Source organism: Cyclobacteriaceae bacterium (assembly GCA_013141055.1).
Classification (GTDB): domain Bacteria; phylum Bacteroidota; class Bacteroidia; order Cytophagales; family Cyclobacteriaceae; genus ELB16-189.
This window is the reverse complement of record JABFRS010000001.1, coordinates 1,960,829-2,191,514: the sequence shown is the minus strand read 5'-3', so window position 1 is coordinate 2,191,514 and position 230,686 is coordinate 1,960,829. Positions and strand designations below refer to the sequence as shown.

The following is a 230,686-nucleotide window of genomic DNA, read 5'->3' as shown; positions in this document are numbered from 1 at the left end:
CAACTTTAATAGACCGCTATGCGCGAGTCTTACCCAAATAATCATGCCACCCACAGTCACTATGGTGTACAATGCTGCAAGCAAAGTTACTAACCACCAGGCCTGCGCACCTGCCACCAGAAAGTAAGCTTCAATTTCAAAGCACGGTGAAAAAAACATTGCAGAAGCCAAAGAAAGAATGAGCCTGTTTTTATTCGTTACTTTTTCGGGATGACCATGAATGTGAAAATGGTGATGACGACTGTGCTGATAGATATAGAAAATACCAAGCGTTACCAGAAGAGCAGGAGCGATATAAGCTGTAAAATTTTCCAATGCTGCAGAAAGCTGAGCACCAATAAGGGCCAGAAGAACTCCTATTAAAACTGTGCTTGTTGCATGGGCGAGACCGGCAATAAGTGTAATGCGTGTCGTTTCTGCCAAATCCCACTTTTCTTTTTTACTGATCGCCAGCACCGGAAGCCAGTGATTGGGAATAAGACCATGAAGAAGACTAAGAATAAGACTGCCGGTGATAAGGGTAATCATTGACCAAAGTTAATGCGTGAGAATGTTTAACCTATTCAACATTCTTCATTTTAGATAAAAGATTATAGGCTCCCTTCAATACAACGATTACATTTTTTGCAGACCTGTCGGAAGGCATGTCAACCTCTACAAAACCATTTTGCCTGAGTCCGGTTCCAATTTCAATCATTTCAAAACTATTTTCATTGCCAGCGTCTTTAATAAAAATGAAATTTTTGTCTTCATGATTCACAATCGCATTTTCCGGCAGAGTGGGTAAAGATTGACCGCCTGTTTCAATCATTGCTTTTAAATACATTCCAGGAATTAGTTCACGATCATCTTTATCAATGTGGCCATGAATTCGCACTGTTCTGTCTGCGCTGATTTCCCGTCCAATGAGATATACTTTCGCTGTCCTTTCCGTTGATTCATTGGCAAGTGTAAATCTGATGGTTTGTCCAATTTTTATTTTAGGAATGTCGCGCTCAAACGCAATCAGTTCTGTATGAAGATGATCCGTGTCAACAATCCGGAACATCACATCGGTTTGACTTACAAAAGAACCAACAGCACTGTTCACTTGAGTAACATAACCATTGATAGGCGAGCGAAGTTCAATGGTGGAACGGATTGCTTCTGAATCCAGCTTATCAGGATCAATGTTCAGCATTTTTAATTTAGCCCGAAGGCCATTGTTCCTTGCTTTCATGCTTGTGAGATCGGCAATAGATTTTTGTAAAACTTTCTGAGAGTTTACATTTTCCTTTGCCAGTTCCTGTTGCCGCTGATTTTCTGCGGTTAGAAATTCTGCCTGTGCTTTAGTATCCAGGAAATCCTGCTGAAGCTGTATGTACTCAGGATTTTCAATCACTGCAATTGACTGACCCTTCGCAATATGCATCCCTTGCAATAATGAAGTAGATCTCAGAAAGCCCCCAAAAGGTGCTGTCATATTGACCATATTCTGAGGAGGAACATCAAGCATCCCCGACACACTGATCGCACCACTTAGCACACGGTTTTCAATAGTTCCTGTTTCAATGCCTATGTTTTGGGCTTGCTCCTTTGTTAAAGTGACAAACCGCTCATCTTCAGCGACAGCTTCCTGTACCTCCATGTTCGCTTCCTTTTGTTTGCAACCAGAAAGAAGCAATGAAAAAGATGTAATACAGAGGGCTGCGACAATGAGTCTTTTTATAAGAATGGTATGAATGAATTTTTTCATTGTATGTGATTAATCTTTTGATGAACGACCTGATAAAAACTCGAGAGTGATTATACTTTGATTGTACTGAACAATTGATTGAAGATAACCTTCTTCAATACCAAGTGCCTGCTGGAGATTAAGACGATATTCTGCCTGACCGATCTCTCCGGTTTTATAAGCTAATTGAGACTGACGTAGAATGAGCTTTGCATTGGGTAAAGCTGATCGGGTGTAGTAATCAAGATTATTTCGGTTTTTATAGAACTCCTGAATAGTTTTTTGCCATTGGCCGGAAAGCTGCTTACGGAAATATTGCGCCTGATAGTGTGCAGCTTCAGATCGGATCGCGGCGGATTTAATGCGTGCGTGATGGGGAAGAAACCAAAGCGGAATAGATACACCGGCAGTAATTCCCGTGAAGCGTTTGTTTGAATCGAAGAAAGGATTGCTTCCATCAGTGAATTGCTGATAACCTATTAATGACTGATTAAAATAGCCAATCGTCAGATCAGGTAGGGCCTTATTGATTTCAACTTTCTTTTCCTGCTGAGCGATCAATGATAAAGATTGCTGATATGCCAATTGAGGATTTTGCGAAACCTGTGATGAGTCATCTTCCAATGTTGTTGTAAAAGGTGAAAGAGTCTCTTCAGCGATCAGAATGTTGTCTGAAGAATTTAACAGGATATTCAGTTGATGGTAATATACTTTTAGATCGGCTTCGTTCTGACGAATAAGGTTTTGGATCTCATCATAGCGTGCCTCTGCTGAAGTTTTTTGCAACAGCGTTCCTTCTCCGGTTTTAAATTGTAATCCTGTGATCTTTACCAGATCAGAATAAATACTGTCCTGTCGGAGAAATAATTTTTGCTGCGAAATCAGAAACTGTAATGTCAGATATGTTTGCTTCACCTGAAGAACGATCTCATTTTCTGATAATGCTTTCCTGTACACGCTACTCTGAACTTTAGCTTCCCCCAACTTAGCCTGACTAATGAATAAAGTTGGAAATGGGATGCTTTGAGTAATGGTCAGATTATTATCCTGGTTATTACTGTTGTATTGACCATACATCAGCATGGCATTTGTTTTAGGAATTTCGGTGGAGGTTCGCTTCAATTGTTTTTGAACCTCGACCTCCAAAGCAGCAGACTTGATCGCATCGTTATTTTTCAATGCGATGGAGATAGCCTCTTCACGTGAGATTGTCTTTTGCTGGGCATTACTCAATGCCGGAATGAGAAGCAATCCAGCAATAAGAAGAGCGAACGATTGTGTTTTCATTTTCTTCAATTGAAATTTTTCTATTGCATAATAAAGACAAGGCAGTACAATAAGAGTAAGAACAGTAGCGGTGATCAATCCGCCCATTACAACGGTTGCTAATGGCCGCTGCACTTCCGCGCCATCTCCATGAGAAAAAGCCATCGGTAAAAAGCCCAGCGACGCAACGCATGCAGTCATTATAACTGGCCGAAGTCGTGTAGCGGTACCTTTTAATATAATAGAAATAAGATCCGTTTCTCCCTCTTGCCTGATGTGATTAAACTCAGCGATAAGGACAATGCCATTAAGAACTGAAACTCCAAACAGGGCAATGAATCCTACTGCTGCCGAAATGCTAAAGGGCATGTCACGCAACCAGAGTGTGAAAATCCCACCAATTGCTGAGAGCGGAATAGCTGTATAGATGAGAAGGCTTTGCTTAACAGAATGAAAGGTGAAATAGAGAAGAACAAAGATCAATAACAGAGCAACGGGAACTGCTACATAAAGTCTTCCTCTGGCCTCCTGTAAATTTTTAAATGTTCCGCCGAATGTCGGGAAGTATCCTGGTGCAAATTTTATCTGTTGATCGATTTTTAGCTGAAGCTCATTTACAATACTCTCTACATCACGCCCACGTACATTGAACCCAATAATGATTCTTCTCTTGGCATCATCACGCTGGATTTGATTGGCACTCATCTTCAGTTGAATATCTGCCAGCTGTGACAGGGGCACTTGCTTTCCAGAACCGGAAGTAATGAAGAGGGAAGAAATATCTTCAATGCTTTTTCTGTTAGCCAGCTCCATCCTCACGACGAGATCAAAACGTTTCTCATTTTCAAATACGAGTCCGGCACTCTGCCCGGCAAAAGCGATGTTGATCGTTTGATTAATTGTCTCAACGTCTATACCGAATTGAGCAAGACGTTCACGATTGATAGAAACAACGATCTGGGGGAGACCCGTTATCTTTTCAACATATAGATCCTTAGCTCCTTCAATAGTTGGAATGATTTTCGCAACGCGATTGGCATAACCTGATAACTGATCAAGATCCTCACCGTAAATTTTAACAACAACATCCTGACGAGCACCCGTCATTAATTCATTAAATCTCATTTGAATAGGCTGCTGAAATCCAAAAGTGACGCCCGGCACAACCTCAAGAGCTTCTGTCATTTGGTCAGCAAGCTCATCCCGGCTTGAGGCTTTTTTCCAACTGCTTTTGTCTTTAAGGACCACTATGAGATCAGCAGCTTCCAAAGGCATAGGGTCGATAGGAATTTCAGATGATCCAATCTTTCCAACAATCTGCTCTACTTCATCGGGAAATTTTTTTAGCAAGACTTTACTTGCTTTGATAGTTGCATCGACCGTTTCAGAAAGACTACTGCCAGCCAGGACTCTGGTTTCCACGGCAAAGTCGCCTTCATCCAACGTTGGTATGAATTCAGCTCCGAGAGAAGAAAATACCCATAGACTGAAAATGAACAAAGCTCCGGAAACGGAAAAGACAACAGACCGATACTTAATGGACAACCGGATCAATGGATCATAAAGACCATGAAGAAAGTTCATTAGCTTTTGTGAGATGGATTCTTTGTGCTCAGGATTTTTGCTGAGAAATAAAGCACTCATCATAGGGATGTATGTTATCGATAAGATAAAAGCACCCAGAATAGCAAAGGATACTGTTTGTGCCATGGGCCGGAACATTTTTCCTTCCACACCTACCAAAGCCAGAATTGGCAGATAAACTATCAGAATAATTAATTCACCAAATGCAGCACTCTTTCGGATCTTACTTGCTGACAAGTAAACTTCTTCATCCATTTCCTGCTGAGAAGATCTTCCTTGCAACATTCGTAAGCCCAAATGATGCATCGTTGCCTCCACAATGATAACGGCTCCATCTACGATTAAACCAAAGTCAATAGCACCTAGACTCATCAGATTACCTGAGACGCCGAAGACATTCATCATCGATATTGCAAAGAGCATAGCGAGAGGAATAACAGACGCAACAATCAATCCTGCTCTCAGATTTCCCAGTAAAAGAACCAGAACAAAAATTACAATCAACGCACCTTCAGCGAGATTTCTGGAAACTGTTGTAATGGCTTTGTTGACAAGTTTAGTTCGGTCAAGGAATGGATCAATGGTTACACCCTCTGGTAAATTCTTGCGGATCATTTCAATGCGTTCTTTAACATTCCGGATTACGTTGGAAGAATTTTCACCTTTCAGCATCATAACAATCGCACCGGTTACTTCACCTTCTCCATTGTAAGTCATCGCACCATATCGTATAGCATGACCGAATTGCACGGTTGCTACATCGCGAAGAAGTATAGGTATGCCGTTAGAAGTACTTTTGAGGACGATTGACTCCAGATCCTGAAGACTGGTAACCAAACCTTCGGATCGTATAAAATAGGCATTAGGTTTTTTATCAATGTATGAACCTCCCGTGTTCTGATTATTTCTTTCAAGCGCTGAAAAAATATCGCTCACACTGAGATTAAAACTTCTAAGCTTATCTGTATTCAAAGCTATTTCATACTGCTTCAGATATCCACCAAAACTGCTTACATCGGCTACACCTTCTGTTCCCAGGAGTTGTCGGCGAATGATCCAATCCTGAATGGAGCGCAAATCTGTTACAGAATATTTCTTTTCATAACCAGGCAATGCGTGAATAACATATTGATAGATCTCACCCAGTCCTGTAGTTATGGGAGCAAGCTTAGGGGAGCCGATTCCCTTTGGAATTTGATTCTGAATTTCAGCAATTCGCTCACTCACCTGTTGACGAGCCCAGTAAACATCCACCTCTTCTTTAAATACAATCGTTACTACAGAGAGACCGAAGCGGGAAAATGATCGGACCTCTTCGATATCCGGAATAGTTGCAATGCTTTGCTCTACAGGAAAAGTTACCAACCTCTCAATGTCAAGAGCAGATTGTGAAGGAGCCACTGTTATGACCTGCACCTGATTATTAGTAATGTCAGGTACAGCATCAATGGGTAATTGAGTAGCTGAGTAAGTTCCCCAGGCAATCAAGCCCATTGTGAACAAAACAATGACCAGCTTATTTTTTATAGAGAAATGAATAATGCGATCCAGCATAAATTTCTTGTTAATGATAAGTATATGCCGTGCATCGTTTATGCCGGAAAATTATCCTGACACAAAAGATCAACTGCAGATCTTACCTTAATTCAGTAAAAATGAAAGAGTATAAAAAGGAAATCAGGCCCTGATCTTAGGCGGCTGAAAGATCTCATCCAGATAAGAAGAATGGAAGGATGAGTTGGTAACGAAATGTATGGGCTCGTTAATGCTGATGATGGGTAGGTTAAGCGCTATGTTCTGAGAAGGAATAGCAGTGAAAGGATTTGTTACAGAATGATGACAATCTTTAAAAGGCAGTCTCATGTCTGTGTCATCATGAGGAACATCTGTTTCGTAATGCATCACAAGAAATTGCCAGAAGGTCATGTCTTCAACCTGTGAGCGATGCTCAGTGTAATGTTTCATCAGCAAAGGCAGACGTAAGATCTGATGAAACTCCGTCGAGGAGATCAGATAAACAGTCAGCAGCATGATGATGAGTTTTCCCTTCACAGTACAAATATATGGAAGAACTCATCAATCAAAACAGGCTGAGATTGCCGCCTTTTCTGAATTTTGTCAAATCGTAAGGAGGAATTACGCGACCTGAGAGATATTTCTTTTTTGAAGACCGAAACAATTGATGAATAACATCAGCAATATTTCCCTCACCAGCCATCCTTCTTCCAAAGTTCGAATCATTGACACTTCCACCATGTAACGAACAGATCTGATTCCAAACTTTATCAAACCGATCGGGAAAATTTTTACGAAGCCAGTCTTCAAAGATTTTTCCAATAGATCCATTCAATCTGACAACAGTCATTCCCGCGGAAAGTGCTCCATGTTCAGCGGCAGCTTTAATAAGCATTGGAATTTCATGATGATTTAATCCTGGAATGATTGGTGCCGTCATTATAACGACAGGAATCTTTGCGTTTGTCAAAGCTTCAATTGTTTTAAGTCGCTTTATTGCGCTTGCAGTTCGCGGCTCCATTGCACGACGCAGATCTTCATTAAGTGTGGTAATTGAAATGGCAACGTGAACCAGATTATCGGATGCCAGATCCTGAAGGATATCAATATCGCGTGTGATGAGACTGTTCTTTGTGATGAGACTTACTGGATGGCGATACTTTGCCATTACTTGCAGGATCTTGCGTGTTAGTTCAAACTTACGTTCCTGTGGCTGATAGCAATCGGTGTTGCCTGATAACATGATAGGAGCGGGCTGCCAGTTTTTTGAAAGTAGTTGCTGCTCGAGAACCTGAGCTGCATTTTGCTTAATGATGATCTTGCTTTCAAAATCAAGACCTGCACTAAAGCCGTAGTATTCATGTGTATTTCTTGCATAACAATAAATGCATCCGTGCTCACAACCTTGATAAGGATTCATAGAGTATCCCATTCCAAGATCAGGACTGTCGACCTTATTAATTATCTTTTTCGGATTTTCAATGAAGATCTGAGTGGCAGGTGTTTCAAGCAATGGTTCGTCAAGACCCTCCACATGTTCAGTAACATATTGGGCTTTCAGAAATTTGTTTTCTGTTTTGATCTGTGCTCCCCGACCTTTGAAGTATGAATCCTCCACAAATCAAAAATACTACATTAATTAGTAATTACTATAATAAATAGCATTGATTAATTATATCAACACCCCTTTCACGGAGCTTAAAAACAGTGCTTTTGAGGAAAAGCGAATCAGGCTTTTTATTAAAAGAGAAGATCTGAATCATCAGGAGATTTCGGGAAATAAGCTTTGGAAGCTGAGATACAATATTGAAGAAGCGATCAGACTTGGCAACAATAAGCTGTTGACATTTGGAGGAGCATATTCAAATCATATTTATGCTACGGCGTCAGCAGCAAAGGAAGCGGGTTTAGAAAGTATTGGAGTAGTCCGTGGTGAAGAAACTCTTCCCCTAAACTCCACACTTTCATTCGCAAGAGATAAAGGGATGCATCTTCACTATGTATCAAGAACAGCATACAAGGAGAAAACAGATGACCAGTTTATCCAGACATTAATAAAAGAGTTTGGAAAATTTTATCTGATCCCAGAAGGAGGAACGAACGATTTTGCAATCAAAGGATGTGCTGAGTTTGCGAAGCATCTTTTGGCCGATAATGAATTCGATTATGTCTGTTTGCCGGTAGGTACAGGAGGAACTATTGCAGGGATGATCGTGGGGCTGGATGGTAAGAACGAGGTCCTTGGTGTATCCGTTTTAAAAGATGGAAATTTTTTAAAAAGAAAAATCGATGAACTAATAGAAAATTATTCAGACAGGAAATTTACGAACTGGTCATTGCTTACCTCATATGATCATGGTGGTTATGCAAAAACGACACCTCAACTGACAAAATTTATTTCTGAGATGAGGGAGCAATATAATATTCCACTTGACCATGTTTATACTGGCAAACTAGTCTGGGCAGTGATGGAAGAAATAAAAAAAGGAAGATTCAAAAAAAATTCTTCTATACTAATTCTCCATACGGGAGGATTGCAAGGAGTCAATTAGTTTCTATCCGAAAAGTGCCTGGAATACTTCTGTGAGTTTACCAACGGAATGAATCTTTATCTTACTTCTTGTGAGAGATGTTTTTTGATTGAATTTGGAAACATAGATTTCTTCAAAGCCAAGTTTTTCTGCTTCTGAGATGCGTTGATCAATGCGATTGACGGCCCTGAGTTCGCCACCCAATCCAATCTCGCCAGCGAAACAGATTTTATCAGAAATGGAAACCTCTTCCATCGATGATATAATTGAAATACAAATTGCCAAATCAATAGCGGGATCTTCAACACGAATACCTCCTGCCATGTTTAGAAAGACATCCTGGGTTCCCATCCTAAATCCGCATCTTTTTTCAAGAACTGCCAGCAACATGTTTAATCTTTTCTGATCAAAGCCGGTAGGGGTTCTTTGTGGTGTTCCGTATGAAGCAGGACTTACCAAAGATTGAACTTCGATGAGCAGAGGACGATTGCCTTCAAGTGTTGCAGCAATTGTTGCACCGGTATGAGGCCCGTCTTTTTGTGAGATTAGAATTTCAGATGGATTACTGACTTCTCTCAATCCGGTTCCAAGCATTTCATAGATTCCAATTTCTGCTGTAGAACCAAAACGATTTTTTGTTGTGCGCAGAATACGATACGCCAGATGCTGATCTCCTTCAAACTGAAGAACCGTATCAACCATGTGTTCTAGAACTTTTGGTCCGGCGAGCGAACCGTCCTTCGTGATATGACCGACCAGAAAGACAGGAGTGTTTGTTTCTTTTGCAAACTTCATGAGCTCACCAGCAGTTTGTCTAACCTGGCCAATGCTTCCGGGTGTACTCTCTAATAAAGGAGAGAATAAAGTTTGAATGGAATCAATGATGACAAGCTGAGGCAATAACGACTCAATTGCGAGAAATATATTCTTTGTATTTGTTTCAGTCAGCGTAAAGAAATTTTTTGCACCATTGGCAATGCCAAGACGCTGGGCTCTCATCTTAAGTTGCTGCTCACTTTCTTCACCAGAAACGTAAAGCACTTTCAAACTTTTCAATAAGAGGCCAATTTGAAGCATTAAGGTTGACTTGCCGATGCCGGGCTCTCCTCCGATCAATACCAAAGAACCAGGAACAATGCCTCCTCCCAGCACACGATCGAGTTCCTGGTTGTGAGAAATGATCCGGTTTTCCGTACTCGTCTGAATTTCATCCAGGTTTTTGGGCTGATTAACTTTAGAACGAGTGGTGTCCTGTCGCCAATCATTTTTTTCAGAGCCTTTTGTTACGATTTCTTCAACGAAAGAATTCCATGTTCCACACGAAGGGCATTTACCAAGCCATTTGGAGGCTTCATACCCACAGCTTTGACAGAAAAATTGTGATTTGGATTTGGACACTTATTTATGAGATAGATTAAAGGTCATAAAAGTAAACCTACATTGCTATTTCTTTATAAGAATACGGGGTAAAGAAAAGGGAGGGACCAAATTGTTATAAGAAAAAGAGATATATAGAATTAAATCTGTTAATTTTAATTACCTACCTAACCCCTATTCGATGAAAAGCTTCCTTTTCGCAGTTCTGACTGTGATCCCACTTCTTACATATGCGCAAAAATCTCCTATAAAGTATGGCGACATTCCGATGGAGGATTTGAAAATGACGGTTTACGGCAAAGACTCCTCAGCAGCTGCAGTTGTTCTCGTTGATTTTGGAATAGCACTGATAAAAGAAACCAATGGAGAGACTGGATTATCATTTGAAAGACATACACGGATCAAAATATTGACTAAGGATGGCCTTGAATGGGCTGATGGTTCCATCCTAACCTTCCACAATAATTCAGGAGAAGAGAGGATTTCAAATTTTAAAGCAACTGCCTATAATCTTGAGAATGGTAAAATCGTAGAGACGAAAATCTCTAAGGATGGAATTTTCAAAGAAAAATTTAACAAGAATTTTAACAGACAAAAGTTTACTATCCCTAATGTGAAGGTGGGTACCGTTATTGAATATTCATATACAAAGAACTCAGAGTTTTTTACAGATTTTCCAAGCTGGCAATTTCAAAGAACTATCCCGACCAAGCTAAGTGAATACTGGGCATTAGTTCCGGAGGTGTTTGTATATGAGAAGTATATGCAAGGTTATGTTGCTGTTACCAGATCCGAAGAGAAAAGAATGACTTATTACAATTTTGATGTAAAGGCTTTTCATTATGTTTCTGAAAATGTGCCAGCGTTTAAGAAAGAGCCTTTCATGACTTCTACCGATGATTATATTTCAAGAGTTAACTATGCTCTTGCGTACTATAAACAAAAGGAGATCATGGGAACCTGGGAGAAGCTGAAGGCTGATCTGATGATCGATGATAATTTTGGTAAGGTTATAGATGGCTCAGGGTTTTTGAAAGAAAAAGTAGAAACCCTTACAGCGGGAATCACAGACCCATTGAAAAAGATTGAAGTAATTTCTGATTGGATCAAACAAAATGTTGAGTACGATGGGGAGGAAGACTTCCTGGCTCTTCCATTGAAAAAGATTGTTGAGAAGAAGAAAGGAACATCAGGAGACATTAATCTTTTGATGGCATCCATGCTGGATAAAGCTGGCCTGGAAACAGACATGATACTGCTAAGCACTCGGGATCATGGGTTTATCCGCAAGCAATTTCCCATGACAAAACAGTTTAACTACGTTGTTTGTCTGGTGAGATTGGAAGATAAAAATCTGTTTTTGGATGCAACGGAGAAATATTTACCATTTGATGTTTTGCCAGACAGATGTCTAAACGGGGAGGGTATGGTGGTCTCAAAAAAGAATTTTGGATGGATCAACGTAGCAACGAAAACCAAAGCCAGGACTGCTGTAAACGCCGATCTGAAGCTTGATGCGAGTGGAGAACTTACGGGCAAACTTTCATATGCCAAGGATGGCTATGATGCACAAGGTATGCGGCAATCCTATATCAAGAATGGTGAGGAGGCATATCTGAAGAATTTTATGGCCGATAAGCAATGGCAAATCACAAAAAGTGAATTTCAGGACATAAAAGAGCTCGGTAAACAAACCCGTGAGGCTCACACTGTCACCATTGCAGAGCACACTTCGCAAGCCGGCGATGTAATTTATGTGAATCCGTTTGTAGCTCTTCAATTCACAGAGAACCCATTCAAGACTGAGACTAGAATCTATCCTGTGGATTTTGGAACACCCATTGACAGAACTTACATATGCAAAATAGTAATACCCGATGGTTATGTAGTAGATGAATTACCAAAAAGCAAGTTGCTGGCTTTGCCCGCCAACGCAGGAAAGTATTTGTACAATGCATCTCAAATTGGGAATACCATTAGCATCACGAGTACTTTTCTAATCAATCGAACTCTTTTCGTTCAGGATGAATATCCAAGTCTCAGAGAATTCTATAACCAGGTGGTTGCAAAACAGGCTGAGCAAATTGTTATCAAGAAAAAACAATAGAAGCCATAAACATTATAGCATGAAACCTTATCACCTTATACTTTCCGGGATTCTCTTATTATCGCTTCCGGTTTTCGCCGAGAATAAATATCCGGTAAGTGAAATACCCGATAGTTTAAAAAGCGGCATGTACGCAGTGATTCGCGAAGATCAAACAGTTATTGAGATATTTAGTCTTAATAAGTCTGTGGAGACCGTCCATCGAGTAGTCACGATATTAAATGAAAAGGCGAAAAGTTATGCTGTTGAAGTCGTGTCTTACGATAAGAGTCGGAAAATTTCCTATTTCAGGGGCACTGCATACGATGCAGTTGGAAAAGAGATAAAAAAGCTAAAGCAAAGTGAGATTTATGATCAAAGCGCTATCTCAGGTTTCACTCTCTATGAAGATGACAGAATTAAAAGGGCAGACTTATCTCAGGTGACATATCCATACACTGTCGAATTCGAATATCAAATTCAAAATGACCATTTGTATAGTATCCCCGGATTTCAACTTTATTCAGATGATGAAGTCTCAATTGAGAATATAAATTATTCCGTTTCATACCCTAAGGTATTAACCCCACGATTTAAATTAACTCTGATGCCGGCGGGCGTTAAGAGCCCTGGTGAGGTTAGGGAAACGATAAGCTGGACTTTCAAAAATTTTAAACCAAAAAAATTTGAACCCTACAGCCGACCTCATTCTGAATTGATTCCAAATATTAAGACTGCACCTTCACAATTTGAGTATGGAGGATTCCAAGGCAATATGGTAACATGGAAGGAGTATGGAAAATGGAGTAATGTTTTAATGGAAGGGAGACAGGAGCTTCCTGCAGCAACAAAAGAAAAAGTCATAGAGCTTACAAAAGGTCTTGCTACGCCAGAACTTAAAGTGAAAGCCATTTATGAATTTTTACAAAACAAAACTAGATACGTAAGCATTCAGGAAGGAATAGGTGGAATGCAACCTTTTGCTGCCACAACAGTAGACAACAACGGCTACGGAGATTGCAAAGCGCTATCAAATTATATGGTGTCTCTGTTAAAGGTGGTAGGTATAAAAGGATACTATACTAGAATACGGGCAGGGGAAAATGAACCTGATATAGATCTTGTTTTCTCAAGTCATCAAACGAATCATGTGGTAGTGTCTGTTCCAAATGGAAAGGACACCCTGTGGATGGAATGTACAAGTCAGACAGCTCCGTTTAATTTTATGGGAGCATTTACCGGCGACAGATCTGCCGTGATGATTGATATTGATGGCGGAAAAATTGTGAAAACGCCTGTCTATACTGCAGAGCAGAATAAGCAAACCCGAACCGCAAAAGTCACCGTTGATGTATTAGGCAATGCCAAAGCACAGGTAGTAACAACCTACAAAGGACTTCAATATGAAAACAATAATTTGAGTTTTATTTTGGGTAATCAGTTTGAAGCTCAGAAGAAGTGGGTTCAAAACAATACAGACATTCCAAGCTTCACGATCAACTCAATTGCTATGGCAGATAGAAAAAACAAAATTCCTTCAGCTATTGTGAAATTAGATCTTACGCTTGATCGTTACGCATCTGTTAGTGGAAAGAGGGTTTTTCTCTCACCGAATCTCATGAACAAGACGTCCTTTATTCCTCAAAAGAATACTCAACGGAAAAACGAAATCGTGTGGCCAATGAATTACACAGATATTGACACCATCATTTATACCTTCCCTGAAAACCTTTACCCGGAATTTGTTCCGACGCCAGCAAAAATCACTTCACGATTTGGTGAATATGAAACCAAATTTGATTTCAATGAGGGCAAACTTGTTTACATTCGAAAGATGAAAGTTCTTAAAGGAGTTTATCCGAAGGAATCTTACAATGAGCTCGTTGAATTCTACAAGAGCGTGACAAAGGCGGATAATATAAAGCTGGTTTTTCTTAATAAGACCTGACCCCTACTTAAAAGGGCTATCTGCTTCTTTTGCTAACACATTGTAAACCATTTTGTCCATCATTACAGGAAACCATTTGTTTAAGAAAACAGTGAACTTACCCTGGGTAGTCAGGACAATTATTTTTTTTCTCTTAATGGTCGCCTGATAAATGTGATGTGCGCATTCTTCTGCTGTCATCATGTTTTTTTCATCACGGGGGGAATTTCCCTGAACCTGACCATCTTTTGTAAGTGAACGCTTTCTGATGTTTGAAGTCGTGAAACCCGGACAAGCGGTCAATACATGAACTTCTTTTTTAAGCATCTCTGTTCGGAGCACTTCAAGAAAGCCATTGAGAGCAAATTTAGAAGCGGAGTATCCTGTGCGTCCTGGTAATCCGCGATAACCAGCAATGGATGAAATCCCAATCACTGAACCTTTATTCTTTATGATTTCCGGAAGACAATATTTTGTAGCGTACAGAACACCGTAAAAATTAATATCCATTACTTTTTTTACCACTGACAGATCAACATCTTCAAAGAGTGCGCGCATGGTGATGCCGGCATTGTTGATCAGAATGTCAATTTTTCCATAAACGCGAATAGCCTCTTCAGCCATTTTTTTATTGTCGCCTTCCAGACTTACGTCAGACTGAAAGCCAGTAGCATCAATTCCCTTTTTCTTCAGATCATCAACAGCCAGATCAAGATCAGATTTGTTACGGCCGGTAATAAATATTTTGGAGCCATTTTTTCCAAACTCTTCAGCCATAGCCTTACCAATACCTGAAGATCCGCCAGTGATTATGACAACTTTGCCTTTCATTTTATTTGAATACAGAGCAACAAATGTAATTAAAACATTCGCGTAATTTTGTGCTCATGTTTTTGCTGAAGCTGCTGTCACGCCTGCCACTCACATTCCTATATGTGATTTCTGACCTGATGTTTATTGTCGGTTACTATATCATCCGGTACAGGAGAACAATTGTACAGTCTAACCTCAGGAATTCATTTCCTGAAAAAACAGAAAAACAGATAGCGGGGATTGAGAAAGAATTCTACCGCAATCTCTGTGATTATCCGATTGAAACACTGAAGCTCCTCACGATGTCAAAAGACCAGGTGAGGAAAAGAATAAAGTATAAAAATCCTGAAGTCATTGAGAAATTTGCAGAGAAAGGTCAGGCGATGATCTATTTGACTGCGCATCAGTTCAATTGGGAGTGGATGCTGGCAGGAGTTTGTCTTCAGACTTCTCCACAGGTTTACTATGTTTATCAACAACAGAGCTCACAGTTCTTCGACAACTTCTCTAACATTATTCGTCAAAGATTTGGAGCATTGCCAATCAAACGTGAAAAGGTTGGAAGAGAAGCATTAAAAAAGAAAGGAACCTTGCATGGGCTGGCACTTTTGGCTGATCAGTTTCCGGGACTGAGTCATGATAAACGTTATTGGACTAATTTTTTGCATCAGGATACAGCCTTCTTTCAAGGCATCAATCAACTTGCGATCATTACTCAGTACCCTGTAATATTTTTTGTTAGTAGAAAAGTAAAGCGGGGATATTATGAAGGAGAACTGATTCAGATTGCTGAGCCACCCTATGCAAAGGATGATCTTGTCATCGTTGAGAACTACATTAAAGCAACGGAGAAAATCATCCGTGAACAGCCTGAGGGTTGGTTATGGTCGCATGATCGATGGAAGAAGACCCGAAAAGAGATGGGTGAGGAGTAGAAGCTAATGCTACGCAAGCATCATTTCAATATCCTCGCGTGTGAGAGATTTAACGATGCTTTCTTCTGTGCTGATAAGACTTTCAGATAATCTTAGTTTGTTTTTCTGCAGCTGCAGAATTTTTTCCTCCACAGTATTTCTTGTAATGAACTTGTAGGTGAACACTTTTTTCTTTTGGCCAATGCGATGTGCCCGATCGATCGCCTGGTGCTCAACAGCTGGATTCCACCATGGATCCAGAATAAACACATAATCTGCTTCGGTAAGATTAAGACCAAGACCTCCGGCCTTAATGGAAATCAGGAATATTTTAAGATTAGGATCCTTATTGAATCTTTCAACCTGGTCTTTACGATCCATGCTGGATCCATCAAGGTATGCAAAATCTATCTTCTTGGATTTTAGAAACTCTCTGACAATCTCAAGATGTTTTACGAATTGACTAAAAATTAAAAGCTTGTGTCCTTCCAGTAAAGCATTCTCGATCATGTGGGAAAGATCTTCCAGTTTTCCGGAGTCACCCTTGTAATGAATATCCACCATTTTTGGATGATTGGATATCTGACGAAGTTTCGTGAGTCCTTCCAAAATGGTAATACGTGAATTGTTAAGTCCTTCTTTCTCTATCAGGTCAAGAATTTTATGTCGATAGAATGACTTTGCTTCTTCATACTTCTCCTCTTGTGCAGGAGATAAGTTGGTATAATAGATGTTTTCTACTTTTTCCGGAAGGTCGGTAGCAACCTGAGATTTTAGTCTTCTTAAGATAAACGGCTTGATGATCGCATTCAGTTTTTTCGTCTTTGCTTCATCCTGTCTTTTTTCAATAGGTACCTGGTATTCATTTTTGAAAAACGTTTGCCCACCCAGCAAACCAGGATTGATAAAAGTCATCTGTGACCAAAGATCAAGCGTTGTATTTTCTAATGGTGTTCCGGTTAATGTCAATTTGAAACGCGACTTCAATTGAAGCACGGCTTTCGCAATATTAGAAGTAGGATTTTTAATTACCTGGGATTCATCCAGGATCACATAATGGAAATTGAATTTCTGCAAAGACTCAATATCCAAACGTGTTATTCCGTAAGAGGTGAGAACGATATCATACTTTGAAAAACGTTCAATGTCTTTGTTTCGACCCGTTCCTGTGTAAGTCAGTATTTTCAGGTCAGGTACAAACTTGGCCGCCTCCATTTCCCAGTTGTACAAAAGAGATGTAGGCATGATCAGCAATGATGTACCTGAATTTCCCTTTTCCTTTTCGGATTGGAGAAGAGTGAGGGTTTGAACGGTTTTCCCAAGTCCCATGTCATCTGCGAGGCATCCACCAAGTCTGAATTCGTTGAGAAACCTTAACCAGTTATAACCGGCCTTTTGGTAAGGACGTAATTGACCACTAAAGCCTGCAGGCAAAGGATAATCTTTTACGCCAGTGAAGTTTTCAATATTTCTCAGTCGGTCACTGATGTGAACCTTGGCAAGATTTCCATCCTGAAGTTCTTTTACAAGGTTGAGGTGATATTTATGAAGGACAGGTTTTTCATTCGTGCCATGTGTTTCACTCATGGCAAACAAGTCACCGTACTTAATAAGCCATGCTTCCGGAATAATAGCAATCTCACCGTTGGGAAGCTTGAACTCAACTTTCTTTTTCAGGATGAGCTTACGAAGCTCTTTAAATGAAATCTCATACTCTCCGAAACGAATCTTTGCATGAATATCAAACCAGTCAATACTTTCTTTGACTTCAAGTTCAATTATTGCCTTTCCTACAAAATACTTTTTATCACGATTCTCAGGCTGACTGACTTCAAAACCGAAATTCAATAGATTGACACGATTCTCATTGATCCATGAAAAAGCATGTGCTTTGTCGACCGCTGTTCTGAAAGTTCCCGAAAGAGGCAATCCTAACTTGATCAGCGTCTGCTTGTAGTTTTTTTCTGAATTGATATTTCTTTTAATGCGGTGAAAAATAAAATCATTGTCTTTCTTTTCCATTGAAACACTCACATCACCTGAATCTCCCCGAAAGCGATACTTGCCATATTTAAAGGAAAGATCAAACACAATTTTTCCAGCTTCGTCATTGCTCGGCTTTTCTTCAGGATGTTCTGAGAAGAGAGTAGCGGCTTCTTTTGTATTAGCAGGTGGTAATTCAGAAATAGTAAGAAGCGGATGAGGTTCATAAACATTTTTTACGATCTCAAATCCCTCTACCTCCACATCTTCAAAGCTTGCAATAAGTGAAGTGATAAAATTATTGTAGTAATTCTCTTCCAGGTTTTTTGGAATGACAATATTCTTGCGCGTGAGGAAGGGATTTAATTTTTTCCCATCCACAAACTTATCGAAACCATAAAGCTTTCCATTGACAACAACCCACGCTGGAGTTTTACAAACCATGTAAGCCCCTGCATTTGGAATTTCTACATTCTGATCGTTGTGTGTAATGGTTGGATAGTACGTTGTGTTCTCCTGATTTCGGATAAAGTGAAATTTTACATTAGCGCGTTGATCGGGAACTTCAATTTTTCTCCAGGTAGGCTCACCATCATTGCCCATTTCAAAAAGACGTTTGCCTTTTATTTTTTCAAGAACGGAAGCTCTCCGTTTCTCCATGTAAGCATCTATCTGTTCCTGAAGTAGCTTTTCTTCACCCTTATCTTTTTTGAAGATCTTGGAGAAGAACTCATCAGGCTTCATTATTTTTTTTGAGAAGTGACGAAGCACAGCATCCTGATTCATGCTGTCCATTAAATCTATTAATTCATAATCGCGCTCATCAAGACCCTTTGCAAATTCCTTTGCATTTTTTGATGAGATGTTCTGATGTTGGTAGGTGAGTTTTCCTGTCTCATCCAGACGGACAATGAAGGCTTCAAATATATACCCCAGATACTCGTGCTGGTAGAGCGAGTAAATCAGTTGAAAGGGCTGAGCTGCCGAAACTTTCATGCGATTTTGGGCTAAAAATGTTGTTTTCGCTCTTCAGAAGAAGCTCCAAAACAGAATTTTGGCACTTTTCAGAAAAAGCGGAATTGCAAAATAGGTAATCTCCGGTAAAGTTTTTCAGCTTTTTACGAATGAAACTTACATCACAGATGGTCGATTGAATACGATCTGGAGGCTAAAATGGCTGGTCTGATTGATATCAGTATGCTGAAAACAAGAATTACAGCCGTCGTCAATAGAAAATCGGATACCTGCATCTCGACAGGATAATAGTTAACGATAACGTTCTCCATGCCCATTCCCACAAGGCCAACAGTGTCCTGTAAATAAACCAATGTTGCTCCAAGTAACAGACCGATCCCTGCACCGATCAATGATATGAGCGCACCCTCTGCCAGGAATATTTTTTTTATGAAAGATGAAGGTGCACCGATGGCGGCCAGAATGCTGATATCTTTCTTCTTGTCAATTGCAAGCATCATCAATGAGAAAAACATGTTGATACATCCAACCAGAAGCAGAAGAGATAGTGAGAAGAAAGAAAAAAGCTTTTCGAACTTCAATAACCGATATAAATCCTTGTGCTGCTCTTTGTTTGTGAGCACAACAAAATTTTCTCCTAATACCGATTGAACTTTCTTCTTTACTTCATCAATGTTCAATCCATCGGTTTGCACTTCAAGCGCTGTACGTCTGTTGCCATAATCCAGGAGGTCTTTTGCAAAGCTGATCGGAACGAAAATATAATTTTCATCGAAGTTCTTTTCAATCGCAAATACAGAACCAGGGCGTATACTTTTTCGCGCATACATTTTCGATGGATCGATCGTGCCACTTTTGAAATTTTTGATGTAGAACACCTGAATGGCGTACATATCATCCGTCACCTCAGCAGAAAGAGTATAACGAACCCCTCTTCCAATTATGGCAAATGGAATGCTGTCCTTTTTAAGTTTTAGTTTACCTTCTGTTATGTGACCATCAAGACGATGCTGATCAATAAAATTATCGCTTACACCTTTTATTGTTACTACCATGCTTGCATCCCGATACTTCACATAAGCATAGTCTTCAATGACTTCTGTTATGATCTTAACGCCCTGAATGGATTGAAGGTTCTTCATCATCGAGTCATTGATCTCGAATGATTTTCCTTTTAAGGTTTCAATTTTGAGTTCGGGATCAAAAGAAGTGTACAATGATCCTAACAAAACCTCCAGACCGTTGAAAACAGAAAGCACGATGATCAATGCGGCGGTTACAAAAGCAACGCATATCATTGACAAAATGGAAATTACATTTATGAAATTCTTCTTTCGCCTGGATAGAAAATAACGTCTTGCGAAAAAGAAAGGAAGATTCATTTAATCGAATAAGATTATTTTTCGTCTGGCTCTGCCGGCGGGATATTAAGGCCCTTGAGAATGTCTTCGATGCGCTGTGCACCTTCTTCGGTTTCATCAAGAAAGAAATTCAAATGAGGTATAATGCGCGCCTGATTACGGATGCGATCTCCCAACGCTTTTCTTATTTCTTTTTTCCGATCATCAAGCTTTTCAAGTAAAGACTTTTTGTCCTTAACCAATGCCATGCTAATATATACTCTGGCAACACTCAGGTCTGGACTGATCTTTACATCCATAACAGTCATAAACTCATTTCCCAGAAGACCACGCTGATCTCGTTGGAAGATGTCACTAAGTTCTTTCTGTATCAGCTTGCTGAATTTTTGCTGTCGCACGGTTCCGCTCATGAGAGCAAAGATAGGAAAGTCAAAGAGGAATCGGCCATAGTTTCCATGAACCGAAGCTTCCTCAAGTATTTTTAAGTTATTTGCGCCATAATCAGAATTTTTCGTGCTACGCTACTTCCGCATAAATGATCCTTATCGCCTTTTCAGCCTGCTGATACTTCTTGTATTGGCCAGTCTTCCTCTATTAATCGATTTACCAGCGATGACCCTTCAGGAATTAAAAGGAATGGTGTTGGGAGAAGTGATGGGAGAGAAATTACTATATGTAGAAATCATAGATAGCACTGCACCACTGATGGCCGTTACAGATGGGCTTCTTGACTTTCTGTTTGGAAGATCTCTGATGGCGCGTCATATCCTTGCGTTGATTGTAATTTTTTTTCAGGCCTCTTATTTCGGAATTCTGTTAATTAACAATAAGGCCTATAACGAGAACAACTATGTACCGGCTCTCATTTTCGGGTTCTTATGCTTTTTCTCATTTGATTTACTGGCGATCACACCCGAGTTATTTGCATCTACCTTGCTGCTTCTGGCATTGAATAATCTCTTTAAAGAAATTGAATTCCGCGTTGACAGAGATTCGATCGTATTGAATCTTGGATTCTTTTTAGGAATGTCATCGCTCTTTGTATTTTCTTATACAGTATTCCTGATAGGAACGGTTTTCATTCTTATAATCTTTGCCAGGGCTACCATAAGAAAAATTCTATTGTTGTTCTTTGGGTATGGTCTTGTTCATGGAATACTCATGATCGTCTACTATTGTTATGGACAAACTGATGCACTCTGGTCTCACTTTTATGTGGCGAACGTTACCCAGCTGAGCTCAGGAATTGTTTCCATGAAGTCCATTTTAACCCTTGGCATTGTACCATTGATCTACTTTGTTATTTCGCTTTTCATGCTGACACGAGAAGCCAGGTTTACAAAGTATCAATCACAACTTTTTCAGGTGATCTTTTTATGGTTAGGAATAGCCATGCTGCAAACCTGGTTGACTGCAGGTCGTACTCCACATAGTTTCCTTACATTCATTCCACCCATTGCATATTTTATCAGCCATTATTTATTGTTGATCCGAAGAAAATTTATTGCGGAAACCATGTTATGGTTATTGATCATTGGATTGATCTCTGTTAATATTCTATCTCGCCACAAAGTCTTCGATCAGATTGACTACAGCGCAATGTTTCCATCTGAATCAATTTATGAGAAGACAATTGTTGGCAGAAAAGTTATGATCGTTGGTGATGACATTTCTCTATTAAAACAAAACAAACTTGCCGGATACTTTTTGGATTGGGAATTATCAAGCAAGTATTTTGATGGGCCGGATTACTATGAGAACATCATAAAAATCAACAAAGCAGTTGCCGAAGATGTTCCAGACGTAATCATTGATGAGGCGGGAAAAATGGAGCCTTTCATTGAGAGAATCCCAATGATCAAAAGTCATTACCGGAAGGACAATGGAATTTACTGGAGACGTTAACAGCTGATCTTTTCAACGCGGCGTGTATGGCGGCCACCCTCAAACTCGGTAGTTAAAAACTTATTGGTAATCTGTTCTGCAAGCTCAGGACTAATGTAACGAGCCGGTAGGCACAAGACGTTTGCATTGTTGTGCTGACGGGCTAAAGCAGCAAGTTCTTCCAGCCAGCAAAGTGCAGCCCGGATCCCCTGATGCTTGTTTGCTGTGATAGCAATTCCATTTCCGCTTCCGCAGATAAGTATTCCTTGCTCAAATTCTTTTTTCTCGACAGCGAGCGACAATGGATGTGCATAATCAGCATAGTCAGTAGATTCAAGACTATACGTCCCGAAATCTTTTACTGTATGGCCTTGCTGCTCAAGCTTCTTTTTAATGATCTCTTTTAATTCAAAGCCTGCATGATCAGATCCAATCGCTAGTTTTTTCATGATGGATTTATTTGAGCCTCTTCGCGAGCTTCACGCTCTTCCTGTTTACGCTTTCCGCGAATGACGCCTGCAGATATGAAGATACTGATTTCGTAAAGCAGGAACAATGGCATTGAGATCAACACCTGGCTTAATGGATCAGGAGGCGTAACGATGGCACCAATGATCAGAATCACAACAATTGCATGTCGACGATACGTGCGCATAAACTGTGGAGTCAGCACTCCAATCTTTGTCATGAAATAAACAACCACAGGCAATTGAAACAATAAACCACTTCCAAAGACAAGAGCTACAATTGTTGAAACGTATGATGTGATGTCAAATTCATTCTGGATCATCGTGCTGATGGAATAGGTAGAAAAGAACAACGTCATCATCGGGCAAAGAATAAAATAGCCAAAGGAGATTCCTAGAATGAATAAAAATGAAACCGCGAAGACAGCACCGCTAGAACCTTTCGCTTCATTTTGACGAAGTCCTGGTTTTACAAAACTCCAGATCTCCCAGAAAACATAAGGGAAAGCAACAATAAATCCGATTACGAAAGCAGCAAGGACCTGCATTGTAAACTGACCTGTCATATACCGGCTTTGCACCTTGAAATCAAAAGGAGGAAAGCAAAGACTCTCTGTTCCTAAATAGTTTCCTATGTCGCAAAGCCATTTGAACGTTGGAAAATCAATTCTTGCGGGAGCAAAAATGATATTCTCAAATATCCATGGAGCGGCCACAAAACCAACAATCGTAAAAACTGCTACAGCGACTATGGAACGAACTACGTGCCAGCGGAGCTCCTCGAGATGATCGAGGAAAGACATTTCTTTTTCTTCACTCATAAATATTAACTCCTAAAGAGTTCTTCACAAATATCCCGCGAAAGTCAATGGATTCAGCCGGAAATAAAAATTTAAAGATTAGCTATAAAGGGGAAACTTCTTCATAAAGGCGTTCACCTTGCGCTTTACACCCTTGAGATGCTTTTCATCAGTTGGTTTTTTCAATGCTTCATCAATGAAATCAACGACCTTAATGACATCCTTTTCTTTCAGGCCGCGACTGGTGATAGCCGGTGTTCCGATGCGCATTCCCGATGTCACCATCGGTGATTGAGTATCAAAAGGAACCATGTTTTTATTGATAGTAATGTCCGCCTTGATAAGACTTTCTTCAGCAATTTTGCCAGTGAGATTCTTTGAGCGAAGATCAATCAACATCAGGTGATTGTCTGTTCCACCTGAAATGATCTTGTAGCCACGTTTTAGAAAATCATCGGCCATCGCTTTTGCATTCTTGGCAACCTGAACGATGTAGGTCATATACTCATCGCTCATCGCCTCTTGAAACGCAATGGCTTTCGCCGCGATAACATGCTCCAATGGACCTCCCTGTGTTCCGGGAAAAACTCCTGAATCAAGAAGGGAAGAAATTTTTCTGATCTCTCCTTTTGGAGTTTTTAGTCCCCATGGGTTATCAAAATTTTTGCCGATCATGATCAATCCACCACGAGGTCCCCTTAGAGTTTTATGAGTCGTTGTTGTAACAATATGACAATGCTCCATCGGATCGTTCAACAAGCCGCGTGCAATCAATCCCGCAGGATGAGACACATCTGCTAAAAGCAAAGCGCCAACAGAATCAGCAGCTTCACGCAATTTTTTATAATCCCAGTCACGACTGTAAGCAGAAGCGCCGCAGATTACCATCTTAGGTTTTTCACGCTTAGCGATCTCTATTACTTTATCAAAGTCAATCAATCCTGTTTCCTGTTCGACACCGTAAAATGATGGCTGATATAGTTTTCCTGAAAAGTTAACAGGAGATCCGTGAGTCAGGTGACCACCATGTGAAAGATCGAATCCAAGAATTTTATCGCCTGGCTTCAGACATGCAAGCATAACTGCTGCATTGGCCTGAGCCCCTGAGTGAGGTTGAACATTCGCCCACTCGGCACCGAAAAGTTCTTTCACGCGATCAATGGCAAGCTGTTCTATTTCATCTACGACTTCGCATCCGCCATAATATCTTTTGCCGGGAAGTCCTTCTGCATATTTGTTAGTCAGCACAGTACCCTGTGCTTTCATAACCTGTGTCGAGACAAAATTCTCAGAAGCAATAAGCTCTATGCCATTTTGCTGACGATGTTTTTCTTTTTCGATGAGGTCGAAAATGATTTTATCTTTCTTCATAACAGGATTTATGGATTTTCAGATTGATTACAGAATTGCTTTACCGGGCAAAAATAGCGTGGTAATATGATTGAAGCTATTTTATTCAAGGAGCGGTATAAAGAATCGTTGATTACCAGCTTCCGCTACTTCCACCGCCGCCGAAACTTCCGCCACCACCGGAGAAGCCGCCACCGCCACCTCCTCCGCCCCAGCCACTGCCGCCACCTCCATACCAACCTCCACCGGATGACCACCCACCGCCAGCGCGATTTTTCTTTGCGGAATCAGCCATTTGCTGAGCAATACCCTGTCCCCAGGCTGTCCTTGATAGAATTACTTTCAGAATTGGGAAGCTTATAAGATAAGTGATGAGGATGATCCAACCAGATGACGCGCTTNCAAATGCTGCTCCTGGAAATATCGCATAGAATGGAGAAAGGAATCCATAAAGTCCCCAGCCAGCACAACCCTTTGTAAACAAGGCAGAGTAGGTGAACATTCCCAACACTGCAATGATGATTAAGCCAAAGAGAACACCACCACCCTTGCCGTTACCCTTCAAGCTAATTTTATCTGCTTTGTATTCACCTTTGATTGCCTGATTGATTGCATCCACTGCCGCAACAACACCACCATCAAAATCTCCCTGCCTGAATTGCGGCGCCATTTCATTTCGGATGATACGATTACAAATTGCATCAGGAAGTGGTCCTTCAAGTCCCTGACCGACTTCAATGCGCATCTTGTGTTCAGCAATAGAGATTGCCATTACGATTCCGTTGTCTTTATCTTTTTGACCAAGTTTCCATTCTTCAGCAGCACGCAAAGCATACTGTTCTATATTTTCTCCTTCCAAAGAGGGCACAATCAGAATGGCCATTTGATTGGAAGTAGAGTCTTCAAATGATTTCAGCTTTGATTCAAGGAGATCGATGGTTTGCTGAGATAGAACTTTTGCCTCATCGTGAACGCGCATGTTCCACAGTTGGGGAATTTTTTGCTGAGCAATTGACTCCTGAGGGAAGAGAAAAAAAGAGGTTAACCCAAAAAATATAAATAAGCAGAAACGAATCATGTTAATTGAGGTGAGGAGTGTGATATTAATTTTCAATGCGTAGATCATCCCGCAATTCATTTATGTCATCCGGAGTTTTGACAAATCCTTTTTCAAGAAGCAGATCTCCGCATTTTAATATAGATGCTTCAATTCCTTCCGCCACTTTTCCCATTCGGATCTTTTCAATGATGTTGCCTACGATCTTATCCCACTCCTTTTGATCTACTACTTTGCTAATACCCCGGTCAGCCATGACCATCACCTCATGTTCGAAAAATGATACGAAGATCATGATGCCAGTACGATGACGTGTGTTGAAAACTTCTTCTTCAAGAAAAGCATTTTCAGCACGCTTGCGGGTAGCCTGATCCATATGCGTCTGATTTAGCATAAGGCGTTTCAGGGGCCCTATGTTGTGGGTTGCAAAAGCACCGATTAATCCGGCAATGATTACTGACAGAAAAATCATAAGCGGATCATAAACAGCAAACGTGGAGGCGTATTGATCAGGAATGTATCGGTCGATAGCAATTATTGCAAGAAAGAATACAGCAGAAAAAATCATGGCTCCACGGTAGTTGGCGATGGTATAAAAGCCACTTCGTTCAACAAAAACCGGTACGATCTCTCCGGAAATTTTTTCTTCCGCCTGCTTCACAGCGGCCTTGATACGATCAAGGTCCTGTGGTGTAAATCTGTTTTTGAGTGACATAATATTTATTTCAAAAGATGATCCGTTGGGTGTCTTTTCAGAATCGCTGCAAAGAGGCAACAAATTTAATAATACCCAGCCACTTCCATAATCATGGATTATTTGAGGGTATAGACGAAATCAGGTCAGGTATTGGTTTAAAAAAAGTAACTTTCTATCAGGCTATTTTAAACGTGTCATCATGGATCTCTCAAAGCTTCACCAGGTTCTTCATTGGATCAACGATGGAAAAATCAAGGAACTGGAAGATGTTTTTAATCAGTCTGCCCAATTGAAAACAATCGGAGTATCAATTGATATATCTGATCTGAAGCATCCTGCTGTTGTGATTAAGAAAGTAGAAGATATTCATCGTGGAGGAATAGGAGGAGACGCCGTAAATGGTGGAATAATTTCAATGCTCATAGATTTAGCGATCGGTTTGCTGGGGCTGCCATATTATGGTGAAGGCCTCACCGCCACCCATCATCTGTCAATTCATTTTATCAAGCCATTGAATGCCCTAGCCGTAAGACTGGAAGCAGAGGAAACACATGTTATCAATAACAGGGTTTTTGGGCATGTAAAAGTTATGAATGAAAAAGGTGAGGTGTGCTCCTATGCCACCGGGGTTTTAGTGAAAGGAATAAGAAAGCAGTAATTAGATTTTCTTACCCTTCCATTTACCAGAACGAACATAAAAGAACGCCATGCTGAACATGCTCATCCAGTAAACCCATTCACTTGCCCATCCCCATGTGATAGGAAGATTGAGATATTCCAGAGTGACATAAACATAGACACAGTAAAGAATAATAGTGATCAGCTCAATGAGAAGATTGATTTGTGTATTCCCTGTGCCTGTAACCGCATTCAACCAAACAACTCCAAAAGACATCATTATCAATGCAACAGAAACAATCCTGACAACAGGAATTGCTTCCGAGATGAATTCCGGCCCTTGTCCGTAAAATGAAAGGAAAGCAGTTGGAAATGCATTGAGAGCAATCACAATCACTACTGAACAACTCACACTGATCTTAATTATCTTTCTGATAAGAGGTAAAACTTCTTCCTCCCTGCCCTGCCCTATAATATTACTTACCATTGTACTCGTTGTGGCGGCAAATGACCATGAGAAAATTCCTGCGAGACCAAAGATGTTACGCATGGTATTTGAGATTGCCAGCGAACGTTCGCCATGATGCTCAATGAGAATGTAAAAATATTCCCAGGTAATAATGCTGATAGCATATTGTGCGATCAAAGGAGAGGACTGAACAATTATCAATCGGAAGGCCGGCCAGTCTATTTTGATATCTACAAAGAAGGCAAACTGCTGGTGAATTTTCTTATAATGGATAACCAGATAGATGACAAGCAAACCAGTAGCCTCAGCAATGATGGATGCATATGCTGCACCATTGAATCCGATTGCCGGCATTCCAAAGTGACCATAGATAAAACTGTAATCCAGAATAATGTTTGTGAATGCTTCGGCCATGGTGCCCCACACCAGTAAGCGGGTCTGATTCGTCCCCACCAGTAAAGCATTCCTCATTCCATAGAGGTAGAGAAAAGGCAATCCCCAGATGCGAATGAGAATGAAATCAATGACCTGATTAGCAACCTGCGGATTATGAATGGTTGCCCTCAACACCATAGGAGCAAAAAGATATGTAATGATAATGCCAACAAATGCGAAGGCGATCGATACCCACACTCCGTGGTAGAACAACTTTCCAATCTCTCTTGGTAGATTTTGTCCGGCTCTTCTGGCAATGAGCGCCTGAAGACCATTGTTTAGCCCATTGGCGATGACGGCAAAAATGAGATAATAAACGCCTGTGATCCCCGCGCTGGCAAGTTCAGATTCTCCCAACCCACTTAAGAATATATTATTGGTAATAAAGTTGATCTGCGGAACCACCAGTGCCAATGATATCGGCAGAGCAAGACCAAGAATCTGGCGGGTAGAGGTTTGAAGACGTAGATCCTGAGATGAAGACATGCCTGGTTATTAAAACCGGGGCGAAGATCGTTGAAAAGAAATTAAAGAGTGTCAGAAGTAAAAAATGAAAGAACAGTATGTTTTATTTTTGTGTTAAATGTTTGAACTATGAAAAACTCTGCAGTCATACTTTTGGTTCTTCTGATCTGTTCATGCAGTTCACCAGCATCTGAATCCTCTTCAATCCTATCAGCTGAGAAATTTCAGGAAGAGTTAATGTCTGATCCGGAAATTATTTTGCTGGACATCCGTACACCACAGGAAGTTAGTGAAGGATCAATTAAAGGATCTGTCAACATTGATTACAGTTCAGGAAGATTTGATAAGATCCTTGACAGCCTGGACCATTCAAAAACATACTTTGTCTATTGTGCAGGAGGCAAGAGAAGTGGTGCTGCAGTTGACCTCATGAAAGAGAAAGGTTTTCGACACGTCTCCGGACTTGAGGGCGGATTGAATGCGTGGAAAGCGAAAGAGTTTCCTGTGCAGCAACCTTAACATTTAGTCAGGAAGATATTTTTGAAATCTTCCGAAAGACCATGTTCCGATAATCGCACTCAAAAGTGTGACAACTGTAACAGAATATCCTGAACCGATTTGTGCATACAACGGACCCGGACATGCGCCTGTCAGTACCCATCCACATCCAAAGATAAGTCCTCCGATTATGATACCATGATGGTATTTCTTTTCTGGCATCTTGATGAGATCGCCTTCGAACGTTTTCATTTTCATTTTGCGAATAATAAAGAGACTTAGAGCACCGATTGGAACAGCAGTCATAAAAATTCCAAACATGTGAAAGCTCTCGAATCGGAACATTTCCTGAATGCGATACCATGATATGGCTTCTCCTTTTGTAAGTGCCAATCCGAAAACAACTCCGACAATCAGGTATTTAATATTTTTCACAATGAGAGAATGAATGGTAGAACAAAATGACTGAAAAGAATACCTCCAACGAAGAAGCTAACGATTGCCACCAGTGATGGCCACTGCAAAGCGGATAATCCAAGAATACCATGACCAGATGTACATCCCCCTGCATAGCGTGTTCCGAAACCAACCAGAAAGCCACCAACCACCATTAGTAAGAACCCCTTGATTGTTAAGAGCGAACTCCAGTTAAATAGTTCTACAGGCATTAAACCTTTTGGATCATTTAACTGAAAAGCAGAGAGGAAGTTGAGGGTAGAGGATGAGATACGTTCAGGATCGGGATTTGCGAGAAGAATTCCACCGATCAATCCACCAATGAATATTCCAATGATGAAGTATAAGTTCCAGATATCTTTCTTCCAGTTGTAATGAAAGAGTGAGATGTTGCCAGGTGCGCAGATCGCACAGATTTGTCTGAGTGTTGATGAGATCCCAAGACTTTTATTGCCAAGCAGCAGAAGCAATGGTACTGTTAATCCAATGATTGGCCCGGAGACATACCAGGGCCAGGGAGCGTAAAGAATATTCATGGCTAAAAATACAAAAGTCTATTAATCCTGTAGACTTTTAAATCTGCAGGAGTGTCGACCGATTTTTATTCATGGAATTCCCTGTTTTGCGGGGAGGCTCACACGGTTTACTTTTGCCGGTTCATACATGCAATTAATTAACTCAATCCTCACCTGGGTCATGAAAAAGCGCATCCACCAGATGGAGCTTTTCATGAAATATCCTCATGACGTTCAGGATGAAGTCCTCACCAGACTTTTGATGACTGCCAGGCCGACTGAATTCGGGAGGAAATATGGATTTGATGAGATAGTTAATTATGATGATTTCACCCGCCAGGTGCCTGTGCATTCTTATGAGAGAATGTTTCCATACATAGAAAGGATGATGAAGGGGGAGCAGAATGTTCTATGGCCTTCAGAGATCAAATGGTTTTCAAAATCTTCTGGTACGACCAACGCGAGAAGCAAATTCATACCGATCTCAACAGAGTCACTGGAGGAATGTCATTTCAAAGGAGGTAAGGATTTATACTGCATCTATGTCAACAATTATCCTGAGACAAAAATATTCTCAGGTCGTGGTTTGGGAATAGGAGGAAGTCATCAGTTGAATGATCTTGATCCAAGTGCAACATCGTATTATGGAGATGTATCGGCCGTCATCATGCAGAACCTTCCGATATGGGCACAACTTATTCGTACACCGAGTCTTGAAGTTGCATTGATGAGCAACTGGGAAGAGAAGATAGAAAAACTTGCACGTGAAACGGCTTCAGTGGATGTCACTCACATTGCAGGTGTTCCGACATGGACGGTGTTGTTGTTGCAAAGGATCATGGAAATACAGAAGAAGCCTATTCAGGAAATATGGCCAAACCTGGAAGTTTTTTTTCACGGAGCAGTTTCATTTAGTCCTTATAGAAATTTATTCAAGTCACTCATACCAGGACCCAATATGAACTATTGGGAAACCTATACAGCAAGTGAAGGCTTCTTTGGAATTCAGGATGTCAGTAATTCAGAAGAGATGTTGCTCATGCTGGACTACGGAATTTTTTATGAATTCATTCCTACAGAAGAATCCGAAGATGAAAGTCCGACAGCAATTCCACTAAGCGATGTTGAGCTTGGAAAGAATTACGCCATGGTTATTACAACCAACTCGGGATTGTGGCGGTACAACATTGGAGACACTGTTAAATTTACAAGCAAGACACCGTATCGCATTAAGATATCGGGACGAACAAAGCACTTCATTAATGCTTTTGGCGAAGAGGTAATCATTGAGAATGCAGAAACTGCAATCACCCGCGCCTGTGAATTGACAGGAGGAGTCATCAACAACTTTACCGCCGCTCCGATTTATCTGGAGAAGAATAAGCGAGGAGGCCATGAATGGATCATTGAATTTCACACGGCTCCCCGCAGCATGGAGGAATTTGGGAAGATTCTGGATGAAACACTCAGAAAGATCAATTCTGACTATGATGCCAAACGATCACACGATCTGGCTTTGATAGCGCCTACGATTCACAGCGTACCAGATGGAACATTTTATAACTGGATGAAGAAACGCGGCAAACTGGGAGCTCAGAATAAAGTTCCGCGTCTTAGCAATTCAAGGGAGTTTGTGGATGATATCCTTTCAAACCTCAACTCCTGATAGAGAAAGAGGAAGGACTATGCGTCCTTCCATTTAATTCCACAACCGATAGCTTTTGTCTTTGTATTGGAGACTGTCTTTCCTGCTACCAAAGCATCCACGGCTTCTTCAACATATTTTTTGCTTACTGATGATGCATTGCGTGCATTGTCATCGATGGTGCCGATGTATGCAACCTTGAGATCGTTTCCGGCGCGATTCAATATAAACACGTGAGGAGTGTTGGTTGCACCAAACGCTTTCGCTACAGTCTGATTCTCATCAACGAGATATGGGAAAGTATAACCTTTCTTCTTTGCGTAAGTTACCATCGCATCAAATGAATCACCGCTGCTTGCTGTTGGATCATTTGGATTGATAGCAATAACCGGATAGCCCAGCGCAGAATACTTTGTGTGCAAAGCAATGATTCTTTCATTGTAAGCTTTTGAATAAGGACAGGTATTGCAATCAAAGATCACAATGAATCCCTTTGCTTCTTTCATGCCTGACAACGAAATCATTTTGCCGTCAACGTTTTTTAATGAAAAGTCGGCAGCCGTATCACCGACTTCATAACCATTTTTAATGGGAGCACCCGCTACAAGAGCAAAAACCGCAATAAGACAAATCGATAACAACTTCATACGTTTTAAAATTAGGTTTAAAATTTATTGAACTTCTGCAATTAGCTTTTCTAGATCGCCGGCGTGCAGTTCCCTTTCCACAAATTTACGCTTACCGGTTTTATTATTAACAACCAGCGTGGCAGGCAATGCACCTGACCAGCTTTTATCAACCTTTTCAATCCATAGATTAGGATTTGTTTCATTCAGGATGAGCACCTCTGAAAGCAACTTCTTCCTCGCTACAAATCTTCTTACTTTTTCCGGATCCGGATCGAGGTCCATATCCATGCTCACCAACCTAACATGAACATCCTTGCGTTCGCCATTTAGCTTTTCAAATAAGGGTAATTCCTTAAGACACGGGCCACACCAGGTCGCCCAGAAATTGACTACCTGAATTTGCTCTTTTTCGGCCTGGATGATCTGTTGAAGTTTATCAAGTTTCACCAATTCGCTGCTTTGGGAATACCCAAAATGACTCAGCCCCAGAAAGCTCAAAATAATGATGGCGCGCATGGTGAAACGAAACGCAATTCCCCTTGAAGAGTTAGAAAATTTGAGACAAGCGGGAATGTTTTCCATATGTTAAATCAAAAGACAAAAGTGCTAAAATTCAGGCACTTATAAAGTGAGAAAAATAGCCGGAAAAGTATTCCACAAAATCGGGTTTTTATCCACATTAAGAGACCGTTACCAGTTAATCATCTGAATTACAATGCATTACGACCACTTTTATCAATCGGTTCTTTGTGGATATCTCTGGTACCCCTCTGAGGACTCCCGATTTATAATGTGTTAAGAATCAATTATCTACATCTGGTTGGGGGAGTCGATCTGTCAGTAATTTGGCAACGGAAATGAAATTATAGAATGTGTAAAACAACCAACTTTCCAACCCGCTAGTAATTAGGGAATTAGTAAAGGTGGTTTGATTAGCCGATCCATTAAATTGTTTGAAAAAAAAAGGAAAAAGTGAACATCACTCAAATAAAGGAAACTAGTCTTTATTTCAAAGACCTGGAAAAAGCTCACCGGTTCTACCATGAAATTCTTGGGTTCCCGCTAATCAGTTATGTGAAGGGAAAACACATATTCTTCAGAGCGGGAGCATCTGTTTTATTATGTTTTAATCCCGCGGATTCAAGATTGAAGAAGAGCCCGCCAGCACATTATTCAGAGGGACCTTATCATTTTGCTTTCGAAGTTTCAGCTAATGAATACGAAAGTCATAAAGCGGAAATAATCTCAAAGGGAATTAAAATTATTGATACGTTGCTTTGGCAAAGCGGAAAGGAATCATTTTACTTTAATGACCCTGAAGGAAACGTTCTGGAGATTGTTCCAAAAGGGATCTGGGAAAAATGATTACTTAAAGGCGAGCTTGGAAAAAACGTTTTGAACGGATGGACGACGACGGCGTTCAACAACAGGCTTTAGTACCTGCTTCTCCTGTTGACTCATCCACGATAGGTAATCTTTATGTAAAATGCAGTCATTCAAAAGAGCCTGATCTTTAACAATTCTTATAATTTTATCTCTTTGAAAAGATTGCCAGATTTGTTGGCGCTGTTCTTCCGGTAAGGATGAGATTCGAACGAATTCGATTCCTTTGAAATTTTCAATCATAGCCACTAGAGTCAATACGGTTGTTAATTTTAGTTGAAAGCCAGAGGTAACCTGGGTTTCAGTTTACAGCAAAAAGTACGCCGTGGAGGCACTAATTGGATTTAATAACGAAGAAATAACATGCAAAATCAAAGGGCAAAATTCTCAATCCCAAAAGGCAACACCTATTTAAACTGTGCATACATGTCGCCGCTTTTGAAATCGGTTGAAAAAGCTGGTAAAATGGGAATTGAAAGAAAAAGAAATCCATTTGCCATCTCTGCAGATGATTTTTTCTCAGGCTCCGAACCCTTGAGAAAGGAGTATGCCAAATTGATAAACGTCAAGGATCCTAAAAGAATAGTGATCATTCCTTCCGTGTCTTACGGTCTCGCGACTGTTGCAAAAAATACACGTTTGCAAGCAGGTGATAAAATTATCGTAGCGGCAGAGCAGTTTCCCAGTAACTACTATCCATGGCAAAGACTCTCGATGGAGACAAAGGCGGTGATACAAGCAATCACGCCACCAGATCAATTGACATCAAGGGGAAAAGTATGGAATGAGAGAATCCTTGAAGCTATTGACTCAAAGACAAGAATCGTGGCGCTGGGTCATGTTCATTGGGCAGATGGAACCCGATTTGATCTTGAGCGCATTAGAAAAAGAACGCGCGATGTAGGTGCGCTCTTAATTATAGATGGAACACAGTCGGTGGGAGCTTTGCCTTTTGATGTTCAGAAGATTCAACCCGATGCTTTGGTTTGCGGAGGTTATAAATGGCTGATGGGTCCTTACTCAATGGGACTTGCATATTATGGTGAGCATTTTGATAACGGCCAGCCAATTGAGGAAAACTGGATTAATCGACGAGAGAGTGAAAATTTTGCCGCTCTTGTTAATTATAAAAGTGATTATCAGCCGGGAGCATTGCGATATGAGGTAGGCGAGCATAGCAATTTTATTCTGGTGCCCATGATGCTTGAAGCATTGAAGCAGATTAATCAATGGAAGCCAGAGAACATTCAAACATATTGCAATAAGATAAGCAAGTCAGCGATAAAGGATCTTAGGCAACGGGGTTATTGGATTGAGGAGGAAGATTCACGAGGACATCATTTGTTTGGCGTTCGTTTTCCCGGAAACATTTCAATTGACCAGGTAAAAGAGAAAGTAAAGGCCAGAAAAATTTCTGTTTCCTTCAGAGGTGACTCCATGCGTGTGGCCCCCAATGTTTACAACGAAGCAAAAGATTTTGATCGGTTGCTAGATGCTTTGAAATGATTTAAGCCATAACCGTGATCATCTTCAATGTTGGTAATGCAAGATTTTCATCGCCTTCAATTGTTATGAGGCTCCTGACATTCTCAAATTGAACCGCTTTTGTAAAGATCTTCCAGGATAGATCAGCAGGAATTGAAATTGTTACTGAAGGAATTTGATCACCTTTTTGTGATAGCAATATCCATTGACCGGCTTTTTTTTCAAGCCACCATGTTCCTCCAGCTTCGGATTCTATGGTGATCTTAATACTTGTATTATCAGCAGAACCAATGTCTTTATAGCGATGAGGTAATGCTCTCATGAATGTTTCGAGAACAGGCTTATAGAATTGCTTTGTTAAAATCCCTTGTTGTCCAAGTGCATCTCTGATTTGTTGCTGATGATGCCATTTTTCTGTCAGCTCACGGGCAATATGAAACCAGTTTGTGGAAACTTCTTCACCGGCCCATGCAACACTAAACATTGCATTCTCAAATGGATTGAGTTTTTCCAAACACTGAATGTAAGGCTCATGAGTTTGTTCCAGCTGTTCCAACAGTTGTTCAGGACTGACGCGATTCATAGCCCTTACCCAATCAGCATTCAGCCGATTGAGATATTGAACAATGTCCGAATAATTGTTGATGACAACATCTGGCTTTAATTCTGCATGATCACGATACATGGAAATGGCCCTTACGTTTCCATCTAGCAAATGAGCAGCGACATCTTTCACGGTCCATGCTCCTGCTACCGTCTTTTTGCTCCAGTCTGCCTTAGGAATAACTTTCAGAAGATCTATCAACTTTTGATTCAGTGGACGAAAAAGTGATAAAGTTTCAATCATTTTAAGGGATTTTCAGAGAGCGAAAATCTACTTAAAAAGTTAATTGATCAAACTTTTGTAGGTTAGTATTATGGAAAAAAGAATCGTAGTAATCCTCTTCTGCCTTGCCAGCCTGTCATCTTATTCACAGGAATTTACTTTTGTTTTCCTTCATAAGAAGAGCAATCCGACAGAGCTTCCAAAAGAACAACTTGATAAAATAATGGAAGGTCATATGGCCAACATCACCCGTCTTGCAAAAGAAAAAAAACTTGCAGCAGCAGGCCCTTTCGAAGGTGGGGGAGGAATTTTTATTTTCCGATCCAAATCAAAGAAGGAAGTGGAGGATTGGTTGAACACGGACCCTGGGATTCAGGCCAAGCGTTGGGATGTAGAGATTCAATCTTATTCACCTCGTGTGGGTTCAGTGTGCAGTGTAGGTGAACCATATGAGATGGTGCTCTACAACTTTGTCCGTTACACCCTTAACACCAGTAAGGACACGTATGGAATGATCGCCGAAGGGATGAAAGATCATCAACAGTATATTAAAGAACTTTCTGCTGCCGGAAACATTATTACAGAAGCCAGCTTCGGAGATGATGAAGGAAGCATCCTGATTATGAAAGGAGAGATCAGCAAGGAATTGATTGAAAAAGATCCCGCAGTACAAAAACAGGTGATGACTGCGGAATTGAAAAAACTCTATATCGCTAAAGGATCTTTCTGCGAAAAATAAAATTATTCACTGACTACAACAGCAAGTTTTTTTCCGTCAGGACTTGCTGCCATACGGGTTACACCCTTTAGAACAGATGTGCCGGAGTCATCAATGGATTTCCATTCAACACTCTTGCCCGCATGAACAAAGAAAATTTTTGTTCCATCGCTCATTAAAATTTTCCCATCAGGAAGCCAGCAGAGATCATCTTTCCCCGGCAGAGTAGAAACAACGGTTGTGAGCTTCATTGTCTGACTATTGAATTTCCTTATCTGAGATTCTTTTTCAGAAATTTTCTGAACGAAACTAAATGCGCTTTCTCCCGGAACACGGTGAAGAGATCTTCCTATGTCTGTTGCCAGAATCGTATCCTTTTTCATAGGAAGAAGTAAATAATGAAGTGAATTGGGTTTACCAAGAACAAAGAGCCCTAGGTGACTATTGTCGGCCCATACGTGATAACCGATAGTAAGATTGTCAACGATAAGAGAAGCGTCCCCACCTTCAACAGGATATTTTCCGAGATCCTGTTGTCCGTTTTTTCTCTGAATAATGCACGAGATAGAAGTTTGATCCGGCGTAATCGTTGGAGAGAACTCGCGATCTGAAGTTTGCGTAATACTCTTTGACACTTTAGTCTTATAATTATAAACGAAGATATCCGTCAGTGTATCAGTTCCTGTGGAGGAATAATACAGCAAAGGTTGCTCCGGATGAAACGAAGGCTGATTATCGTATCCTTTATGATTGGTGATGTTGACGGGATTGGAGATGATCACCTTATCTTTTTTGATGCTGAGATCAAACAGATAGATTTCTGAGCCGGGTTGTGCAGACAATAACTGGGCAGCAAAAAGCACGCTCAAAAGGAGATAGATTTTCTTCATAGCCAACTGAATTTTAAAAAGAGAGCTTCAATTTAACACATTCTTGTTAATTCAAATTTCATGCCCGGTCATTGCTGGCCTACCATGAAAACTGCATTTGAGAAGACCATCTTCCCGTTTTCCCAGAAATTTCTGAAAAGTGGATTGTCAACCAGATAAACAATATTGCCCTGCCCTTTTTGTTCAACCCCCATGATCAGGCTATTGCTCATCTTTTTATTTATCCTTTGACCCGCAAACCCCTGAACAGGTTTTGCAGCTCCTTTGATTATCCCGACGTTCCATCCGTTTTCCAAGAACCCATAACGAAGCTCATTTGTTTTAAGTGTGAAGTAATAATCCCTCAAACCAAATGAAAGTGGATGAGATTTATCAAGAGTCACCTTATAGATCGCCCCGGATATTGCTTCTGATAATGATTTGCGTTCGGCGTCTTCATAATGAGTCAATGCATTTTTCTCCTTTTCTTCTTTATCTCTTTTTTCAGATTCAGTTTTCTCAGCATCAGTCGTGAATGACTTAAGACTGAACATTTTCTTTTCCGCAAAAGAGGGAAGCGCATTGGCAATGACAATCAGTTTTCCACCGGAAGACACCCAACCCGAAATCTGCTCCAGCATTGCATCATCAAACAACCGATAATTTCCTTCCGGGATAATCAGCACATCATATTTTTTCAGATCGACATTCTTAATGTATTCTGTTCCTAACTGAGTGATGGGATAGTGGATTTGTTGTTCAAAGAAATGCCAGATCTCGCCACTGTTCAATGAGTAGGTTTGATCACCGATCAATGCGGCAACTTTCGGAGCCTTGATAAAATTCACATAACCGGAACCAATGTCTTTTCCGGATTCCATAAACCCTGTGCTTGTTGTATAGATCTTTCTTGAAAACGTTTTTGCAAGACCCTGAACAACTTTGTCAAAGTCGACAACACTTTCATTGTTTCGCCTGGTGACAAACAATGTACCCGCCTCAAACTTTTGTCCTCCGGAAGTGAAGCTCCTGGATGCCGATCTAACCTTGATTGTTTTCTGCAGCAGTGCCGCGAGGAATTCCACATCCTTAACACTTTCATATTTAAAAATATAGGCGTAAGGTGTACTTGCTATTGGAGCATTGTCAGGAAGTTTAGGTTGGTAAGCTTTGCTAACATTGATCTTCTCGTTAAGAGCGTATGCCTTCAGATCATAGCTGTACATAAGATTCCAGGCGGTGATGTCATACGTTGCAGAATCTGACAATCTAGACAGCGGTTCAAATAAGGTAGTGATGAATCTCGATTTGGGCTGATACACGTTGATGATAATGTCTTCTGTAGTAAGATTGAATGTTGTATTGGTTTGGGTTTGGTATTCATAACCCTTTGCAGGTTTACCAACGGCCGCATGACCATACTTAATGGAATGTGTATCTAACCATTTTGTTAATTGGTTGATCTTGTCAGCATTGTTATCACTTTTGATAACATAGGTTTTGTGAGGAGTTGATGGGTTGTTGATATTGTCTTTTGCATACTTTTCAAATTCGTCAACAACTTTGGAAGCATTCTGCGACGTTATTTCAATCGTTGAAATTCCGGTAGTGAAGTGGTGAGTGAGACGATCTTTTAATGTCAGGGGATCGCCTTCGCGTGTTGTAACGGTCAATCCGCCATAGCCACCACCAGCTTGCTCATACGTCATTCCGATAGCACCACTGTACGTAGGATATGTATCACCATAGCTTGGATAATACAGATCAAAGACCTCTTTTGTAAAGTATAACCACCCCTGTTCATCAAAATACTTTGCATTGTTCTTGCCGATCATGGTTTGAAATTCACGCTGCCAGCTGCTGATAACATCGTGCAGGGGCTCTGCGGCTGGTGCGAAATAATATGGATTATTAAATCCTTGTTCATGGAAATCAACATGAACATGAGGAAGCCAGGTGTTGTACACTTTAATCCGGGCTTGTGATTCGGTTTGAGTTTCCCATGCCCAATCACGATTCAAATCAAAAAGATAATGGTTTGCTCTTCCTCCAGGCCATGGTTCGCGATGCTCTTTTGAATCGCCATTCGGATTTGGAGGAAATTGCCCATACTGATTATAGAAATTTGCATAACGATCGCGTCCATCCGGATTAATGCACGGATCGATAATGACTACAGTATTTTTTAAGAATTCTTTTGTCTTTGCATTTGCCGGATTAACAAGTTCGTAAACAGTTTTCATGGAAGCTTCCATGGAATTTGCTTCATTTCCATGAACATTATAGCTGAGCCATACGATGGCTATTTTATTTCCGGATGGAGTTCCTTCCAGAGAACCTGCGCGCTTCAGATTATCCTGACGGATTTGTTCCAGATTTCCAAAATTTTCCGGCGAAGTGATAATGGCATAGATTAATGGACGATGCTCGTAAGTTTCACCGTATTGCGTTACAGTAACATTCGCTGAAGATTCATCGATGTGCTTAAAATATTCAACCATTTTGTTGTGTCGTGTAAAGCGATCACCAAGTTCGTACCCAAGAAATTCCGCGGGAGACTGGAGTTTTGTTTGACCAAAAGTAATGCTGCTTATAAACAGCAATAAGTAGAAGATTTTATTCATGGATGATTTATTAAGAGAAGGGATTTTTAATAAAGGGGCCTCACAATAATTTTTTTATTTGAGGGGTGTGGTGAATAATATGTTCACGAAAGAAAATAAGTGCATGTTGGATATTAAGATACCCTGCGCGCACGTGTTTATAGATTTTTCTATTGATATGCTGCTGAGGAATTGTTTCCAGGAGTTCTTTAAATTCTTTTCTTACAGATTCCCACTCAAATTCAAGTGTTGAAAGATCTTTATGCGTGGGAGTATTTTCCACCAGAAACCGAGGTGCTTTGAATTTTATTCCAGGTAAGCGTTGAGAAATTTTTAGCAGAGTCATTTTAATTTCCTCTATCAAACCCGTGTCTTTAGCGTCTGCAATGCCTTGAATCTTTTTGCGGAGATACAAAATTGAAAAACGTTCAGCGGTTATGATATGACTCAATATGTCCGCAACTGACCATTTTCCCGGGGCACTGGTAAAGTTGAATTGTTCTGGTGTAAGATGCCGCACGGACTTCAACGTTTCATTACGTTGATCTTCAATTAGTGTAAATAACTTTTGAAGGGAGGGTTGCATGTTGAGGGGTTTATCAAAAATAGCAAAAGATTTGTTGACCTTTCTTATACCATTTACGAATGAAATCGACTATCGTACAAACCGAATTGCTGAAGGAAGGATAGTAATCTTTGCAGGCAACTGACCTACCAGTTCACCCTCGGCCTCCAGGGCGCACGTATCAGGGGAAGAAAGAAAAGCTTCTGAAGTTGTTTGATAAAAAATATTGGGATGAATAATTTTCTTTTTCCCTTTAATGGCCTGCAGGTACATTAGAAATTTCAGGAGAGGAACTTCACCCACAACGAATGAATTTAATAAGCCATCATCCTGAATAGCTTCGGGAGCAATATAAATCGCATCGCCAAATGTTCTTCCATTAGCTATCGCGATCACTCTCGCTTTTCCCTTCCAGGATCGTTCTGAAGTTTTGTATTCCACTTCCTGGGGGCGAAGGGAGAAGAATACAGAAATAATGCTCACGAGATATGAAAGTTTGGGACCAAGAGATTTGTTACTCTTTTGCAGCTTCATCACAACAGCAGGACCCATTCCAACACTACAGGCATTAATAAAATATCGCAGGGTTGATTTGCCTGAAGGATCCAGACATTCAATCTTTCCAATGTCCGTGAGTTTTGGCTGATTTGATTTCAGAAGAGCAATGATCTTTTTTGGATCTGAAGTAAGAGAACACGTTCGTGCAAAGTCATTGGCACTCCCGAGAGGAATGAGACCAACCAAAGGAAGATCAGTTGAATTGCTTTTCAGAACTCCATTAATAACCTGATGAAGCGTTCCATCTCCCCCCGCCGCAAGAATAACTGAGGCTTTTTCAAGTGTTGCTTTGGAAGCGATCTCCTCCGCATGGCCGGAATACTGAGTTTCTAAAACCTCGACAGAGTAAATTTTTTCAAGTGCAGGATAGATCTTTTGATAGAATCGTTTTTTCTTCCCTGAGATGCCATTGAGGATAATGAGGATTTTCAATGGCAATGATTACTACTTGCAATTTTTTTTGATGGCCGCTTTTGCTTCCGTTGCACCCAATTCATCGGCGTGTTTGAGGTCCAGGCAACCATCATAATTGTTATTCATGAGAAGTTTCACCAGACCACGCTGAAGATAAGTTTCTGGATCATTGGGGTAAAGCGTAATGGAAGCCGAGTAATCTTCTATGGCGCCGGCAAAATCATCTTTTTCAGTTTTGCTTAGAGCGCGGTTATCAAAATAGGTCGGATTGGTATTGTCGAGTTCAATGGCTTTATTAAAATCACTGATGGCATTATCATATTCTTGTTGGGTATGGCGCAACACTCCTCGCAGATTGAAGGTTTCGGGATCATCATTTGCAAGCTCAATAGCTTTACTGTAGTCTTCTAGAGCACCTTTGAAATCTTCTTTAGCGCTTTTCGCCAGTGCACGATTTTCAAACTTTATTGGATCTTTTGGATCAAGCTTGATTGCCTGATCATAATCAATAATGGCTTTCTCAAAATTTGTAGTTTGATAGTAAGCAACACCGCGACGGTTGTACAAACCCGCGTCAGTCTTATCCAGCTCAAGTGCTTTTGTATAATCATCAATGGCGCTTACGAACTCTCCAAGCTCTGCTTTGATAACACCGCGATTATAATATTTGTCAGCATCTACAGGGCCGAGTTCTATTGCTTTTGAAAAATCGAAATATGCTTCCTGAAAATCTTCGAGATTATATTTTGCGAATCCACGATTGGTATAAGCATCGGTCAACTTTGGATTGAACCGGATTGCTTTATCAAGATCATCTATTGCACTTTCATCATCTCCAAGATTAGTTTTCGCTTCACCCCGGTGATTAAGAGCTTCTGCAAAAGTTGAGTCAATTTCAAGTGCAATTGTGTAATCGCTAACGGCTCCATAGAAATCCTCAAGAGCAGCTTTGGCCTGGCCTCTTAAATCGAGAGCAATTTTATTCTTTGGAGTTGTGCTAAGCAGTTTTGTTAAATCTGCTTTCGCTCCTGTAAAATCTTTCGCGGCAAATTTTTTCTTACCGCTTTCCAGCAACACATCCTGAGCATAAACAATGGATTCTCCGAAAGTCAGGAATGCAACAATAAACAGGGCAATTCTCCTCATAAGCTGATAAATGTGTTAGCAATTTAGGAAGAATTTTCACGGAATAAATTGCGTCTGGAATGCCACTAAAATAAGAAAGAGCGAATACTGCTCTTTCTTACACTTCACGTAATCACCCCTTCACCTACCAAACATATCTTCTGTATCTCATGGGTCTTGAATGGAACTTTAACCTTACTCCACCATGATGCCGATAAGCATAGCGAGCAGGTGCAATCCAAACTCCATTTCTCCAGGCATAACCCGGGCCGGGGCATATCGGCCTTGCGGAAAGTTGGCCTGCGGCTACCCTTGATGTGACAACTTGAGCCTCTACCGTATTTCTTACCACCAGCGAAAGAATTACAATGGTTGCAAACACTGAGAATGTAATAAGCTTTCTCATAAACGAGTTTTTTTTATGCGAATCTGATGCTTGGACACAGTTGCTAATGAAAGGTTTAATGAGTTATGAAATTCATTCACCGTTTGAGTAAAAATCTTCTGCATCATTGAATTGAATTCCGTTTCTTGGAGTGTAATTCCGGTTTTATGAAGAAAATAATATTTTCCGCTTTAATGCTAAGTTCGTTCGCAGCACTTCCCCAAGAAAGGCCGTTGGAAATGAAAATGGATTTTGAAGAGTACAATCCACCCTCCACGCTTGTAGTAGAGGAGCATCACCTGAAGAAATCAAAATTTCCTTTCATTGATATACATAATCATCAGGGGAATATGAATACTTCAGATTTCAAAGATCTGATTTCAAAAATGGATGCACTCAATATGGCGGTGATGATCAATCTCAGTGGACGTGGATTTGGCGGCAGCGGAGATCATCTGGAAAAATCAATTGAAAATATCAAAGCACGTTATCCGAATCGTTTTATACTTTTTACCAATGTTGATTTTGGTGATATTGATAATCCTGAATGGTCAGCGAGAACTGTCAAACAGATCGAGAACGACGTGAAGAGAGGTGCCAAAGGTTTAAAAATTTATAAGAGCCTTGGAATGTTCAATAAGGACAAGAGCGGAAAAAGAATTTCGATTGATGATCCCAGGATTGATCCGGTATGGGCAAAGTGTGGTGAGTTAGGAATACCAGTACTCATTCATGCTGCTGATGTGCCACAGTTCTGGCAACCTATTGATAAGAACAATGAACGTTGGCTTGAGTTAAAAACCCATCCAGGCCGCAGGCATGATACTGACACTGTTAAGTTTGAAACGATTATAGCGGAGCAACACAACATTTTTAGAAAGCATCCTAAGACAAAATTTATCAACGCTCATCTTGGCTGGTATGGCAATGATCTGAAAAAACTTGGAGGGCTGATGGATCAGTTTCCGAACATGTATACCGAGATTGGTGCGGTAATCGCAGAACTAGGCCGCCAACCCCGCGCCGCAAAAGCTTTTCTTACCAAGTATCAGGATAGAGTGCTTTTTGGAAAAGATAGTTGGGTACCTGAAGAGTATGAAACTTACTTCCGTGTATTGGAAACAGAGGATGAATACTTTCCATACCACAAGCGCTATCATGCTTTCTGGAGAATGTATGGAATTGGTTTACCAGATGATATTCTGAAAAAGATCTATTACAAGAATGCGATGAAGTTGATTCCTGGATTGGATGAGAAACTCTTTAAATGAGAATAAACTAATCTGACTAATCATTTTCTGGTGGTGAGCCACCCTGTTATGCTCAGCCTTTCTCTTTTCGCTAGCATAACTTCATGCTCTATCAGATCACTCCTGAAGCAAACGAGTCTTCCGGCTTCCGGAAGAATATCAATCGGTTCTTCCGGCAGATAAAGGCGAAGCTGACCTCCATCTTCTTGTTTCCAATCATTATTGAGATAGAGAATAACAGAGAGTTTTCTGTGATCATCACTTTTAAACTGATCAATATGACGTTTGTAAAAAGTTCCGACGGGATAGATCGTCATATGAACCTCAATGTCTTTAAGACTCAGGAATAAGTTCTGATTGACATACTGTGAAAGTTCTTCCAGGCGTTTAAGATAGAGAGCTATTGATTTGGGAGCTGCTTGCGGATCGATCCATTGAATATAATCTCCTCTTATAGATTCGTTGATTTGTTTATCCTGCTGCTTGCCAATTCCTGCTTTTTTAAACTGTAACTTTGCATTCTTGAATTCGTCTGTTTGTATTATTGATTCAACCTCAGAATTGCTCAAAAAGTGTTGATTAACAGAATATCCTTTTTCTGCCAGATCGTCGGTAATGTGTTCGATGTTGAGTTGAAGCGGATCGGTCATTTATTAAAGGTAGGTTTTTATAAAAGTATTATTTCAATATGAAGATTTTAAGGATCGTTTTTCTTTTGGCAATAATTGCTGGTGGTTGTGTTCCCAAAGAACAGGTAGTTCTTCGTGCTGTCAATATAAAGGAAGTGAAGACCGGGGCAGATGGCAATCCGCTGCTTTTTGCCGATGTTGTTTTTTACAATCCGAATTCAACCCGCATGCGATTGAAGAGAATTGATCTTGATGTTATGGTGGATGGAAAAAAGGCAGCCCGAGTAGATCAGCATCTCAGTCAACTGATCAAAGGGAAATCAGAATTCACAATCCCATTGGAAGTGCAACTTAGCATGAAAGACATTGGTTTACTGGATACGATTCTAAACCTGTTTGGAGGAAAGAAATATGCCGTACAGTTTGAGGGAAGTATGAAGGTTACGGTGAGAGGATTTCCTGTAAAGGTGCCGGTGAAGTATAGCGATGAACTGAAGTTTTAACTTCTGTTATTATTCACCAGCTCCTGAAGTAAAATCTTTTTTCTTTTTGAGCTGGAAATTCTGACCGAGATAGAGTTTACGAACCATCGGATCGTCAGCAAGTTCTTCTGCCGAGCCAGATTTAAATAATTTTCCTTCAATCATTAAGTAAGCCCGATCTGTGATCGTGAGCGTTTCATCAACATTGTGATCGGTGATAAGAATTCCAATATTCTTTTTCTTCAATCTTGAAACGATTGATTGAATCTCTTCAACAGCGATAGGATCCACTCCCGCGAAAGGTTCATCCAGCAAAACGAAATGTGGATCTACGGCCAATGCTCTTGCAATTTCTGTTCTTCTTCTTTCACCACCCGATAACACCATGCCTTGATTTTTACGAACATGCGTTAAGCTGAATTCTTCCAGCAAGCTTTCCACTTTTTCTTTTTGTGCCTTTTTGGGAATGTCCAGCATCTCCAAAGGAGCAAGAATATTTTCCTCAACCGTCAGAGATCGGAAAACGGAAGCTTCCTGTGCCAGGTATCCCAATCCAAGTTTTGCTCGCTTGTACATAGGAAGGTCGGTGATGTCCATATCGTCCAGAAAGATCTTGCCACCATTAGGTTTGATAAGTCCCACCATCATGTAAAAACTGGTAGTCTTGCCTGCACCGTTTGGCCCCAGCAACCCAACGATCTCACCCTGACCTACCTGAACGGAAACTCCATTGACAACCGTACGTTGTTTGTATTTCTTTAAAAGATTTTCAGCGCGTAAGATCATTTGTCAGTGAATTTAAAATCTTTGATTCGAAGTTGAACCGAAGTGTTTCCATTAAAGGTATTATCCTCGATCGTATAAACCATATTGAATGAATCTCCTTTGAGTAACCGATCATAATGTTCGATGTGATCAAAACCGACCGCATTAAAGAAAAGATCGTTGCCATGCTGACCCGCAAGAAAGCGAAGGTGGCGATCTTTAAAAGTAGCAAGGGAGTTCAGCACAAAAACATTCTTTGATTCAAACACCGGACGCTGGTTGTCAGGACCAAAAGGTGCCATTTGCCTTAGAACGCTGACGAATTTCGGTGTGATCGAATCAAAGTTCAAAGTCAGATCAATCTCTACTACAGGTGTGAGCATCTCTTCGGTAATAGACGCAGACACGACTTCTTCAAAGCGTTGTTGAAAGGCGAGGAGATTAGTGGGAACCATGGTAAGTCCTGCCGCATATTTATGCCCACCGAATTTTTCCAACAGATCTCCACATTTTTCGATAGCCTGATAAAGATCAAAACCATTTACGCTTCTGGCAGAGCCTGTTATTTTATCATTGCTTTCAGTAAGGATCACAGTAGGCCGGTAGTATTTCTCGATACACCGAGCAGCAACTATGCCAATTACTCCTTTATGCCAGGAATTTTTGAACAAAACTGTACTTTTCGCTTTTTGAAGCACTTCATCTCCTCCAATCATCGCTAAAGCCTCTTCGGTTATGTTCATATCAAACTCCCGTCTCAGGTCATTTTTAGTATTGACTTTTTCCGCGAAAGCGTTGGCTTCTTCTTCAGTTTGAGAGTTTAGTAATTCTACAGCACCCCTCGCATGCGCTACTCTCCCCGCAGCATTGATGCGAGGACCTAGCGTAAAGACAACTCCTGAAATATCAAGATCATTCCTGGTGCCTGCAATTTCTTTCAAAGCCTTTAGTCCTGGACGTGGGCTTTCATTTAATTTCTTCAAACCAAAATGTGAAAGAATTCTATTCTCTCCATTGATGGGAACGATGTCGGCAGCAATACTTACAACTACGAGGTCGAGATAATCCTTAAGCACCTTTTCGTCGGCATATCTTCGTGCAAAAGCCTGAAGAAGCTTAAAGCCAATGCCACAACCACTCAGCTCTTTGAAGGGATAGTGACAGTCATCCTGTTTGGGATCAAGCACAGCAACGGCACGCGGAATTTTTTTATCGGGTAAGTGATGATCACAAATGATAAAATCGATGCCATGATCATCGGCAAGTACTACCATATCGGATGCTTTGATTCCAAGATCAAGAGCGATGATAAGCTTAAAATTATTTTCGGCTGCCCAGAGAATACCAGCTTCGGAAACACCGTAACCTTCAGCGTAGCGATCCGGTATGTAGAAATCAATGAATGAATAGAAACTTTTCAAATAACTATACACAAGAGAGACGGAAGTTGTCCCATCAACATCGTAATCTCCATATACAAGAATCTTTTCCTTGTTGTCAATAGCTGCCTTCATGCGCACAACAGCTTTGTCCATGTCCTTCATCAGGAATGGATCATGAAGATCTTCTAAAGCCGGTCGGAAAAAATTCTTTGCCTCATCATAGTTCTTAATACCTCTCTGCAAAAGGATAGAGGAAAGATGAGAATTGATATTTATACTCTTGCTAAGATCATCGATCTGCTGTTGTTCAGGAATATTTTTATAGATCCAGCGCTTTACCATTTACTTGTCCGCAAAATTTATGGAGCCTGGCTTTCCTTTTATGCCGTCTTGTCCCTTCAAACCTTTCTTGCCAACCTTTCCATCCAGCTTTGTGTTGCCCACATTACTTAAACCCGCAAGCCCACGTCCGCCACCATCACCACCGAGTCCGCCGTTGCCTCCATAATTTTTTACAATAACTTTTTCTCCCAGCATTAATCTGAGTTCGGGAATTGCAGGGGCAGTAAAAGTGACATTACCTGAATTACCACCGTAAGCTCCTTTTGCTCCATTGCCGCCACTTCCTCCATCACCACCTTTACAAATGCGTGTTCCGGGACCTCCCCCGCCACCATCACCACCATCACCACCGTCGCCTCCATCACCACCGGATACATTGATTGTTACAGGACCATGAATAATGATCTCTGAAAAATATAAAGAGACATTAATGCCATGTCCACCGTAAGTCCCCTCAATACCCTGAGCGGCATCGCCACCATCGGTGCAAGGATTTGGAGGAGAGTTTCCCTTATGACCTTTGCGACCTTTCAAACCAATAACACCACTTCCATCGATGAGACTTCCTTTATAGAAGACCATCACTTTAGCGTGAATGAAATTATTGGCTTTGAGTTTATTCAGAACAAGAGTAGACGACTCATGCAGAATCAACGAGTCAACAACGAGGATGTCGGTTCCTTTTAATTCGTAGACTTCTTTTGGTTTCAGCACAAGCTTTTTCAGGCTGAGCTGTCCCCACGCATTTGCTGATAGTGCCAACGAAAAGACAACCGCGCAGATTCTTACCATAAATACAAAAGTATGAAAACAAAAAAGCAGTGCTGTTATGGCACTGCTTTCGGAAAACCTTATTTGATGATTATTTCTTCTGGGCTTTTTCTGCTTTATCAGCCATTACGCCTTCCATTACGTCTTTTATCTCCACTCTTACGCCATCTTTGTAAGGAGTGATCCAGGCATCTTTTACACCCATGTCACGCATGTATTTCTTGAAAGTATCAGCTTCCCAATAGTCGCGGAAAATACCGATTGTGATACGTTGTGGTTCACCACCTTCTTTTGCTGCCTCTCCACCAAAATTCGGATTATTATCAAAATATTTGGCAAGATCTTTATTCTTGAAAGCGCCGATCTGAACACGAAAGACGACACCTTTTGAAAAATCCATTGCATGTATCGGAGGATTTTCCTTGAGTGCTGCAAGTTCTGCTTTTGCTGCAGACAACTCACCACGCATGCGGGCAATCTGATCTTCAAGCTCGGCAATCCTTGCATTTTTATCACTGATCTGCGATTGCAATGCTTTCAAATCACCGTTCTGTTTAACGACAGTATTGTCAGCAGTTTGTTTCGCTTCAGTGAAAGTTTTAAGCCCTTCCGGATTTTTGCGGAACTCCTTTGCCTTCTTTTTCCATTCCTTTTTCTCCGCTTTTGTAAGCTGGGCGAAAACCTGCGAGCCGGAAAAAATCAAAGCCAGGCAGACAAACAGTAGTCTAGTTTTCATCATAATGGGGTTATTTAATAGATAAAAGTAGCAAATTCTTCTAAATAGACAGAATGGAGTCTGCGAGTTGCCGTCTTTGGTGGTTGAAATATTGGGTTTTAGGCGTTCTGGAGTTCTCCAAAACCAATACCTCATACTATTGACAAGTCGTTTAAACCATTTTTTCCGGCCTTACCCACTCATCAAACTGCTCGCTTGTCACCAGTTTCAACTCCACAGCAGCTTCACGAAGAGTTTTATTTTCCTTGTGTGCCTTCTTGGCAATCTTGGCGGCGTTTTCATAACCAATGTGAGTGTTCAGAGATGTTACGAGCATCAATGAATTCTCCATATGACGTTTGATGATTGGAAGATTTGCTTCAATTCCAACAGCACATTTATCATTGAATGAAACACAGGCGTCTCCTAACAGCAATGCAGATTGTAAAACATTCGCAGCGATCACCGGCTTGAATACATTCAACTCGAAGTGACCCATCGATCCTCCAACAGTAACTGCCATATCATTTCCGATGATCTGTGCACACACCATTGTCAATGCTTCCGGTTGAGTAGGATTTACTTTTCCAGGCATGATGGAAGATCCTGGTTCGTTATCCGGAATCACCAGTTCACCAATACCTGAACGCGGACCAGAACTTAACATGCGGATGTCATTTCCAATTTTCATAAAAGAAACGGCAGCACGTTTTAATGCTCCCGAAAGTTCAACCATCGCATCATGTGCAGCGAGTGCTTCAAATTTGTTAGGAGCTGTGATAAAAGGATATCCTGTTAGGTCGGCAATCTTTTTTGCAACGAGTACATCATAACCTTTTGGAGTATTGAGCCCCGTACCAACAGCTGTTCCACCGAGTGCAAGCTCCAGCACAGCAGTCAGTGCATTGTTGATCGCGCGAATGCTGTTGTCAATTTGCTGAACATAACCAGAGAACTCCTGACCAAGTGTAAGCGGTGTCGCGTCCATGAAGTGAGTGCGACCTGTCTTTACGATAGATTTAAAGTCATTGGATTTCTTCGCAAGTGTATCACGAAGTTTTTTCATTCCGGGTAATGTGATCTCAACTACCTGCTTGTAGGCTGCGATATGCATAGCAGTTGGGAACGTATCATTCGATGATTGTGATTTGTTAACGTCATCATTGGGATGAAGAACTTTTTTCTCATCCGTAAGCTTGCCACCATTGATCACATGAGCACGATAAGCGATCACTTCATTTGCATTCATGTTGCTTTGAGTGCCGGATCCTGTTTGCCATATTACCAATGGAAACTGATCATCCAGTTTACCAGTGAGAATCTCGTCGCATACTTTTGCGATCATATCTTTTTTAGAAGCATCAAGAACACCCAGTTCATGATTAGCCATCGCTGCGGCTTTCTTAAGGTAAGCGAAAGCATAGATAATTTCCTTTGGCATGCTGGCCTCAGGTCCGATCTTGAAATTGTTTCGTGAACGCTCGGTTTGTGCGCCCCAGTATTTATCAGAGGGCACCTGAACTTCGCCCATGGTGTCTTTTTCTATGCGGTAATTCATTGGAAGGAGATTAAAGATTGAAAACGAATGATTGTGAGACAAAAATAGGAAAGGGAATTCAAATGCGCCTTGTCAGAAGTCGACAGTCACGAATGGTTCAATAAGTAATTGTTTTAGACGCTTTATGTAATTTACCTTCAGAACTCATCGCAACTAAAAAATTATGCCATGAAACTCATTTTCAAAATTCTTTTGAGCCTGTTGGTTATATTAATAGTAGCCTATTTTCTTGGGCCAAAACCCAGCACAGAAGACATTGGAGTGTCATTGAGGAAAATTGAAATACCGGATTCTTTAATGGAGCTTGAGAGAAGTATTGTTGAATCTGAGAGAGCGACGCATGGAATTAAACCGGATAATCAAGCCAGAATAGTTTGGGCAGACTCAACAAAAAAGAGCAAAACAAAAATTGCATTCCTGTATCTGCATGGATTCACTGCTTCGATGGGCGATGGGTTTCCTGTGCACATTGATCTTGCGAAAAAATTCGATGCAAATCTTTACTTGTTTAGGAATGAACATCACGGAGTTGATCTGGGAGATTCAACCATGAAAGGAGCATCCGTAAATGATTTTATCTATGGTGCGGAAAGAGCATTGATGATTGCAAAGAAACTTGGCGACGAAGTGATAGTGGTTGGCACTTCATTGGGTGGAGGGCTAGCCATTTATCTTGCGTCGCAGCATCCGGAAATAAAAGCTATTGTCTTATATGCTCCCGGTGTTGGGGCAGTTGATAAAACTGCGGACATCGTAACGGGACATTGGGGTTATCAAATAGGTAAACTCGCGTTGGGATCTGAATATATTTTTAACCCGGATACCATTAAATCACATTTGAAGTACTGGCAAATGCGTGCTCATCTTAATGGAGTTATTGCTGGAGTACGCGTTGTCCATGCAATGAAAAAAGAGCTGTTCGAAAAAATTAGCTGCCCTGTGTTTTTAGGATATTATTATAAGAATGAGACCGAACAGGATAAGGCCGCATCTGTGCCGGCGATGCTTAAAATGTATGATGAACTCGGTACACCTCCTGATTTGAAAAGAAAAATTGCTTTTCCCAATTCCGGTGATCATGTGATTGCATCAAAGTTTGCATCCGGTGACTGGATGGCTGTAGAGGAAGAGACCTACAAATGGTTAAGTGAAGTCGTTTTGAAGTAAATCATTCTTCGCCCTTGAGTTTATTGCTACATTGCTCTTAATGTTAAACACAATGAAAAGATTTCTTTGCATAATTGTCTTTGTTGGAATTTCGATTTCAGCTTTTGCGCAGCTTCCGGATAGAGATACCGCCGTTCGTGATCTGGCCATTGAGTTACTGCGAGTCTCCGGCATGCCAGGAATATCTATTGCAATAAGTCAGAAAGGTAAAATTGTTTTTGCAGAAGGATTTGGATACGCAGATGTTGAAAACAAAATTCCAGTAACAACAAAAACTCAATTCAGAACAGGATCTGTTGCCAAGATGCTTACAGCAACAGCGGTGGGTAAATTAATACAACAAAAGAAACTGGATCTGTCATTACCTGTTCAAACCTATGTTCCATATTTTCCGGTAAAAAATTATCCTGTGTCGGTTGCTCAGGTAGCTGGTCACACCGCAGGTATTCCGCATTATAATTCGAATGATAAGATTGAAGACCGTGTTTATCCTTCTGTCAAAGATGCTTTGAGTGTTTTTTCACATGAAGACCTGATTTTTGAACCTGGAACCAGGTACAACTATTCAACTCATGGATACACATTGTTATCAGCAGTAATTGAAGGCGCATCGGGTATGAGTTTTCTCGACTATATGAAGAAAGAAATCTTCACACCTCTCAGCATGAACAGCACGGGACCGGACCGAAGAAAGCAAGAGCCCAACAATAAACTTGCTAAGCTTTATTCAGTGAAAGATAAAATTCAGATGGAGGATAAAAACCCCGAAGAGGTAAGCTATAAATGGGCTGCGGGAGGAATGGTAAGCACACCATCAGATCTGGTAAGAATGACCTACGCGTACTCAAATGGATTTCTTAGCGCCGATGTTGTGAAGATAATGTTTGAAAGTCAGGTGCTGAAATCTGGAGATAAGACGCGTGTGGGAATAGGCTGGAGGAACAGTATGGATATGGATGGAAGAAAGGTTTATGAACATGCCGGTTCCATAGGTGGAGGCAGATCAGTAGTGTGCATGTTTCCTGATGACCAGCTTTCCATTGCGATTATGGTCAATGCAGAATGGGCGAGCACTATTGAAGAGACAGCACACATGATCGCACGATTGTTCCTTGAAAAGAGTATTAATAATTCAATGCCATCAGCAGGTACCAGCAGCATTTCAGTGGTTTCGCTGAGCAACAATGGCCAGGAGACAACTACGAAAGGAGAACTTGTTCTGAAAGGCTATAAGAACATGATCACCCCTGATCTTGAAAAGAAAGATGTGCAATGGCCATTGATCTTTCTTTCTGGAAATGTCTACGCACTAATCCGACCTGACGGAATTTATTACTGCTCGGTTACTAAAACGGGAGATGTTTTGATTGGGAAAGCCATTGCATATGGATCGAGGATGCTGAGCAGTCCGAGTAGTAATCCTGCGTTTATAAAATTCAGCAACTAGAAACTCAAAGTTATAACCAGCATCTGTTAATACTTTGTTAATGTCTCCTGATCGAAGGATAAATCAATGCTCATTATCTATCTTCGATCCATCAGCATGAGAAAGATCTTTTTAATTTCTGCGCTACTCTTTGTAGTATTCTCTTGTTCAAAAAAGAATGAGCGCACAACGGAAAGTAAAATTGAAACTTCCAAGTATCCACTTCACGTAGGAGATCTTGAGCTTGATGAGAAGCTGGATGATCCTGCATTTAAAGTATGCAACAAGAACAAAATCTATCAGTACTATAACTTCGGAAAAGGTCTTCAATACAAAGGGGAGAAGCCGATGGTTATTGAAAGCTTTAGTGCATTTCCGGTAAAAGAAATGAAAGGAGAAACCGGCTGGATGACAATTCGGTTTATTGTAAACTGTGAAGGAAAGACAGGACGATTCCGTGTGACGGGTGTTGATGAAAATTATCAATCCAAGAATTTTGACGCCAACATTGTGAAAAATTTGCTATCGCTTACACAGAAAATGGATGGTTGGATCATTGGAATGGATGATAAAGAAGCCACAGATTATTATCAATACCTGACATTCAAGCTTGAAGACGGAAAGTTAATTGAGATCATGCCATGAGAAAGAGCGTGTTATTCATATTTATTTTTGTTTCAATTCTCGCTCATGGCGAACCCAATTGCAACATCTACAAGATGGAAGGCAATCAGAAATGTTATGAAGCGTGCATTCTGGCAACAGAAGGAGGAGGCTCACAGGGTTCAAGATCCTCACAGGAGAAATTTGATGAAGCAATTGAAAAATGCCCAAACCTGGACTACGCCTGGATGGAAAAAGCGGTTCCTTATTTAAAACGTGGTGACTTTGCTACCTGGAAAAAGATTATTGACAAAGCTGTAGAACTCAATCCGCAACTTCACCTGGGTTACAGAGGGTGGTGCCGCTATCAATTCCTTCGTGATTATAAAGGCGCGATCCGTGATATTGAGCGACTCGATTCAATGCGTGAATATGAGATAGGATATTCTCAGAATGGTGCTTATCAATTGAATATTGCGAAAGCCTTATGCTACAAGGCACTGGGGCAGAAAGCCAAGGCAATTGCAATCATTGAAAAACAATTGGGAGAAAAAGATTATTCACCATTAACCTACGATCTTCTTCACCTGGGTGTTTTGAAGATGGAAACCGGAGATACAAAAGGAGCGGTTGCAGCTTTCAGGAAATCAATCGCTATAAATGATTACATAGCGGAGCCTTACTATTATTTAGGCTTGATCTACAAGAAAGGAAAACAAACGAAAGAGTATAAGGAGAGTATGCAGAAGGCTAAAGAATTCTATTTAAAAAACTACCGTATGTCGGATCCTTATACACATCCGATGGATAAAGTTTATTTAACAGAAATTGAGAAAGAACTAACTAACTAATTGAATTATTGTCTCCGAGGATCCTCTACACGACATCTAGTATTCCCTTCTCTTTTTCTGCCAGTTTCGACTCTCCCATCAGATATTCATCTATTGCCCTGGCAGCTTCTCTTCCTTCTGAGATCGCCCACACTACCAGCGATTGACCACGACGCATATCGCCGGCAGAAAAAATGTTATCAACGGAAGTCTGATAACGTGTACATTTTACATTGCCGCGTTCATCGTAATCAATGCCTAATTGATTCAACAATCCTTCCTGTTGCGGATGTAAAAAACCTAACGCAAGAAGAATTAATTCTGCCGGAAGTATTTGTTCTGTGCCTGCAATCTCTTTCAATATTGCTGGCTTTCCATTATCGGACTTTACCCATTCTACTTCTATCACTTTCAATGCCTTCAGATTTCCAGCATCGTCACCGATGAATTCTTTTGTAACAATGCTCCACTGTCGCTCGCATCCTTCCTCATGTGAGGTAGAAGTTCTCAAAAGCATCGGCCAGTTCGGCCAGGGTGTCGATTCATGACGACCTTCCGGTGGCTTGTTCAATATTTCAATCTGAGTGATGGACTTCGCACCATGACGATTGGATGTACCAACACAATCAGAACCAGTATCACCACCCCCCAGTACAATTACATTTTTTTCATTTGCGAGAATATCTTCCGTCTCAACTTTCTTTCCTCCCACTCTTTTATTCTGTTGCGTAAGGAAATCCATGGCGAAGTGAATGCCTTTAAGGGTTCTTCCAGGAACAGGTAAATCGCGCGGGATGGTTGAGCCACCGGTTAGCAAGATCACGTCGTTGTCTTCACGAAGCTGATTCACTTTTACATTGCCACCAACATTTGATTTTGTTTTGAAAACAATCCCCTCTTCTTTCATGAGTTGGATGCGACGATCAAGAACTCCTTTGTCAAGTTTGAAATCCGGAATACCATAGCGAAGTAATCCCCCGACTTCATCGGCGCGTTCATAAACAGTTACAATATGTCCAGCGGAATTTAATTGCGATGCAGCAGCAAGACCTGCAGGACCGGAACCAATGATCGCAACTTTCTTTCCGGATCGGCTAACGGGAATTTTTGGTACCACCAATCCTAACTCAAACGCCTTTTCAATAATTGATTTTTCAATGTATTCAATCGTGACGGCAGGTTTATTGATCGCTAATACGCAGGATGATTCGCATGGCGCAGGACAGATACGTCCAGTGAATTCAGGAAAATTGTTTGTTGAAACTAAAATATCATAAGCGAGCTTCCAGTTTCCATGATATGCAGCGTCATTGAATTCAGGAATATTATTTCCAAGTGGGCAACCGGAATGGCAAAATGGAACACCGCAATCCATGCAGCGACCAGCTTGTTTTATGGTAAGGTTTTCATCAACGTTACCTTCGACTTCTTTATAGTCATGAAGACGTTCAGCAATGTTCCGTTTTTTTGGAACTTCCCGTTCGTTTTCTAAAAATCCAGTTGGCTTGCCCATGCAGTCGTTATTGATTAATCGTTAATGTTTGATAGAAATTCACAGGGACGGGTTAACGATTAACAGTTAATGGTTCACGTTTATTTATTTTTCTTTTCTCAAGCACAGCTTTGTATTCTGTTGGCATCACCTTCACAAAATCAGAAAACACCTTCTTCCAGTTTTTGATAAGATTTTCTGCGGTTTTGCTGCCAGTTAGTGTATGATGCTCAATGATCATGGAATGAAGAGATTCTTCATCTTCCTTATCAAGTGTATCCAGCATCACCATTTCCATGTTGATGTTTTGTGTGAAAGTTTTCTTTGGATCAAACACATAAGCGATTCCACCGCTCATACCTGCAGCAAAGTTTCTTCCAGTGTCGCCCAACACAACCACTACACCACCGGTCATGTATTCGCAACCGTGATCACCAAGTCCTTCCACAACGGCTTTTACTCCCGAGTTCCTTACGGCAAAACGCTCTCCTGCCCTTCCGCGAATAAATACATCGCCGGAAGTTCCACCATACAATGCCACATTACCGATGATAATATTCTGAGCAGGATCGTAATTGATTCGTTTGTCAGGATAGACTACAAGTTTTGCTCCTGAGAGTCCTTTGCCAAAGTAATCATTGGTGTCGCCCTCCAATTCAAAGGTGATTCCTTTCGCAGCAAAAGCACCGAAGCTTTGTCCTGCAGTACCTCTGAACTTGAAATGAATTCCACCTTTATCAAGCTCAGCATTCGCCATTGCTGAGCTGGTGTATTTCTTAGTGATCTCATTCGAAAGCATTGCACCTACAGCACGATCTTCATTTGTGATCGCGAACACGCCATGCACAGATTCTTTTTCTTCTAAAAATGGCTTAGCGATCTTGATCAGAGTCCGGTCAAGCACACGTTCAATTTCATGATCCTGGTCTTCCTGTCGGAACAAAGCAGTATCCAAACTGATTGGCTCTTTATATAATATTGGAGAAAGATCAAGGTTGGTGAACTTCCATCGTTCATCTGATTCCTTGAATTCCAGGTAATCACTTTGACCGACCATCTCATTCACGGTGCGGAATCCAAGTTCGGCCATTACTTCACGAAGTTCTTCTGCAAGGAATGTAAAGAGATTCACCACATATTCAGGCTTACCTGTAAACAATGCTCGCAGTTCTTTATTTTGAGTGGCCACTCCAACGGGACATGTATTTAAATGACACTTGCGCATCATGATACAACCTGTTGTTACCAATGCTGCTGTAGCAACACCCCACTCCTCAGCACCTAACATTGCTGCAATGGCAAGATCCCGACCCGTGCGAATCTGCCCATCAGTTTGCAACACAACACGACCTCGTAATTTATTTCTTACTAATGTTTGATGCGCTTCTGCCAAACCTAATTCCCATGGAAGACCAGCATGACGAATTGAACTTAGCGGTGATGCACCTGTTCCTCCATCATGTCCTGAGATGAGTATCACATCGGCATGAGCCTTCGCAACGCCGGATGCAATCGTGCCAACACCTGCTTCTGAAACCAACTTTACACTGATGCGTGCTTCGCGATTTGCGTTTTTTAAATCGAAGATCAATTGAGCAAGATCTTCAATGGAATAAATATCATGATGCGGTGGAGGAGATATCAATCCAACACCAGGAGTTGAATGTCGCACACGACCGATCCAGTCATCTACTTTATGACCTGGAAGTTGTCCACCTTCACCAGGCTTTGCTCCCTGAGCCATCTTTATCTGGAGCTCTTTTGCATTCGATAAATAATAACTGGTTACACCAAATCTTCCCGAAGCAACCTGTTTGATTGCTGAGTTTTCCCAGTCGCCATTTTCCTTACGGTGAAACCGAGCTTCATCTTCGCCACCCTCACCGCAATTGCTTTTGCCGCCAATACGATTCATCGCAATCGCGAGCGTACTGTGTGCTTCATGAGAAATAGATCCAAAAGACATAGCTCCTGTAGCAAAACGCTTGAAAATGTTTTCAACAGGCTCGACTTCACTGATGGGAATAGATTTTCCTTTACGGAATTTTAAAAGGCTACGGAGCGTAACTGCCTTCTCACTCTGATCATTAATGAGTGAAGAATACTTTTTAAATAGTTGAAAGTCGTTGGTCTTCGTCGAATGCTGAAGAAGATGAATGGTCTGAGGATTGAATAAGTGTGCTTCGCCGCGCTGTTTCCATTGATAAACACCACCCACTTCCAATTGAATAGCCTCTTGTGAAGTCTTTGGAAACGCAAGTCTGTGCTTAGCTAATGCCTCTTTTGCAATATCATCAAGTGTAAGGCCGCTGATGCGCGAAACTGTTCCTGTAAAATAATGATCGACTACTTCCTTACTGATTCCCAACGCTTCAAAGATCTGCGCACCATGATACGATTGTAATGTGCTGATTCCCATTTTGCTCATGATCTTGAGCAATTCACCATTAACGGCTTTCTTATAATTATATAATGCCTCTTCTTCTGTAAGATCTTCGCGAAGCAATCCTCTCTTCTTCATGTCGAAGATCGTTTGGAAAACGAGATAAGGATTGACACCAGAAGCTCCGTATCCTAATAGTGTTGCATAGTGATGTGTTTCCCAGACGTCTCCAGCCTCCACAAGAATCCCAACCTTACCACGAAGTCCTTTGCGAATAAGATCATGATGCACTGCAGCAACTGCCAGCAAGGATGGAATCTGGGCGTGACCACTGTCAAAACTTCTATCCGATAAAAGAATGATTGTGAATCCATCCTCAACTGCATCTGTCACATATTGACAAACGCGATTCAATCCTTTCTCCAAAGCACCCGGAGATCCATCTGATTTGAAATAAGTATAAATCGTTTTTGTCTGAAGATGACGGTGATCGATGTATCTTATTTTTTCAAGATCACTGTTGGATAGAATAGGTGTTGGTAACTCAAGAGTAATGCAGTGCTCGGGAGTTTCTTCAAGAAGATTGAGGGAACCACCCACATGTGTTACCAATGACATCACCAATCGTTCGCGTATAGAATCGATCGGAGGATTGGTGACCTGCGCAAAAAGTTGTTTGAAATAACTTGAAAGATGTTGTGCCTGGTTGGATAGCACTGCCAATGGAATATCACTTCCCATTGAACCTAATGCTTCCTTACCAGTCTCACACATTTGCGTTAAGACAACGCGCACATCTTCTGTTGTATAACCAAATGAAATTTGTCTTCTGATAAAAGTTCTTGGATCATACTTATGAAAACTTCCTCCAGGTTCTGGAAGATCCTGTAACCTCACTTTATTAAGTCGTACCCATTCGCCATACGGCTGACGAGTACAAATACTTTTCTTTAATTCATCATCGCTGATGATACGGCCCTGCTCCAGATCAACAACAAACATTTTTCCGGGTTGCAGTCTTCCTTTCGTAACAACCTTAGCGGGATCAATGTCCAACACACCAACTTCTGATGCCATGATGATGCGATCATCATCCGTCACAACATAGCGAGATGGCCTTAATCCGTTTCTGTCAAGAGTAGCTCCGACAATTTTCCCATCAGTAAATGTTATCGATGCCGGTCCATCCCATGGTTCCATGAGATTGGCGTGGTATTCATAAAAATCTTTTTTCTCCTGACCCATTTGCTCATTGCCATCCCATGCCTCCGGGATCAACATCATCATCACATGTGGTAATGACCTGCCGGAATGCAATAACAATTCAACAACATTATCGAGATTGGAGGAATCTGATTGTGCTGGATTGCAAATCGGCAGAATCATATCCAGCTCTTCACGCGTAAAGAATTCGGATGAGAAGAAAGCTTCCTTTGATTTTAGCCAATTGATATTGCCCTGGATAGTATTGATCTCTCCATTATGAGCAATGTATCGGAAAGGCTGAGCCAATCGCCATGAAGGAAAAGTGTTGGTAGAAAAGCGTGAATGAATCACTGCCAATGCTGAGACTACTTCTTCATGTTCAAGGTCGGCGAAATAATGCTTCAGCTGTCTTGATGTAAGCATGCCTTTGTAGGCAATGGTTTTGTAAGAGAGTGATGAAAAATAGAATTGATTATTGACTCCCTGGACGGATTCAGTTACGATCCGTGTCGTATGCATTCTGAGAACAAAAAGCTTTCTTTCAAACTCATCAGGGTCGCTGATAGACTCAGGCCGTTTGATGAAAATCTGCTCCATAACCGGCTCAGCACGGAGGGCCGTTTCGCCGATTTCATTGTTTTTTGTGGGCAAAAGACGATAGCCCAGCAGGGCCATTTTCATCTTTTTGATCTGGCGATTCAGGACCGTCCGGCATTCCTCCCTGGCCTTGGGATCGCGGGGAAAAAACACCAATCCAACCGCGTATTGGCCATAGGAGGGCAGTTTTATGCCTAATTTATTACATTCGTTGGTGAAGAATTCGTGGGGAATCTGGATCAAAATCCCGGCTCCGTCGCCCGTATTGGCCTCACAGCCACATGCCCCCCGGTGGCTCATTCGTTCAAGCATGGTAATGGCGTCCATGACCAGCTGATGCGATTTGCGTGCTTTGATGTTGGCAATGAACCCGACTCCACAAGAGTCTTTTTCAAAGCTGGGATGGTAAAGTCCCTGTTGCTCGTTCACAATCTCTTTCAATCTCTTCGATCCGGTTAAAAAAGTGTAAAGCACACGCCGGACGAAATAAATTTACTAGGATAGAATCAACATAGCGACTCCTTGTAAGAGTATTTTCAAAATCAATGGTATTTCTGACTAACGATCGGTAGCGAAAACGATTGTTATTTGATCTTTTGTTTTAGGTGTCTACTCATGTCTCAATGCCTTGATTGGATTTGACATCGAAGCCTTTAATGATTCATAGCCAACCGTCAATAAAGTGATCACAGCTATTAAACCAATCGCTCCTGCGAATACAAAAACAGAAAGTGGAGTACGATATTCAAATCCCTGGAGCCATTGATTTGTTAAGTAGTATGCAACAGGCAATGCGATGACACAAGCAATCAGTAAGAGCTTACCAAATACACCGAGCAACAAAAGCAGTACTTGCGTGTTGCTCGCTCCCATCGTTTTGCGAATTCCAATTTCTTTAATGCGTTGTTGCGACATGAATGATGCAAGTCCATAGAGACCAACACATGTGATAAGAATCGCAAGCCATGAAAACTTTTCCGTTAGCGCTGCAACTTTGGTTTCGCTTTCATACATGCGACCAAACTCTTCATCGATGAACCAATAATCAAATCCGAAATTTGGAAATACAGTCTTCCATGTTTTTTCGATGAACTGAATTTTCTCAGTAATTTTTCCTTGCGGTAAACGAATGTGAATGATGCGATCTTCAGTATGTGGTTTCGGTGCAATGGCAAGGGGTTCAATCTTTTTATGCATAGACCGATAAGGGAAATCATCTACAACACCGATTACTGTTCCGGTGATTGGAAGAAGAGTGGTGTCCCTTCTTCTATTATATCCATTCACAAGTTCCGGGCGAATGATTGATTTTCCCACCACCTCTTCTGCAGTAAGGTGCAATGCTTTTACAGCAGACATATTCAAAATAACAGAAGTACTGTCCGCAATATTCTTTGGATCAAAGTCACGACCAGCGATTATTTTCAGATCAAACGCTCCTGGAAAAAAGTAATCTCCGTTCAATTGAAACCACTGATGCTTCTCTTCACTGATTTCAGGAAACTGCATCTCCATATTGATCGGACCGAAGAAATCCAGGCGCGGCAAATGATTGGCAAGCGTCATGTTTTCAATTTCAGTATCATTCTGAACGGCGTTCTTAAAAACGAGGTAACGCTCGTTGTCAGCAGGTCCCGTAAACCCTCCATATCGGATCGAAATGATCTGCTTTCCTGCCTCGTTTAACTTCGAGTCTCTCATCAGACTCATTTGACGGACAAGAATGACAGTACCCACAAGAAGTGTAACCGCTACGACAAACTGAACTGTAGTAAGGAATTGACGGAAGATATTAGAGCCCTTTCGAAAGGCAAATTTCCCCTTCAAAACGGTGGCAGGTTCAAAACCTGAAACAAACAATGCCGGGTAGCTTCCCGCAAGGATGGTAACGAAGGCAATCACGCCGAAAATGATCAACAACATCGGTCCATTCATGATGTGCTGAAGGGTGAATGTCTTACCCGTTAGATTGTTGAATTGAGGAGTGAATAACAAGACCAAAAGGATCGCGATCAATGCTGAGATGAGTACCAGAATGAAAGACTCCAGCATGAATTGAAAGAATAATTGAGCACGAACCCCACCAAACGTTTTTCTAAGTCCGATTTCACGCGCACGGCTGGCTGACTTTGCGGTAGAGAGATTTATATAATTAATACACGCGACCATCAGGATCAGTATAGCAATGGTAATGAACACGTATACTGATTTTATATCAGCTGTTTTATGATCAATAGTCCAGTCCATTTCTTTATCAAAATGAATGTCTGTGATCTTACGAATGACAGGAGTGAATTTGAAATCCCATTTATTTTTGGCGATCAGATCATTTGCTTTCTTTTGAAGATCTGCCTGGATGGATGGAATCTTTTCCGGATTTGTACAGATGAAATAGGATTGAGAGAAGTAATTGTTTCCATTGTTATCTCCCATCGATGTGTTAAGCTTATTCTCAAGATCTTCGATGTATGGTTTCAGTGCGAGAACGTTAGCAACAAACTTTGGATTAACGTGTGAGTTGGAAGGAAGATCTTTTGAGATGGCTGTTACCATCATTTCTATTTTATTACCACGCGTTGCATACGTGTGAGAGATGATCAATGACTTATTGATCGGATCCTCATTACCGAACAATTCTTTGGCTGTTGATTCTGTGAGAACAATGCTGTTGAGTTCTTTCAGAGGATTATTCCTATCACCTTTAACAATTGGAAGATAGATGACCTGTGCGAAGCTCGGCTCTGCCCAAACCATATCTTCAGTCATCAGCGTGCGATCATTCTTTTCATTGTGAAGACTCGTTGGCATTCCATAGGTATCATAGCTTGTGATTCCACCTACTCCTGGATAATTCGCCTGTATATAATTGTCCCAACCCGCTGGAGCGTAAGGAGCAGCCTCTTTTTCTCCATTGGCAAAATTCAACACATAACCCATGCGGTATGTATTAGTAGCATCAGGATGCATCGTGTCATAGGTCAGCTCGTCTTTCACATAGAGCAGAATGAATAGCGCAGAGGCTAATCCGAGCGCTAGTCCAAACATGTTGACAACAGCAAAACCCCGCTGTTTAATGATGTTGCGAAAAGCCAGTAGAAGGTAGTTTAGAAGCATATTGGGCGGTTATACTATTTAAAGAGATGTCATGAGCATTGGAAAATTGGCCTATCCTTTTGGCAGATTTACATCCTGAAAAAGAGAAACGTCGGTTATTTACTTCGATTACAAGGTTTAGTTACGCAATAGATGCTAGAAAGGCCGATTCTGATGCTTGTACAAATCTGGAGAGAAAACGTTTGAAACTATCACATATGCTGTTTTTACCCAAAAAAAGCCATTTTCCCTAAAAAGGAGTTTGCATAAGGGAAGTTTTATGTTACAACTTGTTACATCTCAGGACTATTAATTACACTCCCAGCCTGCCGGGCCCCTTATCATTCGGTTTTTACTGTTAGGTATTAAACTTTTAGCTTTCCACTTTTAAACGTCCCCTCATGATACACGAGTACATACAATCCCATCAGGAGCAATTCCTCAACGAACTTTTTGAATTACTAAGAATACCTTCTGTAAGCGCAGACAGTCGTCATGCTGGCGATGTTCGGAAGGCAGCTGAGTATGTTGTGGAAAAGCTGAAGGCGGCAGGTGCTGAAAAAGTTGAGTTAATGGAAACCAAAGGTCATCCCATTGTTTATGGTGAGAAGATGGTCGATCCAAAGAAACCGACCGTTTTGGTGTATGGTCACTATGATGTACAGCCTCCTGATCCTCTTGATCTGTGGAATACACCCCCCTTTGAGCCGACAGTGCGTGACGGAAAAATTTATGCACGCGGTGCTTGTGATGATAAAGGACAATTTTATATGCACGTCAAGGCATTTGAAATTATGATGAAACATAACATGCTAAGTTGTAATGTGAAGTTCATGATCGAAGGTGAAGAAGAGGTTGGATCGGATAACCTTGGTACTTTTGTAAAAGCAAACAAGGAAAGACTGAAGGCAGATGTGATTTTGATTTCAGACACATCTTTGATCTCATTGAATCAACCTTCCATTACTGTTGGTTTGCGCGGATTAAGTTATATGGAAGTGGAGGTGACGGGCCCCAACAGAGATCTTCATTCAGGTGTTTATGGTGGTGCTGTTGCAAATCCTGTTAATATTTTGAGCAAGATGATCGCATCCATGCATGACGAAGATGGAAGAATTACGATTCCCGGATTTTATGATAAAGTAGCTGAGCTATCCAGCGATGAACGAAAGGCAATCAACAATGCTCCTTTTGATCTGAATGATTATAAAAAAGAGTTAGGCATCGAAGAGATCAAAGGAGAGAGAGGATATACAACGATTGAGCGAACAGGTATTCGTCCGACGTTGGATGTGAATGGCATCTGGGGTGGGTATACAGGTGAAGGTGCAAAGACAGTGTTGCCATCAAAAGCACATGCAAAAATTTCAATGCGGCTGGTACCAAATCAAAGTCCTCAGGAGATCACGGATTTGTTCACCAAACATTTTATATCAATAGCACCTAAGTCAGTGAAGGTAAAAGTAATTGCACATCATGGTGGCGAGCCTGCAGTGACACCAACGGATTCAAAAGCATATCATGCTGCGAGTAAAGCTTTCGAAGAAGTTTGGGGTAAGAATCCGATACCCACACGCGATGGAGGCAGCATTCCAATCGTTGCGTTATTTAAAAAGGAACTGGGCCTCGACACAGTATTAATGGGATTCGGTCTTGATACCGATGCATTGCACTCACCCAATGAACATTATGGCATTAAGAATTTCCTGATTGGAATCGAAACGATTGTGGCGTTTCATAAGTATTATGGAATGGGGAAGTAGAACCACTTGTTTGAAATGCTTGCTGTCTCATCAGTTCACCATATATCCCCTGAATTTGTACTTCATAAAAAAGAAATAGCAATTTCAGAATCATATCATGTAATTGAATTGGTTTTTAAACACACCTATTAATTTCATAGTTTTAGGTAAGGGGCTGCTTTTTTAGCGGCCCTTTTTTATCCCCCTCATCTTTTATGAAGCACATCACACTCCTTGTATTGAGTTTGCTAATAGCACTGGGATGCCAGGCTCAGGAATCATTCAATACTTTAAGTGCAATGACCGATCACATCCTGGCATATCAGGCGGACAATGGTGCACTTTCGCGTAAATACACCATTCGTGAATCAGATGAGTATTATTCCAGATTTAGTAAGCTTCATAGTGATTGGCTGAACAAATTGAAAAGCATTCAGTTTGAATCGTTAAATCAAACAGGAAAAATTGATTACATCCTTTTAAAAAATCTTATTGAACGTGAAGAGTATGCTCTTCAACAGAACAAACGGGAATTTGAACAGATCCAGTCATCAATAAGGTTTGGGGATAAGATTCTGCCGTTAGTGATTCTCAGAAGAAAAGGTGCTGTCCTCGATGGGGAGAAGACGGCCGCTGCTTTCAATGAGTTAAAAAAAGATGTTCAGCTGAAACAGCAGGAGATTGAAAAATTACCAAAGTACAATGAGCGACTTGCCAACAGGGCAAGCAATGCAGCGCAAGGTTATAAAGCGGCACTTCGCGACTTATTCAGATTTTATAATGATTATGATCCGCAATTCACATGGTGGACAAAAGCTCCCTATGCGGAGTTGGACACTACTCTTGCTCAATACGTGCGTTTTCTGAAGAACTGGAAGACGATCGATGTATCCAAAGATGATGGCAGCGGAATCTTTGGAAATCCAATTGGTCGTGAAGAGATTATCAAGAGCCTTGAGTTTGAAATGATACCCTACACTCCTGAAGATCTGGTTGAAATTGCCAACAAGGAATTTGCATGGTGTGAAAAGGAAATGTTGAAAGCATCTGCAGAGATGGGCTTTGGTGATAAATGGAAAGATGCTTTGGAAAAAGTCAAGAATGATCACGTTGCGGAAGGTCGTCAACCTGAGTACCTGGAATTTCTGGCAACAGAAGCAATTGATTACGTTGAGAAGAATAATCTTGTAACTGTGCCAACATTGGCAAAAGAAGTCTGGCGCATGACCATGATGAGTCCTGAACAACAAAAGTTCAGCCCTTTCTTTTTGGGAGGTGAAGTCCTGCAAATTGCTTTTCCTACCAGCACCATGCCACAGGAAGATAAAATGATGAGTCTTCGTGGTAACAATAAACATTTTGCACGGGCAACAGTCCATCATGAACTCATACCGGGTCATCACCTGCAGTTATTCATGAATAGTCGTTATCATCCTGAACGACGTAATTTCAGCACACCTTTTTCTGTTGAAGGTTGGGCAGTGTATTGGGAGATGATATTATGGGACAAGGGTTTTCAGAAGTCGCCGGAGAACAGAGTGGGAATGCTCTTCTGGAGAATGCATCGTTGTGCAAGAATAATTTTCTCGCTCAACTATCATATGAATAAGTGGACTCCGCAAACTTGTATTGATTTTCTTGTCGATAAAGTGGGTCATGAACGTGCCAACGCAACAGCAGAGGTGAGAAGATCTTTCACGGGAGGTTATCCACCGCTCTATCAATTAGCATACATGATCGGAGCGAAACAATATTATGCGTTGCGCACGGAACTCGTCAATACAGGAAAAATCAAGGAAAAAGATTACCATGATGCGATTCTTCAAAACGGATCAATTCCCGTGGAAATGATGAGAGCATTATTGACAAATGATCGGCTCTCAAGGGATTTTAAAACATCATGGAAGTTTAAGTAAGAGCTCTTAAGTAATCTTTCTGCCGTTCATAACGGTAGAATAGTAAAGTCCCTATAGATTTTAAATATTCACAGCCTTATTCAAATAAGTATGATTAAAAGATTTTTAGTAATAGTGCTTTGCTTCCTGGCAACGCATCTGGCCATTGGTCAGAACTATAGCAACCATGCACAACTGACGCAGCGAGTGAAGGCGCTGGAATCTGCAAATCCAACGCTGACCAAATTGCAGTCTCTCACCAAAACAAGTGGGGGAAAAGATATTTGGGTTCTTGAAATTGGTTCGGGTGACCGGGCCAACCATCCAGCTATTGTTGTGGTGGGAGGAGTGGAGGGATATCACTTACTCGGTCAGGAGTTAGCGGTTGGCTTTGCGGAAAAACTTTTAGCAAACGCACAAAAGGATAGTATTAAAAATCTTTTGAGTACAACAACATTTTATGTTTTCCCATCGGTTAGTCCGGATGCAGCAGAACAATATTTTGACAAAGTCAAGTATGAACGAAGTGCCAATGCAACATCAACCGACGATGATCGTGATGGTAAGATGAATGAAGATCCTTTTGAGGACCTCAACAACGATGGTTTAATATCCATGGTACGAATCGAAGACCCATCTGGTAAATGGAGAACACATCCAGCTGATAACAGGATCATGGTGATGGCTAATGCCGAAAAGGGCGAACAAGGAAAATACATTCTTATCTCTGAAGGAATTAATAATGACAAGGATGGTAAGACCAATGAAGATCCTGAAGGAGGAATACAATTCAACAAGAGTCTGACATTCGACCCACCTTACTTTATGCCGGGGGCTGGAGAACATCCTGTATCTGAATTGGAGAACCGCGCAGTACTTGATTATCTGTATGAACGATTTAATGTATTTGCAGTCGTTACGTTCGGGCCAACCAACAATCTTTCAGAACCCTGGAAATTTGATAAAAGCAAAAACGCCGGCCGTGTGCCAATGGGCATCCTTGAAAATGATGCGCGTCCGAATAAAATTGCCTCTGATCTTTATAAGAAAAGCGTTTCGCTTAAAGATGCTCCCGTTGTAGGAGGAAGCAAAGGGGATTTTGTTCAATGGGCTTACTTCCATTACGGTCGTCAAAGTTTCAGCACATCAGGATGGTGGGTTCCTAAATTTGAAATTCCAAAAGATACTGTTCAGGCAAAAAAATATAAGGTTAATGATGATAAGAATACAGATGTTGATTTCATCCGATGGGCTGAAAAAGAAGGAGTGGATGCATTCACCCCATGGCAGAAAATAAATCATCCTGATTATGTTGGGAAGAATGCTGAAGTAGGAGGGTTTAAGCCATTTGTGAAAATGAATCCTCCATATAAAATGGTAAATAAACTTGCGGAGGATCACACAAAATTTATTCTCTCTCTTGCCTCGAAGAAACCAGAAATAGATGTCATCGGACAAAAAACTGAATCGCTGGAAAATGGTGTGAGTCGCATTACCATAACTATTCAAAACAAAGGACTCTTTTCAGCCATTGCTGATATCGGAAAGAACAACAACTTCAACAAACTTGTGAAAATCACTTTGACAACCACAGGCGATCAGATGATCATCAGCGGAAATAAAGTAACGCTGTTGCCCAATCTTGAAGCTGGTGAAACAAAAGAACTAAGCTGGCTGATAAAGGGTAAGGGCAAAGCAACAGTGGAGGCCGGTTCACCACAGACAGGAGTGAAAAAAATTGACATTAACCTTTAATCGAATCAGCATGAGATCTTTCATCTATATATTCTTTCTTTTATCGGTAGCAGTTTCATCAATAGCTCAGGAAGCCAACGGAGTTTTTCGCGCGGCAGGAAGCCCCGAAAATCCTAAAGTGCCCATTTCCTGGAATCGTTACTATAATCATGCAGGGATCACAGATATCTGTAAGAAACTGGCGGCAGCACATCCTGATCTTATCAAGCTTGGAACCATTGGTAAAAGTTTTCAGGGTCGCGAAATGTGGGTATTGACTGTAACCGATTTCACGAAAGGCAAACCGGAAGAGAAGCCTGCCATGTACATCGATGGAAATATTCACTCCAATGAAATTCAGGGAACAGAAATGGCGATGTACACAGCATGGTATCTCGCAGAATCATTTAAGGATGTAGCATTTATAAAAGAACTCCTGGCAGATAAAGTTTTCTACATCGTCCCGACAATCAATCCGGATGCCCGTGATCATTTTATGAAAGAACCGAACTCTCCCAACAGCCCACGTTCAGGAGTTATGCCAGTGGATAATGATCGTGATGGATTGATCAATGAAGATGGATTTAGTGATCTGGATGGTGATGGAAACATTACTCAGATGATCCGCAAAAATCCAAATGGGAGATTTAAGAAAGATCCTAATGATCCACGGAGATTGATTCTTGCGAAGACGGATGAACCAGGAGGATATGAGCAATTGGGTTATGAAGGGATTGATAAGGATGGTGATGGCCGTGTCAATGAAGATGGAACAGGTTACTATGATCCTAATCGTGACTGGGCATGGAAGTGGCAGCCAAACTATATTCAGAACGGAGCATTTAAGTATCCATTCTCAATACCAGAAAACAGAAACGTGCGTGATTTTGTCATCACTCATCCCAACATTGCAGGAGCACAAAGCTTTCATAATTCAGGCGGAATGATTCTTCGTGGTCCGGGGGCGGAAGAAGACATCAGTACCTATAATGCTGATGATGTTAGAATATATGATGCGATTGGAAAAAAAGGGGAGTTGTTAATTCCTGGTTATAATTATCTGGTGGTGTACAAAGATCTCTACACAGCATGGGGTGGTGAGCTCGATTGGTTTTATGGAAGTCGTGGGGCATATACATTCTCCAATGAGCTTTTCAATTCTTATCAATATTTTCATAAGAAAGGCGACGAAGAAAGATCGGGCCCTGGAGAAGCATATGAATTTGACAAGTCATTGTTATTCGGCGATGCAATTGTTGCATGGAAGGAATTCACTCATCCTCAGTTTGGAAAAATAGAGATAGGTGGTCCAAAGAAAAACTTCACGCGTGCCGATCCGGGATTCTTATTGGAAAGCGATGCACACCGCAACATGGCATTTTGTGTTTATCACGCTTACAGCATGCCGAAACTTGAAATAGATGAGATCACAGAAAGATCGTTAGGAGGAGGACTTATAGAAGTAACAGCAGTCATCGCCAACAAACGTATCATGCCTACACACTCAAGTCAGGATTTGAAATTCAAAATTGAAAGACCTGATTACATCCGTATCGAAGGCGCTTCTGTGGTGGCTGGGCTCATCGTTGAGAATCGTGACATGAATTTGATTCGTGAACAAAAAACAAATCCTAATCAACTTGAAGTTGACAATATTCCAGGAATGGGATCTGTAACTGTTCGTTGGATCATCAGTGGAGGAAAGACATATTCCGTAAAGGTTGATAGTAAAAAAGGCGGAACAGCGAGTAAGCAGAAATAGCAATTGTGTTATTCTATGAAGCCATCGCTTCTTTTAAAAACCCGTTAACAGCGGGTTTTTGCTTTCATGGATTGTCTTCCGGGCTGCAATTCACGCTGTTTTTTGTTAATGATTTTTAAATTGTGATGATTGCCTTACTCTCCACCAACGATTTTGCTGTGAGTTGCGTTACCTTAGCATTCGTTTTACAGACCATATTATAATGCGTTCAATACATATTTTAATTTTCCTGCTGATCGGATATTGCACATCTTCATCTGGCCAGGTGCTCAATCCAACTAAATGGAAATACACTGCTTCTAAAACTTCAGTAGCTATTGGTGAAGAGATTGAATTAATCTTCTCAGCTGAAATTGAGGCGAACTGGTATCTCTACTCCAATGAGTTCGACTGTGAAGATGGCCCTATAAAGACTACTGTGAATTTTATAGCTGACCCGAGTTATAAGCTTGTCGGTAATCTTCGTGCTATCAATCCTTTGGATAAGCATGATAAAAACTTTGAATGTGATGTGAAAATATTTAAAGTCAAAGGTGAGTTCCGTCAGAAAATAAAAATTCTAAAATCGACTCTCAGAATTAAAGGAGAGAGCGATTATCAGACTTGTAGTGATCTTAATGGAGTATGCGTCCCGGGCAGTGAGGAGTTTTCTTTTGACAACATCATCACAGTAAGCGGCGAAAAAAAAAATGATGATTCAAATCAGGAAGAGACAGCAAGCACTGTAACATTAAATACCGACACCACAGTTGTTGCAACGACAACGGTTACGCCCCAGGAAATTTATGGCGCTAATAAGGGACCTCAACTCGATCCGGCCCTCATTCAGGAAACAGGTGGAAAGTCTCTTTGGGGATTTTTCCTTTTCGCATTCATCGCAGGCCTGGCAGCATTACTAACACCATGTGTATTTCCTATGATCCCAATGACGGTGAGCTTTTTCACAGGTCGTGGAACAAAAGTTCAGGCATTGATCTATGGAGCATGCATCATTATTATTTATACACTCATTGGAGCAGTGCTTGCACCCTTGATGGGACCCGAAACAGCAAATCATCTTTCAACGGAATGGATTCCAAATCTTATCTTCTTTGCTGTGTTCATCGTTTTTGGACTTTCTTTTTTAGGATTGTTTGAGATCACACTGCCAGGAACTTTTATTAACAAGGTTGATCAGCAATCAGAGAAAGGCGGACTGTCAGGAGTTTTCTTCATGGCATTTACATTGGTGCTCGTTTCATTTTCTTGTACCGGCCCCCTGGTTGGAAGTATTCTGGTTTCGTCAGCTGGTGGCGAATTTCTGAAACCAATTATTGGCATGTTTGGTTTTTCTGCGGCCTTTGCCATTCCGTTTACACTCTTTGCTTTTTTTCCTGGATGGTTAAAATCATTGCCGAAATCAGGTGGATGGCTAAACACAGTGAAGGTTGTATTAGGATTCATTGAAATAGCATTGGCATTCAAATTCCTTAGCATTGCGGATCAGGCGTTTCATTGGCGGATACTTGATCGCGAAGTAAATCTTGCCATCTGGATTGTAATCGGCGTACTCATTGGACTTTATCTGATGAAAGCATTCCGTTTGCCGGGAGACACAGGTGCTGATGCCGAGAATAAGATTGTAAGTGTATTAAGAGTTTCTCTTGCCATCGTGATGTTCACATTTGTGGTTTATCTGATTCCAGGAATGTGGGGAGCACCTTTAAAGGCTTTGGCAGGATATCTTCCTCCTATGTCAACTCACGATTTCGATTTGATAGGCGCTGCACGCAAAGACAAGCCTAATGAAATATGTGATGTTCCAAAGTATTCCGAGTTTTTGCATTTCCCTCACGGTATCAGTGGATACTTTGATTACGATCAGGCAATTGCATGTGCGCGGCAGCAAAAAAAGCCTTTGTTCATTGACTTCACTGGCCATGGCTGTACAAACTGTCGTGAAATGGAAGCGAGAGTTTGGTCCGACCCCGCAGTATTGCAAAGATTAAAAGAAGATTATGTTGTTGTTGCTTTGTATGTCGATGATAAAACTGAGCTTCCTGAAAGCGAATGGTACACATCTACCTATGATAATAAAGTAAAGAAGACGATGGGCAAGCAGCATGCTGATCTTCAGATCACAAATCTTAATAATAATGCACAACCGTTTTATGTATTAGTTGGAAAAGATGAACGAGTGCTGGTGTCCCCAAAGCCTTACGATTTGAATGTTGATCATTTTGTAAAATTCCTTGATGAAGGTAAGAAGAGGTACAAGGAATTGTATCCGTAATTAGAACCAAATGACAAATGTCAGCATGATATATATGTCATAAATGCTGACCGGTGTGCTCAAAAAAAATTTCTTTGACTTTTCGTACATTTGCGCCTCAGTTTTAGTCGTTATTTTATTTTTTAACCTAAGTCTGCCGTGAGAATCTGGAAAATTGTAGCAAGTGTTGGAGTTGGCGTCGCATTATTAGCAGCAGGATACTTCCTAACCGATCGCGTTGCGGTATCGGAATGGATGGATGAGTATGCTGAAGAGCAACCTATTCAGGAAGAAAAGCCTGAAGAGCCTCAACCTGTCGTTTTGTACGGAATGGTTGTTAATGATCTTCAGATTACAGAAGATGTTGTTAAAAGGAATCAACGATTCTCGGATCTCTTCCAGGGATATTATGTTCCGGCGCATGTTCAGCAACAGCTCAGCTTACTATCACGCGATACATTTGACTTCAGAAAAATTTCTACTAACAAGAAGTACACGCTTATTTCAGAGCCCGATTCACTGAGATCTATTCGTGCGTTGATTTATGAGCCCAATCCTATTGACTATTATATTTTTCACTTTAAGGATTCCATGCGTGTTGAGCAAGGTCGTCGTCAGGTAGTGACATTGGAGAAAGAAGTAGCGGGAGTAATTGGATCAAGTCTTTCCGAGACAATTGAAAAACTTGGAATATCACATGAGTTGACTAATCGCTTCGTCGATATTTTTGCATGGCAGATTGATTTTGCTCGCTTGCAAAAGGGAGATCGCTTCAAACTTTTTTATGAAGAACAATCTGTCAACAATCAGGCAATCGGAATCGGAAAGATTCTTGGTATTTACTTCGAACACTTTAATCATCCATATTACGCAGTGCCCTTTGATCAGGGAGATGGCATTGATTATTTCGATGACGAAAGAAAAAGTTTGCGCAAAGCGCTGTTAAAGTATCCTATTGAATTCACACGTATCAGTTCACGTTATAATCTTAACCGATTCCATCCGGTAGCAAAAGTTTTCCGTGCTCATCTCGGTACCGACTTTGCTGCGCCAACCGGAACTCCCATCAGAACCGTTGGCGATGGTATTGTATTGGAAGCAGGTTATAAATCCAACAATGGTAATTATGTGAAGGTGCGTCACAATGCCACATACACAACACAATATCTTCATATGTCTAAGATAGCTCCCGGTATGCGTGCAGGAGAGAGAGTCAGGCAAGGTGAAACAATTGGCTTTGTCGGCAGCACTGGCCTTGCTACAGGGCCACATTTGTGTTATCGATTCTGGAGAAATGGCGTTCAGGTAGACGCTCTGCGCGTAGAACTGCCTCCTTCCCAGCCAGTGAAAAATGAGTTTGTTGTCCAGTTTGATGAAGCTAAAACACGTGTTATCAAGCGACTGGATATGATTCTCCTGCCAGAACCACCCATCATTGTGGCCAGAAACTAGCCGGTATTTTTGTTGACGTTTTTTTAAGGACAGAATTTACTCAGATACGACTTCCCGTATATAAGTTTGTCTTTATATATTAATAGCCTATTCAATTATGGGTTGTTCGCATAACCCAAAACAATGAGGAGACTCCTGGTTGGTTTATTGTTTTTATTCTCCCTTTCTGTTGAAGCCCAAAAGGTAGCAGTGGTGATGAGTGGAGGTGCAGCAAAAGGCATCGCTCACATCGGAATGCTCAAGGCTTTGGAAGAAAATGATATCCCTATTGATTATGTTGTGGGGACTTCGATGGGTGGTATCATCGCAGGATGTTATGCGGCAGGGATGAGTCCTGAGCAAATCGAGCAGACAATGCTCAATGATAATCTTCTAAGATGGATCAACGGTCAACTTGAAGACGGATACAATTACTACTACAACAAGAACGACGTTCATCCTTCCTTTGTCAAACTGAATCTGTCACTCGACTCGACTTTTAACTTTAACTTAAACAGTAGTCTCGCCAATGATATCTCTCTGAATTTTGCAATGGCAGAGAAGATGGCCCAGCCTTCCGCTATTGCAAAAGGTAATTTTGACAGCCTGTTTGTTCCTCTCCGGCTGGTCGCGGCAGAAATATTCACTCAGCATGAAGTAATTCTTAAAGGGGGATCTCTGGGAGATGCTCTTCGCGCAACGCAGACAGTTCCGTTTTTCTATAATCCCATTCGCGTTGATGGTCAGTATCTGTTTGATGGTGGCGTTTATAATAATTTCCCTGTCGATGTGGCTCAAAAGGAATTTAATCCCGAAGTAGTGATTGGATGTAACGTATCCAGTAAGATCTATGATGAGTATCCTAAGGACGAAGACGACAAACTGATTTCTAAATCGCTGCTTTATCTTTTGTTGGATAAGTCAAATCCGAATGATGTTCCTGCTACGGGAATTTATATCCAACCCAATCTTAAATCGTTTACCAGCTTCGATTTCAAAAAAGCAAAAGCACTCATTGATAGTGGTTATGCTGAGACGATGCGACTGATGCCTGAGATCAAGGCAAAGATTGCAAGACAAAGAGCATGTGAAGATGTTGCGGCAGCGAGAAACAAATTCAATAACCGTACGAGTCCCCTGCTGGTGGACAATATTGTCATGGGTGGATTTAACTCTTCACAAAAACGTTATATCAATAATTTCTTTAAAAGCGGGCAAAGACCTCTTTACTTCAGTGATGTAAAATCCGGTTACTACAGACTGGTATCGGAAGACTACTTCAGAAATATCTATCCAAGCTTTTCATTTAATCCGGATACGCGTCGTTTTAATTTTCAACTGGCAAGAAGACCTAACAATAATTTTCAGGTTGACTTCGGTGGCGTCATTGCAACAAGAAACATCAGCAACATTTTTCTTGGTTTGAACTATTACTACTTCAACCGGATACTTACTCATGCCAGTGCGAATTTTTATACCGGAAGTTTTTATAAATCAGCACAACTAAAGGCCAGACTTGATTTCCCCAATTTTGGACAATTCTATATTGAGCCGGAAGCAACTTTCAATGACTGGAATTTTACTGAGAGTAGTGATATCATCGTAAAAAAATCAAACTCAACAATCCTTGATCGTATTGATCGCAAGGTGGGTGTTAGCATAGGTATGCCTGTTGGCAAAAGATTCAAGGCATCTGCAAATGCCAACTACATTAATAATACTGATCAATACATCGATACAGATATTCTTATCTCTACTGATACCCTTGATGTATTGAAATTGATTGGCGCACGATTTGGATTTCACTTATCGACAAACACACTTAACAGAAAGCAATATGCTTCAACAGGAAAAGCTTATGATTTTGGAATTGATTGGTTTGATGTGAACGAAAGCCTTACGCCGGGAACAACTTCAGTACTTCGAAATTCACCTATTGAAGACACCCGAAGACTTTGGGTAAGAGGATCTTTACGAATGGAGCAATACTTCAGAAAAGGATTCTATAGTTCGGGATATTATCTGCACGCAAATTTTTCCAATCAGCCTGTGTTTGCAAATTATCAGGGAACGATCATCAATGCCCCTGGCTTTTTCCCAATACAGGATAGCCGCATACTGCTGCTTCAGAATTTTCGTGCCTTCAACTTTGTGGCTGGTGGCTGGAGAAATGTTTTCTCGGTGAGAAAAAATCTTGACTTCCGATTAGAAGGTTATCTTTTCAAGCCGTTGGAGTCTATTTCAAAAGGCGAAAATCAGAACCCTGTTCTCAATGATGAGATCACCAAAATATACTTTGCTGGTACTGCCGGATTGGTTATGCATTCGACGATCGGCCCGATCAGTTTAAGCGTCAATTACTATGATGACCCAAGAAATCAGGTCGGAGTTCTGCTGCATATTGGATTCTTATTGTTCAATAAAACCTCAATGGAGTAAGAAACTCCATTTCGCCACCACCAGAAGTGATGTTTTAAGCCTGAAAATGGCCGCAGCCATTAATGAAAGGTTAAGTTTTTTAAAATTTTAATTAAGTTTAACCTTTCAATTACACCCTCATTCCTATTTCCGCATGAAGAGATACCTAATCCCGTTCCTGGTATATATATTTTGCTCCCTCCAGGGAAATGCTCAAGTAGTCCAATGGGCTTCGAAAGTGATAGAATTCTCATCGGAATTGACCCCTGTTCAATACTCAGCGCAGCAAGCACTTGGCAAACCAAATGTTTTACCAGAAGGAGGTCAGAATCCAAATGCCTGGACACCCGATAAACCACGTCGTCAGGAATTTCTGAAGCTTGGATATGCCAAGCCAATGCAGATTGTACAGATAGCCATTGCTGAATCCCATAATCCAAGTGCGGTTTTTAAAATATATGCATACGAAGAAAATGGTACCGAGCATTTGTTGAGAAGCATCAACCCAGGACCGAAACCTCAAAAGGCCCGGATGCTAAATGTGATTGTTGAAAAGACTCCTTATAAAGTAGCAGCAATAAAACTTGAATTTGATGGAGAAGCATTAAATGATTATTTCTCCATTGACGCAGTTGCTATCACTGATTCAAATTATCCAATCATTGCAGACATCTCCATTCCAGAGTTACTAAGCAAAGGACTCATCATTGAAAAACTGGACAAGAATGTAAATAGTGATTTTAGTGAGTTGAACCCGTTGCTTTCTACCGATGGCAAAACACTTTACTTCTCAAGATCAAACCATCCTGAAAACATGGGTGGTGTAAATGATAAAGAAGACATTTGGTTTTCTGAATTGGGATCTGATGGAAAGTGGACCCTTGCAAAAAATATGGGACCTAAGTTTAACAATGAAGGACCAAACTTTGTCAATGCGATTGCGTCTACACCCGATGGCCAGTCTGTCCTGATTCTTGGAAATAAATATCTTCCAAATGGAAAAATGCTGGCAGGTGTATCCATGAGTACCAACATTAATGGTAACTGGACAAAGCCGATGGCAATGAATATTGAGAACGATTATAATTTTAATGAGAGAGCAAATTACTTTCTGGCGAATACCAAAAAGACATTGATCATGTCTGTTGAACGTGAGGATTCAAAAGGAGGAAGAGATCTTTATGTAAGCTTCCAAAAGAAAGATAGTGTCTGGTCAGAGCCTTTGAATCTTGGAAGCGTTGTCAATACTGCGAATGAAGAGTCCGCTCCCTTTCTGGCTGCTGATGACAAGACCTTATACTTTTCTTCCAATGGATTTAGTGGTTTCGGGGGATCTGATGTGTATGTTACCACACGCCTGGATGACACCTGGACAAACTGGTCAGAGCCCCTCAACATGGGACCAGACATTAACTCCAAGCTTGACGATCTGTTCTTTAACATTCCTTCAGCAAGTGAGTTTGCATATTATTCCCGTGGCATCACTCCGGACAATGCCGATATCTTTCGCGTAAAGCTGCCTGTTTATAAAAGCCCTGAAACAATTGTTATTGTAAAAGGCAAACTCATCGATAGCAAAACAGGTAAGCCTGTTGGTGCAAAAATTATTTATGAAAGACTTCCTGACGGAAAAGAAGTTGGTGTCGTCTATTCAAATCCTGAAACAGGAGAGTATGAAATTCATTTGCCAGCAGGACAGAAGTACGGAGTTCGCGCGGAAGCAGAAGGCCATTTGTCTGAAAGCCAGAACCTGGATCTGACAAACGTGACAAAGGATGGCGCTGTTGAAGTACAGAATTTCCAGCTTGCACCGATTGGAGTTGCTGAGATTGCTCCTGATGCAAGCATTGTTCTGAACAATATCTTCTTTGACGTTAACAAAGCAGTTCTGAAAGATTCATCTTTCCCTGAATTGAACAGATTGGTGCAATTGATGAAGGAAAAAACAAGCATGACTGTTGAGATTTCAGGACACGCTGATGCGACTGGTCCTGAAGATTGGAACCTGACATTATCAGGATGGCGCGCAAATGCAGTTTCCAAGTACTTGACAGAAAAAGGAATTGATAGTGGACGTATCACTACCATTCCTTATGGAGAAACAAAACCTATTGATAACAACGACACTAAAGAAGGTCGTAAGAAAAACAGACGTGTAGAATTTAAGATCATTAAACTTTAATTGTAAATGAAAAAAGTTAATGTGCTGATTTTGCTGAGTGCAATTATCTCAATTGCATCTTTTGGACAGCAAAAGGATACGGTTGTTTTTGCAACAGGAAGTATTTTCAATAGCAATACGAAGGAACCTGTTTCGGCCAAGATATCTTATGAAAGCCTTCCATATGGAAATCTTGTTGGGATGATCAACGGGAGTAGCTTTTCTTTTCCGATGTACAACAATGAGAAGTATGAGATCACAGTAGAGGCTCCTGGCTTTTCGCCAGCTAAATACATGCTGGATCCTGCTTCCGCTAATGCAGAGCGAAAAGTTGTTCAGGATGTTGCCCTGGGACTTCCCGTATCTGCGGCCGCTACAGCAGAGACTACTCACACCGTTGGAAAAGTTATGCGCCTCGATGCGCTTATCTTTCAACAGCGTTCTGCCATCATCACCCCTGAATCATATCCCGAATTGAATACAGTAGCTCAAATGCTCCATTCAAATCCTAAAATGGTGATTCAGCTGGAAGGACACACTGATACACGTGGTGACGCAAAACTGAATCTTAAGCTTTCTCAACAGCGCGTGGATGCGGTAAGAAATTACCTCCTTTCCAAAGGCGTTTCCAAAGGCAGAGTTAAAACAAAAGCATTTGGAGGAACCTCACCGATCAGCAAAGAAAATACAGAAGAAGCTCATAAGCTCAACAGAAGAGTAGAGGCCCGTATTCTCGAAAACTAGTTAGAAGCCAGAATTAAAAGTTTCTTAATCTGAACATTACGAAGATGATTGATGCAAATCGTCTTTCTCTTTTCGTCATCAGATAATTCAAGAACGCTATTCAACAGCAGAGCTCCCAATTCACCGCAGCGTGGTGAATTATATAAGGCGGCAGATTTTTCAAGAGCAACGCAGCCCGCCAGCAAGTCACGGCGATTGTAAGCTTTCACTGCCTGATTGAAGTACAAAAGAGCTGAAAGTTTTTCCGGTGATACAGATTGATACAATTTGAAACTGTAAGCGTATTGTGATTTGCCGTTGCTTGCCGTAATAATTTTGTTGTTATGGTATTCTCCTATGCGTTTTGTTATTTCTTCTTTGTGTGTGATAAAACCACCCCAGCGATCAGTGGTTTCCAAAAGCACCTCTCCCTTTGTAGTGTGAACGATAAGGAAAATATGATAATTAGTCTCTATCACCTCGTAAGAGAAATCAAGTCCATCAAGGATGTTGCTGAATAATGCAGTTGCAGTCAGGCAATCGTAACGTCCTGTTGTAAAAATTTCCTTGAAGTCAGCGTATGCTTCATACTTTTTTAAGAAAGTGCTGTGTGCTTTTTGAAAAGCCCTATGCAAAAGTTTTTCTTCTGACAGGCCAGCATTGGAAAGAGTAGCAACAAAGGAATGAACTTTGAGTTTTGCCTCTTCGCTTATAGACTGATCAACATCATTTGTCGCAAGAAAAGCATCAAGATTGTTCTGCGATTGCGCTGCAAAACCTGCCAGTACCAACAATATAATAATGAGCTTCTTCACCCCTCTGTTAACAAATACATAATAAACTTAACACACAGGTAACATATATGCAATGTTCTTAACATTGGCGTAACATTAGGGTGGTGTTTCTAAAACGGCTATTTTTAATGGATTAGAGCTAAAAAGATGGAAATCACCACTGAAAAGACTGCCTTGTTACCCCTTAAGCTGGCTTTTGAAAGACAGCGGTCAAAGAGTTTTTTGCTTAGAAAAGAGCCTTTGAAAGAGCGAACCAGCAGGCTCGTCAAGCTTGAAAAATGGATTAATACTAATCGCGAAAGGATCAAGGAATCCGTTCATGCAGATTTCAACAAGCCATTACTTGAAGTTGATACAACAGAGATCTATCCTGTACTGACGGAAATAAGACACACTCTTAAACACATCGAAGAATGGTCGCGACCAAAGAAAATTGATGCGACGCTATCATACATTGGAACACGCGCTGAGATCAGATATGAACCAAAAGGAGTCTGCCTCATCATTGCTCCCTGGAATTTCCCATTCAATCTATGCGTAGGCCCGCTGGTATCTTGTCTTGCAGCCGGAAATACAGTGATCATCAAACCTTCAGAGATGACTCCATCAACGTCAAGGCTATTGAAAGCTATGATGGGAGAAATATTTGAAGAAGATATTGTTACAGTTGTTGAGGGAGGAGCGGAAGTTTCGCAAACACTGCTTGAATTTCCTTTTGATCACATTTTCTTTACCGGAAGTCCTTCGGTTGGAAAGGTAGTCATGAAGGCAGCCTCACAAAATCTTACCTCCGTTACTCTGGAACTCGGAGGAAAATCACCAACGATCATTGATGCTTCTGCTAATCTGAATGATGCGGCAAAGCGAATTGCTTTTGGTAAATTCCTTAACAATGGACAAACGTGTATTGCTCCTGACTATATTCTGATTGAAGAATCGATTCAGAAAAAATTCATTGATAAGTTAAAGAAAGAAATTGAAGCACTTTTTGGAGAGGGTAAACTTGTAAGTGAAAGCTCTCCGAATTATGCACGCATTGTCAATGCACGGCATTTCCAACGAATCAATGATTTGTTAAAAGACGCAGTTGAAAAAGGAGCAACGCCAGACATGATGGGATCAATCAATGCATCATCCAATTTTATTCCTCCGGTTATTCTTTCCAATCTGTCATCAGATTCAAAAATCCTTGAAGAAGAAATATTCGGTCCAATCCTTCCGGTAATCACTTTCAAAAGCAGGGATGAGGTTGTGCAGCAAGTGAATAGCAGACCAAAGCCTCTGGCGCTCTATATTTTCAGTCAGAAGAATGACTTCAGAGAGTTTGTTCTTCAAAATACTTCTGCAGGAGGTGTCTGCATCAACGAATGCATTTTACAGTTTACTCACCCTAATCTTCCGTTTGGCGGGGTCAACAATAGTGGCATCGGGAAATCCCATGGGTATTTTGGCTTCATGGCATTTTCAAATGAAAAACCTATTCTCAGGCAAAAAAGTGGATGGTCAGCACCCTATTTACTGCACCCCCCATATACACAGAAGATGAAAAAGATCGTTGACATCCTGTTGAGGTGGTTTTAACCCGATCTTAATCTTGTAAACGAACTGTTGGAGCAGGATTTTGTAATTTTACGGTTCGTTGTATCTCAAAAATTTTAATGTATGGTGAAGAAGATTCTGATTGGATTGGCAATTTTTTTTGTAGTCCTCATTGGTGCGGCAATGATTTTGCCGGTGGTTTTTAAAGATGATATAAAAGCAGCGATCGACAAGGCAATTGCAGAAAATGTAAACGCTGATGTGGTATTCGAGGTAGACAACTTTAGCCTGTCTGTTTTCAGACATTTCCCCAACATCACAGCAGAGATCAAAGAACTTGGAGTATTCAACCGGGCTCCGTTTGAAGGAGAACATCTCTTCGTGGTAGATCGTCTTGAGATAGAACTTAATCTTATGGATGTTCTCTTCGGGGATCAAATGCGCCTCAAAGGAATAACTCTTGTGAAGCCTCAGATCAGTGTGAAGGTTTTGCCTGATGGTCGTGCCAATTACGACATAGCCGTTCCATCAAAAGATACAGTTCAAACCGCAGAGGAGCCGTCTAAATATTCTTTTGGAATTGATCATTGGGAAATTCAAAATGGCTCAGTTGTTTATGATGACAAATCCATTCCTTACTTCTTATCTATTAAGGGTCTCAATCACACGGGCAGTGGAGATTTTACTCAGGATGTTTTTGATTTAAGAACTCACACAGTAGCAGATACAGTGAACACCTCCATGGGAGAAATGCAATTCCTTACAAATAAGCGAGCTGAGATTGACGCCGTAATTTCCATCAGCGAAAACATAACGAAGTATACGTTCAAAGAGAACTCAGCAAAGATCAACGACTTTGTAATGGGATTTGATGGTTGGTTCAAGATGAATCCTGACAACTTTGGAATGGACATAACATTTAAGAGCCCTGAAAATACATTTAAAAGTCTTCTCTCCCTGGTACCAGGGATGTACACCAAGGATTTTAAAAGTATTGAAACTAAGGGTGATCTCGCATTCTCGGGGTTCGTGAAGGGAACATACAGTGATAAGCAAATGCCAGCATTCAATCTTGATTTGAAAGTCAAGGATGCAATGTTTAAATATCCTGACCTTCCAACAGCGGTCAACAACATCAATATGGACTTACTGGTCGATAACAAGGATGGAGTCATCAATAATACAATGGTCGACCTGAAAAAACTTCACCTCGATTTCGGATCTAATCCGATCGATGCACGAATTCTGATTGAAAACCTTCGCGACTATCGTATGGATGGAAATCTGAAAGCAAAACTCAATCTCGCTGAATTGAGCAAAATGTTTCCAATGGATGGTCTTGAAATGAAAGGGTTTTATTCTGTGGATGCCTCTGCAAAAGGAGTGTATGACAGCATTAGGAAGATTATTCCTGCAATGGATGTTTCAATGGCACTGTCTGACGGATATGTTAAATCTTCCAAGTTTCCATTACCTCTGGAGAATCTAAAAATGTCAGCCACGATCAAGAACACTTCTGGAAGAATGGCAGAGACATTCATCGCGGTGAATGATTTTTCAATGTTGCTGGATGGAGAAAAGCTAACCGCTAGTTTACTTCTGCAGAATCTTGATGACTATACATGGGACTTAAAAGCAAATGGTGGAGTAGACCTTGAAAAGATGACGAAGATCTTCCCTTTGGAAGGCATGACCATCGCAGGAAAAGTGAAAGCAGATATTCAGACAAAAGGAAAGATGTCTGATGTGACAGCAAAGAGATATGACAAGCTTCCAACAAGCGGAACAGCATCTCTTCGTGCATTCAAGTATGTTGCAAAGGATCTTCCACAAGTAACACTGTCGGAAGCAGACGCCTCATTCAATCCACAAAAGATTGAGTTGACCAAATTGAATGGTACGGTTGGTAAAAGTGATTTCAATGTAACAGGAGTGGTAACAAATTACATTGCTTATGTACTGAGTAATGAAACGATCAAAGGTTCTGTGAATTTTAATTCAAAACTTTTTGATCTAAACGAATTTATGACAGATAGCGGTACCCCGGCAACAACAGATACCACTTCATTCGGTGTGATTCCGATTCCTAAAAATATTGACTTCATAATGAAGTCAACCGTTAGCGAAGTAAGGATGATGGACTACACAATTACCAATGCAAGCGGAGACGTGATCTTGAAGGATGGCATCGCGAATTTAAATGGACTGAAATTCAACATGCTGGGTGGCGCATTTGCGATGAGTGGAACATACAATGCGAATGATATCAAGCATCCCAAGTATGATATGGATGTGAAAATAGAGAGCCTTTCCATTCAGAAAGCGGCGGCCTCATTCTCTATCATAAAAACCTATGCACCGATTGCCGGAATGGTCAATGGTTTATTCTCAACGAACTTTAAGATCAATGGAGAACTCAATAAAAATATGATGCCGAACATGGGGACGGTAAACATGGATGGTCTTATTAAAGTTGCTGAAGCTTCATTAACGCAATCAAAACTTGTATCGGGAATTACAAGCCTGACGAAACTTAACAACACAGACCAGGTTTCATTGAAAGATGTACTGATGTCAGCCAATATTTCAAACGGCCGGTTCAGCGTAAAGCCATTTGATGTGAAATTCGGTGACTATGCTACTACCATCACGGGTAGTACCGGCCTTGATCAATCGATTGACTATTCTTTGAAAATGATGGTTCCCGCAGGTCAGATGGGTGCACAACTTCAAGGGTTTATCAATCAGTATACCGGTAGTAACAATGCCACTGACAAGATACCGGTTACTATTGGTGTTGGTGGAACGTTTAAAGATCCCAAAACGAAATTGATAGCCGCAGAACAGAAGGCACAAATCAAGGAAGCGGTAACCAAAGCCGCCCAGGAAAAAGCAAAAGATGCTGCTCAAAAGATTATCGAAGGAAAGAAACCTGAAGATGTTGTTAAAGATCTTTTGAATGGAAAGAAGACGACAGACACAACCAAAGCAGCCGCGCAAGACACAACTAAAAAGGCAGCAGATCCGGTAAATCAATTGATGAAACTGAAGAGCCTGTTAAAAAAGAAACCGTAGAAGGTTTTGAAGTTGAGAATAAAGAAGCGGTGATCTTCTTTATTCTCAATCTTTTAATATTGAATTATTTCATTCTCGACAGATCGCCACCGGTAAAAAATCCTTCTTTGAGTAATTGAACTAACTGTTCTTTAGTGGGGTTGATCTGATAATACGTATCGTCCTTGCGTTCAATTTCTTTAACCGTAAGTTTCTTTTTGTTAAGTTTTTTAAGAATATCTTTTCTTTTCTTATCATCAGATACATTGATGGATAAGAACTGAATATCTCCGCTGGGTTTTTGTTTAATAACTCTCAGCACCCACTGATCTCCGGAACGGAAGTTCACAAAGCAATAATCCTCAAAATACTTAATAACCAGGGAATCACTTATCACCCCGCGACCCAGCCAATCATTGTCATCAGTATCCTTGATATGATAGCCCCAGGATTCAACAATAACAGTATCGGTTTCTTTTCCGTCTTCATCGATTCCCACATAACGACCTTGCAACGCCTTAGGAACTTCTTTAAGTGCAGGAACGCCCACAGGCTGTGGTTCACGAAAAGAAACTTCCTTGCAGGAATAAAGCAGAAGAGACCAAACAAATATTAAGCAAGCTGTTTTAATTTTCACTTGATTTGAGTTTGAGTGGATAATGATTACCGAAGGTAAGGATAATTTAAAACTCCCTTAGAAATGTGTCTGGCGCTATAACGAAACCGTTAACACATAGTTTCGATCAGCTTTTCTTTTCACTTAGAATTTCTCCAATAATTCTCAGGCCATCGAGTGTAAGTTGAGGATCTACCGTATGGAAAAATCCTTTCAAAGACGTAATGACGAATGATAATCCACCAGTGGCGACGGCAGGACACTCTGTTTTTAATTCCTTTCGGATCGCCAGAACCACGCTTTTAACCAGCCCCTCATATCCAATGACAATTCCTGACTGAATAGCAGTTACTGTATTTCGACCCAATGCTGAAGTTGGCATTTCTAATGGAACGTCGAAAAGTTTGGCAGTATTTTGAGACAGGGCCCGCACGGCAGTACGCAATCCTGGTACGATTGAAACTCCCAATATTTTTCCTTCGCCGGAAACAGTGGTGAATGTCAATGCAGTGCCGAAATCTACTACGATGCAGGTTTGTTTAAATTTGGAAAACGCTGCCATTGCGTTGGAAACTAAATCAGATCCAATCTCAAAAGGATTCAATACCTCAAGCGGAAGCTTATCATAAACAGCAGGTCCAAGAATGATGGGTTCTCTTTTGAAGAGAGAACGAACTACATTTTTTATTTTGTCTGTCAATCCAGGAACAACGCTGCTTATGACAATGATGTCAATATTATCAATGGAGACATTTGCCTCAAGGAGAGAGTCACGGATTTTTATTCCATAGAAAAGCTCTGGTTGATCGGTGCGGGAAGGAATTCTCCACACCTGCCAGTCTGTGCCATTCCACAAACCCATCGTGATATCACTATTTCCAATGTCAAACGCAATTAGCATGCGGGAAAGATAATTAAATTCGCAAAACATTACTGTCCGCCTGGCACATATGAGAAAATCGGTTGACGAAATCGTGGAAGACCTGCCGAAGAATGAAAAGATGATTGTTAAGCGTCTTCGGTTACTTGTGAAAGAGTGTCTGCCAGGGGCTGAAGAGAAGGGCTACTATTCTTTTAATGTCCCATTTTACAAACACCATCGCATGATATGTTTCATTTGGCCACCATCATTATTTGAAGGTATGGAAAAGACAAAGGAAGCACATGATAAGAAAGGCGTAACGCTTGGGTTTTGCCAGGGCAATCTCATGGCTAACGATGAAGGACTTCTTCAGAAGGAAAACAGGAAACAGGTTTATTGCATGTATTTCAAAAAACTGAGTGATATTAATGATGATCAGATCCGGGCGTTGCTGTTTGAAGCAGATGCAATTGATCAGAGATTTAAGAAACCCAGGAAACTCTGATCAATGAGATTAGAAAAATCTCAGTCCGACTTTTGCTCCCCACCACATTTTTAGATTAGTTCCACTGCCATACGTGTGATCGTTGATGATGGATGGCGAAAAATTGCTGAACAGTGCTGGATAGTCTGTGTAAGATGAATTTGTCAGGTATCCATTCAAAGTCACGCCGCCATAGATTGAAAACTTTCTTGCCAGACGAAAATCCAATCCAAGATGCACCTTATTGAGAAGACTGAGTTCACTGGTGAAATCTCCTTTGCTTACATGTTGTGAAGTTATATCTGCATTCAACTGAAGCCAGCGTGTTAACTTTGGTGCTGTTCCGATTCCATAACCAAATGTCCATACGTTTGTGCTGTTGATAGTGTGTTCTGGTTTTATTCCCGCAAGGATAATGTTATAGAATTTTTGTGCTCCCGTTCTGAAAGCTACGTTAGTATAAAAAATCTCGTCAGCAGACACTTCCAGTTTGTGGTATCCGCTTTTCACAATGCTTACAAGACCGATCGGAACTCCGCTTAAGCTATCCGCGACATTAAATAAACCAATTTGCGTTCCGCTTACTTTTTTTCCATAGTTAAAGAACGCAGAGATTTGTGAACCTGTAATGTGGTCCGTAGCAATGTTGCTGAAGCCTGCAATCTGAGGACCGATGTATCTGCTGGTTTGTAAGTTGGCAAAACCCGCTACCTGTACTCCGTGTGATGGACCATTAACAAGATTGGCAAATCCTGCTACCTGCACTCCATCCGCTGACGAGAGATTGACATTGCCGAATCCTGCTACCTGGACACCTTTGAAATCGTGAAAGTTTACATTTCCAAATCCTGTCAACTGCGCCGCTTTGGTCTCACCACCATTCACATTAAAAAATCCGGAGGCCTGCACACCGTAAACATTTCCTCCTACCAGGTTTCCGAGACCAGCAATCTGAAGCCAGCTTACATCACCACGATCAATGTTGGCGAAAAACCCCAACTCTATCTGACGCGTTCCCATTGAATAACCGCCCAGCATATTGATTGAGTAATTATTGATGACGTTTCCGCTGAGTGATCCATTCGAACCAAGAAAGGGTAAGAGTGAAATTTGAATATCGCTGTAAAGTGTATCGCTGATGTTTCTGACATTAGGTTCATCATTGTAGGGCATCGCGAGTTCTTCTTTTATGGAATCTTTAGGAGATGTAGTAGCCTGAACGATCAACGAATCTTTTCCTAATGGCTCAATCAAAATATTGAGATATTGATTGCCGGGCGCTGTGATGGTCACCAGCGTATCCCGATAGTCGCGCTTACTAACCGCAATTGAAGCCGTCTGATCTTTTTTATCAAGTTTCATCTTGAAATAACCATACTCATCTGTGATGACGGAGGTGACGGATTTTTTATCGTAGACGCTAACATCAGCGATTCTTTCTTTTGTTACAGCATCTTCAACATATCCACTGATGATAACGGCAATGGTAGACGGTTGTGGTTTAACAATGACCTTTGTAAGAATAAGATGATTACTTTTCTCTTTATAGTCCATTCCTCCTTTGAAGATCTCATTGAGAATTTCTCTCACAGTTTTATTTGACGCAGTTAATGTGACAGTTTGATCATTAGAAATGATGGAGGAATTATAAGAAAATGAAAATTTTCCTTCTTGTGCAATGCGGGAAAGGGTAGCTGGAATTTTTTCTTCAGAAAAGCTCACCGTTAATTTTCTTTCCAGAATAGGAACTTTCTGCGCATAGAGTGAAGAAAAAATCAGCAAGAACACCCAAGCAAGAAAAACCTGTTTCATCACGGTAATTACTGATTGCAGGCAGTGCCAGTTAGAACAAACTCCTTATCATTTTTTGAAACCTTAAGCTTCAGTGTCTCAGCAATGACATCGACAATGGTTTCAATTGATTCACCATGGAAATTAACAGTTATGAGACAGGTATTCAGAGCAGGGTTGTCAAGCTTTATTTTTATGTTGTAAACCTCACTGATCTTGGAGATTACAGATTTCAGATCCGTATTATTGAAACTGAATATCCGGGTTTTATAAGAAAGCACGTTGGTATCAATCTTTTCAAGACGCGTAAACTCTTTTAAACGCTTATTGTAAATACCGGTCTCCCCCATTTTAAGGTCAAGACCTTCGTCTTTTAAAGTATAAATCTGAACCTCACCTGTTTTTACAGTTACAACCACAGTATCACTTTCAGGATAAGCCTTTACATTGAAAGAAGTACCAATATCACGCACAAGCACTTCTTCAGCCTCAATAACGAAAGGTTTTTCTTCCTCATGTTTAACTTCAAAGAATCCCTCACCCTTCAATTTTACCTTGCGGATTTTTTCTTGAGGAGCATACTCATAACTGATAGATGATTTTTTATTGAGGAACGCGGTACTTCCATCAGGAAGAGTATCCTGAGCTGTAGTAGCATCCGAAACAAATTCGAAAGTTTGTGAGGGTGGAGAATAGAGAAACTGATATCCAAAAATTCCTACACCCAACAGGAGTATGACACTAGCAGCAATTCTAAGAAGTTTATAATTTCTTGAACCCTGCATTAAGAACATATGATTATCAGATCTGGATTCATGCAGTTTGCTTTGAACCTTTTTCCAGGCAGCATCTGCATCGAAATTTAATTGAACCGTATTGGATGCGGCGGTATCAAAAATCTTTTTTACCTGATCAAAGTACTTTTGATTTTCAGCACTGATCTGAAGCCATGCGGTAAGGCGTGACTGTTCATCAGCACTGGCTTCGTCAGCCAAAACCTTTCCAATCAAATCATCGATATCGTTAATGTCTCTTTCCAAGTTATTCGACCCAGTCCTTCATAAATATTAATAATAACGGCAAATAATCCTTGAGCTGACTGCGCATGATCTTAAGCGCTTTCCCCATATGATTCTCTACAGTCTTTACTGAAATACTGAGTTGTTCAGCGATCTCAGCATACTTTAATTCTTCAAAGCGGCTTAATTGAAAAACAATTCTGCATTGTTCAGGCAATGCTTTCATCGCTTCGTATATTTTTTGTTCAAGTTCTAACGCCAGTACAGCTTGCCCTACTTCTTCATGCACGGGTTCACCACCGGCCATTTCGTATTTGGCATGCACCTTCTTTACCTTAACATGCTTGATCACATTAAGGCAGGCGTTGCGGACCATACGATACAGGTAAGACTTCATGGAAGTTTGTATTTCAATAGAATTTCTTTTGTCCCAGATACCTATAAAAGCAGATTGAACAACCTCCTCAGCCTCATCCCTGTCATTAAGAAAGGAATAGGCATAATTGCATAACGGCTTATAATAGGTCTTAAATAGCATCTCAAAAGCACTTTCGTTGCCCTCCTGTAACGCGGTAAATACCTGTTGCTCGAGTAAATCCACTGCTTTTGGTTGAAATACAGTGCAATTTACGGTTTTGGGCTTCTGAGGTTATGACAACTTAAAAGCTTATTCCCCCTAGTTAGCCTAAGAGAGAATTTTTGGGGCCTAACTTTTTTCATTAATCGGGCAAAGGATTAGCGGTTTTGAATCAGATCGCTTGCCTTTTCGGCGATCATAATGGTAGGAGCGTTTGTATTTCCACTTGAAATGCGAGGCATAATGGACGCATCAACGACGCGAAGATTTTCTATTCCATAAACACGAAGCTTAGGATCTACCACCGCCATTTCATCGACTCCCATTTTGCAGGTTCCAACCGGATGATAAACACATTCTGCTGATTGTTCGATGTATCGAAGCCAGTCATCATCAGAGGAATGAAGAGCAGGCAAGTGAGTCCTTATTCGAAATGAATCAAATGAGGATGCTTCCAATACTTCCATTGCTTTTCTACCTCCGGCGATTAGAACCTTAACATCTTCAGATTCTGAAAGATAATTAGGTTGAGTGATGGGCGCCTCAGTCGGATTAGCACTCCACAAGCTTACGTATCCACGACTTAAAGGGCGAACTTGAGTAGGAAGAATAGTATAACCATCCATTCGTGTGAAAGAATCAAGATCATACATGTCGGCAACTTTCTCCACACCTGAATTGGTTGGTGTGAATTGAAACTGAAGATCAGGAGTAGCGATCTCTTCCGAAGACTTTAAAAAAGCAACTGCTTCCAATGGTCCAATGGATAAAGGACCGCTCTTTGTGAAAAGATATTTTATGATCTCAATCGCCTGTCGGTGTAAAGGAAGATAATGATTGTTACTGATGGGCTTGTTGCAAAGGCTGCTGACAGGGTAAAACAAATGATCATGAAGATTCTTTCCCACTCCAGGAAGATCTCTTTTATGCTCGATTCCAAGCTCTTTTAACTCATTTTTCGGACCTATTCCAGAAAGCAAGAGCAATTTAGGAGACTCAAAGGCGCCTGCACTCAGAATGACTTCTCTTTTTGCTCTCGCGACAAGCGTATTGCTTTGATCGTTCATGAATTCAATTCCCTTTGCACTATCATTTTCAATAATGATGCGCTTGCAGATCGCTCTTGTTATGATCGTAAGATTTTTTCGATGAACGATAGGAGTCAGGAAAGCTCTGGCAGCACTCATCCTCCTGGAATCCTTCATCGTATACTGAAACCATCCTGCACCTTCCTGAGATGCTCCATTCACATCGTTATTCAGAAGAATACCTTTTTCAGCGCAAGCGTCAATAAATGCTTTGCCAAGAACAGTGTGGTGCCAGTAAGCCTGTGTTATGTTTAAAGGTCCGCCTTTGCTATGAAAATCATTTTCAAACTGTTCGTTGTTCTCTGATTTTTTGAAATAGGGTAACACTTCGCTATAACTCCAACCTTTGCAACCAAGTGAATTCCAATGATCGTAATCTTCTTTCTGTCCACGGATGTATGCCATTGCATTGGTAGAACTTGATCCACCTAATACTTTTCCTCTTGGGTGATAGATCTTCCGATTGGCAAGATTTGCCTGTGGTTCTGTGTAATAGCAATTCCAGTCAATAGAACTGTGATGCAATTTCATGTAAGCTCCGGGCAATTGAATGAACGGATGATTGTCTTTACCACCAGCCTCGAGCAGCAAAACGGTTTTGGACGGATCCTCGGTTAAGCGGTTTGCCAGAACACAACCTGCCGAACCAGCTCCAACAATTATGTAGTCGTATGTCATGCTTCCAAGAAGAATTTAAATATACATCCGACATCCCATACAGGAAGAACCGTCATTTGAGCTCAAAACGAGCCATTTCAAATTTTTTTGAAAAAACCGAATATTTACTGAACACTGTTTAGTAATTTTACGTACACGTTCAAAGTTATGGGAATCGAAGACAGAAAGCAGCGGCACAAGGAAGATCTGAAGGAGACAATCTTAAAAGCGGCTAAGGAATTGTTTCTTGAAAAGGGATATGAAGCAACTTCGATGAGAAATATTGCTGAGAAGATTGAATACAGTCCCGCAACCATTTACCTCCATTTTAAAGATAAGAATGAAGTGTTTTATGCTCTTCATAAAGAGGGTTTCAGGATGTTGGTAGCAGCCTTTAAAACATTGGAAAATGTCTCTGATCCGTTTGAGCGATTAAAGGCAATGGGTCACGTTTATATCAATTTTGCCTCTGAAAACCCTGATTTTTATCAGCTTATGTTTGTTATGCATGAACCTTTGGAGGTGCTTGAACTTGATCTTACGCTATGCTGGGACGAAGGAGATGACGCATTCCGTTATTTGTTGGAAACCGTTATAGCATGTCAGAACAATGGATACTTCCGGAACTTTGAACCGAATGGATTTTCGTTTTTGGTATGGTCAACCGTTCATGGTCTTGCCTCTCTTCGCACGAGTGGTCACCTTGATCATGTACGTCAGGTAAAGACGGAAATGGCGAACATTAATCAGGTCACTGATCATACAATGAACACCTTTATCTCCATGCTGGAACGACTCAAGTAAAAAAATTTACCTAATCAATAAACACTGTTCATTATGAAAACAGTTATCAGTACCTTATTAATCGCCTTTTTCCTGGTATTAGCCCAGAATGTCAGGTCCCAAACTGTTCTGGAGGAATACATCAGAGAGGGATTGGCAAATAATATCGTTTTAAAGCAAAGAAATATTGCTTTGGAGAAGGCGATGCTGTCTCTACGCATTGCAAATAGTTACTTCACACCAACAGTTGGTTTACAGGGCAACTACACAAGTGGCAATGGAGGAAGAAGTATTGCTATTCCGGTAGGGGATCTTTTGAATCCTGTTTATTCTACACTTAATCAACTGACAGGCAGTGATGCATTTCCTCAGATTGAAAATGTAAACCAGAATTTTTTTCCTTATAATTTTTATGATGCGAAGGTTCACACCACTGTATCGATTATCAACACAGACCTTATTTACAACAGAAAGATTTCGCAACAGCAGGTAGTGCTTCAGGAATTTGAGGCAGACATCTATAAACGTGAACTCATTAAGAATATCAAGGTTGCATACTTTAATTATCTAAGTGCTAACGAAGCAATCAGAATTTACGAAAGTGCCCTGAAGCGTGGAGAAGAGGGGAAACGTGTGAATGAATCTTTGCTTGAAAATGGTAAAGGACTTCCGGCCTACATTTTAAGATCTCAAAGTGAAATTGAAACAACGAGCGCTCAAAAATCAGATGCGGAAAGACAAGTCCAGAATGCACAGCTGTACTTCAACTTTTTATTGAATCGCAAAAGCAATGAGGTTGTTCAGGCAACGCTTGATGCTCAGGAGGAATTTTCAAAACTAAACCTTACGGTTAGTGATTCGCTTTCTACTCAAAACCGGGAAGAGTTAAAGATGCTGCGAGAAAGTATTTCCCTAAGCAACAACATTGTAAAAATGAATAAGCTTTTTTGGGTACCAAAGGTAAATGGCTTTCTTGATCTTGGCTCTCAGGCGCAAGACTGGAAAGTGAGTAGTGCTTCGCGGTATTATCTTCTAGGTGTACAGTTAGACGTACCCATATTCGCAGCCAACAGAAATCGGAATAAGTCAAAGATGACGAGTCTTGATTTGAAATCAGCCCAACTTGGATTCTCAAACAATGCACAGCAGATCAATCTAAGCGCACAGGCAGCTAAGAATAATTTGTACACTGCTCATCAGAATTATCAATCGGCTAAAAAGCAGGAGGAAGCGGCCACCAGCTACCAGAAGTTAATTGACAAGGGATACAAAGAAGGAGTCAATACGTTTATTGAAGCCATCGATGCACGCAATCAATTAACACAAGCGCAGCTTCAGGTTTCAATCAGCAGGTATCGTGTGCTTTCAGCAGCAGCTCAATATGAACGAGAAACTGCGAGCTATGCTATTAATTAAAACATTCAGAATAAAATTCATGACTATGAAAAACTTTATACTCCCTTTAACAATTGTTGCCATTCTTGCTCAGGCTTGTGGAAAGAAGACTGAAGTTCAACAAGAGGATGTCAGTAATATAATTCCAGTAAAGGTGATGACTCTTGCTAAAAGCAGTGTTCAACCAGTGATTCAGGTCTCAGGTCAGTTAACAACCGATGATGAAACCTATCTTTCCTTTAAGCCAGGCGGTGTAATTCGTTCGATCAACGTAAGAGAAGGAGATGCCATCCGCAAAGGCCAATTACTTGCAACATTGGATCTGACAGAGATCAATGCAACCGTTGCTCAGGCAACGCTGGCATTTGAAAAAGCGCAACGTGATTTTAATCGGTTCTCAAAACTTTATAAAGACAGCGTTGTCACTCTGGAGCAATTCCAGAATAGTCAGACAGGATTTTCCATTGCACAAAAGCAACTCGAAACGGCGCAGTTCAACAGAAGTTTTTCAGAGATACGTGCTCTTTCTGATGGATATGTTTTGAAAAAATTTGTCAGCGAAGGACAGGTGATCAGTTCGGGATCAGCAGTATTGCTTACCAACGGTGCGAAGAAAGGGGGCTGGATTGTTCGTTGTGGAGTAGGTGATAGGGATTGGTCATCTATTTCCCTAAAAGATATCGCAAGAGTTTCGATTGATGCATTTCCTGATGAATCGTTTACTGCGATAGTGACTCGCAAGTCTGAAGGAACAGATCCACAATCCGGATCATTCACATTAGAACTGACGATCAATGAAAAGCCGGCTCATTCTTTTGCTACCGGAATGTTTGGAAAGGCAAGTATCACACCTTCCCGCACGAGTGAATCCTGGATAATCCCATTTGATGCTTTACTGGATAGCGATGCACAGCATGGGTATGTTTTTATCACAGAAGATAACAAGTCAGCAAAAAAGGTTAAGGTTATTTTAGGAAGCATCTCAAGAGATCATGTGCAGATAACCTCCGGACTTGAAAAAGCAAAGTCACTGATCATTTCTGGTAGCGCTTACCTCACTGATAATTCTGCTATTCGCATTATCGAGTAACACTTGACTCCTCTTCAATTTTAAGTTAGTCCTTATGAAAATATCCGAATACGCAGTAAAGAATTATCAATTCACACTCGTGATCTTTTTAATGATCATTGCGTTGGGTGTGACTACGATTTTAAATATGCCTCGCTCTGAGGATCCGGAAATTCACGCGCCACAATTTCCAATAGTTGTGATCTATCCGGGGACCAGTCCCAAGGATATGGAAGAACTGGTGGCGGAACCCATAGAACGAAAAGTAACAAGCCTGGAGGGTATAAAGCGGGTAAAAACCAACATTAGCGATGGTGTTGTGGTGTTGTTCGTTGAATATAAGTATGAAAGCAATCTTGAGGAAAAGTATCAGGAGCTTGTTCGTGAAGTGAATTCTCTACGTGATGAACTGCCCAAAGATATTAGCAGTGTGGAGGTTAGAAAGGTACTGCCCTCTGATGTAAATGTAATCCAGCTGGCACTTGTTTCAGAAAATGCGACGAGAGATAAACTTCGTGAAAGCGCAGAAAATCTTCAGGATGAACTTGAAAAAATCAATACACTTAAGAGAGTTAAAATATTTGGTTTGCCCGATCCAATAGTCAGAGTTGATCTCCAATTGGAGAAGATGGCATCCATGCGCATTCCATTAGATGCGGTCACGGGGAGTATTCAAAGTGAAATCGCTAACATTCCGGGAGGAAGTGTTGATGCGGGAAACAAATCGTTCAATATAAAAACTAGCGGAAATTACACTGACATCAATGAGATAAAATCAACCGTTATTTATTCGATCAATGGAAAAAATGTTTTGCTTCAGGATGTTGCAAATGTCTACTTCGATTATTCTGAAGAGAAGCACATTACACGACTCAATGGACATCGATGTGTATTTATAGTTGCCGCCCAGAAGCCCGGAGAAAATATTTCAAAAACACAGCTTCAGTATTTACCAGTAATTGAAAAATTCAAAAAAACATTACCATCCAACATTGATCTTGTTCATCATTTTGATCAGGCGAATAATGTCAACACACGTCTCAGTGGATTGGGTGTAGATTTTATTATTGCAATTCTTTTGGTTGCCTTTACACTATTGCCATTAGGTCAGCGCGCGGCCTTGATTGTAATGATATCCATTCCACTTTCACTCGCGATTGGAATCACACTGATGAATGTACTGGGATTTAATTTAAATCAGTTGAGTATTGTCGGGTTGGTAGTGGCCCTTGGACTTCTGGTGGATGACAGTATTGTGGTCGTTGAGAACATTGAACGATGGATGAGAGAAGGACATTCACGAATGGACGCTACTCTAAAAGGAACAAAGCAAATTGGGATGGCAGTTTTAGGATGCACCGTCACGTTGATCATTTCTTTTATGCCTTTGGTGTTTCTTCCGGAAGCAGCTGGAGAATTTATACGCAGTCTGCCAATGGGTGTCATAACATGTGTTCTTGCATCACTTCTGGTGTCGCTTACTATCATTCCATTCTTATCAAGTCGTTTATTGAAAGAACATACTGGACATCCTGACGGCAACATGTTCATGCGTGCACTGAAGAAAGTCATTCACGGAAGTTATGGTCCAATCCTTGAGAGAGCTTTGGCAAGACCATATGTTACTATTGCTGTTGCGTTGGCAATTTTCATAGGATCTCTTCAATTGTTTCCAGTGATTGGGTTTAGCCTTTTCCCAGCTTCAGAAAAACCGCAATTTCTTGTAGAAGTGACCACGCCTCTTCAGTCGAATCTTAATTATACCAATGATGTGACAAAGAAGATTGAATCAGAACTAAAGAAACATGCCGAAGTAAAATACTTTGCCACAAATGTTGGAAAGGGAAATCCCCGGATATATTACAATGTTATTCCAGAGAATGAACGCACAGACTATTCGCAAATTTTTGTGCAGCTCAAAGAAGATACAAAGCCTGAAACGAAGCTCGCAATCATTGAAGAACTTAGAAAAAAATGGACTCCTTATCCCGATGCTAAAGTTGAAGTTAAGAATTTTGAACAGGGACCACCTATCGTAGCTCCGGTGGAGGTCAGACTGTTTGGTGAAAATCTGGATACGCTGAGAACATTGGCGGCTTCCGTTGAAAATTTATTAACAAAGACAGAAGGAACTATCTACATCAACAATCCTGTGACTCATTTAAAGTCTGACATACGATTGAAGATCAACAAGGATAAAGCAAGGATGTTAGGAATTCCAACGGTCAGCATTGATCGTACGGTAAGGCTTGCTATTTCAGGACTTAACGCGGGTCAATTCTCCGATGAGGATGGCGATGATTATGAGATTGTTGTTACAAAAGCAAAGGAAGAGCATCCGACGCTGGATGTTCTGGAAAATCTTTATATCAATAATTCTGCCGGACAGGCGATTCCCCTGAAGCAAGTAGCACAGCTTGGCTTCGAATCCTCACCGATAAAAATTGATCATTACGATAAAACGAGAATTGTATCTGTAAGTGCTTTTGTTAAAAAAGGATATCTGAGCGATAACGTTACAAAGAATGTGATCACAAAAATGAATGCACTTAAACTGCCGGCAGGCTATACTTATGAAATGGGTGGTGAGCTGGAATCCCGCAATGAATCTTTCGGCGGCTTTATGAGTGTTATCATCATTACTGTTTTTCTTTTCATCGCAGTATTGATCCTTGAGTTCGGAACTTTTAAAAGCACCTTGATTGTACTATCTGTTATTCCACTGGGGATGGTAGGGGCGGTTCTTGCATTACTGGTAACAGGAAATTCTTTATCATTCATTGCCATTGTTGGGATGATTGCTTTGGCAGGAATTGAAGTTAAGAACACAATTTTGCTGGTTGATTTCACTAACCAATTAAGGGAACAGGGACGACCTTTGGAGGACGCAATCAGGGAAGCAGGCGAAGTTAGATTCCTTCCGATCATACTAACTTCACTAACTGCCATTGGAGGATTGATGCCAATCGCTATTTCCACTAACCCGTTGATAAGTCCGCTTGCAATCGTTTTAATCGGTGGATTGATCAGTTCTACAGTGCTTTCAAGAGTGGTAACGCCTGTTGTTTACAAACTAATTCCCCCAAGGATTACCGTACAATCAAAATAAAATCAAGGAAAACGCGTCTTATGATGGGAAATATTGCAAACTTGACTTGTGTAAGGCAACGATAAACCCCCTATCTATGTATAACAAGGTTGTCATTTCGGTGCTTCAAAATGTTTTAAGTACCCATCAAAAGGAGTTAACCAGTAAAACAGATTTCAAATCATTGGGAGCAACTGCTGCAGAATTGAATTGGGTGCTGTTTGAAACAGAGCAAAGACTTCACATTCAGTTACCGGAAGTAGCGATTACCCAGGACTCGACAATTAAAGATCTGTTGAAGACAGTTGTAGTGAGCTATCCTGTTTAGGAAAATCAAAAATCTCTTCCTTCTCCCTCTTTCATTGTAGTAAAATCCTCTTTGGCAATATTGTTATTACGAAGAGCGACCTCAAGAGCATTAACAGGCTCTTCATCCCCATCATCCGCCAATGGGAAGGTTCCAAAATGTGTGGCAATACTTTGTGCTGACTTTATCTCCTGATGAATCTTGACAGCCTCTTCTGGTGAACAATGGATAGGGGACATAAACCATTCAGGCTTATATGCTCCAATAGGTATCAATGCAATGTTGATGGGATTACATCTGGCGCCGATCTCCTTAAAAATAAATTCGTTGTAACCTGTATCACCAACAAAGTAAATATTTCCCCCAGGCCGGTTAATGACAAATCCACACCATAATGTTGCGTCTCGATCGAACATTCCGCGACTTGAAAAATGCTGCGCGGGTACAGCCTGAATCCTGATAGATTCCGTAAATGAAAATTCCTGCCACCAGTCAAGATCAGTGACATCTTTAAAGTTGTGCTGATCAAGAAATGCTTTCACACCCAATGCCGTTATGATCCTGGGATGATGCTGGTTGGAAAGCTTCTTCAACGTCATAATATCGAGATGATCATAGTGATTATGACTTAATAAGATCACATCAATTTTTGGAAGATCTTCAATTCGAATTCCAGGTGGTCTCATTCTTTTAGGCCCTGCCCATGAGAATGGACTAACACGTTCGCTCCAGACAGGATCGGTAAGGATATTGATTCCATCAGTTTGGATCAGGAATGTAGAATGATTTACAAATGTGATGCGGGTTCCGCGACCTACTCGTTCAGGAGGTTTATTGCCTGCGCCAATTTCTTTTTTCTCTGTCCATGGAGTTCTTTTCCTTTTCCTCATCCATTCAAATACATCTGAGAGACCTTTCGCGGGTCGGCCTCCAGGGGTAAAAAATTTTTTACCATCGAAGTGATCCGTGACGGGACCAGAATATTTTGGCCCAGACAGGAAGTAGCCTGTCAAGACAATGAAAAGGAAGCAAAACAGGATAAACACAAGGAAATAGATCATGGAGAAATGGGAGTATAAATACTATGACGATTTACGTCATTTTCTATTGCAAACTTCTGCAGATCATTCTATAATTTTTTGTTAGAAGCAAAGGGTATAAAACTTACCTTCGTCAGAAAGAAAAGAACGGAATGAAATTCAACACAGAAGAGATTAATCAATTAATAAGGAAACGCAGATCGGTTTTTCAAAGGGACTATAGCGGAGTGAAGGTTAATGAAGACATTATTCGACAAATGCTGGAAAATGCCAATTGGGCACCCAATCATAAAATGACTGAGCCCTGGCGTTTTGTCGTTTTTACTGGTGACGGAATAAAAAGACTGGCTGAATTTCAGGCAGCTTGTTATAAAGAGGTTACCATGAAAACAGATTCATTCAAGGAAGATCGCTATCAGGGTTTGCTGACAAAACCAATGCTGTCATCTCATATTATAGCCGTCGGGATGAAGCGTGATGAAAGAAAAAGTCCGCCGGAAATTGAAGAATTGGGAGCGGTATACTGTGCTGTTGAGAATATGTACCTCACGGCTACTGCTTATGGAGTAGGTTGCTATTTGAGTTCTGGTGGCATAACCTATTTTGAAGAAGCAAAGGAATTTTTCGGCCTGGGTAAGGAAGATAAACTTTTGGGTTTCTTACACGTGGGTGTTCCTAAGGGTGAAATACCCGATGGCAGAAGAAGACCAATCGAAGAAAAAGTAAAATGGATCAACTCATAACTCAATAACGTATCCCATGAGCATTCCTTCTAAAGATTCTATCACCGAGGCACACGAGCGAATCAAACCTTACATTCATCACACACCCGTTATGACCAGCGCTTCAGTAGATGAAATGGCGGGTTGTAATATTTTCTTTAAATGTGAAAACTTTCAGAAAGTCGGTGCCTTTAAAGCAAGGGGAGCGATGAATGCTTCATTGAAATTAACTCCTGAACTTAAAGAAAAAGGAGTTGCAACGCATTCATCGGGCAATCATGCACAGGCTTTGGCAAGAGCTGCAAAAATACTCGGCATCAAATCATACATTGTTATGCCACGAACCGCTCCTGAAATAAAGAAGCGTGGAGTTCGCGGTTATGGTGGCGAAATTTTTGAATGCGAACCAACCTTAGCTGCACGTGAATCAACACTTGCTGATGTAGTGAAGAAAACAGGAGCTACCGAGATTCATCCATTTAATAATTACGATGTGATGGAAGGGCAGGCAACCTGTGCAAAAGAGTTGTTTGAAGAAGTCAGCGATCTGGATTTTATCGTCGCGCCTGTTGGAGGTGGTGGATTGTTAAGTGGCACGGCCCTTGCGAAAAAGTATTTCTCACCTAAAACAAAAGTAATTGCAGGTGAGCCGGAATTAGTCAATGATGCATTTCGCTCAATGCAGGCAGGAAAGATTGAGGCGGCCTCAACCACTACTAGTATTGCTGATGGATTACTCACTTCATTAGGGGATAAAACATTTCCCATCATTCACGAGAATGTTGAAGAGATAATCACAGTGACGGATGAAGAGATTGTTGAAGCAATGCGAATTGTTTGGGAACGTCTGAAAATAGTGATCGAAACCTCCTGTGCAGTACCCTTTGCTGCGGTTTTGAAGGAGAAGAAGAAATTTGCAGGAAAGAAAGTTGGTATCATTCTCTCAGGTGGAAATGTTGATCTCAATAAGGTTGGAAAACTTTTCTCCTGATGAGAGAATACACAAAGCCTCTTCAGCCGTTTGATGAATTTCTCAAAAAGATTCTTCGCTACGCCGGTTTTGCCATAATGATTATAGGAGCCTCACTTGGAATCGGTGTAGTGGGATATCATTACACAAACGATCTCGACTGGTTGGACTCGCTTCTCAATGCTTCTATGATCCTTACAGGAATGGGTCCCGTTGATCCTATGAAAAATGATGGAGCTAAATGGTTTGCTTCGGTGTATGCAATTTTCAGTGGAGTTGTTTTCCTAAGCACGGTCGCGGTATTCCTGACACCAATTGTTCACCGGTTTTTACACAAGCATCATCTCGATGACTCCTCTAAATAAAAAGAGCTCCGATGTGGAGCTCTTTTTATTGATAGAAATTGATTCTAATTTGTTTTTTTCTTGATCTCGTCAAACTTATTGACGGCAGCTTTCTTTGGAAAGACATTATCGGTAACATTAATGTCAGCTGTTTCCAGGTTTGGATCGATTACAATATTTACAACTTCCTTTTCCTTTACGAATACCTTTTTCACTTCTGTTTCATTCAATCTCCAGATCTCTGCAGGCAGCCTTTCAAGTTCTTTGGATCCGTCTTTAAAGGTCCACTCAATAATTACAGGACTAACTAAACCTCCTGTGTTTTTCAAGGTCACTTCATAAAGATTTTTTCCATCAAGCTTTTTGCGAACTGATCCATCATCAATACGACTGCGGAAATCACGATAGTCTGTTTCGGGCGTATTGGTTACAGTAAACTCCTGCGGCCCATTGCTGAAATCAACTGCTTTGTCCTTTGATAACGTTGCGGACAGATCCCCCGCCTTTACAGAAATATTTTTCTTCTCCGGATCAACGGTGGTCGTTTTTACTTTAAACCATTTCACATTATCGACAGTAAGATCAACATTGTCTGTAGAATAGAACCATCCTCTCCAGAACCAGTCAAGATCAACTGCCGAAGCATCTTCCATTGTGCGAAAGAAATCTGATGGCTTAGGGTGCTTGAATGCCCATCGTTGCGAATACTCTTTGAACGCTTTATCAAAAAGCTCCGGACCCATTACAGTTTCTCTCAAAAGAGTCAAAGCTGCAGCAGGCTTGTTATATCCATTTGGACCAAAGCTTCTTCCCTGGTTATCCGACATTGCCATGATAGGCCTCATCATTGCTTTATCACCTTTCATGAAAGAAACGATTCCCTTTGGAGTGTTTGAGACATGATCCAGCTTTGGATATCGCTCTTTGATAGTTTCTTTTTCAAGGAAAGAATTTAACCCTTCGTCCATCCAGGTATCCTTACGTTCATCGGAATTAATGATCATTGGGAAGTAATTGTGTCCAACTTCATGCACGATCACACTTACAGTTCTTGTTAGTGTCCGTTCCGAAATGGTTCCATCTTTTGCAGGCCTGCCACCATTGAAGGAAATCATTGGATATTCCATTCCACCGCCTACCCAATTGCATGAGTAAGCTGTTGGATAGGGATAATCGATTGTTCTGGCTGAATAAACATCCAGCGTATTTTTAATAGCCATTGTTGACTCTTTCGACCAAAGAGTATAGCCTTCTTTTGGATAGAGTGACTGACCCAATGGATTATTGCCTCCGTTTTTTATGGCCATGGCGTCCCAGATATACTTGCGGGAAGAGGAGAAAGCAAAGTCGCGCACGTTATCAGCATGAAATTCCCATGTGCTCTTCTTTTTTGAACGTTCCTTTTCTTTTTTGATTGCTTCATCCTGCGTTACAATAAATACAGGCTGATCAAAAGTCTTTCTGGCAGTTTCAAATCGGGCCATCTGGTCTTTTGTTAAGACGTCTTTTGGATTTTGAAGCCAACCCGAAGCACCAACGATATGATCGGAGGGCACTGTAATTTTCACTTTATAGTTTCCAAAGGTTAAAGCAAACTCACCTGCTCCAAGAAACTGTTTATTCTGCCAACCTTCGTAGTCATCAAACACACACATGCGTGGAAACCATTGTGCAATGAAGTAGATGTAATTTCCATCAGCAGGGAAGAACTCCATTCCGCTTCTTCCACTGATCATCATCATATCATTGATATTGTAAGACCATGAAATCTTGAATGTGAATTTCTCACCTTTCTTCAATGGCTGAGGAAGATCAACACGCATCATCGTATTGTTAATGATATATGGAAGATCTTTGTCCATGGCATCCTTTACCAGCTTGATGCTATAACCACCTTTGTAATCGAAAAGACTTGTGGTCGTTGCCAGCATTTTAGCAGGAATTGAATCACGAATTGTGCCGCCAGAAGTTTTTTTGGTCATGCTGCCATCCGCATTGATATTCTGATCAAGTTGAAGCCAGAGATATTTGAGATCTTCAGGGGCATTATTAAAATAGGTAATCGTCTCAGATCCTGTGATCGTTTGATTTTCATCATTCAACTCAACATCAATAACGTAATCAGCTTTTTGTTGCCAATAGCTTGCTCCTGGCGCACCTGAACTACTTCTGTAACTATTGGGTGTTGGGAGCATTTGGCCGAGCTGCTCAAACTTTCCCTGCCATTTTGGTTGTTGATCCTGAGCGCCCGCTGTTAATGAAGCAAGCAGTACAAGAACGATAAGGTGTATTTTATTCATAGTGTTTTATTTCTTTTCTAATTACTCGCCTTCTTCTTGATCTCATCAAACTTATTCACTTTCGCCACTCTTGGAAACACATTATCACCATCATTAATATCGGTGGTTTCCTTCTTTGGATCAAGAACAATATTGATGACTTCCTTCGTCTTCATGAAAACTTTGGTGACGGTCTTTTCATTGCTGCGCCAGATCTCTACCGGAATTTTTTCTATTTCCTTGGTCCCGTCTTTATACGTCCACTCAATAATGATTGGCATCACAAGTTCTCCTTTATTCGTAAAAGTTATCTCATAAAAATTATTGTTTTCCATTTTTGAGATAAGAGCTTTATCATCTACTCTGTTTTGAAAGTCGCTGTAAAAACGTGCATCAGTTGGAATTACAGAGAAAGGTTGAGGGCCACCACTGAAGTCATCATTCTTCTTTTCGTCACCACCGGTCGTTGAAGAAGTCAGGTCTCCTTTCTTTATACTCTTTCCTTTATTCTCAACATTGTTTTGTTCTTTTTTCACCTGATACCACTTCACTTTATCAATGGATTGATCACAGATATCAGTCGTGTAGAACCAACCTCTCCAGAACCAATCGAGATCTACTGCAGATGCATCTTCCATTGTGCGGAAGAAATCCGCTGGTTTTGGATGATGAAAAGCCCATCGCTGAGCATACTCCTTAAATGCTTTGTCAAATAATTCAGGCCCCATGATTGTTTCGCGAAGAATATTTAGCCCCGCAGCACATTTGGAATATTGTTCGTTACCAAAATTTGAACGAACAACTGATTCTGAATTAACCATCAACGGTCGTTGTAGTGTTGCATCACCTTTCATGTAAGGGACGATGGTAGAAGCTGGTCCTCTTCTTTGTGGCATGTCAGGATAGTTTTCAACCTGAGTGCGATATTGAACAAAGGTATCAAGACCCTCATCCATCCAGGTCCATTGACGCTCGTCACTGTTGATGATCATTGGAAAGAAGTTGTGACCTACTTCATGAACAACAACTCCCACCAGAGCCCACTTTGTGCGATCGTTGAATGTTCCGTCTTTATTAGGACGGGCACCGTTAAAGCAGATCATGGGATATTCCATTCCGAGCGAAGCATTGTGAACGGAAGTTGCCTGAGGATAAGGATAGTCAATTGTATATTTTGAATACGTAGAGATAGCTGCCTTTACAGCCTTTGTAGATTCTTGTTCCCAAAGTGGATTTCCCTCTTTTGGATAGTATGACATTGCCAATGGTGTTTTGTCTCCGATCTTAACGGCCATAGCATCCCATATGAATTTACGGGAAGTTGCAAATGCGAAATCACGGACATTATCGGCTTTGAATTTCCAGACTTTCTTTTCTTTTGATTTTGTTTTTTCACGAACGATTGCCTCAGCCTGTGTAGCAATGAGTACCGGCTTGTCAAAAGTTATCTTTGCTTTTTCGAAACGTTCTATCTGTGTTGAAGTCAAAACCTCTTTAGGATTTTGAATCATACCGGTTGCAGCAACAATATGATCCGATGGAACTGTAAGATTCACTTCATAGTTTCCAAAGTTCAAAGTGAATTCACCTTGTCCCCAGAATTGTTTGTTCTGCCATCCAATAACATCATCATACACACACATGCGCGGAAACCACTGGGCAATGATGTATGAGTAATTGCCGTCTTCAGGAAAATACTCCATACCGCTACGACCATCGTTCATCGTTGCATCCAACATGCGATCATTAATGTTAAAGGACCACTCTATAGCAATTGAAAGTTTTTGACCTGCCTGTAATGTCTGTAAAAGATCAACCCTCATCATTGTTTGATTGATCGTGTAGGAAAGACTTTTTCCGGAAGCATCTTTTACACTTTTAATTTTAAAACCACCGTCAAAATCTGAAATTCTCAGATTGGAAGCGATGGTTTTAGTGTTAATAGAATCCCTGATGGTTGTACTTTTTACCTTCTGACCATCATTATTCTTTTCATTGATGTTCTGATCAAGCTGAAGCCAGAGATACTTTAATGCATCCGGAGAATTATTGGAATAAGTAATTGTTTCAGAACCTGTGATGCTTTGGTTATCATCGTTGAGCTCAGCATTGATGACGTAATCTGCTTGTTGTTGCCAGTACTTTGGGCCTGGTGCACCAGATCCCGATCGGAATTCATTAGGGGATGGTAATTGCTGGTCGAGTTGCTCAAACTTCCCTTTCCATTGTGCTTTTTGCTCTTGTGCAAACAGAACAGTGCTGGAAAGGAGGGTGATGAATAGAAGTAATTTCTTCATGGTTAATGGTTTTGGTCAGTGCTTGAAAAGGAAAGAATAACAGTTTAAAATAATCTGTCTTTTATTAAAATGAGAGAGATTCCGGCTATAGCTGATGACAGGACCATTTTAAGATCTCTGCGGTTAGTACCCAATAAATCAATAGCAATAAAGCTAATGGATAGAAAAATCCCAACGATTATTATTTGACCGAATTCCAGACCCACATTAAAGGCAAAAAGCTGTGTGAGAATGCTTTTGTCCTTACCCAAAAGGGCCTTCAGATAGTTGGAAAAGCCCATCCCATGGATCAGACCAAAGAGTAATGCAAGGACGTAGTTCGTTTGTACCCGAACCTGGGTGAGAGCCGTTTCCTTTCGGAAAAGATTAGAAAAAGCAGTGATGAAAATGGTGATCGGTATCAGCAACTCGATGAGTGACGGATTCACTGATATAATATCCAATGTGGAAAGGGCCAGAGTAATTGAGTGACCAATGGTAAATGCAGTGATAAGGATCAATATCTGTTTCCAATCCTTAGCGACGTAGACCGCGCATAAGGCCAGCACAAAAAGGATGTGATCATATCCGTTAGTGAAATCAAGAATGTGGTCTCTGCCAAGACCGAAGTAAAGCTGGAATTCCGACATTATTCAGGAGACCTAATGTGCTAAGATCGGAAAGAAAAATCGAAATCACAGACACAAAAAGATTGACACGGTTTTTGCAACGCAGTAATTAAATGAATTTAAAAGAAATACTGTTTACTTTTGAGCTATGATGATCATTCTGATAAGATTATTGCTTGTATGGTTTCCGCATCCCATACATGTTTCGGTAACGGAAATGGAATATAATGAAAAAGCAAAGTCATTTCAGATCACTTCACGCATCTTCATAGATGATCTTGAACTCTCAGTTCGCAAACAAATTCATCAGGAATCACTGGATCTCCTGGAACCCAAGAACGGCAAAACGGTTGATGACCTTGTCCGTGCTTATTTAGGTGAGCATTTCATTATAAAGCTTGACGGAAAGATTGCCAAGATAAATTTTCTCACCCATGAGATTGAAGATGCTGCAATGATCTGTTATCTGGAAATTGAAAATGTAAAAAAAATCAAGAGCCTTGAAGTCACAAACAGTGTTATTCAGGAAATACATTCAGATCAATCCAACCTTGTGCATGTGACATATAAAGGGCCTGTGAAAAGCTATCGCCTTACATCCGATCAGCCAACAGATACTTTCAAATTTGAATCGAAATAAAATAAAACTTAAACTATGCGTACGAAGATCATTGCCGGTAACTGGAAAATGAATAAAAATCTGGATGAAGCGAAAGCTCTTGCGGTAGAAGTTAAAAATCTGGTGAGCAAAGAAATTACAGGTAATGCAAAAATCATCCTCTGTGTTCCATATCCTTTTTTGATTTCTGTTAAAGATCAATTGACACAGTCTTCAATCTCTGTCGGAGCTCAGAACTGCAGTGAGCATGATTCCGGAGCTTATACCGGTGAGGTGTCGGCGGCAATGTTATCAAGTATGTCAATTCCGTACGTGATTTTAGGTCACAGCGAGCGACGCCAGTATTTTGGTGAGGAAGGAAAGCTTCTTGCACAAAAAGTTGATAAGGTGCTCGCTAATAATCTGATTCCCATTTTTTGCTGTGGTGAGCCTTTGGAAATCCGTGAAAAAGGAACTCACGAATCCCTTGTACGTCAACAGGTTGAAGAAAGCTTGTTTCATCTTTCAGCGGATGCCCTAAAGAAGGTGGTCATTGCTTACGAGCCTGTATGGGCGATCGGAACCGGTAAGACAGCAACGTCACAGCAAGCTCAGGACATGCACGCCGTGATACGAAAACAATTGGCTGGTAAGTACGGTGAAGACGTAGCTCAGACAATTCCGATATTGTACGGTGGCAGTGTTAAGCCAGACAATGCAAAAGAAATTTTCTCCTGTCAGGATGTAAATGGAGGACTTGTTGGAGGAGCCTCTTTAAAAGCAAAGGACTTCGTTGATATTATTAAGGGAGCATAATCTCTTCATTTTTTTATATCGTTGTTGGTTAATGATCTCCAACAACGATATAATTTTTTTACAGAGCAGATTGAATGTCATGGATAAGATCTTCCGGATCTTCAATTCCAACGGAGAACCGTAACAGCTTATCAGAAATTCCAACAACTTTTCTTTCTGCGGCGGTTAGCTTGGAATGAGAAGTTTTGAAGGGTGAGCAGATCGTAGATTCAACTCCTCCAAGACTGATTGCCTTGCGAATGAACTTCAGTTTTTTAATAAACTTTTCAGGATCAGATTTTACTTCGAAAGAAAGCATACCACCAAATCCTCCGGTCATTTGCTTCTTTGCGATCGCGTGACCCGGATGATTCCTTAATCCCGGATAAAAGACATTTCCAATTTTGGATTCGGATTCTAAGAACTCCGCTATCTTTTTTGCATTTTCATTTTGCTGACGTACACGAAGCACGATGGTCTTGAGACTCCGCTCAACGAGATAACAAGTATTGGCATCCAGGCTTCCACCGAAGAGTGCAGCACTCGTCTTGATTTTCTCAGTGATTTTTTTTGAACTTACCATCACGCCGCAGCATATATCACTATGCCCGCCGATGTATTTGGTTCCACTATGTAAAATTACATCGATCCCAAGATCAATAGGATTTTGATTAACAGGTGAAGCAAAAGTGTTATCGATCATAGTAATAAGACCATGCTTCTTTGCGATCTTACTTACAGATGAAATGTCAGTTATTTTTAAAAGAGGATTGGAGGGAGTTTCGATGTAAATGACCTTCGTTTGCTTCCGGATCGCTTTTTCAAAATTATCCGGATCGGAAGCATCCACCATTGTAAAATCAATATTGTAACGATTCAATAGCTGAAAGGCAGCAAAGTGAGTTCCCCCATAGAGATCATTTTGAAAAATAATATGGTCGCCGGCTTTCAGAACAGCAAGCATGGAAGTTAAGATTGCCGCCATACCCGAGCTGAATACAACTCCGTCCTCACCATTTTCAAGAGAAGCCATCTTTTTTACAACAGCATCCTGGTTCGGCGTGTTAAAGTATCTCGGATATCTTACAATCTGTTCATAGTCATATGCTGAAGAGGTATAAATAGGATTGGTTAGTCCGCCAAACTCCTGATCTCCAATAGAACCCACGTGAACGGACTGTGTAAGCTTGGAAACTTTTTTCTTGATTGCCATGATGAAAGATAATATGCAAATAACCAATTCGCGCACTCCGCGCCTATGGTTTACAAGGAAATTGCTTAGCTTTTGATCTCAACCTAACAAATAATCATCATGGCACAAGAACTAAACAGGGGAGTGGGGGGTAGCCTTCCAAATTCTCAGGCGAAAGAATGGATTAAGAATTATAAAGACAAAAATCCTGGAGAAATTCAAAGTCATTTTTTTGGTTCGGATATCATTCTAACAATATTAAGTCAGGCGGATTGTGTGGGGGTTCGCATTCACTATGCTCTTGATGAGAAGGGTGTAAAACAACTTATTCTTGTTGGAGCAAAAGAAAACGGAAACAATATCTGGCCAAGCACAACGGACAGTACACCATCAGGTATTATGGCTGATAATAGTTGGCCGTGTCCTCCCATGTGTACAGGAAATGATGATTAAGAACAAACGAATCTCATGAGTATTTTACTTTTCTTAACGATTGCGGTGACTTTTTCACCATTAATTCCTTTACTCATTTATTGGATCACGTTAAAGCGCCAGGAACCTCACATAAAGTTCCTGGCATTTATATTGATTACCTCTTTTAGTTGTGATTTTTTATCCATGATCAATTACATGTGGATAAGAGTTCCAGAGATTAATTCAGTTGCTACAAACATCTATGGATTTGGTGCAATATTTTTTATAAGCTTGCTGTACAAGAATCAATTTCCCAATAAGTTCAGTAAGTTGTTTTGGGTAGCGATTGGTGTTCTTTCCCTCATCTGGGTTTATAATACGGTTTACTATAATGGGATTATTGTAACATCAAATGAATTCATCCCTTCTAGTATCGTTTTTATAATTTACTCGATCTTTTTTTTCTACAGATTAATTCAGGATTTACCGACAACTCAAATTCAAAGACTTCCAATGTTTTGGATCAATGCTGGCTTTCTGATTTACTATGCGGGGACAATCGTTTTATTTATTATCTCGGACTATCTCATTAACGTTAAGAATGATCCAATGATCAGTTATTGGTCCTTTCATAACTTTCTAATGATCATAAGACATATAATTTTTGCAATTGGATTATGGCAGGTAACACACAAGACCAGATCCCTTTAATATTTTCACTCACAACAGCTGTGATGCTCATAATGGCAATTGCCATTGTGCTGTTCATCGTCTTCTACCAAAAGAAGATGCTTCAGGAACAGCTTACCCGTCAGTTGCTGGAAGTTGATCACAGAAAACGAATGATGGCGGCAGAAATGCAATCGCGTGAAAATGAGCGTGGTAGGCTGTCAAAAGAGATTCATGATGGTGTTGGAGTTATGCTGCAAGCCTTACGGGCCACTACTCTGGCGGTTGCAAAAAACGCATCAGAAGAAGATCGTCAGGAGTTGGGAGAGCAGATCAATGAGATCACAGATACGGTTCGGAATATGGCTTATAATCTGATGCCACCGTCACTGGAAAAATTTGGATTGAAAGAAACACTCGATGAGTTTACTACGAAATTGAATCGCTTTAATTCCAATATGAAATTCATTTTTTCTCAGGATGGACAACCTGGTACATTGGATAGCTGGCAGCAGCTTACCCTCTATCGCATTGTGCAGGAGTCAACCAACAATGCGATCAAACATTCGCAGGCATCGGAAGTGACAATCGCTATGATCTGGAGTAAGGAATTGCTGACCCTTCTCATTGGTGACAATTGAAAGGGATTTGATTTTCCAAGTGAAGAGAATAAAAGTCATGGTCGTCACGGGCTTGGACTTTATAGTCTTGAGAATCGCGCCTCTTTATTAGGAGGCTCCATTAAGTTTAGTGCAAACCTTCCATCAGGAACATTATTAACTATTCAATTGCCCATTCATGCATAAGATAAACTTGTTAATAGCAGATGATCATCGCTTGTTCCGCAAGGCAATGGTCAGACTTTTGAAAACATTTGACCGCATTGGAGAAGTGTGGGAAGCTGAAAATGGAAAAGAATGTATTGAAATGGTAGGTCAGCATCCTGTTCAGGTTTTACTGCTGGATCTTGAAATGCCACGCATGAATGGAGTTGAAGCAGCAGAAACACTCATTGCCAAGTATCCTGATTTGAAGATCATTGTTCTTACCATGCATGACAGTGAGAAGTATATGATTCACATGCTTGAAATGGGTGTTCATTCCTTTCTCCTAAAAAATGCAGAGCCTGAAGAACTCATGGATGCCATTGTTTCCGTTATGGAAAAGGATTTCTATCACAGTGAAAAGTTATCGAAACTCCTGACCAAGAATCTAAAAGAGAAGCTGCGTAAGAAAAGACCTTCGTTTAAGAAAACAGTGAACCTTACCGAACGCGAAAGAGAAATTCTTGAGTTGATTTGTCGTGAAAGAACAACCAAGGAAATCAGCCAGCAGCTTTCAATCAGTGAAGGAACAATCAATGTTCATAAGCATAATCTTCAAATCAAACTCGGCGTTAAATCGGTCATTGGACTTATTCGATTTGCCTATGAATCAGGTATTCTCAGGTAATTTTCATCTTTCAGAATCTAAATAATCCTTTAGTTTTTCTATAGGATCCTTTAGATGATTTTTAACTCACTTTTGTAGCGAAAAGTTACTTTTCAGTATCAAAAACATCTGTTTTGATACTCATCCTTAAGTTTTAGAGATTTTAGACCATGGCCAGACCTGAATCCTCGCCTCAAGTCCCCTTTTTTATGGACGATCTTACCTACGGTTTTAAAAATCTAACGGTTTTTTTTGGTTTAAGTGAAGGTGCTCGCAGTCCATTGGCAGAAAGAGGTTCTTGAAGAGATTGAGCATACGCTTTGCCCTCCGAGGTGGTATGTCCGTTCCATGACAAGTGGTTTGGATGCATTGCTCTCAGCAAGAGCAGAACAGTATGATTTGATTTTTTGTTGTCTCGACCTGCCAATGGTCACGGGTATTGAGTTCGCTAGGTCTGTGCGAAATCTTTCAGCAAATAAAAACACTCCCATCATCTTCCTCTCAGATGGTGAAGAAACAGAAGGTCAGCGCGAACTATTAAGCAAGTTGAAAACAGACTGGTTAACTGTTGAGGAAATAGGATCTCTCAAGGATTTGAAAATTTAGAATCCGTAATGCTTCAGGAATTCATTGATATTGAAACTTCCCAAAAGGAAGCCCGCTATGCCTTGCCACCCTGCTTAGATCATGGGTCTGAAATTCATTTTGCTACGCTTTCTCCAATAGAAAAAGGATATTTTCTTGGAGTGGAAGGCGGACCCATTGTTCGTGAGGGAATGAATGAACTGTATGAATGTCTTAGGGCCAACGATGAGAAAAGAATAAGTAACTGGTTTGATACTTATGGTCCGCAGACAAGAAAAAATAAACAAAAAATTCTACGGTCTCTTCCTTTAAACCTGCCATTATCCTGCATCAATTACATACAGAATGTTAATTATGATTATTTCGATGAACTTAAAAAACAGTACAAGTTCTATCTCGCAGGGGAATCATCTTTTGGTTATTCTATCGCCAACTCTACAAATGATATTTCTGAAAAAAAGGAATCAACAGTGCTATTCAGCATTGGAGGAATACATTCTTTAGGTATTGGTAATCCGGAAGATGACCTTGATGTTTCTATTGGCAAACTAAAAAACCGAATCAGGCAGATAAAAGGAGAGGAACCTCTTGAGGATGTTAACCTCAAAAAATGGGCACATCCGCCTTTGTTTATGAGATTGGCAAATCATTTTGGCAATGGCTTATTTGGACATGCACGAAGTTTATCAGAAGACACTCAAACCATCCTTGATCAAAAGAAACATCTTGATAAAGGTGTAATAAAGACCTGCGGTTATGATGTTGCATGCGAGTTGCTGGGGTTAGATGAATCCCTGCAGCCTACCGGATCCAGAAGAATTCTTATTGATATGCAACATCTTAGTGCTGCCTCCCGCAACGATTTATATCAGAAGATTTTCAGAAAGTTCAACAAGAATATAAATCCCCATCATCCGATCCCGGTGGTTTTTACAGAAGCTGCATATAGCGGAGTTGATTTCCTTGGCGAGATGATCAAAAACGTTCGGGATAAATCAGAATCTGATAATTTTAGAATACAGGGTTATTATGGCGGAAGCATTAACCTGTCCGATGAGGACGTTCTGGAAGTATTTTGGAGTCAGGGATTCATATCATTATCATTAGAGAATTGGAAACTTGGAAATCCCTCCGGAGGCTTAGAGAATTTTTTCATTACGAATGCCCGGACACGGACTCTAAAACTTTTAAGCAGACAGATAGCGGGCCTAGTCAGTATTCCCTTTGCGTACAATCTTCCGTCACCGCTCACCATTTGGGATTACATTAATATAGGAAGTGGCTTGACCGGATCGGATGTGAGAATGGATCGATATCGTTCAGAAAATTTCATGCACATACTGGAGCAAGATCTTGAAGAGGTATTAGTGCGTCTAAAAAGAGAAGAGCCTGTATGGTTTGGAAGCTATCGCCCGGAAGCCCTCGTAAAAAAAATCTGTCACGACAACGTAAAAGAGTTTGTTCTTAAGAACTTTTGACAAGAGAAGTAACTAAGGATTTTTCATCGTAAGTTGTATGTGATATGCAATCAACTGACTTTACCCTTCACCCGGAAGTCCAAAAAACGCTTTCTGACCTAAAGGCACATTTTGATTCATCCAAGGATGGTGGAGGCAATCAATTTATTGTTTCTGACATAATAGATGATGAAGGACATCAGTATGTAAATCTTGTCCAGGAGGGTGGTGGTGTTTTAGGTATTGCATTAGTTGGATACACCTATATTCTTGAACAGATGGGAATAAGGTTTTTAAATCTCGCAGGCACCAGTGCAGGAGCTATCAATACAATTCTCATCAGTGCCATTGGAAGCAAGAAAGAAGAAAAATCGAAATCAATTCTTCATCATCTTGGGAGTCTTGATCTTTTCACATTTGTAGATGGTTTCTGGGTTTGGAAATTTCTCATCAAACAAGCCACCTCCAGTACAAGCTTTTTAAAGCGACTGAAAAAATTAATAACAGGAATTTTGTCCCTTGCATTAATACTTGCTACAGCCAGTACGGCTTATTATTTTTTCTTTCCTTCCGCAAATCCACAAATACTTCAATGGTTGATGGTATCAACTTTCGTTTTCATTGTTCTGGTAGTTGTGCTGATATCAACTGTTGTTTGGTTAACTGGTAAATTCAGAAAAACCGGATGGGGACTTAATCCTGGAGACAATTTTAAAAAATGGATTGCCTCTATTCTGAAAGAGAATAACGTCAACACACTAGAGGATTGGCAAAGAAAGATTCATGAAATGCCTTCTGATCTTCGTGTTAGAAGTCCGCGAACCGAAAACATATCAGACATAAAGCCAGAAGTGTGTCTCATTACTTCTGACATCACCTCTCAGGTAAAAGTTGAATTCCCAAGAATGGCTTGCCTGTACTGGAAAGATTTTTTAAAAGTAAATCCGGCTGAATTTGTAAGAGCGTCAATGTCTATCCCTGTTTTTTTTCAGGCATCCAGGATAAAAGATATTCCCTCAAATGATCCGGAAGTCATTAAGTGTTGGAAAGAAATGCTGAGTTATGAAGGCGAAATCCCTGAAACCGCCATGATGGTTGACGGTGGTCTGCTTTCAAACTTTCCCATCAATATTTTCTTTAATCCCTCCATCGAAATCGCCCGACTTCCAACGCTCGGAATCAAACTCGATGATGATGATGCCAAACCTAAGCAGACTTTTTTCCAGCTCGGTAGTTATTTGTGGGCGATCTTCAATACGGTGAGATATTATTATGATCGTGATTTCCTGATCAAGAATAGCATATTTGAAAAGTGCATTGGAAGAATTGATGTAAGAAAATTTAATTGGCTGAACTTTAATCTTACGGAAAAGGAGAAGGCGCAACTTTTCGTTCAGGGTGCAACGGCGGCTTCCAAATTTCTTAAAGAATTTGATTGGGAGGGATTCAAGAACTATCGAAGAGAAAAAAAAGAGCTTATTCAGAAAATCAAATAAAGATGAGGTCTTTGAAAAAACTAATCTTCATAACCGCGTTGGTTGTCAGTGCATGCACGGTCACCTTTATAACAGGCTATGATCAGATCATCGACACAACGCTTACAAAAATGAAAAGTGATTTTAATCTTCACTTTATCAAGCTGAGCAGAACCATTCAGGATAGCGATCCTGTAAATCAGAAGTTTGATAATTTTCAGGATTACTATGACCATCTCGAGGTGGATCTTATTACTTTGAATGGCAGATCTAAAAATCTTGGTGAGAAAGGAGACATTGTAAGGAAACAAATTCAGAACCTTGACAGTATTATGCATGCTTTTGAGAATATGCATAAGAAAGGTATTCCGGATAGGGCAGGTGATGATCGACGGGATATTCGCAACAGCATCAATTCATCCTTTGATGCAGTTATCAGACTTCAGGAAGAGCTAAGAAGTTCAGGAAAAGTCAACTCTAAATAGCTTTCTGCCATGGAGACAATTAATTACAAGCAAGTCATCGCGGATTCATTATCAGCTACTAAAGCGGAACTAGGGAAGTCCTGGAAAAATTTCAAACCATATGCGGAGCATGAGCTGAAACAATTCGCTGAGAATATTGAGTTTCTTGGAAAACTTAAGCTTGATGGTGTTATAGAAGATGTTGAATTGAAGGAAAGGCTGGAACTGCAAAGACTTTCGCTTAAGAACGTTTTACTTTCTATGAAGGGAGTTGGATTGATAACAGCACAAAATGCTGTAAACGCAGTGTTAAAAATTGTAGAAAAGGCTCTTTTAAAAGCGCTCGGAATCAGTCTTCCTTTGTGAACGCTTTTCATTATATTGTAATACTTAACATAAATTTGATGAGCACTACCCCACGCGATTCATTTGCATTTAAACTCATTTCCTATTTAAGCACACTTGAAAAAGTGGCGATCCTAATGCTCTCCATTGGGCTTGCCCTGACTTACTTTAATCTGGATGGACAACTCGTTATCGTTATTTCGTTAGTAGCGTTGGCTGGAGTTTTCTTTTTATCCGCTTTCGCAATTCGTGAAACTCCTGTAGATGCGAATGAGCAACTGGGCTTCAGGGAATTGCTCACCTATACAATTCTTCCCAAGTCAATGGGTAAGTTTTGCGATTTCCGTAGTCGGCATGATCCTTTTCATTATCAAAAGCCCACCAGAACAATTTAGAATGCTGCTGGTCATCGGAACAGGTGTGATTCTTATTTCTACACTGATATTGATGTATGCCTTTATTTCCAAAACCAAGAATGCGGAAAGATTAACACCACTTTTGTATCGCGCAATTCCAATTTTGCTGGTGAACACGTATATTCTTTCACACGCAACCAATCAACCGTTAGCATAGTCTTTGTCATCAGACTATTCCGTATCTTCACGGAGGTATGACCGATATGAAAGGATTGATTTGTTTCTTTTTGTTTTTAATTCCTGCGAGAGCTCTTACACAATCAGATTCTACTTCAATTTCTGTTTCAAATCCTGGATACCGGATTATCTACCATGGAACAAAGCTTAAACCAGAGGAAACTACATACTCGATAACAGTCGTTGTCACAGACATCCGAAATACTAACGGGACTATTCGCTTTAAATTCTATGATGACACAACTCCATTCCCTCATGACACAGGGTTTCTCAAGGTAGTGGTCGATAAATCTGAGGTTGTTAATGGAACGCTAACGAAGACTTTTTACGGATTTAAGTCTCAAAACATGGCAATTGCATTATTAGATGATGAGAATAATGATGTTAAGCTTGAGATGGGATGGTTCCTCCCCAAAGAAGGCCATGCTTTTTCAGATTACTTTCACGCCGCTTTGAGAAGACCTGTTTATAGTGACTTTAAATTTTTCCTTAAAGGGGATAAAAAGGTCATTATGAAAATGAAGTATTACTAAGAGTCACTTCAGACTCATTCTCCAAAATACATATTACCGAACTTTAACTCTGTAAAAGGATTGCTACTTTTGGCGAAAGTTATCCTATGAAAGCATATATTATAGTTGACGTCAATATCACGGATCCTGTTAGATATGAGGATTATAAAAAACTAACCCCCGGATCTCTTGTGCCTTTTGATGGCAAATTTATTGTCAGAGGAGGCTTGACGGAGACCTTAGAGGGAAGTTGGAAACCCAACAGACTGGTTGTACTTGAATTTCCATCGCTGGAAAAAGCGAAACAATGGTGGTCATCTGACATTTACGGCCCCGCGAAAATAATCAGGCAATCGGCTTCATCGACTCAGATGATCGTTGCAGAAGGAATTTGAAATTATAAATAAGAATAACACGCCATGACAAAATTTATAGAGCTACCCGTAACAGAAGATGATGAATCACGCATCGTTCTGGTAAATACTTCCGTGATTGGAAGAATTTATAAAAACCCTCAGACCAATTCACGGAGTATAGTTGAGTTAAACTATCACAGCATTAATGACGCACCTGTATATCTGGAAGTTGAGCTTCCTTATGAGAAATTGCGATTGAGTTTTCTGGAGGCCTGATCGGAATCTTATCTACTTTTTTCGCGCTGCCTTCTTTGGAACTTTAGCACCATCTCTACGCGCCTCAGAGAGACCAATTGCGATTGCTTGCTTGCGACTGGTAACTTTTTTCCCGCCTTTGCCGCTTCTAAGCTTGCCACTCTTCATTTCCTCCATGGCTCTTTTCACTTTTTTCTGAGCCCCCTTTGAATACTTTGCCATAAATTTTTTTTCAACGGGTTCAAAAAAATCATGCCACGTAAACTTTGTAATTCACTTCTGGATTAAGCTTTTCATGTTTTTTTATTTTTTTTCCGGATCCGGGAATAACGATGAGTTATATATTGTCTAATGGGTATAAATAAAATGATTATGAAAAAGAACTTGATTTTGGCGGGCATGATGATGGTGAGTACGATCATTTTTGCTCAGCATGGAAAGCATGCCCCTTCGGCAAAAACCGGAAAGAAGCTGGAGAAACTGAAAACGGAACTTCTACTCACAGATGATCAATATGTGCGCGTGAAGGCTATTAATGAAAAATTTGCTGCGAGTTATACAAAACTAAAGAAGGATACTGCCATGTCTGTTGGTACATCGCAAAAACAACATGTGAAGCTCAGAACGGATCAGGAAGCGCAAATAAAAAGTGTTTTGAATGAACCGCAGTTGGCAAAATGGAATTCAATGACGAAAAAAAAGAATGGTCGGGGAAAACATGGAAGAGATAAGCATCGCCGGGATCACAAGGGATAAGTAGTTTAGTTTGTTTTAATAAAGTGATGGGCCTGATCTCGAACCTGAGATTGGGCCTTTTCATTTCTTATTCAAAACATGCAGACAGAGCTCATAGGAGTAAAGTGATTTTCTTGTTAAGTTTATTCTGTGAGCAAGTCTATTTTGAGGTTTTATTTCTTAGGGCTGTTTTTCTTTTTTTCAATTGAAAGTTCAGAAGGTCAACCTGAACTGATTGCTGGTTTATCGGGAAATCAAATTGAACCTATTGGGCAATTTCAGGGAAGCAAAATTGGCCAATTCGATCTGAGGAACTACAATTTTGAAAAGGACGGACAAGCCAGCCTGACGGGCATTTGGGAATTTCACTGGAGAAAAATGCTCACTCCGGACAACATTAACCTTGATAAGGATTCATCTTCAATCCATGTTCCAGGATCCTGGCATCGTCAGGGCAACTACCCATCAAAAGGTTACGCTACTTATCGAGCAACACTCCTTTTATCACCGAATCAACCTGAATTATCAATGTACTTTCCTTACATCAACTCGGCTTCGAGAATCTGGATGAACGGAAGGCTTGTAACGGAAACCGGAATAGCGGATGTTAATGAGGACGGTTACAAACCTCAATTGGCAAATATTTTAGTCACTATTCCGTCCGGAACTCCAGTGGTTGAAATCGTAATTCAGGCAGTTAATTATTCTTACTTCAGTGCAGGTGTTTCCACGGCACCAAGAATTGATAAGACGTCAACTCTTTTTCGTTCCGTGGAAAAGGCAAATGGGATTGAGAATTTTTTTGCTGGAAGCCTGATGTCCATGTTCATTTATCAGATCATTTTATACTTTCTTATTGGTCGCGAAAAACCTTATTTATGGCTGGCATTGATTTGTTTGGGTGTTGCCATTCGATCATTGATTGTTCATGGGGGCTCATTTCTTTTACCCAACATCATACCATCGATCGATTGGGAACTTTGGAAGAAGCTTGAATTTGGAAGCGTGTACGCTGTGATTGCTTTCTTTCCGCTATACATTTATCATTTGTTCCCGGGTTATGCTCCGAAGAAACCCGTTATCTTTTTTGTTGCCGTAGCGGTGATCATGTGCACCACGGTAATAGTTACAAATCAGTATATCTATGGAGCGTTGCTGGAACTTTGCAATGGGATGTTATTGCTGACATTTATCTATGCGATTTATTCAATCTTAAAAGCATGGAGAGCAAAAAGTAATGACGCCAAAATCATTCTCTTGGGCGTCCTTGCAGCTTTTCCTTTTATCCTTACGGAAATCATTCAAAACTCCAGATTCTTTTATCCGAAGCATTTTGAATTTATGTACCTGGTGGAATTGGGTCTCCTTGCCTTTCTTCTTTTCCAGGTTTACTTATTGGCAAACCATTATGGAAAGGCCTATCGCAATCTTGAATCACTGAATCTTAACCTTGAAAAAATTGTAACAGAGCGCACGAGCCAACTCACTACTGCCAATACCGTAAAGGACAGATTGCTCTCCGTAATGTCTCATGATATCAAAAGCCCTCTTAATTCATTGAGAGGAATTCTTCAGATATATAATAAGGGATCAATATCGCAGCAGGAATTTGGTCACTTTGCTCAGCACATTGAGAATGATCTAAGTAAAACAAATCTACTGGTTGAAAATATTGTATTCTGGACAGCCAGCCAACTAAAAGGAGTGGTTGTAAAAAAGGAAAAATTTAACCTTGGACTTTTAACCGAAGAGATAGTTCAATTGTTTCAAACTATGTCTGCCTCAAAGCAGATCACACTCAATCACAATGTGCCAAATGATTTCATGATTATTTCGGATCGGAATATTCTGAATTTTGTCATACGAAATATGATTGCCAACGCAGTGAAGTTCTCATTTGAAGGGGGTGAAGTGAACATCATAGTAAGCCGCTCAAATGAGGGTCTTCTGATTCAGATCAAAGATAAGGGAGTCGGAATGAATGAAATTACGCTTGCTTCATTGCTGAGGCCGGATCGCACCATGAGCACATCAGGAACGAGCAATGAAAAAGGAACAGGTCTTGGTCTCGCTCTTTGTCTTGAGTATTTGCAAAAACTTGGAGGGCAGCTTTCAGTGGAAAGTATTGAAGGAAAAGGAAGTATGTTCAGTATCGTTCTGCCAACAGAAACTGAGGAGTAATAAAAATTAGTTGAACAGTCTTTGAAAAAAACCTTTCTTCTTAACATGCAGAAGATCCAAAGCTGTTTTTAATCTTGCCAGAGAAGCTGAATCTTTAATAATAAACTGATGAACACCAAGTGTCATCACCTCAGTCTGTACTTTCAAATCGCTTAAAGTCGTATAATAAATAATAGGCGTGGACGGAGAAACCTTCTTCAATTCTTTGAGACAATCCAAACCCGTTAGTGTGGAGTTTCCAAAAAAATGATCCAGCACAATCGCAAAAGGTTTTTCATTAAGATGCGGATACATTTCAAATGGATCTGAAAATGTTCTTACAATGTAATCGCCAAGCATCTGCTCAAAATGAACCTGAAGCATTTTCTGATGGATAGGATTGTCCTCGACGATAAACACAAGGCTTTTTGACATGGAGATGAATTAGGGGAGAGCAAATGTATATATAAATCGATGCTTTCTCAATTCGATCCATAACTTGCAGGATCTAGCAACTGGCACATGCAAACCAATATTCCTCAATCGTCTGATCTATTAAATGAGCTGATGTTCAGCACATCACGAAGTAGTGGACCAGGTGGTCAGAATGTTAATAAGGTGAATACAAAAGTAACGTTGAAATTTGATGTTAACCGTTCCGCCATTCTCACAGAAGATCAGAAGGAGTCCATTATAAAGAGTTTGGCTTCACGCCTGACAAATGATGGCATTCTCGTCATCACGGCTCAGGAGAAAAGATCACAGTTGCAGAATAAAGAGCAAACCCTCGAAAAGCTTGATCGCTTGTTGTTAAAGATTTTCACTCCCCGAAAGGCAAGAAAAGCAACAAAACCAACCAAAACAGCTCAACATAAACGAGTAAACGAAAAGAAACTGCGTGGACAGAAAAAGCAGTGGCGTCAAAAGCCTGAATAGAGTAATTTGAGTTTTAATAATTCTCCCTGGCAATAAAAAGTTAGTGAGCGGTATTAGTCATCCAGCTATGCGAAAACTTTTTCACCAATTTCTTAAAAGCTTACAGTATGCAAAGGTCTATCTGTATCGTCGCATCTGGAGATTTCCAAAAGCCAGACCTTTTTTAAGAAAGTGTGGAGAGCTTCTCAGGATTATTGAAAAATATTTTGACACACATCCAAGAGCCCGCCGATGGGCAAAGATCACTGCTCCACCGCTGGCCTTTCTATTTCTTCTCATCTTTTTAATTTGGGTAGAGACGCCTGGAAATCGTGAATTAAGAAACATTCAGAATCAGGTGGCCTCTGAAGTTTATAGCGCAGATAGTGTTCTATTGGGAAGATACTTTTTGGAAGATCGCACTGAGATCAAATATGAAGACATATCACCAGCGGTAATTGATGCCCTGATCTCCACTGAAGATATCAGATTCTATAGCCATAGTGGTGTTGATTATAAAAGCCTGGGACGAGTTCTTATAAAATCCATCATTCAGCAAGATGAATCCGCAGGTGGAGGCAGTACACTCACTCAACAACTCGCGAAAAACCTTTATCCAAGAAAGCGTTATTGGATTCTTCCAATGCTTTTGAACAAGCTTCGTGAAGTCAGAATTGCTCGCAAACTTGAAAGTATTTATACAAAGGAGCAACTCCTCACACTTTATCTGAATACTGTTCCATTTGCTGACAACGTTTTTGGAATTCAAGCCGCGGCGGAAAGATTTTATTCTATTTCAGCACGTGATCTTAAAACGGATCAGGCGGCGTTGTTGGTCGGGATGCTTAAAGCAACGCATAGCTATAATCCCAGATTGTTTCCTGACAGAGCACTCGTCAGAAGGAATGTGGTGCTTCGTCAAATGGTGAAGTATAACAAATTGGATTCGATCACCGCTGATTCGTTGAAGGCGCTTCCTGTTGAACTTGAATACAATAAGATATCCTTCCATGAAGGACTCGCTCCTTACTTCAGGGAGTATGTAAAGTCGGAGCTTATGACATGGTGTGCCAATCACGAAAAAGAGGATGGCACTCCTTATAATCTTTATACGGATGGATTAAAAATTTATACCACTATTGATTCGCGTCTTCAGGAATTTGCAGAGACCGCAATGGTCCAGCAGATGACTGAAATACAAAAGACATTTTTTGATCATTGGGGAAAACAAAAACCATGGAAGGGTAAAGAGGAGGTTCTTGAACAGGCAATACAACGCTCCACCCGATATCAAAAACTTGTGGAGCAGGGCTTATCGGAAGAAGATATTCTTGCCGAATTACAAAAACCTGTTCCCATGTTAATTTTTACTTGGGAGGGAGTCAAGGAGACGACCATTAGTCCGTTGGACTCAATCATTCATCATTTGCAATACCTCAATGCCGGCTTCCTTGCACTTGATCCTGCGAATGGTAAGGTGAAGGCATGGGTAGGAGGCATTGATCATGACTTTTTTCAATTTGATCATGTCAAGGAATCAACGAAACGTCAGGTTGGCTCCATTTTCAAACCGATTGTGTTTGCAATGGCTCTGGAAGAAGGAGTGGAACCTTGTGAACTTATTTCGGCTGAGCGTCAAACCTATATTGATAAGGAAGGAGAGAAATGGACTCCGAGAAATTCCCAGGTAGATTATGAAGTTGAGTATTCAATGCGTGGAGCTTTGGCGTATTCCGTTAATACAGTTGCTGTAAAACTTATCGAAATGGCAGGTGTTAAGAATACGATTGATCTCGCGAGAAAAATGGGAATCACAAGTGATATGCCGGAAGTCCCCTCGATTTCATTAGGAGCATCTTCTATTTCACTTTTGGAAATGACTGCAGCCTATTCCTGCATTGCCAATAATGGGTTGCCCAATACTCCTTATTTTATCGGCACGATTCAAGACCTGGATGGAAAGATATATGAAGATTTCAAGCCTGAAGCAAAAACGGAAAAGGCAATGTCCTCAGAGACGGCTGCTTTGGTAACCAATATGATGAGAACAGTGGTAACAGAAGGCACGGCATCACGACTACGATGGAAGTATGGCGTATTGACTGATGTAGCCGGAAAAACTGGTACCACACAAGCTAATGCTGATGGATGGTTTATGGCTATCACTCCTAATCTAGTGATGGGTTCATGGGTAGGAGCAGATGATCCAAGAATTAGATTCAGAAGTACAGAACTTGGACAAGGTTCCAATACTGCCTTGCCGATTACAGGATATTTTTTGAAGCAAATGAATAAAGACCCAAAATTCAAAAAACTCTCCGATGCAAAATTTCCTCCGTTATCTGCAAGCCTTCAGGAGAAACTGAATTGTGATCTTTACGAATTGAGTGATACCCTGCAAGCACAGATCAGAAGAATCATTTTCAAAAGAGACTCTACAATTCTTGCCGACACACTTGTTGCGCCTCCGCCGGAAAGTTTCTTACAGGTGATTTATCAGCGAAAGCTAAAAATGCAAAAGGTACTTCATCAACGTGATTCTATTCGATTGCTTGAAGTAGAAATTATTGAAGGAGATAATGATCCGGAGAAATAGAAACTACCAGTCGTCCTTTGATTTTTTAAACTGAAATTTATCAGTAAAGGCCTGATCCAATAATCCCAGCATGTTAGGGCGGCACCAGTTTTCTGAGAGTACGGTTCCGCTGTTTTTGCAAGCGTAGTTGGTAAGATTATCTTTTTCCTTGATCATCTTATATTCAATATTGCCTGTTAGCTGAATAGATCTGAATGTAACTCTGTATTTACCATCCTTAACCCCAATAGAAACTTCTCCACTGAAATTTCCGGATTGAATAATCATGGGAGTTCCAACCTGACTGAATTGAAATTTCTTATAATCAACAGTAATACCTTCTACGTTAAGAGTTAATCCGGTTGCCGTTGTTGCTACGTTTACGACGAAAGGAAGAGTCTTGTAATATTTCTCCAGCTTCGCGACAGAAATAGAATCTTCACTAAAGATCTTTTGATAAATGATCTGCTGCTCTTCGATCTTGAAATCCTGATAGGTGACCGTTTGAGCACTGGCCAAACCCGATATTGAAACGAAAACAAAAAACATCAGTTTTTTCATAAGACTCTATTTAGACTCCAAAGATAATCAAGCAAAATTAAACAGTATTCATAAGCCATTATCAACGATTACAAAGTAATATCCGATCTTTGTAATTCGTTGAAGTAACACATGGAAAACGGAATAATAAAGCTAAAACAGGACCAAACTCTTGGCGAGGAAATAGCCAATAGCATCAGCCATGGAGTGGGTTTTCTTGGAGCTCTTGCAGTTACACCGCTTCTCATCATTTCTGCTATTCCTTCCGGAGCGGCTGCAATTGTAGGGGTTAGCATTTTCGGGACAACCATGATGTTGCTGTATCTCGCCTCTACGCTTTATCACGCATTTCCGAAAAGCAGAACTAAAAACCTGTTTCAGATATTCGATCATGGAGCAATCTTTTTATTAATCGCCGGTACTTATACGCCTTTCACATTAGGCCTTTTGAGAGGTGCCTGGGGATGGAGTTTGTTTGGTGTCGTTTGGGGACTTGCCATTCTTGGAATAGTTATCAAGTCAGTGGGTGGAGCGAATAGCGGTAAGCTATCAACCGCACTTTATCTCGCTATGGGTTGGATCGCAGTGATTGCAATAAAACCTTTATGGGAAAGCATGGATGCCTGGGGCCTCTTCTGGTTACTGGGAGGAGGAATAATGTACTCCGCTGGTGTCTTCTTTTTCGTTAAGGATCAGATCAAATACAGTCATTTCATCTGGCATTTATTTGTGCTGGCGGGAACAGCTTGTCATATAGTGGCTATTTTTAAATATGCAAACTAAAGAGTGTCCTTCCTGTGCAATGATGATTGAAGCTTCTTCAAAGAAATGCCCAATCTGTCAATATGAATTTCCTTCAACAGCGATTGGATTTAAACTTGTAGCGTTCTTGCTAGCGTTGCTTTTTATCTATTTGATTTTTTTTCGATAGACTATAATACGACACTCCACTTGCCTTGGTCATTTTTCATATACGAAAGGCCATTGGTCATTACAAAAATTGTTCTTCCGGAATCGTCCGTGAAGCTTTTTCGCTCTGATACCTGAATTCCATTGTTCTCGCGTGTAAGAAAAACTCTTAAAGCTGTGATGGATGGAGAAATATCCTCCAGTGACTGATCATCACCTTCTCTTACAAATGCTGAGCTCATAACAGATTGTATAAATTATGTTTTCTGTTTGCGTTTCTTCGCAGATGGGAAAAGAACGTTGTTGAGAATAAGTCTGTAGCCAGGTGAATGAGGATGCAGATTAAGATCAGTTGGTGTTCTTCTTCCGCCTCGCCCGCCGCCACCTCCGCCTCCGGCGACTCCTTCAGGATCATGACCACTATAGAAGGTCCAGTGGCCACGACCCAACTCTCCATACATGTAGCGAACATTATTGACTTTTCTGTTTTCACCCAGCACAAGTACATCAGGCTTTATCACGTATTTATTAAAAGAAGAAGTTTGCCCCATAAATTCCTTAATTACATTTTCATGATTTTGAGTCAACATGGATGGCACAACATCCCATTTAGCAGAGAAATTAAACACTATAAAAAAATCATTATGAGCTTCAAAAAAATCGGGCCTTCCGGTATTGATATCTGAGAATCTTCTGCTCAAGCCAGGCTCAAGAGTAAAATTTTCGAATGCCAGCGTTTTGGTGAAATCGAGCTTGCTTTGTGAGTCTGCATCCGAGTCATCACCATCATAAATGCTTTCACTGATATCCACACCATCAGCGGCAAGAGCGATATCAAACGTTTCAGCGCCGGAACACATTGCAAACAAAAATCCTCCTCCTGCGCAAAAGGCCTTGATTCTCTTTGCAACAGCGAGCTTCATCTGCGATACTTTTTCAAACCCAAGCTGACGCGCGGTTGCTTCCTGTAATTTGGATTCGAGTACCGCTGACTCCCTTCTCATAAAACGTCCATGCTGCCCGGTAAAGTCCTCATGATGTAGGTGAAGCCAATCATATTTTAAAAGATGATCGCTAATGATTTCTTCATCATAAATAATAGTATAGGGGATTTCAGCATAATCGAGTGCTGCGATAACCGCATCCGTATCGTCGCCCACTAATGCATTTTTGGGAGAGTATACTGCAATTTTTGGCGCAGTCTCCAGCTTTACTAGACTCATATTTACTTCAGGTGCGGAAATTTCCTGAAGGATGGCATTTGTTCGGGTAACATTTAGCAACTCAAACGAAACGCCACGGATAACGCATTCACTTTCAAAGTAACTTGAATGAGTGATGAGAAAACCTCCCCCGCGATAGTTTAACAGCCAATCAACGGAACCACCTTTTTTTAAAACATCGAAAGCAATTCCATAGGCTTTCAAATGATTCTTCTGATGTTCGTCCATGGGGATGAGTATGGAATTACTCCTGCCTAAAAAGGAAAGAGTAATAAAAAGCAGGCTTAAATAAATTTTAAACATGACCTACTGTATCTTGTGAATGGACGTTGATAAATCTCCGAATATTTTCCCGGTTTAACAATATAAATTCCACAGCTTCATGAAGCGATCTGTGTCCTTATTGGTGTTTATAAGCTTCCGGTTAATCTCTTTTTCGCAAGAGATTCATCCCCACGTTAATGCTCATTCACACAATGATTATGAAAACCCGCAACCATTGATCCATGCTTACAATAAAGGATTCATGTCGGTGGAAGCAGATGTACATCTTGTTAATGGAAGACTTCGGGTGTCTCACAACGCTCCCGATTCAAAAGCCAGGTTGCTTAGTGAATTATACCTAAGACCTTTGGATAGCATCGCTGCGATTCAGAGAAGTACCAATCCGAAGTATGGATCGTTTTTCCTGATGATCGATATTAAAACTGAAGCCGAAGTCACCTATCGCACGCTCGACCAGTTATTGCGAGGTTATAACTTACTAACCTGTTTAAATGCAGATCATAATTGTCCAGTAGTTATTTTTCTATCAGGGAATCGTCCTGTTGACTTGATTATAAAGGATCCCAATTCAAGAATTGCTTTGGACGGAAGGCCCTCAGACTTAGGTAAAAATTATCCAACGCATAAAATGCCTGTCATTAGCGATAATTTTAACAACTGGTCATCATGGAATGGAAAATCGAAACCAGCCGATGGAGCGCTTGACAGAATAAAAGACTTGGCAAAACGAGTTCATGCTGAAGGAAAGAAACTTCGTCTTTGGGCGATACCTGATAATGAACTGGCATGGCAAACTCTACTGGATACAGGAGTGGATCTTATCAATACAGATCATATTGATGAATTGGATAAATTCCTAACTGAGAAGGGTCTTTAAGTCAATCGACTTTGATGACTCTTTTTTCCAGATTGCTTTTAATTGCGGCCTCAATAAGTTGAATGACTTGCATAGCTTGTTCTGGTCTTACTTCAAGCTCTTTGTTCTCCCGAATCACTTCGTAGATGTTCTGATAGAACCCGAGATAATTTCCCGGAAGGGTTTCAATCTTTCCTTCAAAGTGAGCTCCATCGATCTCTGTATTCAACTTGCCCCAGAATTTTTCTGCTTCAGTTCCCCAGCCAGCACTTCCTGGTATTTGATGAATTTTTAACGCCTCTTCCTGTGGATCAATTCCATACTTAACGAATGATCCATTCACTCCATGCAACGTGTAAAACGGACCTGGTTCACGAACAAGATAGCTTGACTTTACAATAACATTCATGCCTTCGTAAATCAATCGTAAATCGTAAAAGTCTTCTACTTTCCCGCCAGGTCTTTGTATTCCAATGATGGCGCTTACTGACTTTGGTTTACCAAATAAAACCAGCACCTGATCAAGCATGTGAGATCCAAGATTATAAAGAATACCTGACCCAGGACCGGGTTCCTCTTTCCATGTATTTGGAGCTATATAATTTCTGAATCGATCATAATGAGCTTCAAACTCTACAATCTTCCCTACCGATCCAGAAGAAATTATTTTTTTAAGAGTCATGAAGGCTCCGTCCCATCTCCTGCTTTGAAATACGGATAGAGTAAGTTTCTTTTTTTTGGCTAATGCGATCAACTCCGCGGCATCGGAACTTGTATTTGTGAATGGTTTTTCAACAATAACATGTTTGCCGGCTTCAAGAGCTTTTACAGTGTAATCGTAATGGGTGTCATTGGGTGTGTTGACCACGACAAGTTCAACTTCACTATCATTTAGAACTTCTTCAAGACTTCTTGCAACCTTTACGGAAGGGTAATACTGTCTGGATTTATCAGTTGTCCTTTGTAAAATGCTTTTTAAGGTGAACCCCTTATGAACATCCAGTAGCGGGGCGTGAAAGATTTCTCCCGACATCCCGTAAGAGAGTATTGATGTTACAATTGGTTTAGAACTCATACTTTCTTTATTCCTTGGTGGTTTTTAACACCGTCAGTATGGGTTCCGACTGCACTCCTGATTCAGTCATTCTTTTTTTCAAATCACTCGAATTGATAAGGTCCTTTGCTTTCTTGACGTCGTTTGTTGCGAACATGACGTTCACGATGTTCGGATCTTCTGCATTAGTTGAGATCGAAAGAAGATCAAGGCCTGCTTCGTTATGAATCGGTTCATCCTCATCGAAGAATTTTTTCCATATGGCATAATCCGCGACAGCATGGGACAAAATGATGCAATACATTTTATCTGTTTTTCCTGTCGCGAAATATTTTATATCATAAAATCGAACGACCGGTGTTGAAGAGACACCTGCCAATGTCATTCCTTCTTTTAAACCATCGGCATTAAATAAATTTTTAGCCTCATCGTGACTCTTTGTCAATTCAAATACCGTGATGACATTAGGATCTTCAGGATTTGTGTAAATACTGATTCTTGATTCGGGATCCGCAGTGCTGGAATAAATCTTTAACCATTCCTGGTAATCTTTTACCGAATGAGTTACTCCAATGGAAGTGTTGCCTGAATAAGCAGACAGCGTAACAGAGTCAAATGCCTCGGAATTTTCAGATTGCTTGCTGGCGTTTCCACCACCACAACCATACAGTAAGAGGGAAAAAACAAAGAATATATACAGGATGGTGATGTGTAATTTGCTCATAGCTTTGGGTAATGAATTGAAAAGTTAGGGAAAATTACGATGCTAAAGGAAAGAGCAGAAAAGGATTGTCTTCTTCCTTTCTTTTCAGAACATTATTCATAGATTTCTAACTGTTCAAAGTTACTTTGCAGCCGATGAAAGATTTTAAAAAGTATTACTTACTGGAAGCTCCACCGGAGGAAGTATTTCATGCATTGACCATTCCGGCAACGATTCAACTTTGGACGGGTGAACCAGCAGAAATGTCCCTTGACGCAGGTGCAGAGTTTTCACTTTGGGATGGAAGTATCACGGGAAAGAATCTGGAATTTGATCCCGGAAAAAAGATTGTTCAGCAATGGTATTTTGGTGAGCAGGAAGAACCTTCCATTGTTACCATCACACTTCATCCGCATAAACAGGGAACATCCGTTGAGCTTAATCACACAAACATTCCTGATGAAGACTTTGAGGATATAGTTTCAGGCTGGAACGAAGAGTATTTTGGGTCACTTCAGGAATTTTATTCCTAACACATAAAGCATCACTTCAAGTCAGACGCTCCCCATAAGGCCTTGAATTTTTTAATCTGCAGGTAAACATTACGTCTTTGTTGCCTTTGCGTGAATTGCACCGTTATCGCTTGAACCCCAAGGGTTTAATTTACGTTATTTGTACAACCACTACGTATATGAAAACAATGCGCAAACTTGCCATTCTGGAGTCCCTGGACGCCATGGATCATGTCCAGATGGAGAAGGTGCTGACGTACATCAAGGAAGTACTGAAGCAAGAGCAGGCAACTGACAGCAGACGATTCAGACAACAGGCGATGGAGCAGATCCGTCTAGCCTTGCGTTCGGACAAGAGCTCTCGGGTGTCAGTTTAGACCCTTCCAAAAAACACGTTAAAAAGGCACTTTTCAGTGCTTGTGGGACTTTCTTCCCTTAAACAATTCGAAAATTTCTCTAATTGGGTGAGTTGGTCATTAATCAACCGCAACCCAAATTCTTTTTCAGGTCTCGGGCTGGCAATCCGCCAAAATCAAATTGCTTTGATTCTTTTGCGTCTTCATCTGGTAAGACCTTTTTAGCCTCCTTCGTTTTTTTGACCTCTTTCTTTTTATCCTTCTTTTTCATTGTGATTATTCAGGAGTAAAAACTGTTTCCAGCGCATGAAAATTCTAGGAGCCATCTTATATTCGCCTGTTTAAATTTAATCTAAATAAGTTTTGACAGCAATTCTGAAATCGGTAGCCCTTATGAAACCTGGCGAAACCGCGGTTATATCAGGATTTACAGATGAACCACTTTCAGTGAAATTGCTTGAGATGGGATTTCTTCCCGGCACCGTAGTGAGGTTTAATTTTTCAGCTCCATTCGGAGATCCGGTCTGTGTGAATGTTTCGGGTTTTGATGTTTCATTGAGACTTGAAGAAGCCAATACAATTTCTATCCTCGACTGATGGCTGCCGAACGAAGACTGAAGATTGCATTGGTGGGTAAACCTAATTCGGGTAAGTCATCTTTATTTAATCAACTAACAGGACTCAATCAAAAAATCGGAAACTTTCCAGGGATCACCGTTGATAAACGCATGGGCTTCTGTCAGCTGGATGATCATACCAGTGCGGAGATCATTGACTTGCCGGGTATCTACAGCTTGTATCCACGTACGCTGGATGAAAAGATTGTAGTAGAAATTCTCACGAATAAAAATGATGAGAACTTTCCTGATCGTATTGCAGTGATTGCTGATGCGACCAATCTAAAGAACTGCCTTCTTCTTTTAACTCAATTGATTGATCTTGGTCTGCCAGTAGTGCTTGCACTCAACATGATGGACCTTGCTGCAAAATCCGGGTTGAGTCTTGATGTGAAGAAATTATCAAAGCAACTTGATATACCGGTTGTCATGATCAATGCTCGTCAAGGGTTTGGTCTTGATGAGTTAAAAAAGCAACTTCTTTCCGAAGCAATCCCCTCACAAAGAAAAATCTTTCAACCTCTCGCTGAAATAAATGATGCGTTGAATGAAATTCAAAAGCATTTCAATCTATCAACTTCTTATGAGGCATTTCAATATATTCAACAGCCCCAGAATCTTGTTTTCCTTTCAAAGGAGAATCGCGAGTTTATAAAAACCATTGAAACACAAAAGAATTTCTTCCCACATAAGTATCAGGGCGCAGAAACCATTCATCGTTATGGATTTATTCAGGAAGTCCTGGATTCTGTCATCATAAAATCAGCAGGCCATGAATGGAAAGGATTTTCCAACAAGCTTGATAAGATACTGACACATAAGATCTGGGGCTACCTGATTTTCTTTTCCCTGCTGTTCCTCATCTTTCAATCGGTATTTGCATTAGCACAAATTCCAATGGACGCTATTGATAGAGGATTTGCGGATCTCAGTAGTTTTCTAACAAAGCATTTGCCGGAAGGCCCATTGTTCGAGTTGATCTCCAGCGGAATTGTGCCGGGTATTGGAGGAATTGTCATCTTCATTCCTCAGATCGCCATACTCTTTGCTTTTATCTCCATTCTTGAAGAGACCGGATATATGTCACGGGTAGTTTTCCTGATGGATAAGATCATGAGGAAGTTTGGAATGAGTGGTCGTAGTGTTGTCCCTCTGATGTCAGGTCTTGCATGTGCTATACCAGCGATCATGGCGACGCGCACAATCGACAATTGGAAGGATCGCCTCATAACTATTTTTGTTACTCCATTGATGAGTTGTTCTGCGCGACTGCCAGTGTTTGCAATTCTGGTCGCGTTGATTGTTCCGGAAGAAAGAGTCTTTGGAATCATCAGCCTTCAGGGCATCGCTTTGATGGGCTTGTATCTTCTTGGTTTTGTTGGTGTGCTGTTCACCGCATTGCTCATGAAAATAATGATCAAGGTCAATGAACGCAGCTATCTAATTATGGAGATGCCAACATACCGCATGCCTAAGTGGTCTAATGTTGGATACACGATCGTTGAGAAGACAAAAGCTTTTGTGTTTGAAGCTGGAAAAATAATTATAGCGGTATCGATTATACTGTGGGTGTTGGCAAGTTATGGTCCTAAGGAGGTTATGGATAATGCTCGTGCAACCGTTCAGGCAGAATCACAGAATTTAAGATTAACTGAAGAAGGTTATGAAAACAGAGTTGCGGCCTATAAGCTTGAGCATTCTTATGCAGGGATCATGGGTAAATGGATGGAGCCTGTCATTCGTCCACTGGGGTTTGATTGGAAAATTGGAATTGCACTCATAACCTCTTTTGCTGCCAGGGAAGTATTTGTCAGCACCATTGCAACGATCTATAGCCTGGGGAGCACAGACGATCACCTGACCATCAAGGAGAGACTAAAAGAAGAGATCAATCCTGAGACAGGAGGGAAGCGATTTACTCCTGCAGTAGGGTTCTCACTTTTGGTATTTTATACGTTTGCCATGCAATGCATGAGCACATTAGCCATTGTGAAAAGAGAAACTAAAGGATGGAAATGGCCGCTTATTCAGCTATTCTATATGACAGGATTGGCGTATGTTTCTGCCCTTGTTGTGTATCAGATCCTCTCCTGATTCTTCCTATCTTTCGAAAAACATTTTTAATGCAAAAGCTATTCTTCCTCTCTTTTGTTTTTCTGCTTTCATGTTCAGTTGGCAAGTCCCCCAACAAGTTTTCTGATGCTGGGATAGTAAAAATTTATGATCTTAAAGACAGAAGAGCAACGGACAGCTTATTGATTTTTTTACGATCGGAGAATGTAAGTTATAGAAGAGAGGCGGCTCTTGCCTTTGCTTCTGTTCAGGATTCTTTAGCATCTCTTTCTTTAGGAACTGCATTACTGGAAGATCCTGATAATGAAGTGAAAAGAAACGCGGCATTTTCTCTGGGACAAACGGGTGGAACGCAGGCTGTAAATGCACTTATTCCCGCCATTGAAATCAGCGATAGAAATGTTTTGAGTGAGGTTTTAGAAGCTTTAGGAAAAACGATTCAAAAGGAGGATATCAAAATTCTAACCGACTTCAACTCAAAAGATACTTTGATTGAGGAGGGACAGGCAAGGGGATTTTATCAGCTAAGCCTCAGAAGGAAGGCGGATAGTACGGTAACAATTAAAGCTTCAGAGTATCTCGATTCAAAAAAATCTTTTCAAACACGTTTGGCAGCAGCAAACTATTTTGCGCGTTCGCAAAAGTTAGAAGGAGAGAACTTTAATGAAAGACTTATCAACGCAGCGCAGATGGATGTTCATCCCGAGGTGCGGATGGCATCAATCTCTGGGTTTCGGCACATTGAAGTAACAAAGGCCTTGCCTGTGATCAATAAAATTTCAATCTCTGACAAGGATTTTCGTGTGAGGATAAGTGCAATCAGAGCCTGCCAGAATTTCCCACTCATGGAAACTCAGGATATTGTTTTCAAAGGACTGGAAGATCCTGATGAAATGGTTAGAGTGGCTGCGTCAGAAGTAATAAGAAGTAAGATTGAGAAGCCGTTGAACAGACTTTCGCCAAGCATATCGTCTGCAAATAACACAAGAGTAAAAGCGAATCTCTATGCGGCTTTGCTAAAGTCAGAATCCCCTGAGGGATTTGTGCAGGAGATCATAGACAATTATCAGACAGCTTCACCATATTATAAAGCAAATTTGCTTTCAGCTTTGGGAGAAGCACAAGGAGCGAATCAGGCAAAGGCATTTGAGTTTCTTTCACAGGAACTTCTGAATGATAAGAATGAAAAAGTAATTACTACTTCTGCTGCAGATGCAATTGTATCGATTAACAGAAACTTCATGAAACAGGCATCAGCGCAAGGAGGCTGGACGGTTTATCCTCCGTTGAGTGCGTCACCTACCACCATGGATCCAACACTTTTTATTGGCGTGTATAAAAAAGCGATTGCAAAAGGTGATGAAGCAGTGAGTGGAATTATTGCGGGTGCCTTAATGAATAAGGATCTTCATTACAAAGAGCAGTTAACAGACATCACTTTCCTTAAAGAAGCAAAAGCAAAATTGAGCCTTCCCAAGGATCTTGAGTCCCTGCAGCCATTGGAAAATGCTATTGCATATTTGGAGGGAAGAGAAAAGCCGGCCCCATTGAAGAATAAATTCAATCACCCAATCGATTGGGAAACAGTAAAGACCATAAACTCTGATCAGAAAATTGAGATCAAGACCAGTAAGGGAACTATCGTTCTGAAATTGTTGATTGAGGATTCACCTGGATCTGCTATCAATTTTGTAGAACTGGTGAAACGAAATTATTATGACGGAAAATTCTTCCATCGAGTAGTACCTAATTTTGTAATTCAAACAGGTTGCAATCGCGGTGATGGCTATGGCGGTGAGGACTATTCAATCCGATCGGAGTTTTCGCTTAGAAAATATAATACAGGGTCGGTAGGAATGGCCTCAGCAGGCAAGGATACAGAAGGAACACAATGGTTTATCACCCATTCACCAACGCCTCATCTTGATGGAAGATATACCATCTTTGCAGAAACAATTTCCGGAATGGAGATTGTTCATAAAATTGAAGTCGGAGATAAGATCATTGAAGCAAGACTAAAAGATTAATACCTGAATTTTTAAAACCGTGAAAGAGAAAATCGGAGTACTGGGTGGAGGTCAATTGGGTAGAATGTTAATTCAGAAAGGAATTGATTGGAATATTGATTTTGCAGTGTTGGATCCTGATCACAATGCTCCCTGTAAACAATTGGCCAGTTTCACTCATGGAAGATTAACTGATTATGAAACCGTACTTGATTTCGGTGCCACTTGTGATATCGTTACTATTGAAATAGAGAACGTTAATACTGCGGCTCTAAAAAAACTCGAACAGCAGGGAAAGAAAGTATTTCCTCAGCCACAGATCATTGAGTTGATTCAGGACAAACGCATTCAAAAGCAATTTTATAAGGACCGGAAGATACCAACATCTGAGTTTGTCCTGGTTGAGAATCGTGAAGACGCCAAAAAGCATAAGGATTTTCTTCCAGCTGTAAACAAACTGGGAAAGGAAGGTTATGATGGAAGAGGCGTTCAATTGATTCGTACTTCAGATGATCTTGAGAAAGCTTTTGATGCTCCCGGGTTGTTGGAAAAATATGTGAGCTTTCAAAAGGAAATTTCTGTGATCGTTGCCCGCAATGAAAAAGGTGAAATTGTTTCTTACCCACCAGTCGAAATGGTCTTTCACCCGGAAGCTAATCTCGTTGAATATCTTTTTTCTCCGGCCCAGATATCAAATGAAATAGCTGAGCAGGCTGACACGATTGCAAGAAGAGTGATCATGGATCTGAACATGGTTGGACTTCTTGCTGTGGAAATGTTTGTTACTAAAACGGGAGAGGTACTCGTAAATGAAGTCGCTCCACGACCACATAACAGCGGTCACCAAACCATCGAAGCAAATGTAACTTCCCAGTATGAGCAGCATCTTCGGAGCATCCTTAACCTGCCTTTAGGCGATACCTCGATGATTCTACCAAGTGCCATGGTAAATCTTCTTGGTGAAGACGGTTACTCCGGTCCCGCAAAGTATGAAGGCATAGAAGAAGTTTTGAAAGTACCCGGGATCTACGTTCACCTTTACGGCAAGGCGGCCACCAAGCCCTTTAGAAAAATGGGTCACGTAACAATTGTTGATGCAGATATGGAAAGTTTGAGGAAGAAAGCCAACTTTGTAAAACACACCCTCAAAGTCATCGCATGAGCAAACCAGCAATAGGCATTATCATGGGCAGTCAATCGGATCTTAAGATCATGAAGGAAGCTGCTGAGTTCCTGGAAGAGTTGGGAATTGATTTTGAGCTGACAATCGTTTCAGCACATAGGACTCCTTCAAAAATGGTTGACTATGCAACTTCTGCCCGTGATCGCGGATTGAAAGTAATTATTGCGGGTGCGGGTGGTGCAGCTCATCTTCCGGGAATGGTTGCTGCTATGACATCACTTCCGGTTATTGGGGTTCCGGTAAAATCTTCTAATTCTATTGATGGCTGGGATTCAGTCCTATCCATATTGCAAATGCCAGGTGGCGTTCCGGTTGCAACCGTGGCGCTTAATGGTGCTAAAAATGCAGGCATACTGGCCGCACAAATCATCGGAACGGTTGACAAGAAGATCGCTAAAAAGCTTGATCTCTATAAAAAAGACATGGGCAGTAAAGTGGAAGAATCTGCAAATCACCTGCATAAAAAGGGTTGGAAAGCCATTTAGGCCGGGTTCAGTTGCCATTCGTCTGAAATAAAAGTGGTACCTTCTCGTTCTTTTTCTCATGGATCCTGGATCAAAAGGCTGGTTAAAAGAATACCTGGAGTTTCGCCTGAAACTACTACAGGAACTGACTGCAGAGGGACGCAAGTCTTCGCATCCTGATCATTCATTGTACAGAGTTATTCAGCCGACGGGCATTATGTATGGACAGCCGGTCAATGTTTTTGATCATCCCAATTCAAGCGAGTGGAATGAGAAAGACCGGATGAAAATTCTGCTGGCAGAGAGCCTTATCAGCAGTTCACTTTTATTTCATGATAAGCCCGTTAAGAATACGGATGAAATGTCCGTGGTTGCCTTGAAGACACTGGAAAGTATTACTAATTTTTATAATCATGTTTTCCCAGAGCTTTCGACTTCCACAAAGACAATCTTTGGAAGAAAGAAAACCTCACTTGAGCTGGCGGAAAAAATTCTTGACAAAAGAATTGAACATACCACAGAGAACAAAGGAAATTTCTGGACTCAGTTTTTTCATAACTCCCTTTTATTTCTTGACATATTCATCTTTGGTCAGTGGATTCATACCAACGCAGACAAGATTGTCTCAGATTTTTTCAAGTATGAAAGAGAAGAACTGCGGACATCTCTTGTGAAAATTATGGCTGCAGCCGCTCATGCTAATCATATTCTTGAATTTGAAGAACGAAGATTGATGGAGTACTTTCTTCAAAGCGCTCAGCTTTCTCCTGCCAAGAGAAAGGAATGCCAGACAATTTTTGAGGAAGGTATTTCAATAGAGGAAATTAATTTGCCTACCAATAACTCATGGCTATTAAAGAAGTATTTTCTTGAAATCGCCGTTCTCACCATCTGGGCAGATAAGAAAGTTGAAGATCTTGAATTATCCTTCTTGAAAAGACTGGCAGAGACATTTTCCTTTTCAGAAGATGACCTTGACAATAGCATGGTGGCCATTGAAGGTTTTGTTCTGGAGCATTGGGAAGAATTGAGTGCTCTTCAGGATAAGAAGAAATTTGAAGAAGTGAGTGATCAATATATAAAGAGAGTTTCAAAGATCACGGACAAGAACAGAAGCCGGCTTATAAAAGAGATTCAGGAAAGTGAAGATCTGATGGCTCTATTGATCAGAGCACGTTCGGCGGAGCTCAATGATGAAGAAAAACAGAAATTAAGAGTGTTGCTAATTGATGTAATGAAGGCAATTCCGACGTTTGTCATCATATCTCTGCCACAAAGATTTTTGACACTGCCGATATTGATGCAGATCCTGCCTAAAAACTTTATTACAGAAAGTCTGGGAGATTAATGATCGGCTGCTTTTTCCTTTTTAGGCACCAGCATTGAAAACACAATAGCAAGTGTCAGGGTAGCAATGATCACAATGAAGGACAACATTACAGGGATCTCAAAGTGAATGATCTCCAGCAACATTTTCGCTCCAATGAAGAAGAGGATCACAGACAATCCTTTTTGAAGGAGGTAGAATTTGTCAATAATACCCGCCAACAGGAAGAACATTGCACGTAAGCCTAAAACTGCGAAGATGTTTGAAGTATAGATCAGAAACTCATTTTGAGTAATGGCAAAAGCCGCAGGAATTGAATCCACAGCAAAAAGAAGATCGGTTGTCTCAATCAGAACAACTACCAGGAATAATGGTGTGAAATAGAATTTTCCGTTCTCACGAAATAAAAAACGACCGCCTTTTTCATCCTTGCTGATCGGAAGATACTTCCTGCATAGACGCATGATCGGATTTTTCTCAGGATCAATCTTTTCATCACTGTCTTCAAAATAGATCTTGACTCCTGAATAGATAAGAAGAACTCCGAAGACATACAGTAACCAATGGAATTCAGCGATCAGGTATGCGCCAACGAAGATGAAAATTCCTCTGAAGAATACGGCACCCAGGATTCCCCAGAAAAGGATCTTGTGATAGTACTCTTCCTTAACAGTAAAGTACTTTAGAATAAGAAGGATAACGAAAATGTTGTCAACCGATAGAGCGTACTCAGTCAGGTAAGCAGAAAAATACTCGAGCAAAGCATCCGCGCCACCATCTGCGCTATCATCAAAATGATATACCAGATAGCCGAATAGGGTGCTAACCAATACCCAGAAGATGGATTGGTAGAGCGCAGTTCTAGTGCTGATCTTATGAGCTTTCTTATTAAGAATGCCTAAGTCAAGGACCATGAAAACCACTATGATGACGGCAAAGACTCCGAACAAAATAGTTTCTACAGAGCTGTTATTTCTAAACAGAGAGAAGAGGAGCATGCTAAATATTATCCGCGTTTTTGGCTAAAAAAGAGGTGATTACCGGTCAACTGGCCCATAATCACCTCTATTCAAGCAACAAAGCTAAAAATTAATCTTAAAACCTGAAACCTTACACATGTATATACTACCAGCAGGTTATAGGAAACCTAATAATGACGTTTTATTGACATTTAGAGCAAACACCTTGAATAAGAAGATTTAGCTCTTTTGGCATGTATCCTTTAGGCAAATGGATCGTCGGAATCTCAACATCTTCAAGGCAATTAGTTTGTCCACAATCGATGCACTTGAAATGGACATGCTCGTGATGATGTTCACCAGTAGTGCAATGATCCTTGCAAAGCGCATATTTCAAACTACCCTGATCATCCAGCACTTTATGAACAACTCCTTTATCAAGGAAGGTTTTGAGCGTTCGGTAAACTGTAACGCGATCGTATGTTTCGGCTACTTGTTTCTCAATATCTGAGTATGAAAGAGCATATGGATTTTGAATAAACAGATTAAGGATATCAGAACGACTTGCCGTGCTGCGCAATTTGAAATCCCTTAAAATCTTCTCATCCGACCTTCTCATGATTCTCCCATTGAAGCATTAGCAAGTTACGATAAATACCATTGTCCAGAGCGGATAACTCATCGTGTGAACCCGACTCGGCAATCTGACCATCCTTTATTACAAGAATACGATCCGCCTTCCGGATCGTGCTAAGACGGTGAGCAATAACAATCGTAGTTCTGTTTTCCATCAGCTTTTCTAAAGCACTCTGCACAAGTTGTTCTGACTTCGCATCCAATGAACTGGTGGCTTCATCCAATATAAGGATGGAAGGATTTTTAAGAATGGCTCTCGCGATTGCAATGCGCTGACGTTGTCCACCGGAAAGCTTTACACCACGATCACCAACAAGTGTTTCAAACTTTTCAGGAAAACTTTCTATGAATTCCATTGCATTTGCCTGAGTTGCAGCTGCATGAATTTCCTCTTCTGTTGATAAAGGATTCCCGTAAGCAATATTTTCACGAATAGTGCCTCCAAATAAGATCACTTCCTGTGGAACGATACCAATGTTTTCGCGATAAGCAGAGAGTCCATAGGAAGTAATGTCATTTCCATCAACGAGTATTTTTCCATGCGACAAAGGATAAAACCTCATCAGCAAACTTGCAATGGTCGACTTACCGGAGCCGGATGGACCCACCAAGGCAACTTTTTCGCCTGGCTTTATAGAAATGGAGATAGATTTAAGAACAGTAATGTCTGACCGGGTTGGATAAGCAAATTCAACCTGATCATAAGAAATTGCTCCTTTTAATTTTAATGAGTGATACGTTGAGTTATTCTCGTCAGGCTGATCAAGGATCTCCAGCATTCTTTCAGATGCTCCAATGGATCGCTGAACCTGACTGTAGATATCTCCGAGACCTGCAATGGATGCGCCGATAAACATTGTGTAGAATACAAACGTCACTAATTCACCTGGAGTTATTTCTCCTGTCTGAACGAGTGTGCCGCCATACCAGATCACGCCGACAATTCCACCGAATAGGGCAAGAATAGTAAACGAGATAAATAGTCCACGGTATTTAGCAGCGTGAATGGCAGTAGTCACCACTTCCGCCAGTGATTTTTTATAACGGGCAGCTTCAAAAATCTCATTGGTAAATGATTTTACGACAGCTATGGATTGCATCGTCTCTTCAACGATGACATTAGTCCCGGCCAATTGATCCTGTGTTTTCTTTGAAAGCTTTCTGATAAATTTTCCAAAGACCAATGCTCCGATAACCAACACAGGGAAAGTCAGAACCATGAACAAGGTAAGCTTTGGTGTTAATATCAGGATCACTGTAGTTCCGATAATGAGCACGAGCACTTGCCTCATTAATTCAGCAAGGGTTGTCGTGAACGTATCTTGTAATGTTCCAACATCAGAAGTAATGCGACTTAACAATTCACCTATCCTCCGGTTATCGAAAAAAGTCATCGGAAGCCAGATGATCTTTTTATAAATGGCCTGACGCAGATCAGCAAGGGTTCGCTCGCTGACGATTGAAAAAGTATAAACACGAATGAAAGAGAAGGCACTTTGTACAACGAGAACAGCAAGGAGTGCCAATGCTATTTGGTTGACACTGGTCAGAAAGAAATCCTTTTTCCCAGTTGCAACATCCAGAATCTTACCGGCAAGAAAAGGAAACGATAGTGTTGTAGCGCTTGATAATGCCAATGCAAGCAGTCCGCCTGCAAAAATTTTCTTGTATGGCAGGACAAACTGAAAAATGCCAAGGAGTTTGCGAAGATTAGAGGATGTGATGGGCTTCTTTTCGCCTTCTGATAGAAATGATCTTTTCGCCACTTAGAGATATTATTAAAGAATGAAAAATGAGAGAATTAATGAGTCGGGGCGGAGTACAATAAGACGTAAAGAACAGGATTTTATTTTAAGATTATTGATCGATCTGTCCCTGAAGTGAGAAGTGGACCGTATCGCGGAGGATCAACTTTTGAAAACCTTCCAGTGAGTAGTTTTTAAGAACAGGTTTTCCTTCCTCCTCTTCAAACTCCATTGTCAGGTTGCGACTATTGAAAAAAAGCAAGCTCTTTTCTGTAATGGTGGCTTCAATTTTTTTGAGCCCTGAGAAATCGTTGTGGTAATAGAATCTTAAGTTCGTTATTGGAGCATTGGCAGAAAGGTACTGACGGACTTTAAGATTGCTTTGGGTGTCTTTAACGGGATCCTGAATAGAGTATTCATTTCGATAGATTGGTTTGTTAATGATCTCTAATTCCCTGAAAACTTCAAGTTCCGATCTCCATCCTGCACCGGAAGGCAGAAAAGTTGTATCGGATTTTGTTCCACTTACTTGTGAGGTTTTGCCCAACACACGTGCTTGTTGACTCAATTGACTAACCTGATGATCAATCAAATTCTCAAAGTCATATATTTTATCAGAGGATTTCTCTTGTTGTGAACAAGACCCAAACAATAATAACAGGAGGCTCAGACCTACATATGCAATTGCTTTCATTGATTATAATCCCTGTGTTTCGGCGATCAGCTCTGCAAGATCTTTGACATTAACCTGTCCCTCTTTTTCCTTGTTCTTCACTCCATCACTCATCATCGTCATACAAAACGGACAAGCTACAGCAATAGTTGTTGCGCCTGTGGCAAGAGCTTCTTCAGCACGCTCAATATTGATATCCTTATCCCCTTTCTCAGGTTCCTTAAACATTTGTGCTCCGCCTGCTCCACAGCATAATCCCGTGGTACGGCATCGTTTCATCTCAACTAGATCCGCATCAAGCGATTCCAATACTTCACGCGGAGCTTCATAGATATTATTCGCTCTTCCCAGATAACATGAGTCGTGATAGGTAATTTTTTTTCCTTTGAATGAACCACCTTCCGTCATTTTGATTTTCCCATCATTGATCAATTGATTAATGAAAGTTGAATGATGAATGACTTCATAGTTCCCCCCTAATTCAGGGTATTCGTTTTTTAATGTATTGAAACAATGAGGACATGCAGTGACAATCTTTTTTACATTATATCCATTCAGAATTGAGATGTTGTTCATTGCCTGCATTTGAAAAAGAAATTCATTGCCTGCTCTGCGTGCGGGATCACCAGTGCAGGTTTCTTCATTTCCCAGGACAGCGAACTTTGTTCCTACGGCATTAAGAATTTTTACGAAAGCTTTTGTAACACGTTTGGCGCGATCGTCAAAGGAGCCAGCGCATCCAACCCAGAATAGGATTTCCGGTGTTTCGCCTTTTGCTATAAGATCTGCTATCGTAGGAACGTTCATCAGTGATTCTTGGTTAATTTCTGTTCAGGCAAATATCTACTTGTCTTCTTTTGACCAGTTAAAACGATCCGATGGTGAAAACTTCCATGGAGCAAAACTTGTTTCAATATTCTGAAACATTGAATTCCATTGTGCAGGCGCCCCCGATTCTTCCATAGAAACATAACGTCTCATCTCAAGAATAATTTCAAGCGGATTGATCATTACAGGACAAGCCTCTACGCATGCATTGCAACTGGTACAGGCATTGATCTCTTCTTTAGTAGTGTAATCCCCCAGGAGAGATTTTCCGTCGTTTAATCCTGCGCCGCCTTTTTCCAGACTCTTTCCAACATCTTCCATGCGATCGCGAACATCCATCATGATCTTTCTTGGAGATAATTTTTTACCAGTAATGTTGGCAGGGCATTCAGAAGTACATCTTCCACATTCGGTACAAGAATAGGCAGCCATGAGATTGGTCCATGTTAGATCGTTAATATCCTTTGCACCGAATCTTCCAGGTTCTCCTGCTGGCACTTCCGTTGTGGGCAGACCAAGCATAGACTTTACCTCGCGTGTTACCACGGGCATATTCACAATCTGACCTTTCGGTTCAAGCCTTGCATAAAAGGTGTTTGGGAAGGCAAGGAAAATGTGGAGGTGTTTTGAGTATGTTATGTAGACAGAGAATCCAAGAATACCGATGATGTGAAACCACCACATGAATCGTTCAATGAATTCAAGAGATGGAGTGCTGATGTTTTGTAATAATGGAATAAGAAATGAACTGAAGAATAGGCTTCCGGTTGCAGTATAATGTTCACTGCGGGTTTGTAAGATCTGATCACTTGCATTCATCGTAAGAATGGCAAACATCAGAATGATTTCAATCGAAAGGATAAGATTTCCATCCAGGCGTGGCCAGCCATTCAATTCAGGAGATTGTAGTCGTGGAACTTTTGTTATGTTTCGGCGAATTAAAAATGCGAAGCAGGAGAAGAGAACAGCAATAGCGAGAAACTCAAAGAAATTCATCAGCACATTATATAGACCTCCTATATATGGAGCGAAAATCCGATGCGTTCCGGCAAGTCCGTCAATGATAAATTCAAGAACTTCCAGATTTATGATGAGAAACCCGGCATATATAAAGAAGTGAAGCGTTGCGGGCACAACTCTCTTGAACATTTTTTTTTGCCCGAATGCTACCAGCATCATGTTCTTCAGGCGATCACCCTTGTGGTCGTTAATAACACTTGCTTTGCCTAAAAGAATGTTGCTTTTAATCCTTATTACTCTCTTTCGAATGAAATATCCGGCGATAGCGAGAACAATTAAAAAGAGAACTTGCTGGAGGTAGGCCATGAGTAATTGATATCAGTCAAAATTAGCTCACAAATTCTGTAAAATCATTTACTGCTTTAAAACAGCCCACAATTTGTACCGTTTCTAATTTTATATACTTTTGTGGCCCCCATCCGCCAAACGGTGGAGTATTTAAAGGTGACGTAGCTCAGTTGGTAGAGCAAAGGACTGAAAATCCTTGTGTCGGGGGTTCAACTCCCTCCGTCACCACAAAAAGGCCTCTCTGCATCAGCGGAGAGGCTTTTATTTTGATATCGCTTTTGCAGCAATAAAGGCAGTAGTCCAGGCAGATTGAAAGTTAAACCCTCCCGTTTCTCCATCAACATTGAGAACTTCTCCAGCAAAAAACAGCCCTTTCAACTTCTTACTTTCCATTGTTTCAAGATCAATCTCTTTCAGATCAACACCGCCGCAGGTAACAAACTCTTCTTTGAAAGTAGTCTTACCCTGAATCCTGAAAGGCGTTCTTACAATAAATTCGATAAGACGATTCACAACTTTCGAGGGAGCTTCTGCCCAAACCATTTTTTCACCAACCTCTGCCTTAATGCATAACTTTTCCCAAAGTCGTTGAGGTATCTGAAATAATGGATGCGACATGATCTGCTTCTTGCCTTCGAGACGATTCTTCTCTTTCATAAGATTCCTCACCGAGTCTTCAGTTTCTTCACCAGTCCAGTTTATCAATGCTGTGAACTGATAGTTGACCTCATGAAGATAAACAGCGGCCCAGGCAGAAAGACGAATTACTCCGGGACCACTAAGTCCCCAATGAGTTATGAGAACCGGTCCCTGAGAAGCGAATTTTGTACCGGCAATCTTAACTTCAGCATTTTGTACAGCAACGCCCATGAGATCCGTAAACTCTTTTGAGGGATCATTGAAAGTAAACAGAGATGGTATTGGACTAATGATGGTGTGACCGGTGGATTTGATCCAACTATAAGCGCTTGCCTGTGGATGACCACCAATAGCAATTAAAACCTTTGATGCCGAAAAAATTTTTTCATTTCTGGTCTTAACAATCAGGATATCATCCGGTTTTTGAATCGATGAAACCTCTGTTGAAATAATGATTTCAATCTTTGCTTTTTGGACCTCACGTTGAAAACATTCGATGATAGTCTCGGAGTTTTCCGTTATAGGAAACATTCTTCCATCATCTTCTGTGATAAGCTCCACACCTTTTCTTTCAAACCACCGAACGGTATCAGAGACCTGAAAAATTCTAAAAATTTGTTTGAATTCTTTCTGACCTCTTGGATAATGCTTTGAAAGAGGAGAGGCCTCAAAGCAATGATGCGTCACATTGCATCGTCCGCCACCAGATATCCTGACCTTTGATAATAGCTTTGTCGACTTTTCGAGGATTACTATTTTCTGATCAGGGTTTTGATTGAAAGCCTCAATGGCAGCAAAGAAACCTGCTGCCCCACCTCCAACGATGATCAGATCATACTGCATCAAAAAATATCAACTTGTCCCTGGAGAATTTGCTCAAGGGTATCGCGTTGACGAATAAGTTTTGCTTTCCCATCGATGATCATAACCTCTGCCGGACGTACACGTGAATTGTAATTGGAAGCCATCATGTATCCGTAAGCTCCTGCATTTTCAAATACAAGCAAATCATCCTCCCTTACCTCGGCAAGATTACGATCTGTTCCAAAAGTATCGGTCTCGCAGATATTCCCAACGACGGTATAGGTTTTTACTGCACCGTTAGGATTGGAAACATTTATAATCTCATGGTAGGAGTTGTACATCATGGGCCTGATGAGATGATTGAGACCAGAGTTAACACCAACGAAAGTCACCGTTGGATTTTGTTTCACGACGTTGCTTTTCACAAGAAGATAACCACATTCACTCACAAGATATTTTCCGGGCTCGATCCATAGCTCAAGCTTCCTTCCATTCTGACTTTCAAAATCAGCAAAGAGTTTTCTTAATCGTGAACCGAGCTCTTGAACATCTGTTGTCTTGTCTCCCTTTTGATAGGAAACTTTAAATCCACCACCAAAGTCAAGGGACTTAATAGAAGGAATATCATGCGCGATCTTGAAAAGGATTTCGCCCATTTTTAGAAAAACGTCGATCTCAAGAATTTCTGAGCCTGTATGAATAAGCAATCCATTCAGATTGATCTCATATCGTTCAACGATATTGAGGATTTCAGGAAGCTGTTGAACTGAAATGCCAAATTTTGAGTTACTATGGCCAGTTGAGATCTTAAGATTTCCGCCAGCCATAATATTTGGATTCAGCCGAATGCCGCAGGGATATGAGCTTCCATACTTCTTTCCAAATTTTTCAAGTACTGATAAGTTGTCAAGATTCACATTAAGACCCCACTTCACCGCCTGAATAAGTTCGTCGAAATCAACACCACTCGGAGTGAACATGATTTCGCTTGGCAGAAAGCCGGCTTTCATTGCAATTTGAGCCTCTTCACCTGAAACGACATCTACACCCACGCCATTTTTGCGCATGAGCTTAAGAACAGAAATGTTAGTAAGTGCTTTGGCAGCAAACTTGATTTTAAGATCCGCACCTGAGAAGGCTTGCTTCAAATTGTTTATCTGTTGCTCAATTTTAGCAGCATCATAAATATATAATGGTGTTCCGAACTCTTTTGCCAAAGACCCGAAGGAGATTCCCTGTACCTGATATGAACCGTTATTCAATTCCATAAAAAAATAAAGGCCAAAGATAATGGGAGAAATGGAGAATAAAGAGAAGTAGAAGAATTGGAGAAGTGGGGTAAATTAGTGGCCTGGTCTATCTTCTAAGTATGATGAAACCGAAACACCAGGAATTTTGTTGTAAACACATCTTCTATCTATGAAGTTATTTTTCAGATCATCAGGTCAGGGCGCACCACTCATCATTCTTCACGGTCTATTTGGTTCATCAGACAACTGGTATTCTTTGGCAAAAGTATTTGCTGAGAAATTCACAGTGTATGTTGTAGATCAAAGAAATCATGGTCAGTCACCACATACTGAAGAGATGAATTACTCATTGCTGGCGGAAGATCTCAATGACTTTATTGTTGAGCACTCCATTCAACAGCCTGTTATTATGGGACACAGTATGGGTGGAAAAACAGCGATGAATTTTGCTGTAAAATATCCTGAGAAATTAAGCAAGCTGATTGTTGTTGACATTGTACCGAAGAATTACCCAATCCATCATGATGCTATTCTTGAGGGGCTGAAATCTATTCCCCTGGATACCCTTGCCTCCAGAAATGAGGCAGATACTATTCTCTCAAAGTTTGTTGCGGAAGCAGATGTGCGTCAGTTTTTGTTGAAAAACCTTTCCAGAAAAAGCGAAGGTGGTTTTGAATGGAAATTAAACGTAGCAGCAATTGATAATAACATTGAACAAATGGGGGTTGGTATGATTTACTCTGGAAAATGTGACAAGCCTTCTCTTTTCATTGAAGGAAAAAAATCTAATTATTACAAGGAAGGTGATGAAGCGTTGATCAGGACTCTTTTCCCTAATGCCGAGTTTGCTGTGTTGGATACCGGTCATTGGGTTCAGGCTGAAAAGCCTGGAGAGTTCGCAGCGCTTGTTTCAAGTTACCTTGCCAAGTAACATGGATGATTTCAAAAACATTTTATTCCTCGACATTGAAACCGTAGCCTGCACAGAACATCACTCATCGTTGGACGAACGGATGAAAGTTCAGTGGGCGCGCAAGGCTTCTTTCTTCAAGCAACGAAATGAAGAAGCAACAGATGAAAACTTGTTTCATGAGCGGGCAGGTATCTATGCTGAGTTTGGAAAGATTGTCACAATAGCCATAGGGAGGTTCACGGAAAATGAAGGAGGTGAACGTTGCCTGAAGACAAAGTACTTTGCCCATCATGATGAAGCAACCCTTCTTCAGGAATTCAAAACCGCCCTGGAGAAGATGGAACCCAACCTTCGGCTTTGCGCCCACAACGGAAAAGAGTTTGATTTCCCTTATCTTTGCAGAAGAATGTTGGTCAACGGCATTGCTCTTCCCCCAGTTTTGGACCTTTCCGGAAGAAAATCGTGGGACATCCCTCACATTGATACACTTGAATTATGGAAATTCGGTGATTATAAACATTATACCTCTCTCGATCTTTTGGCAGCGATATTTAACATCCCCACAAGCAAAGGTGAGCTTGATGGATCGATGGTTAATAGAACGTATTACAGGGATAAGGATTTAAAGAAGATCGGTGAGTATTGTGTTGGAGATGTAGTGGCGGTGGCACAATTATTTTTAAAAATGAAAGCGTTGAGCTTGATCTCAACAGATAATATTATTAACACTTAATTTTTACTACCGAAGTGGTGGTAAAAAGAAATTTATGTCAAAGAAAAAATTTAAAGAACAAAAACAAAAAAAACAAAAGAACGAAAGCGCATCATTGCGTCAGGCAATACTCTCCTTCTTCGACGAAAGTCCAGGCGCATCTTATACTTTTAAAGAACTCGCGCGACAAATAGGTCCAAAGAACAAAGCAGCCAATAAAGATTTATTTACTGTCCTTGAACAACTTGAATCTTCCGGTAAGATCCTTCAATTACCGGATGGTAGTTTCGGATCCGCTAAAAAAGCAGAAACACTGGAAGGTATAGTTGATCACGTCAACCAGCGCTTTGCCTATGTAAATACGGGCGGAGAAACTGACGTCTACGTTCGTGATCGCGATATGGGAGGCGCCCTTCATGGCGACACGGTAAGAATCTCAATTATTAAAAAACATAAAGGAGAAAAACCGGAAGGCAGAGTCGAAGAAATTGTGAAAAGAAACCGCACCCGATTTGTCGGACGACTGGAAGTTTCACCAAATAGATTTGCATTCGTGGTGCCCGATTTTAAAAAGATATATCAGGACTTTTTCATTTATCAGGATAATGTCGGAGAAGCAAAAAATAATGATAAAGTCTTATTTGAAGTAACGAAGTGGGGAAATGGAGATAAAAATCCGGAAGCCAAAGTAATTGAGATATTGGGTAAGACTGGTGAGAATGAGGCTGAGATCCATTCCATCATGGCGGAGTTTGATCTACCATTCCGTTTTCCTGAAAACGTTTTGCATGAATCTGAAAAGATCCAGGATAAGATTTCCAATGAAGAGATTAAGAAACGTAGAGACTTTCGTGATGTCCTCACATTTACAATTGACCCTGAAGATGCCAAGGATTTTGATGATGCGATATCTTTCAAAGAACTGGACAACGGATTAATTGAAGTTGGTGTGCACATTGCGGATGTCACTCATTATGTCGTACCGGGTACCATTCTTGATGATGATGCATTCGATCGCGCAACATCAGTTTATCTTGTGGATCGCACAGTTCCCATGCTTCCGGAAAGATTATCCAATGGCCTATGTTCACTTCGTCCTAACGAAACGAAACTGACTTTTGCCGCTGTATTTGAGATTGATAGAAATGGTAGGGTTCAGAATGAGTGGTTCGGAAGAACAGTCATTCATTCAGATCACCGTTTTTCGTATGAGCAGGCGCAGGAGGTAATTGAAGCGGGTGAAGGAAAATTTGCCAATGAGATCAAAATACTAAATGACATTGCTCACAAGCTTCGTAAAGAACGCTTCACAAGAGGAGCTGTCAACTTTGAAACGACAGAGGTAAAATTCAAGCTGGATGAAAAGGGCAAGCCATTAGCAGTTGTTCCAAAAGTTCGCAAGGACGCACACAAACTGATTGAAGAGTATATGTTGCTTGCAAACAAAGCAGTGGCAACCTATATCTATAAGCTTAAGAAAGGTGGAGATAAAAATACTTTCGTGTATCGTACTCACGATTTTCCAAATCCTGAAAAGGTCAGTGACTTTGCATTATTTGCCAAGCAGTTTGGCCACAGTCTTCAAACGGAAGAGAATGCAGTTTCGAAGTCACTTAACAAGCTGATGGATGAAATTGAAGGCAAGCCTGAACAAGGTGTCTTACAATCATTAGCTGTACGGGCAATGGCAAAAGCAAAGTACACTACGGATCCAAAAGGACATTTTGGTCTTGCGTTTGACCATTACACACACTTTACCTCTCCGATCCGAAGATATCCGGATATGATGGTGCATCGATTGTTGCAGCATTACCTGGATGAAGGAAAGCCAGTGAACAAAGCTGATTTTGAAAAGAAGTGTATCCATTCTTCTGAACGTGAAAAACGTGCAGCTGATGCTGAACGCGCTTCTATCAAGTACAAACAGGTAGAGTTTATGAGCCTAGCGGAAGATAAGTTGTACGCCGGGATCATTACAGGTGTCACTGATTTTGGAATATTCATTGAGATTATTGAAACTAAATGTGAAGGCATGGTTCGCATGTCCGACATGAAGGATGATTTTTATGATTATGATGAAAAGAACTACCGTGTTGTAGGAAGAAAGAACAAGAAAGTATATCGTCTTGGAGATGAAGTGGAGGTGAGGGTTAAGAAAACAGATGTTGACAAACGCACTATGGACCTTGCATTTGAAAATGGTCCGGAGGATGCTTCAAGGGGCGAACGTTTCTTCGAGCCAAGAGTCACGAAAGAAAAAGAACGCCCACGTCCAGGTCAAAAGCGCAGGAAGAAGTAATGGAAAAATATCTATCCTTGCTGGAGGCTGAGATAAAAAATCAGAAATTTGGTTCTTCGCCAGCTTCACTCTATGATCCTATACGCTATATCATGTCCCTTGGCGGGAAACGTCTTCGTCCAATACTGACGATGCTTTCTTATTCTTTGTTTAAGGAAGATGTTTCGCGCATTGTGAAGTATGCTGCTGCAGTGGAGGCTTTTCACAACTTTACACTTCTTCATGATGACATTATGGATAATGCTCCTTTGAGAAGAGGAAAGGCAACTGTCCATGAAAAATGGAATGTTAACACAGCTATTCTTTCAGGTGATGTCATGCTGGTTAAAGTGTATGACATGTTCCTGGACCTGGATAATGATAAACTTTCGGAAGTGTTGTCTCTTTTCAACGCGTGTGCTGCAGGTGTTTGTGAGGGTCAGCAATGGGACATGGAGTTTGAATCAAAGAAAAATATTAGCGAAGCTCAATACATTGAAATGATAAGATTGAAGACGGCGGTCCTGCTGGGCTTTAGTCTTGAATTAGGAGCATTGCTGGCAGGAGCTTCTCAAAAAGACAGGAAAATCCTTTACGAAGCGGGGATCAATCTTGGAATAGGATTTCAATTAAAAGATGATCTTCTGGATGTCTACGCTGATAAGCTAAAATTCGGTAAGCAGGTAGGGGGAGATATTATAGCCAATAAAAAAACATTTCTTCTGATCAAAGCTTTGGAAAAAGCAAAGGGCAATGAAAAGAAAGAATTGAATGCGTGGCTTCTAAAAACGAAGTTCGATAAAAAGAAAAAAGTTAAAGCTGTTACTCTTCTTTACGATCAGCTTGACATCAAAACCCTGACAGAGATCAAGGTCAATGAATATTTTCAAAAAGGATTTGAGGGAATTGGCAAGTTATCGATAGGTAAAACAAGTCAGCCGCTGATTGACTTTGCGAAGGATCTCGTCCATCGTCAAAAATAAAACTACTTTCTTTTATAGTAGAATAACTTTGCCCGCGTGCCCTTTGCATTCTCACTTAATGTATAGAAACCGGAATTATCCAAAGCCCATCCAATAGACTCTCCTTGCGGCTCCCGACTGTAAGGGATTTCTACCGGTGGAGTTTTAAGTAACTCAACAATGGATTCGTCCCCTTTTTTCTTCCAGTAATATATATGATCATAGTTTCTAAGTAACACTTCTTTCCCATCGAAAGAAATAGATCCACCATTAATATAAGTCAGCGGAATGCTTATTTTTTTTGTTGCTACAAGTGTATCTCCATCAAAGGGATGTGTTATTTCATAAAGTCTTACTTCGCTTTCCCGTTTTGAAACGATATACAGATTTTTACTTGCGGGATCAAACATGAGAGTTTCTGAATCACGGGAACCGTCATCCAACTTAACGATAAGAGTATCAAATTCAGTAATCTTTTCATCATCATCGATCGCTGGCTCAACAAGACGATAAATGTATTTAATATCATAGAGGCCAATATTGTCCCCGATATCCCCTATGTATAAATAGGAAGTATTTTCTTTCGGTCCGGCTCCAATGGTAATATCTTCCCAATCGCGGTTCTTGATCTTGGAAAGTTTGAAGGTCTTTTGTGTTTTTGCTTCCTTGTCGAGTAGAAAAATATGTGCAGGATTTCCGCTATCGTTATGTGTCCACAATAAATCAGGATTTCGCTGACTTGCAATCAGACCAGAGGCTTCTTCCAGTTTATCATTTTTGTTTACCCCAACGGCAACTGCTTTTTCAAAAAGAGAGTAGTCTTTTTCAGGCGCTTTACATCCAATCAAAGAAAGGAATAGTGAAAAGAATAAAATTTTTGAAATGATCTTATGCCTTGTCATGCGGACAAATCTAAGGAGAAAATCTTTCGAAAACTGCTTTTATTAAGACGATAGCACAGTCTTAATCAATATCCAAACACTATAGACTTCTTTGTAATTTATCATAGAGGGTTTACTCATTGAAAGTGTAAGTTGAAACTTCTTTCCTATATCCTTTTTCTTCTGAGTACTTTTGCCCTGTGGAAGATGAAAACATTGAATTAGAAGACGAACAGGATGATGAGTTGTTCGAGCATCACCGGATTGTAGTGGATGCCGGGCAGAACTTATTGCGCATCGATAAGTTTTTAATGGATCGGTTGCCGAATGCTACACGAACAAAAGTTCAGGAAGGGATTCACAATGGGTTCATTAAAGTAAACGACAATCAGGTCAAGCCAAATCACAAGATCCATCCTGGAGATGTCATTACGGTTTCAATGCCTGAACCTCCGCGTGACAATGAGGTTAAACCTGAGAATATTCCTCTGAATATTGTCTATGAGGATGAACATTTGCTAGTGGTGAATAAAGAAGCAGGTATGGTCGTTCATCCGGCTTTTCAGAATTGGTCAGGTACATTGGTCAATGCTCTTACCTATCATTTTCAGAATCTTCCTGAGATGCCAGGAAATACTGGTAGACCAGGGCTCGTTCACCGCATCGATAAAGATACCTCGGGACTATTGGTGATTGCCAAGTCGGAGTTAGCCATTACACAACTTGCCCGACAGTTTTATGATCACAGCATTCAAAGAACTTATTGGGCTTTGGTGTGGGGTGAGCCGGCAACGGAACAAGGAACGATCAACATCAATGTTGGGCGAAGTTTGAAAGACAGAAGGGTGACGGCTGCTTTCCCGGAAGGTGACTTCGGCCGTACTGCTATCACGCATTATAAGGTGTTGAAACAAATGCGATACGTTACGCTTCTGGAGTGCAAGTTGGAAACAGGAAGAACGCATCAGATTCGGGCACACATGAAATTTATAGGGCATCCATTATTCAATGATGCTACGTATGGTGGAGATCAGGTTTTAAAAGGTACCACCTTTTCCAAGTATCGTCAGTTTGTTGATAATTGTTTTAAGATCATGCCGCGTCAGGCACTTCATGCAAAGACTTTAGGATTTATTCATCCTGTGACAAAGGAATTTGTTCAATTTGATTCAGAACTTCCTACCGATTTCAAGGACTTGATGGAGAAGTGGGAGAATTATGTGAAGTATAACTAATTGCGTTGAGCAGTCAAGTATTCTAAATCGACTCGGCGTAAAATACCCGCTTTACCCGCTCACTTGTATTCGTTAGTATTTCGTAAGGAATAGTGTCGATCCATTTCGCAACCTGATGAATGGGTAACCCTGGACCAAAAATAATTGCTTCATCACCTTCTTTCACATTGATACCTGTGATGTCTACCATGGTCATGTCCATACAAACATTGCCAATAACGGGAGCCAGCTTTCCGTCAATCAGAACCTTTCCCTTACCCCGACTGAAATTTCTGCTGTAACCATCTGCATAGCCGATAGCGATGGTCGCTAGCGTCAGATTCTTTTCAGCTTTTCCTCTTCTGCCATAACCAATCGTTTCTCCTGCTTTAATGTTTTTGATTTGGGATATAACGGTTTTAATAGAAGCGACTGGTTTAAGATCTGCGTGGCCATCTTCTGTTGGATCGACACCATAAAGGCCAATGCCAAGACGCACCATATCAAACTGGTATTGCGGTAAGCGAATAATTCCTGGAGAATTCAGTAGATGACGGATCGGACGATAGCCAATCTGCTTCTCGGTCTTTTCTGCCATTCTGATAAAAGAAGTTGCCTGCTGGGAAGAAAAATTATCGTGCTCTTGTTCATCGGCACCGGAGAGATGAGAAAAAACCGATGCGATCCTGATGTTTTTATTTTGCTTAATAATATCCAAAGCATCATCGAGCTGATCTTCTTCGAATCCAAGTCGATGCATGCCTGTATCCAACTTTAAATGAATAGAGCATTCTTTTCCATTGAGAAAGGCGATCAGTGATCTTAATAATTTGAGATTGTATACTTCCGGTTCAAGATGATACTCCAGCAAGAGTCCAAAGCTCTCTTCCGATGGATTCATTATCATGATTGGCAATGAGATATTATTCTTACGAAGCTCAATACCTTCGTCGGGATAAGCCACACCCAGATAGTCGATGCGGTGATATTGCAACATGTTTGCAACCTCTTCACTTCCGCTTCCATAGGCAAAAGCTTTTACCATCGCCATCAGCTTTGTTCCGGGGTTCAGTTTCGATTTAAAGTAATTAAGATTGTGAATCATGGCATTCATGTCCACCTCCATTACAGTACCATGAACTTTTCTCTGAAGACGCTGAGCGATTTTTTCAAATTGAAATGATCTTGCGCCTTTGATCAACACAACTTCATCAGCGAATGAATCTGAGTTAAATTTTTCCAGGAAAGCGGAGGTAGAAGGAAAGAAGTCTCCAGATTCAAAGGATGATTGATGGGCGAAAAGCGTCGGCCCGATGCCAATAAATTTTTTCACCTGCCCATCAGCAATCAGTTCTTTAATATCTTTTATCAACTCGCTCACAGGAAGACCTGATTGCAAAACATCTGATAGAATAAGAGTCTTTTTCATCTTTTGCTGATTCTTCAGGTAATCAAGACTGATTTGTAAACCAGCAAGATCATTATTATAAGAATCATCAATGAGAGTGCATCGATTAATGCCCTGCTTTAGTTCCAATCGCATCGGAACAGATTGTAAAAGCATAATTCTTTCCTGAATATCTGCAGGTGAATAATTTCGCAGAAGCATAAAAGCCATTACATGAAATGCATTCTCCTGAGATGCAGCATCCCGGAATGGAAGACTTAGTTTGAATTTTTGTGATTTGAATGAGACATCAAAATTTTCGATATCAGATCTTATAATCTGGATGTCTGCCTCTTTTGAAAAGCCCCACGAAAGTGTGGAGGTCTTGGCTTTATGAAGAGTGTCATGTATCAGAGAATGATCTCTGCAATAGATAACTCTTTCGCAATGAATAAACAGTTTTGCTTTTTCTGTTGCTTTCTCTTCTCTTGAAGAAAATCCTTCATCATGGGCGCTTCCAAGATTTGTAAAAACCCCTATTGTAGGATGAATGATCTTTTCAAGATTAACCATTTCTCCGGGCCGCGAAATTCCTGCTTCGAAAATCCCAAGCTCATGATTTTTCTGAATTTGCCAAACAGATATTGGAACTCCTACCTGAGAGTTATAGCTACCTGGATTTTTTACGATTTGAAGATCTGTGGAAAGAACATGAAACAACCATTCTTTTACAATTGTTTTTCCATTGCTTCCTGTGATCCCAACGATTGGAATTTGAAATGAATTTCTATGTAATGCCGCCAGTGTCTGAAGTGCAGCAACAGAAGATTTTACTTTAAGAATGTTGGCACCTTTGAATGATGCAATATCAAGATCCTGCTCAACAATAAACTGACGAACACCTAACTGGTACAACTCTTTTAAAAAGACATGACCATCATGACGATCTCCCTTAATGGCAAAGAAGAGAGATTCCTGCCTGATTACAGCTTTACGACTGTCAATGAGTAGATTTTGAATGAGCCTGTCCTCAGCGAGTTGCAGAAGAATTCCATCCAGAGAATGTTGTAGGTCTTTAAAGTGCATTAGAAAAGGCGCGATCCGTTCGGCACGTTTTTATCAATTGATGTGAGCACTACTTTTCCTTCTTCATCAGGAAACCCTGTTACCAATACTTCAGAGAGAAATCCCCCAATTTGTTTGGGTGGGAAATTGACAACACAAACCACCTGACGACCCGGAAGGTCTTCCAACTGATAATGATGGGTGATCTGAGCACTGGATTTTTTTGTGCCAAATTCAGGCCCAAGGTCGATCCAGAGTTTGAAAGCCGGTTTTCTGGCTTCTGGAAAGGGTTCCGCCCGCACGACAGTTCCTGCCCGCAGGTCTACATTGTTAAACTCCGCCCATGTAATCATTTGCCAAATTTTTATATATTCGCAACTCACCCAACGGTACTGAACCAACTAAGTAAGCAGAAAACATGAAAGTAAAGGTTTCCTATCTTTTAGCCACTTTCATCTCAATATTCCTGCTTGTGCTTTCTGCACAAGGTCAGGATGAGTTACCTCTGATTGAAATTCAAGATCCCGCTCATCGTGAATTTAACCTGGACGAAGATAAGGCACTGATCTATGATCATTCAAGTCATTCCAATACAGTAAGAGATTCTACAGCCCAAGTGATGCCAAAAATCACTCCATCACTTCCTATTAAGATTGCTAAGCCGGAAGGTAAAAACAACGTAAAGGAGAAGGAAGAAACGGACGCTCTTTCATTTAATTTTCTCTACTACTTCATTCAGAAGTTCAAGATGTCTGATCTTATTGATCAGTAATTAAGGCATTTCTTTACCCATCACCCACTTAAGCATTTCAAACCAATCCTGCAGATCAATTGTGATCTCATTGGATCGTGAAGCTTCAGCAATTCTTTCAGGTTGAGTAGTTCCGATGATTGGAAAAATATTGGAGGGATGCTTCATCAGCCAGGCCAAAGCAAGTTGACTATACGAAGCATTGTACTTTGATGCTTTGTTAAAAATTTCCCGTTCTTCCACAGATAGCGTTTTTCCTCCGGCCAACGGCGACCATGCCATGGGAGATGCTTTGAATTCCATCAACGTATCAAGGTCACCATTAAAAAACGGATCAATACGGGAAAGTGAAATCTCAATTTGATTTGTCACTAATGGAAAATCGAGATAGCGTTGGAGTACTCGGAATTGTGATGGGGTGAAATTAGAAACACCAAAGTGTAAAACTTTTCCATCTTTTTTCAATTTTGTGAATGCTTCTGCTACTTCCGTAGGATTCAGAAGCGGATCAGGACGATGGATGAGCAAAAGATCGAGGTGATTGGTGCCCAGCATTGAGAGAGAGTTTTCTGTGCTCCAAAGAATGTGTTCTTTGGAAGTATCATAGTGCTTAATCCAGGTAGCGGGTCTTTTTGATGAAGGAAATTTGATTCCGCATTTGGAAACCAACTCCATCCCTGATCGCAAGGATGGAGTTTTCTTTAAAATATTTCCAAAGATTTCTTCATTTCCATGATCACCATAAATGTCTGCGTGATCGAATGTTGTTATCCCTGAATCGAGAGCAGTATCAATCAATCGTTCGACTACCTGAGATGAAACGGTATGCCAGCGCCATGCTCCTGCAATAACGCGTGAAAATTCCGGACCCTCCGGATGTAATTTTTGTTTGGTTATCAAGCTCCGGCGTGCTGATAACACTTTCCACCTTTAGCTGAAGTCATGCGCTTGCATTGAGTGCCATCGGCAGTTTTACCAGTGCACTGTGTTGCTTTGTCTTTGAAGTGATCTTCTGGTTTGCAGATACTGCAGGAAGTTTTTCCTCCTTTTTTTGCTGCGGCTAAAGTCATGTCTTTGGCATCACCAGAAAGACGGCAATCAGCAGTATGATATTTAGTTCCTTTTTCAGAAGCGTAAACAGTCTGACTGAAACCTTTGATTGCTACTGCGAAGAAAAGGACAACACTTAGGATGAATATTTTTTTCATGATTAAAATAGGTTAGGGATGCAATTTCACTTTTTTCAACGGAATAGAAAAATGAGTTGTCAGGCGACACTCATTCAAAATTTCAATAAAGTTTCAGTATCAATTCAGCAATGCACCCTTAAGGCGAAGTAATTCTGTCTCTGAGACTTTAGCGTTGTAGCGCGCGGCAATCAACAAGTTGTAGGCATCTGCTAAACTTTGTTGCGCAGTGCGAAGGTCCAGAGCTGTAGTAACGCCTCTTTTGAAACCTTCAAGCGCGATTGTAACATTTTCCCTTGCCAATAGAATATTTTCTTCATTGATCAATAACGTCTTTTTTGCATTGTCATAATTGATGAATGCATTGCGAACACCCACAACAGCAATAGTTAATTGCTGACTATAAATAAGCTTTTGGCGATCAAGATTAATTTTAGCGGTACCAATAAGACGGTTGATGTTCATTCCATTTAGAATCGGGAATGATATGGTGGCGCCATAATTGAATCCCTGACCACGTGTGAACTTCTGCGCAACAGGACTCGTTGCTAATTCATTTTCCTGCTGATTGAAAGTATAGGAGGATGTAAGATTGATAACAGGTGATCGTGAAGCACGATTCTCACGAACGACAAGCGTTGCGATATCAATATTCTTTTTTGCAGCCAATACAGTTTGGTTGGAGTTTTCAATTCCGTTGATGATTTCTTCCATGGTAATGGAAAGATTAATTGGAATCGAATCAGAAACATCATAGACGTCCGGCAACTCCATTCCAAGACTTCCATTCAACTGATCTTTTAACTGCTGGATCAGCGTTTCCTGACTGAGAATAGCAGTACGCTGTGAATTCAGATCTACTTTTGCCTGAAGCAATTCAGGCTTGCCGCCTGTTCCAACCTGAAGTTTTTTTTCTGCAAGTTTTACTCGTTCTTCACTTACCTTCATTAATTCCTGAACAGCGCGTAGTTGTTGTTTTTGTCTGATGATGTTGAAATAGTTGGAAATGATGTTCGCAGTTGTGTTCATCATTTGATTGCGAACATTGATCTCACCCAATACAGCCAACTCTTCGATACGTTTTCTTGTTGCAAACATCCTGGTGCCATCAAAAATGGTCCAGAGTAATTGAACGTTTCCGTTAATAGTTGTGGACTTTGCTCCTGAACGAACAGTTTCTACCGATCGGATGGTATCGTTACCAAAAGTTTGATTTCGTGAATCAAGTGAGTTTCTATTGTAAGATCCATTTGCATTGATCTGCGGAAGGAAGGCACCAAAAGCAAACCGGTTGTCATTTGCGGCAAGTGCTGATGTCTCCTTCTGAACAAGGATATCGTAATTCTTTTGCAATCCGATTCTGATGGCCTCATCTAATTGGACAACTTGTCCATTCGCATTAATCAGAAAAAGAACACCGAGAAATAATCCGTAAACTCTAACCTTCATAAGCCAACTCCTTGTGGGGTTCAATGGTTTTACCCGTTTCAAAATCAATATGTTTTTTCTTCCTGGACAGGAATGAATACATGGAAGGAATAACAAAGAGTGTAAGAATAAGAGAGAATAATACCCCTCCAACAATTACAATCCCCAATGGAATACGACTTGTGGAAGCATCCCCTAATGATAATGCGAGTGGTAATGATCCAAGGGCCATAGCAAGGCTGGTCATTAAAATCGGACGAAGACGAAGCCTTGATGCTTCAATCACAGCTTCAAATTTGGAAAGTCCTTCTTCACGTTTTTTATTGGCGAACTCCACAATCAAAATTCCATTCTTTGTTACCAATCCAATTAACATAATCATACCAATCTGGGAGAAGATGTTGATGGTCTGATTGAAAATATAAAGAGAAAGAAAAGCACCACTGATCGCCAAAGGCACGGTGAACATGATAATCAATGGATCAACAAAACTTTCAAATTGTGCAGAGAGGATCAGATAGATCAGAATCAAAGCCAGTAAGAACGCAAATGATGTGTTGCTTGAGCTTTCTGCAAAGTCGCGGGAATTACCAGCAAGGGAAGTAGTGAATGTATCATCCAGTTCCTTGGCAGCGATTTCTCTCATCACCTCGATTCCATCTCCAATTGTTTTGCCTGGAGCAAGACCTGCAGAAATGGTTGCTGACTTATAACGATTAAAATGATACAGTGATGGTGGTGTTGAAGATTCCTCCACGGTGATAACATTATCGATAGAGATCAGCTCGCCTGAGCTTGTGCGCACGTATAATTTTTTCAAATCATCAGGATCATCGCGGTTAAGACGTGATACCTGACCCATTACCTGATACTGTTTACCATCTTTTGTGAAGTATCCGAAGCGAAGATTACTGTATGCGAGTTGAAGTGTTTGAGAAATATCCTGAACGCTTATCCCCAATTGTGTTGCTTTCAGACGATTGATCTGAACTTTTAATTCAGGTTTGTTGAACTTCAAGTCTATGTCAACACCTTGCAAAGTTGGGTTGCTATTCGCAGCGTCCAGAAATTTCGGTAACACTTCTTTTAATTTTTCGAAGTTGTTGTTCTGAATAACAAATGCAACAGGCAATCCGCCCCGACGATTTACAGAAATAGTTTGTTCCTGAATAGGGAAAGCCCTGCCTTCCTGGAAGCGTCCCATGTTACGACTGACCATATCAACAATCTGTTGCTGGGATCTGTTTCTTTCTTTTGGTTCAACCAAAGAAACCCGAACGGCTCCGGAATTTACCGAGCCTCCTGAGCGTCCTGCTGCTGTCAATGATAAAACTGTTTTAGCTTCTTTTACAGAATCCATTACAAACTTGGCCACCTTGTCGACATAATTGTCCATGTAATCGTACGAAGTTCCTTCCGGTGCTGATAATTGAAGCCGGAATTGATTTCGATCTTCCAATGGAGCCAGTTCAGACTGTAAAGTATTTCCAATCAAATAAGCAGAGGCAAAACACAAAACAATGATAACGAATGCCACCCACCGAATCTTCATAAATCCGTTCAGCAAACGACCATACCCGTTTTCCATTCCCTCAAAAAAGGGTTCTGACCAATTATAAAATCTTGAATGACTATGAGTCTTTCGTGTAAGCATCACACTCAATACCGGTGTAAGTGTCAGTGATACAAAAGCTGAAACCAAAACGGCTCCAGCCACTACGATACCAAATTCCCTGAACAGACGACCGACAAAACCTTCAAGGAATACGATAGGAAGAAATACAACCGCGAGTGTGATGGAGGTTGAAATAACAGCAAAGAAGATTTCTTTAGAACCTTCCCTTGCAGCCTGATATTTATTCATCCCGCTTTCAAGCTTCTTATAAATATTTTCAGTGACCACAATACCATCATCCACCACCAACCCGGTGGCGAGTACGATTCCAAGCATAGTGAGCACATTGATAGAGAACCCCAGAAGGTACATGATAAAGAATGTAGCAATCAATGAAACAGGAATATCAATCAAAGGACGAACCGCAATCAAAAAGTCGCGGAAGAAAAGATAGATGATCAATACAACCAGCAGGATAGAAATAACAAGAGTCTCCTGAACTTCGGTAATGGACCGTTTGATAAAGAAAGTCTGATCAATAAGGATATTGGTTTTCATATCCGTTGGAATCTCTTTCTTTAACTGATCATAACGTTTGTAAAATTCATCTGAGATCGCAACATAGTTGGATCCAGGAAGAGGAGTGATGGCAAGACCAACCATTCCAATGCGGCTTTCACGCAGAATTGATTCTTCATTTTCAGGACCAAGAACAGCCTGACCGATGTCTCTCAACCGGATATCACCAGCTGTAGTGGATCGTATGATTACGTTGCTGAAATCCTCTTCTGTGTATAATCTTCCAAAGGTCCTGACAGAAAGTTCAGTGGCATCGCCTGCAATCTTTCCGGAAGGTAATTCAATATTTTCACGGTTTAAGGCCTGCTGAACATCCAGAGCTGTAAGATTATAAGCACTTAGCTTTGCTGGGTCAATCCAGATGCGCATGGCATATTTTTTCTCACCCCAAACCTGTACACTGCTAACACCAGGAATAGTTTGAAGACGCTCTACCAATACATTGTTTGCATACTCGGTAAGCTGAAGATGATTGCGTGTATCGCTCTGCACCGTCATGGTAATGATCACATCAGCAGAGGCATCTGCTTTTGAAACTACGGGAGGTGAAGTAAGATCCTGTGGGAGAGATCGTGTTGCCTGTGAAACTTTATCACGCACATCGTTAGCAGCAGCTTCAAGATCAACACCCAATTCAAATTCAATATTGATACTGCTGGATCCAACACTTGAGCTGGAAGAGATATTCTTGATTCCGGCAATCCCATTGATGGATTTTTCTAATGGTTCAGTGATCTGTGATTCAATGATGTCGGCGTTGGCACCGGAATAAGAAGTGCTCACACTGATGTTAGGAGGATCAATGGCTGGATAATCCCGAACCCCCAGGAAAGTAAAACCAATAGCACCGAATAGTACGATGATAATGTTCAACACAAATGTGAGAACAGGACGCCGGATACTTAGCTCTGAGATATTCATAACTATTTTGGTAAGCGCTTCACTTTTGTAACTTTTAACTTAACGTTAGGTCGGATCGCCATTAGACCAGTGGTAACGACAGTGTCACCTGCACGCAATCCTTTCAACACCTGTATGTAAGCGGAATCACGAATTCCGGTTTCAACTACAGTGAAGCGGGCACTGTCTTTTTTGAAAACAATCACTTGTTTGTTGCGTGCTTGCGGAATGATGGATTGTGTTGGAATCATTAATGCAACAGAGTCCTCGCCTAATTGAAGATTAACTTTAGCAAATACTCCCGGAACAAGTTCATTGTCTTTCTCAGAAACTATTGCTCTGATCTTCAGCGTGCGGGTGTTCTGTTCAACATTTCCTTCTGTAGCCAATACAATCGCTCTGTGTTCTTTTTTTCCTCCATCCACTGTGAACTTTACTGTATATCCTTTCGCAATGTTTTGAGCATATTTTTCAGGAACTGAAAATTCTAACTTCAATTGTTTGATATCCCGAAGAGAAGTGATGATATCTGTTGGTGATAAGTAAGCCCCCAGACTCACACTGCGAAGACCAATTTGACCTTCATAAGGAGCGCGTATCTCTGTTTTTGAAATGGAAATTCTTATGGTTTGAATATCTGCTTTGAGATTATCTACATTCAAAGCACTCAGGTCAAAATCCTGCTGACTGATACCGTTGATGGTTAGCAATTCACGTTGGCGTTCAACAGTTTTTACTGCGATCTCCAACTGTACTTGTAATTTTTTTAACTGAGCCTGTAAGTCCTGATCAAAAAGTTTAACCAGCAAAAATCCTTTGGGGACAATGGTTCCTTCCGGAAGGTTAAGCTGGATGATACGACCGCTTACTTCGGCACGGATCTGAGTCTCTTCTGCTGGCAGCAGTGTTCCGGGTACTTCAACGTCTTCACTAACGGTACTCTGATTGACGATAAATCCCTCAACAGAAATAGGACCTGAATTCCGTCGCGCAGCACCCTGGGTGGATGCATCTTTCTTGGAATTACATCCCGAAATGAAGAAGGATGAAAAAATTAAAATCACAGTAAAATTCCTTACCAATCGCATAAAAAATGATTTCTGGGGTATAAACAGAGGTGTAAAGTTCTAACGTTAACGGCTCATTTGCATACTAGGTCCTCAAAAGAATGGCAGACGGTTATTTGGTATGACTTATGGTTCCTTTTCCTGTCAATATTCCCCAAAATCGAGGCATTCCTCATGAAACTTCATCAACCCGCATTGACTACCCTCTGAAAGCACATAAAGTATGCCATCGAGGCGGTTTTTAATTGGTTGAAGCTGGTTCAAGTGAGGGGCAGCAAATTTACTTTTTTGTCCCGATTCAACCCTCAGTTTTTGTTCGGCCATTACCAAAGCACTTCCAGTCATTTTCTTGCAGTTTATTCGATTATTCATAAATTGTGTAATTGATACACAAATAATGCAGGCAATTAAAATCTCAGTGGATGCGGTGGTCTTTGGCTATGATCCCGTTGAAGGAGTTTCAGTACTTCTCATTACACGCAAGTTTGAGCCATTTCAGAAATTCTGGGCACTGCCCGGGGGTCTTGTAAAAAATGATGAGTCATTGGAGGAAGCAGTTCATCGTGAATTGAAGGAGGAAGCTGGAATAGATGTCAACTATCTTGAACAACTGTACTCTTTCGGTAAACCTGAACGCGATCCAAGGAACAGGGTGATCTCTGTTGCTTACTATGGTTTGGTGCGACCAAAAGACTTTCACATTTCAGCGCAGACTGATGCAGAAGACGTAGCATGGTTCAATATCAGAAAGCTTCCGAAACTTGCGTTTGATCATAAGCAGATTGTTGATCTCGCTATAAAGAGATTGCAAGGGAAGATTGCATATGAACCAATAGGCTTTGAATTGCTGGATAAGAAATTCCCGTTCTCAGATCTTGAGAAATTGTATCAGGCACTTCTTGGAAGAGATCTTGATAGAAGAAATTTCAAGAAGAAGATCATCGGCTATGGCTTTCTGGAAGAGCTGGAGGAGAGTGTGCAAAGAGGCGTAGGCCGGCCTGCGGCACTCTATCAGTTTAACAAAAAGAAATATTTTGAGCTAAAAGAAAGCGGCTACAACTTCGATCTTTTCCTTTGATAATCAGCACTTTACATAATTATTGTACTTTTTACACAAAATAGCTTACGATTGCGCATCCTTATCTATAAATTTGCGTACATATTACACAAATAACATTTTATGAATAGCATTGGAGTAATAGTAGCCCGGTTTCAGTCGCCGTACCTGCACGAAGGACACAAAGCCCTTTTGCAGTCGGTGAAAAAGGATCATAACAGGATTGTCATTGTACTCGGCGTTTCACCGGTTCGGAGCAGCCGGAGAAATCCACTTGACTTTCACACCCGCGAAAAAATGATCAAGAAGGAATTCCCGGAAGTAGTAGTGCTTCCCATTCCGGATCATCCATTGGATAATAAATGGTCACAAAATCTTGACACACTATTAACCAATTCATTTCCAGGATCAAAGTTTAAATTATATGGAAGCCGCAAGAGTTTTATTCCGCATTATACCGGAAAGTCCGATGTAGTGGAGTTACCGGAAACGGGGGAGCATAGTGCTACCCTGATCCGTGAACAAATCAGCGACAGAGTGCTGGACACAGAGGAGTTCAGAACAGGAATCATCTACGCTTGTTCAAACGTCTATGAAAAAGTTTATCCTACTGTTGACATCGCTGTTTTCAGAAACCAAAAAGCTGAAATGCTGATGGGTAGAAAGACGATTGATAATAAGTGGAGACTTCTTGGAGGCTTTGCAGATCCTACTGATGAAAGTTTTGAAAATGCTGCCAGAAGGGAACTTACAGAAGAGTGTGGACCGATCGAAATAACGGACATGATCTATGAAAAGTCCTTTCGTGTGAACGACTGGAGATACCGCTCCGAGGTTGATAAGATCATCACAACACTGTTTTCCACCGATTTTATCAATGGAAACCCAATGGGAAGCGATGATATCGCAGAAGTACGATGGTTCAGGCTCGCAGAAGTTGCCGCCCTGATGGAACAGCATGACACTGCTGAAGAGCATTACCCTCAACTTTCTTTATTAATGAACAAGTACAATTCTAAATAAATGTGTTTATGAAAACGCAAAATCTTTTATTACTCGCAGACGCCTACAAATATTCACACTATAACTTATATGCACCCGGCACAACTAAAATTTATTCATACCTGGAAAGTCGTGGAGGAATATTTGATTCCACAGTTTTTTATGGACTTCAATATTATCTCAAGGAGTATTTGCAAGGTCCGGCATTCACAAAAGAGAACATTGATGAAGCCGAAGAGATTTTAAATGGAGTCTTTGGAAGAAAAGGGGTTTTTAAAAGAGAGAATTTCGATCACATCCTTCAACAATATGGTGGGAATCTTCCGGTACGGATCAAGGCGGTGCCAGAAGGGACAATCGTTCCAGTAAAGAACGCATTGATGACTATTGAAAATACTGATCCGAAATGTTTCTGGCTCACCAATTTCCTGGAGACACTGCTTATGCAGGTATGGTACCCATCCACGGTTGCTACGTTATCACACGAGATCAGAAAAATTGTTGAAATGAATTTTGATCAAACAGCTTCTGAAGAATCAAAAAACTCGATCGACTTTGTTTTAAATGATTTTGGCTTTCGCGGAGTAAGCTCTGTTGAAAGTGCAGGACTCGGTGGCTCTGCGCATCTGCTGAATTTCATGGGAAGTGACACAGTATATGCATCATTAGTTGCCAAGAAGTATTATGAAGCAAAGAAAGTCTACGGTATGTCTGTTCCTGCTACCGAGCACTCTATCATGACATTAAAAGGTGTAAATGGAGAGAAAGAGATTTTTGAAAACCTTTTGAATGCTTATCCTGATGGAATACTTTCTGTAGTAAGTGATTCTTACAATATTTTTAATGCAGTCGGTGAACTATGGGGAAATGAATTTAAAGACAGAATTCTTCAACGCAACGGAACACTCGTCATCCGCCCTGATTCAGGAGATCCTGTTCAAACTTTGCTGAAAGTATTTGAAATTCTGTTTGAGCGATTTGGATTCACTATCAATAGCAAAGGTTACCGTGTATTGCCCAAACAGGTAAGAGTTATTCAGGGAGATGGAATCGATCATGATTCTATTCAATCAATTTACGAAGCACTTAAAAGAAATGGTATCTCTGCTGAAAACCTGCTATTAGGAATGGGAGGAGCATTATTACAGAAGGTCAATCGCGATACTCAGAAATTTGCCCTCAAGTGTTCTTATGCGGAAGTCGGTGGACAGAAGATTGATGTTCGAAAATCTCCTATGGAAATAAATGAAAACGGTGAGATGATACAATCATTCAAAGCCTCAAAAGCAGGAAGATTGAAATTGATTCAGACACAGGAAGGATTGAAAACTATCGCAGAAAGCAATCCGGGAGAAGATGTCATGAAAACAGTCTTTGAAAACGGCGAACTCAAAAAGACCTATACGTTTGAACAAATACGTGATCGCGTCAATACTGAAACACTTGTAACTGCCTGATTTATGGAAAACATTGTAAAACTTTACGCCACCAGCACAGCCGGGAAATTGGGAGAGGCAATTGCGAAGCAGCTTGGCTATCCTCTTCACACCACACAGGTAGAGAAATTTTCAGATGGTGAATTGTTTGTAAAATTCAATGAGAGCATTCGTGGCAACGTCATTTTTCTTATAGGAAAAGTCAACATGCCTTATGAACATTTTTTTGAATTATTGATGACAATCGATGCGGCCCGCAGATCATCTGCAAAGGAGGTGATCCTTGTCATTCCATATTTACCTCATAGTCGCCAGGAAAGACGTGATGGACAGAGAACAGCCATCTCTTCAAGAATGGTGGCAGACATGATTCAGATGATGGGTGCCGATAGGTTGATCACACTTGATCTTCACACCAATGCAATTGAGGGATTTTATAAAATTCCGGTAGATCCACTTTCTTCTTTAAAACTTTTTCTTGAACACATTGAGCAGTCCAAAATCAAGAACTTGTGCCTGTGCAGTCCTGACTTTGGAGGAATCAAGCGCGTGAAGCAATACAAGAAAAATCTTGATGCTGATATGGTGGTGATCAACAAGGAACGATTGACTGCCAATGCTGTGGCCAAAATGGAGATCATTGGAGATGTGACTAACAAAAATGTGATCATTATTGATGATCTCGTGGATACTGCAGGAACTCTTTGCAAAGCAGCAGATCTTCTCATCGAACGTGGAGCGAAATCAGTAAGAGCGTATTGTACGCACGGTGTGCTAAGTGATCCTGCGATACAGAATCTGACCAACTGTAAAATTGAAAAGCTTTTTATTTCAGATACCGTAATGGAATCTGTTGATAATCCTAAAATTGAAGTGATCACCTGTGCACCAGTACTGGCTACGGCCATCGAGAATATTATTTCCAATAAAAGTCTAAGTCAGTTATGATCACTCGTGCTATAGAAAATTGTGTAAGACACGCCAAAGCCAGAGGTTGGGCAAAAACATATTGGGCATTTGACATACATGGAACGATGTTGAAACCCACGTATACTGCGAATGAGATCAGCAAGGAGTTTTATCCCATGGCTAAGGAAGTGATGCAGCTATTGAGTAAGCGAACCGATATTGTAAGAATACTTTATACCTGTTCATATCCACATGAGATCGAACAGTATCTGGAATATTTTACAAAACACGACATTCATTTCGACTATGTGAATTGCAATCCGGAAGTGGCCGATGGAGCTTATGGATATTACAAAGACAAAATGTATTTCAATGTGCTCATGGATGATAAAGCTGGTTTTGATGGTGAGAACGACTGGAAGGAAATGCTTGAGTTAATAAAGGAAGAGTATGGCGGAGTTTAGGGACGTTTTAAGAAATATCCTTTTCGAAAAGATCAAAACCGGTTTCTTTTTCACCATCGTGCTATGTGCACACTTTCCATCCATTGCTCAAACATCAGAGGGAAATAATCGGGATACGCTTACACACAAACAACTCGAGGAAGTTATCATTTCAAGTGTGCGAGCCAGCAGTCAGATGCCGGTGACAGAGTTCACGCTTAAGCGAGAAGAGATAAAAGTAAATTATACAGGGCAGGAGATGGCAGTGATACTTGCAAGAACTCCCTCTTTTACCTGGTATTCTGATGGGGGTCACTATACAGGATACTCAACGATGCGTCTTCGCGGAATAGACCAGACCCGCATCAATTTCACATTGAATGGTGTACCCTTGAATGAACCGGAAGATCAGGGTGCTTACTTTTCAAACTATCCTGACTTTTTAAATAACGTTCAGTCTATTCAGGTGCAGCGCGGCGTTGGAACAAGTACCAATGGCACAACGTCTTATGCTGGCTCTGTCAATTTTGAATCACCATCATTGCTCGATTCAGCAGGTGGTGAAATTCAATTAAGCTATGGTTCGTATCGTACTTCGCAACTTAGTGCTCAATATCATACTGGCTTATTGAAGAACAAGACAGCATTTTATTTCCGCTACTCCAATACTGCAACGGATGGTTTCAGAGATCATTCAGGCACACAAGGTCATTCACTGTTTTTTGGTGGAGGATATTTTGGTAAAAAATCCATTCTGAAACTTACCGGCTTCAGTGGAGGATCAAACAGTAGTCAGGCGTATCTGGCGACCAGCAAGACGGACCTTGAAGCAGATTATCGAATCAACTATTTAAGACCGGATGAACGGGATGATTTTATGCAAACCCTGATCATGCTTCAGTATTCAGCAACACTTTCACAGTATAGTTATTTGCAGGCAAGTGGATATTACAATTACCTCAGCGGCAATTATGAGGTGTATTCTGATCCGGACAAATTGAACTTTGCTCTTCAGTCTGATTTCTGGGGAGGAATGGCAAACTATCAGTTGGAGAAGAATAATATCAACCTGAACATTGGCATCCATGCAAATCAATATCATCGAAAGCATGCTCTGCGTGTGCGACCGGATCTCAGCCAGAATCTTTATCTCAACGATGGGAAGAAAACAGAGGCCTCAGCATTTGTACAGATTATCTACACGATCGATAAACTTTCATTGTTTGCCGATGTTCAGGTCAGGACTGTTAAGTTTGACTATGTGGCCGACGAAAGTGTCACACTGCCATTTGAAAGTGTTACCTGGAATTTTCTCAATCCTAAAGTAGGAGCTTCTCTTCAACTGGACCCTCATCGTAAAGTATATGTTTCTGTTGGGAAAACAACGCGTGAACCAACCCGCAATGATATGTTTGCAGGGTATGATAACATTGACGCCGTAAATTATTCTGAAGTTTCCGATTTCACGAAAGTGAAACCAGAGTCAGTAATTGATGCGGAGGCTGGAATGAAATTCAGTTTTGTGAATTTTTCCCTTGATGCAAATGTTTACTCCATGCATTTTACAAATGAAATTGCAGCCATTGGCCAGTTGAGTTATATCGGACTGCCTTTAAGAAAAAATGTTCCATCGAGTTTCAGAAATGGCCTGGAAATCTCTATGCATGCAAGACTTTTAGATAAAATTACTTTTGACACTCAGGCAAACCTCAGTCACAATCGTATTGATGAATACACTTCTGAATCAGACAATATGACCTATAAAAATGTAAGTCCTCTGCTGGCTCCAGCCGCGGTGATCAATCAATCGATTGGATATAGTGTCACCAGCAAATTTGATATTGAAGCGAATGTCCGTTACTCCGATCGCTCTTATCTGACAAATACCAACGATGAGAACTTTACGGTGGCTTCATCCCTTATCACCAATGCCTCAATGAAAGTGAAAATAGCAAGCCATCACACCCTGACATTGATGGTCAATAATCTTTTTGATGAGAAGTATTATACAGCGGGATATGTAGCCAACAACGAATCACACTATTTTGCAATGGCGACAAGAAATTATTATGTAACGTTGAATTTAAAATTCTAACGTTAGAGTATGTCAGCGATAGAAATTGGTGCAGTAATATTCAGTCTTTTGTCAGTAGGCTTTGCAATTCGCAGGAGTGTATGGAACTGGCCTCTCGGGATTATCGGTGTGGCATTATATCTGGTCCTGTTTTATGAGGTGAAGCTCTTTGCAGATATGATCCTCCAGGCAGTCTTTGTTGTTCAGGGAATTTATGGATGGTATCTGTGGACAAAAAACAGGAACATAGATCACATTGTTAATGTCGCAGTGTTAAATCTTAAACAGAGACTGCTGATTACTGTAGCAATTGTTATGTTTTCAATTTTGTGGGCAGAAGCACTTATAAGATATACGGAGGCTTCTATGCCATATGTTGATGCATTAGCATCTACCCTAAGCTTTGCAGCTACATGGACCATGGCCCGAAGAAAAATTGAATGCTGGATATTGTGGATAACTGCTGACATTATATACATTGGTTTGTTTTGGTATAAAGAACTATTTCTTTCATCGGGTATCTACACATTATTTCTGGTGCTCGCTGTTATCGGATTTATCAGATGGAACAAAAACCTTATCAATACGGCTTCACATTAGGTAAATTCATGCCTCCCCATGAGGGACATCTCCAGTTGATCGCGGAGGCTGAAAAGTATGTCCGGAATCTTTACATCCTGGTAGGTACGCTTGAAAGAGAACCAATACCGGGTGAATTGAGATTTCAGTGGATGGAGGAATTGAATCCGAATCATACCGTTATCCACATCACTGATGATCTTCCATCGTATCCGCATGAGCATCCTGACTTCTGGAAAATCTGGACAGCAGTTTTCAAAAAGTATTTACCGGTAGAGCCTGAAGTATTCTTTTGTGGAGAAGATTATGGAGATGAGGTGGCGCAGCATCTTCGTATCAAGCATATACGCGTTGACAGAACCAGATTTCCAATCGTAATTTCTGCCACTGAGATCAGATTAAACCCATTTCTTCACTGGGATATGATACCCGCAGTTGTTAAGCCTTACTTTGTGAAGAGGATTGTTCTCACAGGGCCGGAGTCTACAGGTAAGACAACTCTGGCTCAGAAACTGGCGGAGCACTTTAATACCAATTGGGTGGAGGAGTATGGGCATGAGCATTTTGATAAGGTCAATGGGAAATTGGTACGGGAAGATTTTCTCATCATAGCGAGAACGCAAATGGAGAGAGAAGATCAGAAAGCAAAGATATCAAACAGACTTTTGTTTTGTGATACAGACCTGATGGTAACTCAGATCTTTGGCGAGCTTTACCTTAATGAAAGTCTTTCATGGATCATGAACGCGAGCAAGCAAAGAAAGTACGACCTGTTTTTGCTGATGGATATTGATGTTCCATGGATCGATGATGGAACACGGGAGTTTCCACATTTCCGTCAGCAGCACTTCGACAGGCTTAAAAAGGAATTGGAGTTGCGTGGTCTTCCTTACGTTGTCGTTTCGGGAAACTATGAGGAGAGATTTCAGCACGCAATAGAAGCTGTTGACAGACTAATGAAGTGAACGACCTGTAATTATGAGTTCTTCTTGTTAATTTGAACAACCGAAACCTGCAGCAGAAATGTTTTTATTAATCCCCGGTCGTCACCAGCTTCTTACAAATTTTCAGTTTGAATACATTTCCGGGCTTTTACAGAAAGGATCAGAGGTAAAAGATATTGAAGGCAAATTGTTGGGGAATGAAAGGATTGAGGCGATCATCTTTGCCGTCACTTCTGCCAATCACAGCAATACCCGCAGGAATCCATTGGCGTTTTATCTTCGCGCGTTGATGATTGAAAGCTTTGGAAGGGATCTGAATGTTCCGTGCTTTATTTATGGCATCGATGATGTGGGTAGTGTGATGAATTTTTCTCAGTACACCCTCAAAAGAATTCATCACGAAAGTGAAGGGATGTTTGATCTCACTCCGGAGAATACATGGGTAATCTGCTCAACACCAGTTTTGGAAATGTATGAGCGGGATGGATTCAGAATACTTCCGGCTGAGCTTCGCGATCGCAAAGGATGGAAGCATCATACAGTGCTTCCATGGGATGTAGTAGAAACAATTGCATCTGATACGATGTGGTTTGAGAATAAAATCATTTATTCAAAAATGCATTCCTCTTCCATCAATGTCTGGAATAAATACCGCTTGGGTGAAAAGGTGCGATTGCTTTTCCGGGATAAGATGATTAGCGATGATGGAGACATTACAACCACCCGGGATTACAATACTTATGTTCGGCAGATGGATGAGATCGCCGGACTGAAATATAATGACACAGCTCCTTACTTAAAACCCGGGAGAATCGGAGACATCGGATGTGCGGTGGGTTCCTGGATCAAGCTTGCCTGTGAAGATGAACGCTTTCGCGAATCTGATTTTTATGGAATAGAAGTAGCGCGTCATTTGTTTGATATTTGCCAGCAGCGCAAGAGTAATGGTGAATTCAAGAATCCGTTTATTTTTTTCTCTCAGAGAAATGCTGTGACCGGCCTGGTGTTTGATCGGAATTCTATGAACACAATTCACACATCATCACTCACTCATGAAATTGAATCGTATGGAAGTCGCGCAGACCTGTTGTCATTTATTAAAAATCGTTTTGAAGAGCTGGCTCCTGGAGGAGTGTGGGTAAATCGTGATGTGGTAGGGCCAGCAAATAAACATCAGACGGTATTGATGAAACTGAATGATACCGATGGCCGCAATGAAGATTTTGACAAGACTTTTTCGACACGTGAAGTGTTAGCGGATTATTTAAAAGGCCTTTCAACCTATGGACGTTTCAAAAGATTTGTTCTTGATTTCAGGAAGAAGGAGGGATATCGTCTGAAGTATGAACCAGTTGAGATGAACGGCTCAGAATATTTTCGGTTAGAATTGAAAGATGCCTGCGAGTTTATGAGTCGAAAGGACTATTGCGACAATTGGGAAAGTGAAATGCATGAGACGTTTTGCTTTTGGGATGTTGATGAATGGAAGGATCACTTGAAAGAGGTAGGGTTTTCCATATCAGAGAAATCAAAAGCTTATACCAATGAATGGATTGTAGCGAACAGGCTGGAAGGAAAGGTTGATTTGCTGAATGACTCTTTTCATAACGTACCCTTTCCGGTTACAAACATGATGATGATTGCAGTGAAGAATTAATGGATAGCATTCGGTTGAGAATTTGGCAATTGATGTAAAAGCCAAGGAGAACAGAAAACCTTTTATGATAAGATAAAAAAGAGTACCCGGGGCGGGACTTGAACCCGCACAGACATTTCTGTCCACAGGATTTTAAGTCCTGCGTGTCTACCAATTTCACCACCCGGGCAAAGTCTGTTGTTTGATCGCAGTAAAAGAAAAAAGTGTGGGTGAATGCCCCACACTTTTTGCGATCAATCATAACGATCAACCAACTCTGAGCGGGAAACGAGACTCGAACTCGCGACCCCGACCTTGGCAAGGTCGTGCTCTACCAACTGAGCTACTCCCGCTTGTATCCACCAAAGCTTTTGGTGGATTGGAGTCCGTTTTAAGGCTTTTTGTTCTCTGAAAGTGGCCAAACTTTCCTAAAAAGCTGAAATTTCCCTTAAAACGGAATGCAAAGTTAAGCGTGATTCCTAAATCTGCAAATCCTGACTGGGAATCACCACTTTCTTTGCATTCGCCATATCGGCGGCTCTATTTCGTATTCAAAAATTCGTTGAACTTCGTAACGTTCGATTTGAAACTGAAAATATCAGCTAGGGTATAATATTCTGATTTGTCATTCGTAAAATCATACGCATACTTAATGAACTCCAGCGTCTGATCTTCAAAGGAAAACAATTTTGAAAGACTTCTTACCTGATCCAATGACAAGCATTTGTTTTTTATAGCCTGCTTTGCAATGGACATCTTTGAATCTCTGAATGCCTGTGCATCAATTGCACTCACCATTGCATTGTATTGTGTCTCCGGTACTTCGCAAGAGGACGCTACTGTTTGTGCAATTGGTTCGGGTTCAACTCTAACAGGCTGAACAAATTCTTGCACTGGCTCCACAATCTCTTGCTGTGCAGTGTTGGTTGCCCAAATAGATCTGTTACCAACATAGATCACCATATTACCATCATTCTGAACCACAAGTACTGCATTCGGATTGCCATACGTATTCGAAGACCATACAGCAGAGTTTGTGTTATACAGAACAAGATTTCCATCAGCCTGCATAACACATTTATTTACTTTACCATTCGTTGCTGTTGCCCACAGCGCAACATCCGCGCCACCTGTTCTTTTATAAAGCACAAGATTTCTATCATCTTGAAACACAAGAAAATATTTTCCATTGGCAGAATTCAAGACACTTCCCATCGGAAATTCCTGACCACAGCAGATACGATCAGCAGGAGCTTCAGCGGTATTGGTTGCCCATATGGCTTTAGTACCTGCGTAGATTACCATATTGCCATCATCCTGAACCACTAACATTGCATTAGGATTGCCATAGGTATTGGAAGACCAGACAGCAACGGGACCGCTATACAATACAAGATTTCCATCCGCCTGCATAACACACTTATTTACTTTTCCATTGGTAGCAGTAGCCCACAAAGGTTTGTCGGCTCCTCCATCTCTTTTATACAGAACAAGATTTCTGTCATCCTGAAATACAAGGAAAAATTTACCATTAGGGGATGTAAGTACAGAGCCCATCGGGAATAGTTCACCGCAGCAAAGGCGGTCCTTTGAAAATGCATGCTGACCTATGATCAGCATACATAAAACCAAAATCAATCTTTTCATAAAATGGGATTAGGGGTTAATGAGTTAATAGAGGGGATTCATTTAACTTAGGTAAATAAATATAATATAGGAAACCCTGATTGCCAATTCTATGCCACTTTTAAAAAGCCGCATTTTCCCCTTCCCCGAATTGATTTTTGCTTATTAAGATGACCTATGAATGTTGGTCAATGATCCTTTTTAGATACTCCGATTGCACAACTCCGGATTGTCGCCATACCAATTTCCCTTCTTTAAAAAGTGCTAATGTCGGAACGCCTTGTACCTGATACGCTGACGCAAGCTTAGGATTTTTATCGACATCAATTTTAATGATCCTTGCCTTATCACCAGTCTTTGATTTAAGATCTTCCAGAATTGGCGCCATCATTTTGCAAGGTCCGCACCACTCTGCCGAAAAATCAACGAGCGTTGGAGTTTTACCAGAGATCAGTTCCTGAAATGAGCCGTGTGCCATGCAAATAAGATTTTATATACTATCATGATTACAACAACTGTGCCTTCAGATAGTGGCTATTTTGTTGAATCTGTGAAATGCCTGCGGGTTTTTTCCTGGCTGAATTTATCTTTATTAAAGTCAGAAGAACCTCCTTTCGGGATGCTTAAGGATTTGAATTCATCACTCTTAAGAATCTTTGCCTGATAGATGATTTGCCCAACATGAGATGGATAATGTGCAAGCTGTCGCTGAATAGCCTCCAATACAGTCTGCCCTTCGTTACGAATATAGATAAGGGAAGAGAGATCTGAAGGCTTTAAACCTTCTAATGCATCAAATAAACTCTTCCAGCCCTTATCCCACGCCTCCATCATTTCTTTTTTACTGGCATAAGTTTCGTCAAACTCTGCTTCGCGGTTGCGCCACGGCTTTTCGCCATCTGTTGTAAGAAAATCTGTAAAACGTGAAAGCATGTTGCCGCTCAGATGATGAACGATCAATGCAATGCTATTACTGGCGGGGTTAGGTTGAGTCAATACCTGTTCATCATTCAATTGATCCATTGCTTTTTCGCCAAGACCTTTGTAATAACGAAAAAGCTTGATGGAACTGGAAAGAAAATTATCTTCAATAATCGATGACATCTTCTTGTACTGGTTTTTGTGTTTCACCTCGTTGAAGTGGAGGGCGGTCTTTTTCCATTTGCTTTCTCAATTCCTGCGCATGCTGTTTGTCGGTAGATTTTAAGATATGCTTCGGTACTTCTTTCAAATCCCAGATTAATCCAACAGCAGCAAATGCACGAAGTATATAATAAGAGATATCAATTTCCCACCAGAAAAATCCCTGACGTGACGCTACTTCATAATAATGGTGATTGTTGTGCCAGCCTTCACCCAACGTTAATAATGCGAGCCACAAATTATTTTTTGATTCATCACCAGTTTTATATCGTGGCTTTCCAAAATGGTGCATGATGGAATTGATAGAGAAGGTAGCATGATATAAGACCACTGTACTGAGAAAAAATCCAATGAACAAAGTAGACAAGCCAGCAGAAGTGAACATTGTCAGAATACTGCCCCCGTTAACAATCCCGCCTAACGCCGTTACTAAAACAGCAAGTGAAACCGGAGCCACCAGATAATGCTTATTCAACCATACCAGTTCCGGATACTTGGCGTAATCGCCAATGACCTTATAATCTGTTTTCTTAAAATCAGGTCCAACAATCCAGCCCACATGTGAATACCAGAATCCATAAACTTTCATAGAGTGAGGATCCTGTGGCGTATCACTGTGACGATGATGATGACGGTGATGTGCAGCCCACCACAATGCTCCCTTTTGTGCAGAGGTCTGCGCCATAAAAGCAATGATGAACTGAAAGAAGCGTGATGTTTTGTAAGACTTGTGAGCAAAGTAACGATGATATCCGCCAGTGATCCAGAACATGCGATACACATATAAGAACAGGCACACCATCCAATCGAAGAAAGTTGCACCCGTAAACAATGCTCCTAACGGAAGAAGATGAACTATTCCGAAAGCAATCTCCTGGGAAAGTATCGGTTTGCTGCGTGCTTCCGGAGCGGTATTAGTTGCGTCTGTCATATCAGTTTTCAATCAAAAAATTAGGACCCCACAGTCAATTTCAAACATAAAAGTACGGGTTTCTGTTCAAAACAGCCCCCTCAACCCAGTATGGCACTATATGAACAGAAGTTAGGGGTTTCCCTCACTAACACTTAGAAATCAAGGTTTTACACTATCTTTGTGGGAATGAATCAGGCTCAAACCATAGCCCTTTATCAACCGACGCTCACTTCGATCGCCTATAACCTGGTGCGCTCAAAAGCCGATGCGGAAGATATCGTTCAGGAGACATTTTTGAAGTGGTTGAGCATCGATACTGAGAAGATTCAAAACACCAAGGCATATCTGATTACAGCAGTTAAAAACAACTGTCTGAATCACATTAATTCGCTTAAAAAGAAGAAGGAGGAATACCTCGACTCCATTAATGTTTCGGAATTCATTCACCGTTTTAAAGAGAATAATTTCGCTCATCTTGATCTCGAAGCAGACCTTGCAAAGGCGTTTAAAGTCATGCAGGCCAAACTGGAGCCATTGGAAAGAGCAGCTTATCTTTTGAAAGAAGTGTTTGATTTTGACTACGAAGCTCTTCAGGAGGTGGTCAACAAGAAAAAGGATCATTGCCGCCAGCTGGTCTGTCGTGCTAAAAAGAAACTCAGCGAAGAGACTTCAAAAATGCACTTTGAACTGCCGGATGCGTCAAAACTGATGGCAAGTTTCCGCAAGGCCTGCGAACTGGGGAATCCGGAAGAATTGGTCCAGGACCTCAAAAAGGACATTTCTACCTCGCCGGAATAAATTTTTAAAGATTTTTACCCAAATCTGTCACAAATCAATCCCTGTATTGTCTTACACCGACAGTCCACAATGGACTGGAACTAACCTATAACTGGCTTTAGATGTTAATCATTCTCGGGTTCTTTGCAGCGCACTGGTATCTGTCATTATTTTTCCAGACGTTCTTTCTTCACAGGTATGCTGCTCACAAAGCGTTTACCATGAGTCCTTTCATGGAAAAGGTGACTTTCATCCTTACCTGGATATTTCAAGGGTCCAACTATTTAAGTCCTTATGGATATGGTGTTATGCACCGTATGCATCATGCATATGCGGATACAGAAGATGATCCACATTCACCAAAGTATGATGAAACCATCTGGAATATGATGTGGAAAACCAGAACGATCTATTCTTCCATTGCCAACAAGACAATGGTTCCGGATAAACGTTTCACAGAAGGTGTTCCGCAGTGGCCTGCTTTCGACAAGTTCGCCCGCTCATGGCCGTCACGTCTTTTCTGGGGAATAACATACGTAGCTATTTACTGGCAATTTGCTACAGCTTGGTGGCTGTGGTTGTTGTTGCCAATTCACTTTTTGATGAGCCCTATTCACGGAGCGATCATCAACTGGTTTGCACATAAATATGGTTATCGCAATTTCGAAGTAGGAGATACTTCTAGAAATTTTCTACCCGTTGACTTTTTGATGATGGGCGAAAGCTATCACAACAATCACCATAAGAATGGTGGTCGTGCCAACTTTGGCGGAATTCGCTGGCATGAGATTGATCCAACGTATCAAATGATCAAGTTCCTTAACTTCATTGGCGCTATTCAAATTGCCAAGCAGAAGGAAATGAAAATAGAAGAGATCAAGAAAGCAGCATAGGCTTTCTGAATTATAGAATGAAAACCCTGAAGTCACCCTTCAGGGTTTTTTCATGCCTGAAAACCAGTAGCCACCTCTGACCATTCGGGTAAACCATTCTTCACTCTCATATTCTTACTATCGACTTCTATCCTTAACTTGACATTCTTTAAAATCCCCCAATATGAATAAACTATTAATCTTCGTTGGAATTGTCCTCTTTGCCTTTGGGTGCACACCAAAAAAGGAGGAGACTGCTGCTGTTTCAAAATATCCCATTACAAAAAAAGGTGATGTTGTTGATACACTTTTCGGGACCGCTGTTGCGGATCCTTATCGCTGGTTGGAAAATGATACAACCAAAGAAACTGCCGATTGGGTAGCTGCTGAGAACGAAGTGACATTTGCCTATCTGAAAAACATTCCTTTCCGTGAGGACATTCGTAAGAGACTGGATGAAGTTCAGAATTACGAAAGACTTGGAACGCCTCATCGCGAAGGTGAATACTATTATTATTCAAAGAACAGCGGACTTCAAAATCATAATGTTCAATACAGAAAGAAGGGAGAAGACGGAGCAGAGGAAGTTTATCTCGATCCAAACACTTTCTCAAAGGATGGAACAACAGCACTGAGCGGAATGTCTTTCTCCAAAGACGGCTCTTTGGTAGCATGTCTGCTTCAATTTGGTGGATCCGACTGGCGTCAGGCGGTCATTCTTAATGCTGCAGACAAATCGATGATCGGAGATACTTTGCGTGACCTGAAGTTTACAGGTATTTCATGGAAAGGAAATGATGGATTCTATTATGGCAGCTATGATAAGCCAAAGGGTTCTGAACTTTCGGCTCAGACACAGTTTCATAAATTGTATTATCACAAGCTTGGAACAGCTCAGTCTTCTGACAAACTGGTTTTTGGCGGTGAGAAAACTCCTCGCCGATACATTGGTGCGGGCTTGACAGAAGATGAACGTTTCCTTATTGTAAGTGCTTCTACCAGCACAACAGGAAATGAATTATATGTTCAGGATCTGAGCAATCCATCTGGTAAACTCGTTCCGATCGTAAGCAATTTTGATAACAATCACTCTTTTGTTGATAATGACGGAGGCACGTTAATCATTCAAACAGATTTGAATGCACCGAACAGCAAAATTATATCGGTCGATTTCTCCAAGCCAACCCCTGACAACTGGAAGGACATCGTTCCGGAATCAACCAATGCAATGCAGGGTGTTTCAACAGCGAACAAGAAAATGTTTATCAATTATCTGAAAGATGCAAGCACATATGTTGTGCAGTATGACTTCAAGGGTAAAAAGGAAAGAGAAGTTGAGCTTCCTGGAATTGGGTCTGCGAATGGTTTTGGCGGAAGAATGGATGATAAGCAGGTCTATTACACCTATACTTCATTCACATCACCGGCGTCCATCTATAAATTTGAAATCGCGTCTGGCAAGTCATCATTGTACGCTCAACCAAAAGTGGATTTTACTCCATCCGATTATGAAACCAAACAGGTGTTTTATACCAGCAAGGACGGTACGAAGATTCCGATGTTCATTGTTCATAAAAAAGGCATCGAACTTAATGGCAAGAATCCAACATGGTTATATGCTTATGGGGGATTTGGCATAAGCCTTACACCAGGTTTCAGCACTTCACGTGTTGTATGGCTGGAGAACGGAGGCATTTTTGCACAGCCCAATTTAAGAGGAGGTGGTGAGTATGGTGAAAAATGGCATGATGCAGGTCGTCAGATGAACAAACAAAATGTGTTCGATGATTTCATCGCTGCAGGCGAGTATCTCATCAGCGAAAAATATACTTCATCCGATTATCTTGCTGTAGTGGGTGGATCGAATGGAGGTTTGTTGGTAGGTGCTACCATGACTCAGCGTCCAGACCTTATGAAAGTGGCATTGCCTGCAGTCGGAGTTATGGACATGCTCCGCTATCATAAGTTCACGGCAGGTGCAGGATGGAAGTATGATTATGGTACAGCGGACGATTCAAAGGAAATGTTTGAGTACATCAAGAAGTATTCTCCAGTGAACGCTCTTGTTCCGGGAACGGCTTATCCTGCTACCCTGATCACAACGGCAGATCATGATGATCGTGTGGTCCCATCGCATTCTTTCAAGTTTGCTGCGGCGCTTCAGGAAGCAAACTCTGCAAGTACACCATCATTAATTCGCATTGACACAAAATCAGGTCATGGATCATCCAATCTTTCAAAGGCTTTGGATACACAGGCAGATATGTTTGCTTTCACCTGGTATAACATGGGTGTGATTCCTCCATTCGTTAAAAAATCTATGTAAGGATGATCAGGGAAGGAACGATTCAGGATTTGCCGCGTGTGCTTGAACTTATAAAGGAGCTTGCCGAATATGAGCGAGCTCCTCACGAGGTGATTAATACAGTAGTACAAATGGAGAAGGATGGTTTCGGTCCTAATCCTATTTACGGTTTTTTTGTTGCAGAGAATGAAAGGGGAATTGTAGGATTGTCACTTTATTATTGGAGATACTCTACATGGAAAGGAAAGAGGCTGTACCTCGAGGATATTATTGTTACTGAGAAAGAGAGAGGTGCAGGTTATGGAAAATTGCTTTTCGATGTCACTATGAAGAAGGCATTGGAAGAAAATTGCAGCGGAATGATGTGGCAGGTTCTTGAATGGAATGAACCTGCCATTAATTTTTATAAGAAATATGGCGCCAAGCTGGATGATGAATGGACCAATTGCAACCTGGAAAAAACTCAACTGGAGGAAAAAGTTAACGCACTGAAATAGTCAGAAAGTAGTTTTTACTCCGGCCTTTGTTTGTCTTTCAACTCTTACCTCATTACCAGGAGTGCACTCCAATACCCACAGATTACCTTTAGAGTCGATTAACCCACCTGTTGGCATCCATTCAGAGGAGGTAGTGAAAATTATTTCTTCACGGCCCACACTCGTAAATTTCTTCACAACATTAGCATTGGTGATCGCAGTGTAAATATTTCCTTCCCGATCATCCCAAACTCCCATTACCGAATTCTGATTTTTAGTGGTGGATTTGGTCCATTTTTTATCGGCAATACCTGAAGCAATGGTTTTAACCTTTCCGGAATTATCTACCTTTTTCAGATCCTGAAAGTCCACAACATAAACTTCCCCATGATCATTTGACGTCATGTAGCGGATGTTGTGAAAGCATTGGTCTCCAAGTGTTGTGATCGAACTGTCGCTATTCTTGCGTGCTACCTTCTGGCATTCTTTAGACCGATCCGCCCAATACATTCTTCCGAAATGATCCCTTACAAAACTGTAATCCTCCAGAAAGCCTTTGGTTTCTGGAATGATCTTACTGATGTTTCCATCCGGAGATAGCTTCCAGACATAATGAAACCATGGTTGTGGTTTGTCACTATCATACCACAAGTGCTCACCATAGAGATTATCCTTTTCATCCATAAATAATTCATGACTGTGTACACTTCTTACAGCGATAGACTTTTTTCCGCTGGCGTCGATTTTCCAGATGTGTGTCAAGTCGGTGTAGTAGATATTTCCTTTGGAATCTTCAACAATTCCGATTCCAGGATGAGTAAAACCCGACAATGGAAGTGCTAGCATAATAAAAATGATTGTTTTCATAACTCCAGTCGCGTTAAAATTTCTGATGGATTTTCTGTTTTTATATTGATAAACTTGTCAATGACTTTCCTTTTGCGATAAATGAAAATGGTGTTTAATGCTTGAGGGTTAATAAGGAAAAGCTTTGATGTTTCCGGATCTTGAACGGAAGGCACAAACGTCAACGCGCAGTTTTTGAGTTGATACACATTTGCAAGAGCACTTAATTTTAATTTCAATTCCTCTTCGGATTTTTTATCAGGATTTGTGTACATGGCAAAGACGCGGAGTTTGGTTGATCCACTCTTTTCAATAATGGGTTCAAAATTCTTTAGAAGATTCATCAGAGGCTTTAAATCAGGGGAATTCCACCAGATCATTACACCTTGTCCAAAGCCATAACTGCACATAGGGCAGCGATTGGTTCCTTTGTCTTTTCCTGAAACGTGATAAGGATCAAATGCGGGACAGGATTCTCCAACGGAAAGACCAGATGAAATACCGGTTTGCTTTTGAACTGGATAATTAGGGATGTGAAGTCCGAGTGTAATGTTACGTTCTGCGTAATGCACACCATTCTTTTCCCCGATAATCATGACGCCGCTTCCGCCACGATTTTCATTTTTATTCCTTAACGCTGTTGTCAATAAAGGATCTTCATCAAAAAAGAGATCGTCTATGTAGTATTCATTCAGCTTAGATTCTTTGACCGTCATGTGGATGTGAGCAGGATTTTTTTCATTTGGATAAGGTGCTGGTTCGATGGTAAAGATTTTATACTCCCCACTCGTGCCTGTCTTCACCCAACCCCTTAATTCGCCGTGACGTTTTGCAAAAATTTGATTTTTTCCGGAAGCATATACACCCTTTGCATTAGTGTGATAATAATAAAGGATCACGTCCCGTGCCGGAGTTTTTCCATCTGGTTGATAGATGATCCCAGAGACTATCAGTTTTTTATGGGAATTTTTCCAGGCCAATGTAGTGTCGGCAGAGTTGATTGTTTTTGGAATTCCATCGAACATTAATTCACAACCGTCGCATCCACCTCCGACAATTTGTGAGAAGGTGGTTTTGCTGACGAGCATAAGAGAGAGTATTAAAATTGAAGGCGCGCGCATATTTTTTACTCAACAATACGGGCTTTTTTGAAGGAGGTGAAGTCAAGATCCCTTAAAATAGACCAATGAAGCCGTTTTTCGACCAACGTAAAGGCAACTGAACTTGCTTACGGCCGGATTGCAGTAATTTTATTTCTATGAAGAGGTCGTTCCGCAAGTTCTATATCGTTTTGTTTTGGGTACTGATTACCCTGATTGTTCTGTATGACAGAAGATTTCTGATTCAGAAGATCGGTCTTGGGCATTTTGCTGAATGTACAGTCGTGCGGGTAGGCCTTCTGATGGCGCTATCGTATCTGAATCTGAATGTGTTGATGCCCAGACTTCTTGAAAGAGGAAGAGTTATTGTCTATGCTGTTTTATTGGGTGCCTCAATCGCAGTTTACATATACCTTCAGCAGTTGTATGATGTTTATCTCTATGGTTTGGTGCTTGGAGATCAGGATAGTCGTACACTGGGAGCGGCATCCACCTATCTTATTTTCACAACGGTATGGTATCTCATTCTGACAATCGTTTTCTACAAAGCATTGGAATGGTATGAACAGAAGAAGCAGGTAGAAGGGCTTGAAGAAGAGATTCGGCAGCTGAAAGAAAAAGAATCGATGCTCGTCAAAGAAGAGGATAGTTCTGAAATGTTTATAAAATCCGGCACAAAAAAAGTGCGCATTGACCGGGATGCTATTACCTATGTTCAGGGATTAAAAGACTATGCAATTTTATACACTTCGGCAGATAAGCTGATTGTGAAGGGAACTTTAAAAAGTGTAGAGGAGATGTTTCCATCCGGAATGTTGGTCCGTATTCACAAGTCATACCTGGTTGCCAGAAAAAAAGTATCATCCGTTTCTTCCAGTAAGGTGATGCTGGGAAGTCAGCCCGTACCAGTGGGCAGGAGCTACCGTGAGAATGCTGAAAAAATTATGCTTTAATTAATTTCTTCCAGCAATGTTCTGAATGAAGGAGCGCGTTCACCGAATTTTTTTGTTACAGCATCCCGTAAAGATGGAGCGAATTCATCTAGATATTTTTCAAATTCATTTAATGACTTCACGGAATATTGTACAGCATAAGAAACGGATTCCTCATTTTCTGTCGAAAGCACTTTATAGATCTTATAGCTTAAAAAAAGACGCGTTGCCATCACATGAGGAATGTGATATTCTTTCATCCACTTAAGCCATTCCTGCTCAACAGACTTATCAACACCCGTAGTTACATTATAGATAATCATGTTTCAAAAATAGCTAAAGAGCGGGAATTTTTTTGATGGGTTCCAGGATCATTCCACGGTAATAGATTTCACAGCCTTCTGATTGAAACTGAATCTTTCCTTTTGTCAACGGTGTTTCTTTTCCGTTGTCCACCTGCCTTGAATGATATAATCTCATCACCACGACGCCATTGACAACATGCACACTGGAATCTGCGCTGCAGTAAAGATCCAATGTATTCCATTCACCGGTAGGTTTTTCGGCATCAGGATTTTTCCAGCAACGTCTGCCAGTCGGACTACCTTCACTAAAAATTGTCATAATCCCTTTTGCATCATATCGTAATTCCTTCTTTTCATTTTTGGTGGCGGGCACATCAAAAATTCCGCCAGCTACACCCCAATAATCTCCTGTGTCGCCTTCCTGAATTTGAAATTCCTGAGATCGCATCCACGCACGCGCATCCGCTCCATGAGGACCAACTGCATGATACAGTAGCCCGCTATCCCGCTTCCGATCCTTAAAAGATGGAATTTTATTTTGACCCCATTTAAATTGAATTGTTAGATGATAATTCTCAAACTCGTTTTTTGTGGAAATTCCAGCAAACGATTCTCCTGATATTCTCAAAGCAGGCGCACCATCAATGGTGACGACCGAAAACACATGATCAGGATCATTGTTTATGCCCGGTGATGGAATTTCTTTGGAAGCAGAGGCAACATAAGTATCCCATCCGTTGAGATCTTTTCCATTGAATAGGTATGTCTTCTTGTCGTCAACTTTAAAATTGGACAAGAAAAGTATGATCAGGATAAGAATAATCGAACGCATGAGTAGATGGCTTTATGATTGAACGTAATCCCTAAGATATTCAAAATGAGGAGTGAGATCACCATTCTCTGCAATTACTGCTCTGGCAATGATCCTCTCGGCATCCTCTACAAGTAAAGGTTTTAGTATTCTGTCAATGAGATCTCTTCCGAATTCTTCCGATGAGCTCCTGGGTAATTCGCAAGGAAGATTATCAATTGCCATGACGGTGATAAATGCATCATTACTGAGAGGAGGCTTTATAGCATCACTAGCAGGATCATAATCGTATAAGGGATCAATAATAGAACTCGCGCGTTTTGTGCTGGGAATGGATCCATTAATATCGCACGTGATGTCAGCAATAACTTTGATCTTGAAATCTTTTGAAAGCATATCTTCCCTGGAGAAAAGATGAGGAGCCTTTGGATTCCAGAAAGCTCCTGCTAAAAGTATATCACTGACCTTGACGAAATCATTGAAATGAGAAGTGTACTTTTCAGGATGATGATGAAATTCATCCCGATTAAAAGTTCCACCTTCTTTTCTTTTATGGTATTCAGCGCTGCTGAGTTGTGTATAAACCGGTTCCGAGAATGACTGTTGAAGAAAATCATCTGGCTTTACCTTTCGGATGCCTGCAGTGTCCAATGTTTCCATGGCACCTTTTGCAACTCTTCCTGCGCCGGTAAGGACGATTTTTATGGCAGGAAGCTTTACATTTCTCAGCTCAAGCTTAAGATCATTTATATCATAGCACTCAAACGCACGTCGCAGAGAAAAAAGATTGAATCGTTTGCCGTATGTCCACAAGCCATTGTAAGCCCCTACGATTCCTGCGAAACGACCGAAAGCCACAAGGCGATTCCCTTGCGTGTCGCGCAATGTTTCATAATCAATCAGTCTTATTCTTTTCTTCAGGATTTCCTGGAGCAATTTTTTGTTGTGGGGTTGCTTCTTAAGTGTGTGGGAGAAAAAGAGATAAGTTTTATTTGCAAGCAGATCGGGAATCTGGACCTCTTTAATGCCGAAAAGAATGTCGCATTGACGTACATCTTTTACAACAGGAATGTTCAATGCTTGGAATTCATCATCATGAAAGCAGCGAGTAGGGCTTTCCTGACAAACGATCTTTACTGACGGATACCGTTGCATGATCTCCTGAACCTGAAGCGGACTAAATGCCGCTCTTTTATCAGCTGGAACTCTTCCTTCGTGAATCAGACCAATGGATACGGGTTTCATTGAGCTAATCTAGTGAAAATGTTAGTCGTTAATCCGAATGCATCGGATATTACACTCCAATATGTTTGGTGTTACTTAACTCTCCAGCAATCCTCCCAGAAGAGAACTTGATTCTTTGCGACTATTTGATCCGTATGGCGCGAGTGCCTGAACCAATTTGCGAATCGGCATAGATTGTAACCAGACCTTTCCGGTGCCGCGAAGTGTTGCCAGAAAAATTCCTTCACCTCCGAAGATCATAGACTTCAGACTTCCTGAAGTTTCAACATCAAAATTAATTTGCGATTCAAAAGCAACAACACATCCTGTGTCGACGCGCAATGTTTCATTGTTGAGAGTTCTTTCAATGACCGTACCGCCTGCATGAACGAATGCTTTTCCATCACCCTGAAGTTTTTCGAGAATGAATCCTTCACCTCCAACCAGACCTGCACCGATCTTTCGGTTAAAGAAAATAGAAAGCTTGGTTCCGAAGGCAGCACATAGAAACCCATCCTTTTGAACGATCAATTCATTGTTACGGCTGGTGGCAAGATCAATTGGAATGACGGTGCCTGGATACGGTGCAGAGAATCCAACCTTTGCTTTTTTGTTACCGCGATTGGTGAAATGCGTCATGAATAAAGACTCACCCGTTAGCACACGACTTCCCGCCGAGATAAGTTTATCAAAAATGCTCTGATTGGTAGAGGAACCATCACCCATTTTTGTCTCGAACTGAATACCATCCTCCATAAACAGCATGGCACCAGCTTCTGCGATTACTGTCTCTGAAGGATCGAGTTCAATTTCTACAATTTGAATGCTTTCGCCTTTTATCTGATAATCAATTTCGTGTGATTTCATTGTCATGGGTTTATTTCGTCTAACGAAAATGGCGTGAGAGTGTTATGCTTGAAAATCTGCTAATAAAAAAAATCGCTCTTTCGGAGCGATTTTATTACTTTTTTGTTTTGCCTTTTTTCTTCCTCTCTTCAGCCTCTTCTCTTTCGAGAAGCTTTTTATCATCTACATTTTTATTGAGGAATTCATTAATTTTTTCAATGTTCATGCTTGAACGAATTTCTCCGAAAGTATCAATGGAAACTTCAAGACCATCCAACTCTTTATGAACACGAGGCTTTGGCTTGATCTTTTGATTTTTTCTGGTTGATGTTGGTTTCTTTGCCATGATCAGGAAATTTTAACTTTTACAGTTTCTAGTGCATAACTAATTCTCTTAACAACTTCATCTCTGCCAAGAATCTCCATAGTCATCATGAGATCAGGACCTGATGAAGTGCCGGTTAACGATGTGCGTAGCACCTGTAGTATCTGTCCGGTTTTGATGTTCAGGCTTGCGGTTACCTTCTCAAGAAGTTCTTTAGCTCCCTCTGAAGTGAGCTGATCCACTTGTCTAATTTCATCATGATAAGCACTCAATACTTTAACGGCATCATCATTCCACTTCTTTACCACAACCTGCTCATCGAATGTTGTTGGTGCAATAAAGAAAAATTTACCCTGCAACCAGAAGTCATTGGGGAAAGTAACGCGATCTTTCATCACAGCAATAATTTTCCTTGCTTTAACGGTGTCGCATTGAATATTCTCTTTCTTCAGAGCATCAAATAAAAACTGAATGAGCTGGTCTTCGGGTTTATTTCTGAGATATTGCTCGTTGAACCAGTTTGCTTTTTGAATATCAAACTTTGCTCCTGCTTTTCCGATACGGTCTAATGTAAATGTATCAATCAATTGCTCCATCGAAAAGATTTCTTGCTCTGTTCCGGGATTCCAGCCAAGGAATGCAAGAAAGTTGATGAGTGCATCCGGAAGATATCCCTTTTCGCGAAAGCCTTGAGCAAATTCATTTGTCTTTGGATCGGTCCAGTTGATGGGAAAGATTGGAAAGCCCATCTTATCTGCATCACGTTTGCTCAACTTTCCATTGCCATCAGGTTTTAATAATAATGGTAGATGTGCAAACTCAGGCATATCTTTTTCCCAACCCAGATAACGATACAATAAAACGTGGAGCGGAGCAGAAGGAAGCCACTCTTCTCCACGAATCACGTGAGAGATTTTCATCAGATAATCGTCAACGACATTCGCCAAATGATAGGTTGGCATCCCATCTGATTTCATTAATACTTTATCATCAACCTGTGAAGAGTTAACGATGACTTCTCCACGAATAAGATCATTCAACCGTACCTCTTCGTTGGCCGGAACCTTTAACCGGATTACGTGCTTTTCACCAGCCGATAGTTTTTGCTCTACCTCATTAGTGGAAAGCGTCAAAGAATTTTTCATCTGAAGGCGCGTTGTGCCATCATACTGGGCATTCGGAGTTGCCTTCCGCATGATTTCCAATTCATCTTCAGTATCAAAGGCATAATACGCTTTACCATCAGTGATCAACTTCTGTGCATATTGTTTATAAATGGGTTTGCGTTCTGATTGACGATAAGGAGCATGGGGTCCTCCCACGCTGACACCTTCATCAATTTTTATACCTGCCCATGAAAGAGATTCAATAATAAACTCTTCTGCCCCCGGCACATAACGACCCTGATCCGTGTCTTCAATGCGAAGGATCATAGTGCCTTTGTGCTTTCTTGCTAGCAAGTAATTATACAACGCCGTGCGAACTCCACCAATATGAAGGGCGCCAGTGGGACTGGGGGCAAACCTTACTCTTACTTCTCTCATTTTATAATTGAAACGGGCTCAAATGTACTAAATCCTGAACGATTGGATTTACAAAAACAGGCGGTGCAATGCTTCGCGTGTGGGTTTTAGCTGGAGCATAAAATTTGATCGTACGATAGAATAGATCAATGTGATAAAGAAGACTCCGCCTATCAAGTATAGCAGATTATCGGTTTGATACGTTGCGAAAATGGATCCAAACAATAGAACAATTGTCCAGAATAAAAGTAAGAATCGGGTAGTGGGAAAAAGCTTGTAGTCGACGAGAAGAATGCTGCCGGATCTTGTTGATTCTATCTGTCCGATGACCAGGGGAATATAATTGTTGGCACGATGTACGCGTAATGATATCCTGAAACGATCTTCTTTGATCCATCCATTAAATAAAAGTGTTTTCTCATTTGATTGAATGAAAGGTTTGTCGGAGGTTGCTTCTTCCAACAGCATGAAAATTTCGTCTGCTTTTATTGGCAGAACTACCGTTTCATTGAATCCGGGAATAATCTTTATCACTTAACGGCAATACATGAGATCTCTACATTAACATCTTTTGGCAACCGGCTTACTTCAATAGTTTCGCGTGCCGGTGGTTGACTTGCAAAATAGGATCCATACACTTCATTCACCTTCGGGAAATTATTCATGTCCTTAAGAAAAATAGTGCATTTAACTACACTTGAAAAATCCGTTTTTGCCGCGATCAGAATCTCTTTGATATTTTTCATTACCTGATGTGTCTCTTCCTGAATGTCACCCATCAGGATTTTCCCCGATGATTGATCAATCGCTACCTGCCCTGAGACGAACAACAGATTGCCTGCCTGGATCGCCTGACTGTATGGGCCAATGGGTTCTGGCGCTTTTGAAGAATAGATCACATTTTTTGACATAGGATCAGAAGCAGGGACAATCATTACCGGAGGTTCGTTCTTTTCATTGGGTTTCATAACGTATGCTTTACTTTTGATCAAATATGAGGAAAATTAAAGTCTGGTAATTTAGAAAACACACAAAATCTTAAATGGAAATTCTCATTATCGGAACGAAGTATCAGCATCAGGAGGTGCAACAGAAATTTGGATCCACACATTCCTATTTAGTTGTTCCAAACCACCAGGACCTGCATGCTATTCTCAAGACGAGTCCTGTTGTCTTTGATTTCATTATTGAAGACGATCCCTATCAATTGAATCATTACCAGGACAATCCTGATCTCATAGTATTTCTCAACACAACGTATACAAATCTTCATCAGCTTAATGTGAAAGGATTCAAAAATACTTTTATCGGATTTTGTGGTCTTCCAACTTTTTTAAACCGTGATATTTTTGAGGTTTCGTTGTCTTCAGAATCTGATGGAACCGTTTTGGAAGGAATTTGTAAAAAGCTTCAGACTGCTTTTCAGGTTGTTGCTGATCGCGTTGGCTTTGTAACACCAAGAGTGATCTGCATGATCATCAATGAAGCTTACTTTGCGATGGAAGAAGGAACGGCAACGAAGGAAGATATTGACCTTGCGATGAAACTTGGAACTAATTATCCTTTTGGCCCTTTTGAATGGTGCGAAAAAATCGGAAAGAAGAATGTTGTTGCGTTGCTTAACGCCATGTACCAAGACACCAATGATACCAGATATAAAGCCTGTGACCGATTGGTAAAAGAGTCCGGTGAATCTCACTAATTCTGTGGAAAAAAATCAACAGCGTTAAATCCCCCCGATTAATTAGCGGCGCCTATTACAGATTAATTTCAAGTTTGTCATGCGGCCCGGGAATTGTGAATAGTTGGTAAATTTCACAACTCACTATGAAAACCTTCAACTGGAAATGGGCAAAATCCAACACCAATGCTCCCGAAAGAAAGGAAGAGAGATTTGATTTCACAGTTCACTCATATGACCGATATGGTAATTATGATGAAGAGAACATCGTAGAATTTTCAAAACCTGTTGATTCACCAAAATTGAGAAACGAACCTTCTTCAGTTCACCAGAATCTGATCGTCTCTGTTCGCTGACTACAACAATTTAGATATTTAAAAGAGTGACAGGATGGTCACTCTTTTAAAATTATTCTACCGTTACAGATTTTGCAAGGTTTCTTGGCTGATCAACATTACAATTGCGCATCACGGCAATGTGATAGGAAAGTAATTGCAAAGGCACCACAGAAACCATTGGCATTAATGCCTCCGCAGTGGCAGGAACCTCAATAACAAATTCTGCCATAGATGGAATGAGCGTATCTCCTTCCGTAACAACGGCAATGACTCTTCCTTTTCTTGCTTTTACTTCCTGAATATTGGAAACCACCTTTTCGTAAGAACTATCTTTCGTAGCAATGAATACTACTGGCATTTCTTCATCAATCAAAGCGATTGGTCCGTGCTTCATCTCTGCTGCAGGATATCCTTCAGCATGTATGTAGGAAATTTCCTTAAGTTTCAATGCTCCTTCAAGGGCTACCGGGAAATTATAACCGCGACCCAGGTAAAGGAAATGACTCACATCTTTGAACTCTTCTGCAATTACCTTTATCTGATCGTTGAGCTTCAACACTTTCTCAACCTTGGAGGGAATATTTTCCATTTCCACCAGCATCTCATGTAGCTTTTGATCAGTGATCGTGCCTTTTGCACTGGCAACAATCAATGCAATCATGTTCAGTACAGTTAGCTGGGCTGTGAATGCTTTTGTACTTGCAACTCCTATTTCAGGACCTGCGTGAGTATAAGCTCCAGCGTGTGTTAATCTTGGAATAGAAGAACCCACCACATTGCAAACGCCGAAAATGATAGCGCCTTTTGATTTCGCTAATTCGATGGCGGCAAGGGTGTCAGCTGTTTCTCCCGATTGAGAAATTGCAATCACTACATCGCCTTCGCGAATAATAGGATTACGATAACGAAATTCCGAAGCATACTCTACTTCGGTTGGGATGCGACAAAACTCTTCAAAGAAATATTCCGATACGAGTCCGGCGTGCCATGATGTTCCACACGCTACAATCAATATCCGGTCTGCATTGATTAATTTTTTTATGTATTCACGAAGACCTCCAAGGATCAACCTGTTGCTGGTTGAATCTAAGCGTCCGCGCATACAGTCCATTATTGAACGGGGCTGCTCAAAAATCTCTTTTAACATGAAATGTTCAAAGCCTCCTTTTTCAAGGGCTTCAAGTTCCATGTCTACAGTTTGTATGTAAGGAGTTAATGGAAGATTGGCAACGTTCTTAATAGTAAGTTTACCACTATCAACAATAGCAATTTCCTGATCATTCAAATAGACTACTTCATTGGTGTATTCAATGATTGGCGTGGCGTCAGAAGCCATGAAAAATTCACCTTTACCAACACCTACTACCAATGGGCTTCCTTTACGTGCTGCAATCAGCAGATCCGGGTTTTCAAATGACATCACAACAATGGCATAGGCACCCACCACTTTTGTCAAAGCAAGACGGACTGCTTCATCAAGTGTGCATTGTTCTTTTTCCTGAATATCTTCAATGAAATGAATAAAGACTTCCGTATCTGTATCACTTAGAAAAGTGTGACCCTTTCGGATCAATTCTTTTTTTAGTGATGCATAATTTTCAATGATGCCATTATGAATGATGGCGAGTTTCTTGGTTGCGGAATAGTGAGGGTGAGCATTCTCATCGTTAGGTTCTCCGTGGGTGGCCCAACGGGTGTGCCCCATTCCTATATGACTTTTAAGATCGATGCCCTTGATATATCCTTCAAGTTCCGAAACTTTCCCCTTCTTTTTGTAGACGTTGAGGGCTCCATTCAGAAGAGCAATTCCAGTACTATCGTATCCACGATATTCAAGACGCTTCAAGCCTTTGATGATTACATCACTGGCCTGACGGTGTCCTACGTAGGCAACTATACCACACATATATTACCTTATTTTGACTACAGGTTTAGAATAATAGATTCTTAAAACGAGATTCGGATCGAGAACGACAGAGCTGGTGGATTTTCGATTATTGTCACCAAAGATAGATAGACCCAAAGCCTTTATTTTTCTTGGATCATTTTTCCGTTTGTAAAGTTGCTGAAAGAATTCGGTGAGGTAGATTTTCCCTATCTCATCTCCGGATATTGGAATTGAGGAGGCACCAAGATCGGTCACCACAGAAATAGCAGGTTCGCTAACGGTAGATCCCAATGAAAAATTTGAGCTAAATCTCGCGATATATGGATCTACCCTCAAAAACAATGAATCGCCCTGAATACTGTCAAGATAGGATACCCGGAAGTGATTCAAAGAATCTAGCACTCTTAAAGACAATGCTGGTGGAGCTTTTACAGTTCCAACATTTTTCACAATCAGTTCCACAGAATTGAATGCAACATTCAAAGCGGTGTCAGCAAAAGTGTAGAAGTTCTTAAGATCAAGTTTGGTTAACAATGAGGTTCCCCCCTGAATGTAAAGTCGGTTATCGAGTGGGCGAAATTCCTGAAATGGGACAATACCGCTGAGTGGAGTTCCTGTACGATCGGCTTTAATTGTTGAGAAACTGGAGATCAGACTATAGAATCCTGTGGTGTAATTGACCGAGGCAAAGAGAATATAATCAACCTTTACCTGCGTTCCCCCATCAGTATAGTATAAAGAAACCTTCGTATCCGTAACTCTTGGATTTGCATCGCGGAAAGTAGGATTCACACCTAGAATTTTATCACCCATTCCATTCGGAACCACAAATGCAAAGCCTCTGTATTTTCCTGTGAATGTCGCAAAGTCAGTCATCGTCTTAGTGATCGTCTTGAGATCATTAAGCAAATTATTGCCCATAGCACCCGGGATCTTGACCCTTACTCTGAATAACTTATTGTTAGCGGTATCAGCATCTGTGTTAAGAGCGATTGCATCATCAAAATCAGTTGCATTTACAGTGAAAGTAGTTTCAGCAAGCGGTAAAGCCGGAAGCGCTGGTGTTGTGTTATTGTAATAAGACCTTGAATAGTTTAGCGAATCAAGCAGTTCATACACCTGCAACTTTTGTGTGGAAGTGTTATGAGATCCGTAGTAATAAAAATCCAGATTTAACTGAAGTACCAAAGAGTCGAATGTAGCGGTCCCCGGAACAGTTGAAAAGTATGGGGGAGGTCCAAAACTTGCGAACCCACGCGCCTCGATGTTTCCAAATACAGGATCATTATACCTTCCAAAAAGTATACGGGTTACGTTTTCTCCTGTGGGATTAACCGTCAACAGGCGATCATATTGAATCACACTTGGATTAAGGGGGATGTCAATATAATTTACATCAAGGCGTGGAGGCTTAGGCAAACCAATAAAGTTCGCATCGTCCTTGCATGAAAAAATAATGAGCACTAAAAGGCAGAGCCAAAGGCTCGCCTTCTTACCCCGCCAGTTCTGTGTAAAGGTTGTAAAACGATTCAGTGTAATTATCGTCCTTCTCAATGGTTTCAACTTTCTTCTCTTTAATCTTCTTAACTAATCCTTCCAGTTTTTTATTGTCGCCCGCTACCGAAACAACATCGGCGAATTGAGCTCCCAGTTTAATGAATCCTTCATAATCCTGGGTCTTAAGGTGTCCAAGCATGTTGTCTTCAATGTCAATCATCTTGACTTTGCCCATAAGATCTCCTTTGAACTTATGAGTGAAGCTGTTATTGTAAATCGTGAAGACGGTCTTGGTGTTTTTAAATAACGGATCGTTTTTATAAGTCGTCTTCAGATACAATGGAATAAAGCTGGTAATCCAGTCATTGCAATGAACAATATCCGGAGTCCATCCAAGTTTACGGACGGTCTCAATAACACCTTTACAGAAGAAGATCGCACGCTCATCATTGTCCTCATAGAACTTGTTTTCCTTATCATGGAAAACGGATTTGCGATGGAAATAGTCTTCGTTGTCGATAAAATAGACCTGTAATTTTGCATTCGGAATGGAAGCGACTTTGATGATCAAAGGCTTTTCCTCGTCACCTACTGAAATATTAATTCCTGACAAACGGACAACTTCATGCAGCCTGTTCTTACGCTCGTTAATCAACCCAAATCTTGGCACCAGAATACGAATCTCCATCCCCTTCTCCTGCATCGCCTGTGGCAGCTTCCGTACAAATTCGGCTACCTCACATGTTTGAAGGAAAGGATTGATTTCGCTGGCAACATAAAGAATACGCAGTTTCGACATAGTGATGGTTTTTATTAAGAAAAAACAAGGACACAAAGGTACGGTAAATTCACCCCCTATTCAACTGTGAATCAATTATAAAGCCTATATTTGCGGCCTTCAAAAAAAGGGGTTTTTGATGCAGATTTTCAATAAAATCGAGCCTTTAAGGGCTTATTTAAGGCATCATAGAGACAACCATTTCTCCATCGGTTTAGTGCCAACAATGGGCGCCCTACACAACGGTCATTTAAGCCTTATTAAAGCTTCACGCCAGGTTAACAGAATTACGGTTTGCTCTATTTATGTTAATCCGGTACAATTCAATAATCCGGCGGATCTTGAAAAGTATCCCCGCACGCTCGAAGCTGATACTAAAATGCTTGAGGAAGCTGGCTGTGATGCCGTATTCTGTCCCTCCAATCAGGAGATGTATGACCAACCCAGTACCTTAAAGTTTGACTTCGGATCGCTGGATAAAATCCTGGAAGGGGAATTTCGTCCCGGTCACTTTAGTGGAGTTGCCCTGGTTGTTGCCAAACTGTTCAACATTGTTCAGCCAGACAAAGCTTACTTCGGCCAAAAAGATTTTCAACAATTCAAGGTAATCTCAAGAATGGTTGAAGAATTGAAATTTGATATTGAACTGATTGGTGCACCGATTATTCGTGAAGCAGATGGTCTCGCAATGTCATCCCGAAATGTTCGTTTGAGTAAAGAGGAAAGAAGCCGCGCAGTCATTTTGAATCAATGTTTGCGTAAAGCGTGTAAAGGTCTCCGCGATGGAGATAGTTTTTCTTCTGTGAAAAAAATGGTGACTGAAGAATGCAATAACAATAAGATCAGATTGGAATACCTGGCCATTGCCGATAAACACAACTTTACTCTTTTGGAAGATGTTAAGAATCCTGACAAAGTTGTTATTCTGATTGCCGCATTTGTTGGAGAGGTGCGGCTCATTGACAATATGCTTCTCGCTGATCATTAAAGACCCGGATTCGTATTATCTTCAACATAAAATACAAAGACTTGCCAAAAACCCTTCGAAATATTATTCAGTATGCCCTCATGATTGCTCTGACAGCAGCCTTGTTATGGTTCTCTTTGCGCGGCTTAAAAGGTGAAAATAAGATGGATACCATCTGGCAAGCATGGGAGAAATCAAACAAGATGTGGCTGTTCTTAATGGCGATTGTGGCCTATATAAGCCATTTTATCAGAGCGGAACGATGGAAAATGCTGCTCGTACCTTCCGGTAATTATGTCAAACTGACCAGTAGCTTTCTCTCTTTGATGATCGGATATCTTGTTAACCTCGCCGTGCCACGGGGAGGTGAGGTGTCACGCTGTTATAATCTCTATCAACTTGAAAAAACTCCGGTGGAAGTTTCATTCGGAACGGTGGTGGTTGAAAGAATTGCAGACGTGCTCTGTTTGTTGCTGGTCATCGTGATTGCTTTTGTTGTTGAGTGGGATAAACTCCTTGCTTTTATTTCTTCTTTGGGAATTGGATCCGGAGAGAGTGGTGAATTTCGTGTTCCCGTTTGGGCAATCATTGGATTGGTAGCATTGATCGCACTGATTGCCTTGGCATACAGCTTCCGTAAAAATGAAAAGTTATTAAAAGTAATATCGGGCTTTAAAGAAGGATTGCTTTCTGTTTTCAAACTGAAGAATAAATGGTTGTTCCTTTTTTATTCATTGTTTATCTGGTTCTTATATTTCCTGATGAGCTATTGTGTGATCAAAGCCTTTGACTCCACTGATTTCCTGGGCTTCAGTGCAGTGCTTGCCGTCTTTGCATTGGGAGCGATTGCCATGGCAGCTCCTTTACCTGGTGGGGCAGGTTCTTATCACACAATTGTTCCGATGGGATTAGTAGCATTGTATCAACTTCCTGAAGCAGACGCAATAACCTTTGTATTTATTTTTCATGCCTGGCAAACACTCACGATGATTGTGGGTGGAGTTGTATCTTTAATCATTAGCTACTGGCTTATTAAATGGAAAAAGCAGCCGACAAAATAAAAGACATTAAAACCGCAATGCAGATCGTTCTTCAGTGGAAGGAGGATGGCAAGAAAGTAGTGTTTACAAACGGGTGCTTTGATATTCTTCATCTTGGTCATGTAGATTACCTGGAGAAAGCTCGGATGTTGGGAGACAAGCTTGTGCTCGGTTTGAATACGGATGATTCGGTGAGCAGATTTAAAGGGCCTGAAAGACCCATCCAGGATCAGACTTCAAGGGCGCATATTCTCGCATCTCTTCAATTTATCGACATGGTGGTTTTTTTTAATGAAGACACTCCTTTTGACCTTATTTCAGCACTTATTCCCGATATTTTGGTGAAAGGAAGTGACTATTTGGCAGAAAATATCGTTGGCGCAGATGTTGTAATTAGGAATGGCGGGGTGGTAAAAACGATTGATTTTGTACCGGGATATTCCACCACAAGAATTGTAGAAAAAATTAAAAGAACATAATTAAACACAACTATGGGTGCATTATTAATTGGTGGGTTTTTCATGCTGATCGGATGGATAGTAAGCTCACGTCTTAAAAGTAAATTCAAGCTGTATTCAGAAACACATTTAACTAAAGATTTAACCGGTGCTGAAATCGCCCGCCTTATGCTGGCAGACAATGGCATCAATGATGTTCAGGTAGTAAGCGTTGAAGGTCAATTGACAGATCATTATGACCCGACAACAAAAACTGTTAACCTCAGCAAAGAAGTTTTCTTTGGTCGCAATGCAGCGGCAGCAGCAGTTGCTTCACACGAATGTGGTCATGCAGTTCAGCATGCAACAGCTTATAGCATGTTGCAATTTCGTTCGGCAATGGTCCCTGTTCAGAATATCAGCGCAAGGGTATTGAACTTTATGATGATGGCATTGCTCTTTGGAGGAATTTTCTTCGGAGGCATTCTTCCGGTCAAGACGGCTTTGTTGATCATGATTGTATGTTATGCTGTATTTGCATTGTTTGCGCTGGTGACATTACCGGTAGAGTTTGATGCAAGCAATCGTGCTTTGGCATGGGTGAAAACAAGAAACATTGTTACACCAGGAGAATATGGTATGGCTCAGGATGCATTGAAGTGGGCAGCAATGACCTACGTTGTAGCCGCAATTGGTGCAATCACCATGCTTGCATACTATGTGATGATGTATCTGGGAGTTGGAAGAAGTGATGACTAATTAAATAAGAAATTCAAAAATAAGGACCCTGCTTCGGCGGGGTTTTTTTATGAGCACATTTTAACAAACGTCCGCTTGTCAGTTAATTTTAATATGATTTGTGTGCTCAAGCTTTAGCTACCGTGAGGACTTTTTCAAATTAATATTGTTAATTCACAGCATGAATTTTCAGCTTACAGAAGAGCAGCTAGCGGTACAACAAGCAGCCCGCGACTTCGCGCAAAACGAATTACTTCCTGGCGTTATAGAAAGAGACACTCATGCCAAATTTCCTGAGGCCCTTCAGCGAAGGATGGGAGAACTTGGATTCATGGGAATGATGACTGACCCTAAGTATAATGGCGGCGGCATGGATACAATATCCTATGTGCTTGCCATGGAAGAACTTTCAAAAGTGGATGCCTCTGCTTCAGTAATGATGTCTGTTAACAATTCATTGGTGTGCTGGGGTCTGGAGAAAAACGGTTCCGAAGAGCAAAAAGAAAAATTTCTTAAGCCACTTGCTGCAGGAACAAAGCTTGGTGCATTCTGTCTTTCGGAACCGGAAGCAGGATCAGACGCTACAAGTCAACGGACAATTGCGGAAGATAAAGGCGATCATTACCTATTAAATGGTACCAAGAATTGGATTACCAATGGAAGCAGCGCACATATTTATCTTGTAATGGCTCAGACCGATGCTACTAAAAAGCATAAGGGAATTAACTGTTTGATCGTTGAAAGAGGAATGCCTGGTTTTGTAGTTGGTAAGAAGGAAGATAAAATGGGAATTCGCGGAAGCGATACACACTCATTGATGTTTACGGATGTGAAAGTGCCAAAAGCTAACCGGATCGGCGAAGAAGGATTTGGATTTACGTTTGCGATGGGTACACTCAACGGAGGACGCATTGGCATAGCTTCACAGGCATTGGGAATTGCTTCAGGCGCGTATGAGCTAGCACTAAAATATTCTAAAGAGCGCAAGGCATTCGGAAAATTTCTATCGGATCATCAGGCAATACAATTCAAGCTTGCAGAGATGGCAACCAAGATTGATGCCGCAAGATTGATGATCTGGAAAGCAGCAAATCTTAAGGATGAGAAAAAAGATTTTGTCAAAGCAGCTGCCATGGCCAAGCTATTTGCTTCACAGATCGCTCAGGAAGTAACAACAGAGGCCGTTCAGATCCATGGTGGATATGGATATGTGAAGGAGTATCATGTTGAGCGACTGATGCGCGATGCCAAGATCACACAGATCTATGAGGGAACGACGGAGATACAGAAGATGGTGATTTCACGAGAACTTCTGAGGTAATCTCAGCTTACAGTTTATTACCATGAACAGGACAGAAGTTCCAGTTTCCTTTAAGCTTTTCTTTGTCGACAGGACAAATCTTTGGAGGAAGTAACGACGCCAAAGGCAATGACCAGTTGAAAGTGCTGTTGTCGTGAATGACCTTAAACACTCCAGGTTTAGCGGCGAAGATCAGATTTTCACTTTTATCATTCTTAATGGAAAAGAAGAAAATATGCATTCCTTTTCCCAACTGACCTAATGCCTGGGCAAACACCGGCTTAAGATTTTGAGCAACAGACCTTGCTTCATCCGAAAGCTGATCCTCAGAAAGAGGTGAATATGTCTTCCCTGAAGCATCCATGACCTTGATACTTTTCCGGATTGTGGACTCGTCATTTACTTCGATGGCTCCATCCAAATGAATTGTTGCCTCAGCTGCACAAATGAGCATGTAATCTTTAAATATCATTTCAAGCTTCTCGGAAGTTCCAGGAGGAATCTGAGTATTTCCTGCCAGGGAAATTTTCCAATATTCTGAAGGTATCCACCATGAGAGATTCATCTTCTCACCTTCTTTGACCCATTGTTGAGAGTCTCTGATAAAGTCAGTGAGTACAACATCGGAAGGTTCCTGTGCGGAACAAACCAGCACAACAAATGAAAAGACCATTGTGAAAAGATTCTTCATCAGCATTGATTTAGGAGAGATAAACTTGAGGGACGTTTGCTTCGGTTATTATTTACCCGCTTCAACACTTTGGTTCCAGTCGTAGATCTTGTCACTTATCTCACTGAGAAGATCAGGGCTTTTTTCCAAAGCATTTCCAATAACAATCATATCAGCGCCGGCTTCGAGCGCAGCAATCGCTTTTTGCGGAGTTGTAATTCCACCACCAACAATCATTGGGACCTCAATAGATTTTCTGACAGCGGAGATCATCCGTGGGCTGATTTCGCGTTCTGCGCCGCTTCCAGCATCAAGATAAATAAGTTGAAGTCCTAACATTTCACCAGCCAATGCTGTACAGGCGGCAAGTGAATATTTGTCCTCTGGAATTGGGGTCGTATTGCTGATATATGCTACCGAAGTTGTGCGGCCTGAACTGATCAGCATGTATCCGGTAGGCAGCACCTCCATCCGGTTATTCTTTAATATCGGAGCTGCCTGAACATGTTGTCCTATCAGCAGATCCGGATTGCGTCCTGAGATCAATGAAAGAAAAAGAATTGCATCAGCAGAAGGATCAATTTGCAATGAACTTCCCGGAAAAAGAATGACCGGAATATTTACAGTTTCCTTAATGCTTTGAATGACATCGGATAGATAAGGTGTAGTGACCAGGCTTCCTCCTACAAAGAAGAAATCAACACAGTTCTCATTCGCCAGATGGATGAGATGCTTTAGCTTGGCAGGATCATCTGCCTTATCGGGGTCGACAAGAACAGCAATTGATTTTTTGCCAAGACGATGGCGCTGCTGAAGTATTTCAAGAATTTTCATCCTTCTTTTTTCTTGATTCGAGGTATTCAAAAAGCTTGTCCTTTGCGATGTTCAATAAGATGACAGAAGCCTGAGATAAAACCCTGTTGCCAACCATTCCTATCAATGAAGGTGCACTGCTTTCTTCTTCTTCAGCTTCTTCTTCAAAATCTTCCGCCGCCTCCTGAGGAGCCTTGACAACTTTCAGAAATTTCTTTCTTCGTTTCTTTTTCTTCTTGCTTCCGCCAGAGAACGTGCTTACCAGAAAATAGGTTGCTGCAAGAGATCCCCCAATGATCAATGCATTGGTAAGCATCTTGTCAGTCTTCTGAGACAATTCGCCAACCTCTTTTTCAAGTGCGCGCTTGTGACGATCTGATGTCTCTATCAGTTTTCTTTTTTCGGGATCTTGTGTTTCCAGTAGTTCCATAGCTTACTTTTTCCTTTTCATCAACTCAGTCATTTGCTTCTCAAAATACTGGAAGATTCCTTTTCTGGATACCAGTAAAACTAAAAAGGTAGCCAGATAGATCGATGCTACCGTCCAATATCCTGCATAAGAATCTTCAAAAAACTTGTTTAAAAAATGGGCCAGTCCAATGCTGAAAAAGATCAAAAAGAGAAATCCCACCAGAAAAAAGACTGCCATCATTAATGCCCGTGATACTGCTTTTGCAAGATCCTCACGAACCTCAATCTTCATTAATTCAATACGGGTCTCAACAAAACCGGTAAGGTTTTGAATCAGGCTATCAAGCTTTAGAAACTTAAGGATCGAGGCAGAAATGTTCTCCATAGGTATAGGGAATAAAGATAGGGAAATTAGAGGCATCAATTCAAGCTGACCATTGGCTGGAGGCGGCTGCAAATGACCTTTGTGAGTAGGGAATTCTCAGGGAATTAAAAGGAATATTACTTCTTTACAATTTTGTAAAGCTCTTCTGTGCTGATAACATTTCCGAGAGTGTCGCGCCTTTCCTTTTTTACAAGGAGATTCGAAGGGGAACTGATATAGCGCCAGGTGCTCACATTAACTTGTCGTTCATATTGTTTTTGAAAGACAAAAATGGAATCCAGGGAGAGGGATGGATTCAGGATAAGCCTGGGGAGGATTTCGCGGATGCATGATTTGAATTTTCCATCACGGTCTTCTCCATCGCGACAGAAGCCAGGTTTGTTGAGTTCAAAGAGTTCATTATTAATGATCAAGAGATTATTTTTCCGGTAAACTGAGTAGATCAGTGATGGCTCTGTATTTTTTTCTCCGGGATAGACAATCCGCATCGCCTGATTTTCAAATGTTTTCGTGATAACAGTAAAGTAGGTGGTCTTATTATTTTCAATCCGTTGATAGGTAAGCTCTGTAATACTTACTGCATCGCGATTGAAATAGATCAAAGAGAAGGGCACTATAAAAAACATCACGAGCAGATAGAGAAGTCCTGCCAAACGATACTTGAGTGTAATTCTTCCCAGTCCAGTGGCCAGCTTGATTGGAATCTCCCTAAGAGCTGGTATGGGGAAGAAAATCATGACTCCTATAAAATTGAATAGGAAGTGAGCAATAGCAATGCTGATGGCAATGTTAGAGTTTAACATCGCAGCAAGAAATGCACTGATTGTCGTTCCGATGTTGGCGCCAAGAATAAAAGGTACTGCGCTCCTAAGAGTAACAACTTTCTTTGCAACTAATGGTACAACTAAGGATGTTGTGACAGAGCTCGATCTGATAGCTGCCGTTGTCAATACGCCCCATGCAAATGATTTCAATGGGCTCTGAAAAAAGAAACGTTGAAATGTTTCAGACGAACCGAATCCCAAAAGTTTTGTAAGAACTTTTCTAAAAAATAGAATAGAACTGAAAAGGATTATTAATGAGATAACGATCAATATAAAACCATTTCCGATTGTGCTCACAATTGAGTCGGTGATGGCACTCAATCCGCCGCCGAGTAAGGAAAAGCTTCCCTGTGATGGACCAATCGGTTGTTTGAAAAGTGTGGTGGCAATGGATTCTGACAGATGAGAAAGAAACTGGAAGTAATATTCCAGTGGAAAAAGTATGAAGACTGTAAGAATATTAAAGAAGTCATGATACGTACCCGCAGCAACCGCCCTTCTGAATTCTTTTTTCTTTGGAAGGAATCCAAGTGAGACAATGGTGCTGGTGATAGTAGTTCCAACATTAGCGCCCATGATGATTGGAATTGCACTCTCTAAAGTAAGTGAACCGGATGCCACCAATGCGACAGTCATCGAGGTGGTTGCTGTGCTGCTTTGGATGATAGCTGTAATTAATAATCCAATGAACAATGCAGTAAATGGATTGGAAGTAGCAAGGATAATCGTCTCAGCAGCGGTCTTACCCAAATGCTGAAGAGAAGAAAGCATTAACTCCAGAGCAAAAAGGAATACAACTAAGGCTCCTACGATATAAGCGGTATTACGCAGAAGGATTCTCCACTGCGCTTTTCGGGAACCAATTGTTTCTGATGTAGGCTGTCCGCTCTTCATGCTGATCGGTAAAGATAGAAACCCAGCCGAAGGAATAAAGGAGTTAACAAATACTTAATTTAAGAATGCATGATCCCACGTTTTCGCAAGGTCATGACCAGAATTGAGTGGAAGTGATTTGAGAAATATCAGTGATTACCCAGTTCACGAAGGGCCATCCAGGCCATCAGACCGGGTCCAATTGTGAGAGCGTCTTCATCAATGTCGAATGTCGGCGTATGAACATATGAAGTAATTCCTTTTGCTTCATTGCGTGTGCCAAGTCGATAGAAGGAAGCAGGGATAACATGAGAATAATATGCGAAATCTTCGGACCCCAGAGTGAGATCAATGTCGACAACTTTGTCCTTGCCTACATATTCCTCAGCTGCCTTACGAATGCTTTGCGTAAGCCCTGGATTATTCTCAAGATAAGGATAGCCGTGAGAGATTGTCACTTCACAGCGTCCACCCATTCCTTCAGCAATGCCTTCCGCCATTTTTTGAATCTTTGCCAAAGCTTCCCTGCGCCATACTTCATTTAATGCACGAAATGTTCCGGCAATATTCACTTCATTGGGAATAATATTCGTTGCGCCTTCTGCCGAGATTTTCCCAAAGGAAAGAACCGTTGGCTGTTTGGGACTTGCATTCCTGCTAATAATCTGTTGTAAAGAAATAATAATATGGGAAGCGATCACAATAGGATCTACTGTAAGTTCAGGAGTTGAAGCATGACCACCTTTTCCAATAACTTTCAAATAGATTTCGTCGGAACTTGCCATGTACATTCCTTCCCGGAAACCGATCGTTCCAACAGGTAGCAAAGGCATTACATGCTGACCGATAATTGAATCAGGCCGTGGATTTTCCAAAGCACCTTCTTTGATCATAAAGGATGCACCACCTGGATTTTTTTCTTCTCCAGGTTGAAAGATCAATTTAACAGTTCCTTCAAACTGATCTTTCAGTGAGTTTAAAATTTTAGCAGTGCCCATCAGTGAAGATGTATGTACATCATGACCGCATGCATGCATCACTCCATTATTTTTTGATTTGTACTCTACTGTGTTTGCTTCAGTGATTGGAAGGGCATCCATATCCGCACGAAGTGCGATTGTTTTTTTGGCAGGGTTTTTTCCCTCGATAAGTACCACGATTCCTGTTCCAGCAATACCTTCGGTAGGCTTCATTCCCAGATCGCGAAGTGTTTGAGAGACAAATTTTGCAGTATTAAATTCCTGATAAGAAAGTTCAGGATTAGCATGCAAATGCCTGCGCCACTTTACTACTTCCTTTGCAGTATTTTTAGAAAGCTCTTGAACAGATTGGAGCAGTGACATTAGCGTACCAGAATTTTTTCAGGAACCAGTATTGCATTAGGGAATAATCTTTTCATGCGGAGAAGATCCTTTTGAGCCTCCAGTCTTGAAAAATAGCTTCCTACTTTAACACGGAATTTTGGCTGTGTGTATTCCATTTCTGAAGAAAGATCCCCAGCATCAGTTGACATTTTTTTCTTGGTGAGCATCGCTTCTTCACGATTCTGCCCGGAATAAATCTGAATCGTAAAGCCATCGATAAGTTTGCGCGAAGCATTGAAGTGGTTAATGCTATCCAGAACACCGTCTACCTTCTTATTAACATTGTAAACAGGAACGACCTCTTCTTTTTTCTGAAACTGAATCTGAACGGAAGAATCTACTGTCTCGGGAAATTTAGGACGGAGGGCCTGCAAATCTTCATGATAGTAAGGCTTTGAACTATTCTTCTGAGCAGCGCATGAGAAGGATGCCAAACACACCACAAACATCATACATGACCATGCTGTGCGATTTATAAGCTCTTCCATGTCTACAAAGTAATTCATTTTTGCCGACTTATTGTTCGATAACGATGCAACGACCGCTCTTGATGTCTTCCTCAACCTTTTTGTATTTCACATCTTTCGCTACACGACCATCCTGATATTGAACCGTAACCTTATCATTCCGCCCGGCCATCTTTTCAGATTTTACTGGCATGACTTTTTGCTCAACCTCATTTCTCGGAGCCTGTGGCGCACCACCTCCCTGAAGAAGAGATTGTGATTCATCCTTCTGCTCACTGAAACGTTGACGTTTTTGTGAACGAGCCTCCTGAAGACGCTCGGGTTCCTGGGTAGGAATGTCTGCCTTCATAAGGAAAGAGATTGTTTCTTCATTCACCCTTGCAATGAATCGTTTGAATGCTTCAAATCCTTCAAACTTATAGATCAACAATGGATCCTTTTGTTCATAAACCGCATTTTGAACACTTTGCTTCAGGTCATCCATGTCGCGAAGGTGTTCTTTCCATTGCATGTCGATGATCGCCAATGTGATCATTTTCTCCATCGAGCGAATCAATTCCGAATTATTGGTGTCAACACATTTCTTCAATGGAGCAGCAACTTCAATTTGCTTTATACCATCACTGAACGGCACCGAGATATTTTGAATATTCGCTCCGCGCGTCCGATAGATATCAAGAATAACCGGCAATGATTTTTGAGCAGCAGCTTTATTTTTTGACTCATAGTGATTAAGTGCCTGTTGATAGAGATTTTCTGCAAGCTTCGGCTGATCCCAGCTTGAATATTCATCTGCTGTGATGTTAAAATCAAGACCAAGGGTACTCAACAAATTCACTTTGAAATTTTCCAGTGTTTCTCCAGCCTTTGCGTTTGCGGCAAGGTCATCACAAGTATCAAATAGCATGTTGAGGATGTCCAATTGAAGACGTTCTCCAAACAATGCGTTCCTTCTTCTTTTGTAGATAACCTCACGCTGTGAGTTCATCACGTTATCATACTCCAGCAGTCGCTTGCGTATACCGAAGTTATTCTCCTCTACTTTTTTCTGTGCACGCTCGATAGAGTTGGTAACCATCGAATGGGAAATCACTTCTCCCTCTTTTAATCCAAGACGATCCATGATACGGGCAATACGCTCTGGCATGAACAAGCGCATCAGATTGTCTTCAAGAGAAACATAGAACTTGGAAGTTCCAGGATCTCCCTGACGACCTGAACGACCACGCAACTGACGATCCACGCGACGTGATTCGTGGCGTTCCGTTCCGATAATAGCAAGCCCACCTGCAGCGCGTGATTCCGGTGTTAGTTTAATATCTGTTCCGCGACCTGCCATGTTGGTGGCGATGGTAACAGTACTAGGCTTTCCTGCTTCTGCAACAATTTCTGCCTCGCGTTGATGTTGCTTTGCATTCAAGACATTGTGCTTGATCTTGCGAAGTTGCAACATGCGACTTAACAATTCTGATATTTCCACGGAAGTGGTACCAACAAGAACAGGTCTTCCCTCCTTTGTCAGCAATACAATTTCTTCTACTACAGCATTGAATTTCTCACGCATGGTTTTATGCACAAGATCATCCATATCCTTACGGGTGACGGGCCTGTTGGTTGGGATTGCAACAACATCCAATTTATAAATATCCCAGAGTTCTCCAGCTTCTGTCTCTGCTGTTCCGGTCATACCCGCAAGCTTGTGATACATGCGGAAATAATTCTGAAGGGTGATGGTGGCATACGTCTGTGTCGCGTCTTCTACCTTAACACTCTCTTTTGCTTCGATCGCCTGGTGTAATCCATCTGAATAGCGTCTTCCATCCAGTACACGACCTGTTTGCTCATCAACAATCTTCACTTTACCATCTACAATGATATATTCTGTATCACGCTCGAATAAAGTATAAGCTTTCAGTAACTGATTGATACTATGAATACGCTGTGACTTTGTTGAATACTCGCGAATCAACTCCTCTTTCTTCTGAAGCTGAGCAGCTGCATCGAGTGTCGTGTCTTTTTCAATCTGATTGAGCTCCATTCCTATTTCAGGAAGTATGAACAGCTTGGGATCTTCACCTTCACCGGTGATCAAATCAATCCCCTTGTCAGTAAGCTCAACACTATTATCTTTTTCATCGATCACAAAAAACAATGGAGCGTCTGCCTTTGGCATTTCCTTTTTGTTATCCTGCAAGTGATAGTTTTCAGTCTTCTGTAAAACATTCCTGTTTCCGGATTCACTAAGATATTTGATCAATGGTTTGAACTTCGGCATACCGCGATGGGCACGGAATAGAGCAAGCCCTCCATCTTTTTCATTTCCTTCCGCCAGTTGTTTCTTTGAATCATTCAAAAACTGAGTGATCAGCTTCTTTTGAGCTTCCACCACCTTAAAAATGCGTGGTTTCAAATCATAGAACTCATGCTGATCTCCGCGTGGAACAGGACCCGAAATGATTAGGGGTGTACGGGCTTCATCAACCAAAACACTATCCACCTCATCCACCATTGCATAGTGATGGCCACGTTGCACTAATTCTTCGGTTTCACGCGCCATATTATCACGCAGGTAATCAAAGCCGAATTCGTTATTGGTTCCGTATGTAATGTCTGCCTGGTATGCATTGCGACGTGCAATGGAATTTGGCTCATGTTTATCAATACAGTCAATAGTTAATCCATGAAACTGGAACAAGGGAGCCATCCATTCGCTATCGCGTGTTGCCAGATAATTATTCACGGTTACGATGTGTACTCCGCGCTTTGCCAATGCATTCAGGAATGTTGGGAAAGTTGCCACTAAGGTTTTTCCTTCACCCGTTGCCATTTCGGCAATCTTTCCTTCATGCAAAACAATACCACCAATGATCTGAACATCGTAATGAACCATGTCCCACTTGATGAGATTTCCGGCAGCCATCCATTGATTATGCCATAAAGCTTTATCGCCTGATATTTTTATGTTCTCATGACGAAGGGCCAGATGGTGATCCATTTCGGTAGCAGCCACTTCCAGATATTCATTTTCTTTAAAGCGCCTTGCGGTTTCACGAACAATCGCGAATGCTCTTGGAAGAACATCCATCAATACCTTTTCAAGTTCCTTATTTCTGTCTTTTTCGATCTGATCGATCTGATTAAAGATTGCTTCTTTTTCATGAAGATCAAGATCAGGATGATCATTCACTTGTTTGTGAAGGCCAGCCAATTGATCGTCGATAGGCTTCAGATTGGCGTTGATAATATCCTGAACTTCCGTGGTTTGTCCCCTTAGTTCGTCATGAGAGATCGACTTTAGTTTTTCACCCTCGCGTTGCGTGGCTTCCACCAGTGGCATCACTCGCTTAATATCTTTCTCGGATTTGGTGCCGAATAATTTGGCAATGAGTTTTAGCATGTCTATTCGTTAATCGTTCCTGTTTTTTTAGGCGCCGCCTTAATCAGTGTTTTTACCAATTGAAGCACATAAAATAACTTTCAAACGGGCCGTAAAGTTAAGATTTTCAGGGGTGCAATTATAGTTCCAAAGCGCCCCCGCAGGCGCATTTTGGCAGGAATTCTCCTAAAGAGGAGAGAAGTGAGGCTAAATGACCGATTCGGTCTCAAAAACCAGCTCAACAGGGCCAGTTAGAAAGATGTTATGAAATGTGCCGTTCTGGCGGGTTTCGAACTCAACCGTTAAAATTCCGCCTTTTGAATTCAACTTAATGGGAGAACTATACCCATAAACTTTTGCTACCGCCAACGCACAGGCAGTTGCTCCTGATCCACTGGAATAGGTTTCAGCTTCAACACCTCTTTCATAGATGCGAAACGTTACGCTTTGATCAGGACTTACCTCAATGAAATTTGCATTCGTTCCTTTCGGCTTGTAAAGATTAGAGTATCGGATCTTTCTTCCCTCTTCCGCTACAGGATAATTATGAATATCTGTTACAAAGCGAATGTTATGATCAGTGCCAGTATTAATATAGTAGTCGTCACCTTTTGACTCCACTGCATTCACATCTTTTAAAGAGAAGCGGACAAAACCTTTCGGTAATATCTTAGCAGTGTGAGGACCATCATAAGCAGAGAAGGAAGCTGTATCTTTTATGATGCCTAATTTGTTTGCGAAATGAACTGCTGCACGACAACCATTACCGCAGAAGCTTTCACTTCCATCGGCATTGCGATAAATCATTTTAAAGTTGTGAACAGGATCTTTTTCCAGCAGGATCAAACCATCCGCACCAATACCAAAGCGGCGATCGCAAATCTTTGCAACCTGTGCATCGGTGAAAGAAAGATTCCCTTCACGATTATCGGCAAGAACAAAGTCATTGCCAGCTGCCTGATATTTATAAAAATGAATTTTCATTTAGGAATGCCTGTACTGGAAAACTAAGTGGATTATTTTACTTCCTCGTAATCAACATATTCACCACCCTTTAGTCCGCCTTTCTTTTTAGGCTGTGGGGGAGCTGAGTTCATGTTGATGGTTCCTTCCGGTGGTTTTCTGAAATTGGGAGGAGTTTGCTTGGGCCCGGCAACCTTGAAAATAAGGCTGCTAACCTTATTCAGGACGTAGATCAGAAGCACCAGTATGATAATGAATTTCCACATAGTCGCGTAACCAAAAGTCAAAGTTAAAGTATTATTGAAAAATAAGTCGTTTTTAGCCTTTTTTTGGTCTATGGTTGAAGTGTTTTGAATTACATAACTTGAAACAGCAACTGATTTGTTCCTCTGTCATCCATAAATTATGCTCAGAAACTACATAAAAACCGCGATCCGAAGCTTGGTAAAGCAAAGGGTCTACACCTCCATTAATATTTTAGGTCTTGCCGTAAGTATAACGGCCTGCATCCTGATTGTGTTGTATGTAAAACATGAGACTTCTTACGACAAGTTTTATGCGGATTCAGACCGTATTTATAAGATGGTTTTGGAAAGGAAATATCCAAACCATGTGACCTACTTTTCGCCCATCCCTCACTCATTTGCGCCAGCCGTTCAGCGTGATTATCCTGAAGTGGAAAGTACGCTGATCATGCAGGGACCGAATCAAAACGTTGCGATCTCATACCGACCGCTGGAAGGTGAGACTAAATCCTTTGAGGAAGATTTTTTTCTTTTTGCTGATAGTTCGTTCTTTTCTTTTTTTGATATGAATCTGATCAAAGGAGATAAAAGAACTGCGCTCTCTGCGGCTGACCAGGTGATCGTATCACGTTCTTCCGCCCGAAAATATTTTGGAGAGGAAGATCCAATGGGGAAAACATTAAGTGGTGACTTCGGAGAATTTAAAGTAACAGGAATATTTGAAGATCAGCCGGATAACTCTCACATGAGATATGATTTTATTGGCTCCATTGATCTTTCACGACTTCTTAAAACTCTCAACTATACAGGTTTTGATTCACAGACTTATATAAAGTTAAAGCCAGGAGCAAGCGCCAGTGCTTTGGAAGCAAAATTTCCAGGCATGGTGGATAACTACGCTGCTGCAGAAATTGAAACAAAGCTGGGGAAGTCATGGATTGATTATAAGAAAGAAGGAAACGGATATCGTTATTTTTTGCAGCCTCTTACTGAAATCCACTTAGATCCTACCAATCTTGAGTTTACAATGTCGCCGAGTGGCAATAAAAAATATGTTTACTCCCTTTCTTTGATTGCTGTTCTGATTTTAGTGATTGCATGTATAAACTTCATGAACCTTGCCACCGCAAGATCGTCTGAGCGGGCAAGAGAAGTAGGAGTGAGGAAGGTAATGGGATCTCTTAAAGGAAACTTGATTGCTCAATTTCTCACAGAGGCATTCATATTGTCAGTCATCGGAACTCTGCTGGCAGTTGTTGGTGCTTATTTACTATTACCGTCTTTCAATGATCTGATTGCAAAGCAACTTCAACTAACATTGAATGCAGAGATGATTCTCGGGCTACTGGGATTTGCTTTGTTTGTAGGTCTTCTTGCCGGACTTTACCCTGCTTTTGTTTTATCAAGCTTCAATCCTGTTGTTGTGATGAAAGGAAATTTCATCAGCAGTTCAAAGGGTAAATGGCTTCGTAATGGGCTCGTCGTATTTCAATTCATGATTTCGATCATTCTGATCGTGGGAACACTTGTCGTTGGAAACCAGATGAGTTTCATGCAGAACAAGCAACTTGGTTTTGAAAAAGATCAGGTGTTGATGGTAAAGCGGGCCTTCGGTCTTCAAAAGAAAACGAACACATTCGTGGAGGAGGTCAAGACAATTCCAGGTGTTAATGCTGCGGCATGTTCGGGTTCAATGATAGGAAATCGGGATGATGTGTTTGGCCAGCAGTTTAAGGCAGCGGGATTTGATGAAATTCTTACTGTGAAAGCAATGGTGCTCGATGATGAATTCCCTGAGATGATAGGCCTTCATTTACAAGACGGCAAATTCTTTTCAAAGGAGACGAGCGATTCTTTGAGTGTCATATTAAATGAAACTGCCGTAAAGACGATTGGGCTGACAAATCCGATCGGTCATAAAATTTATAACTCTGACCCTCCGGGAAATAATGGCCAGGCAGGGGGTCTCTACTTTACTGTCATAGGAGTTGTTAAGAATTTCCATTTTCAATCTCTACGTGATGAGATCACACCATTAGTAATCTATAACAAAGAGCTTTTTGGTTCACAGGCAACCTTAAATTATGTCGCTATTCGAATTGAGTCTGGCAGATTCAAGGAGGTAATTGGCAAAGTCGAAAGCGCATGGAAGGAACTGGCACCGGATCAACCATTTCAGTACGAGTTTCTTGATGATAATCTTAGTCAGGGATATGCCGAAGAACAGCGGTCAGGAGTATTGTTCAGAGTCTTTTCAGGCCTGGCAGTAATCATTGCATGCGTTGGGTTATTTGGATTGTCAGCTTATACGGCAAGCCTCAGAACAAAAGAAATTGGGGTACGCAAAGTGCTCGGCGCTTCTGTTGGGGGAGTGGTAGTTTTATTATCAAAAGATTTTACAAGACTCGTCATTATTGCTTTTGTACTGGCAACACCTTTTTCATGGTGGATGATGGAGCAATGGCTCAGTGGATTTGCCTATAGAATTCCTGTTGGAGTAGAAGCTTTTGTGATAGCGGGATTATTAGCACTGGGCATTGCTTGGCTAACGGTAAGCTATCAGTCGATCAAGGCTGCAATTGTGAATCCGGTAAAATCATTGAGAAGCCAATAGTAATATAGGGATGAGATATGAACTCAATATCTCATCCCAAAATGTCTAACGACTCAGATAGAGATTTCTTTCTGAGTAAATATTGAGAAAATAATCGTCCATTAAATCATCGATGAAGTAGATCGCCTCACCCGTTGATTTCATTTCAGGACCCAATTCTTTATTTACTTCAGGGAATTTGCTAAAGGAGAACACAGGAACCTTGATCGCATAACCCTTCTTTGTAGGATTGAATGTGAAATCCTTCACCTTCTTTTCGCCCAACATCACTTTTGTGGCATAGTTAACGTAAGGCTCATCATATGCCTTGCAGATAAACGGGACCGTTCTTGATGCTCGTGGATTTGCTTCAATGATGTAAACAGTATCTCCTTTAATGGCGAACTGAATGTTGATCAATCCGACAGTTTTCAATGCCAAAGCAATTCTCTTTGTATACGTTTCGATTTGCTTCATTACAAAATCACCGAGGTTGTAAGGGGGAAGTACGGCGTATGAGTCACCGGAGTGAATACCGGCAGGCTCAATGTGTTGCATGATACCAATGATATAGACATCCTCTCCATCACAAATAGCATCAGCTTCTGCTTCGATAGCTCCGTCAAGGAAATGATCTAACAAAACCTTGTTTTCAGGAAGATGCTTCCAGATATCAAGAATATGATTCTCAAGCTCTGTTTCATTGATTACGATCTTCATGCTTTGGCCCCCCAAAACATAAGAAGGCCTTACCAACAATGGGAATCCAATCGTCTTGGAAACTTCGAGAGCTTCATCCGCATCTGTTGCAACTCCAAAATCAGGGTATGGAATATTGAGATCCTTTAAGAGTGATGAGAAGCTTCCGCGATCTTCGGCAAGGTCAAGGGCTTCATAAGAAGTTCCCATGATCTTCACGCCATACTTTTTAAGTTTTTCTGCAAGCTTCAATGCAGTCTGGCCGCCCAACTGAACGATAACGCCTTCTGGTTTTTCGTGTTGAATAATATCCCAAAGATGCTCCCAGAATACTGGTTCGAAATAAAGCTTATCAGCGATGTCAAAGTCAGTGGAAACTGTTTCAGGATTGCAATTGATCATGATTGCTTCATACCCACACTCTTTTGCTGCAAGAATTCCGTGCACGCAGGAGTAATCGAACTCAATACCCTGACCAATTCTGTTTGGACCAGAACCCAAAACAATTACTTTTTTCCGCGAAGAAGGTTTTGATTCATTTTCTGAATCGAAAGTTGAATAGTAGTAAGGCGTCTTTGCGTCAAATTCTGCTGCACAGGTATCCACGAGTTTGTAGACACGATTGATTCCCATCTCGCGACGCTTGAGATGTACCTGGCTTTCCTTGCAATCAATAAGATGTGCGATCTGACGATCCGCATAACCCTTCTCTTTTGCTGTACGCATCAACGATACCGGAATGGTATCCAGTGTATATTTTTCTATCTCTTGCTCAACCTCAATCAACTCCCAGATCTGATCCAAAAACCATTTGTCAATCTTTGTTAGATGCTGAATGGTCTTCATCGAAATGCCAAGCTTCATTGAATCATAAATATGGAACAAGCGATTCCAGCTTGGGCGCTCAAGACTGTGCAGAAGCTCAGCTTGATTTTTTACTTCTTTTCCATCAGCACCCAAACCATTTCTCCTGATCTCAAGTGACTGACATGCTTTTTGTAATGCTTCCTGGAAATTCCTTCCAATGCCCATTACCTCACCAACGGATTTCATTTGCAAGCCTAAGCGACGATCGGCACCGTGGAACTTATCAAAGTTCCAGCGAGGGATCTTTACGATGACATAATCAAGCGCAGGCTCGAAGTATGCTGTTGTGGTGCCGGTAATGGCATTGCTTAATTCATCAAGATTATAGCCAATGGCAAGCTTGGCGGCAATCTTTGCAATAGGATAACCTGTTGCTTTTGATGCAAGCGCTGAAGAGCGTGATACACGGGGATTGATTTCAATTCCAATGATCTGATCGTCGTTGTCGGGATTGACAGAGAACTGAACATTGCAGCCACCTGCAAACTTTCCGATACCATTCATCATCTTGATAGCAAGATCACGCATGTGCTGATAAACGGTATCCGGTAAGGTCATGGCAGGAGCAACGGTGATTGAGTCGCCTGTATGAATTCCCATTGGATCAAAATTCTCAATAGAGCAGATGATGATCACATTTCCATTTCCATCGCGAAGAAGTTCAAGCTCATATTCTTTCTAACCCATAATGCTTTGCTCCACCAGTACCTCGTGAATTGGTGATGCATGAAGCCCACGGTTAAGAGCAGCATCAAAGTCCTCTGGTTTTTCAACAAAGCCACCACCTGTTCCGCCAAGGGTAAACGATGGACGGATGACAAGAGGGAATCCGATTTCCTGAGCAATTTCTTTTCCTTCAAGGAAGGAGGTTGCTGTTGCGCCTTTGCAGACTCCAACATTCAGCTCATTCATTTTCAGACGGAATTTTTCGCGGTCCTCAGTCGTCTCAATCGCCAATATGTCAACTCCGATGATCTTTACTCCATAATGTTCCCAGATACCAGCCTTGTCACAGTCGATACAAAGATTCAAGGCGGTTTGCCCGCCCATTGTAGGAGAACAGCATCAACGTGATGCTTTTCCAAGATTTCCCTGATATACTTCTTTTCGAGAGGCTTAAGGTAAACGTGGTCGGCAGTTACCTTGTCAGTCATGATGGTTGCCGGATTGGAATTGATGAGGATCACCTCGATTCCTTCTTCACGAAGCGACCTTGAGGCCTGCGAACCGGCATAGTCGAATTCGCATGCCTGTCCGATTATAATTGGACCACTTCCGATGATTAATACTGAGCGAATACTGCGGTCTCTTGGCATGGCGGGATTGGATAAATCGGGCAAAAATAACCAGAGAATATTCGTATTCCGCAGAACGGAAAAATTAATTCTATGATATTTTGAACAAGTGAGTTGAGAGGTCGAAGTGAGGATATTTGCCCAAATAATTGTTATCGGATTGTGATCTATTTTTCGCAATTTTTAACTCGGTAAATCACGTAAGGGTATATCTGATAATTCAACGTCTTTCAAAGCAATCACCAGCAAATTCAAATGAACCTCAACCTCAAGGCCGCTGATCAGCAGACTTTTGATGCAATCGTTATCGGTTCCGGGATCAGTGGAGGCTGGGCAGCGAAAGAACTTTGTGAAAAGGGCTTGAAGGTCCTCCTGCTTGAAAGAGGCAAACCTTTAGTGCACCCCAATTATCCAACAGCAACTCTCTCTCCATGGGAAGTTCCCAATGCGAACAGGCTGACTCAGGAAGATCTCAAGAGATTCCCCATCCAGACAAGACACTATGCGATTAGGGCTGACAGTAAACATTACTTTATTGACGACCTGGAAAATCCTTACTCGGAAGTGCAGAGATTTGACTGGATCCGCGGAGACGTTGTAGGTGGGAGATCATTGCTTTGGGCAAGACAAACCTATCGTTTCAGTGACCTTGATTTTGAAGCCAACCTTATTGACGGACACGGAGTGGATTGGCCCATACGCTATAAAGACATTGCTCCCTGGTATGATTACGTCGAAAGCTTCATTGGGGTATCAGGGCAGACGGAAAATATTCCTCATTTGCCTGATGGGAAATTCCAACCGCCAATGGAATTGAATTGTGTAGAGAAACATTTCAAAAATATTGCTGAAGAAAAATTTCCTGGAAGGAAAGTAACAATAGGACGAACGGCGAATCTCACTGCTCCGGTAAAAGGACGCGGAACATGTCAATACAGAAATCTTTGTTATCGTGGCTGTCCTTATGGAGCATACTTCAGTACGAATGCCAGCACATTACCAGCAGCATTTGCTACGGGCAACTTAACCCTACGACCCAATTCCCTGGTTAATAAAATTATCTACGATGATAAAAAAGAAAAAGCGACAGGTGTTGAGATCATTGATACAGAAACAAATGAGACAACGGAATTTTATTCAAGTATTATTTTTCTGAATGCTTCCACTATGGCAACAACTGCCATTCTTTTGGGTTCGTTATCGAGTCGGTTTCCGAATGGCCTGGGCAATGACAGCGATCAGGTCGGAAGAAATATTATGGATCACCATAAAGGTGCAGGCGCTGAAGCGACGGTTGAGGGATTCGATGATCAGTATTATTCAGGAAGAAGACCCAATGGAATTTATGTCCCTCGCTTTCGCAATCTGAAAGAAAAAAGGAATGATTACATCCGTGGATTTGGTTATCAGGGTGGAGCATCGCGCCAGGGTTGGAGAAGCGATCTATATACTGATGCTATTGGTGATGAACTTAAAAAGGAAGCACAGGCGCCAGGCCCGTGGACAATGGGGCTAAGTGGTTTTGGAGAATGTCTTCCTTATTCGACGAATCGCGCTGTACTAAATACAGACAAGAAAGATAAATGGGGACGACCAACTCTAAGCGTTGATTGTGAGTTCAAAGAGAATGAGCATGCCATGCATCGCGACATTGCAATAGCCGCTGCTGAAATGCTTGAATCTGCTGGATTTAAAAATGTAAGACCTTATTCGACTATTTCTTTTCCCGGCAATGCAAATCACGAAATGGGTTCTGTCAGGATGGGAAGAGATTCAAAGACCTCCGTATTAAATGGATTCAATCAGATGCATGCCGTCAAAAACGTATTTATTACAGATGGATCTTTTATGACCTCGTCTTCATGTGTCAATCCTTCATTAACGTATATGGCGATGACAGCAAGAGCCTGTGCGTATGCGGTAGATGAGATGAAGAAAGGAAATATTTAAAAACTGGAATAGTGCAGAAATATTCTTCACTACTCCAGTCTTCTTACCTACTCGCCACGATCATACTTCTTATCAATGTTTGCAACTCCTTCAAGCATCCATGCCGGAGCGGGCGTTCCCTTCAGGTAATAGTCGAAGTATTGCTGCATGCGAACCAGAAAGTCTTTTTGATTTGCTTCGATTGCCAAATGATGACCTTCGTTTGGATAGGATAGAAAGATCACCTGCTTATTCAATCTTCTGGCAGCGTTATAATATTCAAGACCCTGGTTCCAATCCACCGCACCATCAGCAGTGCCATGAAGGATCATGAAAGGAGTTTTGATCTTTGGTGCATGAACCATTGGTGATTCGCGTTGATAAGCCTCGCGTGCCGACCATGGCGTCATATTTTTTCCCATTCGTACCTGCCCTATCTCCATAATGCCATGGTGATTGGTTCCAGTGCTTCCATAGATATTATTATAGAAGCTTTCAAGATTGGTAGGTGGTGCACCGGTAACTACACATGCAAACATATCTGTTTGTGTGAGGATGAATGAACTTTGATATCCACCCCAGCTATGTCCCTGCAAACCAATTTTCTTTGGATCGGCATAGCCGAGATCAATTACTTTTTTTGTGGCAGAGGTAATGCAATCCAGGGCACTCGTTCCGGGACGACCCTCATCATAGACATTATCGGGTTGGAAAACCAGATATCCATTGCTGGAATACAATGACATGTGTGGCCGGTCATCGTATGTAGGCATAGAATAGCTATTGTGTTCCTGCGACATCTTTTCGTAGAAGTAAACGATCATCGGATATTTCTTTCCAGCCTCATAATTAGCAGGAAGCGTTAGGGTACCCTGAAGCTTTTGTCCTTTGCTGTTGGTATAGTCAATTAGGACCCTCTTACCCCATGCATAATTTTTTTGCTGAGGGTTGGCATTCGTGACTTTTTTGGCATTCATAAAACCTGAATTGCTCACATAGTAATCGGGAAAATCAACGAAAGTCTGAACGTTGTAGAATACTTTGTCAGCATTCAATGCTTTTCTTGGTGGGCCATAATTCCGGTCTTCATATAGAACTACTTTTGGTTCCTGTCCTGCTATCACTGAGTAAAATCCAGACTTCTTAGTCCATTCACCATCCGCAGATAGAAGTATAGGTTTTTTGGTATCGATGAAAGGTTCCATCGGATCCATTGGAACGTAATTGAAATGAATTTCTTCTTTCGTGCCAACGCCAGCGGTAAGATTTGATGCTTTTGTTCCATCAAGAGAAAGCATCCAGAGATCATATTTGTGATTAACGACAACACTCTTTCCATCCTTTGTCCAACCCGCAACTCCAAAGGGAGGTTTTTCATGAGGATAAGGATGCTCCATATTCATGAAGCGAACAGGCGCTGCCTTTGAAATATTTGTTACTTTATTCGTTGAGAGATCAACGACGTGTAGGGATGAATCAAGCTGGAAGAGATAGTATTTACCATCTGGCGAATATCCGAGTGGACGGTTTACCAGCTTGGCAAAAAGTTCGCGCTTCCCGTCTTTCAATGTTACACGGTACAGATCCGCAGGAGAAACTCCCCAATTAACATCATCAATGTATGGTTTGTCATTGCGACCCACTGCATAGGTTGAATTTTTTGAAAGGTTTACATCTCTCAATGTTTCATCGCTGAGGCGCGAAAATATTCCTGTTGATGGATTTACGGAACACAAATAAGTGTATTTCTTATTTTGCTCAGAGCGCTTCATTTGAACAGATTGGATCTGTTCATCTTTCCAATGCCAGACATCAAGATTGGCGAGTGTGTCTTTGCTCATCTTTATCTTTTTCTCCTGCGCGCGGACGCCAATGAAAACCAGTGATCCATCATTTGAAAAGGCTGGTTTGAAATTCTCGCTCACAATATTTCTTTTAGGAAGACCAATAAGTGAAGAAGACGGGAAGATTTGTTTTCTGTAAGCCGGGGTCAGGACATTCATAAATACCAGTAATGAATTGTCTCTGTACATGGTCGTGTCGCGCGAAACTCCTTTCAGAATGGCGAGATGTTTTCCTTTATTAGCCCATTCAGATCGTAAAGCCGTTGCATCATCCCATGCAAGCTGACTGTAAGTAGCTGAATCGGTATCGAGTGTCTTCATTTCGCCCGTCCCAGTATTATATAAATAGAGCCCGTTGCCGCTCATTTTATCAGCATCCACTGTGTATGCCAGTAAATTTCCTTTCTGATTGAAAACGAAGGACCCTACGTTGCCAATATTCACCAGCGAACCATCATCCAGTTTTTTAAGAATAAGATCCTTGCCTTCATGTTTCGAATTGTCATCAGAAGGTTTTTTGCGGAGGACTGCATAGACAGCAGAATTATTGGAGAATGCAGCGGCGTCCATTCTGTCAATGACTGATTTCTTGCCGGTTTCCAGATTGAGAATACCCGCTGAGTTAAGAACCGGCTTCTTGTCTTTTTTGAGTTTCTTATCTTCTTCCCGTGAAGGCTTTATGACAAATGATACCCATTTGCTGTTCTCTGAAAATGCAGGACTTGCAGCAAACTTGACTTTGTAGATTTTATCAGACTCAAGATTTTTGATGATCAATGTATCGTTGCCGCCATTGACACGATGGCTGTAGGCAAACCATTTTCCGTCGTTGGAAATTACAGGATCAACAACTCTTGACCACTTAGCGTAATCTTTAATAGTAAGAGGTTTTTGCTGACTGAATGCAGTAGCTGCGATCAATAGCAAGGACAGTATCAGGATTGATTTTTTCATAAAGGTGCGGGTATGAAGGAAATTTAGTAAGAACGCACACAGAATGAGTCAGTGTTTTTATAAACGGTTGTTTTTGAAGATTGGAGAAGAATTATAAACAAGAGAAAAAGGCATCAAACCTTAAATCAGATTTCTGGCCTTTAGTTCAAGATACTTATTGATTGTATTCACTGTAAGTTGCTCCGGTGTAGTGAGAATGGATTGGATCCCTCTTCTCTTCAGCTCTTTTACAATCAACTTTTTATCATAGCTGAACTTCTCTGCAACCGCTTTGTAGTAAATATCTTTCACGGTACCAGCAGGAGATTCCAGCAATGATTTCATTTCAGTGTTTTCAAAAAAGATTACCACCAGTAAGTGACGCTGAGAAAGACTTTTCAGGTAGGGCAATTGTCTCTCCATTGAATAGACACTTTCAAAATTTGTAAACAGAAGCAGGAGGCTCCGCTGATTGATCTTGCTTCTCACCTGAGCATGAAGCATTGAATAATCTGATTCGCGGAAAGCGGTCTTTTGATGATACAGAACTTCCTGAATCACTGCCATCTGGTTGTTACGCCTGCTGGCCGGAAGCATCGTTCCAACCTTATCCTGAAAAGTAATCAATCCTGCCTTATCGAATTTTTTGATGGCAATGTTGGAGATCACAAGACAGGCATTGATCGCGTAGTCCAGAAGACTTAGTCCATTGAAAGGCATCTGCATCACACGACCTTTGTCAATAAGAGAATATACCTGCTGCGACCTTTCATCCTGAAACTGATTCACCATCAACCTGGATTTTCTCGCCGTTGCTTTCCAGTTCAGTGTGCGGATATCATCACCATTTACATACTCCTTGATCAGTTCAAATTCCTGATTCTGGCCGATCTTCCTGATCTTCTTTATTCCAACTTCTGTCAACCTGTTGCTGATAGCGAGGAGTTCATACTTGCGCATCTGCAAATACGACGGGTATACCGGCACCATCTTATCACCCGAAAATGAAAACCTGCGCGCCAGTAACAACAGAGGAGAACTCACAATAACATTAACGGCTCCAAAAGAATACTCACCACGTTTAACAGGACGCAAGTGATAAAGAATCACCTCCTGATCACCTGACTTCATTTTTATATTGAACTCAAGATCTCTTCGTTGAAACTGATGTGGGAGTTCATCGAAGATCCTCAGCGAAACCGGGAAGGTGTAAAAGTTTTCAAGATGGATCTTTATATCATTCTCATCACCGTTGGAGAGCCGGTCAGGAGCAAGACGGTGTCCGTTCATGCCGCGCTTCACGCGAAACAAAAGCAAAGCATCTGTCAGAATGACTCCAACAAACAGATAGAATAGAATTTTTGGAATCCACACACCATTACTTAAAACAAACGTCAGAATAAAAAGCACAACGAGTGCTCCTATGATATAGAAGAAACGATTGTTGATATAAAGGTTTCGGAAGACTTTCACTATCGCGGCACTTCAATTTTGTCAATGATCTGTTTGATAACCTCATCTGTGGATACGCCCTCCATCTCTTTATCAGGATTAAGCATAATGCGATGACGTAACACAGGCAGCGCAACGATCTTGATATCTTCAGGCGTTACAAAATCGCGACCCTGCAATGCGGCATAGGACTTTGATGCATTCAGAATTGCAATGGATGCTCGTGGCGAAGCGCCCAGAAATAAAGATGAGTTGCTGCGGGTCTCGTGAACGATCTGGGCAATGTATCGCATAAGATTCTCCTCGAGATGGACAGCCTGAGCCAACTCACGGAATGCTGCAAGACTTTCAGCAGATAGCACAGCGTTTACCTGTTCCGTTGCAGATTGTGATTTCCGATTATGCTGTCGTGAGATAATGCTAAACTCCTGATCCAGGTTAGGATAGTTTACTACGATCTTGAAAAGAAAGCGATCCAGTTGAGCTTCCGGCAAGCGATAAGTTCCTTCATGTTCGATAGGATTTTGAGTAGCCACAACGAGATAAGGACTTTTCATTTTATAAGAATGACCATCAACCGTTACCTGACGTTCTTCCATGACTTCAAAAAGAGCGGCCTGTGTTTTTGCCGGCGCGCGGTTGATCTCATCAATCAATACAATGTTTGAAAAGATGGGACCTGATTTGAATTCGAATTCTGATGTCTTCATATTAAAAACTGAAGTTCCTAATACATCGGAAGGCATTAAGTCAGGAGTAAATTGTATGCGGCTAAAGTCAACTGAGATTACACGAGCGAGCAGCTTTGCCGTGAGTGTTTTGGCAACGCCGGGTACTCCTTCAATCAGAATATGTCCATCTGCCAACAGGGCGGTGAGGAGAAGATCGACCATGGCTTCCTGGCCAACAATGATTTTTCCAATCTCTTCGCGAATACGCTTGACGTTTTGCTGGAGGCCACTTAAGTCAAGCCGGTTTTCAAAAATGTTGTCTGCCATGATTGTTTATTTACTTTTCATTAAAGGACTCTATTCTTCTGTTTAATTCGATCAATTCACCCTCTTTGATAGAAGGCTTCTTAAGTATTTCGCGGATGAGATCAAATAATTTCCTTACATCAGTTTCTGATTTCCCGGATTTCTTTGCCAATGTTAAAACAAAATTCTCGCTCACGTCATTGGGATTCAAAAAATGCTTTGTCCTGATCTGATCAAACAGGAACAGGATTTTCTTTTCAGCAATGTTCTTGTGGTCGCCCCGTTGATAATAAAGATTTCCAATGATGCCTGTGAATTCGAGCGTGGTGTTTTGTAATGGAGGAATAATAGGAATAATCCGCTGTTTGCGTTTTGCCTCAAATATCATGAAGATCAATAGAGAAATAATAGAAAGATAATATGCCCATGCCAGCGGCTCGCGTGTTAAAATAAAACGAAGCGGTGTACTGGCTTCCATTCTTCCCACACTATAAAATTCACTCCAATAGGTATCCCTGTCAGGTAAATAGGACAATGATGTCGACATAAATTCAGCCGCATCGCCTTTTATGGCATAGATATTAGAGAAGGCTAAGGGGATGCAATTCAGGATTATGCTTCCCTTCCCCCATACCACACGAAGAGCAACTGGTTGATGAAAATCATTTTCTGCAATGACGGAGGTGCGTGTGCTGTCAAAGGTTCCGAAGTAGTTGTGAATATTATCACGCTTAAAAATATAGTGTCGCGCTGTATCAAGATTTCTATTGACAAACTTGACGAATGAGGTGTCGCCTCGTTGTTCATAGATAGAGTTTCTGAAGAGATAGTCGTAAGTATTGATATTTAATGTGTCTGCCAGTGTACCATAGTATGATTGAGCAGCTATAAAAACAGATGCACCCCTGGCGGCATGTTCAAGAAGAACTTTGGAATCTTCCTCCTTCATATTAAAGTGGTGGGTAAGAATCAGAATATTCTCATCGGCCTTCAGACTATCTTTTAATTCATAGATCGTCTGATTGGATACACTGATCTTTTTTCCTTTAAAGATTTCTGGCAGCAACTGCTTTAAAGCGTACGCTCCAAAAGGATTCTTGTCCTCAGATGCATAAGTTGGAGTCCAGTCGAAACTCTTCGGACTCGAAAGTTGCACTATCAGGTACACGCCGAAAGCCAGAGAGAGATAAAGAATGTATTTCCAATCCTTTTTCATTCAATCCTCTTTCTCCAGTTGTCGAAAATTAATTTTACTCTTTCATACATTGTTTCGTTGACATTGAAATCACCGTACCACGCATAATCGAAATAGAAACTCAGCTCACTGAATCCAATTTTGAGATCAGTTTTTTTAAGTTCTTGCGTATAATCATGATTGGTTTTTCCTGGCCGCCAGTCAACATGCTGCTTATCTGACAATAGCTTAAGCGCATAGAGAAAAGTTAACCTCACGCCGTGCCGGTACTCTTTCTTGTCCAAAGCTTGCTGGATAAGCTTATCGAAATCCATTTCATGAATATTCTCTTCAACGGTCTGATAGTTTAACGCTCCCTTATCTGAGCCGGAATAGAATATCCGCAAAGCGTCCACTTTAAGCAGCAGCAGAACAATCAGAACAACTAATCCTATTCCGAGAAGGTATAGAAAAACCCTTCCCCAACTTGTGGAAACGGCACTTCGGAAGATCCATCCAAACATCTGGTAGAGCCATTCCAGGAATCTGGTCCAGATACTTTCCGCTACCGTGGGGGGCTGCCGATAATCGAAATCATCGTCGTTCTTTAGTTCGTCTAATTTCTTTTGATCGAATGAACGCGCTTCAATAATAGTTGAATCGGGTGAGCCAATGATTTCTTCATTGTCAAAACGATTATTAATGTATGCTTTAATGGAGTCAACATCAAGCTTCGTGCTATCCTGACCAGCTAATGTGAAGCTGACGATGAGAGCAATGATGAAGGAGAAAATGAATCGCATGATGAGGAAAAAATTTAGTAATGCTCTTCTTCGGTTGGTGCGATGGGAACCTCTCCAATAGTATTGATCTGACTCAAAAGTCCCCTCGCTTCTTTTAATTCAACAAGATTAAAATACTGAAAGGATAAGCCAATCATTGGAAGACAGATCAGAAGCATGAATGAAAGAAAGTAGAGCGTCATGCTCATCATTACTACGAAACTTAAAATGCCACCACTTTCATTGAAGGAACTTCCTTCTGTATTGTGCAGGGAGCCCATTATCATAATCAGGTAACCTGGAATAAAGAAAACATAGGCGATGGTGATCACCAGCAGCATCAGGATCAGATAAATTCCAAAAGTGCTCCACCATTTTCCGCGCGTCAGTTTAAAAGATCTCTCCACAGCTGTGAAAAAATTTCTTTTTTCGAAGCCCTGCACCACGAACAATAAGGAAGCACTGATGAAGAGATATACAAACCCTCCGAAAAGAACCAGGATTCCCAGAAATATAAGGAGTGGTGAAATTGCGGCAAGAACAACGGTAGGAATGATCAAAAGAAAATAGGCAATCATCGCAAAGAGGCCAAACAGAAACGATGAAATCAGATACATGAAAAAAGTTTTGCGTACTCTTTGCCAAACCTCACTGACTTCAATTTCATTAGTTTGTTTTTCCTGATAAAGGATCAGATAATTATTGATGGTGGCAATGATGGAAACTATACTCACCACAAAGAAGACAAATGAGAGCAGCATCTCAATCCATAAGTTCACGGATCCGAAATAGTTAGCCATTGCTTCTGGTCCGGCAGTACTGTTGCTGAATATGCCTTTCATAGAACTTCCCATCAATAGACTGGAAACCAAAATGGGTGGACCGGCGATATATAGAAGACTTCTGGAAAGACCTTTAAAGTTCTGCCGGAAGAATACAAAGGTTATAGAAACCTTATCGCTGAAGTTACGGGTCTTTTGAAATTCAATTAATCTGAAGTTTCCCATTGCGAAGCTTGTAAGGGTAAATGACAAAATAGTAAACCATGAGGATCGCGGAAAGAGAAATGATCAATGCTTTTAAACTCCAGTGCATAAAAGCATAGCGGGTAATCACTCCTTCGATGAACGCAGCCAGTATAAAAAAAGGAACAAGTCCCATAATGATCTTCAATCCTCTTAAGGCGCCTGCCTTGAATGAATCCAATCGCGAGTAGGTGCCAGGGAAAATCAGACTGTTACCCATTGTAAATCCTGCTGCTCCTGCAATTACGATGGAAGAAAGCTCAATCGTTCCGTGAAGCATGATGACAGGAAATGCCTGGGCAAGCTCATGCTGACGATAGAAAAAAGTAACAAACGATCCCACCATTACACCGTTATAGAACAGATGCAATCCTGTTCCCAGTGAAAAGAATACTCCGTAAGCGAAGATCATAAAAGAGACCCGGATATTATTCCAGGCTATTCCAACGAACATTGCTATTTCACTTCCGGTATCCGAATAAACTGAAGTCGGATTTCCATTCTTGATATTTTCAAGGGTCATGTTAACATAGCCATCTCCAAGGATCAACCGGGCAAAGGAATCATCGTAAGCAGCAGAGAGCGCGCCGATAACAATTGCTAAAAGAAAAATGATAAGTGCATACAACATTGATTTGCGCGCCTCATACAACACCAGGGGAAGTTCGGATTTCCAGAACGTGATGAACCTGCTTTTCTCTTCCTTCTTGTTTTTGTAGATCTCAAGGTGAATTTTGCTTGCCAGTGCGTTCAGATAATTTGTCGTGCGACTGTTTGGATACTGTGTCCTTGAAAAAGAAAGGTCGTCCGTGATCTGAATGAATAATTCTGCAAGCTGGTCAGGTTTTGCCGTTTTTGGCTGACTCACTACTTTCTCAAAAGCTTCCCATCGCGGACGATTTTGTTGTATAAAAGCAGCTTCACGCATAGACCATAATTAGGCAAGAATTCCGTACCAATCAAACATTTCGACTCTTCTCATTTTTTGGCAATCTCTTCAACCTTTTTCCATACCCTGATGAAATTTCCGGAACAGATTTTTTCAATGTCTGATTCTGTATATCCGCGCTTTAATAATTCATAGATCAGGTTGGGATATTGCGATACATCTTTCAGTCCGCTTGGCAGATTTGTGGCACCACCCACACCATCATAGTCAGAGCCTAGTCCCACATGATCAATTCCCGCCAGCTTCACAGCATGATCAATGTGATTGGCAACTGTCTGCACATCTGTTGGAGGCGTTGGATGATCTTTCAGATATTCAGCAATTACTGGCTTTGCAAGCGAGTCTTCAGAATCAAGACCTTTGGATTTAAGCAGAGAGTCAAGTTTTTTATTGTGACGGGAGACTTCACTGCTGAGGAATGCCGTGTAGAAATTGATATCCATCACGCCGTCGTTCTCTCCGAGCTTTTTAATCATATCATCGGTCATATCACGACGAACCGTTGGCGCAAAGAATCTTGCCGATGAGTGTGATGCAATACAAGGTGCCTTTGAAAGTTTCATTACCTGATAGAATGTACTGTCATCAACATGAGAGATGTCTACAATCATTCCAATGCGATTCATTTCTTTCACAACCTCAATTCCGAAAGGACTTAATCCTCCCCATGTACGCGTTGTGTCGCCGGAGGAATCACAGATTTGATTGTCTTTACTATGTGTGAGGGTTGCGTAACGGACTCCACGATCGTAAAAGTATTTTACATTCTTAAGATCATTTCCGAAAGGTGCCGCATTCTCCATCCCCATCGGCAATGATATCTTTCCTTCTTTGAAATTCTTTTCAACATCCGCAACGGTATTGGCAAGAGCAAACTTGTCGGGAATATTGGTAGTGATACCGATCACCATGTTGATCATGGAATCAGCTACTGCTTTACCCTTGTCGGGCAATAACTGATAGGAAGACGGAACATAGATCGACATAAAGGGCGCACTCAAACCTCCTTTTACTGCTCTTTCATAATCGAAATCTCCTTCCGGATAACTGATGGGAATGCCCATATACTCCCGCTCAACCCTGAAATTTTTGATTTTGAGACGGAAAGGAAGATCAACATGGCCGTCCATAATAATGAACTTATGCGCCAGAGAATCTGCCAAAGCGTGAAGCTGCTCATCATTCATGCGTTCCGCAGGCTTTTTTTCTGAACATGAAAGGAAAAGTAGGGAAAGAGAAAGACAGAGGACAGAGAAGAATTTCATAGGTTTGGGTTTAGAACTGAAAGTTAAAAAGTTTCAAGTATCAAGATTCATTTTTCAACACAAACATTGATTTTATAATCACTCCATAAATCGATACCACTGATGCAGGTTCAGGTTCGTACCACTCAAAATGTTTTTATTCAGTATCAGATTGCCGGTGTGGGCGATCGGATTGTAGCTTATCTTATTGATGGTATTATCAAAGTGATTTTTGTACTGGCCATCATTGCGATTTACATCGGGATAAATCAATTCGAGAGCTGGGTATGGATTATAGCGGCGGCCATTCCGGTTTTTCTGTATCATTTATTATTTGAAATATTCATGAATGGACAAAGTCCGGGCAAGCTTATCATGAGGATCAAAGTCATCCGACTGGATGGAACCCCGGCAACTGTTGGAGACTTTTTGCTCAGATGGATCTTTGCTTTCATTGATCTCCATTTAATTGGTGGAGCGGTCGCAGTACTCTGCATTGCCATCGGAAACAAGGGACAAAGGTTAGGTGATATGGTAGCGGGAACAACGGTAGTAAAGGTGGCGAGTGATGCGCAGACAAACGCAGACGAAATATTTGTTCCGCAGAATTCTGATTATGTCCTGACCTTCCCGCGTGTAATACAACTTACAGAGAAAGACATTGAATTGATTCAAAAGGCATTGGAAGTAAATCGCTTTACCGGCAATCCCAAACCCGTGATCGCTACCAGCGAGAAAATAAAAACGTTGCTGGGTATTGAAACGGATCTCCCTCCTGTCAAATTCTTATACACGATCATTAAGGACTTTCAACAGATCACATCAAAGGGATGAGTGAACTGAAGGAAATCACAGCTTCACAACTTGCCTTACGCAACGGGCAGGATAAGCCAGAGATATGGATTGCTTTCAAAGGTCAGGTGTATGATGTCACCACTTCAAGATTGTGGAGAGATGGTAAGCACTATGAGCATTGGGCAGGTCAGGATCTTACGGATGAATTAAAAGACGCGCCGCACACAGAAGAAGTTTTTAGTAAATTTAAAGTTGTGGGAGTTCTCATTACAGGAGCTGTGAAGGACAAAAGTTAACTATGATTATTATCGCTGACAGTGGCAGCTCAAAGATCGACTGGCGATTACTGAGTGATGATGGAAGTATCGGACAGGCACATTGTCCCGGATTCAATCCATACT

208 protein-coding genes, 3 tRNA genes and 1 pseudogene (2 of these 212 cut by a window edge) are annotated in these 230,686 nt (G+C 41.0%); 100 read left to right on the top strand and 112 right to left on the bottom strand.

Annotation, left to right across the window (positions count from 1 at the left end):
• The 5 genes from HOP08_09835 to HOP08_09815 form a co-directional block, all read right to left on the bottom strand.
• Positions 1-528 carry the 5' portion of a hypothetical protein gene (locus HOP08_09835; GenBank protein ID NOT75217.1) on the bottom strand. 87 nt of this gene lie to the left of the window's left edge, so 528 of the gene's 615 nt are visible here — the first part of the coding sequence; its start codon is at positions 526-528; its stop codon lies beyond the left edge, outside the window.
• A gap of 31 nt (positions 529-559) precedes the next feature.
• Positions 560-1,735 carry an efflux RND transporter periplasmic adaptor subunit gene (locus tag HOP08_09830; protein ID NOT75216.1) on the bottom strand — a complete coding sequence of 392 codons (1,176 nt, stop codon included), beginning with the start codon at positions 1,733-1,735 and terminating at the stop codon, positions 560-562.
• Between the two features lie 9 nt (positions 1,736-1,744).
• On the bottom strand, positions 1,745-6,118 hold the full coding sequence (locus tag HOP08_09825; GenBank protein NOT75215.1) for a CusA/CzcA family heavy metal efflux RND transporter: 4,374 nt from the start codon (positions 6,116-6,118) through the stop codon (positions 1,745-1,747).
• A gap of 123 nt (positions 6,119-6,241) precedes the next feature.
• On the bottom strand, positions 6,242-6,616 hold the full coding sequence (locus HOP08_09820; protein ID NOT75214.1) for a hypothetical protein: 375 nt from the start codon (positions 6,614-6,616) through the stop codon (positions 6,242-6,244).
• Positions 6,617-6,644: 28 nt separating this feature from the next.
• The gene (locus HOP08_09815) at positions 6,645-7,697 is read right to left on the bottom strand and encodes a PA0069 family radical SAM protein (protein ID NOT75213.1); all 1,053 of its coding nucleotides are present in this window, start codon (positions 7,695-7,697) and stop codon (positions 6,645-6,647) included.
• Positions 7,698-7,755: 58 nt separating this feature from the next.
• Here HOP08_09815 and HOP08_09810 point away from each other — a divergent pair, with 58 nt between their 5' ends.
• Positions 7,756-8,631 (top strand): 1-aminocyclopropane-1-carboxylate deaminase/D-cysteine desulfhydrase, encoded by an 876-nt coding sequence (locus tag HOP08_09810; GenBank protein NOT75212.1) that lies wholly within the window; start codon positions 7,756-7,758, stop codon positions 8,629-8,631.
• Between the two features lie 3 nt (positions 8,632-8,634).
• Here HOP08_09810 and radA read toward each other — a convergent pair whose 3' ends face one another.
• Entirely contained in the window at positions 8,635-10,008 is a 1,374-nt protein-coding gene (gene radA / locus HOP08_09805; GenBank protein ID NOT75211.1) for a DNA repair protein RadA, read from the bottom strand.
• A 160-nt stretch (positions 10,009-10,168) separates the two neighbouring features.
• Here radA and HOP08_09800 point away from each other — a divergent pair, with 160 nt between their 5' ends.
• Positions 10,169-12,094 (top strand): DUF3857 and transglutaminase domain-containing protein, encoded by a 1,926-nt coding sequence (locus HOP08_09800; protein NOT75210.1) that lies wholly within the window; start codon positions 10,169-10,171, stop codon positions 12,092-12,094.
• A gap of 19 nt (positions 12,095-12,113) precedes the next feature.
• Positions 12,114-14,021, top strand: a complete 1,908-nt coding sequence (locus HOP08_09795; GenBank protein ID NOT75209.1) for a DUF3857 domain-containing transglutaminase family protein — start codon at positions 12,114-12,116, stop codon at positions 14,019-14,021.
• A gap of 3 nt (positions 14,022-14,024) precedes the next feature.
• Here HOP08_09795 and HOP08_09790 read toward each other — a convergent pair whose 3' ends face one another.
• On the bottom strand, positions 14,025-14,831 hold the full coding sequence (locus HOP08_09790) for an SDR family oxidoreductase (GenBank protein ID NOT75208.1): 807 nt from the start codon (positions 14,829-14,831) through the stop codon (positions 14,025-14,027).
• A gap of 56 nt (positions 14,832-14,887) precedes the next feature.
• Between HOP08_09790 and HOP08_09785 the strand changes: the two genes are divergently transcribed.
• Positions 14,888-15,748 (top strand): lysophospholipid acyltransferase family protein, encoded by an 861-nt coding sequence (locus HOP08_09785; protein ID NOT75207.1) that lies wholly within the window; start codon positions 14,888-14,890, stop codon positions 15,746-15,748.
• A gap of 9 nt (positions 15,749-15,757) precedes the next feature.
• Here HOP08_09785 and HOP08_09780 read toward each other — a convergent pair whose 3' ends face one another.
• From HOP08_09780 to rbfA, 3 genes are all read right to left on the bottom strand, one after another.
• On the bottom strand, positions 15,758-18,706 hold the full coding sequence (locus tag HOP08_09780) for a DEAD/DEAH box helicase (protein NOT75206.1): 2,949 nt from the start codon (positions 18,704-18,706) through the stop codon (positions 15,758-15,760).
• Between the two features lie 140 nt (positions 18,707-18,846).
• Positions 18,847-19,983, bottom strand: a complete 1,137-nt coding sequence (locus HOP08_09775; GenBank protein ID NOT75205.1) for an ABC transporter permease — start codon at positions 19,981-19,983, stop codon at positions 18,847-18,849.
• A 98-nt stretch (positions 19,984-20,081) separates the two neighbouring features.
• Positions 20,082-20,456: a 30S ribosome-binding factor RbfA gene (rbfA, locus tag HOP08_09770; protein ID NOT75204.1), complete on the bottom strand. Its 375-nt coding sequence runs from the start codon at positions 20,454-20,456 to the stop codon at positions 20,082-20,084.
• Positions 20,457-20,559: 103 nt separating this feature from the next.
• On the opposite strand from rbfA, the gene HOP08_09765 reads away from it, so the two are divergent.
• Positions 20,560-21,951 (top strand): hypothetical protein, encoded by a 1,392-nt coding sequence (locus HOP08_09765; protein NOT75203.1) that lies wholly within the window; start codon positions 20,560-20,562, stop codon positions 21,949-21,951.
• Here HOP08_09765 and rpiB read toward each other — a convergent pair.
• From rpiB to HOP08_09740, 5 genes are all read right to left on the bottom strand, one after another.
• Positions 21,948-22,379 carry a ribose 5-phosphate isomerase B gene (gene rpiB / locus HOP08_09760; GenBank protein ID NOT75202.1) on the bottom strand — a complete coding sequence of 144 codons (432 nt, stop codon included), beginning with the start codon at positions 22,377-22,379 and terminating at the stop codon, positions 21,948-21,950. The two genes, HOP08_09765 and rpiB, sit on opposite strands and share 4 nt — an antisense overlap.
• A complete protein-coding gene (gene tatC / locus HOP08_09755) occupies positions 22,376-23,218 on the bottom strand; it encodes a twin-arginine translocase subunit TatC (GenBank protein ID NOT75201.1) in 843 nt (280 codons plus the stop codon). Before tatC ends, rpiB begins: the two co-directional genes overlap by 4 nt.
• Before the next feature lie 78 nt (positions 23,219-23,296).
• A complete protein-coding gene (locus tag HOP08_09750; GenBank protein NOT75200.1) occupies positions 23,297-24,568 on the bottom strand; it encodes a serine hydroxymethyltransferase in 1,272 nt (423 codons plus the stop codon).
• A gap of 112 nt (positions 24,569-24,680) precedes the next feature.
• Positions 24,681-25,526: a hypothetical protein gene (locus tag HOP08_09745; GenBank protein ID NOT75199.1), complete on the bottom strand. Its 846-nt coding sequence runs from the start codon at positions 25,524-25,526 to the stop codon at positions 24,681-24,683.
• A 124-nt stretch (positions 25,527-25,650) separates the two neighbouring features.
• Positions 25,651-26,319: a hypothetical protein gene (locus HOP08_09740; protein NOT75198.1), complete on the bottom strand. Its 669-nt coding sequence runs from the start codon at positions 26,317-26,319 to the stop codon at positions 25,651-25,653.
• Between the two features lie 181 nt (positions 26,320-26,500).
• Here HOP08_09740 and HOP08_09735 point away from each other — a divergent pair, with 181 nt between their 5' ends.
• The gene (locus HOP08_09735; GenBank protein NOT75197.1) at positions 26,501-26,959 is read left to right on the top strand and encodes a PaaI family thioesterase; all 459 of its coding nucleotides are present in this window, start codon (positions 26,501-26,503) and stop codon (positions 26,957-26,959) included.
• On the opposite strand, the gene HOP08_09730 is transcribed toward HOP08_09735, so the two are convergent.
• Entirely contained in the window at positions 26,960-28,309 is a 1,350-nt protein-coding gene (locus HOP08_09730; protein NOT75196.1) for an MATE family efflux transporter, read from the bottom strand.
• A gap of 108 nt (positions 28,310-28,417) precedes the next feature.
• On the opposite strand from HOP08_09730, the gene HOP08_09725 reads away from it, so the two are divergent.
• Complete coding sequence (locus HOP08_09725; GenBank protein ID NOT75195.1) at positions 28,418-28,807, top strand: rhodanese-like domain-containing protein; 390 nt, start codon at positions 28,418-28,420, stop codon at positions 28,805-28,807.
• Between the two features lie 3 nt (positions 28,808-28,810).
• Here the strand turns inward: HOP08_09725 and HOP08_09720 are convergent, their stop codons facing one another.
• Positions 28,811-29,131 carry a YeeE/YedE family protein gene (locus HOP08_09720; GenBank protein ID NOT75194.1) on the bottom strand — a complete coding sequence of 107 codons (321 nt, stop codon included), beginning with the start codon at positions 29,129-29,131 and terminating at the stop codon, positions 28,811-28,813.
• A gap of 86 nt (positions 29,132-29,217) precedes the next feature.
• Positions 29,218-29,778, bottom strand: a complete 561-nt coding sequence (locus HOP08_09715) for a YeeE/YedE family protein (protein ID NOT75193.1) — start codon at positions 29,776-29,778, stop codon at positions 29,218-29,220.
• A 127-nt stretch (positions 29,779-29,905) separates the two neighbouring features.
• Here HOP08_09715 and HOP08_09710 point away from each other — a divergent pair, with 127 nt between their 5' ends.
• Positions 29,906-31,423 carry a GH3 auxin-responsive promoter family protein gene (locus HOP08_09710; GenBank protein ID NOT75192.1) on the top strand — a complete coding sequence of 506 codons (1,518 nt, stop codon included), beginning with the start codon at positions 29,906-29,908 and terminating at the stop codon, positions 31,421-31,423.
• 17 nt (positions 31,424-31,440) lie between these two features.
• Here HOP08_09710 and HOP08_09705 read toward each other — a convergent pair whose 3' ends face one another.
• Together HOP08_09705 and HOP08_09700 are read right to left on the bottom strand one after the other, a co-directional pair.
• A complete protein-coding gene (locus HOP08_09705; GenBank protein ID NOT75191.1) occupies positions 31,441-32,049 on the bottom strand; it encodes a thioredoxin family protein in 609 nt (202 codons plus the stop codon).
• Positions 32,050-32,073: 24 nt separating this feature from the next.
• Positions 32,074-32,547: a TlpA family protein disulfide reductase gene (locus tag HOP08_09700; GenBank protein NOT75190.1), complete on the bottom strand. Its 474-nt coding sequence runs from the start codon at positions 32,545-32,547 to the stop codon at positions 32,074-32,076.
• Positions 32,548-33,003: 456 nt separating this feature from the next.
• Here HOP08_09700 and HOP08_09695 point away from each other — a divergent pair, with 456 nt between their 5' ends.
• Positions 33,004-33,396 (top strand): glyoxalase, encoded by a 393-nt coding sequence (locus HOP08_09695; protein ID NOT75189.1) that lies wholly within the window; start codon positions 33,004-33,006, stop codon positions 33,394-33,396.
• On the opposite strand, the gene HOP08_09690 is transcribed toward HOP08_09695, so the two are convergent.
• Positions 33,397-33,657, bottom strand: coding sequence for a hypothetical protein (locus tag HOP08_09690; protein NOT75188.1), 261 nt, complete (start codon positions 33,655-33,657; stop codon positions 33,397-33,399).
• 120 nt (positions 33,658-33,777) lie between these two features.
• Between HOP08_09690 and HOP08_09685 the strand changes: the two genes are divergently transcribed.
• On the top strand, positions 33,778-34,920 hold the full coding sequence (locus HOP08_09685) for an aminotransferase class V-fold PLP-dependent enzyme (protein ID NOT75187.1): 1,143 nt from the start codon (positions 33,778-33,780) through the stop codon (positions 34,918-34,920).
• Position 34,921: 1 nt separating this feature from the next.
• Here the strand turns inward: HOP08_09685 and HOP08_09680 are convergent, their stop codons facing one another.
• Entirely contained in the window at positions 34,922-35,746 is an 825-nt protein-coding gene (locus HOP08_09680; protein ID NOT75186.1) for a maleylpyruvate isomerase family protein, read from the bottom strand.
• 70 nt (positions 35,747-35,816) lie between these two features.
• Between HOP08_09680 and HOP08_09675 the strand changes: the two genes are divergently transcribed.
• A complete protein-coding gene (locus HOP08_09675; protein ID NOT75185.1) occupies positions 35,817-36,464 on the top strand; it encodes a hypothetical protein in 648 nt (215 codons plus the stop codon).
• 2 nt (positions 36,465-36,466) lie between these two features.
• On the opposite strand, the gene HOP08_09670 is transcribed toward HOP08_09675, so the two are convergent.
• The 6 genes from HOP08_09670 to HOP08_09645 form a co-directional block, all read right to left on the bottom strand.
• A complete protein-coding gene (locus HOP08_09670) occupies positions 36,467-37,333 on the bottom strand; it encodes a hypothetical protein (protein ID NOT75184.1) in 867 nt (288 codons plus the stop codon).
• Positions 37,334-37,401: 68 nt separating this feature from the next.
• Entirely contained in the window at positions 37,402-39,936 is a 2,535-nt protein-coding gene (locus HOP08_09665; protein ID NOT75183.1) for a zinc carboxypeptidase, read from the bottom strand.
• A gap of 40 nt (positions 39,937-39,976) precedes the next feature.
• Positions 39,977-40,501 (bottom strand): DinB family protein, encoded by a 525-nt coding sequence (locus HOP08_09660; GenBank protein NOT75182.1) that lies wholly within the window; start codon positions 40,499-40,501, stop codon positions 39,977-39,979.
• 69 nt (positions 40,502-40,570) lie between these two features.
• The gene (locus tag HOP08_09655) at positions 40,571-41,470 is read right to left on the bottom strand and encodes a diacylglycerol kinase family lipid kinase (protein NOT75181.1); all 900 of its coding nucleotides are present in this window, start codon (positions 41,468-41,470) and stop codon (positions 40,571-40,573) included.
• A 12-nt stretch (positions 41,471-41,482) separates the two neighbouring features.
• Entirely contained in the window at positions 41,483-42,598 is a 1,116-nt protein-coding gene (locus HOP08_09650) for a tetratricopeptide repeat protein (protein ID NOT75180.1), read from the bottom strand.
• 124 nt (positions 42,599-42,722) lie between these two features.
• Positions 42,723-42,983 carry a hypothetical protein gene (locus HOP08_09645; GenBank protein ID NOT75179.1) on the bottom strand — a complete coding sequence of 87 codons (261 nt, stop codon included), beginning with the start codon at positions 42,981-42,983 and terminating at the stop codon, positions 42,723-42,725.
• Between the two features lie 146 nt (positions 42,984-43,129).
• Between HOP08_09645 and HOP08_09640 the strand changes: the two genes are divergently transcribed.
• The gene (locus HOP08_09640; GenBank protein NOT75178.1) at positions 43,130-44,233 is read left to right on the top strand and encodes an amidohydrolase; all 1,104 of its coding nucleotides are present in this window, start codon (positions 43,130-43,132) and stop codon (positions 44,231-44,233) included.
• A gap of 20 nt (positions 44,234-44,253) precedes the next feature.
• On the opposite strand, the gene HOP08_09635 is transcribed toward HOP08_09640, so the two are convergent.
• The gene (locus tag HOP08_09635; GenBank protein NOT75177.1) at positions 44,254-44,862 is read right to left on the bottom strand and encodes a 2OG-Fe(II) oxygenase; all 609 of its coding nucleotides are present in this window, start codon (positions 44,860-44,862) and stop codon (positions 44,254-44,256) included.
• Between the two features lie 38 nt (positions 44,863-44,900).
• Between HOP08_09635 and HOP08_09630 the strand changes: the two genes are divergently transcribed.
• On the top strand, positions 44,901-45,344 hold the full coding sequence (locus tag HOP08_09630; GenBank protein ID NOT75176.1) for an LEA type 2 family protein: 444 nt from the start codon (positions 44,901-44,903) through the stop codon (positions 45,342-45,344).
• Between the two features lie 9 nt (positions 45,345-45,353).
• Here HOP08_09630 and lptB read toward each other — a convergent pair whose 3' ends face one another.
• The 5 genes from lptB to fumC all read right to left on the bottom strand — a co-directional run bounded on the left by lptB (position 45,354) and on the right by fumC (position 50,856).
• Positions 45,354-46,109, bottom strand: coding sequence for an LPS export ABC transporter ATP-binding protein (lptB, locus tag HOP08_09625; protein NOT75175.1), 756 nt, complete (start codon positions 46,107-46,109; stop codon positions 45,354-45,356).
• Positions 46,106-47,812: a single-stranded-DNA-specific exonuclease RecJ gene (gene recJ, locus HOP08_09620; GenBank protein NOT75174.1), complete on the bottom strand. Its 1,707-nt coding sequence runs from the start codon at positions 47,810-47,812 to the stop codon at positions 46,106-46,108. Before recJ ends, lptB begins: the two co-directional genes overlap by 4 nt.
• Positions 47,813-48,604 (bottom strand): hypothetical protein, encoded by a 792-nt coding sequence (locus HOP08_09615; GenBank protein ID NOT75173.1) that lies wholly within the window; start codon positions 48,602-48,604, stop codon positions 47,813-47,815.
• Between the two features lie 70 nt (positions 48,605-48,674).
• A complete protein-coding gene (locus tag HOP08_09610) occupies positions 48,675-49,304 on the bottom strand; it encodes an Ezrin/radixin/moesin family protein (protein ID NOT75172.1) in 630 nt (209 codons plus the stop codon).
• 166 nt (positions 49,305-49,470) lie between these two features.
• Complete coding sequence (gene fumC, locus HOP08_09605) at positions 49,471-50,856, bottom strand: class II fumarate hydratase (GenBank protein NOT75171.1); 1,386 nt, start codon at positions 50,854-50,856, stop codon at positions 49,471-49,473.
• Positions 50,857-51,024: 168 nt separating this feature from the next.
• Here fumC and HOP08_09600 point away from each other — a divergent pair, with 168 nt between their 5' ends.
• The 4 genes from HOP08_09600 to HOP08_09585 all read left to right on the top strand — a co-directional run bounded on the left by HOP08_09600 (position 51,025) and on the right by HOP08_09585 (position 54,903).
• Positions 51,025-52,023, top strand: a complete 999-nt coding sequence (locus HOP08_09600; protein ID NOT75170.1) for an alpha/beta hydrolase — start codon at positions 51,025-51,027, stop codon at positions 52,021-52,023.
• Between the two features lie 52 nt (positions 52,024-52,075).
• Complete coding sequence (locus tag HOP08_09595) at positions 52,076-53,470, top strand: beta-lactamase family protein (protein NOT75169.1); 1,395 nt, start codon at positions 52,076-52,078, stop codon at positions 53,468-53,470.
• 96 nt (positions 53,471-53,566) lie between these two features.
• Positions 53,567-54,094 carry a hypothetical protein gene (locus HOP08_09590; GenBank protein NOT75168.1) on the top strand — a complete coding sequence of 176 codons (528 nt, stop codon included), beginning with the start codon at positions 53,567-53,569 and terminating at the stop codon, positions 54,092-54,094.
• Entirely contained in the window at positions 54,091-54,903 is an 813-nt protein-coding gene (locus HOP08_09585; protein ID NOT75167.1) for a hypothetical protein, read from the top strand. The genes HOP08_09590 and HOP08_09585 overlap by 4 nt, the downstream gene beginning before the upstream one ends.
• Positions 54,904-54,928: 25 nt before the next feature.
• On the opposite strand, the gene HOP08_09580 is transcribed toward HOP08_09585, so the two are convergent.
• The 3 genes from HOP08_09580 to HOP08_09570 all read right to left on the bottom strand — a co-directional run bounded on the left by HOP08_09580 (position 54,929) and on the right by HOP08_09570 (position 63,674).
• A complete protein-coding gene (locus HOP08_09580) occupies positions 54,929-56,395 on the bottom strand; it encodes a glutamate synthase subunit beta (protein NOT75166.1) in 1,467 nt (488 codons plus the stop codon).
• A gap of 52 nt (positions 56,396-56,447) precedes the next feature.
• The gene (gltB, locus tag HOP08_09575; protein NOT75165.1) at positions 56,448-61,001 is read right to left on the bottom strand and encodes a glutamate synthase large subunit; all 4,554 of its coding nucleotides are present in this window, start codon (positions 60,999-61,001) and stop codon (positions 56,448-56,450) included.
• Between the two features lie 168 nt (positions 61,002-61,169).
• Positions 61,170-63,674, bottom strand: a complete 2,505-nt coding sequence (locus HOP08_09570) for an FtsX-like permease family protein (protein ID NOT75164.1) — start codon at positions 63,672-63,674, stop codon at positions 61,170-61,172.
• Positions 63,675-64,054: 380 nt separating this feature from the next.
• Between HOP08_09570 and HOP08_09565 the strand changes: the two genes are divergently transcribed.
• The 9 genes from HOP08_09565 to HOP08_09525 all read left to right on the top strand — a co-directional run bounded on the left by HOP08_09565 (position 64,055) and on the right by HOP08_09525 (position 79,791).
• Positions 64,055-65,416, top strand: a complete 1,362-nt coding sequence (locus tag HOP08_09565) for a dipeptidase (GenBank protein ID NOT75163.1) — start codon at positions 64,055-64,057, stop codon at positions 65,414-65,416.
• A 194-nt stretch (positions 65,417-65,610) separates the two neighbouring features.
• A complete protein-coding gene (locus tag HOP08_09560) occupies positions 65,611-67,311 on the top strand; it encodes a DUF885 family protein (protein NOT75162.1) in 1,701 nt (566 codons plus the stop codon).
• Between the two features lie 90 nt (positions 67,312-67,401).
• Positions 67,402-69,045: a peptidase gene (locus HOP08_09555; GenBank protein ID NOT75161.1), complete on the top strand. Its 1,644-nt coding sequence runs from the start codon at positions 67,402-67,404 to the stop codon at positions 69,043-69,045.
• Between the two features lie 10 nt (positions 69,046-69,055).
• Positions 69,056-70,786 carry a peptidase M14 gene (locus HOP08_09550; GenBank protein ID NOT75160.1) on the top strand — a complete coding sequence of 577 codons (1,731 nt, stop codon included), beginning with the start codon at positions 69,056-69,058 and terminating at the stop codon, positions 70,784-70,786.
• Between the two features lie 202 nt (positions 70,787-70,988).
• Positions 70,989-73,058, top strand: a complete 2,070-nt coding sequence (locus HOP08_09545; protein ID NOT75159.1) for a DUF255 domain-containing protein — start codon at positions 70,989-70,991, stop codon at positions 73,056-73,058.
• A gap of 234 nt (positions 73,059-73,292) precedes the next feature.
• On the top strand, positions 73,293-74,489 hold the full coding sequence (locus HOP08_09540; protein NOT75158.1) for a peptidoglycan DD-metalloendopeptidase family protein: 1,197 nt from the start codon (positions 73,293-73,295) through the stop codon (positions 74,487-74,489).
• Between the two features lie 123 nt (positions 74,490-74,612).
• Positions 74,613-76,907 carry a patatin gene (locus tag HOP08_09535; GenBank protein NOT75157.1) on the top strand — a complete coding sequence of 765 codons (2,295 nt, stop codon included), beginning with the start codon at positions 74,613-74,615 and terminating at the stop codon, positions 76,905-76,907.
• A 133-nt stretch (positions 76,908-77,040) separates the two neighbouring features.
• Entirely contained in the window at positions 77,041-79,068 is a 2,028-nt protein-coding gene (locus tag HOP08_09530) for an OmpA family protein (protein NOT75156.1), read from the top strand.
• Positions 79,069-79,074: 6 nt separating this feature from the next.
• On the top strand, positions 79,075-79,791 hold the full coding sequence (locus HOP08_09525) for an OmpA family protein (protein NOT75155.1): 717 nt from the start codon (positions 79,075-79,077) through the stop codon (positions 79,789-79,791).
• On the opposite strand, the gene HOP08_09520 is transcribed toward HOP08_09525, so the two are convergent.
• The gene (locus HOP08_09520) at positions 79,788-80,585 is read right to left on the bottom strand and encodes a hypothetical protein (GenBank protein NOT75154.1); all 798 of its coding nucleotides are present in this window, start codon (positions 80,583-80,585) and stop codon (positions 79,788-79,790) included. The two genes, HOP08_09525 and HOP08_09520, sit on opposite strands and share 4 nt — an antisense overlap.
• A gap of 126 nt (positions 80,586-80,711) precedes the next feature.
• Here HOP08_09520 and HOP08_09515 point away from each other — a divergent pair, with 126 nt between their 5' ends.
• Both HOP08_09515 and HOP08_09510 read left to right on the top strand, forming a co-directional pair.
• Positions 80,712-82,145, top strand: a complete 1,434-nt coding sequence (locus HOP08_09515; protein NOT75153.1) for an aldehyde dehydrogenase family protein — start codon at positions 80,712-80,714, stop codon at positions 82,143-82,145.
• 81 nt (positions 82,146-82,226) lie between these two features.
• Positions 82,227-85,178, top strand: coding sequence for a hypothetical protein (locus HOP08_09510; GenBank protein NOT75152.1), 2,952 nt, complete (start codon positions 82,227-82,229; stop codon positions 85,176-85,178).
• Positions 85,179-85,242: 64 nt separating this feature from the next.
• Here the strand turns inward: HOP08_09510 and HOP08_09505 are convergent, their stop codons facing one another.
• On the bottom strand, positions 85,243-85,794 hold the full coding sequence (locus HOP08_09505) for a hypothetical protein (GenBank protein ID NOT75151.1): 552 nt from the start codon (positions 85,792-85,794) through the stop codon (positions 85,243-85,245).
• A 106-nt stretch (positions 85,795-85,900) separates the two neighbouring features.
• Entirely contained in the window at positions 85,901-86,674 is a 774-nt protein-coding gene (locus HOP08_09500; GenBank protein ID NOT75150.1) for a type III pantothenate kinase, read from the bottom strand.
• Positions 86,675-86,723: 49 nt separating this feature from the next.
• Between HOP08_09500 and HOP08_09495 the strand changes: the two genes are divergently transcribed.
• A complete protein-coding gene (locus HOP08_09495) occupies positions 86,724-87,140 on the top strand; it encodes a DUF1801 domain-containing protein (GenBank protein NOT75149.1) in 417 nt (138 codons plus the stop codon).
• A 9-nt stretch (positions 87,141-87,149) separates the two neighbouring features.
• On the opposite strand, the gene HOP08_09490 is transcribed toward HOP08_09495, so the two are convergent.
• The 4 genes from HOP08_09490 to HOP08_09475 form a co-directional block, all read right to left on the bottom strand.
• The gene (locus tag HOP08_09490) at positions 87,150-88,931 is read right to left on the bottom strand and encodes a hypothetical protein (protein ID NOT75148.1); all 1,782 of its coding nucleotides are present in this window, start codon (positions 88,929-88,931) and stop codon (positions 87,150-87,152) included.
• An 8-nt stretch (positions 88,932-88,939) separates the two neighbouring features.
• A complete protein-coding gene (locus tag HOP08_09485) occupies positions 88,940-89,950 on the bottom strand; it encodes a DUF4974 domain-containing protein (protein ID NOT75147.1) in 1,011 nt (336 codons plus the stop codon).
• A 1-nt stretch (position 89,951) separates the two neighbouring features.
• On the bottom strand, positions 89,952-90,530 hold the full coding sequence (locus HOP08_09480; protein NOT75146.1) for an RNA polymerase sigma-70 factor: 579 nt from the start codon (positions 90,528-90,530) through the stop codon (positions 89,952-89,954).
• Between the two features lie 134 nt (positions 90,531-90,664).
• Positions 90,665-92,272, bottom strand: coding sequence for an FAD-binding protein (locus HOP08_09475; protein NOT75145.1), 1,608 nt, complete (start codon positions 92,270-92,272; stop codon positions 90,665-90,667).
• Between the two features lie 147 nt (positions 92,273-92,419).
• On the opposite strand from HOP08_09475, the gene HOP08_09470 reads away from it, so the two are divergent.
• The 5 genes from HOP08_09470 to HOP08_09450 all read left to right on the top strand — a co-directional run bounded on the left by HOP08_09470 (position 92,420) and on the right by HOP08_09450 (position 98,914).
• Positions 92,420-93,055: a TetR/AcrR family transcriptional regulator gene (locus HOP08_09470; protein NOT75144.1), complete on the top strand. Its 636-nt coding sequence runs from the start codon at positions 92,420-92,422 to the stop codon at positions 93,053-93,055.
• A 33-nt stretch (positions 93,056-93,088) separates the two neighbouring features.
• Positions 93,089-94,450 carry a TolC family protein gene (locus HOP08_09465; GenBank protein ID NOT75143.1) on the top strand — a complete coding sequence of 454 codons (1,362 nt, stop codon included), beginning with the start codon at positions 93,089-93,091 and terminating at the stop codon, positions 94,448-94,450.
• Between the two features lie 19 nt (positions 94,451-94,469).
• Positions 94,470-95,519: an efflux RND transporter periplasmic adaptor subunit gene (locus HOP08_09460; protein NOT75142.1), complete on the top strand. Its 1,050-nt coding sequence runs from the start codon at positions 94,470-94,472 to the stop codon at positions 95,517-95,519.
• A 34-nt stretch (positions 95,520-95,553) separates the two neighbouring features.
• Positions 95,554-98,607 (top strand): efflux RND transporter permease subunit, encoded by a 3,054-nt coding sequence (locus tag HOP08_09455; protein NOT75141.1) that lies wholly within the window; start codon positions 95,554-95,556, stop codon positions 98,605-98,607.
• A 76-nt stretch (positions 98,608-98,683) separates the two neighbouring features.
• Positions 98,684-98,914 (top strand): hypothetical protein, encoded by a 231-nt coding sequence (locus tag HOP08_09450; protein NOT75140.1) that lies wholly within the window; start codon positions 98,684-98,686, stop codon positions 98,912-98,914.
• Between the two features lie 5 nt (positions 98,915-98,919).
• On the opposite strand, the gene HOP08_09445 is transcribed toward HOP08_09450, so the two are convergent.
• Positions 98,920-99,954 carry an MBL fold metallo-hydrolase gene (locus HOP08_09445; protein ID NOT75139.1) on the bottom strand — a complete coding sequence of 345 codons (1,035 nt, stop codon included), beginning with the start codon at positions 99,952-99,954 and terminating at the stop codon, positions 98,920-98,922.
• Positions 99,955-100,085: 131 nt separating this feature from the next.
• On the opposite strand from HOP08_09445, the gene HOP08_09440 reads away from it, so the two are divergent.
• From HOP08_09440 to HOP08_09430, 3 genes are read left to right on the top strand one after another with little or no spacing between them, the layout of a single operon-like run.
• Positions 100,086-100,676: a nitroreductase gene (locus tag HOP08_09440; GenBank protein NOT75138.1), complete on the top strand. Its 591-nt coding sequence runs from the start codon at positions 100,086-100,088 to the stop codon at positions 100,674-100,676.
• A 16-nt stretch (positions 100,677-100,692) separates the two neighbouring features.
• Positions 100,693-101,646, top strand: a complete 954-nt coding sequence (locus tag HOP08_09435) for a pyridoxal-phosphate dependent enzyme (protein NOT75137.1) — start codon at positions 100,693-100,695, stop codon at positions 101,644-101,646.
• Positions 101,646-101,990 (top strand): hypothetical protein, encoded by a 345-nt coding sequence (locus HOP08_09430; protein ID NOT75136.1) that lies wholly within the window; start codon positions 101,646-101,648, stop codon positions 101,988-101,990. The genes HOP08_09435 and HOP08_09430 overlap by 1 nt, the downstream gene beginning before the upstream one ends.
• A gap of 44 nt (positions 101,991-102,034) precedes the next feature.
• Here HOP08_09430 and HOP08_09425 read toward each other — a convergent pair whose 3' ends face one another.
• Genes HOP08_09425 through HOP08_09415 form a run of 3 tightly spaced genes read right to left on the bottom strand, consistent with a single transcriptional unit; the run spans position 102,035 to position 107,174 of the window.
• A complete protein-coding gene (locus HOP08_09425) occupies positions 102,035-104,269 on the bottom strand; it encodes a M1 family metallopeptidase (protein NOT75135.1) in 2,235 nt (744 codons plus the stop codon).
• Positions 104,270-104,286: 17 nt separating this feature from the next.
• Entirely contained in the window at positions 104,287-106,545 is a 2,259-nt protein-coding gene (locus tag HOP08_09420) for a M1 family metallopeptidase (protein NOT75134.1), read from the bottom strand.
• Positions 106,546-106,589: 44 nt separating this feature from the next.
• Positions 106,590-107,174: a HupE/UreJ family protein gene (locus tag HOP08_09415; GenBank protein ID NOT75133.1), complete on the bottom strand. Its 585-nt coding sequence runs from the start codon at positions 107,172-107,174 to the stop codon at positions 106,590-106,592.
• 127 nt (positions 107,175-107,301) lie between these two features.
• Here HOP08_09415 and HOP08_09410 point away from each other — a divergent pair, with 127 nt between their 5' ends.
• Both HOP08_09410 and HOP08_09405 read left to right on the top strand, forming a co-directional pair.
• On the top strand, positions 107,302-107,793 hold the full coding sequence (locus HOP08_09410; GenBank protein ID NOT75132.1) for a hypothetical protein: 492 nt from the start codon (positions 107,302-107,304) through the stop codon (positions 107,791-107,793).
• 15 nt (positions 107,794-107,808) lie between these two features.
• On the top strand, positions 107,809-108,567 hold the full coding sequence (locus tag HOP08_09405) for a triose-phosphate isomerase (protein ID NOT75131.1): 759 nt from the start codon (positions 107,809-107,811) through the stop codon (positions 108,565-108,567).
• A 58-nt stretch (positions 108,568-108,625) separates the two neighbouring features.
• On the opposite strand, the gene HOP08_09400 is transcribed toward HOP08_09405, so the two are convergent.
• Positions 108,626-109,759 carry a PLP-dependent transferase gene (locus HOP08_09400; GenBank protein ID NOT75130.1) on the bottom strand — a complete coding sequence of 378 codons (1,134 nt, stop codon included), beginning with the start codon at positions 109,757-109,759 and terminating at the stop codon, positions 108,626-108,628.
• A gap of 99 nt (positions 109,760-109,858) precedes the next feature.
• On the opposite strand from HOP08_09400, the gene HOP08_09395 reads away from it, so the two are divergent.
• The 14 genes from HOP08_09395 (at position 109,859) to HOP08_09330 (ending at position 118,315) form a co-directional block, all read left to right on the top strand.
• Positions 109,859-110,191, top strand: a complete 333-nt coding sequence (locus HOP08_09395; GenBank protein NOT75129.1) for a hypothetical protein — start codon at positions 109,859-109,861, stop codon at positions 110,189-110,191.
• Positions 110,192-110,206: 15 nt separating this feature from the next.
• The gene (locus HOP08_09390) at positions 110,207-110,863 is read left to right on the top strand and encodes a hypothetical protein (GenBank protein NOT75128.1); all 657 of its coding nucleotides are present in this window, start codon (positions 110,207-110,209) and stop codon (positions 110,861-110,863) included.
• 23 nt (positions 110,864-110,886) lie between these two features.
• Positions 110,887-111,462: a hypothetical protein gene (locus tag HOP08_09385; protein NOT75127.1), complete on the top strand. Its 576-nt coding sequence runs from the start codon at positions 110,887-110,889 to the stop codon at positions 111,460-111,462.
• Positions 111,463-111,619: 157 nt separating this feature from the next.
• The gene (locus HOP08_09380) at positions 111,620-112,273 is read left to right on the top strand and encodes a response regulator transcription factor (GenBank protein ID NOT75126.1); all 654 of its coding nucleotides are present in this window, start codon (positions 111,620-111,622) and stop codon (positions 112,271-112,273) included.
• 240 nt (positions 112,274-112,513) lie between these two features.
• Positions 112,514-112,858, top strand: a complete 345-nt coding sequence (locus HOP08_09375; GenBank protein ID NOT75125.1) for a response regulator — start codon at positions 112,514-112,516, stop codon at positions 112,856-112,858.
• An 8-nt stretch (positions 112,859-112,866) separates the two neighbouring features.
• Positions 112,867-114,315: a hypothetical protein gene (locus HOP08_09370; GenBank protein ID NOT75124.1), complete on the top strand. Its 1,449-nt coding sequence runs from the start codon at positions 112,867-112,869 to the stop codon at positions 114,313-114,315.
• A gap of 44 nt (positions 114,316-114,359) precedes the next feature.
• Positions 114,360-115,790 (top strand): Patatin, encoded by a 1,431-nt coding sequence (locus tag HOP08_09365; protein ID NOT75123.1) that lies wholly within the window; start codon positions 114,360-114,362, stop codon positions 115,788-115,790.
• An 11-nt stretch (positions 115,791-115,801) separates the two neighbouring features.
• Positions 115,802-116,254: a hypothetical protein gene (locus tag HOP08_09360; GenBank protein NOT75122.1), complete on the top strand. Its 453-nt coding sequence runs from the start codon at positions 115,802-115,804 to the stop codon at positions 116,252-116,254.
• Positions 116,255-116,263: 9 nt separating this feature from the next.
• Positions 116,264-116,599, top strand: coding sequence for a hypothetical protein (locus HOP08_09355; GenBank protein NOT75121.1), 336 nt, complete (start codon positions 116,264-116,266; stop codon positions 116,597-116,599).
• Positions 116,600-116,637: 38 nt separating this feature from the next.
• Entirely contained in the window at positions 116,638-116,973 is a 336-nt protein-coding gene (locus HOP08_09350) for a hypothetical protein (GenBank protein NOT75120.1), read from the top strand.
• Between the two features lies 1 nt (position 116,974).
• Positions 116,975-117,151: a hypothetical protein gene (locus HOP08_09345; protein ID NOT75119.1), complete on the top strand. Its 177-nt coding sequence runs from the start codon at positions 116,975-116,977 to the stop codon at positions 117,149-117,151.
• 46 nt (positions 117,152-117,197) lie between these two features.
• Complete coding sequence (locus HOP08_09340) at positions 117,198-117,704, top strand: DUF2141 domain-containing protein (GenBank protein NOT75118.1); 507 nt, start codon at positions 117,198-117,200, stop codon at positions 117,702-117,704.
• 86 nt (positions 117,705-117,790) lie between these two features.
• Entirely contained in the window at positions 117,791-118,078 is a 288-nt protein-coding gene (locus HOP08_09335) for a DUF1330 domain-containing protein (protein NOT75117.1), read from the top strand.
• Between the two features lie 24 nt (positions 118,079-118,102).
• Positions 118,103-118,315: a hypothetical protein gene (locus HOP08_09330; GenBank protein ID NOT75116.1), complete on the top strand. Its 213-nt coding sequence runs from the start codon at positions 118,103-118,105 to the stop codon at positions 118,313-118,315.
• Positions 118,316-118,327: 12 nt separating this feature from the next.
• Here the strand turns inward: HOP08_09330 and HOP08_09325 are convergent, their stop codons facing one another.
• Positions 118,328-118,516, bottom strand: coding sequence for a hypothetical protein (locus tag HOP08_09325; protein NOT75115.1), 189 nt, complete (start codon positions 118,514-118,516; stop codon positions 118,328-118,330).
• A 150-nt stretch (positions 118,517-118,666) separates the two neighbouring features.
• Between HOP08_09325 and HOP08_09320 the strand changes: the two genes are divergently transcribed.
• Positions 118,667-119,050: a hypothetical protein gene (locus HOP08_09320; GenBank protein NOT75114.1), complete on the top strand. Its 384-nt coding sequence runs from the start codon at positions 118,667-118,669 to the stop codon at positions 119,048-119,050.
• Positions 119,051-119,179: 129 nt separating this feature from the next.
• A complete protein-coding gene (locus HOP08_09315; GenBank protein NOT75113.1) occupies positions 119,180-121,210 on the top strand; it encodes a hypothetical protein in 2,031 nt (676 codons plus the stop codon).
• 6 nt (positions 121,211-121,216) lie between these two features.
• On the opposite strand, the gene HOP08_09310 is transcribed toward HOP08_09315, so the two are convergent.
• Positions 121,217-121,624, bottom strand: coding sequence for a response regulator (locus HOP08_09310; GenBank protein ID NOT75112.1), 408 nt, complete (start codon positions 121,622-121,624; stop codon positions 121,217-121,219).
• Between the two features lie 87 nt (positions 121,625-121,711).
• Here HOP08_09310 and arfB point away from each other — a divergent pair, with 87 nt between their 5' ends.
• Together arfB and HOP08_09300 are read left to right on the top strand one after the other, a co-directional pair.
• The gene (arfB, locus tag HOP08_09305) at positions 121,712-122,125 is read left to right on the top strand and encodes an aminoacyl-tRNA hydrolase (GenBank protein NOT75111.1); all 414 of its coding nucleotides are present in this window, start codon (positions 121,712-121,714) and stop codon (positions 122,123-122,125) included.
• Between the two features lie 67 nt (positions 122,126-122,192).
• Entirely contained in the window at positions 122,193-124,700 is a 2,508-nt protein-coding gene (locus HOP08_09300) for a penicillin-binding protein (GenBank protein ID NOT75110.1), read from the top strand.
• Positions 124,701-124,703: 3 nt separating this feature from the next.
• Here the strand turns inward: HOP08_09300 and HOP08_09295 are convergent, their stop codons facing one another.
• Positions 124,704-125,240 carry a hypothetical protein gene (locus HOP08_09295; GenBank protein NOT75109.1) on the bottom strand — a complete coding sequence of 179 codons (537 nt, stop codon included), beginning with the start codon at positions 125,238-125,240 and terminating at the stop codon, positions 124,704-124,706.
• Between the two features lie 111 nt (positions 125,241-125,351).
• On the opposite strand from HOP08_09295, the gene HOP08_09290 reads away from it, so the two are divergent.
• Entirely contained in the window at positions 125,352-126,002 is a 651-nt protein-coding gene (locus tag HOP08_09290; GenBank protein NOT75108.1) for a hemolysin III family protein, read from the top strand.
• A 149-nt stretch (positions 126,003-126,151) separates the two neighbouring features.
• Here the strand turns inward: HOP08_09290 and HOP08_09285 are convergent, their stop codons facing one another.
• Both HOP08_09285 and HOP08_09280 read right to left on the bottom strand, forming a co-directional pair.
• Positions 126,152-126,370 carry a hypothetical protein gene (locus HOP08_09285; GenBank protein NOT75107.1) on the bottom strand — a complete coding sequence of 73 codons (219 nt, stop codon included), beginning with the start codon at positions 126,368-126,370 and terminating at the stop codon, positions 126,152-126,154.
• 15 nt (positions 126,371-126,385) lie between these two features.
• Positions 126,386-127,654, bottom strand: a complete 1,269-nt coding sequence (locus HOP08_09280; protein ID NOT75106.1) for an asparagine synthetase B — start codon at positions 127,652-127,654, stop codon at positions 126,386-126,388.
• A 79-nt stretch (positions 127,655-127,733) separates the two neighbouring features.
• Between HOP08_09280 and HOP08_09275 the strand changes: the two genes are divergently transcribed.
• Positions 127,734-128,513: a hypothetical protein gene (locus HOP08_09275; protein NOT75105.1), complete on the top strand. Its 780-nt coding sequence runs from the start codon at positions 127,734-127,736 to the stop codon at positions 128,511-128,513.
• A gap of 1 nt (position 128,514) precedes the next feature.
• On the opposite strand, the gene HOP08_09270 is transcribed toward HOP08_09275, so the two are convergent.
• On the bottom strand, positions 128,515-129,567 hold the full coding sequence (locus HOP08_09270; GenBank protein ID NOT75104.1) for a Gfo/Idh/MocA family oxidoreductase: 1,053 nt from the start codon (positions 129,565-129,567) through the stop codon (positions 128,515-128,517).
• Positions 129,568-129,574: 7 nt separating this feature from the next.
• A complete protein-coding gene (locus tag HOP08_09265; GenBank protein ID NOT75103.1) occupies positions 129,575-130,270 on the bottom strand; it encodes a hypothetical protein in 696 nt (231 codons plus the stop codon).
• 134 nt (positions 130,271-130,404) lie between these two features.
• On the opposite strand from HOP08_09265, the gene HOP08_09260 reads away from it, so the two are divergent.
• Both HOP08_09260 and HOP08_09255 read left to right on the top strand, forming a co-directional pair.
• A complete protein-coding gene (locus HOP08_09260; GenBank protein ID NOT75102.1) occupies positions 130,405-130,782 on the top strand; it encodes an ATPase in 378 nt (125 codons plus the stop codon).
• A gap of 110 nt (positions 130,783-130,892) precedes the next feature.
• Complete coding sequence (locus HOP08_09255) at positions 130,893-131,138, top strand: hypothetical protein (protein ID NOT75101.1); 246 nt, start codon at positions 130,893-130,895, stop codon at positions 131,136-131,138.
• 103 nt (positions 131,139-131,241) lie between these two features.
• On the opposite strand, the gene HOP08_09250 is transcribed toward HOP08_09255, so the two are convergent.
• Positions 131,242-131,388: a hypothetical protein gene (locus HOP08_09250; GenBank protein ID NOT75100.1), complete on the bottom strand. Its 147-nt coding sequence runs from the start codon at positions 131,386-131,388 to the stop codon at positions 131,242-131,244.
• Positions 131,389-131,510: 122 nt separating this feature from the next.
• Here HOP08_09250 and HOP08_09245 point away from each other — a divergent pair, with 122 nt between their 5' ends.
• Genes HOP08_09245 through HOP08_09220 form a run of 6 tightly spaced genes read left to right on the top strand, consistent with a single transcriptional unit; the run spans position 131,511 to position 138,808 of the window.
• The gene (locus HOP08_09245) at positions 131,511-131,714 is read left to right on the top strand and encodes a ferrous iron transport protein A (GenBank protein ID NOT75099.1); all 204 of its coding nucleotides are present in this window, start codon (positions 131,511-131,513) and stop codon (positions 131,712-131,714) included.
• Positions 131,714-133,828, top strand: coding sequence for a ferrous iron transport protein B (gene feoB, locus HOP08_09240; protein NOT75098.1), 2,115 nt, complete (start codon positions 131,714-131,716; stop codon positions 133,826-133,828). Before HOP08_09245 ends, feoB begins: the two co-directional genes overlap by 1 nt.
• A 29-nt stretch (positions 133,829-133,857) precedes the next feature.
• Entirely contained in the window at positions 133,858-135,834 is a 1,977-nt protein-coding gene (locus HOP08_09235) for a hypothetical protein (GenBank protein NOT75097.1), read from the top strand.
• 7 nt (positions 135,835-135,841) lie between these two features.
• The gene (locus HOP08_09230; protein ID NOT75096.1) at positions 135,842-136,975 is read left to right on the top strand and encodes a 5-(carboxyamino)imidazole ribonucleotide synthase; all 1,134 of its coding nucleotides are present in this window, start codon (positions 135,842-135,844) and stop codon (positions 136,973-136,975) included.
• Entirely contained in the window at positions 136,972-137,481 is a 510-nt protein-coding gene (gene purE / locus HOP08_09225) for a 5-(carboxyamino)imidazole ribonucleotide mutase (protein NOT75095.1), read from the top strand. Before HOP08_09230 ends, purE begins: the two co-directional genes overlap by 4 nt.
• 58 nt (positions 137,482-137,539) lie before the next feature.
• Positions 137,540-138,808, top strand: a complete 1,269-nt coding sequence (locus HOP08_09220) for a TerB family tellurite resistance protein (protein ID NOT75094.1) — start codon at positions 137,540-137,542, stop codon at positions 138,806-138,808.
• Here the strand turns inward: HOP08_09220 and HOP08_09215 are convergent.
• The 6 genes from HOP08_09215 to HOP08_09190 all read right to left on the bottom strand — a co-directional run bounded on the left by HOP08_09215 (position 138,805) and on the right by HOP08_09190 (position 144,954).
• The gene (locus HOP08_09215) at positions 138,805-139,785 is read right to left on the bottom strand and encodes a TerC family protein (GenBank protein ID NOT75093.1); all 981 of its coding nucleotides are present in this window, start codon (positions 139,783-139,785) and stop codon (positions 138,805-138,807) included. The genes HOP08_09220 and HOP08_09215 overlap by 4 nt on opposite strands.
• Positions 139,786-139,948: 163 nt before the next feature.
• Positions 139,949-140,365: a transcriptional repressor gene (locus HOP08_09210; protein NOT75092.1), complete on the bottom strand. Its 417-nt coding sequence runs from the start codon at positions 140,363-140,365 to the stop codon at positions 139,949-139,951.
• Positions 140,349-142,148 carry an ATP-binding cassette domain-containing protein gene (locus HOP08_09205; GenBank protein NOT75091.1) on the bottom strand — a complete coding sequence of 600 codons (1,800 nt, stop codon included), beginning with the start codon at positions 142,146-142,148 and terminating at the stop codon, positions 140,349-140,351. The genes HOP08_09210 and HOP08_09205 overlap by 17 nt, the downstream gene beginning before the upstream one ends.
• A gap of 91 nt (positions 142,149-142,239) precedes the next feature.
• A complete protein-coding gene (locus HOP08_09200; protein NOT75090.1) occupies positions 142,240-142,821 on the bottom strand; it encodes a hypothetical protein in 582 nt (193 codons plus the stop codon).
• Positions 142,822-142,824: 3 nt separating this feature from the next.
• On the bottom strand, positions 142,825-143,607 hold the full coding sequence (locus HOP08_09195) for a (Fe-S)-binding protein (GenBank protein ID NOT75089.1): 783 nt from the start codon (positions 143,605-143,607) through the stop codon (positions 142,825-142,827).
• A gap of 36 nt (positions 143,608-143,643) precedes the next feature.
• Positions 143,644-144,954 carry a 4Fe-4S dicluster domain-containing protein gene (locus HOP08_09190; protein ID NOT75088.1) on the bottom strand — a complete coding sequence of 437 codons (1,311 nt, stop codon included), beginning with the start codon at positions 144,952-144,954 and terminating at the stop codon, positions 143,644-143,646.
• A 137-nt stretch (positions 144,955-145,091) separates the two neighbouring features.
• On the opposite strand from HOP08_09190, the gene HOP08_09185 reads away from it, so the two are divergent.
• Positions 145,092-145,164 (top strand) — tRNA-Phe (locus HOP08_09185).
• A gap of 33 nt (positions 145,165-145,197) precedes the next feature.
• Here the strand turns inward: HOP08_09185 and HOP08_09180 are convergent.
• On the bottom strand, positions 145,198-146,418 hold the full coding sequence (locus tag HOP08_09180; GenBank protein NOT75087.1) for an NAD(P)/FAD-dependent oxidoreductase: 1,221 nt from the start codon (positions 146,416-146,418) through the stop codon (positions 145,198-145,200).
• Positions 146,418-147,647, bottom strand: a complete 1,230-nt coding sequence (gene lysA / locus HOP08_09175; protein ID NOT75086.1) for a diaminopimelate decarboxylase — start codon at positions 147,645-147,647, stop codon at positions 146,418-146,420. The genes HOP08_09180 and lysA overlap by 1 nt, the downstream gene beginning before the upstream one ends.
• Before the next feature lie 151 nt (positions 147,648-147,798).
• Here lysA and HOP08_09170 point away from each other — a divergent pair, with 151 nt between their 5' ends.
• From HOP08_09170 to HOP08_09155, 4 genes are read left to right on the top strand one after another with little or no spacing between them, the layout of a single operon-like run.
• Positions 147,799-148,560, top strand: coding sequence for an alpha/beta fold hydrolase (locus HOP08_09170; GenBank protein NOT75085.1), 762 nt, complete (start codon positions 147,799-147,801; stop codon positions 148,558-148,560).
• A 1-nt stretch (position 148,561) separates the two neighbouring features.
• Positions 148,562-149,275, top strand: a complete 714-nt coding sequence (locus HOP08_09165; GenBank protein ID NOT75084.1) for a 3'-5' exonuclease — start codon at positions 148,562-148,564, stop codon at positions 149,273-149,275.
• 34 nt (positions 149,276-149,309) lie between these two features.
• Positions 149,310-151,553, top strand: a complete 2,244-nt coding sequence (rnr, locus tag HOP08_09160; GenBank protein NOT75083.1) for a ribonuclease R — start codon at positions 149,310-149,312, stop codon at positions 151,551-151,553.
• Positions 151,553-152,515 carry a polyprenyl synthetase family protein gene (locus HOP08_09155; protein ID NOT75082.1) on the top strand — a complete coding sequence of 321 codons (963 nt, stop codon included), beginning with the start codon at positions 151,553-151,555 and terminating at the stop codon, positions 152,513-152,515. Before rnr ends, HOP08_09155 begins: the two co-directional genes overlap by 1 nt.
• A 2-nt stretch (positions 152,516-152,517) precedes the next feature.
• Here the strand turns inward: HOP08_09155 and HOP08_09150 are convergent, their stop codons facing one another.
• Positions 152,518-153,396: a hypothetical protein gene (locus HOP08_09150; protein ID NOT75081.1), complete on the bottom strand. Its 879-nt coding sequence runs from the start codon at positions 153,394-153,396 to the stop codon at positions 152,518-152,520.
• Between the two features lie 179 nt (positions 153,397-153,575).
• Between HOP08_09150 and HOP08_09145 the strand changes: the two genes are divergently transcribed.
• Positions 153,576-154,610, top strand: a complete 1,035-nt coding sequence (locus HOP08_09145; protein ID NOT75080.1) for an RluA family pseudouridine synthase — start codon at positions 153,576-153,578, stop codon at positions 154,608-154,610.
• Between the two features lie 22 nt (positions 154,611-154,632).
• On the opposite strand, the gene HOP08_09140 is transcribed toward HOP08_09145, so the two are convergent.
• Together HOP08_09140 and HOP08_09135 are read right to left on the bottom strand one after the other, a co-directional pair.
• Positions 154,633-157,062, bottom strand: coding sequence for a bifunctional UDP-N-acetylmuramoyl-tripeptide:D-alanyl-D-alanine ligase/alanine racemase (locus tag HOP08_09140; GenBank protein ID NOT75079.1), 2,430 nt, complete (start codon positions 157,060-157,062; stop codon positions 154,633-154,635).
• Positions 157,062-157,394: a tRNA-binding protein gene (locus HOP08_09135; protein NOT75078.1), complete on the bottom strand. Its 333-nt coding sequence runs from the start codon at positions 157,392-157,394 to the stop codon at positions 157,062-157,064. The genes HOP08_09140 and HOP08_09135 overlap by 1 nt, the downstream gene beginning before the upstream one ends.
• Positions 157,395-157,459: 65 nt before the next feature.
• On the opposite strand from HOP08_09135, the gene HOP08_09130 reads away from it, so the two are divergent.
• Positions 157,460-157,813: a hypothetical protein gene (locus HOP08_09130; GenBank protein NOT75077.1), complete on the top strand. Its 354-nt coding sequence runs from the start codon at positions 157,460-157,462 to the stop codon at positions 157,811-157,813.
• Here HOP08_09130 and HOP08_09125 read toward each other — a convergent pair whose 3' ends face one another.
• The 6 genes from HOP08_09125 to HOP08_09100 all read right to left on the bottom strand — a co-directional run bounded on the left by HOP08_09125 (position 157,814) and on the right by HOP08_09100 (position 164,913).
• Entirely contained in the window at positions 157,814-158,689 is an 876-nt protein-coding gene (locus HOP08_09125; GenBank protein NOT75076.1) for an aldo/keto reductase, read from the bottom strand.
• The gene (locus tag HOP08_09120; protein ID NOT75075.1) at positions 158,689-159,000 is read right to left on the bottom strand and encodes a hypothetical protein; all 312 of its coding nucleotides are present in this window, start codon (positions 158,998-159,000) and stop codon (positions 158,689-158,691) included. Before HOP08_09120 ends, HOP08_09125 begins: the two co-directional genes overlap by 1 nt.
• A 99-nt stretch (positions 159,001-159,099) precedes the next feature.
• Positions 159,100-160,428: a TolC family protein gene (locus tag HOP08_09115; GenBank protein NOT75074.1), complete on the bottom strand. Its 1,329-nt coding sequence runs from the start codon at positions 160,426-160,428 to the stop codon at positions 159,100-159,102.
• Positions 160,418-163,522 carry an efflux RND transporter permease subunit gene (locus tag HOP08_09110; protein NOT75073.1) on the bottom strand — a complete coding sequence of 1,035 codons (3,105 nt, stop codon included), beginning with the start codon at positions 163,520-163,522 and terminating at the stop codon, positions 160,418-160,420. Before HOP08_09110 ends, HOP08_09115 begins: the two co-directional genes overlap by 11 nt.
• A gap of 2 nt (positions 163,523-163,524) precedes the next feature.
• Complete coding sequence (locus tag HOP08_09105) at positions 163,525-164,589, bottom strand: efflux RND transporter periplasmic adaptor subunit (GenBank protein ID NOT75072.1); 1,065 nt, start codon at positions 164,587-164,589, stop codon at positions 163,525-163,527.
• A 123-nt stretch (positions 164,590-164,712) separates the two neighbouring features.
• Positions 164,713-164,913: a hypothetical protein gene (locus HOP08_09100; GenBank protein ID NOT75071.1), complete on the bottom strand. Its 201-nt coding sequence runs from the start codon at positions 164,911-164,913 to the stop codon at positions 164,713-164,715.
• Between the two features lie 52 nt (positions 164,914-164,965).
• Here HOP08_09100 and HOP08_09095 point away from each other — a divergent pair, with 52 nt between their 5' ends.
• The 9 genes from HOP08_09095 (at position 164,966) to HOP08_09055 (ending at position 174,669) form a co-directional block, all read left to right on the top strand.
• Complete coding sequence (locus HOP08_09095; GenBank protein NOT75070.1) at positions 164,966-165,646, top strand: NUDIX hydrolase; 681 nt, start codon at positions 164,966-164,968, stop codon at positions 165,644-165,646.
• Between the two features lie 102 nt (positions 165,647-165,748).
• Positions 165,749-166,648: an NUDIX domain-containing protein gene (locus HOP08_09090; GenBank protein NOT75069.1), complete on the top strand. Its 900-nt coding sequence runs from the start codon at positions 165,749-165,751 to the stop codon at positions 166,646-166,648.
• Positions 166,649-166,656: 8 nt separating this feature from the next.
• Positions 166,657-168,084, top strand: coding sequence for a nicotinate phosphoribosyltransferase (locus tag HOP08_09085; protein ID NOT75068.1), 1,428 nt, complete (start codon positions 166,657-166,659; stop codon positions 168,082-168,084).
• 3 nt (positions 168,085-168,087) lie between these two features.
• Positions 168,088-169,011 (top strand): ribose-phosphate diphosphokinase, encoded by a 924-nt coding sequence (locus HOP08_09080; protein ID NOT75067.1) that lies wholly within the window; start codon positions 168,088-168,090, stop codon positions 169,009-169,011.
• Entirely contained in the window at positions 169,008-169,436 is a 429-nt protein-coding gene (locus HOP08_09075; protein ID NOT75066.1) for a hypothetical protein, read from the top strand. The genes HOP08_09080 and HOP08_09075 overlap by 4 nt, the downstream gene beginning before the upstream one ends.
• Complete coding sequence (locus HOP08_09070) at positions 169,423-171,510, top strand: TonB-dependent receptor (protein ID NOT75065.1); 2,088 nt, start codon at positions 169,423-169,425, stop codon at positions 171,508-171,510. Before HOP08_09075 ends, HOP08_09070 begins: the two co-directional genes overlap by 14 nt.
• A 9-nt stretch (positions 171,511-171,519) precedes the next feature.
• Positions 171,520-172,089, top strand: coding sequence for a nicotinamide mononucleotide transporter (locus tag HOP08_09065; protein ID NOT75064.1), 570 nt, complete (start codon positions 171,520-171,522; stop codon positions 172,087-172,089).
• Positions 172,053-173,033 (top strand): AAA family ATPase, encoded by a 981-nt coding sequence (locus HOP08_09060; GenBank protein ID NOT75063.1) that lies wholly within the window; start codon positions 172,053-172,055, stop codon positions 173,031-173,033. The genes HOP08_09065 and HOP08_09060 overlap by 37 nt, the downstream gene beginning before the upstream one ends.
• Positions 173,034-173,091: 58 nt before the next feature.
• Positions 173,092-174,669: a transferase gene (locus HOP08_09055; protein NOT75062.1), complete on the top strand. Its 1,578-nt coding sequence runs from the start codon at positions 173,092-173,094 to the stop codon at positions 174,667-174,669.
• Between the two features lie 83 nt (positions 174,670-174,752).
• Here the strand turns inward: HOP08_09055 and HOP08_09050 are convergent.
• The 6 genes from HOP08_09050 to HOP08_09025 form a co-directional block, all read right to left on the bottom strand.
• Positions 174,753-174,838, bottom strand: a tRNA-Leu gene (locus HOP08_09050).
• A 90-nt stretch (positions 174,839-174,928) separates the two neighbouring features.
• Positions 174,929-175,001, bottom strand: a tRNA-Gly gene (locus HOP08_09045).
• Between the two features lie 187 nt (positions 175,002-175,188).
• A complete protein-coding gene (locus HOP08_09040) occupies positions 175,189-176,295 on the bottom strand; it encodes a DUF4476 domain-containing protein (GenBank protein ID NOT75061.1) in 1,107 nt (368 codons plus the stop codon).
• A 154-nt stretch (positions 176,296-176,449) separates the two neighbouring features.
• The gene (gene trxA / locus HOP08_09035) at positions 176,450-176,752 is read right to left on the bottom strand and encodes a thioredoxin (protein NOT75060.1); all 303 of its coding nucleotides are present in this window, start codon (positions 176,750-176,752) and stop codon (positions 176,450-176,452) included.
• Positions 176,753-176,808: 56 nt separating this feature from the next.
• Positions 176,809-177,378, bottom strand: coding sequence for a DUF1572 family protein (locus HOP08_09030; protein ID NOT75059.1), 570 nt, complete (start codon positions 177,376-177,378; stop codon positions 176,809-176,811).
• Positions 177,362-178,348: an acyl-CoA desaturase gene (locus HOP08_09025; protein NOT75058.1), complete on the bottom strand. Its 987-nt coding sequence runs from the start codon at positions 178,346-178,348 to the stop codon at positions 177,362-177,364. The genes HOP08_09030 and HOP08_09025 overlap by 17 nt, the downstream gene beginning before the upstream one ends.
• Before the next feature lie 168 nt (positions 178,349-178,516).
• Here HOP08_09025 and HOP08_09020 point away from each other — a divergent pair, with 168 nt between their 5' ends.
• From HOP08_09020 to HOP08_09005, 4 genes are all read left to right on the top strand, one after another.
• Complete coding sequence (locus tag HOP08_09020) at positions 178,517-179,128, top strand: sigma-70 family RNA polymerase sigma factor (protein NOT75057.1); 612 nt, start codon at positions 178,517-178,519, stop codon at positions 179,126-179,128.
• A 101-nt stretch (positions 179,129-179,229) separates the two neighbouring features.
• Positions 179,230-180,000: an acyl-CoA desaturase gene (locus HOP08_09015; GenBank protein NOT75056.1), complete on the top strand. Its 771-nt coding sequence runs from the start codon at positions 179,230-179,232 to the stop codon at positions 179,998-180,000.
• A gap of 163 nt (positions 180,001-180,163) precedes the next feature.
• Positions 180,164-182,305, top strand: coding sequence for a S9 family peptidase (locus tag HOP08_09010; protein ID NOT75055.1), 2,142 nt, complete (start codon positions 180,164-180,166; stop codon positions 182,303-182,305).
• Positions 182,306-182,307: 2 nt separating this feature from the next.
• On the top strand, positions 182,308-182,781 hold the full coding sequence (locus HOP08_09005; GenBank protein ID NOT75054.1) for a GNAT family N-acetyltransferase: 474 nt from the start codon (positions 182,308-182,310) through the stop codon (positions 182,779-182,781).
• On the opposite strand, the gene HOP08_09000 is transcribed toward HOP08_09005, so the two are convergent.
• The gene (locus HOP08_09000) at positions 182,782-183,627 is read right to left on the bottom strand and encodes a hypothetical protein (GenBank protein ID NOT75053.1); all 846 of its coding nucleotides are present in this window, start codon (positions 183,625-183,627) and stop codon (positions 182,782-182,784) included.
• A complete protein-coding gene (locus tag HOP08_08995) occupies positions 183,624-184,727 on the bottom strand; it encodes an intradiol ring-cleavage dioxygenase (GenBank protein ID NOT75052.1) in 1,104 nt (367 codons plus the stop codon). Before HOP08_08995 ends, HOP08_09000 begins: the two co-directional genes overlap by 4 nt.
• A 137-nt stretch (positions 184,728-184,864) precedes the next feature.
• Between HOP08_08995 and HOP08_08990 the strand changes: the two genes are divergently transcribed.
• Positions 184,865-185,659, top strand: a complete 795-nt coding sequence (locus HOP08_08990; GenBank protein ID NOT75051.1) for a LytTR family transcriptional regulator — start codon at positions 184,865-184,867, stop codon at positions 185,657-185,659.
• Here HOP08_08990 and HOP08_08985 read toward each other — a convergent pair.
• The 8 genes from HOP08_08985 to HOP08_08950 all read right to left on the bottom strand — a co-directional run bounded on the left by HOP08_08985 (position 185,656) and on the right by HOP08_08950 (position 191,583).
• Positions 185,656-185,961, bottom strand: coding sequence for a DUF4286 family protein (locus tag HOP08_08985; protein ID NOT75050.1), 306 nt, complete (start codon positions 185,959-185,961; stop codon positions 185,656-185,658). The genes HOP08_08990 and HOP08_08985 overlap by 4 nt on opposite strands.
• 13 nt (positions 185,962-185,974) lie before the next feature.
• Positions 185,975-186,775 (bottom strand): DUF1080 domain-containing protein, encoded by an 801-nt coding sequence (locus tag HOP08_08980; GenBank protein NOT75049.1) that lies wholly within the window; start codon positions 186,773-186,775, stop codon positions 185,975-185,977.
• A 12-nt stretch (positions 186,776-186,787) separates the two neighbouring features.
• Positions 186,788-187,999, bottom strand: a complete 1,212-nt coding sequence (locus tag HOP08_08975) for an alanine dehydrogenase (GenBank protein ID NOT75048.1) — start codon at positions 187,997-187,999, stop codon at positions 186,788-186,790.
• Positions 188,000-188,074: 75 nt separating this feature from the next.
• Positions 188,075-188,845, bottom strand: coding sequence for a TIGR00266 family protein (locus HOP08_08970; protein ID NOT75047.1), 771 nt, complete (start codon positions 188,843-188,845; stop codon positions 188,075-188,077).
• Positions 188,846-188,939: 94 nt separating this feature from the next.
• Positions 188,940-189,170, bottom strand: coding sequence for a hypothetical protein (locus HOP08_08965; GenBank protein NOT75046.1), 231 nt, complete (start codon positions 189,168-189,170; stop codon positions 188,940-188,942).
• Positions 189,171-189,172: 2 nt separating this feature from the next.
• Positions 189,173-190,693: a glutamate--tRNA ligase gene (locus HOP08_08960; GenBank protein ID NOT75045.1), complete on the bottom strand. Its 1,521-nt coding sequence runs from the start codon at positions 190,691-190,693 to the stop codon at positions 189,173-189,175.
• A 48-nt stretch (positions 190,694-190,741) separates the two neighbouring features.
• Positions 190,742-191,206 carry a hypothetical protein gene (locus HOP08_08955; protein ID NOT75044.1) on the bottom strand — a complete coding sequence of 155 codons (465 nt, stop codon included), beginning with the start codon at positions 191,204-191,206 and terminating at the stop codon, positions 190,742-190,744.
• On the bottom strand, positions 191,203-191,583 hold the full coding sequence (locus tag HOP08_08950; GenBank protein ID NOT75043.1) for a RidA family protein: 381 nt from the start codon (positions 191,581-191,583) through the stop codon (positions 191,203-191,205). Before HOP08_08950 ends, HOP08_08955 begins: the two co-directional genes overlap by 4 nt.
• Positions 191,584-191,714: 131 nt before the next feature.
• On the opposite strand from HOP08_08950, the gene HOP08_08945 reads away from it, so the two are divergent.
• Together HOP08_08945 and HOP08_08940 are read left to right on the top strand one after the other, a co-directional pair.
• Positions 191,715-192,374, top strand: a complete 660-nt coding sequence (locus tag HOP08_08945; GenBank protein NOT75042.1) for a 3-hydroxyacyl-CoA dehydrogenase — start codon at positions 191,715-191,717, stop codon at positions 192,372-192,374.
• Positions 192,375-192,499: 125 nt separating this feature from the next.
• A complete protein-coding gene (locus HOP08_08940) occupies positions 192,500-192,709 on the top strand; it encodes a hypothetical protein (GenBank protein ID NOT75041.1) in 210 nt (69 codons plus the stop codon).
• A gap of 52 nt (positions 192,710-192,761) precedes the next feature.
• Here HOP08_08940 and glmS read toward each other — a convergent pair whose 3' ends face one another.
• Genes glmS through HOP08_08925 form a run of 3 tightly spaced genes read right to left on the bottom strand, consistent with a single transcriptional unit; the run spans position 192,762 to position 196,875 of the window.
• A complete protein-coding gene (gene glmS, locus HOP08_08935; GenBank protein NOT75040.1) occupies positions 192,762-194,597 on the bottom strand; it encodes a glutamine--fructose-6-phosphate transaminase (isomerizing) in 1,836 nt (611 codons plus the stop codon).
• Positions 194,598-194,600: 3 nt separating this feature from the next.
• The gene (locus HOP08_08930; GenBank protein ID NOT75039.1) at positions 194,601-196,133 is read right to left on the bottom strand and encodes a DUF4270 family protein; all 1,533 of its coding nucleotides are present in this window, start codon (positions 196,131-196,133) and stop codon (positions 194,601-194,603) included.
• The gene (locus HOP08_08925; protein ID NOT75038.1) at positions 196,072-196,875 is read right to left on the bottom strand and encodes a glycogen/starch synthase; all 804 of its coding nucleotides are present in this window, start codon (positions 196,873-196,875) and stop codon (positions 196,072-196,074) included. The genes HOP08_08930 and HOP08_08925 overlap by 62 nt, the downstream gene beginning before the upstream one ends.
• A 118-nt stretch (positions 196,876-196,993) precedes the next feature.
• Between HOP08_08925 and HOP08_08920 the strand changes: the two genes are divergently transcribed.
• From HOP08_08920 to HOP08_08900, 5 genes are all read left to right on the top strand, one after another.
• Complete coding sequence (locus HOP08_08920) at positions 196,994-197,842, top strand: pantoate--beta-alanine ligase (protein ID NOT75037.1); 849 nt, start codon at positions 196,994-196,996, stop codon at positions 197,840-197,842.
• A 41-nt stretch (positions 197,843-197,883) separates the two neighbouring features.
• On the top strand, positions 197,884-198,882 hold the full coding sequence (locus tag HOP08_08915) for a flippase-like domain-containing protein (protein NOT75036.1): 999 nt from the start codon (positions 197,884-197,886) through the stop codon (positions 198,880-198,882).
• On the top strand, positions 198,858-199,340 hold the full coding sequence (rfaE2, locus tag HOP08_08910; GenBank protein NOT75035.1) for a D-glycero-beta-D-manno-heptose 1-phosphate adenylyltransferase: 483 nt from the start codon (positions 198,858-198,860) through the stop codon (positions 199,338-199,340). The genes HOP08_08915 and rfaE2 overlap by 25 nt, the downstream gene beginning before the upstream one ends.
• A 12-nt stretch (positions 199,341-199,352) precedes the next feature.
• Complete coding sequence (locus tag HOP08_08905) at positions 199,353-200,057, top strand: zinc metallopeptidase (GenBank protein NOT75034.1); 705 nt, start codon at positions 199,353-199,355, stop codon at positions 200,055-200,057.
• A 160-nt stretch (positions 200,058-200,217) separates the two neighbouring features.
• The gene (locus HOP08_08900) at positions 200,218-201,357 is read left to right on the top strand and encodes an acyl-CoA dehydrogenase (GenBank protein ID NOT75033.1); all 1,140 of its coding nucleotides are present in this window, start codon (positions 200,218-200,220) and stop codon (positions 201,355-201,357) included.
• 7 nt (positions 201,358-201,364) lie between these two features.
• Here the strand turns inward: HOP08_08900 and HOP08_08895 are convergent, their stop codons facing one another.
• The 10 genes from HOP08_08895 to HOP08_08850 all read right to left on the bottom strand — a co-directional run bounded on the left by HOP08_08895 (position 201,365) and on the right by HOP08_08850 (position 211,748).
• Positions 201,365-202,027 (bottom strand): hypothetical protein, encoded by a 663-nt coding sequence (locus HOP08_08895; GenBank protein ID NOT75032.1) that lies wholly within the window; start codon positions 202,025-202,027, stop codon positions 201,365-201,367.
• Positions 202,028-202,075: 48 nt separating this feature from the next.
• Positions 202,076-202,840: a geranylgeranylglyceryl/heptaprenylglyceryl phosphate synthase gene (locus HOP08_08890; GenBank protein ID NOT75031.1), complete on the bottom strand. Its 765-nt coding sequence runs from the start codon at positions 202,838-202,840 to the stop codon at positions 202,076-202,078.
• The gene (locus tag HOP08_08885) at positions 202,827-203,249 is read right to left on the bottom strand and encodes a hypothetical protein (protein NOT75030.1); all 423 of its coding nucleotides are present in this window, start codon (positions 203,247-203,249) and stop codon (positions 202,827-202,829) included. Before HOP08_08885 ends, HOP08_08890 begins: the two co-directional genes overlap by 14 nt.
• A gap of 3 nt (positions 203,250-203,252) precedes the next feature.
• A complete protein-coding gene (locus HOP08_08880; protein ID NOT75029.1) occupies positions 203,253-203,615 on the bottom strand; it encodes a phage holin family protein in 363 nt (120 codons plus the stop codon).
• A 116-nt stretch (positions 203,616-203,731) separates the two neighbouring features.
• Positions 203,732-205,333, bottom strand: coding sequence for a Na/Pi symporter (locus HOP08_08875; GenBank protein NOT75028.1), 1,602 nt, complete (start codon positions 205,331-205,333; stop codon positions 203,732-203,734).
• A gap of 128 nt (positions 205,334-205,461) precedes the next feature.
• On the bottom strand, positions 205,462-206,655 hold the full coding sequence (locus tag HOP08_08870; GenBank protein ID NOT75027.1) for an amidohydrolase: 1,194 nt from the start codon (positions 206,653-206,655) through the stop codon (positions 205,462-205,464).
• Positions 206,655-207,182, bottom strand: coding sequence for an SPOR domain-containing protein (locus HOP08_08865; protein ID NOT75026.1), 528 nt, complete (start codon positions 207,180-207,182; stop codon positions 206,655-206,657). The genes HOP08_08870 and HOP08_08865 overlap by 1 nt, the downstream gene beginning before the upstream one ends.
• Positions 207,183-207,192: 10 nt before the next feature.
• On the bottom strand, positions 207,193-210,540 hold the full coding sequence (secA, locus tag HOP08_08860) for a preprotein translocase subunit SecA (protein ID NOT75025.1): 3,348 nt from the start codon (positions 210,538-210,540) through the stop codon (positions 207,193-207,195).
• Positions 210,541-210,726: 186 nt separating this feature from the next.
• On the bottom strand, positions 210,727-211,503 hold the full coding sequence (gene dapF, locus HOP08_08855) for a diaminopimelate epimerase (GenBank protein NOT75024.1): 777 nt from the start codon (positions 211,501-211,503) through the stop codon (positions 210,727-210,729).
• 32 nt (positions 211,504-211,535) lie between these two features.
• Positions 211,536-211,748 carry a hypothetical protein gene (locus HOP08_08850; GenBank protein NOT75023.1) on the bottom strand — a complete coding sequence of 71 codons (213 nt, stop codon included), beginning with the start codon at positions 211,746-211,748 and terminating at the stop codon, positions 211,536-211,538.
• Between the two features lie 139 nt (positions 211,749-211,887).
• Here HOP08_08850 and HOP08_08845 point away from each other — a divergent pair, with 139 nt between their 5' ends.
• Positions 211,888-214,341, top strand: coding sequence for an FtsX-like permease family protein (locus HOP08_08845; GenBank protein NOT75022.1), 2,454 nt, complete (start codon positions 211,888-211,890; stop codon positions 214,339-214,341).
• Between the two features lie 45 nt (positions 214,342-214,386).
• On the opposite strand, the pseudogene carB reads toward HOP08_08845, so the two are convergent.
• Positions 214,387-217,202: pseudogene (gene carB, locus HOP08_08840) on the bottom strand (carbamoyl-phosphate synthase large subunit).
• Between the two features lie 234 nt (positions 217,203-217,436).
• Here carB and HOP08_08835 point away from each other — a divergent pair.
• Positions 217,437-219,131: a GMC family oxidoreductase gene (locus HOP08_08835; GenBank protein ID NOT75021.1), complete on the top strand. Its 1,695-nt coding sequence runs from the start codon at positions 217,437-217,439 to the stop codon at positions 219,129-219,131.
• A gap of 47 nt (positions 219,132-219,178) precedes the next feature.
• On the opposite strand, the gene HOP08_08830 is transcribed toward HOP08_08835, so the two are convergent.
• From HOP08_08830 to HOP08_08795, 8 genes are all read right to left on the bottom strand, one after another.
• Positions 219,179-221,908 carry a S9 family peptidase gene (locus HOP08_08830; protein ID NOT75020.1) on the bottom strand — a complete coding sequence of 910 codons (2,730 nt, stop codon included), beginning with the start codon at positions 221,906-221,908 and terminating at the stop codon, positions 219,179-219,181.
• 120 nt (positions 221,909-222,028) lie between these two features.
• Positions 222,029-223,360: a DUF58 domain-containing protein gene (locus HOP08_08825; GenBank protein ID NOT75019.1), complete on the bottom strand. Its 1,332-nt coding sequence runs from the start codon at positions 223,358-223,360 to the stop codon at positions 222,029-222,031.
• Positions 223,360-224,337 (bottom strand): MoxR family ATPase, encoded by a 978-nt coding sequence (locus tag HOP08_08820; protein NOT75018.1) that lies wholly within the window; start codon positions 224,335-224,337, stop codon positions 223,360-223,362. Before HOP08_08820 ends, HOP08_08825 begins: the two co-directional genes overlap by 1 nt.
• A 10-nt stretch (positions 224,338-224,347) precedes the next feature.
• Positions 224,348-225,532 (bottom strand): DUF4350 domain-containing protein, encoded by a 1,185-nt coding sequence (locus HOP08_08815; protein NOT75017.1) that lies wholly within the window; start codon positions 225,530-225,532, stop codon positions 224,348-224,350.
• Positions 225,529-226,293 carry a DUF4129 domain-containing protein gene (locus HOP08_08810; protein NOT75016.1) on the bottom strand — a complete coding sequence of 255 codons (765 nt, stop codon included), beginning with the start codon at positions 226,291-226,293 and terminating at the stop codon, positions 225,529-225,531. Before HOP08_08810 ends, HOP08_08815 begins: the two co-directional genes overlap by 4 nt.
• 14 nt (positions 226,294-226,307) lie before the next feature.
• A complete protein-coding gene (locus HOP08_08805; GenBank protein ID NOT75015.1) occupies positions 226,308-227,279 on the bottom strand; it encodes a hypothetical protein in 972 nt (323 codons plus the stop codon).
• Positions 227,257-228,225, bottom strand: coding sequence for a stage II sporulation protein M (locus HOP08_08800; protein ID NOT75014.1), 969 nt, complete (start codon positions 228,223-228,225; stop codon positions 227,257-227,259). The genes HOP08_08805 and HOP08_08800 overlap by 23 nt, the downstream gene beginning before the upstream one ends.
• 50 nt (positions 228,226-228,275) lie before the next feature.
• Positions 228,276-229,511: a membrane dipeptidase gene (locus HOP08_08795; protein NOT75013.1), complete on the bottom strand. Its 1,236-nt coding sequence runs from the start codon at positions 229,509-229,511 to the stop codon at positions 228,276-228,278.
• 102 nt (positions 229,512-229,613) lie between these two features.
• On the opposite strand from HOP08_08795, the gene HOP08_08790 reads away from it, so the two are divergent.
• The 3 genes in view from HOP08_08790 to HOP08_08780 are tightly spaced (at most 2 nt apart) and all read left to right on the top strand, a layout consistent with a single transcriptional unit that may run on beyond the window.
• Entirely contained in the window at positions 229,614-230,324 is a 711-nt protein-coding gene (locus tag HOP08_08790) for an RDD family protein (GenBank protein NOT75012.1), read from the top strand.
• Positions 230,321-230,581 (top strand): cytochrome b5, encoded by a 261-nt coding sequence (locus HOP08_08785; GenBank protein NOT75011.1) that lies wholly within the window; start codon positions 230,321-230,323, stop codon positions 230,579-230,581. The genes HOP08_08790 and HOP08_08785 overlap by 4 nt, the downstream gene beginning before the upstream one ends.
• A gap of 2 nt (positions 230,582-230,583) precedes the next feature.
• On the top strand, positions 230,584-230,686 hold the 5' end (the start) of the coding sequence (locus HOP08_08780; GenBank protein NOT75010.1) for an N-acetylglucosamine kinase. 743 nt of this gene lie beyond the right edge of the window; the window shows 103 of its 846 coding nt (coding positions 1-103); the start codon lies at positions 230,584-230,586; its stop codon lies beyond the right edge, outside the window.

Excerpts from the sequence above, each read along its gene's own strand:
- HOP08_09830 (NOT75216.1), bottom strand. The coding sequence starts at position 1,735 with ATGAAAAAATTCATTCATACCATTCTTATAAAAAGACTCATTGTCGCA.
- HOP08_09825 (NOT75215.1), bottom strand. The coding sequence starts at position 6,118 with ATGCTGGATCGCATTATTCATTTCTCTATAAAAAATAAGCTGGTCATT.
- HOP08_09800 (NOT75210.1), top strand. The coding sequence starts at position 10,169 with ATGAAAAGCTTCCTTTTCGCAGTTCTGACTGTGATCCCACTTCTTACA.
- HOP08_09795 (NOT75209.1), top strand. The coding sequence starts at position 12,114 with ATGAAACCTTATCACCTTATACTTTCCGGGATTCTCTTATTATCGCTT.
- HOP08_09790 (NOT75208.1), bottom strand. The coding sequence starts at position 14,831 with ATGAAAGGCAAAGTTGTCATAATCACTGGCGGATCTTCAGGTATTGGT.
- HOP08_09785 (NOT75207.1), top strand. The coding sequence starts at position 14,888 with ATGTTTTTGCTGAAGCTGCTGTCACGCCTGCCACTCACATTCCTATAT.
- HOP08_09780 (NOT75206.1), bottom strand. The coding sequence starts at position 18,706 with ATGAAAGTTTCGGCAGCTCAGCCCTTTCAACTGATTTACTCGCTCTAC.
- HOP08_09775 (NOT75205.1), bottom strand. The coding sequence starts at position 19,983 with ATGATATGCGTTGCTTTTGTAACCGCCGCATTGATCATCGTGCTTTCT.
- rbfA (NOT75204.1), bottom strand. The coding sequence starts at position 20,456 with ATGAGCGGAACCGTGCGACAGCAAAAATTCAGCAAGCTGATACAGAAA.
- rpiB (NOT75202.1), bottom strand. The coding sequence starts at position 22,379 with ATGAAAAAACTAGCGATTGGATCTGATCATGCAGGCTTTGAATTAAAA.
- tatC (NOT75201.1), bottom strand. The coding sequence starts at position 23,218 with ATGAGTGAAGAAAAAGAAATGTCTTTCCTCGATCATCTCGAGGAGCTC.
- HOP08_09750 (NOT75200.1), bottom strand. The coding sequence starts at position 24,568 with ATGAAGAAAGATAAAATCATTTTCGACCTCATCGAAAAAGAAAAACAT.
- HOP08_09740 (NOT75198.1), bottom strand. The coding sequence starts at position 26,319 with ATGTCACTCAAAAACAGATTTACACCACAGGACCTTGATCGTATCAAG.
- HOP08_09735 (NOT75197.1), top strand. The coding sequence starts at position 26,501 with ATGGATCTCTCAAAGCTTCACCAGGTTCTTCATTGGATCAACGATGGA.
- HOP08_09730 (NOT75196.1), bottom strand. The coding sequence starts at position 28,309 with ATGTCTTCATCTCAGGATCTACGTCTTCAAACCTCTACCCGCCAGATT.
- HOP08_09725 (NOT75195.1), top strand. The coding sequence starts at position 28,418 with ATGAAAAACTCTGCAGTCATACTTTTGGTTCTTCTGATCTGTTCATGC.
- HOP08_09720 (NOT75194.1), bottom strand. The coding sequence starts at position 29,131 with ATGTTCCGATTCGAGAGCTTTCACATGTTTGGAATTTTTATGACTGCT.
- HOP08_09715 (NOT75193.1), bottom strand. The coding sequence starts at position 29,778 with ATGAATATTCTTTACGCTCCCTGGCCCTGGTATGTCTCCGGGCCAATC.
- HOP08_09710 (NOT75192.1), top strand. The coding sequence starts at position 29,906 with ATGCAATTAATTAACTCAATCCTCACCTGGGTCATGAAAAAGCGCATC.
- HOP08_09705 (NOT75191.1), bottom strand. The coding sequence starts at position 32,049 with ATGAAGTTGTTATCGATTTGTCTTATTGCGGTTTTTGCTCTTGTAGCG.
- HOP08_09700 (NOT75190.1), bottom strand. The coding sequence starts at position 32,547 with ATGCGCGCCATCATTATTTTGAGCTTTCTGGGGCTGAGTCATTTTGGG.
- HOP08_09690 (NOT75188.1), bottom strand. The coding sequence starts at position 33,657 with ATGATTGAAAATTTCAAAGGAATCGAATTCGTTCGAATCTCATCCTTA.
- HOP08_09685 (NOT75187.1), top strand. The coding sequence starts at position 33,778 with ATGCAAAATCAAAGGGCAAAATTCTCAATCCCAAAAGGCAACACCTAT.
- HOP08_09680 (NOT75186.1), bottom strand. The coding sequence starts at position 35,746 with ATGATTGAAACTTTATCACTTTTTCGTCCACTGAATCAAAAGTTGATA.
- HOP08_09675 (NOT75185.1), top strand. The coding sequence starts at position 35,817 with ATGGAAAAAAGAATCGTAGTAATCCTCTTCTGCCTTGCCAGCCTGTCA.
- HOP08_09670 (NOT75184.1), bottom strand. The coding sequence starts at position 37,333 with ATGAAGAAAATCTATCTCCTTTTGAGCGTGCTTTTTGCTGCCCAGTTA.
- HOP08_09665 (NOT75183.1), bottom strand. The coding sequence starts at position 39,936 with ATGAATAAAATCTTCTACTTATTGCTGTTTATAAGCAGCATTACTTTT.
- HOP08_09660 (NOT75182.1), bottom strand. The coding sequence starts at position 40,501 with ATGCAACCCTCCCTTCAAAAGTTATTTACACTAATTGAAGATCAACGT.
- HOP08_09650 (NOT75180.1), bottom strand. The coding sequence starts at position 42,598 with ATGAGGAGAATTGCCCTGTTTATTGTTGCATTCCTGACTTTCGGAGAA.
- HOP08_09645 (NOT75179.1), bottom strand. The coding sequence starts at position 42,983 with ATGAGAAAGCTTATTACATTCTCAGTGTTTGCAACCATTGTAATTCTT.
- HOP08_09640 (NOT75178.1), top strand. The coding sequence starts at position 43,130 with ATGAAGAAAATAATATTTTCCGCTTTAATGCTAAGTTCGTTCGCAGCA.
- HOP08_09635 (NOT75177.1), bottom strand. The coding sequence starts at position 44,862 with ATGACCGATCCGCTTCAACTCAACATCGAACACATTACCGACGATCTG.
- HOP08_09630 (NOT75176.1), top strand. The coding sequence starts at position 44,901 with ATGAAGATTTTAAGGATCGTTTTTCTTTTGGCAATAATTGCTGGTGGT.
- lptB (NOT75175.1), bottom strand. The coding sequence starts at position 46,109 with ATGATCTTACGCGCTGAAAATCTTTTAAAGAAATACAAACAACGTACG.
- recJ (NOT75174.1), bottom strand. The coding sequence starts at position 47,812 with ATGGTAAAGCGCTGGATCTATAAAAATATTCCTGAACAACAGCAGATC.
- HOP08_09615 (NOT75173.1), bottom strand. The coding sequence starts at position 48,604 with ATGGTAAGAATCTGCGCGGTTGTCTTTTCGTTGGCACTATCAGCAAAT.
- fumC (NOT75171.1), bottom strand. The coding sequence starts at position 50,856 with ATGAATTACCGCATAGAAAAAGACACCATGGGCGAAGTTCAGGTGCCC.
- HOP08_09600 (NOT75170.1), top strand. The coding sequence starts at position 51,025 with ATGAAACTCATTTTCAAAATTCTTTTGAGCCTGTTGGTTATATTAATA.
- HOP08_09595 (NOT75169.1), top strand. The coding sequence starts at position 52,076 with ATGAAAAGATTTCTTTGCATAATTGTCTTTGTTGGAATTTCGATTTCA.
- HOP08_09590 (NOT75168.1), top strand. The coding sequence starts at position 53,567 with ATGAGAAAGATCTTTTTAATTTCTGCGCTACTCTTTGTAGTATTCTCT.
- HOP08_09585 (NOT75167.1), top strand. The coding sequence starts at position 54,091 with ATGAGAAAGAGCGTGTTATTCATATTTATTTTTGTTTCAATTCTCGCT.
- HOP08_09580 (NOT75166.1), bottom strand. The coding sequence starts at position 56,395 with ATGGGCAAGCCAACTGGATTTTTAGAAAACGAACGGGAAGTTCCAAAA.
- HOP08_09570 (NOT75164.1), bottom strand. The coding sequence starts at position 63,674 with ATGCTTCTAAACTACCTTCTACTGGCTTTTCGCAACATCATTAAACAG.
- HOP08_09565 (NOT75163.1), top strand. The coding sequence starts at position 64,055 with ATGATACACGAGTACATACAATCCCATCAGGAGCAATTCCTCAACGAA.
- HOP08_09560 (NOT75162.1), top strand. The coding sequence starts at position 65,611 with ATGAAGCACATCACACTCCTTGTATTGAGTTTGCTAATAGCACTGGGA.
- HOP08_09555 (NOT75161.1), top strand. The coding sequence starts at position 67,402 with ATGATTAAAAGATTTTTAGTAATAGTGCTTTGCTTCCTGGCAACGCAT.
- HOP08_09550 (NOT75160.1), top strand. The coding sequence starts at position 69,056 with ATGAGATCTTTCATCTATATATTCTTTCTTTTATCGGTAGCAGTTTCA.
- HOP08_09545 (NOT75159.1), top strand. The coding sequence starts at position 70,989 with ATGCGTTCAATACATATTTTAATTTTCCTGCTGATCGGATATTGCACA.
- HOP08_09540 (NOT75158.1), top strand. The coding sequence starts at position 73,293 with ATGGATGAGTATGCTGAAGAGCAACCTATTCAGGAAGAAAAGCCTGAA.
- HOP08_09535 (NOT75157.1), top strand. The coding sequence starts at position 74,613 with ATGAGGAGACTCCTGGTTGGTTTATTGTTTTTATTCTCCCTTTCTGTT.
- HOP08_09530 (NOT75156.1), top strand. The coding sequence starts at position 77,041 with ATGAAGAGATACCTAATCCCGTTCCTGGTATATATATTTTGCTCCCTC.
- HOP08_09525 (NOT75155.1), top strand. The coding sequence starts at position 79,075 with ATGAAAAAAGTTAATGTGCTGATTTTGCTGAGTGCAATTATCTCAATT.
- HOP08_09515 (NOT75153.1), top strand. The coding sequence starts at position 80,712 with ATGGAAATCACCACTGAAAAGACTGCCTTGTTACCCCTTAAGCTGGCT.
- HOP08_09510 (NOT75152.1), top strand. The coding sequence starts at position 82,227 with ATGGTGAAGAAGATTCTGATTGGATTGGCAATTTTTTTTGTAGTCCTC.
- HOP08_09500 (NOT75150.1), bottom strand. The coding sequence starts at position 86,674 with ATGCTAATTGCGTTTGACATTGGAAATAGTGATATCACGATGGGTTTG.
- HOP08_09495 (NOT75149.1), top strand. The coding sequence starts at position 86,724 with ATGAGAAAATCGGTTGACGAAATCGTGGAAGACCTGCCGAAGAATGAA.
- HOP08_09490 (NOT75148.1), bottom strand. The coding sequence starts at position 88,931 with ATGAAACAGGTTTTTCTTGCTTGGGTGTTCTTGCTGATTTTTTCTTCA.
- HOP08_09475 (NOT75145.1), bottom strand. The coding sequence starts at position 92,272 with ATGACATACGACTACATAATTGTTGGAGCTGGTTCGGCAGGTTGTGTT.
- HOP08_09470 (NOT75144.1), top strand. The coding sequence starts at position 92,420 with ATGGGAATCGAAGACAGAAAGCAGCGGCACAAGGAAGATCTGAAGGAG.
- HOP08_09465 (NOT75143.1), top strand. The coding sequence starts at position 93,089 with ATGAAAACAGTTATCAGTACCTTATTAATCGCCTTTTTCCTGGTATTA.
- HOP08_09460 (NOT75142.1), top strand. The coding sequence starts at position 94,470 with ATGACTATGAAAAACTTTATACTCCCTTTAACAATTGTTGCCATTCTT.
- HOP08_09455 (NOT75141.1), top strand. The coding sequence starts at position 95,554 with ATGAAAATATCCGAATACGCAGTAAAGAATTATCAATTCACACTCGTG.
- HOP08_09450 (NOT75140.1), top strand. The coding sequence starts at position 98,684 with ATGTATAACAAGGTTGTCATTTCGGTGCTTCAAAATGTTTTAAGTACC.
- HOP08_09445 (NOT75139.1), bottom strand. The coding sequence starts at position 99,954 with ATGATCTATTTCCTTGTGTTTATCCTGTTTTGCTTCCTTTTCATTGTC.
- HOP08_09440 (NOT75138.1), top strand. The coding sequence starts at position 100,086 with ATGAAATTCAACACAGAAGAGATTAATCAATTAATAAGGAAACGCAGA.
- HOP08_09435 (NOT75137.1), top strand. The coding sequence starts at position 100,693 with ATGAGCATTCCTTCTAAAGATTCTATCACCGAGGCACACGAGCGAATC.
- HOP08_09430 (NOT75136.1), top strand. The coding sequence starts at position 101,646 with ATGAGAGAATACACAAAGCCTCTTCAGCCGTTTGATGAATTTCTCAAA.
- HOP08_09425 (NOT75135.1), bottom strand. The coding sequence starts at position 104,269 with ATGAATAAAATACACCTTATCGTTCTTGTACTGCTTGCTTCATTAACA.
- HOP08_09420 (NOT75134.1), bottom strand. The coding sequence starts at position 106,545 with ATGAAGAAATTACTTCTATTCATCACCCTCCTTTCCAGCACTGTTCTG.
- HOP08_09415 (NOT75133.1), bottom strand. The coding sequence starts at position 107,174 with ATGTCGGAATTCCAGCTTTACTTCGGTCTTGGCAGAGACCACATTCTT.
- HOP08_09410 (NOT75132.1), top strand. The coding sequence starts at position 107,302 with ATGATGATCATTCTGATAAGATTATTGCTTGTATGGTTTCCGCATCCC.
- HOP08_09405 (NOT75131.1), top strand. The coding sequence starts at position 107,809 with ATGCGTACGAAGATCATTGCCGGTAACTGGAAAATGAATAAAAATCTG.
- HOP08_09400 (NOT75130.1), bottom strand. The coding sequence starts at position 109,759 with ATGGCAATCAAGAAAAAAGTTTCCAAGCTTACACAGTCCGTTCACGTG.
- HOP08_09395 (NOT75129.1), top strand. The coding sequence starts at position 109,859 with ATGGCACAAGAACTAAACAGGGGAGTGGGGGGTAGCCTTCCAAATTCT.
- HOP08_09390 (NOT75128.1), top strand. The coding sequence starts at position 110,207 with ATGAGTATTTTACTTTTCTTAACGATTGCGGTGACTTTTTCACCATTA.
- HOP08_09385 (NOT75127.1), top strand. The coding sequence starts at position 110,887 with ATGCTCATAATGGCAATTGCCATTGTGCTGTTCATCGTCTTCTACCAA.
- HOP08_09380 (NOT75126.1), top strand. The coding sequence starts at position 111,620 with ATGCATAAGATAAACTTGTTAATAGCAGATGATCATCGCTTGTTCCGC.
- HOP08_09370 (NOT75124.1), top strand. The coding sequence starts at position 112,867 with ATGCTTCAGGAATTCATTGATATTGAAACTTCCCAAAAGGAAGCCCGC.
- HOP08_09365 (NOT75123.1), top strand. The coding sequence starts at position 114,360 with ATGCAATCAACTGACTTTACCCTTCACCCGGAAGTCCAAAAAACGCTT.
- HOP08_09355 (NOT75121.1), top strand. The coding sequence starts at position 116,264 with ATGGAGACAATTAATTACAAGCAAGTCATCGCGGATTCATTATCAGCT.
- HOP08_09350 (NOT75120.1), top strand. The coding sequence starts at position 116,638 with ATGAGCACTACCCCACGCGATTCATTTGCATTTAAACTCATTTCCTAT.
- HOP08_09345 (NOT75119.1), top strand. The coding sequence starts at position 116,975 with ATGCTGCTGGTCATCGGAACAGGTGTGATTCTTATTTCTACACTGATA.
- HOP08_09340 (NOT75118.1), top strand. The coding sequence starts at position 117,198 with ATGAAAGGATTGATTTGTTTCTTTTTGTTTTTAATTCCTGCGAGAGCT.
- HOP08_09335 (NOT75117.1), top strand. The coding sequence starts at position 117,791 with ATGAAAGCATATATTATAGTTGACGTCAATATCACGGATCCTGTTAGA.
- HOP08_09330 (NOT75116.1), top strand. The coding sequence starts at position 118,103 with ATGACAAAATTTATAGAGCTACCCGTAACAGAAGATGATGAATCACGC.
- HOP08_09325 (NOT75115.1), bottom strand. The coding sequence starts at position 118,516 with ATGGCAAAGTATTCAAAGGGGGCTCAGAAAAAAGTGAAAAGAGCCATG.
- HOP08_09320 (NOT75114.1), top strand. The coding sequence starts at position 118,667 with ATGAAAAAGAACTTGATTTTGGCGGGCATGATGATGGTGAGTACGATC.
- HOP08_09310 (NOT75112.1), bottom strand. The coding sequence starts at position 121,624 with ATGTCAAAAAGCCTTGTGTTTATCGTCGAGGACAATCCTATCCATCAG.
- arfB (NOT75111.1), top strand. The coding sequence starts at position 121,712 with ATGCAAACCAATATTCCTCAATCGTCTGATCTATTAAATGAGCTGATG.
- HOP08_09300 (NOT75110.1), top strand. The coding sequence starts at position 122,193 with ATGCGAAAACTTTTTCACCAATTTCTTAAAAGCTTACAGTATGCAAAG.
- HOP08_09295 (NOT75109.1), bottom strand. The coding sequence starts at position 125,240 with ATGAAAAAACTGATGTTTTTTGTTTTCGTTTCAATATCGGGTTTGGCC.
- HOP08_09290 (NOT75108.1), top strand. The coding sequence starts at position 125,352 with ATGGAAAACGGAATAATAAAGCTAAAACAGGACCAAACTCTTGGCGAG.
- HOP08_09285 (NOT75107.1), bottom strand. The coding sequence starts at position 126,370 with ATGAGCTCAGCATTTGTAAGAGAAGGTGATGATCAGTCACTGGAGGAT.
- HOP08_09280 (NOT75106.1), bottom strand. The coding sequence starts at position 127,654 with ATGTTTAAAATTTATTTAAGCCTGCTTTTTATTACTCTTTCCTTTTTA.
- HOP08_09275 (NOT75105.1), top strand. The coding sequence starts at position 127,734 with ATGAAGCGATCTGTGTCCTTATTGGTGTTTATAAGCTTCCGGTTAATC.
- HOP08_09270 (NOT75104.1), bottom strand. The coding sequence starts at position 129,567 with ATGAGTTCTAAACCAATTGTAACATCAATACTCTCTTACGGGATGTCG.
- HOP08_09265 (NOT75103.1), bottom strand. The coding sequence starts at position 130,270 with ATGAGCAAATTACACATCACCATCCTGTATATATTCTTTGTTTTTTCC.
- HOP08_09260 (NOT75102.1), top strand. The coding sequence starts at position 130,405 with ATGAAAGATTTTAAAAAGTATTACTTACTGGAAGCTCCACCGGAGGAA.
- HOP08_09250 (NOT75100.1), bottom strand. The coding sequence starts at position 131,388 with ATGAAAAAGAAGGATAAAAAGAAAGAGGTCAAAAAAACGAAGGAGGCT.
- HOP08_09245 (NOT75099.1), top strand. The coding sequence starts at position 131,511 with ATGAAACCTGGCGAAACCGCGGTTATATCAGGATTTACAGATGAACCA.
- feoB (NOT75098.1), top strand. The coding sequence starts at position 131,714 with ATGGCTGCCGAACGAAGACTGAAGATTGCATTGGTGGGTAAACCTAAT.
- HOP08_09235 (NOT75097.1), top strand. The coding sequence starts at position 133,858 with ATGCAAAAGCTATTCTTCCTCTCTTTTGTTTTTCTGCTTTCATGTTCA.
- purE (NOT75095.1), top strand. The coding sequence starts at position 136,972 with ATGAGCAAACCAGCAATAGGCATTATCATGGGCAGTCAATCGGATCTT.
- HOP08_09220 (NOT75094.1), top strand. The coding sequence starts at position 137,540 with ATGGATCCTGGATCAAAAGGCTGGTTAAAAGAATACCTGGAGTTTCGC.
- HOP08_09215 (NOT75093.1), bottom strand. The coding sequence starts at position 139,785 with ATGCTCCTCTTCTCTCTGTTTAGAAATAACAGCTCTGTAGAAACTATT.
- HOP08_09210 (NOT75092.1), bottom strand. The coding sequence starts at position 140,365 with ATGAGAAGGTCGGATGAGAAGATTTTAAGGGATTTCAAATTGCGCAGC.
- HOP08_09200 (NOT75090.1), bottom strand. The coding sequence starts at position 142,821 with ATGAAAGCAATTGCATATGTAGGTCTGAGCCTCCTGTTATTATTGTTT.
- HOP08_09195 (NOT75089.1), bottom strand. The coding sequence starts at position 143,607 with ATGAACGTTCCTACGATAGCAGATCTTATAGCAAAAGGCGAAACACCG.
- HOP08_09190 (NOT75088.1), bottom strand. The coding sequence starts at position 144,954 with ATGGCCTACCTCCAGCAAGTTCTCTTTTTAATTGTTCTCGCTATCGCC.
- HOP08_09180 (NOT75087.1), bottom strand. The coding sequence starts at position 146,418 with ATGCAGTATGATCTGATCATCGTTGGAGGTGGGGCAGCAGGTTTCTTT.
- lysA (NOT75086.1), bottom strand. The coding sequence starts at position 147,647 with ATGGAATTGAATAACGGTTCATATCAGGTACAGGGAATCTCCTTCGGG.
- HOP08_09170 (NOT75085.1), top strand. The coding sequence starts at position 147,799 with ATGAAGTTATTTTTCAGATCATCAGGTCAGGGCGCACCACTCATCATT.
- HOP08_09165 (NOT75084.1), top strand. The coding sequence starts at position 148,562 with ATGGATGATTTCAAAAACATTTTATTCCTCGACATTGAAACCGTAGCC.
- rnr (NOT75083.1), top strand. The coding sequence starts at position 149,310 with ATGTCAAAGAAAAAATTTAAAGAACAAAAACAAAAAAAACAAAAGAAC.
- HOP08_09155 (NOT75082.1), top strand. The coding sequence starts at position 151,553 with ATGGAAAAATATCTATCCTTGCTGGAGGCTGAGATAAAAAATCAGAAA.
- HOP08_09150 (NOT75081.1), bottom strand. The coding sequence starts at position 153,396 with ATGACAAGGCATAAGATCATTTCAAAAATTTTATTCTTTTCACTATTC.
- HOP08_09140 (NOT75079.1), bottom strand. The coding sequence starts at position 157,062 with ATGCACTTTAAAGACCTACAACATTCTCTGGATGGAATTCTTCTGCAA.
- HOP08_09135 (NOT75078.1), bottom strand. The coding sequence starts at position 157,394 with ATGATTACATGGGCGGAGTTTAACAATGTAGACCTGCGGGCAGGAACT.
- HOP08_09130 (NOT75077.1), top strand. The coding sequence starts at position 157,460 with ATGAAAGTAAAGGTTTCCTATCTTTTAGCCACTTTCATCTCAATATTC.
- HOP08_09120 (NOT75075.1), bottom strand. The coding sequence starts at position 159,000 with ATGAAAAAAATATTCATCCTAAGTGTTGTCCTTTTCTTCGCAGTAGCA.
- HOP08_09115 (NOT75074.1), bottom strand. The coding sequence starts at position 160,428 with ATGAAGGTTAGAGTTTACGGATTATTTCTCGGTGTTCTTTTTCTGATT.
- HOP08_09110 (NOT75073.1), bottom strand. The coding sequence starts at position 163,522 with ATGAATATCTCAGAGCTAAGTATCCGGCGTCCTGTTCTCACATTTGTG.
- HOP08_09105 (NOT75072.1), bottom strand. The coding sequence starts at position 164,589 with ATGCGATTGGTAAGGAATTTTACTGTGATTTTAATTTTTTCATCCTTC.
- HOP08_09100 (NOT75071.1), bottom strand. The coding sequence starts at position 164,913 with ATGACTGGAAGTGCTTTGGTAATGGCCGAACAAAAACTGAGGGTTGAA.
- HOP08_09095 (NOT75070.1), top strand. The coding sequence starts at position 164,966 with ATGCAGGCAATTAAAATCTCAGTGGATGCGGTGGTCTTTGGCTATGAT.
- HOP08_09090 (NOT75069.1), top strand. The coding sequence starts at position 165,749 with ATGAATAGCATTGGAGTAATAGTAGCCCGGTTTCAGTCGCCGTACCTG.
- HOP08_09085 (NOT75068.1), top strand. The coding sequence starts at position 166,657 with ATGAAAACGCAAAATCTTTTATTACTCGCAGACGCCTACAAATATTCA.
- HOP08_09080 (NOT75067.1), top strand. The coding sequence starts at position 168,088 with ATGGAAAACATTGTAAAACTTTACGCCACCAGCACAGCCGGGAAATTG.
- HOP08_09075 (NOT75066.1), top strand. The coding sequence starts at position 169,008 with ATGATCACTCGTGCTATAGAAAATTGTGTAAGACACGCCAAAGCCAGA.
- HOP08_09070 (NOT75065.1), top strand. The coding sequence starts at position 169,423 with ATGGCGGAGTTTAGGGACGTTTTAAGAAATATCCTTTTCGAAAAGATC.
- HOP08_09065 (NOT75064.1), top strand. The coding sequence starts at position 171,520 with ATGTCAGCGATAGAAATTGGTGCAGTAATATTCAGTCTTTTGTCAGTA.
- HOP08_09060 (NOT75063.1), top strand. The coding sequence starts at position 172,053 with ATGGAACAAAAACCTTATCAATACGGCTTCACATTAGGTAAATTCATG.
- HOP08_09055 (NOT75062.1), top strand. The coding sequence starts at position 173,092 with ATGTTTTTATTAATCCCCGGTCGTCACCAGCTTCTTACAAATTTTCAG.
- HOP08_09040 (NOT75061.1), bottom strand. The coding sequence starts at position 176,295 with ATGAAAAGATTGATTTTGGTTTTATGTATGCTGATCATAGGTCAGCAT.
- trxA (NOT75060.1), bottom strand. The coding sequence starts at position 176,752 with ATGGCACACGGCTCATTTCAGGAACTGATCTCTGGTAAAACTCCAACG.
- HOP08_09030 (NOT75059.1), bottom strand. The coding sequence starts at position 177,378 with ATGTCATCGATTATTGAAGATAATTTTCTTTCCAGTTCCATCAAGCTT.
- HOP08_09025 (NOT75058.1), bottom strand. The coding sequence starts at position 178,348 with ATGACAGACGCAACTAATACCGCTCCGGAAGCACGCAGCAAACCGATA.
- HOP08_09020 (NOT75057.1), top strand. The coding sequence starts at position 178,517 with ATGAATCAGGCTCAAACCATAGCCCTTTATCAACCGACGCTCACTTCG.
- HOP08_09015 (NOT75056.1), top strand. The coding sequence starts at position 179,230 with ATGTTAATCATTCTCGGGTTCTTTGCAGCGCACTGGTATCTGTCATTA.
- HOP08_09010 (NOT75055.1), top strand. The coding sequence starts at position 180,164 with ATGAATAAACTATTAATCTTCGTTGGAATTGTCCTCTTTGCCTTTGGG.
- HOP08_09005 (NOT75054.1), top strand. The coding sequence starts at position 182,308 with ATGATCAGGGAAGGAACGATTCAGGATTTGCCGCGTGTGCTTGAACTT.
- HOP08_09000 (NOT75053.1), bottom strand. The coding sequence starts at position 183,627 with ATGAAAACAATCATTTTTATTATGCTAGCACTTCCATTGTCGGGTTTT.
- HOP08_08995 (NOT75052.1), bottom strand. The coding sequence starts at position 184,727 with ATGCGCGCGCCTTCAATTTTAATACTCTCTCTTATGCTCGTCAGCAAA.
- HOP08_08990 (NOT75051.1), top strand. The coding sequence starts at position 184,865 with ATGAAGAGGTCGTTCCGCAAGTTCTATATCGTTTTGTTTTGGGTACTG.
- HOP08_08985 (NOT75050.1), bottom strand. The coding sequence starts at position 185,961 with ATGATTATCTATAATGTAACTACGGGTGTTGATAAGTCTGTTGAGCAG.
- HOP08_08980 (NOT75049.1), bottom strand. The coding sequence starts at position 186,775 with ATGCGTTCGATTATTCTTATCCTGATCATACTTTTCTTGTCCAATTTT.
- HOP08_08975 (NOT75048.1), bottom strand. The coding sequence starts at position 187,999 with ATGAAACCCGTATCCATTGGTCTGATTCACGAAGGAAGAGTTCCAGCT.
- HOP08_08970 (NOT75047.1), bottom strand. The coding sequence starts at position 188,845 with ATGAAATCACACGAAATTGATTATCAGATAAAAGGCGAAAGCATTCAA.
- HOP08_08965 (NOT75046.1), bottom strand. The coding sequence starts at position 189,170 with ATGGCAAAGAAACCAACATCAACCAGAAAAAATCAAAAGATCAAGCCA.
- HOP08_08960 (NOT75045.1), bottom strand. The coding sequence starts at position 190,693 with ATGAGAGAAGTAAGAGTAAGGTTTGCCCCCAGTCCCACTGGCGCCCTT.
- HOP08_08950 (NOT75043.1), bottom strand. The coding sequence starts at position 191,583 with ATGTCAAAAAATGTGATCTATTCTTCAAAAGCGCCAGAACCCATTGGC.
- HOP08_08945 (NOT75042.1), top strand. The coding sequence starts at position 191,715 with ATGGAAATTCTCATTATCGGAACGAAGTATCAGCATCAGGAGGTGCAA.
- HOP08_08940 (NOT75041.1), top strand. The coding sequence starts at position 192,500 with ATGAAAACCTTCAACTGGAAATGGGCAAAATCCAACACCAATGCTCCC.
- glmS (NOT75040.1), bottom strand. The coding sequence starts at position 194,597 with ATGTGTGGTATAGTTGCCTACGTAGGACACCGTCAGGCCAGTGATGTA.
- HOP08_08925 (NOT75038.1), bottom strand. The coding sequence starts at position 196,875 with ATGTCGAAACTGCGTATTCTTTATGTTGCCAGCGAAATCAATCCTTTC.
- HOP08_08920 (NOT75037.1), top strand. The coding sequence starts at position 196,994 with ATGCAGATTTTCAATAAAATCGAGCCTTTAAGGGCTTATTTAAGGCAT.
- rfaE2 (NOT75035.1), top strand. The coding sequence starts at position 198,858 with ATGGAAAAAGCAGCCGACAAAATAAAAGACATTAAAACCGCAATGCAG.
- HOP08_08905 (NOT75034.1), top strand. The coding sequence starts at position 199,353 with ATGGGTGCATTATTAATTGGTGGGTTTTTCATGCTGATCGGATGGATA.
- HOP08_08900 (NOT75033.1), top strand. The coding sequence starts at position 200,218 with ATGAATTTTCAGCTTACAGAAGAGCAGCTAGCGGTACAACAAGCAGCC.
- HOP08_08895 (NOT75032.1), bottom strand. The coding sequence starts at position 202,027 with ATGAAGAATCTTTTCACAATGGTCTTTTCATTTGTTGTGCTGGTTTGT.
- HOP08_08890 (NOT75031.1), bottom strand. The coding sequence starts at position 202,840 with ATGAAAATTCTTGAAATACTTCAGCAGCGCCATCGTCTTGGCAAAAAA.
- HOP08_08885 (NOT75030.1), bottom strand. The coding sequence starts at position 203,249 with ATGGAACTACTGGAAACACAAGATCCCGAAAAAAGAAAACTGATAGAG.
- HOP08_08880 (NOT75029.1), bottom strand. The coding sequence starts at position 203,615 with ATGGAGAACATTTCTGCCTCGATCCTTAAGTTTCTAAAGCTTGATAGC.
- HOP08_08875 (NOT75028.1), bottom strand. The coding sequence starts at position 205,333 with ATGAAGAGCGGACAGCCTACATCAGAAACAATTGGTTCCCGAAAAGCG.
- HOP08_08870 (NOT75027.1), bottom strand. The coding sequence starts at position 206,655 with ATGTCACTGCTCCAATCTGTTCAAGAGCTTTCTAAAAATACTGCAAAG.
- HOP08_08865 (NOT75026.1), bottom strand. The coding sequence starts at position 207,182 with ATGAATTACTTTGTAGACATGGAAGAGCTTATAAATCGCACAGCATGG.
- secA (NOT75025.1), bottom strand. The coding sequence starts at position 210,540 with ATGCTAAAACTCATTGCCAAATTATTCGGCACCAAATCCGAGAAAGAT.
- dapF (NOT75024.1), bottom strand. The coding sequence starts at position 211,503 with ATGAAAATTCATTTTTATAAATATCAGGCAGCTGGCAATGACTTTGTT.
- HOP08_08850 (NOT75023.1), bottom strand. The coding sequence starts at position 211,748 with ATGTGGAAATTCATTATCATACTGGTGCTTCTGATCTACGTCCTGAAT.
- HOP08_08845 (NOT75022.1), top strand. The coding sequence starts at position 211,888 with ATGCTCAGAAACTACATAAAAACCGCGATCCGAAGCTTGGTAAAGCAA.
- HOP08_08835 (NOT75021.1), top strand. The coding sequence starts at position 217,437 with ATGAACCTCAACCTCAAGGCCGCTGATCAGCAGACTTTTGATGCAATC.
- HOP08_08830 (NOT75020.1), bottom strand. The coding sequence starts at position 221,908 with ATGAAAAAATCAATCCTGATACTGTCCTTGCTATTGATCGCAGCTACT.
- HOP08_08820 (NOT75018.1), bottom strand. The coding sequence starts at position 224,337 with ATGGCAGACAACATTTTTGAAAACCGGCTTGACTTAAGTGGCCTCCAG.
- HOP08_08815 (NOT75017.1), bottom strand. The coding sequence starts at position 225,532 with ATGAAAAAGGATTGGAAATACATTCTTTATCTCTCTCTGGCTTTCGGC.
- HOP08_08810 (NOT75016.1), bottom strand. The coding sequence starts at position 226,293 with ATGCGATTCATTTTCTCCTTCATCATTGCTCTCATCGTCAGCTTCACA.
- HOP08_08805 (NOT75015.1), bottom strand. The coding sequence starts at position 227,279 with ATGGGAAACTTCAGATTAATTGAATTTCAAAAGACCCGTAACTTCAGC.
- HOP08_08800 (NOT75014.1), bottom strand. The coding sequence starts at position 228,225 with ATGCGTGAAGCTGCTTTTATACAACAAAATCGTCCGCGATGGGAAGCT.
- HOP08_08795 (NOT75013.1), bottom strand. The coding sequence starts at position 229,511 with ATGAAATTCTTCTCTGTCCTCTGTCTTTCTCTTTCCCTACTTTTCCTT.
- HOP08_08790 (NOT75012.1), top strand. The coding sequence starts at position 229,614 with ATGCAGGTTCAGGTTCGTACCACTCAAAATGTTTTTATTCAGTATCAG.
- HOP08_08785 (NOT75011.1), top strand. The coding sequence starts at position 230,321 with ATGAGTGAACTGAAGGAAATCACAGCTTCACAACTTGCCTTACGCAAC.